Source organism: Mycobacterium sp. IDUB_5, assembly GCF_055419565.1.
Genome location: NZ_JBVAXX010000007.1, coordinates 167,273 through 395,476, shown reverse-complemented (window position 1 = coordinate 395,476; position 228,204 = coordinate 167,273). Strand labels below are relative to the sequence as shown.

Genomic DNA, 228,204 nt, shown 5'->3' with positions numbered 1-228,204 from the left:
CCCCGTTTCCGGATCCGTTGTGAATCTTGTTCAGGCACAGGTAGTTTCCTCGCCCCTTCAGCAGGGCGAACTCCGGCCGTCGGGGGAGGTGGGGCGTCAGCGAGTCGGCGAGGCGCGGCAGGTCGCGGTCCACGAGCTGACGTTGCAGCGCGATGGTGGCGGTGGACACGACGACGGGCCGCTCGTCGGAGAGCGCGTGGGCGATGGCGGGTACGAGATAGGCCAGTGACTTGCCGGTTCCCGTGCCGGCCTGCACGGCCAGATGCTCACCACTGGTGAAGGACTGCGCAACCGCTTCGGCCATCGCGACCTGTCCGTCGCGATGCGCGCCGCCCAGCGCGGTGACCGCAGCGGCGAGGAGTTCGGCGACCTCGCCGGGCTTGGTACCCACCGCCCTACCGACCGCGGGGGGCGATCATCCGGGTCGGGACTGCGGGTTCGCCCTTGGACAGCTTCAACCCGTCCCAAGGCAGGCTCAGCAGACCCTGCTGCACGCGCTCACGCGCTGCCGCGAGGGAGAGATCGGCGACCGCTTGCCCGTCGCGCACCAGCGCCGTCGTCACCGTCCGAGCCACGAGGTCGGGCGGCACGTCCAACGAGTCCTCGGCCTCATCGTGAAAGGGGTGAACCACCTCCTCGACGATCGTGCCGGACTCCTTGGCGAGCCGCGTCGCCTGCTTGCGGCCGCCGTGGGACTCCTTGTGGCTGCTGCGTTTGGCGACCGGGAGGCCGTCGACCTCGACCAGCTTGTAGACCATGCTCGCCGTCGGCGCACCCGATCCGGTCACCACCGACGTGCCCACCCCGTAGATGTCGACAGGTTCGGCCCGCAGGGCGGCGATCGCGAATTCGTCGAGGTCGCCGGAAACCACGATCTTGGTGCCGGTGGCGCCGAGCCCGTCGAGTTGGGCGCGCACCTGGCGGGCCAGCACACCGAGGTCGCCCGAGTCGATCCGCACGGCGCCCAGCTCGGGGCCGGCGGCGTCGATCGCGTTCGCGACCCCGGCGGTGATGTCGTAGGTGTCGACCAGCAGTGTGGTGCCCACGCCCAGTGCGTCGACCTGCGCACGGAACGCCGCCTTCTCCCCGTCGGAGGCGGACTGCCCGGCCTCCGAGTGCAGCAGCGTGAACGCGTGCGCGCTGGTGCCGAGCGCCGGCACGCCGTAGGTGCGCTCGGCCTCCAGGTTCGACGATCCGGTGAACCCGGCCATGTACGCGGCGCGCGACGCGGCGACCGCCGCGGCCTCGTGTGTGCGGCGCGACCCCATCTCGATCATCGGGCGGCCCTGCGCAGCGCTGGCCATCCGCGCAGCCGCCGATGCGATCGCGGTGTCGTGATTGAAGATCGACAACACCAGCGTCTCGAGCAGCACACACTCGGCGAACGTGCCGTGCACGGAGAGCACCGGCGAGCCCGGGAAGTACAGCTCACCCTCGGGGTAGCCGTCGATGTCTCCGCTGAAGCGGTAGGCGGCGAGGTAGGCGAGGGTGTCGGCATCGCAGAAACGCTCGAGTGCGGCGAGTTCGGACTCACCGAACCTGAACTGCGACAACGCTTCCAGGAAGCGTCCCGTCCCGCCGGTGACGCCGTAACGCCGGCCGTCGGGCAACCGCCGCGCGAACACCTCGAACGAGGTGCGGCGGTGGGCGGTGCCGTCCTCGAGCGCGGCCGCGAGCATGGTCAGCTCGTACTTGTCGGTCAGCAGGGCCGGTGAGGGGTGCGCAGACGGGTTCTCCGGCGACGAGGTCACCGCCCAACCGTATCGGTTCGGAGCCGGGGGAGGACCCCGGTATTCTGGCCCGCATGGTGACGCCGGCGAAGGCACGACCGGATACCTCCGTAGAACGCGAGGTGAGCTCCGATGCCGCCGCGGACACCCCGTGGGTCACGATCGTCTGGGACGACCCGGTGAACCTGATGACGTATGTGACCTACGTCTTGCAGAAGCTGTTCGGCTACAGCGAGTCGCACGCCACCAAGCTGATGCTGCAGGTGCACAACGAGGGTAAAGCCGTGGTCTCCGCCGGCACCCGGGAATCCATGGAGGTCGACGTGTCCAAGCTTCACGCCGCCGGGTTGTGGGCGACACTGCAACAGGACCGCTGACCCGGCTGTGCGTAAATGGAAGAGGGTCGACGGCGGTGACGGCCCACGGTTCCGGTCGGCACTGGCCGCTCACGAGGCCGACCTGCTCTCCAGTCTGGTGACGTCGCTACTCGACATGCTCGACGAGCGTGCTGCATCGGCGCCGGTCGACGAGCTCGCCGAGATCACGGGCATTCGCACCGGTAATTCGACTGCGCCGCAAGACGATACGATGAAGCGGCTGCTTCCCGACTTCTACAAGCCGGCGACCGACCACCCCGCCGGATCCGGTCCGGCCGAGAGTCTCAACAGCGCGTTGCGCAGTCTGCACGAGCCCGAAATCCTCGACGCCAAGCGCACCGCGGCGGGTCGCCTGCTGGCGACGATTCCCACCGGCGGCGGGAAGTTCGAGCTGTCCGAGGACGACGCGCAGGCATGGGTCTCGGCGGTCAACGACGTCCGACTGGCGCTGGGCACCATGCTCGAGATCGGCCCTGATGGACCCGACCGGCTGCCCGGTGACCATCCGATGGCCGGACACCTCGACGTCTACCAGTGGCTCACGGTTCTGCAGGACTACCTGGTCGTCAGCCTGATGGGGACGGGGCGCTGATGCCGGGCGCGATCACCGACGTCGGCGGCATCCGCGTCGGGCACCACCATGCAATCGACTCCGATGCCGCGCTGGGTTCGGGCTGGGCGACAGGAACCACCGTCGTGCTGACCCCGCCGGGCACGGTCGGCGCAGTCGACGGCCGTGGTGGAGCGCCGGGCACCCGCGAGACCGATCTGCTGGACCCCAGCAATTCGGTGCGGCACGTCGACGCGGTCGTCCTGACCGGTGGCAGCGCCTTCGGGCTCGCCGCCGCCGACGGCGTGATGACGTGGCTGGAAGAGCAGCAGCGCGGCGTCGCGATGACGGGCGGGGTGGTGCCGATCGTGCCCGCCGCGGTGATCTTCGACCTGCCCGTAGGCGGTTGGCAATGCCGGCCGACCGCGGACTTCGGCTTTTCCGCGGCCGCCGCGGCTGCCGCTGACACCGCCATCGGTACCGTCGGCGCGGGTGTCGGGGCGCGGGCAGGGGTGCTCAAGGGCGGCGTCGGGACCGCGTCGGTGACGCTCGACATCGGCGTCACCGTCGGCGCGCTGGTCGTCGTCAACTCGGCGGGCGACGTCGTCGATCCGGCCACCGGGCTGCCCTGGCAGGCCGACCTCATCGAGGAGTTCGGCCTGGTGGCGCCGCCGGCCGACCAGATCGCCGCCTACGCGGACCGGCACGGCGAGCTCGGCCCGCTCAACACCACGATCGCGGTCGTGGCCACGGACGCGGCGCTGAGCAAGGCGGCCTGCCGCCGCGTCGCCGTCGCCGCGCAGGACGGGCTGGCGCGCACGATCCGGCCGTGCCACACGCCGCTGGACGGTGACACGGTGTTCGCGCTGGCCACCGGTGCCGTCGAGGTCGAGCCCGGCCCCGCCTCGTCGACACAGCTCCCGGCGTCGATGTCTCCGGAGGTGCCGCTGATGACGGCGGTCGGCGCGGCCGCGGCCGACGTGCTGGCCAGCGCGGTGCTGGCCGGGGTCCTGGCCGCCGAGGGCGTCGCCGGAATACCGACCTACCGTGGGCTGTTGCCCGGAGCGTTCGAGTGAAGGAGAGCGGGTGCTGACGATTCGTGCTGACCTGGTGGCGGAGATGGTCGATCATGCACGCGCCGACCACCCTGACGAGGCGTGCGGGGTGATCGCCGGCCCGGAGGGGTCCGACCGACCTGAGCGGTTCATCGCGATGGTCAACGCCGAGAGGTCGCCGACCTTCTACCGGTTCGACTCCGGCGAGCAGCTGAAGGTGTGGCGGGCCATGGACGACGCCGACGAGGCGCCCATCGTGATCTACCACTCGCACACCGCCACCGAGGCGTACCCGAGCCGCACCGACATCTCCTACGCCTCCGAACCGGACGCCCACTACGTGCTGGTGTCGACGCGCGATCCCGACGAGCACGAGCTGCGGAGCTACCGCATCGTGGACGGCGTGGTCACCGAAGAACCCGTCACCGTCGTCGAGCAGTACTGACGCCAGACAACCCGAGAACCGAGGAGCCCTGCCATGTCCGTCACCGTGTCCATCCCGACGATCCTGCGCACCCACACCGGCGGCGAGAAGCGGGTGTCCGCCTCCGGGACGACCCTGCAGGCGGTGATCGACGATCTGGAAGCCAACTACTCGGGGATCACCGAACGGCTGGTCGACCCCGCCAATCCAGGCAAGCTGCACCGGTTCGTCAACATCTACGTCAACGACGAGGACGTGCGGTTCTCCGGCGGCTTGAACACCGAGATCTCCGACGGTGATTCGGTGACGATCCTGCCGGCCGTGGCAGGAGGCTGATGAGGTACGACTCTCTGCTGCAGGCGCTCGGCAGCACCCCGCTGGTGGGACTGCCGCGGCTCTCGCCGGCGTGGGATGGCGATCCGCACGTGCGCCTGTGGGCCAAACTCGAGGACCGCAATCCGACGGGGTCCATCAAGGACCGGCCGGCACTGCGCATGATCGAGGAGGCGGAGCGCGAGGGTCGGCTCCAACCGGGTGCGACGATCCTGGAACCGACGAGCGGCAACACCGGCATCTCGCTGGCGATGGCGGCTCTGCTCAAGGGCTACAACATGATCTGCGTGATGCCGGAGAACACCTCCATCGAGCGCCGCCAACTGCTCGAGCTCTACGGCGCGCGGATCATCTACTCACCGGCCGAGGGTGGCTCCAACACCGCGGTCGCGCACGCCAAAGAGCTTGCTGCACAGAACCCTTCGTGGGTGATGCTCTACCAGTACGGCAACCCCGCCAACGCCATGGCGCACTACGAGGGCACCGGCCCGGAACTGCTGGCGGACCTCCCCGAGATCACGCACTTCGTGGCGGGGCTCGGCACCACCGGCACCCTGATGGGCACGGGTCGGTTCCTGCGCGAGAACGTGCCGGGAGTGCAGATCGTCGCCGCCGAACCCCGGTACGGCGAAGGGGTGTACGCGCTGCGCAACATCGACGAGGGCTTCATCCCCGAGCTCTACGACCCCGACGTGCTGACCACCCGGTTCGCGGTCGGGTCCTTCGACGCGGTGCGCCGTACCCGTGAGCTCATCCAGGTGGAGGGCATCTTCGCGGGTATCTCCACCGGCGCGATCCTGCACGCAGCACTCGGCATGGCGGCCAAGGCCGTCAAGGCGGGGGAGCGCGCCGACATCGCCTTCACCGTGTGTGATGCCGGGTGGAAGTATCTGTCCACCGGTGCCTACGCCGGTAGCCTGGACGACGCAGAAGACGCGCTGGAAGGGCAACTATGGGCATGACGGGCACCGGCGGAAGCCCCGGCCCGACCGCGGGGCGGCAACGTCCCGGCTGGCTCGTCGGTGGGCTCACCATCGTGTCGTTCGTCGTCATGCTTTGGGTCATCGAAGCATTCGATGCCGTGAGCGGACATCGCTTGGACAGCAATGGAATTCGACCGCTGGAAACCGACGGTCTGGCGGGAATCCTGTTCGCCCCTCTGCTGCACTCGAACTGGGAACACCTGATGGCCAACACCGTTCCGGCGTTGGTCCTCGGGTTCCTGATGACGTTGGCGGGGCTGTCGCGGTTTCTGTTCGCCACCGCGATCATCTGGCTCGTCGGCGGCCTGGGCACCTGGCTGATCGGCAACATCGGTGCCCAGTGCCCTTACGTCGGTGTGCGCTGCGAGACCAATCACATCGGCGCGTCCGGCCTGATCTTCGGCTGGCTCACCTTCCTGATCGTGTTCGGCTTCTTCACCCGCAAGGTGTGGCAGATCGTCGTCGGCGTCGTCGTTCTGTTCTTCTACGGCAGCGTGCTGCTCGGCGTCCTGCCTGGCACGTTCGGCGTCTCCTGGCAGGGCCATCTGTGCGGTGCGCTGGCCGGGGTGCTCGCGGCGTACCTCCTGTCCGGCCCGGAGCGGCGCACTCGCGCCATCGGCAAGGGCGCCCCCGCTCCGCCCTACCTGTCCCGATGAGCGCGGATCTGCCGATCGGGATCTTCGATTCCGGGGTCGGCGGCCTGACCGTGGCCCGCGCGATCATCGACCAGCTGCCCGACGAGGAGATCGTCTACGTCGGCGACACGGCCAACGGACCCTATGGCCCTCTCACGGTTCCGCAGATCCGTGAGCACGCACTCGCCATCGGTGACGACCTCGCCGAGCGAGGCATCAAGGCGTTGGTGATCGCGTGCAACACCGCGTCGTCGGCCTGCCTACGGGACGCGCGCGAGCGGTACGCGCCGATTCCCGTCGTCGAGGTCATCCTGCCCGCCGTCCGGCGAGCCGTCAGCACCACGCGCACCGGCCGGGTGGGTGTCATCGGCACAGCCGCGACCATCGCGTCGGGCGCCTACCAGGACGCGTTCGCCGCCGCACGCGACCTCGAGGTGTTCTCGGTGGCCTGCCCGCGCTTCGTCGACTTCGTCGAGCGTGGTGTCACCAGCGGGCGGCAGGTCCTCGGCCTGGCCGAGGGCTACCTCGAACCACTGCAACAGGCACAGGTCGACACCCTGGTCCTGGGCTGCACGCACTACCCGATGCTGTCAGGCCTCATCCAGCTGGCGATGGGCCAGGACGTGACGTTGGTGTCGAGTGCCGAGGAAACAGCAAAGGATCTGTTACGGGTGCTCACCGAGCGCGACCTGCTGCGGCCGCACCCGGGTGATGGTGCGCCGGCGCCGCGACGGGTGTTCGAGGCGACCGGCGATCCGGAGGCGTTCACGCGGTTGGCGGCGCGTTTCCTGGGGCCCTCCCTCGACGGTGTGCGCCATGTCCAGGGTCACGCCGGAACACGGACATGATCTCGGTCGCGGAAAGCGGCGATGTTTTCCGCATAGCGCTGGTGGGCATGGCAAGCTAGTGGGCGTGCGAGTCACCGTACTGGGGTGTTCCGGCAGTGTGGTCGGACCTGATTCGCCCGCGTCCGGTTATCTGGTGACCGCGCCCGATACTCCGCCGCTGGTCCTCGACTTCGGTGGCGGCGTTCTCGGTGCTCTTCAGCGCCACGCGGATCCGAATTCGGTGCACGTCCTGTTGTCGCATCTGCACGCCGATCACTGCCTGGATCTGCCCGGCTTGTTCGTCTGGCGTCGCTATCACCCGAGCCCGGCCACCGAACGCGGTGTCGTCTACGGTCCGGCCAACACGTGGGCGCGTCTCGGTTCTGCGTCGTCGCCAGAAGGTGGCGAGATCGACGACTTCACCGACATCTTCGACATCCGGCACTGGGTGGACAACCAGGCCGTCCAGATCGGAGCGCTGACGATCGTGCCGCGCCTGGTCTGCCACCCGACGGAGTCCTACGGCATGCGCATCACCGACCCGTCGGGCGCCACGCTCGTCTACAGCGGGGACACCGGCTACTGCGACGCGCTCATCGACCTGGCCCGCGGCGCCGACGTGTTCCTGTGCGAGGCGTCGTGGACACACGACCCGAGCCGTCCACCGCGGTTGCATCTCTCGGGCACCGAGGCCGGTCGCGCGGCCGCCCGCGCGGGGGTCCGCGAGCTGCTGCTGACCCACATCCCGCCGTGGACGTCGCGCGAAGACGTCATCAGCGAGGCGAAGGCGGAGTTCGACGGTCCGGTGCACGCCGTCGTGGCCAACGAGGCATTCGACATCTGACCCCTTATCGCCCAAACCGACATTTGGGCGGGTTTGTGCGAGAGGCGCCCGCCATTACGTCGATCTCGGCGCGGTCTTGGCGACCGGCTAGGGTTGGCCCGTGTCCAGACGAGAAGACGGCCGGCTCGACGACGAGCTTCGCCCCGTCACCCTGACCCGCGGCTTCACCACCCACCCGGCGGGATCGGTGCTGGTCGAGTTCGGGCAGACGCGGGTCATGTGCACCGCGAGCGTGACCGAGGGCGTTCCGCGGTGGCGCAAGGGCTCCGGCCAGGGCTGGCTGACCGCGGAGTACGCGATGCTGCCCGCAGCCACCCACGATCGTTCCGACCGCGAGTCGGTGAAGGGCCGCGTGGGCGGGCGCACCCAGGAGATCAGCCGCCTGGTCGGGCGTTCGCTGCGTGCCTGCATCGACCTGGCTGCGCTGGGGGAAAACACGATCGCCATCGACTGCGATGTCCTGCAGGCTGACGGCGGCACCCGCACCGCTGCCATCACCGGCGCCTACGTCGCGCTGTCAGACGCCGTGACCTACCTGGCCGCCGCCGGCAAACTCAAGGACCCGCGACCGCTGTCCTGTGCGATCGCAGCGGTCAGCGTCGGCGTCGTCGACGGCCGTATCCGCGTCGACCTGCCCTATACCGAGGATTCACGCGCCGAAGTCGACATGAACGTGGTCGCGACGGACACCGGCACGCTGGTCGAGATCCAGGGCACCGGCGAGGGCGCGACGTTCCCCCGCTCGACTCTCGACAAGATGCTCGACGCCGCGATGGCCGCCTGCGATCAGCTGTTCGTGATCCAGCAGGAGGCGCTGGAGTTGCCGTACCCCGGGACGCTGCCCCAATCGGGCGAGCCTTCGAAGAAGGCGTTCGGAAGCTGACCCGGCTCCTGGTTGCCACTCGCAACCTCAAGAAGCTGACCGAACTCCAGCGGGTGCTCGATGCCGCCGGGGTAGGCGGTGTGACGCTGGTGTCGCTGGCCGACGTGGCCGCGTTCGACGAAGCGCCCGAGACAGGCGCGACATTCGAGGAGAACGCTCTGGCCAAGGCGCGCGACGCCTACACCGCGACGGGCCTGCCGGCGGTGGCCGACGATTCCGGCATCGAAGTCGACGCGCTCAACGGCATGCCGGGGGTGCTGAGCGCGCGGTGGTCAGGCCGGCACGGCGACGACGCCGCCAACACTGCGCTGCTGCTCGGTCAGCTGGCCGACGTCCCCGACGAGCGTCGCGGGGCGGCGTTCGTGTCCGCGTGTGCGCTGGTTCACGGGCCTGGCGACGCTGACGCCGTGGTGGTGCGCGGGGAGTGGCGCGGCACCGTGGTCCGCGAGCCGCGCGGCGCCGGGGGGTTCGGGTACGACCCGGTGTTCCTGCCAGTTGATTCGGATCGGACGGCCGCCGAGCTCACCCCGCAGGAAAAAGACGCGGCCTCGCACCGCGGCCGTGCGCTGACTGCGCTGCTGCCGTCGCTGCGCGCGCTGGTCTGACTCAGCTCAGCCCGAACTGGTCCTTGATGTTCTGCGTCTGGAAATGCTCGACGATGATGCCCACTAGCGGGATCGTGCCTGCCAGCAGGATGCCGACGGTTTTGGCGATCGGCCAGCGGACCTTCACCGCGAGGTTGGCCGTGAAGAGCAGGTAGACGAAGTACACCCAGCCGTGGACGACGGCGATCCAGCCCAGCGAGTCGTCGCCGAAGCCGTACTTCATCACCATCTCGTAGCACAGCGCGATCAGCCAGACGCCCGTCGCCCACGCCATGACCCGGTAGCCGGTCAGGGCTTTGCGGACGGTGTCGACGGAAGCAATCGGCGAGGGCGAGTCGGGTGCGGTCACGTACCGGTTCCTGTCTTGTCGTCGCCATCGATTCTGGCGAGTTGAGCTAGATAGGCGTTGTACTCACGCAGCGTCACATCGGCTTCGGTGGTCGCTGCCTTCGGGCGCTCGGGGAGCAGACCCGCCGGGATCTCGGTGGGCGCGTCCGTGTTCTGCAGGGTGGGCGGCGCGTCCTCGTAGCGGACGAACTTGAAGTAGGCGTAGACGCAGAAGCCCGCGAAGGCCGGCCACTGCAGCGCGTATCCCAGGTTCTGGAAGTCGCCGGAGGTCGATTCGAAGCGTGTCCACTGCCACCACGCCAACGCGAGGCAGCCCGAGGCAGCGGCGATCACCAACAGGATGAGCGCCGGCCTCCTACGCCGCGTAGTGGACACTGCTCAACGGTACCGCGCTGTCCTTGGGCCCGACGAACTCATCGAGGCGCTCGGTGGCCGCCTTGCGACAGATGGACACCGCGTACTTGTCGGATCGCCGCCATGGGATCTCGAGCACATCGAGCGCAGCGGTGAACAAGCCGATGATGTCCTCGGACCGATTGCTGAAGTGGTACCTCACGCTGAAAGCACCGCGATCGTTCGCGACGACACGGCACCCGTCACTGTGCAGGAGCCCGAGGACGAACTCCTCTGCCTCGTTGTCCACGATTGCCTGCTGCCACGGTTCCAGCGCGATGCGCCGATTGTGCTTACGGCCCGGCCCGTGCTGAGGCAGCAGGCACGGCCAGTGCTGCGAATACCTCCTTACGTCGACGCAGTTGCTCTTCCTCTTCACCACGGACGCGGTTTGACCCGGCATCACTTCATCAATTGCCTGACGGCATCGGTCGATGATGGCGGGATATTTGGTGTCGCAGGCAATGCGCAGACGCCACGATCGAGGGCCTCGCGAGATCCAACCGTCGCCCAGGTAGATCCCGAGAAGGTATGCGTATGCCCCCTCGGGCAGAGCGTCGAAATCGTGCAGCGTTCCGCATGGCGACCGTGGATTTGCGTGAATCAAGCTCGGTGGTGGTTGGCGCCGCCAATCTCGAACGGTCCCGCGGGGAACCCCGGTGAGGCGGGCAATTGCACAATCATTGAGCCCTGCCGCGACGAGACGTCTGACCTGCTCGAACTCTTCGACCGATCTGGTCATGAACCGCCACCTCCTGAGGCAAAACTAGGTGCAGCGTCTGACAAGTCAAGATTGGTACGATCGCACCCGATGCGGGCGTGGCGAAACTGGTTTACGCGCGGGCTTTAGGTGCCCGTGTTCGAAAGAACATGTGGGTTCGAATCCCACCGCCCGCACTCCATTCGGAATATCTGCAACCGTCGGATGGGTTGGCCGGGGTATGCCTCATGGAGTTGTGCTGACCCCGGACCGGACTGCACCGAACCTTATCGACGACGCGATAGCGCAGGCGCAGGTCGCCTACGATGCCGGCGTCCGAGAGGTCTGGCTCGCGCAGCGCGTCGACTATGACGCTATTGCACTTGCGGGACTGATCGGGGCGGCGGTGCCCGGGCTCGGAGTGGGCACGTCGGTGGTGCCCATCAACCCGCGGCACCCGCTGATCGTCGCGGCTGCCGCACAAACTGCCCAGGCCGCGTCGCATGGCAATTTCAGTCTCGGGCTCGGGCTCGGCGCCCCGTCGGTCGAATCTCAGGCATTTGGCATCACCGTCGACAAGCCGGTGCGGCGGTTGCGCGAATACCTGACGGTGCTGCGGTCGATCTTCGACGACGGCGCCGTGGATTTCCACGGCAGTGAGGTCACCGCCAGTCCGGAGTGGCCCGTTGACGTACCCGGGGGAGCGCCACTGCCCATCTACGTGGCCGCGATGGGGCCGCAGGCGCTACGCGTCACAGGCGAACTGGCCGACGGCACCCTGCCCTACCTGGCGGGGCCGCGAACCATCGGCGAATTCATCGCCCCGTCGATCGCGAAGGCAGCCAGCGACGCCGGTCGTCCGCAACCGCGGGTCATCGCCATGGTCCCCGTAGTGATCGACGACGACACCGACGCGGCCCACGCGTATGCGGCGCAGGAACTGGCCTTCTATGCGACCATCCCGTCGTATCAAGCTGTGATCGCCCGTGAAGGAGTCGACGGCGTGGCGGATCTGGCCGCCGTCGGCACCGCCGAAACGGTATCGCGCCGGCTGCGGGCTTACCTCGACGCTGGCGCCACCGATGTCGTGCCCACGTCGTTGCGTGGCAATCGTGCAGAACTAGAACAGCTTTGGCAGGTCGCAGCCGGACTGTAGCGTCACCCTTTTAAGAGAATGGCCGGACGCTAACCGACTTTCATCTCGCCCATCTCCGACCAGCCGGTCGCATCGATCTCACGGCTGATGATCAGCGGCGTCGATGCCAGCCACCCCGGCGCCTCGGCGACGAACTTCTCGAAGTGCTCGCCGCTGACGTGCGCCTTGCCGGCGTCGCCGTCGCGGAACCCCTCGACCAGGACGTACTCGGACGGGTCGTCGAGGCTGCGCGACCACTCGAACCACATGTTGCCCGGTTCGTCTCGGGTGGCCTGAGTGAATCCGGCGACCAGCTGCGGGAACTCCTCGACGTGCTCGGGCTTGGGGCGGAACTTCACGACAATGAAAATCACGCGGACCGCGCCTTTCTACGGGATGAGGATGGCTCGGCCGCGGACGTTGCCGTTGTCGAGATCGGTGATGGCGGACTGGAAGTCGTCGAGCGCGTACTTCTGCGTGTGCAGGTTCACCGCGCCTCGGGCGGCCAGCGCCATCAGGTCGCACAGGTCGTTGTACGAGCCGACCAGGTTGCCGATGAAGTTGATCTCCGTCGAGATGATGTCGATCGTGGGAACGTCGATGTTCTCGCCGTATCCGACGACGTGGTAGTCGCCCGCGCGGCGCAGCATGGCCACCCCCTCGGCCGTCGCTCCGCCTTCGCCGACGAAGTCGACCACCACTTCGGCACCGTTGCCGCCGGTGAGGCTCAGAACCTGGTCGACCTGCGAGCCGTCGGCCACCACCCCGTGGTCGGCTCCGATCGCCTCGGCGAGCTTGAGCGCCTCGGGGTTTCGGTCCACGACGATCAGCTCGGCAGGTGACAGCGCCTTGAGGACCTGGATCCCGATGTGGCCCAAGCCTCCTGCGCCGATCACCACGACCCGGTCTCGCGGCCCGAGCCGCTTGGCTGCCTTCGCGGCCGCGTGATACGCCGTCAAGCCCGCATCGGCCAGCGCGGCGACATCCGAGGGCTCCAGCGAGTCGTCGATACGCACGACGCTGCGCGCCGAGGTCTTCAGGTATTCGGCATATCCGCCGTTGGTGTCGATGCCCGGGAATTGGTTTGCCTCGCAATGGACGTCGTCACCGGACCGGCACGCCCGGCACAGCCCGCAGGTGATCAGCGGATGCACGATGACCTTGTCGCCCTCGGCGACATTCGTGACTGCCGATCCGACGGCCGCGACCCAGCCCGCGTTCTCGTGACCGATCGTGTACGGCAGCTGCACCTGCGACTTCTCCGCCCACTGGCCCTCGAGGATGTGAAGGTCGGTGCGGCACACTCCGGCTCCGCCGATCTTGACGACGACGTCGAACGGGCCCGACGGTGTCGGCACGGGCAGCTCGGTCATCTCCAGGTTCTGGTGGTAACCGACCACCTGGACGGCTCGCATGGTGGACATGTCAGTGGGCTCCTTGCAGATCGGGCATCAGGGTGGACAGGGGGAAGAAGGTGTCGGGCTCGTCGCCGTAGCGGGTGCGCAGCAGTCCGCGGCAGAAATGGGCGTTGCCGTCGATCGAGATGCGGGTCGAGCGGGCCCGTCGCAGTGCCATCGGTACGTCCTCGAAAGGACGTCCGTACTCGTCGACGAGCACCAATTCCTCCGGTGCGGTGGACAATCCGAGTGCCGACCGCCGGTTCGACAGCGCCTCGGTCTCGGTGCAGGCCGGCAGGTCGCCGATGCGCACCGATCCCATCGACTCCTCCGACCGGGACGCGTCGGACCGCAGCAGCGCGGTCAGGCAGCGCTCCATCGCCGCGGTGTGGGCCTTTCGCTTGAACGTCATCCGCAGATCGTCGAGCGAATCCTCGGCCTCATGGCCGAACGTGCCGCGATACCCCGCATCGCTGGCCAGGCCGGCGTTGATGATGTCCGAATCGTGGTGGTCGTCGAGTTCGACGACCACCTGCCGCGTCCACTCCAGTTCGGTGAGAACGTCTTTGGCGTCCGATGCCATCAGGTAGGCGAAGTTCGGCGAGCAGAACGACGTCGGCAGCCGCAGGTTGACCTTGACGTTGCCCGACGGGGACACCACTAGCGAGCGGACAAACCCCAGGTCGGTGATCGGTTCGTCGAGTTCGGGATCGACGACGGCGGACAGCGCGGCCATCGCCTCGGTGTCGCGGCTCATGCGTTGGCCATCTCGTCGGCGCCACGCGGGCCGACCGACGGCTCGTCGGCGTCGGGCAGCGCCAGCTCGGCCGGGACCGGGATCTCGTAGAGCTTCGCGGCGTTGAGGCCGAGGATCTTCTTCTTCTGCTCGACGGAGATCTGCGGGTACTCGCCGAGGTCGCCGGGGATGTTGAAGTCGACGAACGCTTCCACGAGCCACTTGGGTGTCCACAGCGCGTAGTCGGAAGAGAAGAAGATCCGGTCTTCGCCCACCCAGTAGAGGAGCTCACCCATGATCTGCGCGAAGTACTTCGGGCGGGTGTGGATGAACGGCATCGCCACGGCGAGCCCGGCGTACACGTTGGGTTCCTGGGTGGCGATCCAGCAGAAGTCCTCGAGCCGGGGCAGGCCGCAGTGCTCGACCACGAAGTTCAGGTCGGTGAAGTCGGAGGCGACGTGGTCGATGTCGGCGACGTCGAAGGCGTCACGGTCCAGCGGGCGGATCGTCGGTCCCTTGTGGACGTGGATGTTGCGGATGCCGAGTTCGCGGCAGACCTCGAAATACCGGTAGGCCCACGGGTCGTCGAGCTTCCAGCCGCGGGACTCACCGTGCCATTCGGCGGTGTAGAGCTTGACGCCCTTCAGGTTGTACTTCTCGGCGTCCAGGCGCAGCTGCTCGAGTCCCATCTCGCCGTTGCGCGGGTCGAAATGATGGTTGTAGGTCAGCTTGTCCGGATGCGCCTTGGCCAGGTCGGACGCTTCGGCGGTCTGCCCGAAGCCCTTGTAGTAGAACTCGCCGAGGTGTGCGGGCTGGAAGATCGCGTGGTCGACGTAGCCGAGCTCGAACAGGTCGCGCATCAACCGGTCGCCGCCCTGGTACAGGTAGTCCTCGTAGCTCCACAGCTCGGACTCGGGAGAGAGGTTTCGGTGGTAGTCGTAGAAGCAGTCGATGAACTGTTTCCCGTGGATGTTGCGCTGGTTCTCCGGCCGGGCGTCCCACAACGCGATGTGGGCGTCGACGATGAAGTAGCTGTTGCCGTCCTTGGTGTACATGGATCTCCTTCAAGCGGACCGATGTGAGGGTTGTCACATCGCTGTCAGCGAGGCTAGGCCGCGACCTCGGGCTCGGGCAGATCCACGGCGTCTCAATCTGAGACGTCGTCCCACCTGCGTCTACAGCGGGAGGCGGGCAAATTTTGTAACGTGGATCACATGCCGGACGGACTGCCAGCGCGGGTAGGCGCCCTCACCCCGTCGCGGGGTCAGGTGCCGCACCGTCTCCTTGCCTCCTGGCAGCGAAGCGAGGACTACGGCATCTCGCTCGACGGGGTCGAGCCGGTCTTCACCGGTACCGAGGACCTCGGCTCGCTGTTCTTCGAATGCGGCAATGCGGTGCTGAGCGACTTGCACCGCACCCTCGCCAACGAGCCCATCAGCCTGATGCTCACCGACTCCGAGGGCGTCGTCCTGTCGCGGCTGTCCGGCGACCGCAGTCTGCAGCAGGCTCTCGACGACGTGCACCTCGCACCTGGTTTCGCCTACTCGGAGCGCGATGTCGGGACCAACGGACTCGGGCTCGCGCTGGCGGATCGAGCACCCACGCTGGTGCGCGCCGATCAGCACTATGCGTTGAGCCTCAACCGGTTCACGTGCGCGGCGGTTCCGGTGCTCGATCCTGCGTCGGGCCGCCTCGAGGGCAGCGTCAATCTCACCACCTGGTCGGATTCGTCGGCCGATCTTCTGCTCGCGCTGGCCCGGTCCGCGGCCAGCAACACCGCGGCGATGATGCTGGCCCGGGACTCGGGCCGGCGGGTCCGGCCGACGCCGCGCGGTGACGTGTTCCGCGTCGAAGTGCCTGGCCTGGAACCGAGTTCAGGGACGTCGACCTCGCTGGGGCCGGCATGGGCCGCCGCGGTGACCCATGCCGCGGATGCGATGTCCGCCGGCAACATCGTCGCCGCGATCGGTGAGCCAGGGGCTGGCCGCGCCACCGCGCTGGGCCAGGCGGCGCGCCGCGCGCATCCGCGGGATCGCATCCTCTCCGCGGGGGCGCCGGAGCCCGACGACGTGCCGACGTGGCTCGGCCTGTGGACCCCGGAGCTGGGCAAGGCCCACACCGCGGTGATCGTCCGAGACGTGGACTTGTTGCCTGCCTGGGCGGCCGAGCGGCTCCGCGACCTGGTCGCTCAGGCGAGCGGACAGTCCGGGGTGCCATTCGCGGTGACGGCCGAGCGCTTCACCGACATCCCCGCCCCGCTCGCTCGACTGGTCGACACGGTGGTCGAGGTACCGCCGCTGCGCGAACGCGCGGACGACGTGGTGGCGTTGGCGACCCACATCGCCCGTCGGGCCCGCGGCCGTGACGTCGCGTTCACCGCGCCCGCCGCGCGTGCCTTGCAGAGCTACGGATGGCCGGGCAACGCCGACCAGCTGGCTGCCGTGGTGCGCAATGCGGTGAGTCGAACCGACGTTGTCGACGTCGGTCACCTGCCGTCGGAGGTCCTGGCCGGCAACACCCGACGGCTCTCGCGGATCGAAGCGTTCGAACGAGGGGAGATCGTCAGGGTGCTGAGCAACGGCGCGTCGACGATGGCCGATGCGGCACGGGATCTGGGGATGAGCCGGGCGACTCTGTATCGCAAGATCGCGCAATACGGCATCGACGCCGCGCGATTACACGGGTGAGGGTCAGGCGGAGACCTCGACGGGCGCAGGTTCGCGCGCCTGCGAGGTGAAGCAGAACATGCTCGCCACGAAGCTCAACAGCGCGACCGCCCCGGACAGCAGGGCCAACAGCGTCTCCGACAGACCCCAGCTGGCGAGCGCGAATGCGAGCGCGATGATCGCCGAGATCAGCAAGAACAGCCCGGTCGTGGCCACCGCCTCGTTGAACGGATCGTCGGCGCTGACGTTGTGAGGCCTCGTGGCCATGACTTCCTCCTCCGGCTGCCGGCTTCTCAGCGTGTCGCGACGGAAGTTACCCGCTCGTCAATGCCGGAAAACCTGCCTCCGCGTGATCGCGGTCACCCCAGTCCCGCAGAGTGTGTTCTGCGACGATGGGTCGCATGAAGCCGGCCGGCAGGGGAACTTTCTAGTCATGAGCGACGTCAAGTTTCTCGATCTCCACGGCGATCGACTGGCCTACCGCGACGAGGGCAGCGGGGATGACGTGCTGCTTCTCATCCACGGGATGGCAGGAAGCTCCGACACGTGGCGGTCGGTCATCCCGCGGCTGGCCAAGCGCTACCGCGTGATCGCCCCTGACCTCCTCGGCCACGGCCAGTCCGCGAAGCCCCGCAGCGACTACTCGCTGGGCGCCTTCGCGGTCGGTCTGCGTGATTTCCTCGACGAGCTCGGCATTGCCCAGGCAACGGTGGTCGGCCAGTCGCTGGGCGGCGGTGTCGCGATGCAGTTCGCCTACCAGCACCGCGAGTACTGCCGCCGGTTGATCCTGATCAGCAGCGGCGGCTTGGGGCAGGACGTCGGGTGGACGCTGCGCTTGCTGTCCGCGCCCGGGGCGGAGTTCCTGTTGCCTGTCATCGCGCCGCCGCCCGTGGTGCGGGTGGGCAACGCGATTCGGGGCTGGTTCTCGGCGCACAGCATCCAGTCGCCGCGGGGCGCGGAGATGTGGAGCGCGTATTCGTCGCTGTCGGACTCCCAGACCAGGCAGGCTTTTCTGCGCACTCTGCGGTCGGTGGTCGACTATCGAGGTCAGGCTGTCAGTGCGTTGAACCGGTTGTATCTGACTTCGGAGCTGCCGACGCTGGTGATCTGGGGCGACGACGACCACATCATCCCCGTCGAGCACGGCCGCGCCCTCGCCGAGGTTCGTCCGTCCTGCCGCCTCGCGGTGCTCCCCGGAGTGGGGCACTTTCCGCACGTCGAGAAGCCCGATGCCGTCATCGACCTGATCGACGATTTCGTCGGCGCGACCGCAGAGCGGAACGAACCGAGCTCGCCGGAACCGACCGAACGGTCCCGCTGACTGAAGTCAGCGTTTCCGAACGGGATGGCCGTTGCGTTCGGCCAGCGAACGCAACTGCTTGAGCGCGAACTGCCGATTGCGGCCACCTTCGGGCAGCACGATGCCTGCCCATAATCCGACGGCCCCAGGCGTCACGCAGGCCTCACGGGCGCACTGCCATCTGCGCGGGCAGGACCGGCACAACTCCTTGGCACCTTCGTCGGTGGCCGTGGTCCAACGGTCGGGATCGCGCGTGCACGGCGCGGTCCACGGAACTTCCTCGATCGATATCGGATTCATGGCCACACCCCTTTTCTCGCCCTCACGTATTCCCCGTCGACGACGACGATACGCATGTATGGCAATGACGATACATATGTATGGTGTCCGTCGCCCGTGCCGAGTTGTCTACGGTTACCCGGTGGCCTCTGACACGCGCAGCGGGAGATCTGACGAACCCCGCAACGTCGAGCGAATTCGGCAGGCCGCGCTGCGCAGTTTCGCCGAGATCGGCACGGCCGCGACGACGATGCGCGGGGTGGCCGCCGCCGCGGGAGTGTCGCTCGGTCTGGTGCAGCATCACTTCGCCACCAAAGCCGGTCTGATCGCCGCGGTCGACGAGTTCGTTCTCGAATTGGTGGTGTCGTCCATGGCGCGGCCGCTGCCGGAACCACCCGTCGATTCGGTGGCCGAGATCGGCGGGCGCGTGACCGGAATCTTCAACGAGTACCCGGAGGTCGCCGCCTATCTGAGCCGGGCGATGGTCGACGGCAGCCCCGTGGGGGCTCGGCTCTTCGACGCCCTGATCGGAGTGGGCGTGGCTCGGTGGCAGCAGCGCATCGACCGCGGCGAGGTACGCCCGGATGTCGACGTCACCTGGGCTGCGATCAATGCAATCGTGCTCGCACTCGGTGCGATCAGCCTCAGAGCGCACGTCGATCGGCATCTTCCCGCGCCGTTGACGGAACCGGTGCAACTCGAGCGGTGGCAGCGTTCGGTGGACGCGCTGCTGCGCGACGGCCTCTTCGTGCCGCGGTCTCAGCGGCCGGACGGTTCAGCCCCGGCGGAGTAGACGACCCCCATCCCTACCTCGCGGCGACCGACGCCGGGCATAGGGCCACGGGTTGTTCCTCTCGGGGATTGCTGCCGCGCGAACGGTTTTGAGCTGAGTCCGAAGGTAGGCGCGCAGCTCGAGGATGTCCTCATCGGTCCACCGGTTGTGCATCTCGGTGGGATCGGCGTCGAGGTCGTAGAGCTCCCATTGGTCGTCGAGTGGGTCCGATCGGTACATAGTCCCGCCCATGCCCGTCGCCGCCAGCTGCCGCACCCCCGGCTCCGTCCACGTGGCCGGGTCGTCGAAGGAGCGAACCAGTTTCCACAGATGGCCCGCCCCGTTCGGCGCGGTGTCCTCGTCGACACGCAGCACCAGGCCCTCGAAATTCGCGGCGGTGTGGGCCGGGATGCGGATGCGCAGCGGTCGAGGCACCGCGGCGGTCAATCTCAGCATGCGGGCCACGCCGGACGCTCCCGTGTCACCTTCCAGGACGTTGTCACGCGTCATCAGGTAGACCGCACGGGTGCCGTCGGCGTCCGCACCGTCGACGACCGGCATCAGGTCCCGGCCGGGCAACGGGTGTACCTCGGTGAACGATTCGGCGAGTATTGTCGCCAGGGCCGGCACGTCGACGCCGGCAGCGGAGAGCAGGGTTGGCACCAGGTCGACGTGGGAGGTCGGCGCACTCACGGGGCGAGCCGTCGACGAGCAGCGTCCGACGCGGGCGATGACCAGCGGCACGCGAGTGGCCTCGTCGTAAAGGTTGAACCACTTCTGGTGCAGCCCTCCGTGCGCACCCAGCAGATCACCGTGATCGGCGGTGCGCACCAACACCGCGTCCTCGGATCCGCCTTCGGTGACGGCGCGGCGTACCCGGTCGATCGGGTCGTCGACTTCGGCGTGCAGACGGTAGTAGAGATCCCGGTAGGTCTGCGCGTTGCGTTCGTAGGTGCGCTGAATCACCCTGCTGGGGCCGTACCCCGAGTAGTACGCCTCCCGAAAAGCGATCTGGGCGGCGGGCTTTGCGGACAGGTCCTCGTCGGCTGAGGGTGCAGGCGGCACAGGTGGCGGATCGAGGTGGGATGCGCGCAGCGGACTGCGCCGCGACCACGCCGGGAACAGCACGATGTCATGGGGGTTGACGAAGCTCGCGACGAGAAGGAACGGGCGCAGGGCTTCTGCGTCGCCGCGTCGCCGCCGCGCATAGCGGTCCTCCAGCCAGGAGACCACGCGGTCGGCGATCAGCGGGTCGCGGCGGATGCCGGCGTCGGACAGTCTGGCGCCGTGGGGTTCTGGGCCCACCCATCCGGAGAAGCCGTAGGGGCCGAGGGGGTCGGCATCCAGATATCGCTGAACCGCGTCCGGGTCGACCACGCCGTCCTCGTCGTTGGTGACCAGCGATCGGCCGGTGCGGGGGTCGACGAGATCGGCGTGGGAGATGTGCCACTTGCCGTCATAGTGGGTGTCGTAGCCGGCCGCGCGAAACCAGTTGCCGAGCGTGGGCACGTCACCGGGACGCAGCCAGCGAAGCCGGGAGTCATCGTGGGCCTTGCCGATCCCGTCCGTCTGGGTGACACCGTGCAGATCGGGATACTGCCCGGTGAAGATCGTCGGTCGGCTCGGCACGCACGCCAACGAGCCCGTGTAGTGGCGGACGAACTGCACGCCGTGGGCATCGAACCAGGCTCGTCCGGGCAGCATCTCCCGGCGCCAGGCGGCCAGCGCAGGTGGCTCGTAGGGTGGCGCCGCCCGCTCCTCATCCGTCATGACGATCACGATGTCCGGGCGCGGGGATGTCATGACGGGAGCCTTTCGAGTGCTTCGGACAACGACTGCAGCAGCGCTTCGGAACGTCGAGCCAGCAGCCGGGCCAGCACGCGCTCGGCGACTGGGCCTATGAGCGGGGCAGTGGCGGAGACCGTGGAAGTCAACGTGACCACGGTCGCGTTGTCGCGCGGGTGCAGCACCCATCGGTTGGCCACCGAGAAGCCCTGGGGGACACCGTGGATGGTGTAGCCCAGCACGATAGGCGGCTCGAACTCGTTGATCGTCTCCAGCAGGGTGTCGCGACCGACCTGCACGCGACGCTGCGAACCCACCCGTGGCGGGCGGTCGGTGTCGCGGAGCATGCAGCAGTGGTCGACGCCGGTGGCCCACCGGGCCAGGCTTCCGAAGTCCGTCAGCAGGTCCCACACCTGCGCCGCGGGCGCGGCGACGGTGCGGGTGCGACTGAGCTCGACCATGGGTCCATCATCGCCGTTGGTGCCCGCGGGCGTGGGGGATCACCGTCTGATCAGCCCGGCGAGCACCGTTCGCGTGATCGTCTCTGCGCGGTCGGTGGGGAACGCCCGACCTTCGGTCAGTACGGCGTAGACGATGCCGCCCACGATCGCGTCGGTCGCATCCGCGGCAGTCGCTTCCGCGAAGCCATGGCCGCGCAATCGGTCGCGCACCGTGTCGTGCAGGGGAGTGGAGAAACCCGCGCGCAACCGCTGCGCGGTTTCCGGATGTTCGATGCCTGCGGTGGTCAAGATCCTCAGCATCGCGTTGCCTCGGGCAGTGGTCAGCGCGGCGGCGAGTTCGACGGCCCAGGAGCACAGGTCCGCCGTGACGTCCGCGGTGGCGGGCACCGGGCGCAGGATGCGATCGGCGTCGGCGAGGATCACGTCGGCGACGAGGGCGTGCCGGCTCGGCCACCAGCGGTAGATCGTCTGTTTGCCCACCCCGGCGCGGGCCGCCACCGCTTCGATGGTCAGTTTGTCGAAGCCGCGAAGAAGCAGGAGTTCGCGCGTTGCCGTGACGATCGCCTGGCGGGACTTCTCACTGCGTCGACGAGGCGCGTTGACCGTCGTGGCCATGTCTGTCTACCTCCTGTCGAGCCTCGTCGGGCGGCTTTACATGCGGGGATCGCGCCCGTAGTCTCTCACAAGACGAGACGTTGCGTCTCGTGAAGTTGGCGGTGGCTTCTCAGAAGGGTGGGGGCAGTGGCAGTCGCGGCGTCGATCGGTCTGACCCCAGAGCAGGCGCAACTCGCCGGAGCGGTCTCTGACTTCGCGGCACGGCACGCGCCGATCGACAAGACCCGCGCCGCCTTCGATTCGCTGACGGCTGGCGAGCGTCCCCAATGGTGGGATCAGTTCACCGGCAACGGCTTTCACGCCGTACACCTACCTGAGCAGTGCGGTGGTGGCGGCGGCACGGTTCTCGACGCCGCCTGCGTGCTCGAGGCCGCCGCCACCGCGATGCTGCCGGGTCCGGTGCTGTCGACGGTGATCGCCGGAACCGTCGCCATGCTCGCCGACGACAGTCCAGCCGTGCGAGAGCTTCTGACCCGGCTCGCGGAGGGAATACCTGCGGCGGTCGTCGCCGACCGCGACGTGCTGCGGGCGTCCGCGACCGACGACGGCTGGACGCTGAGCGGCACGACGACGGCGACGCCAGGGCTCTGCTCGGCGCAGGTCATCTTGGTCACCGCGCGGTCCGCGGGCCGGACGCTGTGGCTGATCGTCGACCCGACGGCCGCGGGCGCGGACGTCACACCGCTCGACGGCACCGACAAGACCGTGGACGTGGGTGTGCTCAGGCTCGACGACTATCCCTGCCCGGCGCAGAGCCGATTGACCGGAATCGACGACACCCGTGCGCAGTGCCTGTCGCTGGCGTTGACCGCGGCGACCGCGTCCGGTCTCATCCGGTGGTGCGTGACGGCGGTGACCGCGCATCTGCGCACCCGCGAACAGTTCGGTAAACCGATCGGAGCCTTCCAGGCCCTGCAGCATCAGGCGGCCATGCTGCTGGTGCACAGCGAGCTCGCCACCGCGGCGGCCTGGGATGCCGCCCGCTCGGCGTCAGAGTCGCTTGCGCAGAACAGGATCGCCAGCGGCACTGCGGCCTTGATGTCGATAGGCCCCGCCCCGGGTCTGGTGCTCGACGCGTTGACGATGTTCGGCGCGATCGGCTACACGTGGGAACACGACCTGCACCTCTACTGGCGCAAGGCCACCAGCCTCGCCGCATCGATCGGACCGATCAGTCGCCATGCCCACCAGCTCGGTGAACTGACACGCACCGAAAGTCGCGACGTGTCAGTCAAACTCGGTGATCTCGACTCGGATTTCCGCGAGTTCGTGGCGACGGTGCTCGACGATGCCGCCGCGCTGCGCAACGACCGGCCCGGTCGTCAGGGCGACTATCCGAACCTCGCAACCGGTCCGCAGCGGACCCTGCTGGCCGACGAGGGGCTGATCGCCCCGCACTGGCCCGGGCCGTGGGGCGTCGACGCCACCACTCGTCAGCAGCTGATCCTCGACGAAGAATTCGCGAAACGGCCTCAGCTGGTGCGTCCTTCCCTGGGTATCGCAGAGTGGATCCTGCCGTCGCTGATCAGTGCAGCCCCCGCGCACGTCGCTGCGGCGCTCATCCCGCCGACGCTGCGCGGTGAATTGGGTTGGTGTCAGCTGTTTTCCGAACCCGGTGCGGGCTCGGATCTGGCGTCGCTCACGACACGCGCCACCAAAGTCGACGGGGGGTGGCGGGTCAGCGGGCACAAGATCTGGACATCCTCGGCGCACACCGCCGACTACGGCGCCCTGCTGGCGCGCACCGACCCCGACGCTGCCAAGCACAGGGGCATCGGTTACTTCGTCGTCGACATGCGTTCCGAGGGCGTCGATGTGCAGCCGATCCGGCAGGCCACCGGTCAGGCGCACTTCAACGAAGTCTTCCTCACCGACGTTTTCGTCCCCGACGACATGCTGCTCGGTGATCCGACAGACGGCTGGCGGCTGGCGATCTCGACCATGGCGCAGGAGAGGGTCGCGATCAGCGCCTACGTCAATGACGACCGTGCCGCGATCCTGCGTACCCTGGCCGGCCGCGGCGGGCCCGATCACATCCAGGTGCTCGCCGCACTCGGTGACGCCGACGCGCACGCGACCGCAATCAAGGTGTTGGCGGTGCGCGAGGTGATGCGCCTGCTCGACGGGCAGGCGCCCGGTCCCGCGTCCAGCGTCGCCAAAGTGGCGATGAACGTGATGCTGCGCCGCACATTCGCCGCGTCCCTCGAATTGTCAGCTCCCGCAGGACTGTTGGAAAGCGGCGACGTCGACGGCGCGTCGCTGATCGAGCAGTACTTCCACCTGCCGGCCGAGTTGATCGGCGGCGGGACCAAGGAGATCCAGCTCAACATCATCGCGCAGTTCATTCTCGGGTTACCCCGTCCCTGATCGACAGGAGAACACATGGGCCTGCGTGGCGAGGCTGCCATCGTCGGATATGTCGAGCTGCCGCCGGAACGGATGAAGGGAGCGAGCGCCGCCCCGTTCATGATCGAGCAGTGGGCGCAGCTCGCCGCTGCGGCCCTGGCCGACGCGGGACTGTCGGGTGAGGACGTCGACGGCATCGTGACCACCCACCTCGCCGAGTCGGAGATCTTCGTTCCGTCGACGATTGCCGAATATCTGGGTGTGCGAGCCAATTTCGCTGAATTGGTCGACCTCGGCGGGGCCAGCGCCGCCGCGATGGTGTGGCGCGCTGCGGCCGCGATCGAGCTCGGCATCTGCGATGTCGTGGTGTGCGCCATCCCGGCGCGTTATCTGACCCCGATGTCGGAGCGGCGGCAGCGGCCGCTGACCGATGCGGTGTTCTTCGGTGCTTCGAGCAACCAGTTCGGCTCGCCGCAGGCCGAATTCGAGATCCCGTACGGCAACCTCGGGCAGAACGGTCCCTACGGCCAGGTGGCTCAGCGCTACGCGTCGGTGTACGGCTACGACGAACGGGCGCTGGCGAAGATCGTCGTCGACCAGCGCGTCAACGCCAACCACACCGAGGGTGCGATCTGGAAGGACACGCCGCTGACCATCGAGGACGTCTTGGCCAGCCCGGTGATCGCAGACCCGCTGCACATGCTCGAGATCGTGATGCCCTGCCTGGGCGGCGCCGCCGTCGTGGTGGCCAATACCGATGTCGCCGCACGTGCGACGAACAGGCCGGTCTGGATCACGGGGTTCGGTGAGCAGGTGCCCTACAAGACGCCCACCTACGCCGAGGATCTGCTGCACACGCCGATCATCCGCGCCGCCGAGACGGCGTTCACGATGGCGGGGCGCAGCCGAGCAGACATGGACATGGTCTCGATCTACGACTGCTACACGATCACGGTCCTGCTCAGCCTCGAAGATGCCGGCTTCTGCGAGAAGGGGACCGGCATGCAGTTCGTCACCGAGCACGACCTGACGTTCCGCGGTGACTTCCCGCTCAACACCGCAGGGGGTCAACTCGGCTTCGGTCAGGCGGGCACGGCAGGCGGTATGCACCACGTGTGCGATGCGGCGCGGCAGATCATGGGCCGCGCCGGGGCGGCGCAGGTCGCCGACTGCCACCGGGCGTTCGTGTCGGGCAACGGCGGCATCTTGTCCGAGCAGACCACCCTTGTGCTGGAAGGAGACTGAAGCGACATGACGTTCCAACGGCCGATGCCGGTGAAAACGCCGACCACGGCCCCGTTCTGGGACGCGTTGGCTGCGCACCGCGTGATGATCCAGTACTCGCCGTCGTCGCAGTCGTATGTGTTCTATCCCAGGGTCCTCGCGCCGCGCACGCTCACCGACGATCTCCAGTGGCGCGAGATCTCGGGGATGGGGTCGTTGTACACCTACACCGTGGCGCGTCGACCTGTCGGTCCGCATTTCGCCGACGCGGTGCCTGCGCTGCTCGCGATCGTGGAATGGGACGAGGGGCCCCGATTCTCGACCGAGCTGGTCAACGTCGAGCCGCCTGACATCACGATCGGCATGCGGGTACGGCCGGTGTTCTGTGACTACCCCGAGCACGATGTCACGATGCTGCGCTACGAGCCGGCGTGACCTGACCGTCGACCACGGTTCGTAGCGGGCGGCGGGCGTGTAGTTTCGAGCCGAACTCGCACGGGCGGCATCCTCGCCCAGAGGGGAGCGGAAGCCATGCGCGAGACCGTCATCGTCGGTGCGGTGCGCACACCAGTCGGCAAGCGCAACGGTGGACTGTCCGAACAGCACGCGGCTGACCTGTCGGCGCTCGTACTCAACGAACTGCTCGAGCGCACGGGTGTGGACGTCGAGCTCGTCGACGATGTCATCTGGGGCTGTGTGTCGCAGGTCGGTGATCAGTCGAGCAACATCGGGCGGTTCGCCGTGCTGGCGGCTGGCTGGCCCGAGCGCATCCCCGGCACCACCGTGAACCGGGCCTGCGGGTCCAGCCAGCAGGCGCTCGATTTCGCCGTACACGCCGTGATGTCGGGCCAGCAGGACGTGGTGGTGGCCGGGGGAGTCGAGGTGATGAGCCGGGTACCGCTGGGTTCAGCGCGCGCCTCCGGCATGCCCTATGGGCCCAAAGTGCTTGCCAGATACGACGGTTTCTCCTTCAACCAGGGGCTCTCGGCGGAGATGATCGCCCGCCGCTGGAACCTCTCGCGCGCACGCCTCGACGAATACTCCGCACGCTCGCACGAACTGGCGGCCGCCGCCCAGGACAGCGGCGCCTTCATCGACCAGATCATGCCCGTGTTCACCGAGAGCGAGGTCATCGCTGCTGACGAGGGCATTCGGCGCGGTACCACCGCGGAGAAGCTGGCGGCCCTGAAGCCGGCATTCACCGACGACGGGGTGATCCACGCCGGTAACTCCTCACAGATCTCCGACGGCGCCGCCGCTCTGCTGGTGACGACGGCGGAGAATGCGGTGCACCTGGGCGTCACGCCGCTGGTGCGTTATCGCGCCGGCGCGGTCACCGGGGCCGACCCGACGCTGATGCTGACCGCGCCGATCCCGGCGACGGAGAAGGTCCTGCACAAGGCCGGCCTGGATCTCGATGCCATCGGAGTGTTCGAGGTCAACGAGGCGTTTGCGCCGGTGCCGCTGGCGTGGTTGGCCGACACCGGCGCCGACGAGACGAAGCTCAACCCACTCGGTGGCGCCATCGCTCACGGCCACCCGCTCGGCGCGTCGGGGGCGGTGCTGATGACTCGAATGATCCACCACATGCGCGACAACGACATTCGCTACGGGTTGCAGACGATGTGCGAGGGAGGCGGCACCGCCAACGCCACGGTCGTCGAACTCATGGCGTGAGCGGTCACTGATTGCCGATATCGCGCTCGAGGTGCTCGGCCAACCATTCCCGCGCCGTGTCTCGCTTGCGCGGCAGCCACTCTGACGGCCACACGTCGTCGCTGGCCGAGTAGGCCCGCAGCACCTGCTTGGCGACGGTGGTCTTGTGTACTTCGGTCGGCCCATCGGCCAGCCCCAGGACAGCCGCGCCGGTCACCATCGACAGCAGCGGCATCTCGTTGCTGACCCCGAGTGCGCCGTGCACCTGTATGGCGCGCCAGGCGATGTCGTGCAGAACAGTCGGCATCACGACCTTCACGGTGGCGATGTCCTTGCGCACCCGCTTGTAGTCGTTGTACTTGTCGATCTGCCACGCCGTGTACAGGACCAGCAGGCGGAACTGCAGCAGTTGCGCGTAGCTGTCGGCGATGTAGGTCTGCACTGTCTGCTTGTCGGCCAGCAGACTCCCGGCGGTCCTGCGGCTCAGCGCTCGCTCGCACATCATGTCGACCGCCTTGCGGGCCAGCCCGATCGTGCGCATGGCGTGGTGGATGCGGCCACCGCCCAGGCGGGTCTGGGCGATCACGAAGGCCTGCCCTTCGCCGCCCAGCAGGGCCGAGTCCGGCACGCGCACATCGCGATAGTGGATGAGTGCGTGGCTGCCCTGACCCTCGGGCTCGCCGTGCAGGCCCACGTTGCGGACGATCTCCACCCCCGGGGTGTCTGTCGGCACCAGGAACATCGACATCCCCTGGTACGGGCTCACATCCGGGTTCGTCACCACCATCACGATCAGGAACGACGCGGTGTTGGCGTTGGAGGAGAAGAACTTCCACCCGTTGATCACCCAGTGGTCACCGTCGCGGGTCGCGCGCGTGGTGAACTGCGTGGGATCGGCGCCGCCCTGCGGTTCGGTCATCGAGTAGCTCGAGAACAGCTCTCCGTCCAGCAGCGGGCGCAGATAGCGTTCCTTCTGGTCGGGTGTGCCGTAGTGGGCGAGGATCTCGGCGTTGCCAGTGTCGGGTGCCTGGCAGCCGAAGATGACGGGCGCCCACGCTGACCGGCCGAGAATTTCGTTGAGTAGCGCAAGCTTCACTTGACCGTAGCCCTGCCCGCCGAGCTCGGGGCTCAGATGGGTCGCCCACAGACCCTTCGACCGGACCCGGTGCTTGAGGTCGTCGACGATGCTGCGGCGCTCCGGGGTCAGCGGTGTGAACTGCAGGTGGGGCCACACCAGGTCCAAGGGCTCGACCTCGTCACGGACGAAGCCGTCTGCCCAGTCCAGCAGGTCCTGGTAGTCGGGCTCGGTAGCGAAATCCCACATGCGGCCTCCTCGTCGCGGTGCGCTCCCCTCACCCTGTCTGCGGTGGTGCCGGCGGCGGGGCGTTTTCGTGTTCTTCGGTATAGCCTCGGCCGCGTGGAACTGACCGCCGTTCTTCCCCTGCCGGCTCAAATAGCCGACCGGGCCGATGCCGTGCTGACTCCGGTGGCTGGTGATTCTCCGCTGATCCGTGCGGTGCGCGCCTTGACAGAGGTCGCGACCGTGATCGTCGCCGCTGCGCCCGTGCTCGCCGTCGCGGTCAAGAAAGTCCTTGTGGCGCAGGGCTTTCCGCAGGCTGCAGTGGTCACAGCGGCGGCGCCGGGGGACGCGGCGCGTTGCGTGGAGGCGGCGCTCGCCGACGATCTGATCACCCGACACGTCTTGCTACACGATGTCGGATGGCCGCTGGTCGACCCCGAGGTGGTGCGTAGGCTCGCCGCAGCCCTGCAGGGCGGCGCTGAGTGGGTGGCGCCCGCCCGGCCCGTCACCGACAGCATCAAGGCCGTCGACGGCGACGGTGTCGTCGTCGCGACACTGGACCGCAGCGAGCTGGAGGTGGTGCAGTACCCGCGCGGTGTCGCCGCCGAGGTCCTGCGGTGCGCAGTGGCCGGCGTTGCGGCCGACCGATTCGACGATCTCGATGCTGTCCTGTCGACCCACACCTTGGAACTCGTCGCCGGCGACCCACACGCGTTCGGCGTCGAGTTGCCCCGGGATGCAGACTATTTCGCGGCCGTCATGGCGAGCCGGCAGCCCGATTCTGCGCGGTGAGCAGATGGTGAGCCACCGCCACGTCACCCGGGTAGGTCACCTTGAGGTTCGCCGCGCTGCCGGGGAAGGTGTGCACGCGGACGTCGGTATAGCGCTCGACGCACGACGAGGTGTCGGTGCCCTCGAAGCCGTCGCGCTCGGCGCACCGATAGGCAGCGAGCACGTCGCGGGCGCGAAACGCCTGGGGGGTCTGCACTCTGACCACCGCCTCGGTCAGCGGCCGCGCCGCGCCGTCACGCACCCTGGCCAGGCCGGTGACCGCGAGGGCCGGCAGCGCTCCGCCGACGTCACGGGCCAGTGTGATCGCCGTGGTGAACATGCCGGCATCGGCGAGCGGGCGGGCGGCATCGTGGATCAGCACCACGTCGATCGCCCCGGATTCGATGTCCTCGGACAGATAGCGCAACACGTTCATCTCGGACTGGTGCCGGGTCGGTCCACCCTCGACGAACTCGACAGGTGCGCCGGCCAGTTCGCGGGCGACGGTGCTGCGCGCCAACTCCGCCTCGCCCTGCCGAAACACCAGGACGGTGCGTGCCACCGCGGGTACGCGCAGCAGAGTGTCCAGCGACCACACCAGCATGCTGCGGCCGTCCAGCGTCAGGTAGGCCTTGTTGCCGTCGGCCCCCACGCGGGAGCCGCTACCGGCGGCCAGGACCACTGCCACCGCGTCGGAATCCATGGACGCACAGTATCTCCGGTACGGTCCCTTCCCAGCGTGGAAGGGGGTAGTCGGTGACCGAACAGCCGCACGCGTCGAGCTCCGGAAGCCATCGTGTCCGGAAGATGATCGGTCGCGATCCGCACGAGTCCCATCGCGTCGCGACGCCGCTCGAGCTGCTCTTCGACCTGACCTTCGTCGTCGCGTTCGGGATCGCGGCCTCCCAGCTGGCGCACCTGCTGGCCGCCGGGCACGTCCTGGCCGGACTCGCGGCGTTCTTCTTCGCGACCTTCGCGGTGAGCTGGGCGTGGATCAATTTCAGCTGGTTCGCCTCGGCGTTCGACACCGATGACTGGGTGTACCGGCTGACCACCATGCTGCAGATGGTGGGCGTGATCATCCTCGCGCTGGGGATTCCGCAGATGTACACCTCGATCGAGCATGGCGAGCACGTCGACAACGCCGTCGTGGTCGCCGGCTACGTGGTGATGCGGGTGGCGATGGTGACGCAGTGGCTGCGGGCGGCCCGCCAGGATCCGGCCCACCGCCGGGCGTGTCTGACGTATGCGCTGTGGATCACGCTCGCGCAGGTGGGGTGGATCGTCGCGATCTTCGTCCACACCTCTCTCGCCGTCACCGCGGTGATCGTCGTCGGTCTGGTGCTGGTCGAGATGATGGGCCCGGTTCTCGCCGAGTCGACCGGCGGCGGCACGCCGTGGCACGCGCACCACATCGCGGAGCGGTACGGACTCTTCACGATCATCGCGCTCGGCGAAGGGGTGGTCGGTACGGTCGCCTCGCTGACCGCTGTAGTGGAGGCCCAGGGCTGGACTTTCGACGCGGCGTTCGTCGCGGTGGCTGGCATCGGGCTGACGTTCGGCATGTGGTGGACCTACTTCGCGCTGCCGCAGGCCGAGATCCTGCACGTGCGCCGGGAGCGCTCGTTCTGGTTCGGGTATCTGCACATCCTCGTATTCGGGGCGATCGTGGCCACGGGCGCGGGCCTACACGCGGCTGCCTACTACGTCGAGCATCATTCGGAGCTCGGATCGGTGGCCACGGTGTCGACCGTCGTCGTCCCGGTCGGCGTGTACCTGCTGATGACCTTCGTGCTGGGCGCGGTGCTGACGCGCACGCTGGCGCTGTTCCACATCGCGGTGATGCTGGTGACCGCGGCGGTGCTGGCGGCAGCCGTGGTGTTGGCGGCGTCCGGGGTCTCGATGGCGAACTGCCTGCTGGTGGTGACGCTCGCTCCCGTCGTCTCGGTCGTGGCGCACGAGCTCAGGGGGCACCGGCACATCGATGCCGCGGTGGTGCGTTCCGTCGGACCCGCTACCCGTTGATGCCCTCCAGGAGGATGCGATCGTCCTGCTGCGCCAGCAGCCGGCGGGCTTTGCGGCGCGTGATCAGGATGCCGGTGACCGCCAGCGCCCATACCGCGTACTGAAGGGTCCAGGCCAGCCGGAACGAGTCGAACGACAGCCCGCCGGCGGCCTGCAGGATCACGCCCATCACCTGCATGAGCACCAGCGAGGCCAGGAAGCCTCCCATGTTCACCATGCCCTGGGCGGTGCCCAGAGTGTGGCTGGGGTTGAAGGTCCGGGCGAAGTCGAATCCGACCATGGAGCCCGGTCCGCCGACGGAGATGACGACCACGAGCGTCACCAGTAGCCACACCGGTGCCCTGTCGGGGAGCGCGAGCACGACGGTCCAGATGGCCGCGTTGCTGGCGATGATCCAGAGCACGAGACGCGAGCGACGGTGCGGAAACCGGCCGGTGAGGATGCCCACGACGAGTCCCGCAGCGATCGCCGCGACGACGGAGATCGTCAGCAGGGTTCCCGCGGCAGTGGCGGACAGCCCCTGGGCCACGGTCAGATACGGAACGCCCCACATCAACGCGAAGACGGTCACGGAGAACTGCGTGCCCATGTGGGTGAAGAAGCCGAGTCGGGTGCCGGGCCGTAGCCACACCGTCTTCACACTCGCCAGGGTCTCCCGCACACTCATCGTCTCCGCCGTGACCGCGACGCCGTCGGGTGCGTTCTTGACCAGCGCCGCGACCAGGACGAGGACGAGGGCGCCGAGCGCGGCCGCCGAGGTGTAGGCGGGAGTCCAGCCGGAGGTGGAGAGCAACGCCAGGAACGGCACCGCGCTGAGGACTTGCCCCAGCTGGCCACAGATGCCGGTGAGTTGTGTCACCAAGGGCACCTGCCGCGCGGGGAACCACCGGGGGACCAGACGTAGGACGGAGATGAACGTCATCGCGTCGCCCAGCCCCACCACGGCGCGAGCGGCGATCGCAAGGGGAAGCGACGCCGTCATCGCCAGGGTCAACTGGCCGGCAGCCATCAGTGTTGCTCCGGCCAAGATGAGGGCCCGCGATCCGTACCGGTCGAGCAACAGCCCCGCGGGAATCTGTGCGCCGGCGTAGACGACCACCTGCAGCACGACGAACGTCGACAGGAGACCGGGGCCTGCAGCAAAGCGCTCGGCGGCAGGCAGGCCGGAGACGCCAAGGGTGGTGCGATCAAGAACAGCCACGATGTAGGCGAGAAGTCCGGTCGCCCAGATGATCCAGGGGCGCACGGTGCAACCTCTCGGTGCGAATCACGATGGGGACGGGTGGTTCGGCAGGCCGCACCACCGGTCCATGTTCCCGCACGAAGCTGTGCCGACGCCAACCGCGTGACCGGCGACCGGCCTCTCAGCCCTGACCGCGCGAGCAAACATGTTGGCTGAAACTGCACTGTCGCGCTATATTACTGAAAAGTCAGATCATGATCGCCGCAGATGAAGCGGCATGGGTAGAGAAATTTTCCATCAGTATCGGAGGATTGGATTACTTCGCTCACGCGGTAGGCAGGCGGGGTAAAGTGATTCATGCGCTGCGCAGACCGCCGTCGGGTCTCTTACCGGTGGCGCCGAGGGGGTTGCCACTGTGGCTGAGTATCGACTCGAAGATCTCGCTCGGGTGTCGGGCGTCAGTACGCGCAACATCCGCGCATACCGGGAGCGTGGGCTGCTCGATCCGCCGCGCCGGGTGGGTCGATCGGCGCTGTACGACGACTACCACCTGTCGCAGCTGAACACGATCAGCCAGTTGCTGCGCAAGGGGTACAACTCAGCCCACATCGCGGAGTTCTTCACGAGCATGCGTGAGGGCGAGGACCTGGCCGACATCCTCGGTCTGCAACGTGCCGTGCTCGGGCCCGACACGGATGACCAGGACAACCCCGTGTTGCCCCTCGAGCCCGACTCGAACGAAGCGCGCACGCTGATCGCGCACGGGATGGCCGAGGTGAAGGGCCGCAAACTGGTGCTGACCGACACCGACGCGGCCGAGATCCTGGCCCGCTCGCACGATCACACGTTGTACGTGCGGACCCTTCTGCGGTTCGTCGAGGCGGCCGACAAATCCGTGGAAGACCTGGCCGAGGCGTTCGTGAACAGCCTGGTGGAGCTGTATCGATCCGAGGTCGGCTCGTCGTACCTTCCCAAGCCCGACGAGATGGGCCGGCTTCGCCAGATCGTCGAGGACTACCGCCTGCTGGGCAAGAAGGTGACGGCGTTGCGGTTCGAGGCGGCGACGCGTCGGCTCATGTCGTCGTCCGGAGCGGACTACACCGCCAACATCCTCCTCACCGGGGTCTGGGAGCGGCCGACAGGGTAGCGGTCACGGTTGCCCGCCGGGCGGTCGTCGAGACTTACTGATCAGTAAGGTTCTCCAGCAAACACCTGTCGAGTTCGCGAATCCGCGACCATAAACTCCGCGCCACGCTGTCGTGCATGGCCGCTACGCCGACCGGGCATCTGCGAACCGAAATTTTCAGATAACGATTGCGTCACAATGCGGCTTTGAACTGCGCTTCTACCTTACTGAACCGTAACCACCCGCCAGCAGGACGTTTGTCCCGGAAGCCGGCCGGCCCTCTCCGGCCTTGCGTTACGCGTTGTTCTGTTACCCGTGCGTAGAACTCGCCAGTAACCATTTAGGGGGCCAGAATCGAGTCGTCTCTTATGACACTCTTAGTACGGCTGCAGTGTCCGCCACCATGCCTCATGCGTCCGAGGCCCAGTGGTCGAGACCAGCCGGATTCGACGCCGAATCGCCCTGGCCCACGACGCGGGCTCGCCTGCCGTCGACGACGAGCTACCGCCCACCGAGCACCCAGCCACAAGGACCACGCGCCCATCCGAGCCGCGCAACGTACCACTGAGGAGAACACGCCACGTGACGATCAACGACCAGCACCGTGCGACCACCCGTTCCGACTCCGAGTCCAATTCTGGAGGCGGCCAGACCTTCGAACCCCTGGCCGGGGCGCACGCGCTTGTCGATCGGCTGCACGCAGGCGAGCCGTACGCGGTCGCGTTCGGTGGTCAGGGCGGCCCGTGGCTCGAGAACCTCGAGGAGCTGGTCAACTCTGCGGGCATCGAGTCCGAGATCAGCCAGCTGGTCGCTGAGGCCGAGCTGCTCCTCGAGCCGCTGGCCCGCGAGCTGGTGGTCGTGCGTCCCATCGGCTTCGAGCCGATGAAGTGGATCCGCGCGCTCGCCGCGGACGAGCCGCTGCCGTCGGCCAAGGACCTCACCACCGCGGCCATCTCCGGTCCCGGCATCCTGCTCACCCAGATGGCCGCTCAGCGTGCGCTCAAACGCCAGGGCTTGGACCTCGAGGGGCATCCGCCCGTGGCCATCGCGGGCCACTCGCAGGGCATCACCGCCGTCGAGTCGCTCAAGGCCCACGGCACCCGCGACGCCGAGCTGCTGGCGATCGGTCAGCTGATCGGTGCGGCGGGCTCGCTGGTGTCTCGCCGACGCGGCATGGTCGGTCGCGGTGACAAGTCGCCGATGGTCTCGGTCACCAACGTCGATCCGGCCCGCATCGCGGCGCTACTCGACGAGTTCGCGCAGGACGTCCGCACCGTTCTGGCCCCTGCCCTGTCCATCCGCAACGGGCGTCGCTCCGTCGTGATCACCGGGACGCCCGAGCAGCTGGCCCGTTTCGAGCTCTACTGCGAGAAGATCACCGAGCGCGAAGAGGCCGAGCGCAAGAACAAGACCCGCGGCGGCGCGATCTTCCGTCCGGTGTTCAACCAGCTCAACGTCGAGGTCGGTTTTCACACACCGCGGCTGGCCGACGGTGTCGACCTGGTCGAGGAGTGGGCCGCCCGGACCGGACTGGACCGCGAACTCACCCGCATGCTGACCGAGCACATCTTCATCAAGCCGGTCGACTGGGTCTCCGAGGTCGAGGGCCTCGCCGCAGCCGGCGCCAAGTGGATCGTCGATCTGGGTCCGAGCGACACCGTCACGCGGTTGACGGCCCCCGTGATCCGCGGGCTGGGTATCGGCATCGTCGCGGCCGCCACCCGCGCCGGCCAGCGCAGCCTGTTCACCGTCGGCGCCGCCCCCGACGTCGCACCGGCCTGGTCCAGCTACGCACCGACACCGGTCACCCTGCCCGACGGTTCGGTCAAGGCGTCCACCAAGTTCACCCGTCTGACCGGCCGGTCGCCGATCCTGCTCGCCGGCATGACCCCGACCACCGTCGACGCGAAGATCGTCGCTGCCGCAGCCAACGCCGGACACTGGGCGGAGCTGGCCGGCGGCGGCCAGGTCACCGAGGAGATCTTCGACGCGCGTATCGAGCAGCTGACCCAGCTGCTCGAGCCGGGTCGTGCGGTGCAGTTCAACTCGCTGTTCCTCGACCCCTACCTGTGGAAGCTGCAGGTCGGCGGTAAGCGTCTGGTGCAGAAGGCCCGCCAGTCGGGTGCGCCCATCGACGGCGTCGTCGTCACCGCGGGCATCCCCGACCTGGAAGAGGCCGTCGACCTCATCGAGGAGCTCAACACCGTCGGCATCACCCACGTCTGCTTCAAGCCCGGCACGGTCGACCAGATCAAGTCGGTCATCAAGATCGCGGTCGAGGTGCCCACGCGCGACGTCATCGTCCACATCGAGGGCGGCCGCGCCGGCGGCCACCACTCGTGGGAGGACCTCGACGACCTCCTGCTGTCCACCTACGGGGACCTGCGCAAGTACCGCAACATCACGATCTGCGTCGGCGGTGGTATCGGCACGCCGGAACGCGCCGCCGAGTACCTGTCCGGTGACTGGGCCAAGCCCTACGGCTTCCCGGCGATGCCCGTCGACGGCATCCTCGTCGGCACCGCCGCGATGGCGACCAAGGAGGCCACGACGTCTCCGGCGGTCAAGCAGATGCTCGTGGAGACCTCCGGCACCGACACCTGGGTGGGCGCCGGCCACGCGATCAATGGAATGGCCAGTGGCCGCAGCCAATTGGGCGCCGACATCCACGAGATCGACAACGCCGCTTCGCGGTGCGGCCGCCTTCTCGACGAGGTCGCCGGTGACGCCGACGCCGTCGCCGAGCGCCGCGACGAGATCATCGCCGCGATGGCCGGCACCGCCAAGCCGTACTTCGGCGACATCGGTGACATGACCTACCTGCAGTGGCTGCAGCGCTACGTCGAGCTGGCCATCGGCGACGGCGACAGCACCGCCGACACCGCCGCTCCGGGCAGCCCCTGGCTGGCCGAGACCTGGCGGGATCGGTTCGAGGACATGCTCAAGCGCGCAGAAGCTCGCTTGTCGGAGAAGGACTTCGGCCCGATCGACACGCTCTTCGGTGCCGACGGCCAGGCCCTGCTCGACACGCCGCAGCAGGCCATCGACGCGCTGCTCACGCGCTACCCCGACGCCGAGGCGGTGCGGCTGCACCCCGCCGATGTGCCGTTCTTCGTGACGCTGTGCAAGAAGCCCGGCAAGCCGGTGAACTTCGTGCCGGTCATCGACAAGGACGTGCGTCGGTGGTGGCGCAGTGACTCGCTGTGGCAGGCCCACGACGCCCGCTACACCGCCGACCAGGTGTGCATCATCCCGGGCACGCAGGCAGTCGCCGGTATCACCCGCGTCGACGAGCCGGTCGGCGACCTGCTCGACCGGTTCGAGAAGGAGATCGTCGATCGCGCACTGGCCGAAGGCGCGCAGCCGGTGTCGGTCGTGTCGCGCCGTCAGGCCCGCGCCGACGTCGGCGGCCCGCTCGCCGTGGTTCTCGATTCGCCCGACGTCCTGTGGGCCGGTCGGACCGCCGTCAACCCGGTCCACCGCATCGGTGCGCCCGGCGAGTGGCAGGTCAACGACGTGCCCGGTAAGCCGAGCGCGACCCACCCGAACACGGGTGCGAGGTTGGAGCTGGCAACCGATAGCACTGTGACGCTCAGTGTTCCGCTGTCCGACATCTGGATCGAGATCCGCTTCACGCTGCCTGCGACCACCGTCGACGGCGGCATGCCGATCGTCACCGTGGAAGACGCGTCGCAGGCGATGCGCGCCGTGCTCGCTATTGCAGCCGGTGTCGACGGTCCGGATGCGCTCCCCGCCGTCGTCGACAACGCCTCGACCGTGACCGTGGAATGGGATCCGGAGAAGGTCGCCGATCACACCGGCGTGACCGCCACGTTCGGCGCCCCGCTGGCGCCCGGCCTCACCCTGGTGCCCGACGCGCTGGTCGGCCTCTGCTGGCCCGCGGTCTTCTCGGCCATCGGGTCCGCCCTCACCGAGGACGGCTTCCCCGTCGTCGAGGGTCTGCTGAGCCTGGTGCACCTCGACCACGCCGCCCACCTGCTCGCGCCGATGCCCACCGACAAGTCCGAATTGACCGTCACCGCAACGACTCTGGCGGCAACCGATACCGAGGTCGGGCGCGTCGTGCCGGTCGAGGTGTCGATCGCGGACGCCGAGGGCACCGTTCTGGCGACGCTCGAGGAGCGCTTCGCCATCCGTGGCCGTACCGGTGCCGCCGAGCTGACGGATCCGCCGCGGGCCGGCGGAGCCATCACCGACAACGCCACCGACACCCCGCGCCGTCGCCGGCGTGACGTGGTCGTCACCGCGCCGGTCGACATGAGCGCGTTCGCGGTGGTCTCCGGTGACCACAACCCGATCCACACCGATCGGGCCGCCGCACTGCTGGCCGGCCTGAAAACGCCCATCGTGCACGGCATGTGGCTCTCCGCTGCCGCGCAGCACGCGGTCACCGCGACCGACGGCCGGGCGACCCCACCCGCACGTCTGGTCGGCTGGACGTCTCGCTTCCTCGGCATGGTGTTGCCGGGCGACGAGATCGAGTTCCGCGTCGACCGCGTCGGAATCGACCGGGGCGCCGAGATCATCGAGGTGTCCGCCAAGGTCGGCGGCGAACTCGTGATGGCCGCCACCGCGCAGCTGGCCGCGCCGAAGACCGTGTACGCCTTCCCGGGTCAGGGCATCCAGTCCAAGGGCATGGGTATGGACGTGCGCGCCCGCTCCAAGGCGGCGCGCAAGGTGTGGGACATCGCCGACAAGTTCACCCGCGAGACGCTGGGCTTCTCGGTGCTCCACGTGGTGCGCGACAACCCGACCAGCCTGATCGCCTCCGGTGTGCACTACCACCATCCCGAAGGCGTGCTGTACCTGACGCAGTTCACTCAGGTCGCGATGGCCACGGTCGCGGCGGCCCAGGTCGCCGAGATGCGTGAGCAGGGCGCCTTCGTCGAGGGCGCGATCGCGTGCGGCCACTCGGTCGGTGAGTACACCGCCCTGGCGTGCGTCTCCGGTGTGTACGAGCTGCCCGCTCTGCTCGAGGTGGTGTTCCACCGCGGGTCCAAGATGCACGACATCGTCCCGCGCGACGCCGCGGGTCGCTCGAACTACCGGCTCGCCGCGATCCGTCCGTCGCAGATCGATCTCGACGATGCCGACGTCAAGGCCTTCGTCGCCGAGATCTCCGAGCGCACTGGCGAGTTCTTGGAGATCGTGAACTTCAACCTGCGCGGCTCGCAGTACGCCATCGCGGGCACGGTCGCCGGTCTTGAGGCGCTCGAGGAAGAGGTCGAGCGTCGTCGCGAGATCAGCGGCGGCAAGCGCTCGTTCATCCTGGTGCCCGGTATCGACGTGCCGTTCCACTCCTCGGTCCTGCGGGTCGGCGTGGCCGACTTCCGTCGCGCGCTGGAGCGGGTCATGCCGCACGACGCCGATGCCGAGCTGCTGGTCGGCCGGTACATCCCGAACCTGGTGCCGCGGCCGTTCACGCTCGATCGCGACTTCGTCCAGGAGATCCGCGATCTCGTGCCTGCAGAGCCTCTCGACGAAATCCTCGCCGACTACGACACGTGGCGTGACGAACGTCCGAACGAGTTGTGCCGCAAGATCGTCATCGAGCTGCTGGCCTGGCAGTTCGCCAGCCCGGTGCGCTGGATCGAGACCCAGGACCTGCTGTTCATCGAGGAGGCCGCAGGCGGTCTCGGGGTGGAGCGCTTCGTCGAGATCGGTGTGAAGAACGCGCCGACTGTCGCCGGGCTGGCCACCAACACGCTGAAGCTGCCGGAGTACTCGCACAACACCACCGAGGTGCTCAACGCCGAGCGTGACGCTGCGGTGCTGTTCGCGACCGACACCGATCCCGAGCCCGAGATCGAGGACACGCCTCCGCCGCCGGCATCTGCCGAATCAGCCACAGCGCCGGTCGAGGCCGCGCCGGCCGCTCCCGCTCCCGCGGCAGCACCGTCGGGCGGACCCCGCCCGGACGACATCACCTTCGACGCGGCCGACGCGACGATGGCGCTGATCGCGCTGTCGGCGAAGGTCCGCATCGATCAGATCGAGGCGCTCGATTCGATCGAGTCGATCACCGACGGTGCGTCCTCGCGCCGCAACCAGATGCTCGTCGACCTCGGCTCGGAACTGAACCTGGGCGCGATCGACGGTGCCGCAGAAGCCGATCTGGCCGGGCTGAAGGGGCAGGTCACCAAGCTGGCCCGTACCTACAAGCCGTTCGGACCGGTGCTCTCCGATGCGATCAACGACCAGCTGCGCACGGTCCTCGGGCCGTCGGGCAAGCGTCCTGCCTACATCACCGAGCGCATCACCAAGACCTGGGAGCTGGGCGAGGGCTGGGCCAAGCACGCCATCGTCGAGGTGGCTCTGGGGACCCGCGAGGGCTCCAGTGTTCGCGGCGGGGCGCTGGGCGGCCTGCATGACGGGGCGCTGGCCGATGCGGCGTCGGTCGACAAGGCGATCGACGCGGCGGTGGCCGCGGTGGCCGCACGCCGCGGCGTGCAGGTGTCGCTGCCCTCCGCCGGCGGTGCTGGTGGCGGTGTCGTCGACTCGGCGGCCCTCGGCGAATTCGCCGAGAAGGTCACCGGACCCGACGGTGTGCTCGCCTCGGCGGCCCGCACGATCCTCGATCAGCTGGGCCTGGGCGCGCCTCTGGTGACCCCGGATGCCGCGGCCGACGCAGAGCTCATCGACCTGGTCACCGCCGAATTGGGTTCGGACTGGCCGCGTCTGGTGGCGCCGTCATTCGACGCCCGCAAGGCGGTCCTGTTCGACGACCGGTGGGCCAGTGCACGTGAGGATCTGGTCAAGATCTGGCTGATGGACGAGGACGAGATCGACGCGAACTGGGCGCGCCTGTCGGAGCGGTTCGAGGGTGCCGGTCACGTGGTCGGCACGCAGGCGACCTACTGGCAGGGCAAGGCCCTGGCCTCAGGCCGCACCGTGCACGCTTCGCTGTACGCCCGTGCGGCAGCCGGCGCGGAGAATCCGGGCAAGGGCCGCTACAGCGATGAGGTCGCTGTCGTGACCGGCGCATCGAAGGGCTCGATCGCGGCGTCGGTGGCAGCGCAGCTGCTCGCCGGTGGCGCGACCGTGATCGCGACCACGTCCAAGCTGGACGATTCGCGACTGGCCTTCTACCGCGACCTCTACCGCGACAACGCCGGCTTCGGCGCCAAGCTGTGGGTGCTGCCCGCGAACATGGCCTCCTACAACGACATCGACGCCCTCGTGGAGTGGGTGGGCAACGAGCAGACCGAGAGCCTCGGGCCCAAATCGATCCACGTCAAGGACGCGCTGTCGCCCACGCTGCTGTTCCCGTTCGCAGCGCCGCGGGTCGGTGGCGACCTGTCCGAGGTCGGTGCACGCGCCGAGATGGAGATGAAGGTCCTGCTGTGGGCCGTGCAGCGGTTGATCGCCGGGCTGTCCCACATCGGGGCGGACCGGGACATCGCGGCACGTCTGCACGTGGTGCTCCCGGGCTCGCCGAACCGGGGCATGTTCGGCGGCGACGGCGCCTACGGTGAGGCCAAGGCCTCGCTCGACGCGCTGGTCTCCCGCTGGAAGGCCGAGACGTCGTGGGCGCAGCGAGTCAGCCTGGCGCACGCGCTGATCGGCTGGACGCGTGGCACCGGGCTGATGGGCCACAACGACGTCATCGTCGACGCGGTCGAAGAAGCCGGCGTCACCACCTACTCCACGGAGCAGATGGCGAGCATGCTGCTCGACCTGTGCGATGTCGAGACCAAGGTCGCGGCGGCGCGGGAGCCGGTCGAGGCCGACCTCACCGGTGGTCTGGCCGAGGCGAATCTCGACATGGCCGAGCTCGCTGCCAAGGCACGCGAAGAGGCGACAGCCGCGCCGGCTGACGAAGACACCACCGACGAGGTTGCCGCGCAGACGATTTCGGCTCTGCCGTCGCCGCCTCGCCCGGTAGCCGGTGTGCCGGTGCCGGAGTGGGCCGACCTCGACGTCGACCCGGCCGACCTCGTGGTCATCGTCGGTGGCGCCGAACTGGGACCCTACGGCTCGTCGCGGACCCGCTTCGAGATGGAGGTCGACAACGAACTGTCGGCAGCCGGTGTGCTCGAGCTGGCATGGACGACCGGCCTGATCACGTGGGAGGACGATCCCCAGCCGGGTTGGTATGACACCCAATCCGGTGATCTGGTCGAGGAATCCGAGCTCGTCGAGCGGTACCACGACGCGGTCGTGGAACGGTGCGGCATTCGCGAGTTCGTCGACGACGGTGCGATCGATCCCGATCACGCCTCGCCGCTGCTGGTGAGTGTGTTCCTGGACAAGGACTTCCGGTTCGTGGTGTCCAGCGAGACCGATGCGCGCGCATTCGTCGCGTTCGATCCCGAGCACACCGTGGCCCGGCCGATCCCGGACAGCGGCGACTGGGAGGTGATCCGCAAGGCGGGCACCGAGATTCGCGTTCCGCGCAAGACCAAGCTCTCGCGGACCGTGGGCGCCCAGATCCCGACCGGCTTCGATCCGACCGTGTGGGGTGTCAGCCCTGACATGGCGACCTCGATCGACCGGGTGGCGCTGTGGAACATCGTCGCGACCGTCGATGCGTTCCTGTCGTCGGGCTTCACACCGTCAGAGCTGATGCGGTGGGTGCACCCGAGCCTGGTGGCTTCCACGCAGGGCACCGGCATGGGTGGCATGACGTCGATGCAGACCATGTACCACGGCAACCTGCTGGGCCGCAGCAAGCCGAACGACATCCTGCAAGAGGTGCTGCCGAATGTCGTTGCAGCGCATGTCATGCAGTCCTATGTCGGTGGCTACGGCGCGATGGTGCACCCGGTGGGTGCCTGCGCGACCGCCGCGGTCTCGGTCGAAGAGGGCGTCGACAAGATCAAGCTCGGCAAGGCCGAACTCGTGGTCGCGGGCGGTTTCGACGACATGACGCTGGAAGCGATCACCGGCTTCGGTGACATGGCGGCCACGGCCGACACCGAGGTGATGCGCGCCAAGGGCATCAGCGACTCGAAGTTCTCGCGGGCCAACGACCGGCGCCGGCTCGGCTTCCTGGAAGCCGAAGGCGGCGGGACGATCCTGCTGGCGCGTGGCGACCTGGCGCTGCGGATGGGCCTGCCGGTGCTGGCGGTGGTCGGCTACGCCCAGTCCTTCGCCGACGGTGTGCACACCTCGATCCCGGCTCCCGGGCTGGGTGCGCTGGGTGCCGGCCGCGGTGGCCGGGACTCGGTGCTGGCGCGTTCGCTGAGCAAGCTCGGGGTCGGTGCCGACGACATCGCGGTGATCTCCAAGCACGACACCTCGACGCTGGCCAACGATCCCAACGAGACGGAGCTGCACGAGCGTCTGGCGGCCTCGCTGGGCCGCTCGGAGGGTGCGCCGCTGTTCGTCATCAGCCAGAAGAGCCTCACCGGCCACGCCAAGGGCGGTGCCGCGGTCTTCCAGATGATGGGCCTGTGCCAGGTACTGCGCGATGGCGTCATCCCGCCGAACCGCAGCCTGGACTGCGTCGACGACGAGCTGGCCACCTCGGCGCACTTCGTGTGGGTCCGAGACACGCTGCGCCTCGGCGAGAAGTACCCGCTCAAGGCCGGTCTGGTGACCAGCCTCGGGTTCGGGCACGTGTCGGGTCTGATCGCGCTGGTGCATCCGCAGGCGTTCCTGGCGACGCTGACTCCCGAGCAGCGGGCGGCCTACACCGCCCAGGCTCAGGAGCGCACGCTCGCCGGTCAGCGCCGGTTGGCCTCGGCGATCGCGGGCGGACGGCCGATGTACGAGCGGCCCGAGGGTCGTCGCTTCGACCACGAGCAGCCCGAGAAGGCACAGGAGGCCGCCATGCTGCTCGACACGGCGTCGCGTCTCGGCGAGAACGGGGTGTATCAGCGGTGATCCGTGGGATAGCGTGCTGGCCGTGGGCATTGTCGGGATAGGTATCGACCTCGTCTCCATTCCCGACTTCGCCGAGCAGGTGGATCGGCCGGGCACGGTGTTCGCGGAAACGTTCACGCCAGGGGAGCGGCGCGACGCCGCCGACAAGAGTTCGTCGGCGGCGCGCCACCTGGCGGCGCGGTGGGCGGCCAAGGAGGCCGTGATCAAGGCGTGGTCGGGGTCGCGGTTCTCCAAGCGGCCGGTGCTGCCGGAGGCGATCCACCGCGACATCGAGGTGATCACCGATATGTGGGGCCGGCCCCGCGTCCGGTTGACGGGCGCGGTGGCCGAGCACCTCAAAGAGGTGACGATCCACCTGTCACTCACTCACGAGGCCGACACCGCGGCCGCAGTCGCGGTCCTCGAAGAGCGGTAGCGGCACTACTCTCGTCGCTATGAGTGATCTCGTTCAGCGGGTCCGCGACGTCCTTCCGTCGGTGCGTGCCGATCTCGAGGATCTGGTGCGCATCGAGTCCGTCTGGGCAGACCCCCAGCGCCGCGACGAGGTGACGCGCAGCGCCGAGGCTGTGGCGAAGCTGTTGTCCGGGGCGGGTTTCGGCGATGTCCGGATCGTCTCCGAGGGTGGCGCGCCCGCGGTCATCGCTCACCATCCGGCACCTGAGGGTGCGCCGACGGTGCTGCTCTACGCGCATCACGACGTTCAACCAGAGGGCGATCCCGCGGCCTGGCACAGTCCGCCGTTCGAGCCGACGGAGCGTGACGGCCGGCTCTATGGTCGCGGTACGGCCGACGACAAGGCCGGTATCGCAACACATTTGGCGGCTATCCGGGCCCACGGTGGGGTTCCGCCCGTCGGCGTGACGGTGTTCGTCGAGGGTGAGGAAGAATCCGGCTCACCGTCGCTGTCGCGCCTGCTGGCGGCCCACAAGGACGCGCTGGCCGCCGACGTCATCGTGATCGCCGACTCCGACAACTGGAGCACCGACACCCCGTCGCTGACCGTGTCGCTTCGCGGCCTGGCCGACTGCATCGTCGAGGTCTCCACACTCGATCACGGCCTGCACTCCGGTATGTGGGGCGGCGTCGTGCCCGACGCGCTCATGGTGCTGGTGCGGCTGCTGGCCAGCCTGCACGACGACGACGGCAATGTGGCCGTCGAGGGCCTGCACGAGGCAACGGCGGCGGACGTGGACTACACCCCGGAACGGGTGCGTTCCGACACCGGGGTGCTCGACGGTGTCGACGAAATCGGTTCTGGCGCAGTGGCACAACGGCTGTGGGCCAAGCCCGCGATCACGGTCATCGGGATCGACACCACCCCGATCGCCAAGGCGTCGAACACGTTGATCCCGTCGGCGCGGGCCAAGGTCAGCATGCGCGTGGCCCCTGGCGGCGACGCCGGCGAGCACCTGGCCGCGCTGACCCGGCATCTGGAGCAGCACGCGCCGTGGGGTGCGCGCGTCACGGTCACCCCGGGCGACGTCGGCCAGCCCTATGCCATCGACGCCACCGGACCGATCTACGACGCGGCGCGCGAGGCGTTTCGGGAGGCGTGGGGTCGCGACGCGGTGGACACCGGTGTGGGCGGCTCGATCCCGTTCATCGCGGCCTTCGCCGCAGCATTCCCCGACGCCACGATCCTGGTGACGGGCGTCGAGGACCCAGACACCCAGGCGCACAGCATCAACGAGAGCCTGCACCTGGGAGTTCTGGAACGCGCCGCGACGGCGGAAGCTCTGCTACTGGCGAAACTGGGGCTGCTCGCGAAGCTCGGATCAGACGGACAGATCGCGCCGTAGCTTGGCGACGTGACCGGTGGCACGCACGTTGTACTGGGCCACTTCGATCTTGCCCTTCTCGTCGACGAGGAACGTGGAGCGGATGACGCCCTGCACGGTCTTGCCGTACATCGTCTTCTCGCCATAGGCGCCCCAGGCTTCGAGCACCTTGCGATCGGGATCCGACAGCAGCGGGAAATTGAGCTCTTCTTTGTCCCGGAACTTGGCGAGCTTCTCGGGCTTGTCGGGGGAGATGCCGACGACGTCCAGCCCGGCGCCGTTCAGCTCGGCCAGGTTGTCGCGGAAGTCGCAGGCCTCCTTCGTGCAGCCGGGGGTGGAAGCGGCGGGGTAGAAGTACACGACGACCTTTCGGCCTGTGTAGTCCGACAGCTTGACGGTGTTCCCGTCGGCGTCGGGGAGGCTGAATGCGGGGGCTTGATCGCCCACCTCGAGGCGGGGAGTCTGCGACATGGCTGGTGGCTCTCCTTCGATCTGTGGCATCGATGCGCGACCGGGCGCTGCGCTTGGCGCCCGCTGAACTAGGGTAGTGCGGCAGGACCGACAGACGGGCGGAGGCATACGTGGCGGATCGTGATCCCGACACCATCAAGGCCGAGATCGATCAGGCGCGCGATCAGTTGGCTCTGACTGTCGACTCGTTGGCTACGCGGGCCAATCCGCGTCGGCTCGCCGAGGATCTCAAAGCAGGTGCGGTGCGCTTCGTGAAGAAGCCGCCGGTGGCGTTGTCTCTGGCAGGCGTCGGCGTGCTGGTGCTCGTGGTGGTGGTGCGGCGCGCGCGCCGCTGACAGTCCACCGCTGACGGTTCAGCGCCGACGAGCCGAGCGGAACCAGTTCGAGAAGGAAAACCCTGGCGGGTTGGCCACGCGGCCAATCCGGCTACAGCTGTGCACGAGCACCGGATGCTGCGAGGCTGCGTCCGCACCCGCGCCATCTGGCGCGGCTGCGGTCACCGACGGCTCCATCAGCCCTGACATCAGCTAAGTTCCTCGTTTCCCCGACACCGACCGGGGAGGCCCCGGTTCCGTTGTGATCAGCTAACGGCACAGTAACACCCGATGTAGCCGATGGCCAGCGCAATCACTATCCATGTAGCGCACTGAGGAAATGTTCGGGCCGCATCTCGACGTTGACGCATGAGTCGATATCCGCTCGTCTCAGTGACTCCTAGCACATTATGCAACGCTCGTCGTCCGGAACCGAATTATTTTTCGCGATCGTCAAAAACGGGTGCGCGATTCCGCGGACAGACAGGGGCGTCGGCACCAGCGCCGGGTCATCTACGCTGACGGCTGATCCACCACGAGCAAAGGAGACGCGCGATGGCGTGGTTTCTCGCCCTGCAGGGCCCGTCGCAACCCAGCCACCAGGCTTCGGTGTACGAACTTCAGGATCTGACCGACGTCGATCAGCTGGCGCAGGAACTGGTCAGCGCCGTGACGTTGGATCGGGTGGTGCCGATTCCGGCGATGCTGCCCCAGAACAACCGCAAGCGGCAGAAGGTCACGCTGTACGTGCGGCCCGCCGCGTGGGCCATGTGGACCTTCTACGAACTGAGCGACGACGATCGCCGCTCGCTGATGAAAGAAAATCCGCTCGTCCAGGCGATGCAGGCGCATCAGCAGCAGCACCATCCGGGACAGCCCGGTGCCGCCCCCAACCCGTTGACGGGTCAGCCCGGGCCGGGTGCGCCGCGGCGCTGAGACCCACACGATCCCACTGCGCAAAGAGAAGAGGAGGACGTCATGAGCGCGGATGTGGAGCAGTTCGAATTCCAGGCCGAGGCCCGGCAGCTGTTGGATCTGATGATCCATTCGGTGTATTCCCACAAGGAATCCTTTCTGCGCGAGCTCATTTCGAATGCCTCGGATGCCCTGGACAAGCTGAAGCTCGAGGCGTACCGGAACAAGGACCTCGAGGTCGACACCTCGGATCTGCACATCGAGCTCATCACCGACAAGCAGGCACGCACGCTGACCGTCCGTGACAACGGCATCGGCATGAGCCGCGACGAGGTCGTCGAGCTGATCGGCACGCTGGCCAAGTCGGGCACGGCACGTATGCGCCAGCAGTTGCGCGAGGCACCCGGCGGGGAGGCCGGCGACGCCGGGGAGCAGCTCATCGGTCAGTTCGGCGTCGGCTTCTATTCGGTGTTCATGGTGGCCGACCGTGTCGAGCTGCTCACCCGCAAAGCAGGGGAGAGTGAGGCCACCCGCTGGGAGTCGAGTGGCGATGGCACCTACACGATCGCCGCCGTCGCCGATGCGCCGCAGGGCACGTCGGTCACGCTGCACCTCAAGCCCGAAGACGCCGAGGACCAGCTGCACGACTACACCGCGGAGTGGACGCTGCGGAACCTGGTGAAGAAGTACTCCGACTTCATCTCCTGGCCGGTGCGTATGCAGGTGGAGCGGCGCAACCCTGCCGCCGAGGAGGGTGGCGAGGACCAGAAAGACTCGGTCACGGTGGAGACCGAGACGCTCAACTCGATGAAGGCGCTGTGGTCGCGCCCCAAGGACGAGGTGTCCGCCGAGGAGTACACCGAGTTCTATCGGCACATCGCGCGGGCCTGGGACGAACCGCTCGAGGTCATCGCGATGAAGGCCGAGGGCACGTTCGAATACCAGGCGCTGCTGTTCATCCCGTCGCAGGCGCCGTTCGACCTCTTCGACCGCGATGCGCACGTCGGCATCCAGCTCTACGTCAAGCGCGTGTTCATCATGGGCGACTGCGACGAGCTGCTGCCGCAGTACCTGCGCTTCGTCAAGGGTGTCGTGGACGCACAGGACATGTCGCTCAACGTGTCTCGCGAGATCTTGCAGCAGGACCGTCAGGTGACCGCGATCCGCCGGCGCCTGACCAAGAAGGTCATTTCGACCATCGCGGAAATGCAGACCGAACGTCCGGAGGATTACCGCACGTTCTGGACGCAGTTCGGCCGTGTCGTCAAGGAGGGTCTGCTCTCCGACGCCGACAACCGCGACGCGCTGCTGCGGATCGCGTCGTTCGTGTCGACCCGTAGTGACATAGAGGGCGACGAGGAGCCCACCACGCTGGCGGGCTACGTCGAGCGCAGGAAGGACGGCCAGGAGCAGATCTTCTACGCCACCGGGGAGACACGGGAGCAGATCCTCAAGTCGCCGCATCTGGAGGCGTTCAAGGCCAAGGGTTATGAGGTGCTGCTGCTGACGGACCCGGTCGACGAGGTCTGGGTGCAGACCGTGACCGAGTTCGACGGGAAAGCGCTGCAGTCGGTGGCCAGGGGAGAGGTGGACCTGGAATCCGACGAGGAGCGCTCGGCGCGCGAAGCCGAGCGCGAGGAGCAGGGCAAGACCTTCGCCGATCTGCTGTCGTGGCTGAAGGAGACGCTCGACGAGCACGTCAAGGAGGTGCGGTTGTCGTCGCGGTTGACCGAATCGCCGGCCTGCCTGATCACCGACGCGTTCGACATCACCCCGGCCCTGGCGCGCCTGTACAAGGCGTCGGGGCAGGACGTTCCCGTCGCCAAGCGCATCCTCGAACTCAACCCGGACCATCCGCTCGTCACCGGGCTGCGTCAGGCCCATCAGGACCGTCCCGACGATCCGGCGGTCGCGGAGACGGCCGAACTCCTCTACGGGACGGCGCTTCTGGCCGAAGGTGGTGCGCTCGATGATCCGGCGCGTTTCGCCGATCTGCTGGCGGCCCGCCTGGCGCGAACGCTGTAGAGCCACAGCGAAAAAGCCCCGCCTCGGCGGGGCTTTTCTGGTGGTGCGCCGTCAGGGTTTCGAACCCCGGACCCGCTGATTAAGAGTCAGCTGCTCTACCAACTGAGCTAACGGCGCGCGTGTGAGACAATAACAGGCCCGCGGCGCAGGACGGAAATCACCGAAGAATCCCCTCGTCAGGGCACTTCTCGATCGCAACGTCGCGTTCATGTGCGCATGCGAAATGCACCGTAGAATCGGTCCCAACGATCCTGGGAATCACCTGTGGGTATTCCTCGACAAGTCTGTGTAGAAGGTGGAGCGAACTATGGGGCAGGACAACACGGCGACGCGCTCGCGGCGCGGGCGGGCCTGGCTGGCTGCCGTCGTGCTGGTTCCCGCGATGGCGCTGGCGATGACGGCGTGTGGGGGCGGGACCGAGTCGGCCGCACCTGCGGTCATCGACGAGAAGGGCACCCCGTTCGGCGATCTGCTGGTGCCCAAGCTGACGTCCTCGGTGAAGGACGGCGCGGTCGGCGTGAGTGTGGATTCGCCGGTGACGGTCAGCGCGGAGTTCGGTGTCCTCGGCGCGGTGTCGATGGTCAACGAGAACGGCAAGCCCGTGCAGGGGCAGTTGTCCGAGGACGGCCTGACGTGGGAGACCGCTGAACCGCTGGGCTACAACAAGCGCTACACGCTCACTGCGGAGTCGCTCGGTCTCGGCGGGGTGGCCAAACGGCAGATGTCGTTCGAGACGCATTCGCCCGAGAACTTGACGATGCCGTACGTGCTGCCCAACGAGGGCGAAGTGGTCGGGGTGGGGCAGCCCATCGCCGTCCGGTTCGACGAGAACATCCCCAATCGCCTTGCCGCACAACAGGCCATTACGGTGAAGACCACACCCGAAGTCGAGGGCGCCTTCTACTGGCTGAGCAATCGCGAGGTGCGCTGGCGCCCGGCCGAGTACTGGAAGCCGGGCACCAAGGTTGAGGTGGCCGTCAACACCTACGGTGTCGATCTCGGCGACGGCCTGTTCGGTCAGGAGAACGTCTCGACCTCGTTCACGATCGGCGACCAGGTCGTCACGACCGTCGACGACAACACCAAGACGCTGACGGTGAAGCGCAACGGTGAGGTCATCAAGTCGATGCCGGTGTCCATGGGCAAGAACAGCACGCCGACAAACAACGGCACCTACATCGTCGGAGACCGTCGCGCACACATGGTGATGGACTCGTCGACCTACGGTGTCGCGGTCGAATCGCCGAATGGCTATCGCACCGAGGTGGATTGGGCCACCCAGATCTCCTACAGCGGCATCTATGTGCACGCCGCACCATGGTCGGTGGGCAGCCAGGGCTACAGCAATGTCAGCCACGGGTGCATCAACGTGAGCACCAGCAACGGCAAGTGGTTCTACGACAACGCCAAGCGCGGGGACATCGTCGAGATCGTCAACACCGTGGGGTCGCCGTTGCCGGGGACCGACGGGCTCGGTGACTGGAACATTCCGTGGGAGCAGTGGAAGGCCGGTAACGCCAACATCTGACACCGATCGCCCCGTCGGACATACCGGCGGGGCGATGGCGGTATCGGGGGTCAGACGTTCGGCTGCTGCTGATCCTCGGGGTAGTTGGTGTAGCGGAGGATGAACGCCGCGGACGTGATGCCGGCGGCGACGCCGATGACGCCCCACAGGACGATCGAGATGACCAGCGAGCCGAACAGGAAGTCGTAGCTCAGGCTCAGGTACAGCGACCAGAAGACGCGGTAGGCCGACCAGAAGGCCACCAGGCCGGTGCTGATGCCGATCATCAGCGCGCGCTGACGGTCGACGCGGTTGACGTGGGTCTCGAGTGCGGCGGGGAGCTTCATGGGTCGGTCCTTTCGACGGTGTGTTCCGCGGTCTGCGGTTGAGACACAGTCAAAAGGGACGCTGGCGCTACCGATCCCAAGAAAAGGACCGGGGTGACGAATATCAGAAGTCGCGCCCGCCGGACCCAGGTCTCACCGAGACGCAAGCGGGAGCTCAGGTTTCATTGTTGCTGAATCAGTTTGCGGAGATTCGTCAGTTGCACGCTTGATCGAGGAGGAGTCAGGTGTCGCAGCTTGGCTGATAGCCGCGTTCGATCACATGCGCCATATCCGGATCGGCGAGCAAATGCGCAACCATTTCTGCGCGACTGGATACCGCTAGCTTCGCGAAGATCCGCCGGAGGTGGGTAGACACGGTCCAAACGCTGATCGAAAGGCTTGTGGCGATCGACTGATTGGTTCGACCGTGGGCAACCATTCGAGCGATCTGTTGTTCGCGTGGGCTAAGCGATATCAGGCGGGCCGGCTCCAGTTCGACAAAGATGCAACGGACGTCGCCCACGGTGTAGTCGAGCAGTACGCCTGCAACCTCGTTCGCGCGGCACACGCCTAGTCGGATTGCATCGGCAACTTCGTCGACGACGCTCATGAGACGATCGCTCGCGACATCGCCGTCTGGTTCAAACTTCGTCGCCGTTCGGGTATCGAGGCCCTCTGGGAGCGCACTGGAGGGCGGTCCTTCGCCCGCATTGAGCACCGAAACACGGCGAGTAGCACTATCGCGATCCGACATAAACGACCCCCTCTAGTAGCGGCGGTGCCCCGGCTGCCGTGCGGAATAGGCGCATATAAGGAGCTGTTGCCGCGGTTTGTCGCGATGACTCGTCAATAATCCTCGCAATTTCGTGACAGTAAATCCATAAGACATATGGATGATTCGACGCACTTCGCCCAGTCGGCCAGATGAATTCGTTCATCCGGCCCGTGCGCACCATCATCGGAAGGCCCAAATCCGAGCAGAATTGGTGGTCGTCCAAAGGCCTGAAAGAGTAGCTCGACTGCCGGTATCGAACCACCGGATGAGACAGTTACCGCAGGTCGGCCGAACGCTAACCTGCATGCGCGGTCGACACTCCGGCGAACCGTCGGTGGCTGTTTCATCAACACACCGCTGGTCGCCGCGACGCAGGTCAGCACGACGTCGACGCGCGGTTGGCTATTTTCGTGAAGGGCTTCAGCGATCGCGCCAAATACATCGGCGACGACCATTTGGGGCGGTATCCGGATATCGAGCGTCGCCTTCGCTGTTGCCGGTATCGCGCCCGCTGTCGAACCCGATTCGAAGGATGTGACTGTCAACGCTCCGCATGTGGTCGACCGCTCCGCCAACCGGTCTCTGTGCACCGCCCGCCCCGCCGCGCCTGACCGCACATCGGCGTCGGTTGGTCCGGGCGGTCGTCCCAAGCCTCTGAGACGGTTAACGACGCATGCGGCGCGGAGTATCGCGGCGGCGAGGACTTGGGTCGGATCGATGACGGCCCCGCCGTAGCGGCCTGCGTGGACGCCACCTCGGCCCGTCGACACCACGACCTTGAGCCCGAGCATGCCGCGCTGCGACACCGTCAACGACGGCCTTCCCGGGCCCGCCATCTTTGTATCAGAGACCAGGATTGCAGCCGCGTCGGTGCCGAGTAGATCGCGATGTTCGTTGAGGACCGGCTTCAGGCCCGGACTGCCCACTTCCTCAGCACCGTCGACAACGAAAACCACGTCCAGCGGCGGACCCCCGACCGAAGTCCAGGCCTCGACCGCTGCCACGTGAGCCATGAACTGACCCTTGTCGTCGCTGGCGCCGCGAGCGATGAGCAGGTCCCCACGGCGCACTGGTTCGAATGGCTTAGACGTCCACCCGGGCCCCGGCGGCTTAACGTCGAGATGGCCGTAGACGATTAACGAGCGCGCGACCGGTCGCGACGCCCCGATTCGGGCCAGCACTACCGGGTTATGTGCACACCGTACGATTCGGACGGCCTTGGTCATCCGGGCGAATCGAGCGGCGATCCAGTTCGCTGCGGTTGCGACGTCGCGGCGATGTTCAGGGTCGCCGCTGATTGAAGGGATTCGGAGCCACTGTTCGAGTCCGCCCAACGCGACGGGTACGTCCCGTCGCGCAGCGCGACGAGCGTCATCGAGCCGCACGTTGAGTCCGAACTACGGCCGTGGATAGGCAGACGCGCGGCGGCCGCCGCGTCCGCCGCGGTAGGTGCCGCGACCGTTGCGCTTGGGGTAGACGGGCTTCGGCATCCGTCGCCGCGGTTGCATGATCGGCGGGATCGTGACGGGGCTGCGTTCCATCACCGGTGTGGCGATTCCAGACTGTCCCAGCTGCTCCCATGGCATGACGCGGTCGCTGCCGGTGCGCCGAGCCAGGCTCATCGCCTGGGCGGATGTCAGCCACTCCTCGGCGGGTTCGGCGATCTGCATCAGCAGGGCTTCGAATTCGCCGCGTGCCGTCTCGAGAATGTGTGGACCCGCTAGCCAGCGCAGCACATCGCGTCCGGTGACTGCCATCCGTTGGCGGGGCGAGCTTTGCAGCCGCTCGTCGAAGTAACGGATCAGAACCTCGTCGACGACATCCCACGCGTTGTCGGCGCCGAACAGATCGATTACATCGGGCGAACCAAGGATTTTGAACGCCTCGTCGAGCACCTGCATCAGCTCGACCCGCATGACGTTCAAGTGGCCGAATGAGGTGAATTTCAAATTGTTCCGGAGATCGAGCCCAGACCGTCGCACCACCGCGATCGACCCGAAGCTGGGGTCAAGCGCCCGCTCGCGGATGACATCTGAGATCCTTTTGTCGCGCCAGAATAACGTCACCTGATTGACGAAATGTCCGAACAGCATGTGAAAGTCGGTGTTTGGTCGGCTCTGCGCCGAACCGAGCCCGCGGCCGTAGCCGAGCACCCGCCGATATGCGTCGACGCGATCCTTGCGGGTGTAGCGAAGTACATCGCGCCGGTCAAACTGGTACAGGCGATAAGCGCCCGGGCCTGCCGACAGGCGCACTGCGCCGGCCTCGAACAGCTCCTTGAGTTTTCGGACAACTTTGAACACGCCGATCTGTTCGTGTTGATACAGGTAATACAAATCGCCGACAGCGACGATGCGTTCGGAGTTGACTTGTTCGTCGTAGGGCACGACCCCGTGCGGCGTCAGCGCCTCGCCGAACTGCTGGGCCGCCTGCGGTCCTAGGCCGACTAAGGCGGCGAGGCCGCCGTCGGGCGGGGTGGGCTTGTCCCCGTCGGCAGTGGTGGCGGCTTCGACCAGATCGTCGATCTGCCCATTGAGCTCCTCCGCCAGTGCCGGATTGGAAACGAGGCTGCCCGACAGCCGCTTCGCGAGTCGCTCTCGCAGCGCCTGAATCCGATCCAGCCGCTCCTGGTATTCCTTTTCAGAAAGCATTACGTCCTCTTCCCTCAGCAGTGGCTGTTATCGGACCGGAGCCGTAGCTTTTTTGGCTGGGGCCTTTTTGGCGACCTTCTTGGCCACCTTCTTCGTGGCCTGCTGTTGCCCTCTCGGTGCCGCAAAGGCGGCCTTCTCTGGCTTTGGCGGATCGCCGTCGCCCTTCACAGCATCGGCTGCAGGTTCAGCCCGTTCGACTCCCGCCCTCTCAGCGTGCGCATCAGGTATCAAATTGGGTCGGAGACGGTGGTATGAGCGCTGTGCAAAATCAGGCTCGTCACCGTGGACTTGATCGAGCTCCCCATCAGGCATGAGAGCGGCTTGCATTGCGGCAGTGTCAGGTTGGCCTGGGTCGACTTTGCCGTCGTCGTCATCGCGCGGCGGATATGGCGTCGGATCAGGAACGTCAACTGGGCAAGTTGGGACGTGGCTGAAAGGCTTCTTGCGAGCGATACCGTCCCACCGCTTTGACGGATCCTTCTCCCACGGCAATGGTTCGCGAGCCTTATTGAGAGCCGGCCACGTCAAAGGTTCCGGCGCGTACACCACGGTGCCGAGTTCTCCATCGACGATCGCGAGCGGGAGATCCTCGGCAGGCAAATTGACGTTCCACCAGTCATCCGCAGGCGCCACACCTCCGATTGCCGACTTGGCGCTGTAGAGAATGTCCCGCGCCCTCTTCGGCAGGAATGTGACCAGATCGAACGGAATATCGTTGACGTTGAATAGCGCAACCAAACTGTCGTCGTCAGCGGTTGCGGTGCCAACAAGCGGGTAGACGAAGTCTTTATCAGGGCGGAGCTCGCCCATCGGAGTTCCCGCGGGCAGGCAACGCGTGACGAAGGCCGGGATGTATGTAGGTCGCAAGTTGAAGCCGCGGACCTCGACCTCGAAGATTGGATCGCGACGGCCGACCTTGCTGATCACTACGTTCGTCAGGACGACCGCGGGATAGCGGCCGATCCGCCGCGCGACACTCACGAGGTCACTGAGCAGCCTGCTCGTGCTTTCCACTGCGATACGCACACGAGCTGCCTGCAGACCGGGGGGAACCGAGGGCGCCCAAGGCTTTGATCTGTTCTGCGCAGTGGATTTGATCCAGATGGCAAATTTCCTGAATGCGTCCTGAATGTTCAGCAATGTTGGTGTCAGCGCGGCGACGATTCCGTCACGGCCGGTTTCTTCGGCGATGCGACGGCCTTCGTTAGTGAGGAACTGACGCATCCACATGAACAGTCCGTCGAGAGTCAGTTGGGTGTCAGGGATGACCACCAGCGTCCTGCGTTCCGACCTCGTGATGAGTACTGAGTCGAGAATGGTCTCGACCTCGTCAACCTGATCGGCGGTTGCCTCCATAAGCCGTGACAAAAGAATCAATTCGGTGCCGATGAATCCCTGGCCGGCGCCACCGCTGAAGTGGACACGCTGTGCTCGCCATGCGTTATGCAAGTCGACAAGCATGTCAACTAGGGTCCAGAACGACGTCCTGATCCCTTCTTCTTCTGGAGTGTTGACGTTCTCGTCGAGCAATCCGAACCGGTCACGCAATGCGCCCAATTGTCCGGCAATCGTGTCGGGAGTCGTGCACGGGGCCGGTTCGACTGCCCCCGTGAGGGACAGGAAATAGTTGTCAACTACCTCAACGCGAGGACCACCTGCAGTACCGAGCTCGTCGACCGCCTTGGTGACGGCGCCGCGAACCATGGTCCGGAATGCCTCCATGTCCTGAACATCGGCGTCCGTGCGCAGCGGGCTGAGCCCGTCGAGGATGCGCAGCATCTCGGTGCGTAACACGGTCGCACGCCGGTACAGCGATGCCTGCCCGCCGGATACTGCACCCAAGTCAGCCTGAACCGCATAGCCACGAGGGACGAACTGTGCCTGGACATGCCCCTGCACCATGGTAAGACTGAAGGACGCCGTCAACGCGTCGACGAACGCCTTCGGATCTTCGACGCGCGGACGCCAGCCCAGCAAATCGCGGAGGGCGGAATTGACCTGCGGGCCAACGTCGCCAGGCACACTTGAGGAGTCGCGGCCAGCGCCATCGTGATCAACCATGACAGGAAAAGTCTGGTCGAAGTCGACAACGGGCACGCCGTCCACATAGCTAGTGCTTTTGTCGTTCACGACGACCTCCTCGTGCTAATCGTTACGGCGGAGGCGGATACCTTCGCCGGGTGTTCGGATACGTGTGGCAGATACAGGCAGAGCAGCTCGCCGATCTCACGCCATGACAGATGGACAGCCTCGACCGTCCGCAATAATGGTGCCTCGCAACGAAGTTGAGAGTCCTCAAGACTCCGCTGCCAGGTTGCCCATTCCGTCCCGCGGCCTCGGGCTGTCGCTCGGAGTCGCGCTACAGCGGCGTAGGAACGCAGATCACGCCAGTACCGCAGTACACATTCCGAGGTTGCGTTCCCGACACGATGCATGGCGCCGGGCAAGTCGCGGGAGTCCGTGATCGCCGCGAGCTCGCTGCCGGCCCGTGCCGCCGATGCCTGAAGTTCCGAGATCAGCTCAGCGAGGTCGTCGACTGCCGCGATCTCACTTCCATGTGGACGATCCTCGACCGCCGTCATCATCAGTTCTGCAATCGTCTGCTGGAGTTCGGCATTGGCGGATCGCAATGTGTCGAGCGCAGTCGTCATCGACATGACTCACCGCCTCGACAGTTCTTGGTAGAAGTTCTGCATCAGTCGCTCCGGCGAGGCGAGCCTGCGGTCGACCGCGACCCGCACCGCACCGATGAGGAACCGTTCGGGGACCACACCAGGATCGATACCCTTGGCCAGCCGCATGGCGGCCTCGTCGATCATCGACTGGTGCCGTGGGTTGAAGTTGATGACTTCACGCAGCGTCTTGTTGCCCAAGGAGGGAAAGGCGGTGTAGCAGACAGCGTCTACTACTGCGTTAATGCACTCAGGTGAGGTCTGGAGGAGAGCCGCTGGGATGTTGCCCTCCTTCGCGGACGGATAGAGCCTCCGCCATGTGCGGTCGTAAGCCTTGGCTGTGTCCGCAAAACCCATGCGCCGCAACAGTTCAGTGGACAAAAATGTTCGCAGGTACGGAGTTGGATGCACACCGCCGGGGTTGTATCCGAGTGCCTGGTCTCGGGTTCGTCCGATCACGTCCATCAGCGATGTCACGAACGCTTCCCCACCGAGCATGCAGCCGGCCATGTCGCCAAAGATCTCACGGTTCCACCGACCCCATGTCCGCGCCACCGCCGGTGGAGCGCCAGCGGCCCGCACTGCCCGCACGATGGCAGTCGGAACTACGCGCTGCAGCTCCAATTCGTTCTGCAGGTTATGGCTGACCTCGTGCAAGATGGCGCCCATAGTCCACGGATTGACGAGCCGATGGTAGGGCAATTGCACAAGGGGGAAGGGGTTCATTTGCCGACCGAGTTTGCGCAGCGGGATATTCCGCCGGTAGGTCGCCGGGGAGAACCCCGTTCGCATATAGGCGTACGGTGGTGGGCTGGGAATGCTGATCGGGGAGCCGATGCGCATAAACACGTGCTGATAGCAATCCAGTGCGATGCGGTCGCAGGCGAAAAGCCACTCGCCGTACGCTCCTTGCCGTTGACCGAACAGCTCGAAGTAGAAGTCCCACACCCGCTCGGTGGCTCGCACCCAGTCGTGCGCGCGGCTTTTCACCGTGAGGAGATGCGCGATGTCACCGTCGCCCGCACCTGACCGCAAACTGGCCTGGCTCGCGAGTTCGACGTCGCGCACTGCTTTCTCGAGTGGCAGCCGCAGTTTGGCGAGCAGTTGGTTGACGGCTTGGATGTGCCCTTCGGAGGGCCGGGCTATCGAACTGCCGAACTCGGCTCTGTTGAAGTCCCGTAGCGCGGTGAGGTGTCGTCGCACATTGACTGCCTGGCCCGTAGCGAAGGACGAGAGGAGTCGAGCGCGAGGTGGTGGGACAACGAGCGCATCGCCGGCCCTTGCTGGGGACGGTACGCGCGGCTCAGCGACGACCGACATTGCCCGACCTGCCGTGTGCAGGCCGCCGACCGTACGGCTGGACTCTGCGCGAATAGGTGCCGCGGGAGCCGTTGCGGCTGGCGTTCAGGCGCCGGCGATCCGCCCACTGTGCGCGCCGACGCCACCGGCGGTCGAAGACGTCGACCGCGCTGAGCGCACGAGCGCCTCGCTGCCCGCGTAAGACTCGACCCGTCATCGCGCTCAAGGTGCGGGTCACCGTGTCAGCGTCGATGGGCCGGCCCGCGTCCGCCTGATCGGCCAAGCTTTGTGCCGTGCGTTGAAGTATTACCGGCATCGCCTGAACGAGTCGACGGGTCGCTGGATCGCGGCGAAGGTTGCGCGTGATCCGTCGTGCCGTGCGAACCAAGGTCGGCGCATTCCTAGCAATCAGCCCGGCAGCTCGCGGAATGATCTTTGCGACCAACGGGACGAGTGCGCCGACGAAAGCCTCTGCCTCGCCTTCGCTTTCGGTCATCGCGGCCTGACGGGCCAGGTGTGCCATCGTCTCGGCATCTCGATAGACACGTCGCACCGGATTGACGAAACCTTCGGCTTCATCCTCGTCTTCGTCCTCGAACTCGTCTTCGAGTTCGCCTTCCGCTTGACGCTCGGCTTCGGCCGCCACCTCGAACTCGAACTCGAACTCCTGCTCTGTTTCTCCTTCGACCTCGAACTCGTCCTCGCCTTCAGCCTCCATCTCGTACTCGTCCTCGAGTTCGTACTCGTCTTCGAATTCGCCTTGGATGGCTGGATATCTACTATCAAGAGTGCTCATCTGTTCCTCCTCGTCTTTACCGCTGGCGACCGGCGATAGTCGCCGAACGTCCAGCTGGGACGGCCCCTCGTGGAACCTTGACATCGCTCACGACGCGGACGGTCCGCGCTGGGTTGCCACCCTGGGCGGGCACCCGCACCGGTGTCACCACACGCACGAATCCGGTGCGCGGCCGGGCAACTCGACTATTGTTCGTCGTCGCATGAACGTTGATGGGGCGGCGCCTGATCGTTACCGCTCGGCCGTCGTGATACCGGCGACGCGGACCGGACGTCGGCACACCACGGCGTGCACGGCGGCGACGCTGCACCTGCGTTAGACCCCGTGCGTGGCGGCGGACCGCGCCCGACTGCCAGCGCGGATCGGTCAACACGCGGCGGGTGACGCCGCCGAGGACGGCCGCCACGTCGGCCGGCCCTATTGCTCCTCCAGCAGAGTGACGCGCCAACGTCTGCCCGGCCGACGCGACGATGCCAGGCATGAGGCGCACAGCCGGACGGGTGCCGGGATTACGGTGCAGCACCCGGGTCAGCACTGAGGCGCCGCGGAGCAGGTGCGGCAGCACGTTTTCGAGCTGAGCCCTGTCACGCGCCGTCAACGAGATTGTTACTGCCGATCCGGCGAAAGCCTCGGCCTCTGACTCCGACTCGGTTGTGGCCGCTTTGGCCGCGAGGTACTCACCGAGGGCCTGGCTCGCAGTGATCGGTGCGGTGGCCAGTTCTTCGAGCTCGGCCTCCATCTCGTCTTCGAACTCACCCTCGAGTTGACGAGTGAGGAGGCGAGCGGCGGCCCCTGCCGCGGGCCCGCCGACCGCCGTCGCGATCATCGGTCCTGCGATCTTGGCAATCTTCTTCAGCAGCCCGCTGTGCCGTTTAACGAAGCGACCGATCTTCTTGAAGAAGTACTCCTCCTCGTCTTCGGCCTCGAACTCAACCTCTTCTTCACCGAGCAGCGAGCCGGCGAGTTGAGTCAGGCCGCCGAGGAACGCCTCGTCCTCGTCCTCGCCCTCACTCTCGTACTCGTACTCGTACTCGTCTTCGCCCTCGAGTTCGCCCTCGAATTCGGAGGAGAGTTGACGAGTGAACTCGTCCTCAAAGGCGCCCTCGAGTTCCTCTTCGGCCTCGTATTCTGCTTCCAGCTCGTACTCGTCCTCGTATTCGTCCTCGCGAAGCGGGGACATCGCACCGCTGAGCGCTTCGTCCTCAGACTCGAGTTCCAGCTCGTCTTCTAGCTCGCGGTTGTAAGCCTGCGTCATGAGCGTGCCCTTCCTGTCCGTGATCCGGGCGGGTCACCGAAATTCGGCTTCCGCTTGAGGAATCGAACACCGAGGTATGGGGTCGGCGTCAGTCCCAATTGCGGGGTCCGTCTTATGGGGTCGAGCATCGGGGGTCGCTGGTACTGGGTCACCCGATCCTGGTGATGCACAGCCGTTACCCCAGTGGCGTCAGCACGTGCAAGGTCGCGGAAATGTGCGACTGGCTCGGCTTGCACGGTTTGAGCTAGGGGCGTCCTGCGTTCGTCGCGCGCGGACCTCCACGCAAGGGGTGTGTCGAGTCTGACTAGGAACGAGTCCGATTCGACATGCAGACGCCGTTTGCTTATCTTGGCCTCCAAAACCCCACACCTGCAGTGAGATTCGCTAGAGCCGTACTTTGGCCATAGAATCATCGAAGTCGATGTCACTCGGCTAGAACAGAACATTCGGCAGGTGCTCGAGGCCACCGCGCTCAACGATCCGAACCAGGGGCCGTTCGGGGATAGGTCGACGGGATCGACCGCGACCGGGAGACGTGCAATCATCCGCCCACGGCGTATCGACAGCCATGCTGCTCCCTCGAGGAAACTCCCACAGACGTGCGACTTTCCACTATCGCCATCGTGCGCGATGGTTCCAACGAGAGCAGATGCGTTACGAGGAAGGGCCGGCGCCCGCTGGCAGCGGAGACACAAGGCCCTCAGCTACTTCAGGTAACCGCACTCGCGGGGCCCGGCGCGAAGCAGTGTTCGCGATATACCCCTGACCCAGGAGGCCGAGCGAGTTCGGATCGTCTGGCCCAAGGAGATCAACATGCGGAACGAGCTGCAGGAGATGCTGGAACTGGCGGTCGTCTCCGAGCTGCTGGCGGTGAGATCTGAAGCTGGATTGGACCACTTCCTAAACAACCTCGTAGAGAGGGTCAGCGTGGGTGCGCGCGACTTCGCGCGGACGCCGCGGGGTCAGCAGACAATCAAAGTGTTGAAGGCGGCGGCGCAGGGCGCCTTGCCGCTCGGCGGCACGGCTGAGAGGGTTCGGCTCGGGAGGGGCACGGCTGCCGCAAAGAGCGCCGAGAGGCTTCTTAGTTCTGAGTTGGAGAAGGTCACTCAGGGAGATCGGGAGTTCAGGATCGCGCGCAGTTTCGTGCGCCTCGCGCATGAAATGGTCCGCCAGGTGGCGGCCGCTCCGCCCGGTGCCGACCCGAATGAAGTTGCTCGGTTGGCATTCGTCCGGGCCGCACGCCGATGTGCACCTGGGCTCCTTCGGCCACGGATGCGGCGAACGGGTGGGTGGATCGGCGGCGTGGGGCAGCAACGCGGCGGTACCGCGAACCCGCAGGGGCGACAGTGGGGGGCGGATCAGAGCGAGGACGATAACGCCTACGAGGCCTCGGAATACAGGCAGAGAGCTGCAGCCCGAAGAGAGGGTTCGCCGAGACACGCTGTACGCAGCGCGCCAATCGGTAGCGGAGACAACAGGCGTCGCCGAACTCGCCGGGAGCAGGTGCCGCCGTGGCGCAGGCCGCCAATGCCCCCGACGCCGGCTAACCCGATGCTGCTGAGGGACCCGCAATGTCCGCGGGGATGGAAAGAGGCCAGGGCAACATACATTCACGACCGCTACGCCGATCACGTCATCAGAACGCACGGTCTCGGAACACGAGCCACAAAAAAAGTATTCAATTTTCATAGGGGTTATGGACGCGGACGGCAACTCGATTCCCGCGAAGCTGATCATTGGAGCGACCTAACTCGCACGTTGTACGAATTCAACGCAACCCCTTGGAGCAGAATGCCTACCGATCAATTGAGGCGAAAGATCGGCTGCAAATTGAAGCAGGTCGGCAAAGATTTGATACTGCTGAACGACGGCGCCGCCGATGGCACCAAAGTGAAAGCAGTGGTCTGGTACGGAAGCGAGAAGCTGCCAACTACTGGGGCGGCAAATGAATTGCGGAGGGCTTTGGCGGGAGCCCGCATACCCTACCGTGTTGTTCCATTGCCGCAGGACCTCCGTTGTCTCCGACCGCCGGTGTGGTTGAAGCCGCGGCGCTTCGATAACTGTTGAGTACGAAACAGAACCTCTGCTCGGCGGTGAACTCGATCGCATCGCTCGGCAGGAGAGGGATTGAAATGTCGGACAATCTGAGCGCTCTGCTGCGCGGCACATTCACCGCCGCCGTATTGGCCGCTGCTGCGTGGTGGCTGTTGCTAGTGGCGCATCACATCGGTGACTCTCCGCGGAGGGACGACGCGGGCAACGTGATCGACCAGTATCAGCGCGCAAAAGACATATTGCTCGTCGTTCTCCCGTTAGTAACCACGACGTTTGGCTACTGGTTCGGCGTACATGGAAAAGAACGGGCAGAGAATCGGGCTGACAAGGCGCAGACCAAGTTGAACGCAGTTATCAGCAATGCGCCACCGGAAGTGCTTGAACAGGCCCGAGAGAAGTATCCCGAAGCCTTCACAATTGACGGAAGGGCTTTATGACGATCGACATGGAGAAGATGAAGAGCCGGAGGCCGAACTTCTGTACCGATCCCAAGAAAAGGACCCGAGAAACAAGTCAGGGGCCCACGAGGGGCCCCTGACCGGCGGGGTGGCTGACGGGACTCGAACCCGCGACAGCCAGGATCACAACCTGGTGCTCTACCAACTGAACTACAGCCACCATTGCCGCTTGCACGGCGTCGTCGATACTAGCCGGTGGAACCCCCGTCAGCCGAATCAGTTGCCGATGTCGGCCCCAACTGGGCGGCGATCGCCGCGATCTCGCTGGTCGACGGTCCGGGTGGCGGCACGAATGCGGTCTGCCGGTAGTACCGCAGCTCGCGGATCGACTCGTGGATGTCGGCCAGCGCACGGTGCGCCAGCCCCTTCTCCGGCTGGCCGAAGTAGATGCGGGGATACCAGCGTCGGCACAGTTCCTTGATGGAGCTGACGTCGATCATCCGGTAGTGCAGGTAGTCGTCGAGCTTGGGCATGTCGCGGGCCAGGAAACCGCGATCCGTGCCGATCGAGTTGCCGCACAGCGGCGCCGTCTTGGCCTGCTTGACGTGCTCGCGGATGTAGTCCAGCGCCATCGTCTCGGCGGTGGCGAGATCGATGGTCGATGTCCGCACCTCGTCGATCAGCCCCGACTTCGTGTGCATCTGGGTGACGACATCCACCATCGACGTCAGAGCGTCCTCTTCGGCGTGGATCACCACGTCGATACCGTCGCCGAGGATGTTGAGGTCGGAGTCTGTCACCAGGACCGCGATCTCGATGAGGCGATCGGTCCTCAAGTCGAGCCCGGTCATCTCACAGTCGATCCACACCAGTTCGTCACGCACAGCGATCCACACTAATTCCTCGCACCGCACTAAGGTGCGACGCATGGTGACGGAGTCGTCAAGCGATGCGGCCCAGCAGATCGCGGCGGGCTACGCAGGCGAGGGGCCGGCGCTCGAACTCGGGTCGGTCGTCGTCGACGGTGTCAGTGATCCGACCGCCCGCGTACGCATCCCGTTGGCGACGGTCAACCGGCACGGGCTGGTGGCCGGAGCGACGGGAACCGGCAAGACCAAAACGCTGCAGATGCTCGCCGAACAGCTGTCCGCGGCGGGCGTGCCGGTCCTGATGGCCGACGTGAAAGGCGACCTCTCAGGGTTGTCGCGGCCGGGTACCGCCAATGACAAGATCACCCAGCGTGCCGCCGACACCGGCGATGCGTGGACGCCGGCGTCCTTCCCGGTGGAGTTCCTGTCGTTGGGCACCGCGGGGGCCGGTGTGCCGGTGCGCGCGACCATCAGCAGCTTCGGCCCCATCCTGCTATCGAAGGTGTTGGGCCTCAATCAAACTCAGGAGTCGACGCTCGGGTTGATCTTCCACTGGGCCGATCAGCAGGGGCTGCCGCTGCTGGACACCAAGGATCTGCGATCGGTGATCCAGTTCCTGACGAGCGAGCAGGGCAAGCCCGAGCTGAAGGCGCTCGGGGCGGTCTCGACGACCACCGCCGGGGTCATCCTGCGCGCTCTGGTCAACCTCGAGGCCGACGGCGCCGACACGTTCTTCGGGGAGCCAGAGCTCGAGCCGGCCGACCTGTTGCGCGTCGACGCCTCCGGACGCGGCGTGATCTCGCTGCTGGAACTCGGCGCCCAGGCGACCCGGCCGGTGATGTTCTCGACGTTCCTGATGTGGGTGCTGGCCGACCTGTTCACCACGCTGCCCGAAGTCGGCGACGTCGACAAACCCAAGCTGGTGTTCGTTTTCGACGAGGCTCACCTGCTGTTCACCGATGCGTCGAAGGCGTTCCTGTCGCAGGTCGAGCAGACCGTCAAGCTCATCCGTTCCAAGGGCGTCGGAGTGCTGTTCTGCACTCAGCAGCCCACCGACGTGCCGAAGGACGTGCTGAGCCAGCTCGGGGCTCGCATCCAGCACGCGCTGCGCGCGTTCACCCCGGACGACGAGAAGGCGCTGAACAAGACGGTGCGCACCTATCCGAAGACCGACGTCTACGACCTGCAGTCCGCGCTGACGTCCATGGGCATCGGTGAGGCCATCGTGACGGTGCTGTCGGAGAACGGGGTGCCCACGCCGGTGGCCTGGACGCGGGTGCGCGCACCGCGCTCACTGATGGACACGATCGGGCCCGAGGCGATCGCGGCCGCCGCGGCGGCCAGCCCGCTGCAGGCGGAGTACGGGCAGACCGTCGACCGGGAATCGGCCTACGAGCGTCTGGCCGCCAAGCTGGCCCCTCCCGCGGAAGCGTCACAAGCGGAACTGCCGCAGCCGCAACAGGTTCCGCTGCCACCGCCGTTCGACCTGCCGCCGATGCCGGAGCCGGTGGCGCCGCGCGAGCCTGGCTTCCTCGACACCGTGATGGACAGTCCGGCGTTCAAGAGCGCGATGCGGTCGGCGGGCACGGTGATCGGCCGCGAGATCACGCGCAGCATCTTCGGTACGGGTCGCCGGCGCCGCCGTCGTTAGTCAGGCACCGCCGCCGCCGCTAGTCGCCGCCGAGCTTCTTGTACACCGCGCCCACAATCGGCGCGACGATCGCCCGCGGCGCGTAACCGCTGGCCGCCGACATCGCCTTGGACGTGATGCCGGGAACGACGCGCATCTTGTTGCGGTCCAGCCCGTCGAGCGACACCTTCGCGGTGTACTCGGTGTCGATCCACAAAAAGTCGGGGATCAGGCGCTCGACCAGGGACTGCTCGTCAGGGTCGGGCAGTTCGGTGCGCACCGGTCCGGGCGCCAGCACGGTGACGTGAACACCGGCGGACTTCACCTCTCCGCGCAGCGACTCACTGAACGTGTTGGCGAACGCCTTCGTCGCGGCATAAGTGGCGTTGTTCGGGATGGGGGAGTTGCCCGCCGCCGAGCCGGAGATGAGGATGCCGCCGGCGCGGCGCGCCACCATCCCGGGCAGCACCGCGAGCACCAGGTCGTGCACTCCGAGCACGTTGAGTTGCACCTGTTTGCGTTCGTCGGCCGGGTCCAGCGTCACCACCGCCCCGAACGTCGCGGTCCCGGCGTTCGCGCAGAGGATCGAGATCTCCCGCTCGGCCAGCTCGGCGCACAGTTCGGCGCGGGCGGCCGGATCGGCCAGGTCGACCGCGCGGACCTCGACGGTGACGCCGTATCGCGTGCGGAGGCGTTCGGCGAGCGCTTCGAGCACCTCGCCGCGGCGAGCGGTGATGATCAGGTGATGGCCGCGGGCCGCGAGCTCGACGGCCAGCGCTTCGCCGATGTTCTGGGACGCGCCGGTGACGACCGCACGCGCCTGTGCACTGGGTCCGGGGACGGGCATGGGCGCTGACTATATCGTGGGCGTCCATGAGCGAGTCGCCTCCGGTCCAGGCTCCAGCTGCCGGTCCGGTGCGATCCCGCGTCGCAGCCTGGGTGCTGTGGGATTTCGGCGCCACCCCGGTCAACGCGATCGTCGTGACGTTCGTGTTCTCCGTGTACTTGACCAACGCGGTCGGCGACGACCTCCCCGGCGATGCCAACCCGACGAGTTGGCTGGGCCGCGCGCTGGCAGTGGCCGGGCTGGTGGTGGCGGTGTTCGCGCCGGTCACTGGGGTGTGGGTGGATGCCCCCGGGCGGCGGCGCCGGGCGCTAGCCCTGCTCACGGCCACGATGGTGGTGCTCGTCGCGTCGATGAGTCTGATCCGCGACGATCACCGCTTCCTGCTGCCGGGGTTGGTGATGCTCGCCGCCACCGCGGCGCTGAGCGAGCTGTCCACGGTGCCCTACAACGCGATGCTTCGCGATCTGTCCACCCCGCAGACCGCCGGCCGGGTGTCCGGAATGGGTTTGGGCGCAGGCTATCTCGGCAGTGTGCTGGTGTTGGTCATCGTCTACGTCGGGTTCGTGTCCGGAAGCGGAGACACCCGCGGGCTGTTGGGACTACCCACGGCCGACGGGCAGAACGTGCGGGCGGCGATGTTCCTGGTGGCCGCCTGGTTCGCATTGTTCGCGCTGCCGCTGCTGCTGCGCGGGCCCGCGGGTGCGGGTGTGTTGCCGCCGCAGGTGGGCTTCATCGGTGCGTATCGACGTATCTGGCGCGAGCTCCGCGAGGAGTGGCGCCGTGACCGCAATGTCATCTACTACCTGGGGGCCAGCGCGTTGTTCCGCGACGGCCTGACCGGGGTGTTCACCTTCGGTGCCGTGCTCGGCGTGCAGGTCTACGGCGTCTCCACCGCCGATGTGCTGCTGTTCGGGATCGCGGCCTGCGTGGTGGCGGCCGTCGGCGCCGTGGTCGGTGGGTTCGCCGACGACCGGTTGGGCGCCAAGCGGGTCATCATCACGTCGCTGGTGGCGATGATCGCTGTGGGGGTGACGCTGCTGGCCCTCTCCGGTGCACTGGCGTTCTGGATACTCGGGCTGACGCTGTGCCTGTTCATCGGCCCGGTGATGGCCTCTGCGCGCACGCTGATGATGCGGATGGCGATGCACGGCAAGGAAGGCGTCACGTTCGGGCTCTACGCCACCGCCGGACGCGCCGCCACCTTCCTCGCGCCGTGGCTGTTCTCCGCCTTCATCGACATCTTCGACAGCGATCGCGCGGGCCTGGCCGGCCTGCTGGTGGTGCTGGTGCTGGGCCTGGTCGCATTCGCCCCGGTGCGCGTGCCGGGCAGGCACGTCAGCGGCTAGCGCCTACCCGCCGAGCACACGGTGAGACCGGCGCCGTCGCGCTGCTGCACCTGGGTGCCGTTGACGGTGATCGAGCACGTCACCTCCCGGCCCACGTTGATGATGCTGACGCTGGCCGACCGCTCTGCGGGCTGGGCCAGCGAGACCTCGCGGGTCCACGGGAGCATCACGTTGAACTCGGTCTGCAGCAGTCCGCCGGTGTCGACGTAGGTGATGTTGATGACGCGCCCGGTGCCCGACACCGTGTAGACGACGGTGTCGGTGGGGCCGGACGGCGTCGTCTGCTCCGGGGTGGTGATGGGTGATGACGGCGGCGTGGGCAGCGGCAGCACAGAGGTCAGCGGCGGGCGCGACGTCGTCGGTGTGGGCTGGGTGGTCGGGGTGGGCCGGGTCGTGGTGAGGCTGGGTTCCGGCGCGGCCGGTGCGGGCGCCATCACGGTCTGCTGGCGGGAGCTGTTGACGATCACCAGCGCGATGACGAGGCCGATGATCGTGAGGACGGCGAGCCCGGCGACCACCCAGAGCCACCGCGGCGGCTTGGGGTCCTCCGGCGGGGGTGGCTCACTGCCGTAGGAGGCGGTGGGGCCGGACGGGTACTGGCCGGTGCCGTAGGGGTCGTAGCCGTAGGACGTGTAGGGCGGCAGCTGCTCGGTCGGCCGGGGGCCGGGCGGCGGCTGGTAGGGCGGCCCGTACGGGCCCTGGCCGGCGTAGGCGGGATCGGAGTAACCGGGATAGGTGGGGTAACCGCCGCCGAAGGCCTGCGTCGGGTCGTCACGACGTCCGTCGGGTGAATCCGTCATACCCACCTCATGGCTGCAGGGTACCTGTGGCGGCGCCGCGGCGGCCCGGAGCGCCGCCACGGGCCGAGCGTGTGAGAATCGAGCACCGTGGCACAGCAGGTTCGCCGGGTTTACGGGGCGTCGATGTCCCCCGACGCCACCGCGTTCGCCCATCTGATCGACGACGGGGGATACCCGCGCGCGGTGCAGCGGTTCCTGCGGGGCTGGCGGGCAACGTCGTCGCGCGACGTGGAACTGCCGGTCGACGGTCCCGTGACCAGGGTCCTGCACTCGGCCGACGGTCACTGGCTGGCCTGTCAGGTCTCACCCGTTGGCGGCACCCGCAGCCAGATCTGGGTCGTCACAACCGATCCCGATGACCGCGCGGCCCGACGCATCGACCACTGGCCCTCAGGCGTGGAGGGCACCGCCGAGCTGATCAGCTGGGACGGCACCCGAGTCGCGGCGATCCTCACCGGCGAGGACGGTGTGGGTAGCTCGTGTCTGATCGATCCGGCCGACGGGATGACGATCGTGCTCGACCGGCGCTCGGCCGGTCGGCTGGTCGACGCGTGGTGCGGTGCCTCGCTGGTGCGCGTCGGGCCGCGTGGATACCGCGATCTCATCATGCTGCGGGGGCTCACGGAGACGGGTCTGCTGCCCTTTGATCCCGGCTCGACCACCGACACCGGCATCATCCTGGACGATCACAGTCCGCGGCGGCTGCGCTACGGGCCGGAGGGCGAACAGACGAAGCTCTATCACCCCGCTCGTGACTACGACGTCAACAGCACGGAGGGCTTTGTCCGCGCGCTGATCCGCAGCGAGAACGGCGCCGAGTACGCGCGACTGCTCGAGGTGACGGTCACCGCCGACGGCGTCGCCTACCACGTGGTGGCCGAACGGCAGGGCTGTGAACTCGACGAGTTCACCGTCAGCGACGACCTGTCCACAGTCGCGATGCTGTGGAATCGCCACGGCGCCAGCGAGTTACAGATCCTGGAGTATGCCGACTACACACTCTACGATCCGATCCCGTTGCCGGGCATGGTCGCCAGCGAGCTGTCGATCAGTGCCGGCGGGTCGATGCTGGCGCTGACGGTCGAGGGGCCGTCGATGCCGCCCACGGTCGAGTTGGTCGATCCGCGTACCCGTGAGTGGGAGGTCGTCGATCGTGAACCCAGTAGCGGTCCGGTGTCGGCGGACCCGACGCTGGAGACCGTCACCGCGCGTGACGGTCTGGAGTTCACGGGCTGGCTGTTCCGGCCGCCGGACGGTGTCGAGACCATCGGCGCGATGCTGTTCCTCCATGGTGGTCCCGAGGGGCAGGGGAGGCCGGGCTACAACGAGTTCTTCCCCGGGCTGCTCGACGCGGGTATCTGCGTGTTCCTGCCCAACGTGCGCGGATCCGGCGGGTTCGGCCGGTCGTTCATGCACGCCGACGACCGGGAACGGCGTTTCGCCGCGATCGACGACGTCGCCGACGCGGTGCGCTTCCTGGTCGACGGCGGGTACGCACCCGAGGGATGCGTCGCGTGCTGCGGTTGGTCCTACGGCGGGTACCTCACGCAGGCCGCGCTGGCGTTCCACCCTGAGGAGTTCGCTGCCGGCATCAGCATCTGCGGGATGAGCGACTTGAACAACTGGTACCGCACCACCGAGCAGTGGATTGCCGCGGCCGCCTACCCGAAGTACGGGCATCCCGTCAGCGATCAGGCCCTGCTCGAGCAGCTCTCGCCGCTGCCCCGGGCAGACGCGATCACCGCGCCGCTTCTACTGGTGCACGGCCTCAACGACACCAACGTGCCGCCCAGCGAGTCGCAACAGATGTACGAGGCCCTGGTCGCGCAGGGCACGCATGCCGAGCTGCTGCTGTTCGACGACGACGGCCACGAGATCGACAAGCGCGAAAACCGCGCAGTACTCCTGAAAGCCATGACGAGCTGGTTGACTGCGGCCTTCACGGGCTGAGGTGCGGGCACGTTTACCGAAATTGTCCGCCGGGTAAACCCGACTGCGCGCCACAGTGGGCGCGATGACGGAGGAGGCAGGACATGCGAGGAATTCTCGGCGTCATTGTGCTCGTCTGGTTGTTGATCGGGGTGTTCGCCGCCTACCAACGCGACTATTTCACCGGCGGTGAGGCCAACTGCGCCACCGCCGGCAGCATCGCGCTGACGGTCGTCGCCGGACCGCTCAACTACGCGGGTGTCAATCCGAAAGTCACGGATTGCAATGTGCCCGAACCGAGTCAGTAATCCCTGACAGTCCATCGCGGAATGGAGGAGCCATGATCGTTCTCGGCGCGATCCTGCTGATCCTGGGCTGGGTCTTCAACATCGCCACAGTGCTGTACATAGGTGTGGTCCTGCTGGTGATCGGCGCGGTGTTCTGGGTGCTCGGCTCTGTCGGCCGTCCGGTCGGCGGCCGCCGAGCGTGGTATTGACGCTCAATCGATTTCGCATTCGGCCGAGGTCAACGCAGCGACCGTCATTGCCCGCAAGACGGTTCGCGACGTGGCCTCGGCCGTTTTCGTGCTCCCGGGCTTGATGCTGTGGGCCGTCGAGTTCAGTAGGCCGAACGTCGCGTGCGCCATCACCCGGGCTGACGCCTCGGACAGCTCGGGCCGTCGGCGTCGCAGCACCCCGACCCAGGTCTCGACGTACTGGCGTTGCGCCCGGCGCACCTGACGTTTCGCCGGCGCGGGCAGGTTGTTCAGATCGCGATCCTGTATGCGGATGAGGTCGGCCTCGCCGATGGCGAAGTCGAGGTGGAAGTCGATCAGGGCCGCCAATGCCGCCTCAGGATCCGGCGTCGCGTCCACCACCGCCGACGCGCCGGTCAGCAGCCGGGTGCTGATCCCGACCAGCAGCTCGGCCAACAGAGCTTCCTTGTTGGGGAAGTGTCGGTAGATGGCCGGCCCGCTGACACCCACGGCGGCACCGATGTCTTCCAATCTGACTGCCAAATAGCCGTGTTCGGCGATCAGGTGCTCGGCCGCCGCGATCAGTTGGCCGCGTCGGTCCGACTTGGCCCGGCTACGTCGGGACGCGGAGTCGGCGGCGGTCATGGCGCATCCTCTCCGAGCCGATGGACATCATGAGTTAATTGTGATTAACATACCACCAGTTAGTCATCATTAACTCGACTCGAGGCGGACTGCGACGATGCCGACGCGGACATCACATCGTGACGACCATGTCGAACTGGTCGAGCAACTGCGCGCCAAGCTGGCCACCGCGGCGCTCGGCGGTCCGCAGCGGGCCCGCGAACGTCATGTGGACCGCGGGAAACTGCTGCCCCGCGACCGCGTGAACGGATTGCTCGACCCCGGCAGCCCCTTCCTCGAGATCGCCGCACTGGCGGCCGACGGGATGTACGACGACGAGTGCCCCGGGGCCGGCCTGATCGCCGGAATCGGCAGGGTGTCGGGCCGCGAATGCATGATCGTCGCCAACGATGCGACGGTCAAAGGTGGCACCTACTATCCGGTGACGGTGAAGAAGCACCTGCGCGCGCAGGAGATCGCGCTGCAGAACCGGCTGCCCTGTCTGTATCTGGTGGACTCCGGCGGTGCGTTCCTGCCGCGTCAGGACGAAGTGTTCCCCGATCGCGAGCACTTCGGGCGCATCTTCTACAACCAGGCGACCATGAGCGCCAACGGAATTGCGCAGATATCGGCCGTCATGGGTTCGTGCACCGCGGGCGGGGCATACGTGCCCGCGATGAGCGACGAGTCCGTCATCGTCCGCAATCAGGGCACCATCTTCCTCGGGGGACCGCCGCTGGTGAAAGCCGCGACCGGCGAAGTGGTCACCGCGGAGGAACTGGGCGGCGGGGACCTGCACGCCAAAGTGTCCGGGGTGGCCGACCATCTGGCCCACGACGACCGCGACGCGCTGCGTATCGTCCGCCGCATCGTCGGCACGCTGGCACCGAAGGCCGACACCCCCTGGGACGTGGCCCCGGTCGTGGACGCGGTGGCCGACCAGACCGAGCTCTACGACGTCGTGCCGGTCGATCCCCGCGTCCCTTACGACGTCGGTGAGGTCATCAGCCGCATCGTCGACGGCGGTGAATTCGCCGAGTTCAAAGCGAACTACGGCACCACCCTGGTCACCGGATTCGCCCGCATCCACGGCCATCCCGTCGGCATCGTCGCCAACAACGGGGTGCTCTTCGGCGAATCCGCAGTCAAGGGAGCGCATTTCATCGAGCTGTGCGACCAGCGCGTCATCCCGTTGTTGTTCCTGCAGAACATCTCCGGTTTCATGGTCGGCCGCGACTACGAGGCAGGCGGTATCGCCAAGCACGGCGCCAAGATGGTCACCGCGGTGGCATGCGCGCGGGTGCCCAAGCTGACGGTGGTGATCGGTGGGTCCTACGGCGCCGGCAACTATTCGATGTGCGGGCGCGCGTATTCGCCTCGCTTCCTGTGGATGTGGCCCAACGCCCGGATCTCGGTGATGGGAGGCGAGCAGGCCGCGGCGGTGCTCGCGACCGTCCGCGGGGACATGACCGCGGACGAGGAAGAGGCGTTCAAGGCGCCGATCCGTGCCCAGTACGAGGCGCAGGGCAATCCCTACTACTCCACCGCACGGTTGTGGGACGACGGTGTCATCGACCCCGCCGACACCAGAACAGTTGTCGGACTGGCGCTCTCGGTCGCCACCCAGGCGCCGCTGAACCCGGTCTCCTACGGCGTCTTCAGGATGTGACGATGTTCGAAACGGTCTTGGTGGCCAACCGCGGCGAGATCGCGGTCCGTGTCATCCGCACATTGCGCGCCATGGGAATCCGATCGATCGCCGTGTTCAGCGACGCCGATGCCGGTGCCCGCCATGTCGCCGAAGCAGACGTCGCCGTACGCCTGGGCCCCGCGCCGGCCCGGCAGAGCTACCTGTCGATCGACGCGCTGCTGTCGGCTGCCCGACGCGCCGGTGCGCAGGCAGTACATCCTGGGTACGGATTCCTCTCGGAGAACGCGGCTTTCGCTCACGCCCTCGACGACGCGGGAGTCACGTTCATCGGACCGCCGACCGCGGCGATCCGCACCATGGGCGACAAGATCTCGGCGAAGGCCACGGTGTCGGCGGCCGGGGTTCCGGTGGTACCGGGCATCTCCCGGCCCGGTTTGACCGACGACGATCTGATCGCGGCCGCCCCGGAGATCGGCTTCCCGGTGCTGGTGAAGCCGTCGGCGGGTGGCGGCGGCAAGGGCATGCGCGTCGTGCACCGGGCCGACGAGCTGCCGGGCGCACTGGCCAGCGCGCGCCGCGAAGCGGCCTCGGCGTTCGGCGACGACACCCTGTTCCTCGAGCGGTTCGTGCTCAACCCGCGCCACATCGAGGTGCAGGTGCTCGCCGACACCCACGGTGCCGTCGTGCATCTCGGTGAACGGGAATGCAGCCTTCAGCGCCGACATCAGAAGGTCATCGAGGAGGCGCCCTCGCCGCTGCTGGACGCGGCGACACGGGCGCGCATCGGCGCCGCGGCATGCGACACGGCCCGCAGCGTCGACTACACCGGTGCCGGCACCGTGGAGTTCATCGTCTCCGCCGACACGCCTGAGGAGTTCTTCTTCATGGAGATGAACACGCGGCTGCAGGTGGAGCATCCGGTGACCGAGATGGTCACTGGTCTGGATCTGGTCGAGCTGCAGGTGCGTATCGCTGCCGGGGAGACGCTGCCCGTCGCTCAGGACGACATCCGGATGCACGGGCACGCCATCGAAGCGCGCGTCTACGCCGAGGATGCGGCTCGCGGCTTCCTGCCGACCGGCGGCACCGTGCTCGCGCTGCGCGAACCCGGGGGCCCGGGTGTCCGGGTGGACTCGGGGCTGGCCCCGGGCACCGTCGTCGGCAGTGACTACGACCCGATGCTCGCCAAGGTCATCGCCCACGCCGACGACCGGGCGAGCGCGCTGCGGACTCTCGACGCTGCGCTCGCCGACACCGTCGTGCTGGGGCTGACCACCAACGTCGACTTCCTGCGGTTCCTCGTGGCCGACCCCGACGTCGCGGCGGGCAGCCTCGACACCGGGTTGCTCGACCGGCGTCTCCCGGACTTCACGCCCGCGCCCGTACGGGACGACGATCTGATCGCCGCCGCGGCGTACCGGTGGCTGACGAGTTGGCCGGCTCAGCCCGCGGACCCCTGGGCGGTTCCGTCGGGGTGGCGCATCGCCGGCCGGGCGTCGATACCGATCCGGCTGCGCGCGGTGGATCGCACCGACCACGTATTCCTGACCGGCACGCCCGGTGCAGCGACCGTGGTCGTCGAAGGCGGTGAAAGCCGTTCGCTCAGTGTCGGTCTCGAAGACGAGCGGCTCACTGTCACGATCGACGGTGTCCGCAGCCAGTACCTGGTCGCCGACGATGACGGCACGATGTGGCTCGCCGCCGGCGGGCGGATGAGCGTGGTCGACGAGGTGCGCGAAGCGCCCGTGCGACCGGACGACGCACACAGCGGGGACGCCGAACTGACCAGCCCGATGCCCGGCACGGTCGTGGCGGTCGGTGTCGACGACGGCGCCACGGTGACCGCGGGCACCGTGGTCGTCACCGTCGAGGCGATGAAGATGGAACACGCACTCACCGCGCCGGTCGACGGAGTGGCCGAACTCCTCGTCGGCGCGGGTGAACAGGTGAAGGTGGGCCAGGTGCTGGCCCGGATCACGGCGACCAAGGAGCAACCGCAATGACCGACTTCCTCTCGACCGGCACGCTGCCCGAGGACTACGCGCAGCTGGCCAAGACGGTCCGCGATTTCGCCCAAAGCGTCGTCGCTCCCGTCGCCGCCAAGCACGACGAGGAGCACTCGTTCCCCTACGAGGTCGTCGCTGGTATGGCCGACATGGGCCTGTTCGGGCTGCCCTTCCCCGAGGAGTACGGAGGCATGGGCGGTGACTACTTCGCGCTGTGCCTCGCCCTGGAGGAACTCGGCAAGGTCGACCAAAGCGTGGCGATCACGCTGGAGGCCGGGGTCTCCCTCGGCGCGATGCCCGTCTACCGGTTCGGCACCGAGGAGCAGAAGCAGGAGTGGCTGCCGCTGCTGGCGTCGGGAAAGGCGTTGGGCGCGTTCGGTTTGACCGAGGCCGGTGGCGGCAGCGACGCAGGCGCGACCAAGACCACCGCGCGCCTCGACGACGGCCACTGGGTGATCAACGGCAGCAAGCAGTTCATCACGAACTCGGGGACCGACATCACGAAGCTGGTCACGGTCACGGCGGTCACGGGTGACATCGAAGGCAAGAAGCAGATCAGCTCGATCCTGGTGCCTGTGCCCACACCCGGATTCACCGCCGAACCCGCCTACAACAAGGTCGGGTGGAACGCCTCGGACACCCACCCCCTCAGCTTCGACGACGTGCGGGTGCCCCAGGAGAATCTGCTGGGCGAGCAGGGCCGCGGCTACGCGAACTTCCTGCGCATCCTCGATGAGGGCCGCATCGCGATCGCCGCGCTGTCGGTCGGTGCCGCGCAGGGCTGCGTCGACGAATGCGTGAAGTACTCCAAGGAACGTCACGCGTTCGGCCGCGCGATCGGAACCAACCAGGCCATCGCGTTCAAGATCGCCCGGATGGAGGCCCGCGCGCACACCGCTCGCGCCGCGTACTACGACGCGGCCGCACTGATGCTGTCGGGCAAGCCGTTCAAGAAGGCCGCCGCGGTCGCGAAGCTGGTGTCCAGTGAAGCCGCGATGGACAACGCCCGCGACGCCACCCAGATCTTCGGCGGCTACGGCTTCATGAACGAGTACCCGGTGGCGCGGCACTACCGGGACAGCAAGATTCTCGAGATCGGCGAGGGGACAACGGAAGTGCAGCTGATGCTGATCGGGCGGGAGCTCGGACTGTGAACCGGGTGGTCGTGCAGCGGGGTCTGTGGTTCGAGGAGTTCGAGACCGGAGTGCTGTATCAGCATCGGCCCGGCCGGACGATCACCGAGGCCGACAACGTCCTGTTCACCACGCTGACGATGAACACCCAGGCGCTGCACTTGGACGCGGCGTTCTCCGATGCGCTGCCGCCGTTCCATCAGCGGCTGGTCAACTCGATGTTCACGCTGTCGACGCTGGTGGGCCTGTCGGTGGCGCAACTGACCCAGGGCACGATCGTCGGGAACCTCGGCTTCGGTGAGGTCGCGTTTCCCAAGCCGCTGTTCCACGGGGACACGCTCTACGCCGAAACCGAGGTCACCGACAAGCGGGAGTCCAAGAGCCGCCCCGGTGAGGGGATCGTGACGTTCGCTCACACCGGCCGCAATCAGCACGGCGACGTCGTCGCCACCGCGTCGCGAAAGACCATGGTGCGCAAGCGTCCTGACGGGGAGGCGTGATGCTCGACTCGCCCGGTCCGGGGTGGCTGTTCTGCCCGGCCGATCGACCCGAACGCTTCGAGAAGGCCGCGGCCGCAGCTGATGTCGTCATCCTCGACCTCGAGGACGGGGTGGCCGCCAAGGACCGGGCGGCGGCGCGCTCCGCGCTGATCGAGACACCGCTGGACCCGGCGCGCACAGTCGTGCGCGTCAACCCGGTCGGTACCGCGGACCACGCACAGGATCTCGAGGCGCTGGCCTCGACCGACTACGGCACCGTGATGCTTGCCAAGACCGAAACCGCCGACCAGGTGGCGTCGTTGGCGCCCCGTGACGTCATCGTGCTCGTCGAGACACCACTGGGCGCGCTGGCCGTGACCGAAACGGCGCGCGTCGACAACGCCTACGCCGTGATGTGGGGTGCCGAGGACCTGTTCGCGGTGACCGGCGGAACCGCCAACCGGTGGCCCGACGGCACCTACCGCGACGTCGCTCGCCACGTCCGCTCGCAGAGTCTCCTCGCTGCCAAGGCCTACGGCCGGCTCGCGCTGGACTCCGTCTACCTCGACATCAGAGATCTCGACGGTCTGCGCGCGGAGAGCGACGATGCGGTCGCGGTCGGGTTCGACGCCAAGGTCGCGATCCACCCGACGCAGGTCGCGGTCATCCGCGCGGCCTACTCGCCGACCGACGAGCAGATCGACTGGGCGCGTCGTGTCCTCGACACGGCCCGCAACGAACGTGGCGTCTTCGCTTTCGGTGGCATCATGGTGGATGCCCCAGTGCTTCGGCGGGCGGAGCGCATCGTCGCGTTGGCGCCCCACCCCGGCAGCTGACGGACAGACCTCCTACCAGAGGTCGGCACCGACCGCCCCTGCGCTGAGCACCTCAGTCGACTGACGGCGCGATCCGCCGCCAGTGACCCTAGGAGGCGGTATGGCCGGTGTCGTCGACCCGATTGCGCTCGTCGCGCCCGACGGCGCTCCGACGGCGGAGACCCGATACCGAAGACAGCTGCCTCCCGAGACCCTGGCCTGGCTCTATGAGTCGATGGTCGTCACCCGCGAACTCGACACCGAGTTCGTCAATCTGCAGCGTCAGGGCGAGTTGGCCCTCTACGCGTCGTGTCGCGGCCAGGAAGCCGCGCAGGTCGGCGCGACCGCGTGCCTGCGCAAGACCGACTGGTTGTTCCCGCAGTACCGGGAGCTCGGAGCGTTCTTGGTGCGGGGGATTTCCGCGCCTCAGTTGGGCGCTCTGTGGCGTGGCCGGTGGCATGGCGGGCTCGGGTTCACCGACAAATGCTGCGCGCCGATCTCGATTCCGATCGGCACCCAGGGCCTGCACGCCGTCGGTGCCGCAATGGCTGCCCAGCGCCTCGGTGAGGACAGTGTGACCGTCGCGTTCTTCGGCGACGGCGCCACGAGCGAAGGTGATGTGCACGAGGCGCTCAACCTCGCGTCGGTCTACCGGGCGCCGTGCGTGTTCTTCGTGCAGAACAACCAGTGGGCGATCTCGGTGCCGATGCACCGCCAGATGGCCGCGCCGTCGATCGCCCAGCGCGCCGACGGCTACGGCATGCCCGGGTTGCGTGTCGACGGCAATGACGTCCTCGCCTGTTTCGCGTTGATGAGTGACGCGGCCGCCCGCGCCCGCGCCGGTGGGGGGCCGACCCTGATCGAGGCGGTGACCTACCGGATGGGGCCGCACACCACCTCCGACGACCCGACCCGCTACCGCGACGACGACGAGGTGGACCGTTGGCGCGCACGGGATCCCATCGCCCGGTACCGCACCTACCTCGAGGGCGAGGGCATGTGGACGCAGCGATTGGACGATCGGGTCACGCACCGGGCACAACGGGTGCGCAGCGAGCTACGGGAGGCCGTGCTCAGTGAGCCCGACGCCGACATCCGAGAGGTGTTCGACACCGTCTACCACCGCATCACGCCCGATCTGGCCCGCCAGCGCGAACAGCTGATGGCCGAACTGGGCGCCGACACACTCGAGGAGGCGTGACATGACACAGCTGATCGAGCGGCCCTTCGGGTTCGATGACGCCGTGCCGGACGTGGAGACACTGTCGATGGCGCAGGCCATCAACAGAGCGCTCTCGGATGCGATGCTCGCCGACGACCGCGTGCTGGTCTTCGGGGAGGACGTCGCCACGCTCGGCGGTGTCTTCCGCGTCACCGACGGACTGGCCCAGAAGTTCGGCGATGGACGGTGTTTCGACACACCGCTCGCAGAGTCCGCGATCATCGGCATCGCGATCGGGATGGCGATCCGCGGTTTCGTCCCGGTGCCGGAGATCCAGTTCGACGGCTTCGCAGCGCCGGCTTTCGACCAGATCGTCAGCCACCTCGCGAAGTACCGCATGCGGACCCACGGCGACATCGACATGCCGGTGACAATCCGCATCCCGTCGTTCGGCGGGATCGGCGCGGTGGAGCATCATTCGGAATCCACCGAGACCTACTGGCTGCACACCGCAGGTCTCAAGGTCGTCGTCCCCTCCACACCGTCGGATGCCTACTGGCTGTTGAGATACGCGATCGCCGAACGCGATCCGGTGATCTTTCTGGAGCCCAAACGCCGCTACTGGGCCAGGGAACCCGTCGACACCCGCAACCCGGCGGAACCGCTGGGGCGCGCAGCGATCCGGCGTCCCGGCGAGGACGTCACCGTGATCACGTACGGCTCCCTGGTCGCCACGGCGCTGACAGCGGCCGAAACATCGACTGCCAGCCTCGAAGTCGTCGACCTTCGCACATTGAACCCGCTGGACATGGCCACGGTGACCTCGTCGGTGCGTAAGACCGGACGGGCCGTGGTGATGCACGAGGGTTCGCGCACACTGGGTTTCGGCGCCGAGCTGGCGGCGCGGATTTCCGAGGAGTGCTTCTACGAGCTGGAAGCGCCGGTACTACGCGCCACCGGATTCGACACGCCGTACCCACCCGCCCGGCTGGAACGATTGTGGCTGCCGGGCGTCGACCGGCTGATGGACTGTGTCGACGACGCGATGAGCCGGCCATGAGTGCGTCACGGGAATTCCTGGTGCCTGACCTCGGCGAAGGGTTGGAGGACGCCACGATCACCAGCTGGGCCGTCGCCGTCGGTGACGAGGTGACGCTGAATCAGACGCTGTGCACGGTCGAGACCAACAAGGCCGAGGTGGAGATCCCCAGTCCGTTCGCCGGGCGGATCGCCGAACTCGGTGGCGCCGAGGGGGAGACGCTACGGGTCGGCTCTCTGCTGGTACGCGTCGAGACAGTGGATGCGCCGCGGCGCACACCGGTACTGGTCGGCTACGGCGCCGACGACGCGCTCGACGGCAGCCGCCGCCGGGCCCGCACCAAGCCGCCGGTGCGCAAGCTGGCCGCCGACCTCGACGTCGACCTGGGTCGCGTCGACGGCTCCGGACCGGAGGGCATCGTCACCCGCGCCGACGTGCTCGCCGCGGCCGGCCCGGGAACCGATACGCCGGTGACGGGTGTGCGGCTGGCGACGGCACGACGAATGGCTCAGTCGCGCAGCGAGATTCCCGACGCGCACGCGTCGGTGGATGTCGACGGGACCGAGCTGCTGCGGCTGCGGGATCACTGCCGGTCTGTCGGCGCGACATCGGTGACCCCGTTCGTGCTGGTGTTGCGGTTGACCGTGGTGGCGCTGAGCAGACATCCCGAGCTCAACGCCACCTGGCTGGACACCGTCGACGGGCCACGCATCCACACCCATTCAGCGGTTCACCTCGGCGTCGGGGTGGCAGCGCCGCGCGGGCTGCTGGTCCCGGTGGTCAAGGACGCCCAGACCCGAACCACCCGCCAGCTGGGCGACGAGATCGCCCAGCTCGTGGCGGCGGCCCGCGAGGGCACGCTCGCGCCGGCGCAGATGCAGGGGTCGACGTTCACCGTGTCGAACTTCGGGGCACTGGGGCTCGACGACGGCGTGCCGGTGATCAACCATCCCGAAGCCGCGATCCTCGGCGTCGGTTCGCTGCGGCCGCGCGCGGTGGTGGTCGACGGCGAGGTGGTGGCGCGGCCGACGATGCGACTCACGTGCGCGTTCGACCATCGCGTTGCGGACGGGGCGCAGGTCGGTGCGTTCCTCGGTGAGCTGCGGGCGGTGATCGAGTCGCCGGCGGCGGCACTCCTCGATCTCTAGCGGTTCACCTGCGCTTCGCGGCGGCCAGACGTTCGGCGAACTCGGGAGACTCGATCGAGCGTGCCTGCGGGCCGATCTCGACGTCGACGGCCATGTGGTGCTGATGCATGTCGGTGATCCCGGGGTTGAACGTCGCCCGCATCGACGCCTTCGTCGCGAGGACGACATCCCGCGGCGCCGACGCGGGGCCGGCAGCAAGGCCGCGTGCGGCGGCGACGGGATCGTCGGCGAGCTCGAGCGCCAGCCCGTGCCGCACCGCTGCCTCGGCGTCGAAACGCATGCCGAACAGCAGCGCGGCCCTGGCGGCCTGGGGCCCGATTGCGCGTTGCAGCATGAACGTCGCTCCGCCACCGGGATGGATGCCCAGCTTCTGGAACCGAGGATCGAACAGCGCCTCCGGTCCGGCGATGCGCACGTCGGCGGCCAGCGCGAGGTTCAAGCCGGCGCCGACGGCTGGCCCGTTGACGGCGGCGATGGTCGGCAGGCTGCATTCCGCGACGGCGAGAAACCCGTCGTAGATGACCCGGAGCCCGTCCTCGGTGGCCTTGCCGAGTGCGGTCAGGTCAGCACCCGCACAGAAGGCTTTCCCCGCACCGGTCACGATCACCGCGTGCACGCCGGGGTCGGCCTCGGCGGCCTCCACAGCGGTGCGCAACGCCGCCGAACTCTCGGCGGTGACCGCGTTGCGGCGGTCGGGATCGTTGACGGTGATGACGGCGACTCGGTCGGTGACCTCGGTCAGTACCAGATCGGACATCGGCTCAGCGTAACTACAGGCTGCGCAGCAGCGCCGCGGCCCTGACGTCGCCGTCGACGGTCAGCGCGATGTGGACGTCGTCGCCGTCGCGAGTCCAGCCGAGGGTGACCTCTTCGCCGTACTTGATCGGTTTCCGGTACTCGACGACCGCCCGGTAGGGCGCTGTACACACCTCGGGTGCCAGGGCCATCACCTCGTGGATCGCGTGCCAGTAGGCGGTGTTGGTGACGTGCTCGAAGAGATCGATATCCGTGCGGCGCAACGCAAATGGCGCGGAGTTCTCGATAGTGTCGGGGTTGGTCAGCCATGGTCGCCACTTGAGGCGATGTTCGGTGGTCGTGGTGCCGAACTTCTCGAGCAGGGTGTCGGTGGCGCGTTGCGGTGTCAGTGTCTTGGCGTTCATCGCGATCCAGAAACCCTCGGTCTCGATGCGGCCGCCGTCGCTACCGACGAGGTCGACCCGCATGGTGCACCAGCGCAGCGACAGCGCCGAACACCATCGACTGAACGTCACCTCGTCGGGAAAGGCGATCGGCTCGATGACATCGATCACGGTGCGCTGGACGAGCCAATGCGGGTGCTCTTCCGCTTCGCCCGCGTCGACGAGGTTCTCGGCGCCCACCTCCTGGATGTAGCGGGCAACCCCGTCGAGGCGCAGGTTGAGGTCGTCACCGACATCGCCCGTCGCGACGCGCCACTCCGTCCGGTAGACGTATCCGGTGTCGGGCTGCGGGCTCAGCCGATGGTCGACGTCTTCAGTGCTCATCGCGAGCCAGCCTACGGTCCGTGGTCGTCTCCGGGCAGGAGGTGGCGTTCGGGGTGGTGGTAGCCATTGGTGCGGCGCCCGCCGGTGTCGAGGTCGGGTGGGGGGAGCCATTCGGCCTGGCCTCGCTGGTTGATGCGGGTGGTCCAGCCGGTCTGCTCGACCATCCGATTGTCGGGCCCGCACGCGAGGGTGAGGTTGGTGATGTCGGTGGGGCCGCCGGTCTTCCAGTCGTCGATGTGGTGGACCTGGGTCCAGTAGCCGGGCACCGAGCATCCAGGTCTCGTGCAGCCGCGCGCCGAGGAGTGCAGCATGATCCGCTGCGCCGGGCTCGCCAATCTCTTGGTACGCCCCAGATACAGCGGTTGATTGGTGTGCTGATCGAACACCGATAGGTAATGGTGCGCGTGGGAGGCCAGGCGGATCAGATCGGCCATCGGCAACAGCGACCCGCCGCCGGTGACCGCCACCCCCGCACCCTTCTCCAGTTCTTGCAGCGTGGTCGAGACGATGACGGTGACCGGTAACCCGTTGTGCGAACCGAGGTCTCCGGAGGACAACGCCATCCGTCCGACCGCGAGCCAGGCATCGTGATTGCGTTGCGCCACACTGCGGGAATCAGATCGCGCCTGCTCTGGTGCGGGTTCGCCCTCGACACAGGGCTTTTCGTCGTCGGGGTTGCACATGCCCGGTGCGGCGAGTTTGGCGTGAATCGCCTCGTAGTGCGCCCGGAACTCCGGGGTGATCCAGCCGGTGAGCCGGCTCATCCCGTCAGGCTGCTGGGCACCCAACTGAATGCCCCGCCGGCGGGCGCGGTCGGCGTCGGTGGGTTCGGGACCGTCGGCGTCGATCATCGCCGCCAACCGATCCGCCGCCTTGCGCAGATCCTCCGGCGTCAACCCTGCGCCGAGCGACGCCAACTGCCGGTCGGCGGCCGTGCGGGTGTCCACATCGACCCACACCGGCAACCCATCATGGAACTTGCTGATGACTGCGACATGATCGGCATCCAGGGCGCCCGCGGCCTGCGCGGCCGCGGTGGCCTCCCACCGAGGCGCCAACGCCTCCCCGGTCAACGCCTGCCGCGGACCCAACGCCGCGGCCTCAGCCAGGCGGCGTTTGGCGTCGCGTTCGGAGACCCGCAGCGCGGTGGTCAGCACCTTCTTCCACGACGCCTCACCCAACCGCCGCGGCTCCGTCTCGGCCACCAACCGAGCCAGGATCTGATGCTCCAACACCGGCACGGTGCGGACCAACGTCGTCACCTCAGCCATCAAGGCCACCAGCTCGCGATGCGACAACGCGTCGCAGGCGTCCTGCAGGATCGCCACCTGGCCCCGCATCACCCCTATCGCGTCCGCAACCACATCCATGACTCGAACACTAGTTCGAACCACCGACAAGAATGGCCCGCGCTGTGACCATACGGACGCACGGTGCGAATGAGGCCAAGATGTTCTCTCCGAGCTGGTCCGGCTCAGCGCGACTGCCACCGACAAGTGAGTCAGTCGCCGCGCGGCTTCTCCCACCGCATCAGGTAGCGGTAGTACAGCGCGCGGCGGATGTGCACACCCGGCAACACCTCGGCGGCGATGCGACGGATCTCGGCCAGGTTCTCGCGGGGACTCGCGACGGCCACCCCGATGTCCCGGGTCTCGTGGTGCCACCGCGACCCCACGCGCACAGCCGGCAGATGCAGCGCCGACCACAGCCAGTCGGTCACGGTGGTGTTCGCGCTCAGTCCGACCACCGCGAGTTCGCCGCCGGGCCGCACCATGTCGCGGGCAGCTTCCAGTGTGGTGCGCAGGTCGAGATGGTGCAGGCTTGCGACGAAGGTGATCAGGTCGAAACGTGCATCCGCTGCGGCATAGTCGGCGAAGGTGCTCTCGATGATCGACACCCCGTCGACGTCTGCCAGCCTGGCGCGTGCCCGTCGAATCGCCCCGGCATCGGGATCGATACCGACAACCGACTGGGCAACGGGCGCCAGGCGCTCGGCGAGCAGACCGTCACCGCACCCCACGTCGAGGACGTCACGGCCGCGGGCGAACGCGAGCACCCACGGGTGGTAGGCGGTGTTGTGATTCCAGTACTCGGTCATCCGCCTCAATCCGCGGTGCCGGTGCCGTCTCCATCTGCGGCGTCCCGCGAGTCGGCCGAGGTCGTCGAGTCCTGTTTGGGTTCAGTGACTTTCGACTGGTCTGCGGCCTCTTCGCGTGCAGCGGCCCGCGCGCGGATCCGCTCCAGCCGCCGCTCACGGCGCGTCTCCGCGGCGGTCGCCTTGTCGGCTTTGTCGGACGTCTCGACGTCGTCCTCGTCGGAGTCCTTGTCCGACAGTGCTTTCAGGCCGTCCCGGATGGCTCCCGGCACCTTGGACACGGTATCGGCCAGCTCGCCGACCGTCGGCATCAGGCGCGCCGGGCGGTAGCGGCTCGGGTCGGACGGGATCGGATTGTTGTCGTAGTACGCCGAATCCACGATGACCTTCAACAACGGCTCGCTGACATCGGCGATCGCGTTCCCGAAGGGCACCACGTCGCGAATCAGGCGCGCCAACGGCAACTCTTCGGTGGTGTAGGTGACGTAGGTCGTGTTCCCGCGCGTCGTCACGTAGGCGACCACACGGTCACCGTCGGGAGCGTCGCATCGCGCGTCGTCGCACGGCATTGCCTCGGCGCCGCTGGCCAGCACCGCGCAGGTGTTCGCGCCGCCGCAGGAGACGGTCGGCCGACCCTCGTTGTCCACCGGCAGGTCGATCTGATCCTGCTCCCGGTAGCCGTACAGGTAGGCGACCAGCGAGTTGACGTGCGCGACGAGGTTGAGCAGATCCGCGGGTGCGTTGGAGTTGTAGTTGTACTGATAGGCGATGTCGATGACGGCCTTGGCGGCGGTGTCGATGGGCGACGGGAACGGATTCACCCCGATCAGCGAGAACCACGGGTAGCGCGTCCCGAAGCCGCCGTCGGGGCGGGACACGTTGTTGTCGAGGACGAACACAGTGGACGGCAACGCCGGATCGTCGTCGCGGTCCTGGCGGGTCAGCACTACGCTGGCGTTCGCGGCACCCCAGCCAGACGCCAGGACCGCGTTCTCCTCGCCGGAGTGCGCTCGCAGCGCCGCGTCGATCGCTTTCGGACCCCCGCCGAACGGCACGCCGACCAGGTCGGGCCCCGGCTGGCCGCCGGGGTTGTACGGCGCCTGGTTGAACAGGCCGCCGAAGAAGTCCTCGTTGCCACTGCCGTCGGGGTGTGTCGAGCTGCCGACCACGATGAGCGCGGTCAGGTCGACAGGAAGGGCTGAGAAGGCCTGCGGGGCGACGGCGGCGACGCCTCCGACCGTTGCCACGACGCCAACTGCAGCGCTCGTGATGGCGCCGGCTCTGATCCGGCCGCTCGTGCGAGATCTCTTCATGCTCCCCATTCCCCCTCCGGAACGTTCGGAGGTCACCGTATCCCAGAACGCATGGCATGTGGTTTGCCGGAGATCGCTCGTCGAGGACATGTTGGAGCGCCGGTCCCGCCGGCGTCTGCGTTGTCAACCGCCGAACGGAGTTCGCTAGGCATGGGCGGGCGTGCGCAGGAGAGGTCACGTGCGATGTCAATAGCGTTGTGCCGGAGGCAGAAAAGTGTCAGGTTCGGACAATTGACGCCGTCACAAATCAGTGGCCGGATTTCGCTTTGATCATGTGGACGCCGGCGTAGTGTCTGCCCCGGTTCCGAGGTACAGCGGAGGTCCTGGTCATGAGTGCTGCTAGCTATGTCGGTCGCGTGGGTGGTCTTGCAATCGCCCTGGGGGTGGGAACCGCGATCATCACCGGGCAGGGCGTCGCCTACGCCGACGACACCGAGTCGTCGACGTCGCCAGCGTCATCGTCGGTGTCCTCCCCAGGGGACTCCGTACGCGGCGATACGGTCACGCTCGACAAGCGGCCTCTGGGCAAGCATCGGAGCACCGAGCGCACATCGCTGTCCGACACGGTCAAGGGCATCGCCGACCGGGTGGCCGAAGAACGTCAGAAGCGGGCCGACGCCCGAGCGGAGCGCGCCGACGAGGCCGATGAGACATCCGGCGGGCGCCGTCAGAAGCGGCACGAAACCGTTACGCAGCAGCAGGATTCGCCGAAGGTCGACGAGGTCTCGACCTCCTCCGTCGACACCGAGCCCTCCGCCGAACAACCCCGCGTGCTGTCCTGGCTGCAGACCCCCCGCGCGGTTGCGGGCCGCCAGCCGGTCACCGAACCTCGGGTGCAGACCACGCTGTGGACGCCGGCTGCCCAACAGGCACCGGCTCAGACGGTCGTGTCCGGCCTGCTGTCTGCGCTCGACCGGGCGCTCAGCCCGGCGTCGTCGGGCAACGGATCGGCACCGGTCGGTGGCTCGCTGTCGGATCTCGTGCTGCTCGCCGGCGCTCGCCGGGAGTCCGCGCTCGCGGCTATCGACGACTATTCCGTCCAGGTCGTCCAGGGCGTCATCGGCGGCTGCGTCGTGGGCATGACGTGCACTACCGCCGATGGCTCGACCTACACGGTCATCGATCGCCCGAGCAACGGCGGCAAGCTCACGCTTGACGCGACGACCGGGGCGTTCCGTTTCCTGCCGTACGCCGACGAGACTGCCACCAACGGACCGAGCGGCATCGAGACCTTCTCGGTGCTCGTCGCCCAGAACACGAACTTCACCACCGCGATCACCGGCCTGCCGATCATCGGCTCGAGTCTCATCACGCCGGTCGTCCAGCGGCTGCAGCAGGCGGGTGTCCTCTCCGGCCTGCTCGGCACCGCTGAGCTGCAGGACATCTCGGTCGACATCACCGGCCTGCGTGCGGGTGCGCCGATCGCCTTCACCACGTTCGTGACGTCCTGGGACGGCACGAAGATCAGCACCAACTTCTTCCCGGCGCTGGCCGGCTCGCCGGACCTCGGAGCGCCGGGATACGAGACCATCTTCAACGGACCCGGATTGGCGGAGCCGGGTGCGACCGATCCGGCGGACCCCTTCGTCTCGACGTTCCGCTCCTTGGGCTACAACGTCGTCACGTGGGACCCCCGCGGCGAATTCGCCTCCGGCGGCCTGCTGCAACTCGACAGCCCGCAGTACGAGGGCCAGGATGTCACCGAGCTGATCAACTGGGTGGCCACGCAGAGCGGCGTCCAACTCGACAAGGCCGCCGATCCCACCATGGGTATGGTCGGCGTCTCCTATGGCGGCGGCATCCAATTCGTCACCGCTGCAAGCGATGACAGGGTCGACGCCATCGCGCCCGGCTGGGCGTGGAACACGCTGCCCGATTCGCTCTACCCGCACAGCGCATTCCGCACGTCGTACGCCGGACTGCTGTTGCTCGGACTGATCGAGACCGGAGCGCGGATCAATCCGCAGATCTACGGCGGCATCCTCACCGGCGCCTCGCTGGGCATCCTCACTCCGAGTCAGATCCAGCTGCTGCAGAACAGCGGCCCGGGGCAAACTGTGCGCAACATCAAGATCCCCACCCTGATCATCCAGGGCACCGTCGACGTGCTGTTCCCGCTGCATCAGTCGATCCTCAACATGGGCTACATGGCCAACAACCCGAACGTGAAGCTGATCTGGTACTGCGGAGGCCACGGCACCTGCCTGCCCGGGCAGGGCAACGGCGACGCCGACGACGTGTGGTTCCTCACCCAGACCGCCGTATGGATGCAGCGCTACGTCAAGGACCTTCCGATCCCGGCTGATCCGTACGCGTTCGAGTGGACCGATCAGAACGGCGACCGCTGGGCATCGGTCACTCGGCCGACGGCGAGCAACTTCTACGACGCCGAGAGCAAGGTGCCGGCGACGGTGTGGGACACCGGCAAGACGCTGCCGATCATCCCGTTCATCGGCGGCTCGGGCCCGCAGCCGGAAATCCCGCTGCCGTACGGATTGGGCGCCGGGTCGGTCGCGACCAACGCGGTCACGATCCCGCTCACCAATCCGGGAGATGGGGAGGCGAATGTCGTCGGCGCCCCGCACGTGGAGATCAACTACAGCGGTCTGGGAAGCAGTCGCCACATCTACGCCCAGGTCGTCGACAAGAGCACCGGGCTGGTCGTCGGGAACATCGTCTCGCCGGTGCCGGTCACCCTCAACGGTCGCGATCAGGTCGCCGAGATCGATCTCGAGGACATCGCCTACACGATGACGCCCGGCAGTGAATTGGAGCTGCAGATCTTCACCACGGCAACGCCGTTCCTGAACTTCACGCAATTCGGGTTCGTGCACATCGACAGCGTGGAAGTGACGCTGCCGACCACGTCGGCAGGGGTCAACCAGGGGCCGAACCTGCTGGCGGTGTGAGAGCGGCCGAGTAGAGCGGGAAGCGCCCCCGGCAGGAATCGAACCTGCGACCTAGGGATTAGAAGGCCCTTGCTCTATCCAACTGAGCTACGGAGGCAACGCCCGAGGAGTGTATCGCGAGCAGCACCTAAAGCCGCTCCGTGTCACAGGGCAGCCGACTAGCGTGGTGGCCATGCCTAACCCGCCGGACCTGGACGCGGCTGGACTCCCCGAAGAGCTCAGCCCGCTCGACCAGATCCTGCACCGCGGTGAGGCCAACCCGCGGACCCGCTCCGGCATCCTGACCGTCGAACTGCTCGACACCACTCCCGACTGGGACACCTTTCGCGCCCGCTTCGACACCGCCTCCCGCAAAGTGCTGCGGCTGCGGCAGAAGGTCGTGATCCCGACGCTGCCGACTGCGGCGCCGCGCTGGGTCGTCGACCCGGACTTCAATCTCGACTTCCACCTCCGCCGCGTCCGCGTTCCCGAGCCGGGCAGCTTCCGGCAGGTGATGGATCTGGCCGAGGTGGCCGCGCAGTCACCACTGGACATCTCCCGACCGCTGTGGACCGCGACCCTGATCGAGGGGGTGCATGACGGTCAGGCCGCCTTGATGGTGCATCTCAGCCACGCCGTTACAGACGGGGTGGGCGGGGTCGAGATGTTCGCGAACCTCTACGACCTCGAACGTCACCCGCCGAGACAGCAGGTGCCGCCGCTGCCGATCCCCGCCGACCTGTCGCCCAACGACCTCATGCGCCAGGGGCTCACCCGCCTGCCCAGCACCATCGCCGGCGGTGTGCGCGACGCGCTCTTCGGTGCGGCGCAGGCGGTCGGCCACGTGGTGCGCGACCCGGTGTCGCGGTTGGGCAGCGTCATCGACTACGCGATGTCCGGCGCCCGGGTGATCGGCCCGGTCGCCGATCCGTCACCGCTCCTGCGCCGTCGCTCCCTCTCGAGCCGAAGCGACGCCATCGACATCGAGTTCGGCGACCTCCACCGCGCGGCCAAAGCCGCCGGCGGCTCCATCAACGACGCGTACCTCGCCGGCCTCTGTGGTGCGCTGCGCCTCTACCACCAGGCCAAGGGTGTTCCCGTCGACACTCTGCCGATGGCCGTCCCGGTGAACCTCCGCTCCGAGGCCGACCCCGCGGGCGGGAACCGGTTCGCCGGCGTCAACCTCGCCGCGCCGATCGGGCTCACCGATCCTGCCGTGCGCATCCGCAACATCAGGACGCAGATGACGCGTAAACGCGACGAGCGCGCGCTCGACATGGTCGGTGCGATCGCGCCCGTCGTGTCCCTATTGCCAGACAGCGTGCTGGAGTCGATGGCCGGCTCCATCGTGAACTCCGACGTCCAGGCCAGCAACGTGCCGGTCTACGCCGGCGAGACGTTCATCGCCGGTGCCCAGATCCTGCGGCAGTACGGACTCGGCCCGCTGCCCGGCGTGGCGATGATGGTCGTGCTGATCTCTCGCTCCGGCTACTGCACGGTCACCGCGCGCTACGACCGCGCCGCGGTCACCGACCCAGCGCTGCTGGCGCGATGTCTGCTGGCAGGCTTCGATGAAGTTCTCGCGCTCGGCGGCGAGGGGCGCGCCCACCCGGCGACGTTCACCGACGAGTCTGCATCACGCTTGTCCGAGACCGCCTCGACGAAGGGAAGTGCCGCACAGTGAGCCCTGACAATCCCCAGATGCGCCTTCCGGGTTCGGTCGCCGAGATCGAAGCCTCCCCGGAAGGGCCCGAGGTCGGCGCGTTCTTCGACCTCGACGGCACCCTGGTCGCCGGGTTCACCGGCGTGGTGATGACCCAGGACCGATTGCGGCGGCGGCAGATGTCGGTGGGTGAATTCATCGGGATGGTCCAGGCCGGACTCAATCATCAACTGGGACGCTCGGAGTTCGAGGACCTGATCGGCAAGGGCGCCCGGATGCTGCGCGGCAACTCGGTGGAGGACATCGACGAACTGGCCGAGCGGCTGTTCGCCCAGAAGATCGTCGGCCGCATCTACCCCGAGATGCGGCAGCTGGTGCGCGCCCACATGGCGCGTGGCCACACCGTCGTGCTGAGCTCGTCCGCGCTCACCGTCCAGGTGGAGCCCGTCGCTCGGTTCCTCGGCATCGACAACATCCTCAGCAACAAGTTCGAGACCGACGAGAACGGTTTGATCACCGGCGAAGTCGAGCGACCCATCATCTGGGGACCGGGCAAAGCCCGCGCCGTGCAAGAGTTCGCCACCGCCAACGGCGTCGACCTGTCGAAGAGTTACTTCTACGCCGACGGCGACGAGGACGTCGCGCTGATGTACCTCGTCGGCAACCCGCGGCCCACGAACCCGGCGGGCAAGATGGCTGCGGTCGCCGCCAAGCGCGGCTGGCCGATTCTGCGGTTCAGCAGCCGCAGCGGCGCCAACCCCGTCGCGCAACTGCGCACCGCGGCCGGGATCGCCTCGATGGTGCCGGTGGCCTGGGGTGCGTTGGGCGTCGGATTGCTCACCCGCAACCGGCGCAGCGGCGTCAACTTCTTCACCTCGGTTTTCAGCCGCACGCTGATGACCGCGGTCGGCATCAATCTCAACGTGCTCGGTGAGGAGAACCTGACCGCGGAGCGGCCCGCGGTGTTCATCTTCAACCACCGCAACCAGGCCGACCCGATGATCGCCGGTCGGCTCGTCAGCGACAACTTCACCTCGGTGGGCAAGAAGGAACTCGAGAACGACCCGATCGTCGGAACCATGGGCCGGATCATGGACGCCGCGTTCATCGATCGTGACGATCCGCAAAAGGCCGTCGAGGGTCTCAAGAAGGTCGAGGAACTCGCCCGCAAGGGGGTGTCCATCCTGATCGCCCCCGAGGGCACGCGGTTGGACACCTTCGAGGTGGGTGAATTCAAGAAGGGGCCGTTCCGTATCGCCATGTCGGTGGGCATCCCGATCGTGCCGATCGTGATCCGCAACGCCGAGGTGATCGCGGCTCGCGACTCCAGCACGTTCAACCCGGGCACCGTTGATGTCGTTGTCTACCCGCCGATTTCGGTGAACGGGTGGACCCACGAGAATCTCGACGACCGCATCGCCGAAGTGCGTCAGCTCTACCTCGACACCCTGAAGGACTGGCCGCACGACGAACTGCCGGAGCCCGAGCTGTACCGGCGGCAGCAGAAGCCGGCAAAGAAGGCCCCGGCCAAGAAGGCGGCAGCCAAGAAGGCCCCGGCGAAGAAGGCGGTGGCCAAGAAGCAGCCGGCGAAGAAGGCTGCTACCAAGGCCGCCGCGAAGTCGACGACGACGTCCCCCACGGCCAAGGGTCGGCCGTGAAAGTCCGCGCCGATGACATCACGGCATTCACCGCCGTCGACGACACGCTCGTCCTCGCGTCGGTGTCCTCGCCCGCGGAGGAGGAGCTGCTCGCCGACTGGTTGAACGAGCAGCGAAGTGCACACCCCGAGAGCAAGATCGAAGTACTGAAGCTTCCCGCCGATGACGATCCGCCGCCCGGTGTGCTCGCCCGCCTGGTCGAGATGCTCGAAGCCGACGAGGACCGGTCGGTCGTCCCGGTGCGGGTGTTCTGGGTGCCCGGCGGGTTGCCGACGCGCTCGAAAGTGGTCGCGCTGCTCTCGGGTCGGGACACCTACTGCCCTCCGAAGGTGTTGCAGCGCAGCATCCTCAAGAGGGACCCGTCGCGTGCGCGGGTCGTCGCCGGCGAGCCGGCCAAGGTCGCCGAACTGCACCAGAACTGGAGCGACAACACCACCGCCGAAAACCCCAGGGAATTCGCGCGGTTCGTGCTGAGGCGAGCAATCCTGGCCATCGAGCGGGTGGAGCTGCGGCTGCTGGGCCCGGAGTACAAGTCGCCCCGGCTGATCAAGCCGGAAGTGTTGTCGTCGGCCCGGTTCCGGCAGGGGCTCGAGCAGATCCCCGGTGCCACCGTCGAGAAGGCCGGCGAGATGCTCGACGAGTTGGGCACCGGCTGGAGCCGGTTCTCGGTCGATCTGATCCCGTCTCTGGGTAGGGCCATCTTCAGTCGCGGCTTCGACCCGAACATCGACTACGACCGCACCGAGGTCGAGGTGATGCGCCAAGCGCTCGAGGCACATCCGGCCGTCCTGCTGTTCTCCCACCGGTCCTATCTCGACGGCGCGATCGTGCCCGTCGCGATGCAGGAGAACCGGCTCCCGCCGGTGCACACATTCGCGGGAATCAATCTGTCGTTCGGCGCGATGGGTCCGCTGATGCGCCGCTCCGGCGTGATCTTCCTGCGCCGCAAACTCGACGACCCGCTGTACAAGTACGTGCTGCGTCAGTTCGTCGGTTACATCGTCGAGAAGCGGTTCAACCTGGCCTGGGCGATCGAGGGCACCCGCTCGCGCACCGGAAAGATGTTGCCGCCCAAGCTCGGTCTGCTCGCGTACGTGGCCGATGCGTATCTCGACGGCCGCAGCGACGACATCCTGCTGCAGCCGGTGTCGATCAGCTTCGACCAACTGCACGAGACCGCCGAATACGCGTCTTATGCACGGGGCGGGGAGAAGACGCCCGAAGGCCTGTCCTGGTTGGTCAATTACATTCGTGCACAAGGCGAACGCAACTACGGCAAGATCTACGTCCGGTTCCCGCGCGCGGTGTCGATGCGGGAGTACCTCGGCGAGCCGCACGGCCCGATGACCACCGACGAGGCGGCCAAACGCCTTGCCTTGCAGAAGATGGCGTTCGAAGTGGCGTGGCGCATCGTGCAGGTGACTCCGGTCAACGCCACCGGCCTGGTGTCCGCGCTGCTTCTGTCGACCCGCGGCGTCGCGCTCACCCTCGACCAGTTGCACCACACGCTGCAGGACTCGCTGGACTATCTGGAGCGCAAGCAGACCCCGATGACCAACAGCGCCTTGCGGTTACGTACCCCCGACGGGGTGCGCGCCGCGCTGGACGCGCTCTCGGGCGGACATCCGGTGACCCGCGTGGACGGCGGTCGCGAGACGGTCTGGCACATCGCGGCGCAGGACGAGCTTGAAGCAGCGTTCTACCGGAACTCGTTGATCGACGCATTCCTCGAGACGTCGCTGGTCGAACTCGCGTTGGCGTACGCCGCGCGCAGCGACGGCGACCGGGTCGCGGCGTTCTGGGAACAGGTGATGCGCCTGCGTGATCTGTTGAAGTTCGACTTCTACTTCGCCGACTCCGCAGCGTTCCGCGCGCACGTCGCCGAGGAGATGTCGTGGCACGACGACTGGGAAAGCGACGTCGCCGCCGGGGGAGACCGTATCGACGCCCTGCTGCTGGCCAAGAAGCCGACGATCGCGGGTCCGCTGCTGCGACCGTTCTTCGAGGCGTATCAGATCGTCGCCGACGCCTTGCTCGACGCGCCGGCTGATATCTCCGAGAAGGACCTCACGGCCAAGGCGCTGGGGCTGGGGGAGCAGTACATGGCGCAGGGCCGCGTGCAGAGCAATGAGTCGGTGTCGGCGCTGTTGTTCGCCACCGCGCGTCAGGTCGCCGCCGACAAACATCTGCTCGAGCCCGCTGCCGATCTCGAGGAGCGGCGCCGAGACTTCCGCAACGAGCTGCGCGGCATCCTGGCCGACATGAACACCGTCGACCGGTTCGCCCGGAAGCAGTTCATCGCGAGGGAGCGCAGCCGCCGCCGGCTGCGTGAGCGGGCGGTGTGACGGATCACGTGCGGGCAGGTCATACGCTGGATGCATGACTCTCACCGGCTCCGCCGCGCCCGCACGGGTGCGTCGCGCCTCGGTGTGGCCGGTGCTCTACGGCATCGCGGTGCTCGCGGGCCTGACCGCAGCGGCGTTGTCGGCGCTGTCGCTCGCCGAGGCGCTGACCGCGACGGGCCTGCCTGACCCGGGGCCCGTCACCACCTACGGGTTGCCGTTCGTCAAGGCGGCCGGCGAGATCGCCGCGGTCGTCGCGACCGGCTCGTTCCTGTTCGCAGCGTTCCTGGTGCCGCCACAGACCACCGGGGTTCTCGACGTCGACGGCTACCGGGCGCTGCGCGTCGGGACCGCCGCAACGGGCATCTGGACGGTGTGCGCAGTCCTGATGGTGCCGCTGACGGTGTCCGACATCAGCGGTCAGCCGCTGACGACGCGACTGAGTCCGGCCGACATCTGGTCGGTCGCCGACCTGATCGACATCGCGGGTGCGTGGCGATGGGCCGCGCTGTTCGCCGCGGTGGTGACCGTGGTGAGCATTCCCGTCCTGCGCTGGGCGTGGACACCGGTGCTGTTCGCCGGTTCGCTGGCCACCCTGCTGCCGTTGGCGCTCACCGGCCACTCCTCCTCGGGCGGATCGCATGACATTGCGACCAACAGCCTCCTGGTGCACCTGATCGCGGGCGCGGTGTGGGCCGGCGGGCTCCTGGCGCTGCTGGTGCACGCGCTTCGCGGCGGATCTGGGCGAAACGATCATCTCGCGGCACGACGCTTCTCGACGGTGGCGCTGTGGTGCTTCGTCGCGATGGCGGCGAGCGGCGTCATCAACGCGCTGGTGCGGGTGCAGCCCGCGGACCTGATCCACACCCGCTATGGCTGGTTGCTGCTCGCGAAACTGACCGCGCTCCTCGCTCTCGGCCTCCTCGGGTGGCAGCAGCGTCGCCGCGGGATCGTCGCGCTGGCCTCCGACCCTCCGGCGCGCGGCGCACTGATCCGACTGGCGCTGATCGAAGCGCTGGTCTTCGGGCTGACGTTCGGGATCGCCGTCGCCCTCGGGCGCACGCCTCCGCCGCCTCCCCTCGACACGAATCTGTCCATCCCGGAGGTGGAGATCGGCTACGACCTGGCCGGCCCGCCGACCGTCGCTCGTCTGCTCTTCGACTGGCGGTTCGATCTGGTCTTCGGCACCGCCGCGCTGATCCTCGCCGCGGTCTATCTGGCCGGGTACCGGCGGTTGCGTCGCCGGGGAGACGCATGGCCGACCGGCCGTGTGGTGGCCTGGCTGCTCGGCTGCCTGCTGCTGTTGTTCACGACGTCGTCCGGCCTCGGCCGCTACATGCCGGCGATGTTCAGCATGCACATGATCGCGCACATGCTGCTGTCCATGCTGGTGCCGATCCTGTTCGTGCTCGGCGCCCCGATCACGATGGCGCTGCGGGCGTTGCCGACGGCGGGACGAGATGCGCCGCCGGGACCACGGGAGTGGCTGCTGGCGGCCCTGCATTCGCGGGTGTCTCGGTTGCTGACCAACCCGTTCGTGGCGACCGCCCTGTTCATCGTCGGGTTCTACGGGCTGTACTTCGGCGGGATTTTCGACGCGGTGGTCGGTAGTCACGCCGCGCACCTGGCGATGAACGTGCACTTCCTGCTCAGCGGCTACCTGTTCTACTGGGTCGTGATCGGCGTCGATCCGACGCCGCGGCCATTGCCTCCGATCGCGAAGCTCGCGATGGTGTTCGCCTCGCTTCCGCTGCACGCGTTCTTCGGCGTCGTGCTGATGGGGACCAACACCGCGATCGGCGGCGACTTCTACCGCTCCCTGGCCTTGCCGTGGCACACCGACCTGCTCGCCGACCAGCGTCTGGGCGGGGCCATCGCCTGGGCGGCCGGCGAGGTGCCGCTCGTGGTGGTGTTGATCGCACTGTTCGTGCAGTGGCGGCGCAGCGACGATCGGACCGCACGCCGGCTCGACCGCGCTGCCGACCGCGACGACGACGCCGATCTGGCCGCATACAACGCGATGCTGGCCGAGCTGGCGCGCCGCGATCGCGCCGACAGCTGACCCTCTGACGGGGTCCATCCCCAAAGACTGTTCCATCCACAGCTTCTCCGTGCACTCGGCAGTCGGGCGGCTGAGGTGTCGGTGCGGCGGCGGTCAATGGCGGTGTCATCGACGGCGCGGGCGCTGTGCCCGTGCCGCAGCTTCAGAGAAAGAGAACCGCCATGTTCGAAACACCGATCACCGTCGTCGGCACTATCGTCACCAACCCTGAGCGCCGCTGGGTCGGGGACCAGGAGCTGTTCAAGTTCCGCGTCGCGAGCAACTCACGCCGGCGTACCTCCGACGGCACGTGGGAGCCGGGCAATTCGCTCTACGCGACGGTCAACTGCTGGGGGCGCCTGGTCACCGGCGTCGGGGCAGGTCTGGGGAAGGGTGACGCGGTGATCGTTGTTGGCAACGTGTACACCAGCGAATATGAAGACCGCGACGGCAACCGACGGTCGGCGCTGGAGATCAGGGCCACATCGGTGGGGCCGGATCTGGCGCGGTGCATCGCCCGCATCGACAAGCGTCGCCATTCCGAGCAGCCCGCCGAAGCCGGCTCTGAGAGCAGTTCCGACACCGACACCGAGATCGGGCCCTCCACCGGCGCGAGCGTCGACGAGGGCAGCGGCGAGGGTGAAGCATTGGCGCTCACCGCGTAGCTCCGAGCGCCGCCACCGTCACCCGGCATCACGGCCGCGCCTAGGATGGGCCCGGACTCTCGCAGATCGCGAAGACCTGAGAAAGGCGATATCAGAGGCATGGCCGAATTCATCTACACGATGCGGAAGGTCCGCAAGGCGCACGGCGACAAGGTCATCCTTGACGACGTCACCCTGAACTTCCTTCCGGGCGCGAAGATCGGCGTCGTCGGCCCCAACGGGGCCGGTAAGTCGAGCGTCTTGCGGATCATGGCCGGCTTGGACCAGCCGAACAACGGCGACGCGTTCCTGGCGCCGGGCGCCACCGTCGGCATCCTGATGCAGGAGCCCCAGCTCGACGAGACCAAGACCGTGCGTGAGAACGTCGAAGAGGGCGTGGCGATCAAGGCCAAGCTCAACCGGTACAACGAAGTCGCCGAGCTGATGGCGACCGACTACACCGACGAGCTCATGGACGAGATGGGCAGGCTCCAAGAGGAGCTCGACGCCGCGGACGCATGGGACATCGACAGCCAGCTCGAACAGGCGATGGACGCGCTGCGTTGCCCACCCGCCGACGAGCCGGTGACCCACCTCTCCGGTGGTGAGAAGCGCCGCGTCGCACTGTGCAAGCTGCTGCTGTCCAAGCCCGACCTGCTGCTGCTCGACGAGCCGACCAACCACCTCGACGCCGAGAGTGTGCTGTGGCTCGAACAGCACCTCGCCGAATACAAGGGCGCCATCCTCGCCGTCACCCACGACCGGTACTTCCTGGACAACGTCGCTGAGTGGATCCTCGAACTCGACCGCGGCCGCGCCTATCCGTACGAGGGCAACTACTCGACGTACCTGGAGAAGAAGGCCGAGCGCATCGCCGTTCAGGGCCGTAAGGACGCCAAGCTGCAGAAGCGGCTCAAGGACGAACTGGAATGGGTGCGCTCGGGCGCCAAGGCCCGCCAAGCCAAGAGCAAGGCCCGTCTGACCCGGTACGAGGAGATGGTCGCCGAGGCCGAGAAGACCCGCAAGCTCGATTTCGAAGAGATCCAGATCCCCGTCGGCCCGCGTCTGGGCAACGTCGTGGTCGAGGTCGAGCACCTCGACAAGGGTTTTGATGGCAGGCAGTTGATCAAGGACCTGTCGTTCACGTTGCCGCGCAACGGCATCGTCGGCGTGATCGGCCCCAACGGTGTCGGCAAGACCACGCTGTTCAAGACGATCGTCGGGCTCGAGCAGCCCGACAGCGGGACCGTCAAGGTCGGTGAGACCGTCAAGTTGAGCTATGTCGACCAGAGCCGCGCCGGCATCGACCCGAAGAAGACCGTCTGGGAGGTGGTCTCCGACGGCCTGGACTACATCGAGGTCGGGCAGAACGAGATCCCGTCGCGGGCCTACGTGTCGGCGTTCGGCTTCAAGGGCCCGGACCAGCAGAAGCCCGCGGGCGTGCTCTCCGGTGGTGAGCGCAACCGGCTGAACCTGGCGTTGACGCTCAAAGAGGGCGGCAACCTGATCCTTCTCGACGAGCCCACCAACGACCTCGACGTGGAGACGCTGAGCTCGCTGGAGAACGCGCTCCAGCAGTTCCCGGGCTGCGCCGTGGTCATCTCCCACGATCGCTGGTTCCTGGACCGCACCTGCACCCACATCCTCGCGTGGGAGGGCGACACCGACAACGAGGCCAAATGGTTCTGGTTCGAGGGCAACTTCGGCGGCTACGAGGAGAACAAGGTGGAGCGACTCGGTGCCGATGCAGCGCGTCCGCACAGGGTCACCCACCGCAAGCTCACGCGAGGATAGTCTCGTTCTGCGGGCCACGTGACCGACCGCTTGTGCGGACCCGGTCGCAGCCAACGGCGGCAGGTCCGCAGCGTGTGACTGGAGGAGCGGCGGATGTCGTTGAATCCCGGTGCGATCGGGGCAACTGAGAAAGACCTGACCCCTGAGGCGATCGATCGATTGATCCCCGCGTACCTGCAGACCTATCGGGGGCCCCACGGCGGTGCGCCCGGCTCGGAGGGGGCCGTCACCGGTCCTCTCCGCAGCCCGTCCGACGGCATGTCGGCCATGGTGGAGGCGCAGTACCGGCTCGGCCGCCAGCGGTCTGCCGGAGCGACGCTGGTCGCCGTCTACCGCGCCGACGAACCCGGCGGGTTCGGCCCGGCGCTTCAGGTCATCACCGACAGCGCGCCGATGCTGATGGATTCGGTGACGGTGCTGCTGCACCGCGTCGGGGTCGCCTACAAGGCGATCATGAATCCGGTGTTCCGGGTGCGCCGCGGCGCGGGCGGGGAACTCCTCGACATCGTGCCGTCCTCGGAAGCGACATTCGGTGACGGCGTCGACGAGACCTGGGTGCACGTGCAACTCTCCAGCGCCGTCGACCGGCGCGCGCTGGCCGAGGCCGAACGGCTCCTGCCCCGGGTTCTCGCCGACGCCCGCCAGGTCGCGCTGGATTCGCAGAGCATGGGTGCGACGCTGCGCGGGCTGGCCGCCGAACTCGACAGCGACACCGGTCGGCGCTTCCCGAGCACCGACCGCAAGGATGTCGCGGCGCTGTTGCGCTGGCTCGCCGACGGCCACTTCGTTCTGCTGGGCTACCAGCGCTGCCCCGTGCGTGACGGGCACGCCACCGTCGACGCCGCCAGCCGTCTCGGGGTGCTGCGGCTGCGCCAAGACGTTCTGCCCCAGCTGACCAACAAGGACGAACTGCTGGCGTTGGCGCAGGCGACGATCCCGAGCTTCCTGCGCTACGGCGCCTACCCGCAGATCATCGTGGTGCGCGAGCAGGCCGAGGACGGTAGCGCCGACGCCGCGGCCGTCGAGCACCGTTTCGTCGGACTGTTCACCGTCGCCGCCATGAACGCCAATGTGCTCGAGATCCCGTTGATCTCCCGTCGTGTCAACGATGCGCTCGCGATGGCCCACCGCGATCCCAGTCACCCGGGGCAGCTTCTGCTCGACATCATCCAGACCATCCCGCGCTCGGAACTGTTCGCGCTGTCCGCCCGCGACCTCCTCGACATGGCGATGGCCGTCGTCGACCTGGGCTCTCGTCGACGCACGCTGTTGTTCATGCGGGCCGATCCACTGGCCCACTTCGTGTCGTGCCTGGTGTATCTGCCGCGTGACCGCTACACCACCGCGGTGCGCCTGGAGATGCAGGACATCCTGGTCCGCGAACTCGGCGGCATCAGCATCGACTACGCCGCGCGAGTGAGCGAATCACCTTGGGCGCTCGTGCATTTCACGGTCCGGTTGCCGGAGGGGTCGCGCGTCGCGGATGTCGATGTCTCCGACGAGAACGAATCGCGCATCCAGGATCTGCTCACCGAGGCTGCGCGCACGTGGGCGGACCGGATGCTCGGTGCGGTTCGGACCGCGTCGATCGATCAGGGCATCGCAGAGCACTACGCCGCTGCGTTCCCGGAGGTCTACAAGCAGGCAGTCAACCCGCTGCACGCCCTGACCGACATCGAGATCATCGAGCAGCTGGGGGACAACTCCGTCAAGCTCGTACTCGACGACACCGAGAACACCGCCGTCGACGGCATCTCGAATCTGATCTGGTACCTCGGCGGCCAGTCGGCGTCACTGAGTCGTCTGCTTCCCATGCTGCAGTCGATGGGCGTGACGGTGCTCGAGGAGCGGCCGTTCACGGTCACGCGGCCCGACGGTCTGCCGGTGTGGATCTACCAGTTCAAGGTGTCGCCGCACCACGGCATCCCGATGACCGGGCCGGGGCCGGAACGGGACGCGACGGCGCAGCGGTTCGCCGATGCCGTCACCGCGATCTGGCACGGCAACTGCGAGATCGACCGGTTCAACGAGCTGGTGCTGCGGGCCGGTCTGACGTGGCAGCAGGTGACGGTGCTGCGGGCCTACGCGAAATACCTGAAACAGGCCGGCTTTTCGTACAGCCAGTCCCACATCGAGGACACTCTGAACAACAACGCGGGCACCGCCCGCTCGCTGGTCGAGCTGTTCGAGGCCTTGTTCAATCCTGCGGTGTTCAGCTCGCCTGAGCAGAACCAGACCGACGTCCGCCGCGATGCCCAGGCGGCGGCCGCGGCGGTGGCCGCCGACATCGACGCTCTGGTCAGCCTCGACACCGACCGGGTGCTGCGGGCGTTCGCCTCGATGATCCAGGCGACGCTGCGCACGAACTACTTCGTGACGCGGGCGGGTTCGGCGCGTGAACGCAATGTGCTGTCACTGAAGATGAACTCGGAGTTGATCGACGAATTGCCCTTGCCGCGGCCGAAATTCGAGATCTTCGTGTACTCGCCGCGGGTCGAGGGCGTGCACCTGCGGTTCGGGTTCGTCGCCCGCGGCGGGTTGCGCTGGTCGGATCGCCGGGAGGACTTCCGCACCGAGATCCTCGGCCTGGTCAAGGCGCAGGCGGTGAAGAACGCCGTGATCGTGCCCGTCGGCGCGAAGGGCGGTTTCGTGGTCAAGAGGCCACCGGCGCCCACCGGGGACGCGGCCGCCGACCGTGACGCCACCCGCGAAGAGGGTGTGGCCTGCTACCGGCTGTTCATCGCCGGGCTGCTCGACCTGACCGACAACGTCGACAAGTCCTCGGGCGCGATCGTCACCCCCGAGGGTGTGGTGCGCCGCGACGGCGACGACGCCTACCTCGTCGTCGCCGCCGACAAGGGCACCGCGACGTTCTCCGACATCGCCAACGACGTCGCGAAGTCCTACGGGTTCTGGCTGGGCGACGCGTTCGCCTCCGGCGGCTCGGTCGGCTACGACCACAAGGCGATGGGCATCACCGCCAAGGGTGCCTGGGAGTCGGTGAAGCGACACTTTCGCGAAATGGGAATCGACACCCAGAGTGAGGATTTCACCGTTGTCGGGGTGGGCGACATGAGCGGCGACGTGTTCGGCAACGGCATGCTGCTCTCCGAGCACATCCGGCTGCTCGCCGCCTTCGATCACCGACACATCTTCATCGACCCCGACCCCGACGCAGCGCGGTCGTGGCAGGAGCGCAAGCGTCTGTTCGAGCTGCCTCGCTCGTCGTGGGAGGACTACGACACCGCGCTGATCAGCGCCGGGGGCGGCGTCTACAGCCGCGAGCAGAAGTCGATCCCGATCAGTGCCGAAGCGCGCACGGCGTTGGGCATCGACGATGGCGTCACCGAGCTGACGCCGCCCGCCCTGATGCGGGCAATCCTCAAGGCGCCGGCCGACTTGCTGTTCAACGGCGGGATCGGTACCTACGTCAAGGCCGAGATCGAGTCCGATGTGGGCGACCGGGCCAACGATGCGGTGCGGGTGAACGGAAACCAGGTGCGCGCCAAGGTGATCGGTGAAGGCGGCAACCTGGGTGTGACGTCGCTGGGCCGCATCGAATTCGACCTCGTCGGCGGCCGGATCAACACCGACGCGCTGGACAACTCCGCGGGCGTCGATTGCTCCGATCACGAGGTCAACATCAAGATCCTCATCGACTCGCTGGTCACGGCCGGCAAGGTCACCGCCGAGGATCGCACCGAGCTTCTGCTGTCGATGACCGACGAGGTGGGCCGACTCGTCCTCGCGGACAACGAGAGTCAGAACGATCTGATGGGCACGAGCCGCGCCAACGCCGCCAGCATGCTGTCGGTGCATGCCCGGATGATCAAGGACTTCGTCGACGAGCGCGGCTTGAATCGTGAGCTCGAGGCCCTGCCGTCGGAGAAGGAGATCCGGCGGCGCACCGAGGCCGGAATCGGGCTCACCTCGCCGGAATTGGCCACCCTGATGGCGCACGTCAAGCTGGCACTCAAAGACGACCTGCTCGCCGGCGACCTGCCCGACCAGGAGGTGTTCGCGTCGCGGTTGCCGTCGTACTTCCCGACGACGCTGAGGGATCGGTTTGCCACCGAGATCCGCTCGCATCAGCTGCGCCGCGAGATCGTCGCCACCATGCTCGTCAACGACGTCGTCGACACCGCGGGCATCTCGTTCGCCTACCGCGTCGCCGAGGACGTCGGGGTGTCGTCGGTCGACGCGGTGCGCAGCTTCGTGGCCGTCGACGCGATCTTCGGCGTCGGCCAGGTGTGGCGGCGTATCCGCGCCGCCGGGGTGGACGGCGTGTCGGTGGCCGTGACCGATCGCATGACGCTGGACCTGCGCCGTCTGATCGACCGCGCCGCGCGCTGGCTGCTCAACTACCGCCCCCAGCCGCTGGCGGTGGGGGCCGAGATCAACCGCTTCGCCGACAAGGTGGCCGCGCTGACGCCGCAGATGTCGGAGTGGTTGCGCGGCGACGACCGGGCGATCGTGATGAAGGAGGCGGGGGAGTTCAGCGGGCAGGGGGTGTCCGAGGAACTCGCGTTCCAGGTGGCCACCGGGCTCTACCAGTTCAGCCTGCTCGACGTCATCGACATCGCCGACATCGTCGACCGCGAGCCGGCAGAGGTGGCGGACACCTACTTCGCGCTGATGGATCACCTGGGCACCGACGGTCTACTCACCGCGGTGTCGCGGCTCTCTCGCGATGATCGCTGGCATTCGTTGGCGCGGTTGGCAATTCGTGACGACATCTACGGCTCGTTGCGCGCGCTGAGCTTCGACGTGCTGGCTGTGGGCGAACCGGACGAGAACGGCGAGGAGAAGATCGCCGAGTGGGAGATGACCAACAGCAACAGGGTCACCCGCGCGCGTCGCACGTTGACCGAGCTCTACGAAAGCGGTGAGCACGATTTGGCGACGCTGTCGGTGGCGGCCCGCCAGATTCGCAGCATGACGAGGACGAGTGGAACGGGAACTTCGGGGTGACGAGCGAGGTGGCACAGCAGGGCTTCACGGCGCCGGTGCACGTGCGATGGTCGGACATCGACATGTACCAGCACATCAACCACGCGACGATGGTCACGATCCTCGAGGAGGCGCGAATCCCGTTCCTGCGGGAGCCGTTCGAGGCGGACATCACCACGATCGGCCTGCTCATCGCTGACGTGAAGATCGCGTACAAGGCGCAGCTGCGGCTCATCGACTCTCCGCTTCAGGTCACCATGTGGACCACCCGGGTGCGGTCGGTCGACTTCACGGTCGGCTACGAGGTCCGCTCCGTCGGTGCCGCACCCGATTCGAAACCCGCGGTCATCGCCGAGACCCAACTGGCCGCGGTCCACATCGAAGAGCAACGACTGCAACGACTCTCGGCCGCGCAGCGGGAGTATCTGCAGCACTGGGCCCGATGAGCGAACGCGGCCTCTGGCTCGACCCTGCACACCGCGACGACCTCGCGGCGTTCACCGAACGTGCCCGCAGTGTCGACGAGGCCGCGGTGGTGCGGCTGCGGGAACGTCCCGGTGGGCTGGTGTCGGCCTGGGTGGCCACCGGATTCGACGTGCTGGCCAGCCGCACCGTCGGGGGCCGGCTACGGCCTGGAGACCTGTCTGCCGCGGCCGATGCGCTGCTGGCCGGGCTCGCGGCGATGACACCCGATGGCCATGTCGATCCGGGGTTCGCGATGGATTCGGCGTGGCGGGGTGGCCTTCCGCCGGACACGGGTTTCGTCCATCTGGACGACGTGCCCGCGCGCGAAGTGTTCGCGCTTGTTCAGCGCGGCTCGGCGCTGGCCCGTGAGCACGCCGGTGCGCATGGGCCGCCGACGTCGCTACTCGACCAGGATGTCGTCGAGGTGGCTGCCGACGATCAGCGGGTCGGCATTCCGATGCGGTGTGTGTTCGCGTTGACCGCGATGGGTTTCGTCCCCGACCACCCAGGTGACGACGACGTGGTGCGGGTCCGGACGACGGCGACGTGGCTACGCATCGATGCCCGTTTCGGCACGGTGTACCGGCGTCGCGGCGACCCCGCCGTGGTCCTGCACTGACGTTTCTCCGGCGAACAGACGCGAACTCGCGTGTTCTGGGCCCGAATTGCACGAGTTCGCGTCTGCTCGCGCTAAGAACCCGCGGGCTCAGAAGGGGGAGTTCACCATCGATTGTGCGGCCATCTCCAGGTACGCGATCAGTTCGCCGCGATGCTTGTCATCGAGGGTCTGCGAGTCGATCTCTGCGACAGCGGTGTGCATGCAGCGCAGCCATGCATCACGCTCGAGATAGCCGATCCGGAACGGGGCATGCCGCATCCTCAACCGCGGATGGCCGCGCCGCTCGGAATAGGTGCGCGGACCACCCCAGTACTGCTCGAGGAACAGCAGCAGCCGTTCCTCGGCGGCCTCGAGCTCGTCCTCGGGGTACAGCGGGCGCAGGATCTCGTCGTCGCGTACCTGCTCGTAGAACCGTGACACGATCCGGTGGAACGTGTCGTGACCGCCGACCGCGTCGTAGAACGATTGTTGATCCATCACCGCCCATTGTGGGCCATGGCCGACGGCGGCCGACGGTCAGGACTTCTTCCGGATCAGCCGGGCCAGTTCGTCGCGGTCGGCGACGTCGAGCTTGAAGCACGCGCGGTAGACGTGTCCCTCCACGGTGCGCACCGACAGCGTCAGTGCTTCGGCCACCTCGCGGTTGGAGAGCCCAGCCGACACCAGCTCGGCGATCTCGCGCTCGCGCGGCGTCAACGGCAGGGGACGGGCCGCGGTCTTGATGGCGGGCGTGGATGCGCCCCCGCACGCCTCGGCCAGACGCAGCGCGGTCGCGCCTGATTCGGTGGTGCGCCGACGGTCCCCGGCCGCGTCGTGCAGCGGCGCGGCCTGCGCGGCGGCGTCGGCTGCCGACAGCATCAGGCCTGCCCGCTTGAACTCGGCGCTGACGGCGTCCAGCCCCGTGGCATCCCCGGCGGCGACGGCTGCGGCATGGCGGGCGAACAACGGCACGACAGTGCCGTGCACGATGCCGGTGAGTTCACCGAGCCGATCGGCCGTGGCGCGGTCCCCGAATCGGGTGGCGTGGTGCAGCGCCTCGGCTTCCAGCGCGAACTGGCCGGATCGCCGCGCGTTGTCCGCGGCGGCCCTGGCCAGCTCGACGGCATTGCGCTCCATGCCCTTGGCGGCGGCGTACCAAGACCGCGAGATCAGCCGCTGCGGTTCGTGCAGTGCCATCGACGGGCCGGAGTGCTCGGCGGCGTCGGTGAGGACGCGCTCCGCCTCGCCGATGCGACCGAGGGCGGCGTAGGCACGGGCCAGTAGCAGCCGCCCGGGCAGCTGCCACGGCAGTGGGCTCTCGGCGGACAACGCGGCCAACGCCTGCTCGATGGATGCGACCACCTCCGGGAAATCACCTCGGGCGGTCGCGACGACGCCGGCCATGATCTTGGCGATCGCCCAGGCGAGGAACTGGCCGACAGAGGAGAAGTCCGCATAGCGCAGAGCGCGTTCCTCGGCGGTCTCGAAATCACCCATGTGGGTCAGCGCCAGCACGTCGCAGTAGCGGACCATCACGCGGATCATGCCGTCGGTGGCCTTCTGCTCGGCTCGGCAGCGCGCGGCGATCGGCTCGAACTCGTCACCGCGGCCCGCCACAGGCATCGCCAAACCCGCGGCGAAGGCGGCGAACTCGACGGCCTGCTCGGGCGCGTGCGGGTCGGCCAGCACAGCCAGTGCCTCGTCGATGCCTTCGGAGATCCTGTTCTCGTGTACCGCCATCGCGGCCGCCGTGGCGCGCAGGATCTGGTTCAGGATCGGAATCCGCACCCGCTCGCGCACCAGGTCGAGCACCTCGTGCGCCTTGGCCACCTCGCCCATCGACCAGAACAGCGTCGACAGCCGTGGCACACCCCACTGCACCAGCTGCACCTCGTCGAGATCGTTGGGGGCGAACTGCGCGAGAATCGCCTCGGCGTCTGCGGGCATGCCCTGCCACAGCAGCGCACGGGAGAGCAGCGCCCCGGAGGCCAGGCTGCCGGTTCGCTCGAACGCGCTGCGCGCCAACCGTTCTCCCAACGGCAGGTTGGACAGGAAGATCGCGTCCTTGGCTGCCGCGGTGAGCAGGTCGACGTCGACGCTCTGATCGCTGTCGATCGACAGGTTCGCCATCCGAATCCGGCTTGCGGCGGTGGAGAGTTCGCGGCGGCGCAGGATCTGCACCACCTGGCCCTTGAGCCGGCGCTCGGCGGCCCGACCGATCTTGGTGCGCACGACGTCACCGACGAGCGGGTGGCTGAAGCGGGCATTGAGGGTGGGGCCGTCCTGGGTGAACCGGATCAGCCCCCGCATCTCGGCCTCGTCGACCGCGGCGTCACCGACGAGCTCGGTGAGCGCGTCGGCGTCCAGCGGTTCGCACAGCGCCAGTAGCTTCAGCGCGGTCATGACCTCGGCACCGGCGCTGTCCAGCCGCGTCTCCAGCAGCGCCACCAGACCCGACGGCACGGCCGTCGGGCCGCGCAGCTGCCACACGTCGCCCACTCTGCGCAGCGTCCCCGCGTCGATGGACCCCTCGACCAGGTGGCGCAGGAACAGTGGATTGCCGCCCGAGGACTGCCACATCAGATCGGCCGACAACCCTTCGAGGCGTCCGCCGATCACGGATTCGACCAGCTTGATGCTCTGTGACTTGGTGAAGGGCTGCAGCTCGATGCGGCGCAGATAGCCGTCTTTCCACAGCGAGGTCACTGCGTCGGGCACCGGTTCTCCGCTGCGGACCGTGGCCAGAATCCGACCCGACTGGTCGACCGCGAGCTGATGCAGCAGCGTGGCCGAGAGCTCGTCGAGCAGATGGGCGTCGTCCACGCCTACGATGCTGTTGCCTTGTGCAACAAGCGATTCGCGGGCGCAGGCGAGAAGGGCCGTCGCGTCGCGGGACGGGCTGCCGCCGACCAGGTGGGCGAAGACGCCGAGCGGAATGCTGCGCGACGATTTCGTCGAGGCGACCCAATGCACCTCTGACCGCACCGATTCCGTCACCATCCGGGCGAGCGTGGTCTTGCCGACGCCGGCATCGCCGACGAGCACAGCACCGTAGGACTCGGCGCCCGTCAGGGCGGACCGCACCGCGTCGAACTCCGCAGGACGGTCGAGCAGCTGCCAACCATGCGGCATATTCCGGGAGTGTAGTGCGCAGCGACCGCCAGTTCTCGCTAATGGCCCCTGGTTAGCGACCGGGACCGGCACCGGGGAACGCCGACAGGTCGCTCGGCTCCAGTTGGGGGACACCGTTCTTCGCATGCCGGTATTCGCTCGAGGCCTCATAGACGCGCAGCTTCAAGCGGTTGATCGACCCCAGCGGGCGGTGCTCGGCGATGCCGCGCCACGAATTGAAAGCCAGGGCGTCGTCGGCGAAATCGCGCAGAGCCTCGTCGTATCCCCTTTGCTCGGGGAAGCGGATCGTCGCCACAGGGCGGTACGGAGACACGGCCTCAGGCCACTCCACCGTGGCATCTTCGAGGGGCATTCGGGCCTCATCGGTGCACAGCTGGACCGCCACCTCGTACTCGGCCGGTTTGCTCGCGAAGTACGAGGCGACCGCACGGGACGCGGCGTCGTAGTGGCCGTCGTCGATCGTCGCCGGAACAGCGCCGGCAACGGTCGACGGCGTCGGCGCCACCCGTAGCTTTGCCACGAAGTCACCGAACCGCACCGGTGCGGCGGTGTAGAACGCCTGCCGCAGCGGGTGGTGGTTGGGTTCGGCGAACACCCGCAACTTGGCGGGCAGGTCCCGTCCGGTCCGCTGCACGACGCGTCGTACTGCGCGCAGCGAACGGTTGATCGCCAGCATCCCGGGATCGGGCAGCACAGTCAGGGCCCTCGCGGTCCGCATGCCGGCCTTCGCGTAGTCGGCGGCGTTGCGGAAAAGGAACGCCGGCTCGGTGACGAAGACGAAGTCCTGGTTCGTGTCGGGAAATCGGGCATCGGCGCGCTCCCCGCTGGGGCCCGTCACCCCGAGGATCTTCAGCCCGAGGCCACGCACACCGCGCACCTGATCGGAGCGGATGGCACCCGAGGTTTGCGAGATCCGGGCGATCACGTCGAACGTGGCGCCCGGCTCGCTGAACATGCCGTGTCGCAGGGTGGCGTCGAGGTCGGTGTGCACGGTCAGTTGTCCGGACAGCACCGCACAACTCTTGGCGTGCGCATCGCGGACGGCGTGGGGTCGGCCGTGGCGCCGGTACTTCGCGAACCAGCGGCTCTTCATGTACTGGAACTGGTTGTTGCGGTGGAGATCGGCGACCAGGCCGGAGATCAGTGCGTCTTCGCCCGGCGGGAACGCGGCCATGGCGGGTTCGTAGCGCAGGTAGGTGCGGGGTCCCCCGTTAGTCATGGGCACAGTCTGAAGGCACGGGGACCGTCCGGCATGAGTAACGCGCTACCTGCAATCGGCGAGCGGTCACGAGAAGTTCACCTGACTGACCAGCGAACACGACCAGAATTGTCGTGCGGTCCGGAGTGATCCGTGGTGAACTGTCGAGCGGAGGACGTATGGTGCAGCGCAGAAATAGTCGCGGCCACCGGCACCACCGGACCGCGACGAGTTCGACCGGGTCGACAGTGAGTGCCCCTGCGCGCGCTCTGCACAGCCTCACCGCGAGTGGCGACGCTCTCGCCTCCGTGGTGCCGGAGCCCTCGATCTGGGGACGCCGCCGGGTGCTTCTGCTCAATTCGACGTTCGAGCCGTTGACGGCGTTGCCCATGCGCCGTGCCGTGGTCATGCTGATGTGCGGCAAGGCCGACGTGGTGCACGACGACCCGCTCGGGCCGGTCATCCATTCGGCGAGCCGCACGATCGTCGTCCCGTCGGTCATCCGTCTGCGCACCTACGTGCGGGTGCCCTACCGGGCGCGGGTGCCGATGACACGGGCCGCGCTGATGCACCGAGACCGGTTCCGGTGCGTGTACTGCGGAGCCAAGGCCGACACGGTCGACCACGTCATTCCGCGTAGCCGCGGAGGCGGGCATTCCTGGGAGAACTGCGTCGCGGCGTGCTCGCCGTGCAATCACCGCAAGGCGGACCGGCTGCTGAGCGAACTGGGCTGGACGCTGCGATCCGCACCGATGCCGCCCAAGGGTCAGCACTGGCGGTTACTGTCCAGCGTCAAAGAACTCGACCCGGCGTGGGTCAGATACCTGGGTGAGGGCGCGGCCTGACCGGGACGTGCGTTACGGTTTGCCCGTGACCAACACAGCTCTTGTGCATGCGAGCTTCCTGCTGATTCCGCTGGCCTTGGCCGGCCTTCTGGCGTTGTTGATCTACCGCAAGAAGGGGCCGCATCCCGCGACGTACAACCTCGCCGAGACGTGGACCCATGAGCCCATCCTGTGGGCTGCGGACGAACCCGCGGATCACGGCCACGGGGGCCACGGTTCGCACGTGACGATCGGAGGCGGCGCAAGTGGCAACTGGTGAAATCACCCGGGCAGGCGCTCTCGACCTGGCCGAACTGCCGTACGGCTCGGTCGTCACCGCGAGCGGACGGATCTCCGGGGTCACCGAGCCCGGCGAGCTGTCGGTGCACTACCCGTTCCCCACGCGGGACCTGGTGGTTCTCGACAACACGTTGAAGTTCGGGTCGCGCGCGGCCAAGGCGCGCTTCGCCGTCTACATCGGCGATCTCGGCGAGGACACCGCGGCGTCGGCGCGGGCGATCCTGGGCCGGGTGCCGACCCCGGACAACGCGGTTCTGCTCGCCGTGTCGCCGAACCAGCGGGCCATCGAGGTCGTCTACGGCTCGAAGGTCAAGGGCCGCGGCATCGAAGAGGCTGCACCGCTGGGTGTCTCCGCGGCTGCAGCGTCGTTCCGCGAAGGCAACCTGATCGACGGTTTGATCAGCGGCATCCGCGTGCTGTCCGCGGGCGTGTCCCCGCGCTGACCCTCACGAGTCTCACGAGAGTGCGCTCACGGTAGCTGGCGGGTGCCGCCGACTACCGGGAGTGCACTCTCGGCGTTCGCTGCCACCAGCGCCGCCCGGATGCGGACGTAGCGCTCCAGGAAGAGCCGCTCGTCGAGCCGCTTGCGCCGCAGCCAGCCGGTGACTTCGTCGTTGCATTTGCTGGCGTTGCACGGCCCGCACGCGGGCACCACGTTGTCCACGGTGTAGCGCCCGCCGCGCGAGATCGCCATCACGCAGTCGCGCTGCAGTGTTCCGGTCGTCGCTCCGCAGTAGGCGCAGCCGCTCCATGCCGCTTTGATCGCCGTCCACTGCGCGTCGGTGAGGTCGTTGACGACGGCCGCAACGCGACGTTTGCGCCTGCGTGCCGCCCTCGCCCTGCGACTGTTGATTACCACCGCGTGAGCGTATGCGCGCGAGCGTGCGCGAACTCCCGTCCCCGAGCGGCGTGTCGCTACTGGGTGTCGAACTCCCGGGCGCGCAGCGACCGTTCCACCCCGGCCCGGCCCTCCAGCACGAGTCGGCGCAGCGCCGGCGGCACCTCGGGATCCGCCAGGAACCGGTCGGCCGCCTCCAGCGCCTCGGCGCTGATGTCCCACGACGGATACAGGCCCACGACCACGGTCTGAGCCACCTCGCTGGACCGCCGCTCCCACACCCCCGAGATCGCCTCGAAGTAGCGGTCCCGGAACGGCGCCAGCACCTCACCCTGCCCGGGTTGGGCGAAACCACCGATGATGGCCCGCGCGGTGATGTTGGCCAGCGTGTCGTCCTCGACCACCTGCTGCCACGCCGCTTCCTTGACCGCCGCCTGCGGGCGCGCCGCCGCCGCGGCCGCGGCCTGACGCCGGCCCGCCGCGGTCGGATCGTTCGCGGCCTCGGCGTCGATCAGCGGGGTCTGCGTGCCGTCGGCGTCGAGCACACCGGCGCGCGCCAGTGCCGTCACCACCCGCCACCGCAGATCCGTGTCCACCACGAGTCCTTCGAGGTTCACCGCGGCCGGCTCATTGTCCAGCAGCGTCTCCAGAACCGCGACGTGATTGGGCGAGAGCACCGACGTGCACAGCGCGTTGACGAACGCCAACTGGTGATCCGAGCCGGGTGCCGACTCGCGGGCCAGGTCCAGCAGGGTATCGCCGAACGCGGGCCACCCGTTCTCCGCGGCCCACTGCTGGTCGGCGTACGACCCCAGCGCAGTCTGCGCCTGCAACAGAAGTCGTTGTGCGACACCGACTTCGGATTCGGCGTGCAAGCCGCTCATCACCAGCGCCACGAAATCACGGGCCCGCAGCTCCGCGTCGCGGGTCATCTCCCACGCCGCGGACCACGCCAGGGTGCGGGGGAGCGGCTCCGCGATGTCGGCGATCCGGCCCAGCACCGTATGCAGGGAATCGGGGTCCAGCCGCAGTGAGCAGTAGGTGAAGTCATCATCGTTGACCAGGATCAGCTTGCCCCGCTTCACACCGCGCAGGCCGGGCACCTCTGTCGTCGGTCCGTCGACGTCGAGCTCCTCGCGGTGCACCCGCACCAACTTGCCCGACGCGTCGTCGTCGTAGATGCCCACCGCGAGGCGATGCACCCGCGTCTCACCGGCGCCCGGCTTTGCGCCGCCCTGCTCGATCGCGAATCGGGTGAAGGTGCCGTCGGCGTCGATGTCGAAATCGGGCCGCAGCGTGTTCAATCCGGTCGTCTTGAGCCACTGCCGTCCCCAGCCGGACAGGTCGCGGCCGGACGACTTCTCCAGTGCGCCCAGCAGATCGCCGAACGTCGCATTGCCGAAGGCGTGGTCGCGGAAGTAGTCGCGCAGTCCTGCGAGGAACGCCTCGAGTCCGACATAGGCCACCAGCTGCTTGAGCACGCTGGCGCCCTTGGCGTAGGTGATGCCGTCGAAGTTCACCTCGACGGCGTGAAGGTCGGGGATGTCGGCTGCCACCGGATGCGTCGACGGCAGCTGGTCCTGCCGGTACGCCCACGACTTCTCCACGTTGGCGAACGTGGTCCAGGCCTGGGTGTACTCGGTGGCCTCGGCCTGGCACAGCACCGAGGCGAAGGTCGCGAAGGACTCGTTGAGCCACAGGTCATCCCACCACTGCATGGTGACCAGGTCGCCGAACCACATGTGGGCCATCTCGTGCAGCACGGTCTCGGCGCGACGCTCATAGGAGTAGCGGGTCACCTTGGACCGGAACACGTAGTCCTCGAGGAACGTCACCGCGCCGGCGTTCTCCATCGCACCGGCGTTGAACTCTGGGACGAACAGTTGGTCGTACTTGCCGAACGCGTACGGGACGCCGAAGTTGTTGTGGTAGAAGCCGAATCCCTGCTTGGTCTCGGTGAACAGACGTTCGGCGTCCATGTACTCTTCCAGCGATTTACGGCAGAAGATGCCCAGCGGGATGTCGCCGTGGTCGTCGCTGTAGACGTCGTCCCAGCGGGCGTACGGCCCGGCGATCAGCGCCACCAGGTAGGTGCTCATCCGCGGGGTGGCCTTGAACGTGTGGTTCTTGGCCTTACCGTCCCAGGTCACGTCGACGGTCGCCCCGTTGGAGATCACCTCCCAGTGCCCCGGCGCGGTGACGGTGATGTCGAAGGCGGCTTTGAGGTCGGGCTGGTCGAAGCAGGCGAACATCCGCTTGGCGTCGGCGGTCTCGAACTGCGAGTACAGGTAGACCTCGTCATCGACAGGGTCGACGAAGCGGTGCAGTCCCTCGCCGGTGTTGGAGTACCGGCAGTCAGCGTCGACGACGACGACGTTGTGTTCGGCGAGCCCGGTGAGCGCAATGCCCGTCGACTCGTCGTAGCTGGACACGTCGATGTCGTTGCCGTTGAGCGTTGCGCTGCGGATCGAGTCCGCCGCGAGGTCGAGGTAGGTGTCGGCGCCGGCGGTGGCGTCGAATTCGATGGTCGTCACCGAGCGGAAGGTCTGCTCGCTCGGCGAGCCCTCGCCGTCGGTCAGATCGAGGGCGACGCGATAACTGTCGACGGTGATCAGGGCGGCGCGTTCGGCAGCTTGGTCGCGCGTCAGATTAGGAAGGGCCACGCTCGTCAACACTAGTCTCAAGCCGGGAAGACAGGACGGGCGTCGGTGGTTGACGCAATGGACGTCTGTCACCGACTCGAGGAGGAGACCCCATGGCCGAGAAGTCCCGCGCCGATTTCTGGTTCGACCCGCTGTGTCCGTGGTGCTGGATCACCTCCCGCTGGATTCTCGAAGTGGAGAAGGTCCGCGATGTCGACGTCAACTTCCACGTCATGAGCCTCGCGGTGCTCAACGAGGGCAGGGATCTGCCCGAGGAGTACCAGGAGATGATGAAGAAGGCGTGGGGTCCGGTGCGCGTCGCGATCGCCGCCGAGGAGGCCCACGGCGCCGACGTGCTGGGGCCGCTGTACACGGCGATGGGCACGCGGATCCACAACCAGGACAACAAGGACTTCGCGCAGGTGATCAGCGAGTCTCTGGCCGAGGTGGGACTGCCCGCAGAGCTTTCCAAGGCCGCCGACTCCGACGCCCACGACGAGGCGCTGCGCAAGAGTCATCACGAGGGCATGGACGCCGTCGGCGACGATGTCGGCACACCGACCATTCACGTCAACGGGGTGGCGTTCTTCGGGCCGGTGCTCTCGAAGATCCCGCGCGGCGAAGAGGCCGGAAAGCTGTGGGACGCCTCGGTGACGTTCGCGTCCTACCCGCACTTCTGGGAACTCAAGCGTTCCCGCACCGAGTCGCCGTCGTTCGACTGAGTAGCAATTGTTTCGGGCGCGTTGCGTCCGGTTGCGCGGTGACAGGTGCGCCCTCAGGGTAGATCGGTGACAGTCACCGAACCCACCACCGACGGCTCCTACCGGGACCGCGTGGTCGCCGTCGAACCGGGCGGCACCGAGCACATCGCCGACGCGGACCGGCACGGCAAGCCGAGCCAGCTGTTCTGGACGTGGACGTCGCCGAACCTGGAGTTCGCGACGATCTTCGTCGGCATGCTCGCGGTGCTCGCGTTCGGAATGACGTTCTGGCAGGCGGTCGCCGGCATCGTCATCGGTACCGGGCTGGGCGCTGTGGCCCACTACTTCCTCTCGGCGCGCGGGCCACTGCACGGCGTTCCCCAGATGGTGTTGGGCCGGTTGGCGTTCGGCTTCAAGGGCAACGCGGTGCCGTCGGTGCTGATGTCGGTCACCGCCGGCGTCGGCTGGTTCGCCACCAACAGTGTCAGCGGTGCGTTCGCGCTGTCCACACTGTTCGGTATCGGACCGCTGATGGGGTTGGTGATCATCGTCGCGGCCCAGACGGCACTCGCGTTCTTCGGGCACAACCTGGTACAGGCCTTCGAGCGGTACTCATTCCCCGTACTCGCCATCGTCTTCCTCGCAGCGTCGGTGGCGATCTTCGTCCACGCTGACATCGGCAACGGCGCACCGGCCGCCGACGGGGTCGGCGGGCTGGGTGGCTTCCTGCTCACCGTCGGCACGTCGTTCGGCTATGCGGCCGGGTGGACGCCGTATGCCGCAGACTTCACCCGGTACCTGCCGGCGACCGTGTCCGGTCCGCGGACCGGGTTCTTCGCCGCTGCTGGGCTTTTCACCGCGTGTGTGGTGCTGGAGGTGGTGGGGGCCGCGTCGGTGACGACGGGTGAGGCGTCCCTGGCCGACCCGACCGGCTCGTTCACCGCCGAGCTGGCATCGCCGTTGGCCAAGGCGACCCTGTTGGCCATCGCCGTCGGCGCGATCGCGGCCAACGCGATCAACGTGTACTCCGGCGCGATGGCGTTCGTCTCGACCGGCATCGCCCTGCCCGCCCATGTCGCCCGTGCGTTGGTGACGGTGTTCTTCGGCGTCGCGGGATTCCTCGTCGCCTGGTGGGCGTTGCCCGACGCCGCGCACAGTTACGAGGCGTTCCTGCTGATCATCGCCTACTGGGTGGGGCCCTGGCTGGGCGTGGTGTTCGCCGATCAGTACCTGCGCCGCGGGCGACCGGTCGCGCATCTGCTCTACGACCGCTCCTATGCGAACTGGGGAGGTCTTGCGGCCTTCCTGATCGGCCTGGTCGTCTCGGTGGTGCTGTTCGCCAATCAGGAGAAGTTGGTCGGTGTGGTGGCGGCGGCGATACCTCAGCTCGGCGACATCACCTTCTTCGTCGGTTTCGTGCTCGCCGGGGCCGCATACTTGGTGCTGTGTCGAAAAGCGATCACAGCTCCCACGCCGTGACCTCACCGCAGACGATGCTCGACGTTGCGGTCGAGGAGGCCCGAAAAGGACTGGCAGAAGGCGGGATACCGATCGGGGCAGCGTTGTTCGCCGCCGACGGGACACTGCTCGGCAGCGGCCACAACCAGCGCGTGCAACGTGACGACCCGTCGATCCACGCCGAGACCGACGCGTTCCGCAATGCGGGCCGCCAGCGCGGATACTCCTCGACGACCATGGTGACGACGCTGTCCCCGTGCTGGTACTGCAGCGGGCTGGTGCGGCAGTTCAACATCGGCGCCGTGGTGATCGGGGAGAGTACGACCTTCACCGGCGGGCACGACTGGCTGGCCGAGCACGGCGTGGCTGTCACCGTGCTCGAGGACGAGCGGTGCGTGGCGATGATGACGGATTTCATCGCGGCGCATCCGGAACTGTGGGCGGAGGACATCGGAGAATGAGTGTGATTGCCAGCGTCGACCTTTCGCGGTGGCGGCTGGGCGGAGCCGACGCCGACTCGGTGGCCGCCGAGGTGGACGAGGGTCTGCAGCGCGCGGGCTTCATCCTGGTGACCGGACACGGGGTCGACGCGAGGTTGGCCGCCGACGTGCGGGCTGCGGCCCGGGAGTTCTTCGCGTTGCCCGCGCCGGTCAAGAGTCGCTACGCGGTGCCGGTCGGCGGGCACGGGTGGATCGGTCCGGGGGCCGAAGCCAACGGCTACGCCGAGGGCACCGAGACCCCGCCCGATCTGAAGGAGAGTTTCAGCCTGGGCGCCGAGACCTCCACCGGCGACGCCGAGGTCGATCGAATCTGGTTCGCGCCCAACGTGTGGCCGTCCGAGGTGCCTGCGTTGCAACGGTTGGTCGACGAGTACACCGCGCAGATGCGCGGTGTCGCCGACGATCTGCTGGCGCTGTTCGCGCACGCACTTCGGTTGCCGCTCAACCCTTTCGTCGAGCTGGCCAGCATGCCGACGTGGACGATGAACATCAACCACTACCCGCCGGTCAGCGTCGTCGGTGATCCCGAGCCGGGGCAGTTTCGCATCGGCCCGCACACCGACTTCGGCACCGTGACGATTCTCGATCGCGAGCCGGGCGCCGGTGGTCTTCAGGTGTTCAGCGAGGAGGCCGGCTGGGAGGACGCGCCGTACGATCCTGCGGCCCTGACCGTGAACATCGGTGATCTGCTCGAGTACTGGAGCGGTCGGCGGTGGCCGTCGGGCCGGCACCGGGTGTTGCCGCCGCAGCCGCATGCTCCCGAAGAGGATCTGGTGTCGCTCATCTACTTCTACGAGGCCAACCACGACGCCGTCGTCACGCCGCTGGCGCCGCCCGTCGGCCGGGAGACGGGGCTGACGCCGGTGACGACGTCGGACTTCATCAAGGCACGCCTCGACGCCATCACCATCGGCTGAGCTCCACTACGCCCAACCCGACATTTGGGCGCGAAATCGGGGGCTTTTTGCGCCCAACCCGACGTTTGGGCGGGCTGAAGTCGTGAGGAAGTAGGGTATCGGCCATGCGTGTCTATCTCGGAGCCGACCATGCCGGATACGAGCTCAAGCAGGCCGTCGTCGAGCATCTGAGCGCGACCGGCCACGAGCCCGTCGACTGCGGCGCCTTCAGCTACGACGCCGAGGACGACTACCCGGCCTTCTGCATCGCCGCGGCCGAGAAGACGGTCGCCGACCACGGAAGCCTCGGTATCGTGATCGGCGGCTCCGGCAACGGCGAACAGATCGCCGCCAACAAGGTACCGGGCGTCCGCTGTGCGCTCGCATGGAGCGTCGAGACGGCCCAGCTGGCCCGCGAGCACAACAATGCCCAGGTCATGGGGATCGGCGGGCGCATGCACACCACCGAGGACGCGCTCGCGATCATCGACGCCTTCCTGGCCGCAGCCTGGTCCGAGGCGCCGCGCCACCAGCGGCGGATCGACATCCTCGCCGAGTACGAGAAGACACACGACGCGCCGCCCGTTCCGGGAGCCTGAACATCAGCCGGCGCGACGACGCCGATGTCGCGGACATCGCTGAAAGCCGCGGCGGCACAGGCCCGTTGACCGGCACGCGGCTTGTTGTCGGCGACACCCTCGGCGTCGCCGACGCCGTCTCGGCGCTGCGCGATGCTGGTGCCGTCGTGGTGGGCACGACCAACCTCGACCGATGCGCTGCCCGCGTGGCCGCCGGGGAAGCCGACATCGCCATCGCCACGGACGCCGCCGCACTGCCGGGCATCGTCGGGATCACGCCGACCGCCGGGCTGTTCAGCGCCGACGAATCCCGCACTCGCATCACCATTCTCGCGCCCACGCTGACGCTCGCCGACGCCGCGATGGCGATTCTCGCCACCGGCGCACCGTCACGGCCATGGCCGGCGGACACCCGGTTGGCCGCGCCGCCCACCCCTGTCGTGGGAATCCCGGACGACCTGTCTTCTCTCGACAAGCCATGGCACGCGGCGTTCACCGCAGCCGTCGACCACGTCGTCCGCAGCGGTGCGACAGTCGAACAGATCCACCGCGCTGTGGACGGTGAAAGCTCAACTGCTCTCCGCCGATTGCTCGACGCAACAGTCGACGCGCTCCTGGTACCGACGTCCGTGCGCGTCAGCGTCACCGAGGACATGTGCGGGGTCGCGGTCCCGGCGGGGCGCGCGGGCGTCACCGTCCTGGCCCGTGCGTTCGACGACGCCGTGGCGCTCGACATCGCGGCACGACTCACCACCGATCCGGCGCCGCTTCGAGCGTGGCCGCTCGCCGTTGCCGAGCACACCGAGCTCGTGGTGTTCGGTGCCCATCTGCGCGACGGACCGCTGGTGTATCAGCTCACCGACCGGGGTGCCCGGTTCGCCGGCGAGATCACCACTGCGCCCAGGTACCGCATGACCGCGCTGCCGACCACGCCGCCCAAACCCGGGGTGACGCGGATGCCCGACGGTGTCACCGGCGCGGCGCTGACAGGACACCGCTGGCTTCTGTCGCCCGCGGCACTGGGCCGATTCCTGACCGAACTGCCGGCGCCGATGCAACTCGGCAAGGTCGAGTTCGCCGACGGAACCTGGCGGACGGCTTTCGGATGTGACGGATCGGTCGAAGGTGTCGACGTCAGTCATTACGGCAGCTGGCCGGCTGCCGTGGCCGCGGGAGCGGTACCGCAGACTTAGGGGATGCCCGAAGGTCACACTATTCACCGCCTCGCGCGGCAGCACCAGCGGATGTTCAAGGGCCAGCGCGTTGCGGTGAGCAGCCCGCAGGGACGGTTCATCGACGGTGCCGATGCGGTCAACGGCAAGGTCTTCACCAGGGCCAGCGCCTACGGCAAGCACCTGTTCCATCACTACGGCGGCGACCGCATCGTGCACGTGCACCTCGGCCTGTACGGCAAGTTCAGCGTGTTCGACGTCGAGGACGGCGTGCCCGACCCGGTGGGCCAGGTGCGGATGCGCATCGTGGGCACTCAGCGCGGCACCGACCTGCGCGGACCCACGGCCTGTGAGGTGATCACCGAAGCCGAGGTCTCCGAGATCCTCGCCCGGCTGGGTCCTGACCCGTTGCGCAAAGACGCCGACCCCGGTACGGCGTGGACGCGAATCCACAAGTCCCGCAGAGTGATCGGGGCGCTGCTGATGGACCAATCGGTGCTCGCCGGTGTCGGTAATGTGTACCGCAACGAACTTCTCTACCGGCACCGCATCGACCCGCACCGCCCCGGAACCACGGTCGAGGCGAACGAGTTCGACGACGCCTGGACAGACCTCGTCGAGTTGATGAACGTCGGTGTACGCAAGGGCCGCATCATCACCATCAGACCCGAGGACGACCACGGCCTGCCCTCGTACGGGCCGAGACGCCCGCGCACGTACGTGTATCGCCGCGCCGGTGACCCGTGCCGCATCTGCGGCACACCGATCCGCACCGAAGTGCTCGAAGGGCGCAACCTGTTCTGGTGCCCCACCTGCCAGAGCTGATTCCGGTGGGCGCCCGACCGCCCGACCCGGCAGAATCACCGGGTGGAATTGATCCTGGTCGTCGTCGGAGCCATCGTCGTCACCGCGGTGGCGCACCGCCGAGGGCTCGAACCCGCCCTGATCATCGTCGTCGTCGGCATCGCCGTGTCCTTCCTGCCCGGTTTCACAGCGCCTGAACTCGATTCGCACATCCTGCTGTCGGTGGTGTTGCCGCCGCTGCTGTACTCGGCCGCGCTGGACTTCTCGTTCCCGACGTTCCTGCGCAACATCAAGCCGATCCTCGGGCTCGGTGTCGGTCTCGTCGTCGTCACCGCGTTCACCGTGGCCCTCGTGTCGTCGTGGTTGGTCGTGGTGCCGTTGACGTTCGGCACCGCTCTGGTGCTCGGTGCCATCGTGGCCCCACCGGACGCCGTGACCGCCGTGGCGGTCGGTCGCAAACTCGGACTGCCCAAGCGGGTCATGTCGATCCTCACCGGGGAGAGCCTGATCAACGATGCGGCCGCCCTGGCGCTGTTCTCCGTGGCGGTCGCGCAGGTGGCCGGCAGCCGCACGTTCATCGACAACCCGCTGCTGCTGTTCGGCTACAGCGCGGTGCTCGGGCCACTTGTCGGGGCCGCACTCGGCTACATCACGCTGTGGATCAGGCGACGTCTGGCCAACCCCGCGCTGGAGACGGTGCAGGGACTCATGGTGCCGTTCGCCGCGTTCATCGTCGCGGAGGAGATGCACGCCTCAGGCGTGTTGGCCGTGGTGGTCGCCGGGTTCGTCGTCGGCAGCGGAACGGTGGACGCCGGCTACCAGACCCGCCTGCAGGAGCGATACGTCTGGAACTCGGTGGACGTGCTGCTCGAGGCGTTCGTGTTCGCCTACATCGGCCTGCATCTGCGCTTCGTGCTCGAGGATCTGCGCCAGGCCCACGAGTCGCTCGTCGAGGTCGCCGTCGCGTCGGCGATCGTGCTGCTGATCGTGCTCGTCATCCGCCCGCTGTCGGTGTTCGCGATGTTCAGCAGGGGAGTGCTGTCCCGTCAGGTCGAAAAGCGGCTCAGCGTGCCGGTTCCCGCTCAGGGTGGGCGTGGCGCACTGGGCACCAGACGGCGTGCGGCGGTCCCGCCGCGGTGGCGTTCACGCATCGACAACCGGGCGCTGACATGGCAGGAGAACGTCGTGGTGTCGTGGACCGGCATGCGTGGAGTGGTCACTCTCGCGGCTGCGGCGGCGATTCCGGTGACCACGGCAGCGGGCGACCCGTTCCCCGAACGGGCGACGATCCAGGCCATCGCCTTCGTCGTCAGCGTCGGAACGCTTCTCCTGCAGGGTGCGACGTTACCGCTGCTGATCCGCCGCCTCGAGCTGTCCGCCGCCGACGACAAGATGTACACCGCGGCAGAGACGGAGAAGGCAGAACAGGTGGTGCATTCCGCGGCCGCGTCAGTGCTCGCCGAGTTCCGGGCCAACCCGCCGGCCGGACTGGATCCCCGGGTGCTCGCCGAGATCCGCGGGGTCGTCGCCAGGCATTCTCAGGACGCCGACGAGATGCCGGACCCGGACGCCCACACCCCGCGCGCCGAGATCTTCGCCCAGCTCTACCGGGACGTGTTGTCTGCGCAGCGGCACGCGTTGATCGCCGAGCGTGACGAGGGGCGCATCGACGACGAGGCGGTGCGGGCGATGCTCGAACGCCTCGATCTACAGGAGGCCGGCGTATCGGCTCGGCTGGAAAGCCGGTTCTAGAAGTCGAACCCGCCGCCGCCGAAGTCGCCGCCGCCGAAGTCCCCACCGCCGAAATCGCCGCCGCCCCAGTCGTTTCCGCCGCCGTCCCAGCCACCGCCGGTGTCGGCGCCGTCGAAGCCTCCGCCGTCGAGCTGGCCCTGTTCCATACCGTCGGCGAACCCGTCGCCGTAACCGTTCTCGAATGCGTTGGCGTCGTAACCGACTCCGGCCATGCCGGAGAACAGTGACGTGAACAGCAGCGCTGAACCCACGCCCCAGGCGCCCGCCACCAGGGCCGGCTTCCACCACGGCTCCGAGTACCAGCCTGCGGGCACCGGACGTCCTGCGACCCGCCCTCCGGGGTAGTAGTTGGGGGTGCGTTGCGACGGTGTCGGCGACGCCTCGATCTGGCGCCCGTCGAAGTCGACGCTGCGATCCTCGGTGACGGCACCGGCCGTGCGCTGTCCGGACAGCGTCTCCAGATCCGGGCCCGGGTCCATGCCCATCGCTGTTCGCGCCGCGCGCACGTAATACAGCCCTTCGACCGCGCTCTCCTTCGCCAGCGCCGCCTGCTTCACGGTGGTGGCCTGGTCGATCTGCGAGGACGCGGCGGTGTAGCGCTCGGATGCGTCGGCCAGCGCCTGCTTGGAAGCGTCGTCGGTTCCGGTCAGCGCGTACACCTGACCGCCGAGGCGCTCGATGAGACGACGGGCGTCGGCCTTCGCATCGGCCAGTGAGGCTGCGCTGCGCTGACCGGATGCCTTCGACGATGCGTACATGGCGATGCCGATCGCCGCGACGACCAGCACGATGAGGAGTAGAAGAACGCCTTCCATGGTTCACAGCGTACCGACAGGTCGTCGATGCGCCCGGTGTCGTTTCGGGCCGTCGCCCTGCTACGAGCTGCGGGGTTCGCGTCCGGTCACGACGCCGACGCCGCGCGCTCGGCCCGCCGCTGCGCGATCCGATCCTGCAGGCGCGGACGATCCTTCTTCGTCGCCCGTGCCGGCGTGCTCTTGTCCTTGTCGGCAGCAGCGGTGCCGGCAGCAGCGGTGTCGGCGGTGGTCGACTGCTGTCGTTCCGACAGTCGGGAGAACAGCTTCCGCACGACGCCCTGCGACTCGGTCTTGTCCCGTGTCGACGTCGTGGTCGTGGTCTCAGCCGGTGCCGTCACCGTCGCCTGTGTCACCGTCGGTGTGGCCGGGTACGTCGGGGAGGGCAGGACCACCGGGCGCTGCCGCTTGCCGGGCAGGTAGTACTGGCTCTCGATGCCCGGCCGCAGCGCCTTGTCCTGGGCGGCGATCTGCTCCGGTGTCTTGGTACCCGGGTAGATCAACGGCAGGGGATAAGTGAGGAAATACCGAGTGGTGGACCCGGTTCGCGGATCGGTGTAGGTCACCGCCGGGTTGGAGAGATCGAGGCCGTTGTACCCCTCGCGGTGGACTCTCTGACTGAGGTTGTACCGGGCGAAATTCGCGGTTCCCGCCGGAACGTCAGCGACGATGTCGTACTGCCGCAGGACGAACGTCGCGTTTGAGCCGACGCCATCCGCCAGCGTCGGATGGCGATTGAAGATGTTGATGTTGCCGGGTGTACTGGGCGCACCGAGAAGATAGAACTGCGTGGTCGTGTCCTCCGGGTGAGTGTTCAGGTACTCGATGGCGGCGTCGGTGGAGTCGGAGTAGGTCCAGATCGTGTTCTGGCCGGGGTGTGCGGCGACGTAGTCCTCGATGGCCTTCGCGCCGCGCGCGAGGCTGGCGGCGTTGGGGTTGAAGTTGGCATAGGGGATCACGTCGCATCCCGCGCCCGGATCGCAGCCCTGGCCTGCCGGCGCCGCGATGCTGGCGTAGTCCACCTTGGCGCCGAACAGGCCGGTCATGTAGGCGACATCTGCCACGGCGGGCGTCGCGGACAGCAGCGCTGCGGCCGCCACCATCGGAAGTGTGGCGATGACTTTGTTCATGGATGTCGTCCTTCCGACTGTGAGAAAGCAGCAGCGACTGCTCCGGCTACGGGTTTGCCCGAATTGCTCGCGAGTAATCGTTGTCGCACGCGTCAACTCGTGACGATTTGGTCATACAGCAAACAGCGAACGGGCAGTACACGGCGATTGGCTTCTGCATGCACGCAGAGATATCGCGACATATGGCCCCCCATTCGTCGTCGGCGATGCTACGCCGGCCCGGGGGAGGCAGCACCCCCAATCGTGAATGTGCCGGGCAGGCAGGAGAAATTTGCCTGCGGCGCCGTCGCTCAGGCTGCCGCGAGGGCTTCACGGGCGACGCTCTGCGCGTCGTAGCTGTTGACAGCGATCCGGTCGAAGATGGCCTCGATACGGCGGGCTTGCTCGTGCGGATCGAGATCGGTCGACCGATAGATGCGCCCCGCTTCGCGCGCGCCGTCACGGACTTGGCGTGTCCGCGCCGACCGGAGGTCCTGGTAGAGCCGTAGCCGCGACGGCAGGTCCACGCGCGGACACCCTCGCAGGACGCTCGCCAGCGTGATGGCGTCCTCGACCGCCTGGTTGGCGCCCTGGCCCAGGTGCGGCACGACGGCGTGCGCCGAGTCCCCGAGCAGCGTGATGTGCCGCCCGGACCAGTTCGACGCCGGCTCGCGGTCATAGATGCCCCAGCGGAACGTCTCGTCCATGCGCTCGATGATGTCGAGCACCGGTTGATCCCAACCGGAGTACGCGGCGGCGAGTTCGCCAACATCGCCGGGTGCGGTCCACGATTCGGTGACGTCGAGGTCGGTCGGCACGAACGCGACGACGTTGAGGAGGCGCCCCGCGGACACCGGATAGACGAGGAAGCTGCGACCCGGTCCCATCCACATCGCGCAGGCGTCCATCGCAGCGACGGGTGCGATGCCCGCGAGACGCTCGGCGGGAATCAGCCCGCGGTAGGCCATGATGCCTTCGCTGACGGGGCGGGTGGGTTCGCTGACCAAGCCCTGCAGACGCGAATGGATGCCGTCGGCGGCGATCAGCAGATCGGCGTCGACGGCACTGCCGTCGGCGAACCGGATGGTCACCTCGTCGTCACCGTCGCACACCTCGATCACCTTGTGGCTCAGCATGATCGCGGTGTCGGGCAGTGCGTCGGAGAGGACCGCCTGGAATTCACCGCGGTGCAGGAACATCGTGCGGGCCGGATCGCCGAAAGAGAGTCGGGACGGTTCGCCGGCGACCGGTTGACCGCCGGCAGTGCGAAAGAGATAGTGCGAATACTGTCCGGCGACCGCGCGCAGCCGCTCGCCGATGCCGAGACCGGCGAAGACCCTGGCCCCGTTGGGAGCGATAGACACCCCGGCCCCCAGCGCGCGCAGCTCTGATGCCTGCTCGTAGACCCGGGCGTCGATTCCGTGTGTGCGCAACGCCAGCGCCGCGGTCAGCCCGCCGATGCCCGCGCCGACGATCGCGACCCGCAGTGTGTCCTCGTCCGCCATGGTCAGCTCCTCTTCGATAATTCATGTACCGATCGGCACATGATTGACGTTAGACGTACCGATCGGTACGTTCAAGTGATGCCCCGCACAGCCGACCCCGAGCGCCGGGCCGAACTGCTCCGGGCGGTCGTGGGGTACCTCGAAGAGCGCGGCGTTGCCGACATGTCGCTGGCGCCTATGGCCGAGGCGCTGGGCACCAGCAAGCGCATGCTGCTCTACTACTTCGGCGACCGCGGGGAGCTGCTGGCGCAGGCGATGGCGGCCAGCCGTCCCGACGCAGGCGCGATCTTCGACGGCGTGGCCACCGCCGACGACTTCGTCGCGGCTGCGCGCACGCTCTGGCGAGCGATCACCCGCGGGCGGCAGCGCCGCAGCGTCTCGCTCCTGCTGCAGGTCCTCAGTCTGGCCATCACCGATCCGGGCACCTACCAGCCCTACGCGGACGACGCCGTCACCGTGATGCTCGACCCGATCGCCGCCGCCTTGGCCGGTCTCGGCGTCGACACATCAGACGCCCGGGTGCGAGCGACGCTGGTGGTGTCCGGGCTGCGCGGACTGTGCCAGGACGGCCTGGTCACCGGTGACCGGGCGCGGGTCGACGCTGCGGCGGAGCGGGTGATCGCCGCTGCCATCGCAGACTGACAAGCTCAGGGGCTCAGAGTTTCGGGTGCGGCGACGCGGGCGTGTTGTCGAACTCCAGTCCGACGAGCCTTTCCGACAGCTCCCAGAGCCTGGCTGCCTCGGTGGCATCGCGCGCAGGCTTGTAGACCTCCTGCTCGGCAGCCGGGCCGGAGAGATGCTGGAAACCTCTGGGGCCGTACAGCTTCCCGCCGCGAGCGTCGGGATGCGTAGCGGCATACAGTGCCGGGAGCATCCCCTCCTCGGCGGACCGGTTCACCAATCCCAGTCGGGCGGCCACCCGAACTGCGCGAAGGCCTGGCGTATCACGTGCGCGCCCGAGCGCCGGCTGCGCGGCGAGAAGGTTGGTCGGTGTGACACCCGGGTGCGACGCATTGCTGGTGATGCCCCAGCCATAGCGCTGGCTTCGACGGTCCAACTCGAGGGCGAACATCAGGTTGGCGATCTTGGACTGGCTGTAGGCCTTCGATTCCGAGTAGGTCGACTCGAAGTCGGGGTCGTCCCAGTTTATTTCGTTGAATCGCGCGGAAACGCTGGTCTGCGTGGTCACGCGGGCCCGTCCTGCGGCCAACAGCGGCAGGAGCCGCGCAGTGAGCGCGAAGTGCCCGAGATGATTGCTGCCCCACTGCAGTTCGAACCCGTCAGCGGTGGTCTGTCGGCTCGGTGGGCTCATGACACCGGCGTTGTTGATCAACACATGGATGGGCCGACCCTCGCTGATGCACTCCCCGGCCAGATCGGCGACGGACTGTAGTGACGACAGGTCCAGCGACTTCAGTGTGATTTGCGCCCGGGGGGTGTTGGTGCGGATCCGTTCGACGGCCCGCCGGCCCTTGTCGGCATTGCGCACCGGCAGGATCAGCTCTGCGCCGGCAGCTGCCAGTCGATCGGCCAGAGCGAGGCCGATGCCGTCGCTCCCGCCGGTGATCATGATCGATCGCCCTGTCATGGTGGGAACCGCCGCATGCTCTGGCGTCGCCATCTCGGTCTCCTCGTCGCGTGGCTGTGGGTGCAGTCCCGACGTTGTCACTGTTTTCGCCGCGCGTTCAGGACGCGTCTATCCCAGGAGTGCCCGTCCCTCCCTGCGGGCGCGTCAGCCCGGGCTGACCGCATCCACACGTGCCTCGCGCATGTACGCCTCCGGATCGGAGCCCAGTGCGCAGAGTTTGGCGTGGCTCGGCGTCCCGGGTTCGGCAGTGAACACCAGCAACGTGTGCAGTTGTGTTGTGTCGTACAGGATCTGGCAGTAGAGATCCAGTACGCCCAGCGTCGGGTGCACGACACGCTTGGACATTTCGTGGGGGAGATCCACGTCGTGGCGCTCCCAGCACTCGACGAATTCCGGGCTCCGCTCCAGCAGATGCTCGACGATGTCGGCTGTCCGTGAACCCGGCCCGTCGCGCACGAACCCCGTCCGTGCGGCTGCGACGTACGACCGCCCGATCTTCTCGTGGTCCTCGACCGGGTAGATGTGCCGGCTGTCCTCGTCGGTGAACCATCGATACAGCACGCTTCGTGCCATCCCCTGGTGTCGGGTCTCATCGCCGAGCAGGGCCCGTGCTGTCGGCGTCTGCACCAACGTCTCCCCGAGAGCAGACATCACCTGCGCCGGAGTGTCCTGCAGTCGGTCCAGAATGCGCATCATCGCGGGACTGACGTGATCGCTGACCGGCGTGCGGGCAGGTGCATTGTGCCCCGCGAGCCGGAACAGGTGATCACGTTCGTCCAGGGACAGCCTCAGCGCTCTGGCCAGGGCGGCCACCACTTCTGCCGACGGTTGCGAGCCGCGTTGCTGTTCCATCCTGCTGTAGTAGTCCGTCGAGATCATCGCGAGAGCCGCAACCTCCTCACGACGCAATCCGGCGGTCCGCCGCCGCAGGCCGGCGGGCAACCCGACGTCGTCCGGTGTGAGTGCCTGGCGCCGGTGGCGAAGGAATTCGGCGAACTGGGCCTGCTCCATGTCGCCATTGTCCCCGACCGTGGGCTGCCCACCCAGGGACGGACAACTGGAATTGTCCTCCGTGCTGAGACGGCACCGCCTCTACACAGCGCGCGTCATCGTGGTGGCGCAGCGAGGACGTCGGTCGCGATGGGCTCCCAACGCGCCACGCCGCTGTCACCGCGGATGACACGGCCGAACGGCTGGTCTCCGAAATGGACGGCGAACGCTTCGGTGTCGGGTTGGCAGAGTTCGTCGAGAAGGCGAGCGCGCGCCTCGGGTACCAGATCGGGCGCCGTGTCCGGAGCCGATCCCCACGCGGGATGGCTCAGCTGCGCGGGAGTGTGAAAGGCGTCGCCGAAGGCGATCATTCGCCGGCCAGACGGTGAGGTGATCACATAAGACGTGTGTCCGGCACTGTGTCCCGGTGTGATGAGCGCGGTGACACCCGGCAGAATCTCTTCGCCGTCGGTCACCCGCCGCAGAGTCGAAAGCCGTTGCATGGGTTCGATGATCGTGTCGTGGTCGCATGCTCCAAGGGGGTGTTCGCCGCGCTGAAACGGCTGCAGTTCGAGTTCGGCGACGACATACTGCGCGTTGGGGAACGTGGGAACTCTGCGGCCACCATCGCCGTCGACGAAAGCCCATCCGGCGTGGTCGACACGGAGGTGGGTGAGCGCGAAGACGTCGATGTCCTCGGGGCTGACGCCGACCGATGCCAGAGTGGCCAGGAATGCGCCACAGTCGGTTCGTCCGATTTCGTTCGTGGTCTGAACGTCGCCCAGCCCAGCGTCGATCAGCAGCGTGGTGTCGTCGGTTGACTGGACGATCAGTCCGCCCGCGGACATGGCGATATCGCCCTCTGGACCGATCTCTTCCGGATGCTTGTCCCAGTACCACTGCGGAACCGCGCGCAGGAACGCCTCTGCCGACAGCCACATGGCACCGTCGACGACATAGGTGAATGTCAGCTCGCCGATCGAACGACGCCGTTCCGATGACTGTTCGCCGATCCTGCCGATAGTGGTTCTCATAGACGGACCTCCGAGCTCAGGAGCAGGTGCTGACCTCTCACCCAGACTGCCAGCTCGCCGCATCGACGATGTCGAGCCTGTTCTGACGTGCACCCCAGCCAACTGCCAGGTTGTGCGGTCACAGTGGCTGTCATGTCCGAATCGCGTGGCCCCGGAACCTAAGGGTGCCGAGTCAATCGGCGCAGTGGGTCACCACGGCTCGCCTGTTGCGCCGCATGGGCTTCGGCACCACCGGGGCCGCGGTGGATGCCGCGGTCGGCGAGGACTGGTCCGCTCACGTCGACCGCGCGCTCGCCGCCGATCCGGAATCCGATCCTGGTGCCGTGGCCACACCGATGCCGACGTTCGACATCCCCGAGCCACCCGGGAAGTCAGCCTCCGCCGAGGCGCGCAAGCAGTATCAGCACGCACTGGGTCGGCAGATGGATCAGCTCGCGCAGTGGTGGCCGGCCCGCATGGCGGCCGTCGGTGAGCCCGTCGGGGAGAAGCTGACCCTGCTGTGGCACAACCACTTCGCGACGTCGGCGGCGAAGGTACGCACCGCTGCATGGATGGCCGCCCAGAATCGGACATTGCGAACGCTGTGCCTCGCCGACTTCCGCACCTTGTCCTATGCGATGTTGACGGATTCGGCGATGCTCGACTGGCTCGACGCGCAGACCAACACCGCCCGCTCGGCCAACGAGAACCTGGCGCGAGAGTTCATGGAGCTGTTCGCGCTCGGTCACGGCAACGGCTACACCGAAGACGACGTCCGATCCGGGGCACGGGCATTGACGGGCTGGGTGCTGAACCGGGGCGGGGAACCCTCGATGAAGGCCAATCGGCACGACGACGGCGTCAAGACCCTGCTCGGGGTCACCGGCAACCTCGACGCCGCGCAGTTCTGCGACATCGTTCTGGCGCAACCACATTCGCCGACCTACGTGACCGGCAGGCTGTGGAGTCAACTCGCTGGAGGCGATCCGTCTCCGGCTGCATCGGCACGCTTGAGCGCGGCCTATGGACCGAACCGGGACCTGCGGGCACTCACCCGGGCGGTGCTCACCGATCCGGAGTTCGTCGCCGCCCGGTCGGCGATGGTGAACACGCCCGTCGAATGGCTCGTGGGGGTGGCACGGTCACTCGGGGTGTCATTGGCGAACGAAAAGCATTCTGCCGCCACGCAGTCTGCGCTGAGGACGCTCGGTCAGCGGCCCTTCTTCCCTCCTGACGTCGGGGGATGGCCGCACGGTCAGGTGTGGCTGTCGACAGCCAGCACCTCGGTGCGGTTCTCGACGGCGGCGGCCTTGGCGACGGGCGCCGACCTGTCGACCATCGAGCAGGCCGCACCTGGCGACCGGCTTGACGCCGTGGGCTACTTCATCGGCATCGGCGACTGGACCGACAGGAGCGTCGCCGCGTTGACGCCGCTCGCGTCCACCCCGCACAGCCTCGTCGCTGCCGCGGTCAACACCCCCGAATACCTCACGTCGTAGGGAACAGAGGATGCCCGAGATCAACCGCAGGAAGTTCCTGCTCGCCAGCGCCGGGGTCGGTGCGCTGGGGCTGCTGTCCGGGGCGGCGGCCGTCGAGTGGCCCGACCTGATGGCAGCGGCGCATCGCCAGCCGCTAGCGAAGGGAAGCGGCATCGCCGTCGTCGTCACGCTCTACGGAGGCAACGACGGCATCAACACGCTGATCCCGCACGCCGACAACGCCTACCACGACGCGCGGCCCGACCTGGCGTACGCGCCGGCCGATGTGCTGCACCTCGACGACCGACTCGGCCTCAATCCCGCGATGACGGGCATGCACGGTCTCTGGCAGGACGGCCATCTCGCGATCGTGCGCGGCGTCAGCTATCCCAAGCCGGACCACAGCCACTTTCGGTCCATGGACATCTGGCAGACCGCGTCCCCGAGCGAGCCGGTGAGCACGGGCTGGGTGGGCCGGTGGCTCGACAGCACGGGCGACGACCCGCTTCGGGCCGTCAACGTGGGCGCAGTTCTGCCGCCGATGGCCGTCGGGCAGCGGGCCACGGCCGCGGCATTGACCACGACCCGATTCCATATCGGTGACATCGACTCGGTCGTCGCCGCGCTGAGCGCAACAGACCCCCGCGACACCGACGTCATGGCCGCGGTGGCGGCGTCCTACCGCGCGACCGGCACGGCGGACCGGACCTTTGCACATCTCGGCGACACCCATCAGGGAGACGGCGCGTCCCTGAGCGCCCAACTCGACACGGTGGCCGCCGCGATCACGGCGGGCGTCCCGACCCGGCTCTACATGGTCTCGCTCGGCGGGTTCGACACCCACGCCGACGAGCGCGGCACCCAGCAACGGCTCCTGCAGACGCTCGACCGGGCGTTGACGCCATTCCTCCGCCGGATGGCCGCCGACCAGCACGGGCGCAACGTCGTGGTGATGGCGTACTCCGAGTTCGGGCGCCGCGTGCGTGCCAATGCCTCCCAGGGCACAGATCACGGGACGGCGGGACCGGTGTTCCTCGCGGGCGCCCCGGTCCGTGGCGGCTTCTACGGCGACGAACCCAGCCTGACCGATCTCGACGACGGAGATCTGAAGTACACGACCGATTTTCGGGACATCTACCAGGATGTCCTGGCCCACGTCCTCGACGCCGATCCGACACCCGTGATCGGCGGAGGGCGCAGCGGCCTGCAGATCGTGTGACGCAGAATGGCGGGTATGCGAATCGCGGTGTTGGGAACGGGCGCGATGGGCGCCGGCATGGCGCAGTCACTGCTGCGCGAGGACTTCGATGTGACGGTGTGGAACCGCACGCCGGCGCGATCGGAACCGCTGGCCGACGACGGAGCGCTGGTCGCGCTGGACCCGGTGGCGGCGGTCGCCGATGCCGACGTCGTCATGGCGATGCTCTTCGACACCGAGTCGACGGTGTCGGTGATGGAGACGGTGCTGCCGCACCTGAATGACGGCGCGGTGTTCGTGCAGTGCGCGACCGTCGGGGTGCAGGGCGCCGCGCAGACCGCGGCGCTGGCCGCCACGCACGGTGTCGCGTTTCTCGACTGCCCGGTGCTCGGCACGAAGGCACCCGCGGAGCAGGGCAAGCTCGTGATGCTGGCGTCCGGGGATCCCGCCCTGCGGGACCGGGTGCAGCCGGCGTTCGACGCGGTGGGGTCCAAGACCCTCTGGGTCGGTGACGAGCCGGGGGCGGGGTCCAAGCTCAAGCTGGCGTGCAACGCGTGGATCGCCTCCATCGCCGCGGCGACCGCGCAGTCGATGGCACTGGCCAAGGGCCTCGGCGTGGACCAGCGGCAGGTGCTGGAGGCGCTCGACGGATCGGCGGCGAACTCGGCCTACCTGCAGATGAAGGGCACCGCGATCATCGAGGAGTCGTATGCGCCGCAGTTCAGCGTGGACGGCGTGCGCAAGGACACCGGACTCATCCGGGCCGCGCTCGCCGAGTCCGGGGTGTCCACGGCGCTCATCGACGGCGTCCGCGCGGTGTTCGACGGCGCGAGCGAAGCCGGCCACGGCGGCGACGACATGGCCGCGGTGTACTTCGGGTTCTGAACGGGCTTTCTGAACGTGCGTGGAGCGGGCGACGGGAATCGAACCCGCGTAATCAGTTTGGAAGACTGAGGCTCTACCATTGAGCTACGCCCGCGTGTCACCGCAGCGCCGCTGCAGTACCGCCAGAGGATACCGGCCCCGCCCCTCGAGAATCCAATCGCCATCTGGATGTGGCTTCGTTGAGGTCAGGACGTAGGATCGCCGGTGGTCTGACGCTGCGCGCGAGCGTGAGGCGGCAGCGACGACCGGGGTGTAGCGCAGCTTGGTAGCGCATCCGCTTTGGGAGCGGAAGGCCGCAGGTTCAAATCCTGTCACCCCGACCAGTTCGACCCATCAGACGAAAGCAATAGAGGAGTACGAGAGTGAAGAGCACCGTCGAGAAGCTGAGCCCGACCCGGGTGCGCATCAACGTGGAGGTGCCCTTCACCGAACTCGAGCCAGAGATCGACAACGCCTTCAAGCAGCTGGCCAAGCAGGTCCGACTGCCCGGCTTCCGTCCGGGTAAGGCACCCCGCAAGCTTCTCGAGGCCCGCGTCGGCCGCGGCGCCGTGCTCGAGCAGGTCGTCAACGACGCGCTGCCCACCCGCTACAGCGAGGCCATCACCTCGGAGTCGCTGCAGCCCATCGGCCAGCCCGAGATCGAGGTGACCAAGCTCGAGGACAACGAGGAGCTGGTGTTCACCGCCGAGGTGGACATCCGGCCCGAGATCGACCTGCCCGACCTGAGCACCCTCAAAGTCACCGTCGACCCGATCACGGTCGAGGACTCCGACGTCGAGGCGGAGCTCGATTCGCTGCAGAAGCGCTTCGGCACGCTGACCGGTGTCGAGCGCGCCGCCGAGAACGGTGACTTCGTCTCCATCGATCTGTCGGCCACCGTCGACGGCGAGGACGTCCCAGAGGCCGCGACCGAAGGGCTCTCCCACGAGGTCGGCTCCGGCCAGCTCATCGACGGGCTCGACGAGGCGATCGTCGGGCTCTCCGAGGGCGAGTCCGCGACGTTCACCACGACTCTGGTCGCCGGCGAGCACGCCGGTCAGGAAGCCGAGGTCACCGTCACGGTGAAGTCGGTCAAGACCCGCGAACTGCCCGAATTGGACGATGAATTCGCCCAGCTGGCAAGCGAATTCGACACCATCGACGAGCTCAAGGCCGACCTGCGCGAGAAGGTGGCCCGGGTCAAGCGCGTGCAGCAGGCCGAGGCCATCCGCGACAAGGCCATCGAGGAGCTGCTCACCCAGGTCGAGGTGCCGCTGCCCGAGGCGGTCGTGCAGGCCCAGGTCGACGACACGCTGCACAACGCCATCCACGGGCTCGACCACGACGAGTCGAAGTTCGCCGACTCGCTCGCCGAGCAGGGCAGCAGCCGCGAGGAGTTCGACGCCGAGAACCGCGCCAACGCGGAGAAGGCCATCAAGACGCAGCTGCTGATGGATGCGATCGCCGACAAGCTGGACATCCAGGTGGGGCAGAACGACATCACCGAGCGGCTGGTGCTCATGTCGCGCCAGTACGGCATCGAGCCCCAGCAGCTGATCCAGATGCTGCAGCAGAACAACCAGCTGCCGGCGATGTTCGCCGATGTGCGTCGCGGGCTCACCGTCGCAGCTGTCGTGCACGGCGCGACCGTCACTGACACCGACGGCACCGAGATCGACACCACCGAGTTCTTCGGGCCCTCCGGTGACGCCGCCGAATCCGACACCGAATCCGACGTCGAGGCTGTCGAGGCTGCAGCCGCCGAGACCGCTGACGAGACCGAAGCCACTGAGACGCCCGGGGACGACGACACCAAGTGATGCTCTGAGCGAACGCGCGGCGTCTGGGGACTCCCCAGCGCCGCGGGTTGGTTAGTGTCGTGCATAAGACCGGTCACCGCGTCCGAAGTAGACAGAAGAAAGCAGGTATCCAGTCGTGACTGACATGCGTGGCGCCTCGTCGGGCCTCAACCTTGTCGACTCGGTGTATGAGCGGTTGCTGGCCGAGCGCATCATCTTCCTGGGCTCCCAGGTCGACGATGACATCGCCAATCGGCTGTGCGCCCAGATCCTGCTGCTGTCGGCCGAGGATCCCACCAAGGACATCCACCTCTACATCAACTCGCCCGGCGGCTCTATCAGCGCCGGTATGGCGATCTACGACACGATGGTGCTGGCCCCCTGCGACGTCGCGACCTACGCGATGGGGATGGCGGCATCGATGGGCGAGTTCCTGCTCGCCGCGGGCACCAAGGGCAAGCGCTACGCCCTGCCCCACGCGCGCATCCTGATGCACCAGCCGCTCGGCGGTATCACCGGCGGCGCCGCGGACATCGCGATCCAGGCCGAGCAGTTCAGCAGCATCAAGAAGGAGATGTTCCGCCTGAACGCGGAGTTCACCGGGCAGAGCATCGAGCGCATCGAGGCCGATTCCGATCGTGACCGGTGGTTCACCGCGCAGGAAGCGCTCGAATACGGCTTCGTCGATCACATCATCACCAGCGTCACCATCAACGGTGACGGACCAGGAGCAGGAATCGACAAATGACCGATAACACTTCTCGTCACCCAGCGGCCATTCACCCGGCCCTGGATCCTCGCGTGCAGCCGCAGGCCCGCTACATCCTGCCGTCGTTCATCGAGCACTCCAGCTTCGGCGTCAAGGAATCGAACCCGTACAACAAGCTGTTCGAGGAACGCATCATCTTCCTCGGCGTGCAGGTCGATGACGCGTCGGCCAACGACATCATGGCCCAGCTCCTGGTGCTCGAGTCGCTCGATCCCGATCGCGACATCACGATGTACATCAACTCGCCGGGTGGCTCGTTCACCAGCCTGATGGCGATCTACGACACGATGCAGTACGTGCGCGCCGACATCCAGACCGTGTGCCTGGGGCAGGCGGCCTCCGCCGCGGCCGTCCTACTCGCCGCGGGTACGCCCGGTAAGCGTCTGGCCCTGCCGAACGCCCGCGTGCTGATCCATCAACCCGCCCTCGGCGGTGTCATCCAGGGCCAGTTCTCCGATCTGGAGATCCAGGCCGCGGAGATCGAGCGCATGCGCACGTTGATGGAGGAGACGCTGTCGCGGCACACCGGCAAGCCCGCCGACGTGATCCGCAAGGACACCGATCGCGACAAGATCCTCACCGCCGAGGCGGCCAAGGATTACGGGATCATCGACACGGTGCTGCAGTACCGCAAGCTGTCCGCGCAGAACGCCTGACAGTCAGCCGTTGCTGTAGACCCTCGTCGGGGTCACCAGCACCGCAGTGCGCCGCTGCTCGCGCATGGTCGCGTCGTAGGCCGCCCAGTCGTCGTGGGTGCCGCCTGCGGCGGTGAAGATGTCGCGGAGCAGCTGCGCGAGCATCTGTTCCGACTCCAGCCATGGCTGGGCGTCGTCCGGTCCGGCCAGTTCGGCGCGTCCCTCGACCGTCGCCCACTGCCATCCGTTGCGGAAGGTGACCGCGGTCTGCGGTCGCGCGCGCAGGTTGGCCAGCTTCACGCGCCCGTAGGTGACGTACCCCAGCACCAGCTCGCCGGAGGCGGGGTGCGCAAGCGCGCCGGCGTTGATGAGCGACGCCTGGATCGTCAGATCGGCGCGCAGTGTCGACACGACGGCCAGGCCGTTTTCCGTCCGGGCCAGCTCGACAGCGTCGGTGAGGGTGGTCACGTCCACAGGCTACGGCCGGCAAAAGTCCGCGGGTCGGCGGCGTACGTGCCACGCTGAGATCTACGTGATCGTCAATATGTGAGGAGGAGTCGTCATGAGGAAGTCTCTGCTGCTGACCGTGGCCGCAGCGAGCGCGGCGGCAGCCTTCGCCACCGGCGTCGCGAACGCTCAGGAACCGGTGTGTCCCGCCGGCACGTACTGGGACGCAGCAATCGCTCAGTGCGTCGCGGTCAACGTCTACGTCAACCCGCCCAACCCCGTCGTGGGCCCCGTCGGTCCTGTCGGGGTGGGCGGCGTCGTCGGCCCCGTCGGGCCCGGTCCGGTCGGTCCCGGACCCGTCGGACCCGGCCCCCTGGGACCCGGGCGCTGACGGGTCGGACGGTCCCCGGCAGCGATCGGTACTCTCGGTCGAGTAACAGCGGCGACACGCCAGAGACACGGTGGTGCGTTCCAGGGCCCCATCGGACGGTCAGGCGATATGTTGACGCGACCACACGTGAATATCAGCGGCGCTATTCGGCCTCATCGGTCGCATAGGGCCGGAAGATGCGGGTAGCGTCGGAAGAGCGTTGCGGTGCGACCCACCGAATGATCGTTGTGCAACAGCAAGAGGAAGTAGGACCCCTGCACCATGGCACGCATTGGAGACGGCGGTGACTTGCTGAAGTGCTCGTTCTGCGGCAAGAGCCAGAAGCAGGTGAAGAAGCTCATCGCGGGACCGGGTGTCTACATCTGCGACGAGTGCATCGATCTGTGCAACGAGATCATCGAGGAAGAACTCGCCGACGCTGACGACGTCAAGCTCGACGAGCTCCCCAAGCCCGCGGAGATCCGCGACTTCCTCGAGAGCTACGTCATCGGTCAGGACACCGCGAAGCGCACGCTCGCCGTAGCGGTCTACAACCACTACAAGCGCATCCAGGCGGGGGAGAAGAGCCGCGACTCGCGCTCCGAGCCCGTCGAGCTGGCCAAATCCAACATCCTGATGCTCGGCCCCACCGGCTGCGGGAAGACCTACCTCGCGCAGACGCTGGCCAAGATGCTCAACGTGCCGTTCGCTATCGCCGACGCCACCGCCCTGACTGAAGCCGGCTACGTCGGCGAGGACGTCGAGAACATTCTGCTCAAGCTGATTCAGGCGGCCGACTACGACGTCAAGCGCGCAGAGACCGGAATCATCTACATCGACGAGGTCGACAAGATCGCCCGCAAGAGCGAGAACCCGTCGATCACCCGGGACGTGTCCGGCGAGGGTGTCCAGCAGGCGCTGCTGAAGATCCTCGAGGGCACGCAGGCGTCGGTGCCCCCGCAGGGCGGACGCAAGCACCCGCACCAGGAGTTCATCCAGATCGACACCACCAACGTCCTGTTCATCGTGGCGGGTGCGTTTGCCGGCCTGGAACGGATCGTGTCCGACCGCGTCGGCAAGCGGGGCCTCGGCTTCGGGGCCGAGGTGAAGTCCAAGGCCGAGATCGACACGCAGGACCACTTCGCCGAGGTCATGCCCGAGGACCTGATCAAGTTCGGTCTGATCCCTGAGTTCATCGGCCGTCTGCCGGTGGTCGCCTCGGTGACCAACCTGGACAAGGAGTCGTTGGTCCAGATCCTGTCGCAGCCGAAGAACGCCCTGGTGAAGCAGTACACCCGGCTCTTCGAGATGGACGGCGTGGAGCTCGAGTTCGACGAGGACGCGTTGGACGCGATCGCCGATCAGGCCATCCATCGCGGTACCGGTGCGCGTGGTCTGCGCGCCATCATGGAAGAGGTCTTGCTGCCGGTGATGTATGACATCCCCAGCCGCGATGACGTCGCCAAGGTCGTCGTGACTAAGGAGACCGTCGAGGACAACGTCCTGCCGACGATCGTGCCCCGCAAGCCTTCTCGCACGGAGCGCCGCGACAAGACTGCCTGACGCGATCAAGCGGCGAGGGCGAGCCGCGTTGAGGGTCAGGCCGGGGGCACTGCTAGTTCTCTCACCGCTTTCGCGTCAGTTGATGACGCGATCCGGCCGGGCGTAGACGTTCATCGATTGGCCGCGCAGGAACGCCACCAGGGTCAGTCCCGACTGCGCGGCCAAATCCACCGCCAACGATGACGGCGCGGACACCGCGGCCAACATCGGGATGCCGGCCATCACCGCCTTCTGCGTGAGTTCGAACGACGCCCGGCCACTCACCAACAACACCGTGCCTCCGAGTGGAATGCGGTGCTGCTCCAGTGCCCAGCCGATGACCTTGTCGACGGCGTTGTGTCTGCCGATGTCCTCACGCACCACGAGCGGCTGGCCGTCGGCGTCGAAGAGCCCGGCACCGTGCAATCCTCCGGTGGCGGCGAACACCTTCTGCCGACGGCGCAGTTCCGCAGGCATGTCCGCCAGCACGTCGGCGTCGACGGTCAACGGATCGTCACCGGGGGCGTGCTTGCTGACCAAGCGCACCGCCTCCAGCGATGCCTTGCCGCACACCCCGCAGGACGACGTCGTGTAGAAGTTGCGCGTGGGGTCGACGTCCGGCGGTGCCACACCCGGCGTCAACGTCACGTCCAGGACGTTGTAGCTGTTGACTCCGTCGTCGTCGGCGCCGCGGCAGTAGCGGACAGAGGAGATGTCCTCCCGACCCGCGACCACACCCTCGGTGAGCAGGAAGCCCTGCGCGAGCTCCACGTCGGAACCCGGGGTGCGCATCGTGACCGTCAGGGGACGGCCGTCGACGCGGATCTCCAGCGGCTCTTCGACGGCCAAGGTCTCCGGTCGGGCGGTGGAACCACCGGCCGTCACGTGGTGCGCGCGTCGACGGGACGTCACCCGACCCACGGACGTACCTCTCCTCGCGACATCTGTCCATTGTGGTCTGTTCGGGCAGCGACGGCCACGACGGCTGTCCGACGACGGTTGGTAATGGACGTTTTGCGGCGTTGACGTTCGCGTAACAGGATCGGCATCCGGTGTTCCTACTGTTGGCCGGTCAATCGTCTGTGAATCAGAACGCGGACGACGCAGCGGATAAGGAAGTCCATTGAGCGGTAACTCGGTGCGCCTGCAGGCGATCAACAATGTCGAAGCGTATGTCCCGCCGGCCATCAGCTTCGATCCGACGGAGGCGCCCGGTGAGGTGTTCGGCTCGAATGTCTTCACCAAGGCGGAGATGCAATTGCGTCTCCCCAAGTCGGTGTACAAGTCAGTCGTCGCCACCATCGAGAAGGGCGCCAAACTCGATCCGGCGGTGGCCGACTCGGTCGCCTCGGCGATGAAGGACTGGGCGCTGTCGAGGGGTGCCACCCACTACGCGCACGTCTTCTACCCGATGACCGGGCTCACTGCCGAGAAGCACGACAGCTTTCTCGAGCCCGTCTCCGACGGCCAGACGCTGGCCGAGTTCGCGGGCAAGACCCTGATCCAGGGTGAACCCGACGCGTCGAGCTTCCCGTCGGGCGGTCTGCGCAGCACCTTCGAGGCGCGCGGTTACACGGGCTGGGACGTCACCAGCCCGGCGTACATCCTGGAGAACCCCAACGGCAACACGCTGTGCATCCCGACGGTCTTCGTCTCGATGACCGGTGAGGCGCTGGACTACAAGACGCCGCTGCTGCGCAGCCAGCAGGCGATGGGCGCACAGGCTGAGCGCATCCTCAAGCTGTTCGGTCACAAGAATTTCGACAACATCGTCTCGTTCTGTGGCCCCGAACAGGAGTACTTCCTCGTCGACCGGCACTTCTTCCTGGCCCGTCCCGACCTGATCAACGCGGGCCGCACGCTGTTCGGCGCCAAGCCGCCCAAGGGTCAGGAGTTCGACGACCACTACTTCGGCTCGGTCCCCGAGCGGGTGCTCGGGTTCATGATGGACACCGAGCGTGAGCTGTTCAAGCTCGGTATTCCGGCCAAGACCCGGCACAACGAGGTCGCCCCGGGACAGTTCGAGATCGCGCCGATGTTCGAGCGGGCCAACATCGCCGCCGATCATCAGCAGTTGTTGATGACGATCTTCCGCAACGTCGCGAAGAAGCACGGCATGGAGTGCCTGTTCCACGAGAAGCCCTTCGCCGGGGTCAACGGTTCGGGCAAGCACGTCAACTTCTCCATGGGCAACGCCCAATTCGGCAGCCTGCTCGTGCCCGGTGACACCCCGCACGAGAATGCGCAGTTCCTGGTGTTCTGCGCGGCGGTCATTCGTGCGGTGCACAAGTTCGCGGGCCTGCTGCGTGTGTCGGTGGCCTCGGCCACCAACGATCATCGGCTGGGCGCGAACGAGGCTCCGCCGGCGATCATCTCGATCTTCCTCGGCGCGCAGCTGGCCGACGTGTTCGAGCAGATCGCCAAGGGTGCGGCGACGTCGTCGAAGGGCAAGGGGTCGATGATCATCGGCGTCGACACTCTGCCCGAACTGCCCACCGATCCGGGTGACCGTAACCGCACCAGCCCGTTTGCGTTCACGGGCAACAGGTTCGAGTTCCGCGCTCCGGGGTCGGGCCAGACGATCAACGTGCCGATGATCATCCTGAACACGATCATGGCCGACTCGCTGGACTACATGGCGACGGTGCTCGAGGAGGCAGTCGGCGGCGGCGAGGAGTTCGATCAGGCCGTGCAGAAGCTACTCACGGAGATTATCACCGAGCACGGTGCGGTGGTGTTCAACGGGGACGGGTACTCGGAGAACTGGCAGGTCGAGGCCGCCGAGCGCGGGCTGCCGAACCTGAAGACGACGCTGGACGCGATCCCGGAGCTCATCAAGCCCGAGGCGGTCGAGGTCTTCGAACGCTACGGGGTGTTCAACGAGCGAGAGTTGCACAGCCGCTATGAAGTTCGGCTCGAGCAGTACGCGCTGACGGTCGGTGTGGAGGCCAAGCTCGCGCTGGAACTCGGCACCACGGTGATCCTGCCCGCAGCGGTGCGCTATCAGACGGAGCTGGCGCAGAACGTGGCCACCTTGAAGGCGGCGGGGGTGTCGGCCGATACGGCGATGCTGGAAGCTGTTTCGGCTCCGATCGCCGAGCTGACCGCGGCTCTGTCGACGCTGAAAGCGGGGCTGGCCGACCACTCCGCCGAGTCCGCACTCGACGAGGCCACGCACGCGCAGAAGGTGTTGCTGCCGGCGATGGATGCCGTTCGGGCCGCCGCGGACACGTTGGAGGGAGTCGTGGCCGACGACCTGTGGCCGCTGCCGACCTATCAGGAGATGCTCTACATCCTGTAAACGCTCGAACGGGGGTGGCTCAGCCGGGGTCGATGATCTGCACGACCCCGGCGGTCACTCCCGCGACGAACAACCGGCCGGTGGTCGCATCGACGCCGATGGTGTACGGATTCTGCACCGTGGCAATGCGTTTCACTTCGCGGGGCATGGGGTCGGTCATGTCGTAGCCGACGACCTCGTTGGTGCCCGACGACGCGACCCACAGCAGGTCACGGGTCGGGTCGTAGGTGATGCCGTAGGGGCCGCCGGGCTGAACGATCTCGGCGAGCTGCCGCGGCGAGGTGTCGAAGACGCGCACCGCATCACCGCGGGTGTCGGCGGCGATCATCCGGCCGTGCTTGTCGGCGACGAGGTGTGTCGGGCCGTCCCCGGCGGGCGTGGAGCCCACGATCGACAGGTTGGTCGTGTCGTAGATCGTGAGGTCGTTCTTGCGGACGTCGAGCAGGCCCATCCGGTCGCCGACCGGGGCCAGACCTGCCGGCTGGACGCTGTCGGTGAACACCTTGACGATGTCGTCGCCGCGCAGAGCAGTCACGGTGCCCCCGAGTTCGTTGGCGACGAACACCGTGCCGTCCGGGGCTTCCGACGCGTCGTGCGGCACGGTGCCGGTGACGATCTGCGCCTCGGCGCGGCCGCCGGGGAGGTCGACGCGAACCAACGCGTTCGCACTCTCCACGGGGACCAGAACAGGCCCGCCGGGCTTGGCCAGCTGGAGATGTCTGGCGACACCGGGAAGCGGTGTGCGACCGGTGATCTCGCCGGTGTCGACGTTGATCAGGACGAGTTCGTTCGGTTTTCTGGTGGCGACGGCCGCAGTGCGGCTGACCGCGTCGACGACGACACCTTCGGGCGCTGACCCCACCCGGATCTGCCGACCCGGCGGCGTCTGCGAGGGCGCTATAGCCTCCTGCGGTTCCGCCGCAGGCGGCAGGCTGTCGGTCGGTGGACGGCTGCCTTCCGTGGGTGCCCCGGGAGGGATCAACCCGGTCGTGGTCGGCGTGCTGCTGGGAGCCGACGGCGTGGTGGTCGGGGCCGCTTGGTCAGGCGGCTGGCTCTGACACGCCGTGACTACACAGGCAAGCGCGATCACGCACCACAGACGTCTCATGCCGCCCGGGTACCCAATAGCACCGATCGACTCCATGACGTTTCGGTGAGCGCGCGCAGACTCCCGCCTGGATCAGGACGGCTTGATCAACGGCCGTTGGACCTTCTTCCAGTCCGCGTAGCGCTGATAGGCCTGCTGCGTGGAGTCCAGTGACGACACCTCGCTGACCGGTACGTCCCACCAGGAATGGCTGTCGGGCGCATAGATCAGCGGATCGGTCTCGACGTGGATCACGGTGACGCGATCGGCGGCCTTGGCGACCTTGACCGCGTCGGTGAACTCGGCGGCTGTCGTCACCTTGATGACGTCGGCGCCCAGGCTCGCGGCGTTCGCGGCGAGATCGACGGGCAGGGTGTCGCCGTCGAGCCGGCCATCGTGTCCGCGGTACCGGTAGGCGGTGCCGAACCGCTGCGAGCCCAGCGATTCCGACAGCCCGCCGATCGACGCGAACCCGTGGTTCTGCACCAGGACCGGGATGATCTTGACGCCTTCTTGAACGGCGGTGACGATCTCGGTGGCCATCATCAGGTAGGAACCGTCGCCGACCATCACGAACACATCGCGATCGGGGGCGGCCATCCGCACGCCGATGCCGCCGGCGATCTCGTATCCCATGCAGGAGTAGCCGTATTCGACGTGGTAGCCCTTGCGATCACGCATGCGCCACAGCTTGTGCAGGTCTCCGGGCATCGATCCGGCCGCGCACACCACCACATCACGCGGGTCCGACAACGTGTTCACCAGCCCGATCACCTGGTTCTGGTTGAGTGCGACGTCGTCGGAGGTTCGGAACACCTGCGACACCGTGTCGTTCCACTCCGCCATCAATTCGGCTGTGCGGGTGCGGTAGTCGTCACCGACGGTGTGGTCACCGACGGCTTCGGACAGAGCGACGAGCGCCTCCCGCGCGTCCGCGACCACGCTGATGCCGCCCTGTTTGACTGCGTCCAAGGACGTCACGTTGATGTTGACGAATCGCACGTCGGGGTTGTTGAATGCCGTGCGCGATGCGGAAGTGAAATCGCTGTAGCGGGTGCCGATTCCGATGATGACATCGGCGTCAATGGCGAGTGCGTTGGCTGCCGTCGTGCCGGTGGAACCGACGGCGCCCACCGACTGCGGATGCTCGTGGAGCAGGGAGCCCTTGCCAGCCTGGCTCTCGCACACCGGGATACCGGTGCGCGTGGCGAACTCGGCCAGCGCGTCGTTCGCGCCCGAGTAGATGACGCCGCCGCCGGCCACGATCAGCGGCTTGTGTGCCGACCGGATCACCTCGGCGGCGCGGGCGATCACGGAACGTTCGGGTACCGGGCGGGCCACGTGCCAGATCCGTTCGGCGAACAGAGATTCCGGCCAGTCATGGGCCTCGGCCTGGACATCCTGGGGGAGGGACACCGTCGCAGTACCCGTCTCGGCAGGGTCGGTGAGGACCCGCATCGCGCCGAGCAGGGCGGCGGGCAGCTGCTCGGGGCGCCACACCCGATCGAAGAAACGCGAGAGTGGTTTGAACGCGTCGTTGACCGTGACGTCGCCGCTGCTGGGCAGCTCCAGCTCCTGCAGCACAGGCGAACTCACCCGGGTGGCGAAGGTGTCTGACGGCAGCAGCAGAACGGGCAGGCGATTGATGGTGGCCAGCGCGGCACCGGTGAGCATGTTCGACGAGCCGGGGCCGATGCTGGCGGTGACGGCCCACGCCTGCAACCGGTCCTGTTGACGCGCGTAGGCGACCGCGGTGTGCACCATCGCCTGCTCGTTGCGGCCGAGTACGTACTTCAGGCCGGGCTCGACACCGGTCTCGTGGGCGTCGATCTCGTCCTGCAGTAACGCCTGCCCGATACCGGCGACGTTGCCGTGGCCGAAGATGCCCAGGCATCCGGCGAAGAACTTGTGCCGCTGGCCATCTCGCTCGACGTACTGGTTGGCCAGGAAGCGCACGGTCGCCTGGGCGACGGTGAGACGTACGGTCGGCTCCGTGTCGGCGAGCTTCTCGGTCGACTTCGGCGCGGTGGAAACCACGGATCACTCTCCTCGACTGGGGGTGAACGGAAGGCGGGGGTCGATCTCCTGGTGCTCCCAGCTGCCGCGCAACCAGGTGTGGGAAGGATCGTCGCAGATCAGCCACGCTCGGGTCGGGCCCGAACCGGCCATCACGTTGAGGTAGTACATGTGGTGTCCGGGCGCGGCGATGGACGGCCCGTGATACCCGTGGGGGACGAGCACCACGTCACCGGTGCGGACCTCCTCGAGGACCTCGATGGGGCGTTCGGTGGTGCCGTACACCCGGTGGTAGCCGAATCCTGCTGTGCCGGCAGGGCTGTCGTCGATCTCGAAGTAGTAGATTTCTTCCAGCTGGGTCTCGACGTCGGTGTTCTCATCGTGCTTGTGCGCCGGGTAGCTCGACCAGTTGCCCCCGGGGGTGATCACCTCGCAGGCGATCAGCGAATCGGCCTCGAAAGCCGTTGCGGTGCCGAAGTTGTGCACCTGCCGGCTGCAGTTGCCGGCGCCCCGTAACTCGACAGGCACGTCGGCCGCGGCCACTCGGCGGTTCGGGAAGGACGTGGACGCGCGGGCGCCGCAGATCGCGATCCGGCCGCGGCCCGAGAGGGTGTACTGCTGGCCGATGCCCAGGTAGACCATGTCGGCGGGGCCATCGAAGACCGAGACGCGCGGCGCCAGGGTGAACACCTCACCGCCGCACGCGACGGTGGCGGCGCCGGCGAGGGGCAGGATCATCACTTCGGTGTCGTCGGTGCTCAGCGTCACCTCGGCGCCGTCCCCGAGATCGACGACGTGCAGCGATGATTCAGCCCAGCCGGCGTCTTCGGGGGTGATCGCCACGGTGAACGGTGCCGTCGCGCTGCCCGCCGGAATGTACAGTTTCGAGTTCATCGAACCATCGCCACCGCGGTCGCGACAGCGGAGCTGACGTCGTCGTCGGGCGGGTAGAGCAGGGTTCGGCCGACGATCAGGCCGCGCACCGACGGCAGGGCCAAGGCCTTCTCCCAACTCGCGAACGCCTCGTCCGGATCCGTCGGGTCTCCGCCCAACAGCAGGGTGGGCATGGTCGTCGACTCCATCACCCGGTCCATCTCGTCGACGACGGGCAGCTTCATCCACGTGTAGGCCGACGTCGAGCCGAGGCCCTGTCCGATGTGCACGGACTTGATGACCGCGTCCGGCGACAGGTCGTTGCGGACCTTGCCGTTCACCCGCGACGACATGAAGGGCTCGAGCATCGCGATCAGGCCGTGAGCGGCGAGCTCGTCGACGGCCTGGGCGCAGGCCGCGAGCGTGGCGACGGTGCCCGGGTCGTCGAGATCGATGCGGCACAACATCTTTCCACCGTTCATCTTCGCGGCCGCGGTGGATGCCGCCGTGGCGCCGGTCATCCGGTCGTCGAGCTCGAACGACGAGCCGGCCAACCCGCCGCGGTTGAACGAGCTGAACACGACCTTGTCCTCGAGGGCGCCGAGCAGCAGCAGGTCGTCGAGGATGTCGGCGGTGGCCAGCACCCCGTCCACGCCGGGGTCGGCCAGCGCGGCGCGCAGGCGGTCGAGCAGATCGGTGCGGCTGTTCATCGCGGTCGGGCGCGAGCCGACGGCCAGGGCGCCGCGGGCGGGATGGTCGGCGGCGACGATCATCAGCCGACCGTTGCCGCGCATCGTGGGCCGGGCGGTGCGGTTCTGCCACGCCCGCGCGACGGCACCGGGATCGGTGGCGCGCAGATCGGTGATCGCCGGGTAGTCCCGGCACAGCCCATCAGACATTGACGGCCTCCACAGCGGTCTGTTCGGCCAGTTCGGCGACCTCGGTGGCCGTCGGCATGGCGGTCGAGCACTCGAGGCGTCCGGCGACGATGGCGCCCGCGGCGTTCGCGTAGCGCAGCGTCTTCTCCAGCGGCCAGCCGTGCAGCAACCCGTGGCACAGACTGCCGCCGAAGGCGTCACCGGCGCCCAGACCGTTGACGACGTCGACCTCGTTCGGAGGCACTGTCACCGACGAGCGGCGGCTCTTGCCGAGCACACCGCGCGGCCCTTGCTTCACGATGGCGAGTTCCACGCCGAGGTCGAGCAGCGCGTCGGCCGCCTTGTGCGGATTCGACTCGCCGACGGCGATCTCGCACTCTTCGCGGTTGCCGACGGCGACGGTGACGTGCGCCAGCGCTGCGCGGACCTGCTCGGTGGCCGCGGCGGGGGAGTCCCAGAACATCGGCCGGTAGTCGAGGTCCAGAACCGTCAGCGGTCTACGCGCCCGAGCCGCCCACGCGGCGAAATGCGCACTGCGGCTGGGTTCTTCGGACAGACCGGTCACCGTTGCCCAGAACAGGCGGGCACCGCGCACCGCGTCGGCGTCGATGTCGTCGACGGTGATCTGCAGATCGGGTGCACTCGGCTTGCGGTAGAAGTACAGCGGGAAATCGTCGGGCGGGAAGATCTCGCAGAACGTGACCGGCGTCGGGAACTCGTCGTGGGTGGCGACGAAGCGATTGTCGACTCCCAGGCGTTCGAGTTCGGCGCGCACGAAACGGCCGAACGGATCGTCGCCCGCCCCGGAGATCAATGCCGTGCGGTTGCCGAGTCGGGCTGCGGCGACGGCGACGTTGGCCGCGCTGCCCCCGAGGAATTTGCCGAAGGTCTCGACGTCCTCGAGGCCGACGCCGACCTGTAGGGGATATACGTCGACGCCGCTGCGCCCGATGGCGAGGACGTCGTAGGGCTGAGAATTCATCACAAGTCACTCCGACGAGAAGGGTGTGGGTGGCTGCCTACGACTGTGCCTCGGGTCACGGCGCAAAGTCAAGACTTTGTCCTGACATTCTATCTTGTTGCCATTCGATGTTAGGCTGCGCTGGTCCGGCAAACTCGAGATCGGAGTCGACGTGCCGCTGACCGTGGAGCTCGACAGGTCAAGTCCTGTGCCGCTGTACTACCAGCTGGCGCAGGCAATCGAAGCTGCGATCCGCGACGGCGAACTGGCTCCGGGGGACCGTTTCGAGAACGAGCTCGCGCTGGCCAAGCGACTCGCGCTGTCGCGGCCGACCACGCGGCGGGCCATTCAGGAACTCGTCGACAAGGGTCTGCTCGTTCGCAAGCGCGGTGTCGGCACCCAGGTGGTCCAGAACCCCGTGCATCGCCGCGTCGAGCTGACGAGCTTGTTCGACGATCTCGCGCGCGGGGGACAGGAACCCACCACCACGCTGCTCGACTACCGCGTCGGGCCGCCCGACGAGGACGTCGCACGTGAGTTGAACCTGTCGCACGACCGCGAGGTGGTGTCGATCCACCGGTTGCGCTGCGCCAACGGTGAACCGCTCGCCGTCATGACCAATCATCTCCCGATCGAAATCGCCCCGGCCGCTGAGGAACTCGAGAAGAGCGGGCTCTACCAGTCGCTGAGGGCGCGCGGCGTGCACATCCGGTTGGCGCGCCAGCGGATCGGCGCACGCGGCGCCACCCGCGCCGAGGCGCAGCTGCTCGACGAGAAGCCGAATGCGCCACTGCTGACGATGGCGCGCACCGCATTCGACGATTCCGGCGCCGCGGTCGAGTTCGGCAATCACGGCTATCGCGCGTCGCGCTACTACTTCGACACCACGCTCGTCGACCGCTGAGACGTCAGCGGAACGCCGCGCCGAATGCATCGAGTGCGGTCTCGCTCCCTGCCTCGCCGGCGCCTGACGCCCACGCCTCCATGCCGATCGTGCCCGTGTAGCCCATCTCGCGCAGCGCCCTGGCGATCGCGGGGTAGTTGATCTCGCCTGTGCCCGGCTCGCATCGTCCGGGTACATCGGCCACCTGGATCTCGCCGATCGCGTCACCGCACCGGCGCAGTAGCTCGATCAGATTCCCCTCGCCGATCTGAGCGTGATAGAGGTCGAGCATCATCTTCACGTTCGGATGTGCGACACCTTCGACAAGCGCGAGAACGTCTTTCGCGCGGGCCAGGGGCACGCCGGGGTGATCCACGATGGTGTTCAGGTTCTCCACCACGAACGTCACGCCGGCTGCGGCGCCCAACTCGCCGAGACGTTCCAGGGTGCGGGCGGCCGTCAGCCACATCTGCCCGGTGGCCCGCGCGCGGGGACGCGCGGCGTCACCGTCCACCAGTTCAGCGGTGTGCAGATTCAGTCGTGTGATGCCCAGTGTCGCCGCGGCGTCGAGGCTCTGCTGGGCGGTGCGCACCACCTCGTCGCACGTCGTGGGGTCGATCAGATCTCCGTGCAGGTAGCCGGTCATCGACGTGAAGGTGGCACCGGTGCGGGCCAGCGCAGCGAGATCCTTGTCGTGCCAACTCCAGATCTCCGCGGCGAAACCGCGCTCGTGAATCCGCGCGACACGTTCGACGATCGGACGATCACGGAACACCATCTCTGCGCAGACGGATAGCTGGAAGGTCATGGCGGCACCCCTTTCGTCGCAGTAGCGACGCCCACACTATGACATGCAGTCCTAATGTCAGGACAAAGTGTTGACTTTCGGCTGTGAGCCGTATTACATCAAGGACGAGGCGTGGCGCCCGGCACATCCTCGCAGACGTCCGGGGCCGCATCGTCCCGACGACGTAGAAAACAAGGAGATGTGATGACGTTCAAGCGGCTCGCGACCCTCGCCGGGACCGGCGTTCTGGCGATCGGACTCGTGGCGTGCTCGTCGACGGGCGGGAAGCCCGCCGGTGCGGGCGAGGGCGGCGGCGGTGGTGGCACCGTCGACACCCCGCGCAAGACGATCGCGATGATCACCCACGAGGTGCCGGGTGACTCGTTCTGGGATCTCATCCGCAAGGGCGCCGAGACTGCGGCCAAGAAGGACAACATCGAACTGCGCTACTCCAACGACCCGGAGGCGCCCGGCCAGGCCAACCTCGTGCAGACCGCGGTGGACAGCGGCGTCGACGGTATCGCCGTGACGCTGGCCAAACCCGACGCGATGCAGGCCGCGGTGAAAGCGGCTGAGGCCAAGAACATCCCGGTGGTCGCGTTCAATGCCGGCGCGGATGCCTGGAGCGCGATGGGCGTCAAGGAGTTCTTCGGGCAGGATGAGTTCATCGCCGGGCAGGCCGTCGGTGAGCGGTTGACCTCCGAGGGTGCCACGAAGGCGATCTGCGTGATCCAGGAGCAGGGCCACGTCGGTCTGGAATCCCGCTGCGCCGGTGTCAAGGACAAGTTCCCCGCCACCGAGACGCTGAACGTCAACGGCAAGGACATGCCGTCGGTGGAGTCCACGATCACCGCCAAGCTGCAGCAGGACCCCGCCGTCGACTACGTCGTCACCCTGGGCGCCCCGTTCGCGTTGACGGCCGTGCAGTCTGCCGGTAACGCCGGCAGCAAGGCCAAGATCGGGACCTTCGACACCAACGCCGCTCTGGTGGGCGCCATCCAGGACGGCACCGTGCAGTGGGCCATCGACCAGCAGCCCTACCTGCAGGGCTACCTCGCCGTCGACTCGCTGTGGCTGTACATGACCAACGGCAACGTCATCGGCGGCGGACAGCCGACCCTGACGGGGCCGGCATTCATCGACAAGTCGAACATCGACGCGGTGGCTGATTACGCCAAGGGTGGGACCCGATGATGTGGGCCCACGCCCGAAGGGCAGGGGATGCTTGCGCGAAGAGGAGGAAATTCTGATGACAACTCAGGAGGCGCTCGACGTCGGCAGCCACAAGGTGGTGCGCGACGAACGGGTCAAGGAACGGAACCGGCTGCAACGCATACTGATCCGTCCGGAAATGGGCGCCGGCATCGGCGCGATCGGCATCTTCGTCTTCTTCCTCGTCGTCGCCGCGCCGTTCCGCGAGGCCGCATCACTGGCCACGGTTCTCTACGCCAGCTCCACGATCGGGATCATGGCGTGCGGCGTGGCGCTGCTGATGATCGGCGGCGAGTTCGACCTCTCGTCGGGTGTCGCCGTCACCTTCAGCTCGCTCGCGGCGTCGATGCTCGCCTACAACCTGCACCTCAACCTGTGGGTGGGTTCGGCTCTGGCACTGATCCTTTCGCTGGCCGTGGGCTTCTTCAACGGCTGGCTGGTGATGCGGACGAAGATCCCCAGCTTCCTGATCACCCTGAGCACGTTCTTCATGTTGGCCGGCATCAACCTGGCCGTCACGAAGCTCGTCGCCGGACAGGTGGCCACTCAGAGCGTCAGCGACATGTCCGGGTTCGCCTCGGCGCAGAAAGTCTTCGCCTCGTCGTTCACGTTGTTCGGTGTCAGCATCCGCATCACCGTCGTGTGGTGGCTGGTCTTCACCGCGATCGCAACCTGGGTGTTGTTCAAGACACGGATCGGCAACTGGATATTCGCCGTCGGTGGCGACGCGGATAGTGCTCGCGCCGTGGGCGTTCCGGTCACCAAAGTCAAGATCGGCCTGTTCATGTTCGTCGGATTCTGCGCCTGGTTCGTCGGCATGCATCTGCTGTTCGCGTTCAACACCGTGCAGTCCGGTCAGGGCATCGGCAACGAGTTCTTCTACATCATCGCCGCCGTCATCGGTGGCTGCCTGCTGACCGGCGGGTACGGCACCGCCATCGGGGCCGCGATCGGCGCGTTCATCTTCGGCATGACCAATCAGGGCATCGTCTACGCCGGCTGGGACCCTGACTGGTTCAAGTTCTTCCTGGGCGCGATGCTGCTGTTCGCGGTGATCGCCAACAACGCCTTCCGCAACTACGCCGCAAAGAAGTGACGAGATGACCATTTCCATGGAAAAGCCAAGCAGCGACGCGCCTTCCGGGGGAAAAGTTCCGCTGGTCGAACTGCGCAACGTCGGCAAGTCCTACGGCAACATCACCGCCCTGGCGGACATCTGCCTTCGCGTACACGCCGGTGAGGTGACCGGCATCCTCGGCGACAACGGTGCGGGCAAGTCGACGCTGATCAAGATCATCGCGGGGTTGCATCAGCAGACCGAGGGTGAACTGCTCGTCGACGGCGAGCCCACGAAGTTCTCCTCACCGGCCGAGGCGTTGGGCAAAGGCATCGCCACGGTCTACCAGAACCTCGCCGTGGTTCCGCTGATGCCGGTGTGGCGCAACTTCTTCCTCGGTCAGGAGCTGCGCCGCAAGTCGTTCCCGTTCACCTTGGATGCCAACGCGATGCGGGCGACCACTCTGACGGAACTGTCGAAGATGGGCATCGACCTGCCCGATGTCGATGTACCGATCGGCTCGCTGTCGGGCGGCCAGCGCCAGTGCGTGGCGATCGCCCGTGCCGTGTTCTTCGGCGCGCGGGTGCTGATCCTCGACGAGCCCACGGCGGCCCTGGGGGTCAAGCAGTCCGGGGTGGTGCTCAAATACATCACCGCGGCCAAGGAGGCCGGGTTCGGCGTGGTGTTCATCACCCACAACCCGCATCATGCCCACATGGTCGGAGACCACTTCGTGTTGCTCAACCGCGGTCGGCAGAAGCTCGACTGCACCTATGACGACATCACCCTGGAGCACCTGACGCAGGAGATGGCCGGCGGCGACGAGCTCGAGGCGCTGTCCCACGAGCTGCGGGGCGCCAAAGGCTGACGTGCCCGTACTCGATGCTCTGCCGGCCGATTGGCCGGCGGAGCACGTGGGTATGACGGCGTCATGGCTACTACGACACCCGTCAAGACAGAAGACGCCGGTCCGCACACCGTGAGCCGCAGCGTGCAGGTCAGCGCCCCCGTGGCGGACATCTTCGCGCTGCTGGTGGACCCGCACCGCCACCACGAGATCGACGGATCGGGCACCGTGCGCGACACCCAGGTCAAGGGGCCGCACCGGCTGCAGCAGGGCGATAAGTTCACGGTCGGTATGAAGCAGTTCGGGGTGCCTTACGCGATCACCTCGACCGCCACCGCGGTGGAGGACGACCACGTTGTCGAATGGCAGCACCCGCTGGGACACCGGTGGCGCTGGGAACTTGCTCCCGTCGGTCCGGGCGTGACCAAGGTGACCGAGACCTTCGACTACTCCACCGCGAAGCTGCCGATCGTCATCGAGGTGATGGGCTACCACAAGAAGAACGCCCAGGGTATCGAGTCCACGCTGTCCGGGCTGGCGGAGCGCTTCGCCGACGCTCACTGACGGGGCGTGGCTCAGCGGGTGACGAGTTCGATGATCTGCACCTGGATTTCACCGACCACGCCGCCGAGTACCGCACCCACGGCGATCATCAACGGCTCGTCGTCTTTGAACACGGGCCGCAAAATGGACTCGTATTCCTCGTTGGTGAGCCGGCTCATCTTGTCGATGATCGTGTTCTCCAGGTCGATCACCTCGGCCGCGTAGCCCTGCGCTTCCGACAATGTCGACGGGAGCCGCTCGAGCACCAGGGCCACGACCCGGTCCTTCATGGCCCGGTATCGCTTGGTGCCCACCGTCAGCGCGACCAAGGGAGCGGCGATTCCGCCGGCCTGCCTGTCGATCGCGCCCTCGATCTCACGAGCGACGAGGGCGAACAGTTTGTCCGAGCCGGGGCCGGTGATCAGTGCGTCGAAGAGGATGTCGGGCGCGAACAGGTCGTCGGCCAGGATCTTGGCGTAGTCGCGGGTGATCTTCTCCCGCTGCGCATGCAGGAGACCCTGAAATGTGTAGAAGCCCAAGTACTTCCGCGGATAGATGGGTCGGAACAGCATGTTGAGAGCGATGTAGTCGCTGATGAATCCGACCGCGAATCCGAAAGCCGGCATGATCCACGGGTTCTGGAACAGGGCCCACGCCACCATTTGGACCAGGCCGATGAAGAACCCGAAGTAGATGCCACTGCGGCGGACGAAGGCCATGGCGTCGGTGCTAACGCTGCGCATCAGCTTGACGAGCTTCTCCTTGTTGCGCACCAGGGTCGTCACAGCGAGAAACTGGATGTCGAGATATCGGGGAAGATCGGACTTGATCTCGGTCATCAGATTCTGGGTGAGCGCTGGGATCTGACCGACGATGCGGTCGCGTACGGCACGGCGGCCCGCTTCGGGGAGGCTGTCCCAGAGCCCGGGTCGTACCTCCTCGGCGAGGTCCCGGATGATCTCCTCGATCGCCTCGTTGAGCGGTACCTGCAGCCGATCCAATGCCTCGTCGACGTCGAACCGGTCGAGAAGCTCTTCCGGTTTCAGCAGATTCGAGGTCAGCAGGTGGATGGTGGTCGAGCCGACCTTGCCCGCGCGACGGGGGACGATCCCCTGCCAGCCGAAGATCCCCCACCCTGTGAAATCCAGCGGTCGGTAGAGCATCTCAACGGCGACCAGCTTGGTGCTCCAGCCCACGAATGCGGCGATGAGCGGCATGGACAGGTAGATCCACCAGTAGTTCGAGACATCGGTGGTGATCTCGCTCCAGCTGGCGATTGCCTGGTGAGTGGCCGTCATCACCGGAGATTGCCGGTGGCGGCCGCCCAGAACTCGACCCCCAGCGCGGACAGTGTCAGGGTCGAGCGCTCCACCTTGGCCGGAATGGGCCCACGGGCGCCGCTCTTGATCGCAGCCAGCACCGCGGTCTCGGCCATCAGCAGCTCGTAATCCGTCTCCAGGTCCCGGTCCTCCGGCCCGATGTCGACCAGCCCCAGCGACAGCAGGTGACTGACGTACTGCGGCACCATCTCCGGGAGCGCGACGTTGGCTGTCCGACCGATCAGCGAGGCGTTCTGGAGCACAGGGCGTGTCGTCGCCCGCGACTGGCCCCAGATCGAGATGGTGACGACGGGCGACCGGGATCCGTCCGACAGCGCACCGAGAATGCGGGCCTCGTCGGCGACCAGTTGGTCGAGGAGTCGGTGGAAGAACTCGATCCGGCTCCCTCGGGTGTTCTGGTCGAGCGCGCGCTCCAGCAGATGGGTGAGTTTGCCGCCGAGCGAATCCGGCGCGGTCTCTCTGGTGTCGACTGCTGTGCCGGCGTCGGCGTCGGCGTCTGCGTCGTCGACCGTCGGGGTCGATTCGGTCCCGTCGAGTGCGTCCAGGCTGTGCCGTAGTGCGTCGACGATCTGCTTTCCTGTCCAGCTGTAGACGTCGAGTCCGACGCGAGCCGCGCTGACGGCGTGGCTGAGCAACTCCCGGGGGTCGTACGGCTTGGGCATAGGGAGAAACTAGTCGTACCGCACGGCGCTGACCTCAGCGTTGCCAAAAGCTGGTCGGTCAACATTCACACGATCGACACCGTTTCGCCGTTCGCTGCGGCGGGCCCCTAACCCGTCCGCGCGGCACAATGGTGGACATGGACAGGGAACTCGAGGCACCGGCGACCGTCCCGGTGTGGCGTGATCCGCTGTCGGCGGGATGGCGCGCACACCGTGGCCTGCTGATACTGCGGCTCCGATGGCACGAGCGGCGGATGGCCGGCGCCACCCCAACCGGCAGCGATTAGCCTCAGAAGCGTCGACGCCGATCAGCGCGGCGCCATGCCCGCGGCCAGGTAGGTGTCGTCGATCAGGCCCATGTTCGCCAGCGCGTCGGCGAGATCCAGCAACAGGGCTTCGCCGTTCTCCACATGGGCGGCGAAGGCTTCCAGCTGGTAGGTGTACGACGCGCGGTTGCCCAGGTGTTCCACAGTTTCTCCGTGGGCGGTGGTGATCGTCACCCGGTCGTCGCGGCGCGGGTTGATGAAATCGTGCACGAATACCGCGCCATGCGACCCGATGATCCGCAGGGTGAACGAATACTCGTCCTCGACCATCGAGTTGGTCGTGAATCCAGTTGCGCCCGAGTCGAACACGAACTCGGCGTCGAATCGCTCATCGACGCCCGGCGTGCGTTGCACCGCCGTCGCCGACGCCACGCGCGGCGTGCCGAAGCGGCGCATGATGTGCAGCGCATAGCAGCCCAGATCCATCAGCGCACCGCCAGCCATGTCGAGTGACCAACGCGGGTCCTCAGCTGGCGGTTCGGGCATCCCCATCGCGACCTCGACGCGCGCGAGCTCACCGATGGTGCCGTCAGCGGCCACCTGGAGCGCCCTGCGCATCACCGGATGGAACAGGTAGTGAAAGCCCTCCATGACCGGGACACCCGCGGCGTCGGCTGCCGCCGCGACACGCGCCGCCTCGACACGATCCCGGGCGAACGGTTTCTCGGTGAGCACCGGCTTGCCCGCATCGACCGCGGCCAGGTTCCACGGTGCGTGCAGAGCATTCGCCAGCGGGTTGTAGATCACGTCGACCTCGGGATCGTCGATCACCCCCTGGTAGGAGGCGAGAACCCGCTCGACGCCGAACCGGTCGGCGAAAGCCCTCGCCCGCAACGGGTCCCGGGCCGCGACTGCCACCAGGCGGTGACCGAGCTCGCGGGCCGGGCCGACGATCGCGTTCTCGGCGATCCGAGACGCGCCGAGAACGCCGATCCGCAGGCTCACGCCGAGACGCCCGCAGCTGTTCCCGTCACGAAGGTCACGCTGGCGCGGACATCGGCGAGCGGTCCGTCTCCGGCGGGTTCCCCAGTGAGAATGGTGTCCTGCTCCATCACGTACCACCCGTCGAAACCGCTGTCCTGCAACGCCGTCACGATCCCGGCGATGTCGACATCGCCCTGCCCCAGCGGCACGTACATCCCGGCAGCGACCGCGTCGGTGTAGGTCAGCTCACCGGATTGAACGCGCGCCGCCAGCGCAGCGTCGACGTCCTTGAGATGGCAGTGCTGGATGCGTTGAGGGACCTGGCGCGCCAGCTGCAGCGGATCGGTGCCGCCGATCAGCAGGTGCCCGGTGTCCAGGCACAGCGGGATACGCGAGCCGGCGAGCACCCGATCGACCTCCGCGCGATTCTCGACCATCGTGCCCACGTGGGGATGCAGCACCGCGGTAAGACCACGTTCGGCGACCGCTTCGGCGAGCCTGTCCAGGTTGGTCAGCAGCGTCTCCCACTGCCGTTCCGACAACTCCGGGCGGCTGTCGTACCCGTCGGCGCCCGTGGCGGCCGCGAGGACGACCACGCCCGCCCCGGCGGCCACCAGGGAATCGAGAGGTCCGGTGAGATCGGCGACCGGGTCGTGGGTCTCGTCGAACAGCACCACCGGCACGAACCCGCCCACACACTGCAAGCCGAACCGATCGAGTGTCGCGACCAGATCCGCCGTCTCGGACGGTAGGAAGCCCTCCGGCCCGAGTTCGGTCGCGGTCAGACCGGCACTGGCCATCTCCGCGAGCACCCGCTCCGGCTCGAGCTGGTGGCCCCAGCCCGGTACCTCACACACGCCCCAGGAGATCGGAGCTCCCGCGAGTTTCACTGCTGTGCCTCCTTTTTCACCGTGTCGATGGACACCGGAACGCCGCGCCGCAGCGATTCGGTGGCCGCCTCCGCGATCCACGCGACCTCGACCGCGTCGGCGACGGTGGCGCCACGGATCGGGGCACCGCCGACGACGTCGACGAACGCGCTGAGCTCGGCCCGGAACGCCTGGGTGAAGCGGTCCATGAAGAAGTGGTGCGGCTGACCGGTCGGGAACGCGGTGCCCGGGTCTCCGTTGACGACCGGCGCGCCCTCGTCCCACCCGGCGACCATGGTGTCGTCGAAACCGTGCACCTCGAGCCGGCAGTCGTACCCGCGACCGTTGTAGCGGGCGGCGGAAACCACGCCGAGGGCGCCCCCGTCGAATCGCGCGGTGATGACCGCGGTGTCGACGTCGCCGTACTCGGCGAACAGCGGGTCACCCTGGACGCTGCCGGTGGCGTACACCTCGACGACCTCCTGGCCGGTCACCCAGCGGATCGCGTCGAAATCGTGGACGGCGCAGTCACGGAAGATGCCACCGGATCCGCGGATGTAGTCCATCGGCGGGGGAGCGGGGTCCATCGTGGTGCTACGCACCGTGTGCAGTCGTCCCAGCGAGCCGCCGTCGACGGCCTGCTTGACCGCTGCGAACGCGGCGTCGAAGCGGCGCTGGTAACCCACCTGGACCGGTATGCCGGAGCCGGCGATGATGCCGGCCACGCGGGCGCTCTCGGCCGCGGTGGATGCGATCGGCTTCTCGCAGAACGTCGGCAGGCCCGCGTCGACCGCGGCCAGTGCCAGCTCCGCATGTGCCGGCGTCGCCGCTGCGACGACGACGCCGTCCACTCCGGCCGAGAGCAGCGTCGCTACCGAATCAGCCGGCGTGGCACCGTATTTGGTGGCGACCTCGGCGACGACATGGGGCCGCTCGTCGGTGACGACGAGGCGGTCCACGTTCGGTAGGTTCGTCAAGGTCTCGGCGTGGAATGCGCCGATGCGGCCGAGGCCGATCAAGCCCAGTGTGGTCATGGTGTTCTCCGATCGTGGTAGTCGTTCAGCGCGGTGTCGAGCTGTTCGTCGGTGAGGTCCTCGTCCAGGGCGTCGGCCAGGATGTCGACCTGGCTACGCGGCGCCAGAGCGCCGACCGGGGGATCGCTGTCGAGGTTGGTGGGGAAGGCATAGCCCTCGGCGGTGGCGATGACGACGTTGTGCAGCTCGTGCTCGGGCCGGCCGGCGGCGCGCATCCCGCGCAGCACCGGGTACACCGCGCGCACCATGGCGGTGCGGTCGACGGCCTCCATCGCGCGCCCGAACGGGGAGCTGACCTGGAGTAGATTGGCGATGCGCCGGATGTCGCCCGAAACATTGGCTCCTGCACCGTGATACAGGGCGGGATTGAAGAACACCGCGTCGCCCGTGGCCAGCGGGACCTGGACGTGATGGTGGGCGAAGTAGTCGATGAACTCCGGTCGATGGAAAGCCAGGTAGCCGCCGGCGAAGCGCTGGGAGAACGGCAGCAGCATCGTCGGGCCGCTCTCGATCGGCATGTCGCAGTGCGCGACGGCGCCCTGCAGGGTCAGTGCCGGCGACATGCGGTGCAGGTGGGCGGGATACTGCTCGAGGTGCTCGACAGGAACGAACCCGAGGTGATAGTCCCGGTGCGGAACCTGTGCTGCACCACCAGGATTGACGACGTTGACTTGCGAGGTCACCTGGTAGCGAGGGCCGAGCCAGGCCTGGCACACCAGCGCAAGCGCGTCGTTGGCGTAGTAGTCGGCGTAGGTGTGCGGATCGCGCAGCGCCAGCTTCTGTGCCGCATTCCAGATGCGATCGTTGGCGCCAGGCGCACCGAAGTGGTCACCTGCGGTGCGGTCGCCGCGGCGCTCCTCCTCGATGATCGCGAAGAACGCGTCGTTGGCGCGGGCTACCACGTCCGGCGTGAACGCTCCTGCGAACACCACCACCCCGGGCCCGTCGGTCAGCGCGCGGATCACCTCGGCCTGCAGTGCGCGCCGACCCTCGGACGCGACGTCTGCTGCGTACACGAGGACATTGCTGCGCACCTCGCGGGCATGTGGGTAGTCGGCCGGATCGGTCTGCTGTTCGATCTGCGCCCGGAACTCGTCGAGATCGCAGTCCGCCTCGCCGAGCCATGCCGCGGGGTGCAGGGAAGTGGTCATGACGGCTAGTCTTGCTGTGATCCGCACCGCAATCAACGGCAAAAACCCATCAAAAACACCTCAGAACACCCCGGCGAGCAGAACCGCGGGAGGAAAGGGCCACGTCGATGGCGCATCGGTACAAGATCCGGGAGATCGCCCAGCAGAGCGGGCTGAGTGAGGCGACCGTCGACCGCGTGCTCAACCGCCGACCCGGTGTCCGGGAAACGACGGTCGCCGAGGTCGATCAGGCGATCGCGGACCTCGACAAGCAACGCGCCCAGCTGAGGTTGAACGGCAGGCGCTACCTCGTCGACGTCGTCATGCAAACCCCGCAGAGGTTCTCCGATGCTTTTCGGGCCGCCGTCGAAGCCGAATTACCCGCGTTCGCGCCGGCCATGCTGCGGGCCCGCTTCCATCTCTGGGAGGCCGGCTCCACCGTGCAGATGGTCGACACACTGGCCCGGATTCGCGGCAGCCACGGCGTGATCCTGAAGGCGCAGGACGAGCCGCAGGTCGTCGATGCCGTAGGCCGACTGGTGGATGCCGGCGTGCCGGTGGTGACCTACACGACCGACATACCGGCCAGCGCGCGCAGTGCCTACGTGGGCATCGACAACCACGGTGCCGGTGTCACGGCGGCCTACTTGATGCAGCAGTGGTTGGGGGAGTCGCCCTCGGACGTGCTGATCACCCTCAGTCGCGCCGTGTTCCGCGGCGAGGGGGAGCGCGAGGTCGGATTCCGGTCGGCGCTGCGCGCCTCCGGTCGGACCATCGTCGAGGTCAGCGGCAGCGACGGCATCGACGCGAGCAATGAGAGGCTGGTGCTCGACGCGCTGGCGGCCAACCCCGGCATCGAAGCCGTGTACTCGGTCGGGGGCGGCAACGTCGCGACCGTGGCGGCGTTCGAGAAGCTGGGCCGCCCCTGCCGGGTCTTCGTCGCGCATGACCTCGACGCCGACAATCGCCGCCTGCTGGGCGAGGGAAAGCTGTCGGCGGTGCTGCACAACGATCTGCGCGCCGACGCCAGGCTGGCCCTGCGGCTGATCCTGCACGAGCGCGGGGCTTTGCCGGCGGAGATCGCCCGGCCGGTACCCATCCAGGTCATCACCCCCTACAACCTGCCCGCGTAGCGCTCGCTGATCGCTACTCATCGGTAACCTTTTCTGAGAGGCGTCGCGTCTCTCGACGCGACCCGACAACGTGACGAAAACCACATTCGTGTCCCGCCGCTACCGCGTTGACGCTGTCTGAACTGGGTGTTCGTCGGACTGCAACCTGCGCGTCATCTGCGGGCCTGGTATAGGCGCCCCTAAGAGCAGTGCCATAATCGGTACTGCCAGTGACACCAACTTCTTGACGGGTGTCCATTGACGGCGCACCGTGACGGTGGCGACTCGATGGGCATTCGCCCGAAGCTCACTGGAGGGCATGTGAGCGGACGGGCCGAGAAGGCCATCGAGAAGGCACACGGAAGGCAAGCGAGTGGCAGACAACGGCACCGTGAGTGCGAGCGCGCCCCGGCAGAAGCTCGAGAAAGTCGTCATTCGCTTCGCGGGCGACTCCGGCGACGGTATGCAGCTCACCGGCGACCGGTTCACCTCGGAAGCGGCGCTGTTCGGCAACGACCTCGCCACGCAGCCCAACTACCCCGCCGAGATCCGCGCCCCCCAGGGCACGCTGCCCGGCGTCTCGTCCTTCCAGATCCAGATCGCCGACTACGACATCCTCACCGCGGGCGACCGCCCCGACGTGCTGGTCGCGATGAATCCGGCTGCTCTCAAGGCCAACGTCTCCGACCTGCCCCGTGGTGGCCTGATCATCGCCAACTCCGACGAGTTCACCAAGCGCAACCTGGCCAAGGTCGGCTACGACGCCAACCCGCTGGAGACCGACGAGCTCTCGGACTACGTGGTCCAGGCCGTCGCGATGACCACGCTGACGCTCGGCGCTGTCGAGTCGATCGGCGCCAGCAAGAAAGACGGTCAGCGCGCGAAGAACATGTTCGCCCTCGGTCTGCTGTCGTGGATGTACGGCCGCGAGCTCGAGCACAGCGAGGCGTTCATCCGAGAGAAGTTCGCCCGCAAACCCGAGGTGGCCGAGGCCAACGTGCTGGCGCTCAAGGCCGGCTGGAACTACGGCGAGACCACCGAGGCGTTCGGCACCACCTACGAGGTTGCCCCGGCGAAGCTGAAAAGCGGTGAGTATCGCCAAATCTCGGGCAACACCGCGCTGGCCTACGGCATCGTCACCGCCGGGCAGCTGGCCGACCTGCAGGTCGTGCTGGGCACCTATCCGATCACCCCGGCCTCGGACATCCTCCACGAATTGTCCAAGCACAAGAACTTCAACGTCCTGACGTTCCAGGCAGAGGACGAAATCGCCGGCATCGGCGCGGCGATCGGCGCGTCCTACGGCGGCGCGATCGGTGTCACCAGCACTTCGGGCCCCGGTATCTCACTGAAGTCCGAGGCCATCGGCCTGGCCGTGATGACCGAGCTGCCGCTCCTCGTCATCGACGTCCAGCGAGGCGGCCCGTCGACCGGTCTGCCCACCAAGACCGAGCAAGCCGATCTGCTGCAGGCGATGTTCGGCCGAAACGGTGAATCGCCGGTGGCCATCCTGGCCCCGCGCTCACCGTCTGACTGCTTCGAGATCGCCGTCGAGGCAGTGCGTATCGCGATCAACTACCACACGCCGGTGATGATCCTGTCCGACGGCGCTATCGCCAACGGCTCTGAGCCGTGGCGCATTCCGGACGTCAGCACGTTCACCCCGATCGAGCACACCTTCGCTAAGGAAGGCGAGCCGTACCAGCCGTACGCGCGCGATCCCGAGACGCTGGCTCGCCAGTTCGCGGTCCCCGGTACCCCGGGCCTGGCGCACCGCATCGGCGGGCTCGAATCGGCCAACGGGTCGGGCAACATCTCCTACGAGCCGAAGAACCACGATCTGATGGTTCGGCTTCGGCAGGAGAAGGTCGCCGGCATCGACGTCGCCGATCTGGAGGTCGACGACCCCACTGGCGACGCCGACCTGCTCATGCTCGGGTGGGGCAGCAGCTACGGACCGATCGGTGAGGCCTGCCGGCGCGCCCGGCGCAAGGGCATCAAGGTCGCGCACGCGCAGCTGCGTCACCTCAACCCGTTCCCGGCGAATCTGGGCGAGGTGCTGGGCCGCTACTCACGCGTGGTCGTGCCGGAGATGAACCTCGGTCAGCTGGCGCTGCTTCTGCGGGGCCAGTTCCTCGTCGACGTGCAGTCGGTGACCAAGGTGGAGGGCATGGCGTTCTTGGCCGACGAGGTGGAGAGCATCATCGATTCCGCGTTGGACGGGACACTGGCCGAGAAGGAAAACGAGAAAGCCAAGTTCGCGCGGCTGGCTGCGGCCACCATCGAGACTGAAGCGACCGGAGTGAACGCATGACCGACTTGATGGGCACCGACCTCGGCTTGACGCCGCTGACGAAGATGAGCCTGGTCCCGACGACGGACCAGCCGCAGAAGGCCAAGGACTTCACCAGCGACCAGGAGGTGCGCTGGTGCCCGGGCTGCGGTGACTACGTCATCCTCAACACCATCCGCAACTTCCTGCCCGAGCTGGGGCTGCGGCGCGAGAACATCGCGTTCGTCAGCGGCATCGGCTGCTCGAGCCGATTCCCGTACTACCTGGAGACTTACGGGTTCCATTCGATCCACGGCCGGGCGCCGACGATCGCGACCGGACTGGCACTGGCGCGCGAGGACCTCTCCGTCTGGGTGGTCACCGGCGACGGCGATGCCCTCTCGATCGGCGGCAACCACCTGATCCACGCGCTGCGCCGCAACGTCAACCTGACGATCCTGCTGTTCAACAACCGGATCTACGGACTGACCAAGGGGCAGTACTCGCCCACATCCGAGGTCGGCAAGGTCACCAAGTCGACGCCGATGGGCTCGCTGGACTATCCCTTCAACCCGGTGTCGCTGGCGCTCGGTGCCGAGGCGACGTTCGTCGGCCGCGCGTTGGACTCCGACCGCAAGGGCCTCTCGGAGGTGTTGCGCGGCGCCGCCGAGCATCGCGGTGCCGCACTGGTCGAGATCATGCAGGACTGCCCGATCTTCAACGACGGGTCGTTCGACGCGCTGCGCAAGGAAGGCGCCGAGGAGCGGCTGATCAATCTGCGCCACGGCGAGCCGATCACGTTCGGCGCCGACGGGGAGTACTGCGTGGTCAAGTCCGGCTTCGGGCTCGAGGTCGCCAAGACCGCCGACGTCGCCGCCGACCAGATCGTGGTGCACGATGCAGAGCTCGACGACCCGGCGTATGCGTTCGCGCTGTCGCGGCTGTCGGAGCAGAACCTCGACCACATGGTGATGGGCATCTTCCGCAAGGTCAGCAAGCCGACCTACGACGATGCGGCGCGCCAGCAGGTCACGGCCGCGCGCGAGGCTCGCGCGCACGACACCGCGGCGCTGCAGGCGCTGCTGCGCGGCAAGGACACCTGGTCGGTCGACTGATCGTTCTTCGGGCATCCGCCCGCCGCGCTGAGCTAACGTCACCTGTGTGACGTCACCGCTGCCGTTGGCCGCTGTCATCCTCGCCGGAGGCGCTTCCCGCCGCATGGGCCGGGACAAGGCTGCCGTCGTGATCGACGGACCATCGGGTGAGACGACGCTGTTGCAGCGCATGGTGTCGATCGTGAGCCCCCGCTGCGCGCCCGTCTTCGTGATCGCCGCACCCGGCCAGGCACTGCCCGAGGTGGATGCGACGGTGCTGCGCGACGAGGTCCGCGGGGTGGGCCCGCTGCTGGCGACCGGGCGCGGCCTGCGGGCGGCCGCAGAGGCGGGAGTCGCGCATGCCCTGGTGTGCGCGGTGGACATGCCCGAGTTGACCCTCGACATCGTCGACACACTCGCTGGTCCCGCACAGCGGCTCGGTGTCGACGTCGTGCTTCCGTGGGATGGCCGGGACCACTATCTGGCGGGTATCTATCGCACCGATTTGCACGACGTGGTCGACGGGTTGATCACCGCGGGCCAGCGCAGCATGCGCGCGTTGGTGGACTCGGTCGACACCCAGCGGATCGTGATGGCCGAACAGCCGGCGTTGACCAACGTCAACACCGAGGCCGACCTGTCATCGGTGATGCCGCCGAAATTCTCGCAGCAAATTCGCTGAGAAATGGCGTTGAATTCCGACGCGATGACGCGGAATTCGCGCCGCTTAATTAGTACATCGAACAGTTGACATGCGACGACGGCTTCGTCGGTGACGGTCCTCTTCGGGACTCGGTCAGGTATCCGTGTCGGACCTCAAAAGCTCTCCACGCCAACATCATTGGGGGTCCTTCGCGTGAAAGTGCCTTCTGCGGGACGCGGTTGATGTCCGCGGCTGACTTTCGAACCCCACCGCACAATGGTCGGCGGAATGGTCGTCTCGGATAAAAGTCTTGCATCTCTAGAATGACCTCGCGACAACTCGTGTTCGGTTGTGCCGCAGGCATACCCGTGACGATCCGACTCGATCAACCGTGGGTCCACGCCACTCTGTGAGGCGGGTTGCGTGCAGTGGGAGAACCGGCGGTGGGAGGGCCGCGGCGAGGGTGTCGGGGGTCACAAAAAGCTGGTGATTTGGCTCACGCAGGCGGCGACGCGCTAGCCGCCCGACGTCGCCGTCAAACATCACCGCGACCAGCATGAACTCTCGACCATCGCGTCGTGATCGTTTCGTGATCTGCCAGCAATTGAACCGTCACCCGAGATGACTTTGCGTTTCCAGCTTTGTACGGTCCCAAACAGCTTCGAAAGCGAAGCCGATAACTCAACATCACGAACCAGCGTGTGTGTGGGCCACCGGAGGCGTAGCGCCTCCACCGGCGCCGGACTTTCCCGGCGAGATCGACTGCGATCTCCCCCAGTCGTACCCGACCGAGACGGTGCGACCCGACAACCTCCCCGCCTGTGACAGGCAGCACGGCCGTGCGTCCGCACGGCCTGTTTCGGCGCGCGCTCGGCGAAAGGACGAAAGTTGAAGAACATCCGCAAGACGTTTGGGCTGGCCACCATCGCCGGCGCGCTCGCCGTGGCACCCATGGCAGCGGTCACGGGTTTTGGGGCCGGAACCGCGAATGCGGACAGCGTCAACTGGGATGCCGTCGCAGCGTGCGAGTCGGGCGGCAACTGGGCCATCAACACCGGCAACGGTTACTACGGCGGCCTGCAGTTCACCTTGAGCACCTGGCAGGCCAACGGCGGCAGCGGCTCGCCGCATGGCGCCAGCCGCGAAGAGCAGATCCGCGTGGCCGAGAACGTGCTGCGCTCTCAGGGCATCGGCGCGTGGCCGGTGTGCGGTCGCCGCGGCTGACCCTCATACCACTCTTCACACGAGGCGGTGTCGACTTCGTCGACACCGCCTCGTTGTTCTCACAGGCCTCTTACACCAGATAAGTAACGTCTAAAACTTCATTCTCATCGGTAACAGGTGATGTTGGTCACCCGACAGACCAGACAGCCGCAGCGTGAGACGCCTTCGTCGCATGCGGGCCTTGGGTCACAACGGTCGGGGAAGGACCGCAGAACATGAACATCAGCAGCCGTTTCACCAGAATTGTCAGCAAGGGCCTGATGGCCGCAGCGCTCTCCGGAGCCTTCGCCGCCGTGCCGATGGCGCTGGACGGCGCCACCGCCACCGCCCACGCCGACTCGGTGAACTGGGACGCCATCGCGCAGTGCGAGTCGGGCGGCAACTGGAGCATCAACACCGGCAACGGGCACTACGGCGGGCTGCAGTTCAAGCAGGCCACCTGGAGCTCCAACGGTGGCGCGGGCAGCCCGGCGACGGCCTCGCGCGCAGAGCAGATCCGCGTCGCGGAGAACGTGCTGCAGAGCCAGGGCCTCAAGGCATGGCCGAAGTGCGGTGCCGCGGGCATGCAGGCCGCGCAGGTGTGGGGCGCGAATCCCGCGCCGACCGTCGTTCCCGCCGCCGCGCCCGCCACTGCGAAAGGCTGCGCGAACCTGCCGACCTCCGCGCTCGGCGGCTTCGTGGACCTGCGCAAGATGTGCACGGCGATCTTCACGCCCCGCAGCGCGCGCTGAATCAGCTCAACCCGGCGGTGAGGCGAACGCCGAGCGTGCTGCGATCGAGGCCAGGTGGGCGGCCACGACGCGTTCAGGAAGCACCGCCGTGCCCCAACTCGCCGCAGCACCCAGTGCCGTGGGTCGCGCGTTCAGGATGCGCCCGATGGTCGCGGCTTCCCACGCCAGCGCGCGTACCCGGCGTCGGCGGAAGGCAGCGAACGAGCTGAAGGCATGGGGCAGATCCGGTTCGCGCGCTACGCACCGTGCCAGCACTGCGGCGTCCTCGATGCCCTGGCATCCGCCCTGCCCGAGGTGGGGCCGCATCGGGTGGGCGGCATCGCCGACGATCACGATGGGCCCGCGGCACCAGTGCTTGGGCGCCGCGCGATCGTAGAGGTCGTTGCGGAGGATGTTTTCAGGCGCGGTGGCCGCCAGCAGCTGCGGGATCGGCGTCGCCCAGCCTGACAGCAGACGGGCCAGGTGAGCGTGCTCGCCGTCGGGCGCGCGACCGCCCTCCGGTGTCCGCTCCGTCGCAAACCAGTAGGTGTGCTCTGGACCCAGCGGCACGTGACCGACCTGTACGCCCGGGCCGAGGGTCTCGCCGGCCAGTTCCGGATCCAGCGGAGTCTCGGCGATACCCCGCCACGCCGTGTACCCGACGTAACGGCTCGGCAGGTCCCCGTTCAGGGTGGCCGCGACGACCGAACGGACGCCGTCGGCGCCGACCACCGCGTCGGCCACCAGGACGTCACCGCCCGTCGTCATGACCTGCGCCCCTGACGCCGTCGTCGACACCGTCCTGACCGACGCCCCGGTGATCACCGCGCCGGGCGGGAGCGCATCGGCCAGCACATCGGTCAGGGTCGATCTGCGCACCACGACCAGCGGCTCTCCGAGGGCGGTGACCATCCGCTGGCCGGCGGGCCGTCGCAACCACCGTCCGCTGCGCCAGCGGATCGCGCCCGCGGTGACGCGGCCGCCGGCGTCGCGGACGGCATCGCCGGCGCCGATCTGGTCGAGCGCGGCCAGCGCGTTGGGCCAGATGCTGATCGCCGTGCCCGCGCCGCGGTCGGTCCGCTGCTCGAGCACACGGACATCGTGACCGTCGCGGTTCAGCGCGACGGCAGTCGCCAGTCCGGCGATGCCGGCGCCGACGACGATGAATCGCGCTGGCATGGGCTGACCCTAGCCGCCCGCTGTGTTACGAAGTGGGCATGGCCCCCGACACCCCGTTCGACGATCTCGACGTCTACCTGTCACTGCCTCGGGTGAGCGGCCTCGCGATCACACCGGACGGTTCGCGCGTCGTGACGGCGGTGTCCGTCGTCAACGACGAACGCACCCAATTCGTCAGCGCGATCTGGGAATTGGACCCTGCCGGCCACGAGCCGGCGCGCCGAATCACCCACGGCAGCACCGGCGAATCGGCGCCGGCGCTCACCGCGAACGGGGATCTACTGTTCCTGGCGGCGCGGGGCAGGGTCAAGGACATCGCCAACGACACAGAGCCGTCCAAGGGCCTGTGGCGCCTGCCGGCGGCCGGGGGAGAGGCCACCGAGATCGCGACATTCCCGGGGGGAGTGGACGCCGCGGCAGTGGCACGCGCCTGTGACGTCACCGTCGTCACGACGCCTGTTCTGCGCTCGGCGGGCGACCTCGACGACGACCGCAGGCTGCGGGACGCGCGGTCGAAAGCCAAGATCTCGGCGGTGCTGCACACCGGATATCCGGTGCGGCACTGGGATCACGACCTCGGCCCGGACCAGCCCCGCCTGTTCACCGCCGACGAGCGCCGCGACCTCACCCCCGACCCCGGCGACGCGCTGCGCGAGGCCGACCTCGACGTCAGCGCAGACGGAACGTTTGTCGTCACGACGTGGCAGGTGCCGTCACCAGGGGCTGCTGTGCGAAAGACCTTGGTTCGCATCGACATCACCACCGGCGAGCGGTTGACACTGCTCGACGATCCCGACGCCGACCTGGGAATGCCGGCGATCTCGCCGGACGGTTCCGCGGTCGCCTTCACCCGGGAGACGTTCTCCACGCCTGCGCAGGCACCGCGAATCACGCTGTGGCTCCTGCGTTTCGGGTCCCCGGCGGTGGAAGTCACCGGCAGCTGGGACCGGTGGCCGACGTCGGTCAGGTGGGCGCCCGACGGCGCGTCGCTGCTGGTGACGGCCGACCAGTCCGGGCGCGGACCGATCTTCACCGTCGACGTGTCGACCTCCACGGTCCGGCCGCTGGTCGACGACGACTTCACCTACACCGATCTGCAGGTGGCCACGACCGGTGCGGTGTTCGCACTGCGCAGTTCCTATGCCGCGCCGCCACATCCGGTCCGCATCGACTCCGACGGCACCGTGACGGCGCTGCCCTGTGTCGAGCTGCCCACGCTGCCCGGCACGCTGACCGAGGTGACGGCGCTCGCCGACGACGGGGTACCGGTCCGGTCCTGGCTGGCGCTACCCGACGGGGAGGACCACATCGATTCCGGGGCGCCCCTGGTGCTGTGGATTCACGGTGGGCCGCTGGCGAGCTGGAACGCCTGGCACTGGCGCTGGAATCCGTGGCTGATGGTGGCTCGAGGCTACGCGGTGCTGCTGCCCGACCCGGCGCTGTCCACCGGATACGGCCAGGATTTCATCCAACGTGGCTGGGGCGCATGGGGATTCGCCCCCTACGCCGACCTCATGGCGGCCACCGACGCCGCGTGCGAGCATCCCCGGGTCGACGCCACCCGCACCGCGGCCATGGGTGGCTCCTTCGGCGGCTACATGGCCAATTGGATCGCCGGCCACACCGACAGGTTCGACGCGATCGTCACCCACGCCAGCCTATGGGCGCTTGACCAGTTCGGCGGCACCACCGACGGTGGTTACTGGTGGTCACGCGAGATGACACCGGAGATGACCGCGGCCAATTCTCCGCACCGGTTCGTCGCCGACATCGCGACCCCGATGTTGGTGATCCACGGCGATCGGGACTACCGCGTGCCCATCGGGGAAGCGCTGCGCCTCTGGTACGACCTGCTCAGCTCGTCAGGACTGCCCGCGGCCGCTGACGGCTCCACCGAGCATCGCTTCCTCTATTTCCCGTCGGAGAACCACTGGGTGTTGAGCCCGTCGCACGCCAAGCTCTGGTACGAGGTGGTGTTCGCGTTCCTGGCACGTCACGTCCTCGAACAGGACACCGAACTGCCCGAGACCCTCGGGTAGCGTCGGGCCACATGAGCTCACCGGACCGCGAATTCGACATCGTCCTCTACGGCGCGACAGGATTCGTCGGCAAGCTGACCGCCCTGTATCTGGCCTCCGCAGCCGGGGATGCTCGCATCGCGCTGGCCGGCCGCTCGGCCGATCGACTGCTCGCGGTCCGCGAGACCCTGCCCGCGTCGGCGCAGTCGTGGCCGCTGATCACCGCGGACGCCTCCGATCCGTCGTCGCTGGCCGCCATGGCCGCGAGGACCCGCGTCGTGATCAGCACCGTCGGCCCCTACCTGCGGTACGGACTACCGCTGGTCGCCGCCTGCGCGGCCGCCGGCACCGACTACACCGACCTCACCGGCGAACCACTGTTCATCCGCCGCGCGATCGACCAGTACCACAAGCAGGCGGTCGACACCGGCGCCCGGATCGTGCACTCCTGCGGGTTCGACTCCATCCCATCCGACCTCACCGTCTTCGCGCTGTACCGCCAGGCGGCCGAGGACGGTGCGGGTGACCTGGGCGACACCAACTTCGTCGTGCGCCGCTTCGCCGGCGGCATGTCCGGGGGCACCATCGCCTCGATGACGGAGCTCGCCCGGGAGGCCGCAGAGGACCCCGAGAGCCGCCGGCTCCTCAACGATCCCTACACGCTGTCCCCGGACCGGGGCGCCGAACCCGAACTCGGCGGCCAGCCCGACGCGCGCTGGCGGCGCGGCCGCGACATCGCCCCCGAACTCGACGGTTACTGGGTGGGCGCGTTCGCGATGTCGGTGCCCAACTCCCGCATCGTGCGGCGCACCAACGCGCTCCTCGAGTACGCCTACGGCCGACGGTTCGAATACGCCGAGCAGATGAGCCTCGGCAAGTCCCCGCTCGCGCCGCTCGCCGCGGCGATGGCCACCGGCGGGAACATCGCCGCCATCGAGCTGGGCAGCAGATTCCTCAACCGGGTGCCGCGCAGCGCGCTGGAGCGCATCCTGCCCAAACCCGGCACCGGCCCCAGCGAGCACACTCGCGAGAGCGGTCACTACACCGTCGAGACGTACACCACCACGTCGTCGGGCGCCCGCTACGTGGCGCGGATGTCACAGCAGGGCGATCCCGGCTACAAGGCCACATCGGTGCTGCTCGGCGAGAGCGCTCTGGCGCTGGCAACCGACCGCGAAAAGCTCTCCGACCTGCTCGGTGTGCTGACTCCCGCCTCCGCGATGGGCGACGCGCTGCTGGCGCGGTTCCCCGCCGCAGGTGTGGAGCTGGACGTCACCAAACTGGCCTGACCGAACGGCGGTCGCACCGCCGTCACCGGGTCTAACCTGACGCTCATGAGCGGCCTCGATGACCTGTACAGCCAGATTCCCGTCCAGCAGATCGCCGGACGGTTGGGTGTCGACGAGAGCGAGGTCGACAGCGCCGTCAAGACGCTGGTCCCCGTCCTGGTGGGCGGCCTGCAGCACAACGCCCAAGATCCCGGCACCGCCCAGGGCATCGCCTCGGCCGCCGACTCGCACGCCCGCAGCGGCCTGCTGGACGGAGGGGTGAGCGTCGAACAGGTCGACGAGGCCGACGGGTCCCGCGCGATCGCGAAAATCTTCGGCGGCAGCGACACCGGGCAGGTGGCTTCGGCGCTCTCCGGCGGCGGTGCCGGCAACAGCGACCTGATCCAGAAGCTGCTGCCGATCCTCGCGCCGATCGTGCTCGCTTACATCGGCAAGCGGCTCTCGGGCGGAGCGCAGGTGCCCGGGCAGACCGGCGGAGGCGGCATCGGCGACATCCTCGGCAGCATCCTCGGCGGCGGTACGGCCCCGGGCGGGAACAACCCGTTGGGCAGCATTCTGGGCTCCGTGCTGGGCGGTGACAAGGCCGGCGGTGTGGGCGACATCCTCGGCGGCCTTCTGGGCGGGAAGAAGTAGCTCGCGGCGTCTTCCTAGAATGGCTCGGTGACCTCCCAGCCGCTCGCCAACGCCGGACCCTCCGGGCTCGATGCCCTGCCCAAGTCGTGGGACCCCGGTGCCGTCGAGAGTGATCTGTATCAGGGCTGGGTGGATGCGGGATATTTCACCGCCGATCCGGCCAGCGACAAGCCCGCCTACTCGATCGTGCTGCCGCCGCCGAACGTGACGGGCAGCCTGCACATGGGTCACGCGCTCGACCACACGCTGATGGACGCGCTGACTCGCCGCAAGCGCATGCAGGGCTTCGAGGTGCTGTGGCTGCCCGGTATGGACCACGCCGGTATCGCCACCCAGACCGTGGTGGAAAAGCAGCTCGCCGCCGACGGGAAGACCAAAGAGGACTTCGGTCGTGAGCTGTTCGTCGAGAAGGTGTGGGACTGGAAGCGCCAATCCGGCGGCACCATCGGCGGCCAGATGCGCCGCCTGGGCGACGGCGTGGACTGGAGCCGCGACCGGTTCACCATGGACGAGGGGCTCTCCCGTGCGGTGCGCACCATCTTCAAGCGGCTGTTCGACGCCGGGTTGATCTATCAGGCGGAGCGCCTGGTCAACTGGTCGCCGGTGCTCGAGACCGCGATCTCGGATCTCGAGGTCAAATACGAAGACATCGAGGGCGAGCTGGTCTCGTTCCGCTACGGGTCGATGTCCGACGACGAACCGCACCTGGTGGTCGCCACCACCCGGATCGAGACGATGCTGGGGGACACTGCGATCGCGGTGCATCCCGATGACGAGCGCTACCGCCACCTGGTCGGTACGACGCTGCCCCATCCCTTCCTGGATGACCGCCAGATCGTGATCGTGGCCGACCACCACGTCGACCCCGAATTCGGTACGGGCGCAGTCAAAGTCACCCCGGCGCACGACCCCAACGACTTCGAGATCGGTCTGCGGCACCAGCTCGCGATGCCCACGATGCTCGACACCAAGGGTCGGATCGCCGACACCGGAACGCGGTTCGACGGGATGGATCGCTTCGAGGCACGCGTGGCGGTGCGCGAGGCGCTGGCCGAGCAGGGCCGCATCGTCGCCGAGAAGCGTCCGTATCTGCACAGCGTCGGCCATTCCGAGCGCAGCGGCGAACCGATCGAGCCGCGGCTGAGCCTGCAGTGGTGGGTGAAGGTGGAGTCGCTGGCCAAGGCTGCCGGTGACGCAGTCCGCAACGGCGACATCGTGATTCACCCGGCCAGCCTGGAGCCGCGCTGGTTCGCCTGGGTCGACAACATGCACGACTGGTGCATCTCGCGACAGCTGTGGTGGGGGCATCGCATCCCGATCTGGCACGGGCCCGACGGGCAGACCGTGTGCGTCGGCCCCGACGAGACCCCGCCGGAGGGCTGGGAACAGGACAGCGACGTGCTGGACACGTGGTTCAGTTCGGCGCTGTGGCCGTTCTCGACGATGGGCTGGCCCGACCACACCGCGGACCTCGCGAAGTTCTATCCGACGTCGGTGCTGGTGACCGGTTACGACATCCTGTTCTTCTGGGTGGCCCGGATGGTGATGTTCGGCACCTTCGTCGGCGACGACAGCGCGATCACCGACAACGGCAGCCGCGCGCGGCAGGTCCCGTTCCAGAACGTCTTCCTGCACGGCCTCATTCGCGACGAACACGGCCGCAAGATGAGCAAGTCGCGCGGCAACGGCATCGACCCGCTGGACTGGGTGGAGAAGTTCGGCGCCGACGCGCTGCGCTTCACGTTGGCCCGCGGCGCGAGCCCCGGTGGTGACCTGGCCATCGGTGAAGACCACGCCAGGGCATCGCGCAACTTCGCCACAAAGCTGTTCAATGCGACGCGGTTCGCGCTTCTCAACGGCGCCAGCCCCGCCCCGCTGCCGCCCGTCGACGCACTCACCGATGCCGACCGCTGGATCCTCGGCAGGCTGGAAGAGGTTCGCGCCGAGGTGGATTCGGCGCTGGATGCCTACGAGTTCAGTCGGGCGTGCGAGGCGCTGTACCACTTCGCCTGGGACGAATTCTGCGACTGGTACGTGGAGTTGGCCAAAGTCCAGCTCGGCGAGGGTGTTTCGCACACCACCGCCGTTCTCGCCGCGGTTCTCGACACGCTGCTCAAGCTGCTGCACCCGGTGATGCCGTTCGTCACCGAGGTGCTGTGGAAGACCGTGACCGGGGGCGAGTCGCTCGTGATCGCCGACTGGCCGACCGCCAGTGGGATGGACCTCGATCATGCTGCCGCGCAACGGATTTCCGACATGCAGAAACTGATCACCGAAGTGCGCAGGTTCCGCAGCGACCAGGGCCTGGGCGACCGGCAGAAGGTGCCGGCGCGGCTGTCCGGCGTCGACACGGCGGGCCTGACGGCCCACGTGCCCGCCGTCACCGCGCTGGCCTGGCTGACCCCGCCGGCCGACGACTTCACCGCATCGGCGTCGGTGGAGGTCCGGCTCTCCGGCGGCACCGTGCTCGTCGAGGTCGACACGTCGGGGACCGTCGACGTCGACGCCGAGCGGCGCCGCCTGGAGAAGGATCTGGCCGCAGCCCAGAAGGAACTCTCCGGCACCTCGGCCAAACTGGGTAACGAGGCGTTCCTGGCCAAGGCGCCCGCTGACGTCGTCGACAAGATCCGCGCGCGCCAGCAGCTCGCCGGAGAAGAAGTCGACCGCATCTCGGCACGGCTGGCCGCCCTGACGTGAGCTCGACCGAACCCGCACCTGACGAGATCGCGGCTCTGCTGCAGGTCGAGCACCTGCTCGACCAGCGGTGGCCGGAAACGAAGATCGAACCCAGCACGGCCCGCATCGCCGCGCTGCTCGAACTGCTCGGCTCACCGCAGAAGGGCTACCCGTCGATCCACATCGCCGGCACCAACGGCAAGACGTCGGTCGCCCGGATGGTCGACGCGCTGCTCACTGCGCTGCACCGGCGCACCGGGCGCACCACCAGCCCGCACCTGCAGTCGGCCGTCGAACGGATCTCGATCGACGGCAGGCCGATCAGCCCGGCCACGTACGTCGACACGTACCGGGAGATCGAGCCGTTCGTGGAGCTGGTCGATCAGCAGTCCGAGGCCGGGGGAGGGCCGCGCTGCTCGAAGTTCGAAGTGGTGACCGCGATGGCCTTCGCCGCGTTCGCCGACGCCCCGATCGACGTGGCCGTCGTCGAGGTCGGCCTCGGTGGACGATGGGACGCCACGAACGTGATCAACGCGCCCGTTGCGGTGATCACGCCGATCGGCATGGACCACACCGACTACCTCGGTGACACGATCGCCGAGATCGCCGGCGAGAAGGCCGGCATCATCACCCGGCAGGCCGACGACCTGGTGCCCACCGACACCGTCGCGGTGATCGGCCGCCAGGTGCCCGAGGCGATGGAGGTGGTGATGGCCGCCGCTGTCCGCGCCGACGCCGCCGTCGCACGCGAGGACTCCGAGTTCGCCGTGCTCGATCGCCAGGTGGCCATCGGCGGGCAGATGCTCGAACTGCAGGGGCTCGGGGGTCGGTACTCGGAGGTCTTCCTGCCGCTGCACGGCGAGCATCAGGCTCACAACGCTGTGCTGGCCCTCGCCGCCGTCGAGGCGTTCTTCGGCGCTGGTGCGCAACGCCAGCTCGACGTCGACGCGGTGCGCGCCGGATTCGCCGCTGTCACGTCGCCCGGTCGACTGGAGCGGATGCGCAGCGCACCAACCGTTTTCATCGATGCCGCGCACAATCCCGCCGGAGCGGCGGCGCTGACGTCCGCGCTGGCCGAGGAGTTCGACTTCCGGTTCCTGGTCGGGGTGGTGTCGGTGATGGCCGACAAGGACGTCGACGGAGTCCTGGCCGCCCTCGAGCCCGCCTTCGACCAGATCGTCGTGACGACCAACGGCTCACCGCGTGCTCTGGAGGTCGACGCGCTCGCGCTCAAAGCCGAGGAGGTCTTCGGCCCCGAACGGGTCGCGACCGCGGCGACGCTGCCCGACGCGATCGAGACGGCCACCGCGCTGGTCGAGGACTCGGGCGGCGACGTCGAAGGCGCCGGAGGCATGAGCGGCGCCGGCATCGTGATCACCGGCTCGGTCGTCACCGCCGGCGTGGCGCGCACGCTGTTCGGAAAGGATCCGGCATGACCACCCCGCCGCCCGATCCGTGGAAAAGTTTCCGCGGCGTCATGGCCGGCACGCTGATCCTCGAGGCCATCGTGGTGCTGCTCGCGCTGCCGGTGGTCGGCGCCGTCGGCGGCGGTCTGACCGGCGGATCGATCGGTTACGTCGTCGGGGTTGCGATCCTGCTGCTGCTGATGGCAGGCGTGCAGGGCCGGCCCTGGGCGATCTGGGCCAACCTCGGAGTGCAGCTGCTGCTGGTGGCCGGCTGGGTCCTGTATCCGGGGATCGGCTTCATCGGCCTGCTGTTCGTGGTGGTGTGGCTGTTGATCGCCTATCTGAGGGCCGAGGTGCTGCGCCGCCAGAAACGGGGCCTGTTGCCCGGGCAGCAGCGCGACGCGGACTAGATGCGGCGTATGGGTAGGCTGTCGGCCGTGACAGAGCGAACCCTCGTCCTCATCAAGCCCGACGGCGTTGCCCGTCGGCTCATCGGCGAGATCATCAGCAGGATCGAAGCCAAGGGATTGACCGTGGCCGCGCTAGAGCTCAAGAACGTCGACGACGCGCTGGCGCGTGCCCATTACGCCGAGCACGACGGCAAACCGTTCTTCGACTCGCTGCTGGAGTTCATCACCTCCGGTCCGGTGGTAGCTGCCGTGCTCGAAGGGCCGCGCGCCATCGCCGCGTTCCGTCAGCTGGCCGGTGGCACCGATCCGGTCGAGAAGGCCGTTCCGGGCACCATCCGGGGTGATCTCGGCCTGGAGACCCAGTTCAACCTGGTTCACGGTTCTGATTCGCCCGAGTCGGCCGCGCGCGAAATCGAGCTCTGGTTCCCCGGCAGCTGAGCGCCGCGGCGACCCGCTGACGCCGCGTTTCGGGTTCCCCCGCAGTGATGTGGGATACTGGGCGCGAGCGGCCGGCCTGACTACCCCGGGTTGGTCACTCGGATGAAGACTTCGACGACTGCGACCATCGCTACCCCGATGTGGCGCCGACCGTCCAGCCATCATTCAGACCGGCACCGAGGATGTCCCGCCGGGACTCCTCGGAGCAAGACCAACCAGAGTTCGGGATCAAGTGGCCCGGACGCAACAGTCAGTAGCCCTCGCGTGGCCGCGTCAGCAAACGACGCGCCCGGGGGCTTGAGGAGAATACGTGGCCGACAATGACAACCTCCACGACCTGCAGGACCCCGGCACCGCTTCGCCCGACGAGGCGCAGCCCACGGAGACTGCTAGTGCCCCTCCACCGACACCCGAACGGCTGAGGGTTCACTCCCTGGCCCGTGTGCTCGGCACGACCAGCAGGCGCATCATCGACGCGCTGGCCGAACTCGACGGGCGTACCCGCAGCGCGCACTCCACGATCGGCCGTGATGAGGCCGACCGCGTGCGCGCGGCGCTGGCCGAACCCGAGCCCGCACCCGAAGCAGTCGAGGTGGCACCCGAGCCGGCCGTCGCTCCGGAGCCGGCCGTTGCTGCCGAGCCCGACGTTCCTGCCGAGGAGGAGCCGGAGTCACGGCTGATCCTCGAGACACCGCCCGCGGTCGAGGCCGAACCCGCCGACTACCTGCCGCTGTTCGTAGCCCCGCAACCGGTGCGCCCAGAACCCGCCCACACCGACGACAACGACGAGGACGACTCCACCTCGGAGTCCGACACCGATTCCGATGCGGACTCCGACACCGACTCCGACGATGACCAGTCGGGCCGCCCGTCGACCAAGCGTCGCCGCCGGGGCCGCCGCGGCCGCGGTCGTGGGCGCGGTGAACAGAACGGCGACGAACCGGGCAGCGACGAGGACGACCAGTCGGCCGAGTCGGACGAATCCTCCGAGGGTGCTGAGTCCGCCGACGACGCCGATGACGACAGCGGTGAGGACGACAACGGCGGAGACGGCGCGACCCGTCGCCGCCGTCGCCGCCGCCGCCGCAAGACCGGAGCCACCTCCGACAACGAGAACGGCACGTCGCCCGACGATCCGCCCAACACCGTCGTGCACGAACGCGAACCGCGCGGCAAGGGCGCCAAGGGCTCGTCGGACTCCGAGATCCAGGGCATCAGCGGGTCCACTCGCCTCGAAGCCAAGCGGCAGCGCCGCCGCGACGGTCGCGACGCAGGTCGCCGCCGCCCCCCGATCCTGTCGGAGGCAGAGTTCCTCGCGCGGCGTGAATCCGTCGAACGCACCATGGTGGTCCGCGACAAGGTCCGCAGCGAGCCTCCCCACGAGGGCGCCCGGTACACCCAGATCGCGGTGCTCGAGGACGGCGTCGTCGTCGAACACTTCGTCACGTCGGCGGCATCGGCCTCGTTGGTCGGCAACATCTACCTCGGCATCGTGCAGAACGTGCTGCCGTCGATGGAAGCCGCGTTCGTCGACATCGGCCGCGGCCGCAACGGTGTGCTCTACGCCGGCGAGGTGAACTGGGAAGCTGCCGGTCTGGGAGGCGCCCAGCGCAAGATCGAGCAGGCGCTCAAGCCCGGCGACTACGTGGTCGTGCAGGTCAGCAAGGACCCGGTGGGACACAAAGGCGCCCGGCTGACCACGCAGGTGTCTCTGGCCGGCCGCTACCTGGTGTACGTGCCCGGCGCGTCGTCGACGGGGATCAGCCGCAAGCTGCCCGACACCGAACGGCAGCGGCTCAAGGAGATCCTGCGCGAGGTGGTGCCTTCGGACGCCGGCGTCATCATCCGCACGGCCTCGGAAGGCGTCAAAGAGGACGACATCCGCAGCGATGTGGAGCGGCTCCAGACGCGGTGGAACGAGATCGAGGCCAAGGCCACCGAGATCACCGCGAAGAAGGCCGGCGCCGCCATGGCGCTCTACGAAGAGCCCGACGTGTTGGTCAAGGTGATCCGCGACCTGTTCAACGAGGACTTCTCCACGCTGATCGTCTCCGGGGACGACGCATGGACGACGATCAACGACTATGTGACAGCCGTGGCGCCCGAGCTTCTCCCGCGAATGACGAAGTACGAGCCGGCCGGTTCCGACGGCCCCGATGTGTTCGCGGTGCACCGGATCGACGAGCAGCTGACCAAGGCGCTCGACCGCAAGGTGTGGCTGCCGTCGGGCGGCACCCTGGTGATCGACCGCACCGAGGCGATGACAGTCGTCGACGTCAACACGGGCAAGTTCACCGGGTCGGGCGGCAATCTCGAACAGACCGTGACCCGCAACAACCTCGAGGCCGCTGAGGAGATCGTGCGGCAGCTGCGGCTGCGGGACATCGGCGGCATCGTGGTCATCGACTTCATCGACATGGTGCTCGAATCGAATCGCGACCTGGTGCTGCGGCGGCTGACCGAAGCGCTGGCCCGGGACCGCACCCGCCACCAGGTGTCCGAAGTGACGTCGCTGGGGCTGGTGCAGCTGACGCGTAAACGGCTCGGCACGGGCCTGATCGAGGCGTTCTCCACCACGTGCACACACTGCGGCGGACGCGGCATCATGCTCCACGGCGATCCGGTCGACACCGCGTCAGGTGCAGGTCGCAAAGCCGAATCGAACGGCGGCGGTGGCGGTGGTGGCGGTGGTCGCCGCGGCAAGCGCGGTAAGCGCGGAGCGCCCCCGCAGGAGGTGCAGGTCGCCAAGGTGCCCGCACATTCACCCGGCGAGCACCCGATGTTCAAGGCGATGGCCGCGGCCAACGGCAAGCACGAAGACGACGACGATCACGATCACGAGGACGATCACGCGGACGAGGTCGCCGAGCTCGACCAAGACGCGATCCGGGCAACGGTCGTCGACACCGAGGACGAGGAACTCGACGACGACTTCGAGGACTCGGACGACGAGGACGAGGAGTCCGACGAGGACGACTCCGATGACGACGAGGACGACGAGGACGACGACATCGACGTGCTCGACGACGAGGACGACGATTCTGATGACGAAGACTCTGATGACGAAGACTCTGATGACGACGACGAGGAATCCGACGAGGACGACTCCGATGACGAGGATGACGACGACTTCGACGAGGATTCCGAGGACGACTCCGATGACGAGGATTCCGAGGAGGAGGACGAGCAGCCCGCTGCCGTCGCTGTCCGGCCTGTCCGGCAGCGTCGACGCGCCGCAGCCCGTCCGGCAGGGCCACCCGCTCAGGACTGAGCGGTTTGACCCTCAACCCGCTGCTCACGTAACCTTGAGCAGTTGTCTCCAGGGCCTGCTCACGGCGGGCCCGAGACAGGGATGGCAGATCCCGCACCAAGACCCGCACGCAGACCGCCAGGTGATGCGCGCCCGCACGCGAAGTAGAGGATGACCAACGATGGCAGCGCAAAAAGCCACGTACGCGATCGTCAAGACCGGTGGCAAGCAGTACAAGGTCGCCGCCGGTGACATCGTCAAGGTGGAGAAGCTCGACGTCGAGCCCGGTGGCACGGTGTCGCTGCCGGTGGCCCTCGTCGTCGACGGAGCCGATGTGACCACCGACGCGACGGCGCTGGAGAAGGTCGCGGTCACCGGCGAGGTCCTCGAGCACACCAAGGGTCCGAAGATCCGCATCCACAAGTTCAAGAACAAGACCGGCTATCACAAGCGCCAGGGGCACCGTCAGCAGCTGACGGTTCTCAAGGTCACCGGCATCAAGTAGCGACGGGAGCGACAAGACATGGCACACAAGAAGGGCGCTTCCAGCTCACGCAACGGTCGCGACTCAGCCGCCCAGCGGCTCGGCGTCAAGCGTTTCGGTGGGCAGGTCGTCAAGGCCGGCGAGATCCTGGTCCGTCAGCGCGGCACGCACTTCCACCCCGGCGTCAACGTCGGCCGTGGCGGTGACGACACCCTGTTCGCCACGGCGCCGGGTGCGGTCGAGTTCGGCACCAAGCGTGGCCGCAAGTACGTCAACATCGTGCGGGTGACCCGCACCGACGCCTGACTTCTTTCTCCAACGTCGAGATCGACGTTTTGGCGCCAGACACTCGTACTTTGGCGCCCAATCGTCGGTTTCGGCACTGAGAGAGGAGGACATCGATGACCCGCTTCGTCGACCGCGTGGTGATTCACGCCCGGGCGGGTAACGGCGGCAATGGCTGCGCGTCGGTGCACCGGGAGAAGTTCAAGCCCCTCGGTGGCCCCGACGGCGGCAACGGCGGACGCGGCGGCAGCATCGTGTTCGTCGTCGATCCGCAGGTCCACACCCTGCTCGACTTCCACTTCCATCCCCACGTCGTCGCCCCGTCGGGCAAGCAGGGCGCCGGAAGCAACCGCGACGGTGCAGCAGGCGCTGATCTCGAGGTCAAGGTGCCCGACGGCACCGTCGTGCTCGACGAACAGGGCCGGCTGCTGGCCGACCTCGTGGGACCCGGCACCCGCTTCGAGGCGGCCGCAGGTGGTCGTGGCGGGCTCGGTAACGCCGCGTTGGCGTCGCGGGCCCGCAAGGCCCCCGGCTTCGCGCTGCTCGGCGAGAAGGGCGAGGTGCGCGACCTCACCCTCGAACTCAAGACCGTCGCCGACGTCGGGCTCGTCGGATTCCCGTCGGCCGGCAAGTCCTCGCTGGTGTCGGCGATCTCGGCGGCCAAGCCCAAGATCGCCGACTACCCGTTCACCACGCTCGCTCCGAACCTCGGGGTGGTGTCCGCCGGCGACCACACGTTCACCGTCGCCGACGTCCCCGGACTGATCCCGGGCGCCTCCGAGGGCCGCGGGCTGGGACTGGACTTCCTCCGCCACATCGAACGCTGCGCCGTGCTCGTGCACGTGGTCGACTGCGCGACACTGGAACCCGGCCGCGATCCGATCTCCGACATCGAGGCGCTCGAAGCCGAGATCGCCGCCTACACCCCGACACTGCAGGGCGACACCACGCTCGTGGACCTCGCCGAGCGGCCACGCGCGGTGGTGCTCAACAAGATCGACGTGCCGGAAGCGCGCGAACTCGCCGACTTCGTCTCCGACGAGATCGCCTCGACGTTCGGGTGGCCGGTGTTCGAGGTGTCCACCGTGGCGCGAGAAGGTCTGCGGCCGTTGACGTTCGCCTTGTGGGACACGGTCGCGGCCTACCGTGCGGCGCAACCCGAGGTCGTCGCCCGGCGCCCCGTCATCCGGCCCGTGCCCGTCGACGAGACCTCGTTCTCCGTCGAGCCGGACGGGCAGGGCGGCTTCGTCGTGCACGGCACCCGCCCGCAGCGCTGGGTGGCGCAGACGAACTTCGAGAACGACGAAGCCGTCGGCTATCTCGGTGACCGGTTGGCGCGCCTTGGCGTCGAGGACGAACTGCTCAAGCTCGGTGCCCGCCCGGGCTGCGCGGTGACCATCGGCGACATGACGTTCGACTGGGAACCGCAGACCCCTGCCGGCGTCGACGTGCACCTGTCCGGACGCGGTACCGACATCCGGCTCGAACAGAGCGACCGCGTGTCGGCTGACGAGCGCAAAGCGGCGAGAAAGGCGCGTCGGGAGAGTAATCCGGAATGAGCCGCCACCGCGAGGCGGTTCGCACCGCACGATCGGTGGTCGTCAAGATCGGTACCACCGCATTGACCACGCCGACAGGCGAATTCGACGGTCGCCGCCTGTACGACCTCGTCGACGCGTTCGAAGCGCGGATGAAGGCGGGCTCGGATCTGGTGATCGTGTCCTCGGGTGCGATCGCCGCTGGGATCGAGCCCTTGGGGCTGACCAGACGACCCACCGATCTGGCCACCAAGCAGGCCGCCGCGAGCGTCGGTCAAGTGGCCCTGGTCAACTCGTGGAGTACGGCGTTCGCGCGCTACCAGCGCACTGTCGGGCAGGTCCTGCTCACCGCGCACGACATCTCGATGCGGGTGCAGCACACCAACGCTGCACGTACCCTCGACCGGTTACGCGCGCTGCACGCCGTGGCGATCGTGAACGAGAACGACACCGTGGCCACCAACGAGATCCGGTTCGGCGACAACGACCGCCTCTCCGCGCTCGTCGCGCACCTCGTGGGCGCGGACGCGCTGATCCTGCTCTCCGACGTCGACGGCCTCTACGACAGTGATCCGCGAAAAGCGAACGCGCGCTTCATCTCCGAGGTCGCCGGGCCTGACGATCTGGCCGGAGTGACGGCGGGGCGCGGCAGCCACCTCGGTACCGGCGGCATGGAGTCCAAGCTGTCCGCGGCGCTTCTGGCCTCCGATGCCGGGGTGCCGGTACTCCTGGCTGCGGCCACCGATGCCGCTGCCGCGCTGGACGACGCGTCGGTCGGCACCGTCTTCGCCCCCCGCGCCGAACGGATGTCCGCGCGCCGCTTCTGGGTCCGCTACGCCGCCGAGTCGGCCGGGGCGCTGACTCTCGACGACGGTGCGGTGAATGCTGTCGTGCGGCACCGTCGTTCGCTGCTGCCGGCCGGTATCACTGCCATCACCGGGCGGTTCTCCGGCGGCGACGTCGTCGAGCTGCGCAGCAGCGACGCCACGATGGTGGCTCGGGGCGTGGTGGCCTACGACGCGGCGGAACTGGCGACCATGTTGGGCCGGTCGACATCCGATCTGCCCGCCGAGATGCGGCGCCCGGTCGTGCACGCCGACGACCTGGTCGCGGTCTAGAAACGGTCCTTCGCCCAGTTCTCGAGCCACTGTGCGCGGCGCTCGGCCGCGTCGATGGCGTCGTTGTCGGCACGCCGCACCGGCACCCCGTGCGCGGACGCGGTCTCGACGACGGCGGCGCGCACGGCAGGATCGGCGAGCAGCAGTGTCGCGAGCACACCCGCCGAGAGTGTGCGGTTACGCAGTCGGCCGCGGTAGTTCACCTCGGCGGGGACGCGCACATCCAGCAGGCTCGACAGCGGGCCGCCGGCGGCGGCGACAGCCGCGGTCAGTACCGCGTCGGACGCCAGGCCGAGGAGTTGCTTTCGGAAAGGGAAGCGCGGCAACGGAAGTCGGTTGACCTGTGTCTGCAGTGCGTCTGTCAGAAGGTAGCCGATCAGACTGTGGGTTTCGATGTCGACGACGTCGGACCAGTCGACGGAGTCGCCGTCGAACTCCACCTCGTCACCGCTGACGGCGAGCCCACCGAAATGGTTGAGTAGGCGAACAGCACCCTGCAGCGGGTCGGGCAGGCGGGTCAACGCGACCACCGCGTCGCCGACGCCGAGGCCCCACCGCTGCGACGCGGGTCCGGACGGCGGTCGCTGCGCGCTCGGCAACAGCGAGCTCACCAGGCTCACACCGGGCTCGCAAGGGCCGGGAGTTCGTCGGCCAGCAGCGCCAGCATCGGTGAGCACCCGTTGTCGATCGTCACGGTGGCCAGGTCGTCGCCGCGGGTGCGGCCACGGTTGACGATCGCGATCGGCATGCCGCGCGCCGCCGCATGCCTCACGAAGCGGTAACCGGAGTACACCGTCAGCGACGAACCGGCGACCAGCAGCGCCTCGGCGTCGTCGACCATCGCGTACGCCTCGTCCACTCGCGCTTTCGGCACGCTCTCGCCGAAGTACACGATGTCGGGTTTGAGCATGCCGCCGCAGCGGGGGCAGTCGACGATCCGGAACCCCGAGGTGTCACCCACGACCGCGTCGGCATCCGGCGCGACGGCGATGCTGTCCAGGCTGCCCACCCGCTCGCGGAACCCGGGATTGGCCGCCTCGAGCATGTCGTCGAGCGCGGCGCGCGACATGCCGGCCCCGCACTGCAGACACACGACGTGCACGTAGGTGCCGTGCAGATCGATGACTGCTCGGCTGCCCGCCTTGGTGTGCAGGAGGTCGACGTTCTGGGTGATCACACCGGTGACGACGCCGGCCCGCTCCAGGGCGGCCAGCGCGCGGTGCCCCGCGTTGGGGCGGCGTTGGTCCATGTGTCGCCACCCGACGTGATTGCGGGCCCAGTAGCGCTGCCGGAACACCGGGTCCGACGTGAACTGCCGGATCGTCATCGGGTTGGCCGGCGGGGAATCGGGTCCGCGATAGTCCGGAATGCCCGAGTCCGTCGACATGCCTGCGCCGGTCAACACGGCGATGCGACGCCCGCGCAGCACGGCGATCAGTTCGGGGGACTCCACGACATCGAGGATAGGTGCGGGCGCGATCGGCGCAGTTCAGTGATGGTCAGCGCAGACACTGGTCGGCACTGTCGAGGATCTCGGCGCTCATGTTCTGCTCCATCATCTGCAGCGCTGCCTCGCCGAGGTCGGGGTCGATGTGCGCGACGACGTCACGAGGAACGACGACGGGGAAGTGCCGGACATAGGCGTCCAGCGCGGTGTAGAGGACGCACTGCTCGGTGACCTGACCGGTCAGCACGAGATGGTCGGGTTTCAACTGGTTCAGCAGATAGGCCAGCGACGTGGCGTAGAACGCGCTGTGGCGCACCTTCGTCATCACACGAAGGCCCTGCTGCGGGACGATCGGCTTCACCAGATCGGGCCGCTCGCCCTCCAGTGCCGCACGGACGATGTCGCTGAATTCGGCACTGAAGTCGCCGTAGTTGTCGTTGACGTAGATCAGCTCCACGTCGTCGCGCTCGTGGGCCTCGGCCACGAGTCCGCTCAGTGGCTCGACGACGGGCTCGACGTGCGGGATCAGCTTGTCGGCGTCGGGATGCCGGTACGTGTTCATCATGTCGATGACCAGGATCGCGGTGGTGCTCATGACCTCACGCGTACCCAGCGATCAGACGGGGACACTTCGGGGACACAATGAACCATGGACTTTTACTCGGCGTATCGGCAGGGGTTCGTCCGCATCGCCGCCTGTACCCACCACACGACGCTGGCCGACCCGGCCGCGAATGCGGAATCGGTCCTGCGGATCGCGCGCGAATGCCACGACGACAACGTCGGCCTCGCGGTGTTTCCCGAGCTGACGCTGTCGGGGTATTCGATCGACGACATCGTGATGCAGGACGCGCTTCTCGAGGCCGTCGACACCGCTGTCGCTGAGGTCGTGGCCGGCTCTGCCGCACTGTTGCCGGTGCTCGTCGTCGGAGCCCCACTGCGCCACCGCAACCGCATCTACAACACCGCCGTCGTCATCCACCGCGGTGAGATCCTCGGCGTGGTGCCGAAGTCGTACCTGCCCACCTACCGGGAGTTCTACGAGAAGCGCCAGATCGCCGCGGGCGACGACGAGAGCGGTGAGATCCGGGTCGGGGGAGCCACCGCCCCGTTCGGGCCCGATCTGCTGTTCGCGGCCGATGATCTCCCGGACTTCGTTCTGCACGTGGAGATCTGCGAGGACATGTTCGTCCCCGTGCCGCCCAGCGCCGAGGCCGCGCTGGCCGGCGCGACGGTGTTGGCGAATCTCTCGGGCAGCCCCATCACGATCGGCCGAGCCGAAGATCGTGCGCTGCTGGCTCGCTCGGCGTCGTCGCGCTGCCTCGCCGCCTACGTGTATGCCGCTGCGGGAGAGGGGGAATCGACGACAGATCTGGCATGGGACGGGCAGACGATGATCTGGGAGAACGGGGTGTGCCTGGCACAGTCCGAACGGTTCCCCAAGGGAGAGCGCCGTTCTGTCGCCGACGTCGACCTCCAGTTGCTCCGCAACGAGCGGGTCCGCATGGGTACGTTCGACGACAACCGGCGTCACCACCTGATCGACGACGACTCCTATCGGCGCATCGAGTTCACATTGAATCCGCCCGCCGGCGACATCGGATTGCGTCGCGAGGTGCAGCGCTTCCCGTTCGTGCCCAACGACCCGGCTCGTCTCGAACAGGACTGCTACGAGGCGTACAACATCCAGGTCTCCGGACTCGAACAGCGGCTGCGCGCGCTGAAGTACCCGAAGGTCGTGTTGGGTCTGTCGGGCGGGCTGGACTCCACCCATGCGCTGATCGTCGCGGCGCGGGCGATGGACCGGGAAGACCGCCCGCGCAGCGACATCCTGGCCTACACCATGCCCGGCTTCGCCACCGGAGAACGCACCAGGAGCAACGCCACTCGGCTCGCCCAAGCGCTCGGCGTCACGTTCGAGACCCTCGACATCAAGGCCACCGCAGAGCTGATGCTCAAAGAACTCGACCATCCGTTCTCCCGCGGGGAGAAGGTCTACGACGTCACGTTCGAGAACGTACAGGCCGGGCTGCGCACTGATTATCTGTTCCGGCTGGCCAACTATCGCGGCGGGATCGTGCTGGGTACCGGCGACCTGTCCGAGCTGGCGCTGGGCTGGTCCACGTACGGAGTGGGTGATCAGATGTCGCACTACAACGTCAACGGTGGGGTGCCCAAGACGTTGATCCAGCATCTGATCCGCTGGGTGATCTCGTCGGAACAGTTCGACGCGACGGTCAACGAGGTGCTGGTCGACGTGCTGGACACCGAGATCAGCCCCGAGCTGGTGCCCGCGGGTGAGGACGAGGAGATCCAGAGCAGCCAGGGCAAGGTAGGTCCGTATGTGCTGCAGGACTTTTCGCTGTTCCAGGTGCTGCGCTACGGCTTCCGGCCGTCGCGGGTGGCGTTCCTGGCCTGGCATGCGTGGCGCGATGCCGAGCGCGGGGACTGGCCGTTCGGCATTTCCGAGGACGAGCGCCCGTCGTACACGATCGGCGAGATCCGGCACTGGCTCGAGGTTTTCGCGCAGCGCTACTACTCGTTCAGCCAATTCAAACGCTCGGCGCTGCCCAACGGGCCGAAGGTCTCGGCCGGCGGTGCGCTGTCGCCGCGCGGCGATTGGCGGGCCCCCTCGGACATGTCGGCGCGCACGTGGCTCGACGAGATCGAGCGCTGCGTGCCTGCGGACTAGTTCTGCACGAGGTCGTCGATGGCCTCGCGGGTCGGTGCGCAGTCACCGGCACCGGGCACCAGTGTGGCCAGCGCACCGGCGGCGCAGGCACGGCGCAGGGCCACGTCGGCGCCCTCCGGCCACGCCGCGGCCAGAACGCCGGCGAACACGTCGCCGGCACCCGTGGTGTCGATCGCCTCGACCGCAGGAGCTCCGACGTCGTCTGTGGAACCCTCGGTCACGTGCCGCGCGCCGTCGGCGCCGCGTGTGATGACCAGGTGGGGCACCGGGGTGTCGCGCCAGTCCGAGGCCTCCGTCTCGTTGACGACGACGATGTGGGCGCGTTCGGCCAGTCGCCTGCGGTGCCCGGGGTCGGTGAGCGCGGGGGAGGCGTTGACCATCACGACCGCGCCGCCCTCGCGACCGACTGCCGCGGCGGCGACGGCGGTGTCGATCGGGATCTCCAGCGAGACCAGCACGACGTCGCTGTCGGCGATCACCGACCGGACCTCCGCCGAGGTCAGGCTCAGGTGCGCGTTGGCGCCCGGCGCCACCACGATGCAGTTCTCGGCGGCGGCGTCGACCAGGATCGCGGCCGATCCGCTCGGGCCCGGCACCTCGACGACGGCCCGCAGGTCGACGTCGTTGCGGCTCAGGTGCGCGCGCAGCTCACCGGCCGCGGCGTCGGTGCCCAGCGCGGCGACGAGCTGTACCGTCGCGCCTGCTCGAGCAGCGGCCACGGCCTGGTTTCCGCCCTTGCCGCCCGGGCTGGTCGACAGCGACGACGCCAGCACGGTCTCGCCCGGCTCGGGGAGTGTTTCGACGGTGAAGGTGAGGTCGGCATTGACACTGCCCACCACGCAGATCCTCGCCACCGCGGCAACGCTACGCTGGGCGGATGAGTCTGCACGCACCGGAACGCAGTGCGGGTTCGTCCGACCCGGTCGATGGGTCTTCCGACGACCTGCGCGGGCAGGTGCACGCCGCCGCGCGCCGCGCCCGTACCGCGTCGCGCGACCTGGCGACCCTGAGCACCGAGACCAAGAACCGGGCGCTGCACACCGCCGCTGATCACCTACTCCTGAGCACCCGCGCGATCCTCGAGGCCAACGAGGCGGACCTGGCCGCCGCCCGCGACGCCGGCACCCCGGACGCCATGCTCGACCGTCTGGCGCTGACCCCGACCCGGGTGGACGGAATCGCCGACGGACTCCGTCAGGTGGCTGCGCTGCCCGATCCCGTCGGCGAGGTGCTGCGCGGACGGACCCTGCCCAACGGGCTCCAGCTGCGGCAGCAACGCGTCCCCCTCGGCGTCGTCGGCATCGTCTACGAAGGCCGCCCCAACGTCACCGTCGACGCCTTCGGCCTGACGCTGAAGTCCGGCAACGCCGTCCTTCTCCGAGGTAGCTCGTCGGCCGCCCGGTCGAACGCTGCCCTGGTGGAGGCCCTGCGCGCCGCCCTTCAGGCCGAACGGCTCGATCCCGACGCCGTCCAGCTGTTGCCCAGCGCCGACCGCGCCAGCGTCACCCATCTGATCCAGGCGCGCGGCCTGGTGGACGTGGTGATCCCGCGCGGCGGCGCCGGACTGATCGACGCGGTCGTGCGCGACGCGCAGGTGCCCACCATCGAGACCGGTGTCGGCAACTGCCATGTCTACGTACACGCCTCGGCCGATCTGGACATGGCCGAGTCGATCGTGCTCAACGCGAAGACCCGCAGACCCAGCGTGTGCAATGCCGCCGAGACACTGCTGATCGACGCGGCGGTCGCCGATGTCGCGGTACCGCGATTGACGGGTGCGCTGCAGGCCGCCGGGGTGACCGTGCACGCCGACCCAACCGAGGACGAGCTGCGCGCCGAATTCCTCTCCATGGACATCGCGCTCGCCGTCGTCGACGGCGTCGACGGCGCGATCGCGCACGTCAACACCTACGGCACGGGCCACACCGAGGCCATCGTGACGACCGATCTCGCTGCGGCACAACGCTTCACCGAACGCGTCGACGCGGCGGCGGTGATGGTGAACGCCTCGACCTCGTTCACCGACGGTGAGCAGTTCGGTTTCGGCGCCGAGATCGGCATCTCGACGCAGAAGCTGCACGCACGGGGACCGATGGGGCTCCCCGAGCTGACCTCGACGAAATGGATCGTCTGGGGCGACGGTCAGACCCGCTCTTAGTCAGGAGAACCACTGTGAGTGTCCCCGCGCGCCCAGCGCCGTTGTTCGCCGACATCGACGACGTCGCGCGTCGATTGGCCGAGACCGGGTACCTGCCAGACACGGCGACCGCGACCGCGGTCTTCCTCGCCGACCGGCTGGAGAAGCCGCTGCTCGTCGAAGGACCCGCAGGCGTCGGCAAGACCGAACTCGCGCGAGCGATCGCCCAGGCCACCGGCTCGGGGTTGGTGCGGCTGCAGTGCTACGAGGGCGTCGACGAGGCCCGCGCACTCTACGAGTGGAACCACGCCAAGCAGATCCTGCGCATCCAAACGGGCAGCCAGGGTGGTGCCGGCGACTGGGACCAGACCAAGACCGACGTGTTCTCCGAAGAGTTCCTGCTGTCGCGGCCACTGCTGACCGCGATCCGGCGTACCGATCCGACCGTGCTGCTGATCGACGAGACCGACAAGGCCGACATCGAGATCGAAGGTCTGCTGCTCGAAGTGCTCAGTGATTTCGCGGTCACCGTGCCCGAACTCGGCACGATCGTCGCCGAACGCAAACCGCTGGTCGTGCTGACTTCCAACGCCACCCGTGAGCTGTCCGAGGCTCTCAAGCGCCGCTGCCTGTTCCTGCACATCGACTTCCCCGATCCCGATCTGGAACGGCGCATCCTGCTCTCCCGGGTGCCCGAGCTGCCCGATCGCCTGGCCGAGGAACTGGTCCGCATCGTCGGCGTGCTGCGCGCGATGGCGCTCAAGAAGGTGCCGTCGGTGGCCGAGACGATCGACTGGGCGCGCACAGTACTGGCCCTCGGCCTGGACACCATCGACGACGAGGTGATCGCCGCGACGCTGGGTGTGGTCCTCAAACACCAGTCCGATCAGATCAAGGCCGCCGGGGAGCTGAGGCTCAACTGATGGCCCCGCGTCGCACGCGCCCGCCGCAACCCCTGGCCCCGCATGGGATTCCGGGTCATCTGGTCGAGTTCGTCGAGGCGCTGCGCGGCGCGGGCATCGCCGTGGGCCCGTCCGAAACCGTGGACGCCGGACGGGTGATGACCGTGCTCGGCATGGCTGATCGGCTCGCGTTGCGGGAGGGCATCGCGTGTGCGGTCCTGCGCCGCCCCGACCACCGCGACACCTACGACGCGCTGTTCGACCTGTACTTCCCGCCGGCGCTGGGGTCGCGCACGGTGCTCGCCGACGAGTCGACCGACAGCCAGAGCGTGCCGCCCGACGATGCCGAGGCGATGCGACAGACACTGCTGGACCTGCTGTCCGAGCATCAGGACGCGGGCGATCTCGACGACCGGCTCGCGGCGATGATCGCCCAGATCGTCGAAGCCTACGGCCGGTACAACTCCAGCCGGGGACCGTCGTACTCGTCGTACCAGGCGCTCAAGGCGATGAGCCTGGACAGCCTCGAAGGCCGGTTGCTCGCCGGCCTGCTGGCACCCTACGGCGAGGAACCGACACCCACCCAGGAGCAGATCGCCAAAGCGCTTGCTGCGCAACGGATCGCGCAGCTCCGGAAGATGGTCGAGGCCGAGACCAAGCGGCGTACCGCCGAACAGCTCGGACGTGAGCACGTGCAGACCTACGGCGTGCCGCAGCTTGCTGAGAACGTCGAGTTCCTGCGCGCCTCAGGCGAACAGCTGCGTCAGATGCGTCGCGTGGTGGCGCCGCTGGCGCGCACGCTGGCGAGCCGGCTCGCCGCCCGTCGCCGTCGTTCCCGGGCCGGCGAGATAGACCTGCGCAAGACCCTGCGCAAGTCGATGTCCACCGGCGGCGTGCCGATCGACGTGGTGCTCAAGAAGCCGCACCCGGCCCGACCCGAACTCGTGGTGCTGTGCGACGTGTCCGGCTCGGTCGCCGGGTTCAGCCACTTCACGCTGCTGCTGGTTCATGCTCTGCGCCAACAGTTCTCGCGGGTCCGCGTCTTCGCGTTCATCGACACCACCGACGAGGTGACCGAACTGTTCGGCCCCGACGCCGATTTGGCGGTGGCGGTGCAGCGCATCACCCGGGAGGCGGGCGTGTACACCCGTGACGGGCACTCCGACTACGGCCACGCGTTCGTGTCGTTCATGGACAAGTATCCGACGGTGCTCTCGCCCCGCAGCTCGCTGCTGGTGCTCGGCGACGCCCGCAACAACTACCGCAATCCCGAAGCCGATCTGCTGGCACACATGGTCAATGCCAGCCGCCACGCGCACTGGCTCAATCCCGAGCCGAAGCATCTGTGGGGCAGCGGCGATTCCGCTGTGCCGCGCTACACCGACGTCATCGCCATGCACGAATGCCGCTCTGCCAAGCAGCTGGCCTCGGTGATCGACTCCCTCCTGCCGGTGTAGGACCGCGAGTGTGCGGTCGTGGTTGTGGTCTCGGCGCTGCGGCGTGCTGGCTGCCACGTCGGCCAGCGCGTGTCGCGGACGAAACGGCACACTCGCGGCAGGTCAGGAGAACGAGACTGTGATCTCGCCGCCCTTGGGGTCCGCCCCCGAGACGAGAGACCATGGGGCCCGGTACACACGGCCCGGCGCCGCCGGCCACAGTGTGCGGGCCGTGCCGACGACGCGCCCGTCCTGGACCGCGCGCAGGGCGGGCAGTCGGCGGTACTCGTCGGTCCACAGCAGCAGATCGCCCCGGGGTGCGTCCCCGCTGACCGTCGACACCCGCTGCGGCGCAATCCAGGTCAACGGGGCCTCGGCACGGATGCGGGCGGCGCTGTGCACGGGTTCGGCCGTGCCGCCGGTGCGCAGCCACTGCCGCACCGGTGCGGCGACGTGTCGGCCGTCGAGTGCGGCCCCGTCGGCGGTGTCCACCGGATGCAGCAGGTTGCCGACCGCGAAGACGCCGGGCCGGCTGGTGCGCAACGCGGCGTCGACGGCAGGGCCGCGGGTCGCCGGGTCCATCTCCAGACCGCCGGTGCGTGCGAGCTCGTGGTCGGGAATCCAGTCGCCGGTGAAAACCACGGTGTCACAGGTGATGTCGTGGCGTCGGCCGGCCCGCTCCACGGTGACCGAGCGGACCCTGTCTTTCCCGTGCACCGCGACCAGCCTGCTGTTGGTCAGCACCGGGCCGGACAGCAGCGCCCGACCCGGAAGGCGGAACGCGGCGTACGCCTCGGCACGCGGATACCGGCTGACCATCGCGACCGTCGCGCACCCGGCCTCCCTCAGCGTCAGCACCGCCGACCAGCTGACGAGTTCAGCGCCGACGATGACGGCGCGGGTGCCGACCCGCCCGTGGTGCAGGTGCACCAGGTTCTGCAGCTGACCCGTGGTGTACACGCCGTCGGGCCGGTCGCCGGGGATCAGTCGCGCGGGGCGGGGCCGTTCCCGCGCACCCGTCGCGAGAATCACCGCGTCCGCGGTGACGGTCCGCACGCCGCGCGGCGAGGTGATCGCGAGCGTGCGCTCGCCGGCCCAGGCCGTCACCATCGCCTCGGTTTCCAAGGTCGCACCCGCCTCGGCGGCCATCGCGGTCAGCCGTCGCGCGTAGGAAGGCCCGGAGACGAACCGGTGCATATCCCGTATCCCATATCCCAGATGATCGCTGTGGCGGGGGATTCCGCCGGTGTGGCTCTCCCGTTCGAGCACCAGCACCTCACCGTCGACGCTGGGCGCAAGCCCGGCGGCGGCGGTCAATCCGGAGGGGCCGCCGCCGATGATCGCGACTGCGACGCGGCTCATCGCACCGTCCCCTGAGCCAGGAGTTCCGCGGTGTGTGCGCCGCAGTAGAAGCCCTGGCATCGGCCGTTCATCACCCGGGTGCGGCGCCGCAGACCGTCGAGATCTGCTGGCGGGATGGGGGACTGGAATGCGTCACGGATCTCGCCGACGCTCACGCGTTCGCAGAAGCAGACCAGCCGGCCGTAGTCGGGGTCGGCGGCGATGCGTTGCTCGTCCTGATACGGCCGCACACCGATCTCGCCGATGTTCGGCATCCGCGGTGGCGACGGCAACTCGTCTCGCTCGGAGACGTCGACGCCTGCTTCGGCGAGCAGACCCGACACGTACTCGGCCACCGCCATTCCCGACGTCAGTCCCGTGGAGCGGATTCCGCCCACGAGGACGTATCGCGCGGCGGCGTCGAGGTCGATCACGTAGTCGTCGTGATTGCTCGCCGCGCGCAGCCCGGCGTACGTCGCGGTGATCTCCTCGTCGAACAGGGCGGGCATCAGTGCGCGACCCTTGCTCGTGAGGAAGTCCAGACCCTTCTCCGAGGTGCCGGTCGCCGTGCGGTCGGTCAGGTTCTCCGACGTCGGGCCGACCATCACGTTGCCGTAGATGGTCGGGCTGACGAGCACGCCCTTGCCCCGCGAGGATGGGACGGCGAGCACGATCATCGGCACCATGGGCCGGGCCAGCTTGTCGAACACCAGCAACTCGCCGCGCCGCGGGGTGACGGTGAGGCGCTGGTGGCCGAACTCGGCGTCGAGGTGGTCGGCGCCCAGTCCGGCGGCGTTGATCACCCAGCGGGCGCGCATCTCGCCGCGGCTGGTGTGCAGCGTGGTGAACTCGGCGCCGGGAACCGCCGCGGTCACCCGTGCGCCGCGCACCAGCGCCGCGCCCCGAGCCACCGCATCGGTTGCCAGGGCGAGGTTGGTGGTCCACGTGCAGATGATGGATTCGCCGGGAACGCTCAGTCCGGCCATCGCGCCCGGCCCGAGGGCCGGCACGCGGCGATATACCTCGTCGGCGCTCAGCAGTCCGCAATCGCGGTAACCGTTGCCTTCGGCCTTCACCATCAGGCGGGGCAGTGCGGCGACCTCTTCCTGCGTCCAGGCGACGAGCATGGCTCCGGTGCGCTCGACCGGGATGCCGGTCTGCTCCGCGTAGGCGCCGAGCAGGTCGTAGCCGCGGGCGACGAGCCGCGATTCCAGGGTGCCGGGGGTGGCGTCGAACCCCGTGTGCAGCAGCGCGGTGTTGGCCTTGCTGGTGCCGTCGCCGACGTCGTCGCGGGCTTCGATGAGCGTGACGGACAGGGAGGTGCCGGCGAGCGCGCGGGCGATCGCGGCGCCGACGATGCCGGCGCCGACGACGATCACGTCGGAGACGTCGGGCACGCTGTCGGTTGTCATACGGCAGTCATTCAGTGGTCTCCTCAACGGTGCGGCGCCAGCGGGCCAGGAAGTCGGCGGCGCGCTCCGCCGGCCACTGCGGCTGGTAGGTGCGTTGGGGTGTCCAGGCGCCGACGGCGTCGCTGACGGCGAGACCGGGGTCGGTGGCCAGACGGGCGCATGCCGCGGCACCCAGCGCGGTGGCGTGTGCCGACGGGTACACCTCGACCGGAAGCTGGGCAAGATCGGCCTGGGCCTGCATCAGCACCTCGGAACGAGTCAGACCCCCGTCGACCCGCAGCCGGGTCAGCTGCCGGCCGAGGTCGGCCGACACCAGTTCGGTCAACGCGGTCACCTGTGCGGCTACCCCCTCCAACAGCGCCCGAACCAGATGCCCGCGTGTGCTCGACAGTGTCATCCCGGTGAAGCTGGCGGTGGCTGCGGCGTTCCACCACGGCGCCGCCAGGCCGGCCAGCGCCGGCACGCAGACCACGCCGTCACTCGCGTCGGCGGCCACCGCGTCGAGCTGGTCGGCCGCGGGCACCAAGCCGAGATCAACGGCCCACCGCACCGCTGAGGCCGCGGTGTAGACCTGGCCGTCGACGCAGAACGCGCTCTCGTCGCGCAGCCGCCACGCCACCGACGTCGTCAATCCCCACCGCGATCGCACCGGGTCGGCGCCGAGCTGCGCCAGCAGGAAGGCTCCGGTGCCGTACGTACATTTCGCCGAGCCGGGCTCCAGGCAGCTCTCGGCGAGCAGCGCGGCCTGCTGGTCGACGATCAGCCCGCCCACCGGCAGCGTCGGCCCGAACACGTCGGTGTGCCCGACGATCTGATCGCAGGCCACGATCTCGGGCATCGGCTCGCCGGCGAGTCCGAACAGGGCGACGAGTTCTGGGTCCCACGCTGGGTCCCTTCCCGCCTGGTCCAGCGTGGTCAGCAGGGACCGGCTGGCCGTCGCGGCGTCGGTGACGAACGCGCCGCAGAGCCGGTGCACCAGCCAGGTGTCGGTGGTGGTGACGACGCCGTCGCGGGTCAGTTCGGCCCGCAGCCACGCCATCTTCGGTGCCGAGAAGTAGGGGTCGAGAACGAGGCCGGTGCGTTCGGCGATGCGCGCGCCGTGTTCGACCAGCGATCCGCACAGCGCCTCGGCGCGACGGTCCTGCCACACGATCGCCGGTGTCAGCGCGCGGCCGGTCGCGCGGTCCCAGGCGAGCACGGTCTCGCCCTGGTTGGCCAGCGCCACCGCCGTCACGGGTACGCCGGCCTCGGCGAGCGCACGGCGCCCGGCGGTGACGACGCTCGCGAACAGCGCCTGGGGGTCCTGCTCGACTCCGCCGCCGGGCAGGTAGTCGGGACGCAGCGACACCTCGGCGGTCGCGCACACCGCGCCGCCGTCGTCGACGACGACGGCCTTGGTGCCCGAGGTGCCCTGGTCGATCGCCAGGATCGCTCCGCTCACTCCCGCAGCTCGGCGTCGATGGAGGCCATGTCGGGCATTGTCAGCCCCGCGCGGCCGTGCCGGACCAGCAGGTAGATCAGATAGGCCGCGCCGATGGCGACCATGACCAGCACGTAGGCCCACGCCTGCGCGAACGCCGCGTCGCGGAACAGTGCCAGCTCGAAGGCCAGCCAGACGACTGCCACCACCAGGATCGGGATCTCCCACCTGCCGAGATCGAACTTGCCGTTACGAGGAAGCGACGAGCGCTTGATCAAGTAGAGCACCACTGTCGAGGCGTACATCACGGCAGGCAGGAGTGTCGCGGCGCTGAAGAGGGTGAACAGCGCGGTCTCGGAGTGGGCGAAGATCGCCAGGATGAGCTGCGCCAGCGCGAAGTACAGCAGGGTCGCTTTGAACGGGGTGTGGAAGCGGGGCGAGATCTGGTTCCACTGTTGCCAGCCGGGGAAGCGGCGGTCGCGGGACATCGCCCAGGTCAGCCGGACTCCGGTGATCATGATGACGAGCCCGCAGGCGAAGATCGCGAGCACGACCATGAGCAACAGCAGCGTCGCCACCACCGAGCCGAGCGTGTTCTTGATGACGTCGGCGATCGGGGTGCCCGACTCGGCGAGGGCGACGGGATCGCCGGCGGCGAGCGTGACCGCGATGAGGAACGCGAAGCCGAGGACGCCGGAGGCGAGCACGGCGTTGCACATGGCGCGCGGCACCACGCGCTCGGGATCGTGGGTTTCTTCGGCGAGGTTGGCGGCCGACTCGAAGCCGACGATCGTGAACGCGCCCAGCAGGAAGCCGAGCATCCACGGCCCGGCCGACGTCCAGTCGCCGAAACTCCAGAAGCCCTCGGATGCCACCGCGCCCTTGCTGACGAGGTTCGCGACGTCTTCAGCGTTCAGGTCGCCGCGCACCGCGGCAACGACGAGCAGCAGCACCGTCAGCAGCGCCATCCCCACGAGCTCCAGCGTCACCAGGCTGTTGTTCACTCGTTCTGCCCACGGGGTGGAGAGCGCCACCAGCAGAGCCTGCAGCACCAGCACGCCTGCGGTCATCACCCACGCGATCGTCGCGGTGCCGTCGTAATCGAGCAGCACCGGCAGGATCGTGGAGGCGATCGTGTAGTCGACGGCGACCACCACGATCGCGAGGAACGTGAACGAGATCCAGCCGATGATCCAGCCCAGGATGGGGTTCGCCAGCCGCGACATCCACTGGTAGTGGTAGCCGGTCACCGGGATGCGGGATGCGAGCGCGCCGAGCACGAACGCCACGGCCAGCTGTCCGACGACCGCGATCGGCCAGGTCCAGATGCCGACCGGACCGGAACTGTTCAGCACCGCCCCGTACGTGGTGAAGATGCCGGTGGCGATCGAGACGAACGCGAACGCGACCGCGAACGACGCGAATCTGCCGGTGCGCCGTTCGAGAGATTGGGTGTAGCCGAACTGGGCGAGCTCAGCCGAGTCGCGGGAGTCGGGGCGTGTCACGGGAGCCTCCGGGCTGTCGGGGGTGGGCAACCTTGGTATAGACCGTGTGGTTGAACCAAAGTATCGGGGGAGATGTGACGCCCGTCAATCCGGCAGCGGGATTTTTACCCGGCCGTCACACGCGTCGAAGCCCAGCTCGCGGGGCTAATCTGACGGGATGGCTTCGGGCACGCCGCTATACATGTCGATCGCCGCGGACGTCCGCGACCGGATTGCCACCGAGCAGCTGGGGCCACACACCCTGCTGCCGTCCGAGCGTGAACTGGCCGAACAGCACGGTGTCAGCCGAATGACCGCCCGCCAGGCGCTGTCGCTGCTGGAGAGCGAAGGAGCCGTGTACCGCAAGCCGCCGCGCGGCACCTTCGTCGCCGAGCCGCGTGTCCGGTTCCATGTCGGCAGCTTCTCCGAGGAGGTGGCGCGCATGGGCCGGCGGCCGGCCGCCAAGCTGCTGTGGGCCGAACACCAGGCCGCCAAACCTGCCGTCCGGCGCGCTTTGGACCTGCCCGACGGCGCCGCGGTGCACGTGTTCTACCGGCTGCGCAGCGTCGATGACGTGCCGTTCGCCCTCGAGACCACGTATCTGCCTGCCGACCTGACGCCGGGAATCCTGGAGGAGCCCGATGACGGGTCGTTGTGGGCGCTGCTGCGCTCCCGCTACGGCATCGACCTGGCCCGGTCCACCGCGGTGCTCGAATCGATCGTGCTCGACGACGCGTCGAGCATGCAGCTGGGAGTGCGGGCCGGCTCGGCGGGCACGTTGCTGACCCGGAGCACCCGTGACACCTCGGGCCGGTGCGTGGAATACGCCCGCGACGTGTATCGCGCCGATCGCGCGGCCTTCGAGGTCTCCGAGGAACTGGGCGCGAACCGTCTCTCATCGGTCTGAGGCCTGAGTTTCGGTCCCGTAAGCTCGCTATTCGTGCAAGCGCGACGGCGGCTCGGGGTGATGGGCGGAACATTCGACCCCATCCATCACGGTCACCTGGTCGCCGCCAGTGAAGTCGCCAACCTGTTCGGCCTCGACGAGGTGGTGTTCGTCCCCACCGGGCAGCCCTGGCAGAAGCGCAGCAGAGCCGTCACCCCCGCCGAGGACCGCTACCTGATGACCGTCGTTGCCACCGCGTCGAACCCGATGTTCTCGGTCAGCCGGGTCGACATCGACCGCGGCGGGCCGACCTACACCAAGGACACGCTGCGGGATCTGCGCGCTCTGAACCCCGACGCCGACCTGTACTTCATCACCGGCGCCGACGCGCTGGCGTCGATCCTGTCCTGGCAGAACTGGGAAGAGATGTTCTCCATCGCCCGCTTCGTCGGTGTCAGCAGACCCGGCTACGAGCTGGACGGAAAGCACATCTCGGCGGCCATGGCCGAACTGCCAGCCGATGCCCTGCATCTGGTCGAGGTGCCTGCGCTGGCCATCTCGTCGACCGAGTGCCGCGAGCGCGCCGAAGCCTCGCGGCCGATTTGGTATCTGGTGCCCGACGGTGTCGTGCAGTACGTCGCCAAACGCCATCTCTACCAATCACACAGCCGCACTGAAGGAGACCGTCCCTGACCGCCACACCAGAAGCCGTTCACATGGCCGAGACCGCCGCGCGCGCGGCGGCGGCCAAACTCGCCGACGACGTCGTCGTCATCGACGTGTCCGAGCAACTCGTCATCACCGACTGCTTCGTGATCGCCTCGGCGTCCAACGAGCGCCAAGTCAACGCGATCGTCGACGAGGTCGAGGAGAAGATGCGCCAGGCCGGGTACAAGCCGGCGCGCCGCGAGGGCACCCGCGAGGGCCGCTGGACCCTGCTCGACTACGTCGACGTGGTGGTGCACATCCAGCACCAGGACGAGCGCAACTTCTACGCCCTGGACCGGTTGTGGCGCGACTGCCCGCTGGTGCCGGTCGATCTGTCCGGAGACGACGCGTGACGGTGCGCAAGCTCGTCATGCTGCGGCACGGGCAGACCGAGTACAACGCCGGTAGCCGCATGCAGGGGCAGCTCGACACGGACCTGTCGGACCTCGGCCGCGAGCAGGCCACGATCGCGGCCGAAGCGCTGGCCAAACGGCAGCCGCTGCTGATCGTGTCGTCTGATCTGCGGCGCGCACTCGACACCGCGGTCGCTCTGGGTGACCGGTGCGGTCAGCAGGTGTCCGTCGACGCCCGGCTGCGCGAGACGCACCTCGGCGACTGGCAGGGGATGACCCATCTCGAGGTCGACGACGTCGCCCCCGGTGCGCGGCTGGCATGGCGCGACGATGCGCGCTGGGCTCCGCACGGCGGGGAGAGCCGGGTCGACGTCGCCGACCGAAGCCTGCCACTGGTGCGTGAACTGGTGGCCGGACAACCGGAGTGGGGCGCCGACGGCTCGGATCGGCCGGTGGTACTCGTGGCCCACGGCGGGTTGATCGCGGCGCTGACCGCGGCGCTGTTGGACCTGCCCGTCGACAACTGGCCCGTCCTCGGCGGGCTGGGCAATGCCAGCTGGGTGCAGCTTGCCGGACACACCCGAAGCGGCGGCGATCCGGCGAACCTGACCGACATCCGGTGGCGACTCGACGTGTGGAACGCTTCGGCGCAGGTCGCAGGCGATGTCCTCTGACGCTGAGGCTCATCGCACCACTCTGCTCGTCTTCTGCGATTCGCTGTCCTACTACGGCCCGACCGGCGGACTGCCCGCCGACGATCCCCGGATATGGCCGAACATCGTTGCTGCACAACTCGACTGGGATGTCGAGGTCATCGGAAGGATCGGTTGGACCAGCCGCGACGTGTGGTGGGCCGCGACGCAGGACCCGCGTTCATGGGCGGCGCTGCCCCGCGCCGGCGCCGTCGTCTTCGCGACGTCGGGGATGGATTCGCTGCCGTCGGTGCTGCCCACCGCTCTGCGGGAACTCATCCGGTATGCGCGCCCCCCACGGCTGAGACGCTGGGTGCGCGACGGCTACAGCTGGCTGCAGCCGCGGCTGTCACCGATCGCACGGTCCGCGCTGCCCCCGCATCTGACCGTCGAGTACCTCGAGATGACGCGTGCCGCCATCGATTTCAACCGACCCGGGATACCGGTAGTGGCCTCACTGCCGTCGGTGCACATCGCAACGTCCTACGGCAACGCCCACCACGGCCGGACCGGCACCGTCGCCGCGCTCACGCGCTGGGCCGCCGAGCACGGGGTGCCGCTGGTCGACCTCAAAGCCGCTGTGGCAGAGGAGGTCATGAGCGGTCGCGGCAATCCCGACGGCATCCACTGGAACTTCGAGGCGCATCGGGCGGTCGCCGACCTGATGCTCAAGGGCTTGGCCGAAGCCGGTGTCCCGATTCCGGATTCGCGCGGCTGACCATGGCGGTGGTGGTGGTCAGCGACTCCTCGGCGCGCCTGGGGGGAGCGGCAGCACGGTGGGGCATCCGCGAGGTTCCGCTGCACGTCCTCGTCGACGGTGCCGATCTGCGCGACGGCGTGGACGAGGTCCCGCATGACGTGCACGACCGGCCGAAGGTCACGACAGCCGGCGCCGCGCCGGCCGAGTTGGCCGAGCACTATCGCCGCGCCTTGACCGACAGCGACGGGGCCGGTGTGGTCGCCGTGCATCTCTCGGCGGCCCTGTCGAGCACCTACAGCGCCGCCGTGACGGCCGCGCGGGAGTTCGGTTCGGCCGTGCGCGTGGTGAATTCGCGCTCGGCGGCGATGGGCACCGGCTTCATCGCCGGCGAGGCGGCCCGGTGTGCGGCTCATGGTGGCGATCTCGACGCGGTCGCCGAGGCGGCCCGCGCGGCCCGCGAGCGCACCCACGTGTTCCTCGTCGTGCACAGGCTCGACAACTTGCGCCGCAGCGGGCGCATCGGCACCGCCTCGTCGTGGCTGGGCACCGCGTTGTCGCTCAAGCCCCTGCTGAAACTGGACGTCGACGGCCGGCTCGTGCTCGACCAGCGCATTCGCACCGTGGGCAAAGCCCATGCGGCGCTGGTGGATCGGGTCGCCGACGTCGTCGCTACGAGGCCAGCCGACGTCGTGGTGCACCATGTCGACAATCACGATGCCGCCGACCAACTCGGCGCGGCGCTCACGGCTCGGCTGCCGCAGTTGTCGTCGTTGATCGTCGAGGACATGGGTCCCGTGCTGTCGGTCCACGTCGGCGGGGGAGCGGTCGGGGTGGCCGTGCAGGTCGGCACGTCCTGAGCGTTCGGCCCGGACGTCAGCGGCCGATGCGACCCGTGATCGGCGGCAGGTCGGCCAGCGTCACGATTCCTGGTGGCGCGGCGACCACCGCGGGCACCGCGTTGGTGACCGGCAGGGCGGTGTAGATCATGCCCAGACCCATGAAGCCGGGCTCGGTCCAGTCCTTCGGGGGGAGGCAGTGCACCACGGTGCGCATGTTGGGGAGCCCGAACACCTGCACGACATGGCCGTGCTCGAGTGGGCTTCGGCGGCGTGACGTGCTGACCCATGATCCAGTTGAAGCCGACGCTGACGACGTTGCGCTCACCGACCCAGCCGCGGTGGTACCCCATCACCCCGCCGACGGTGCCTTCGGGGATCGTCATGAAGCCCAGGTCGCTGTCCCCGGTCGCGGCCGTGAACGTCACGTCGAAGGTCATCCGATCCAGTGTCGCGCCGATGGCGTCGGCCATCATGGCTGCCGATTCCGCGAACACCTCGCTCTCGCGGCGCACGCTCTCGGCCAGTCCGGGAGTGCCGGGGTCCTGCGAGAACCCCATCGCGGTCTGCGTGCCTGCAGATTCGTAGGTCGAGCAGTCCACCGACTCGGTGATGCGGATCTCGTCGACCCGCTCGCAGGAGCCGCTGAGCACCATGCCGACCAGATTCGACATCCCCGGATGGGCGCCACTGCCGAAGATCGTGGAATTCCCTGTGGCGCAGGCGGTTCGAATGCGGTCGAGATCTTCAGGTGACTGCTTGCCGCCGGTGATCCACGCCGCCGACGAGCACACGTTGACACCGGACTCGAGCAGCCAGACCAATTCGTCGATGCTCGGCCACAGCGGGTTGTAGCAGCAGGCGTCGGGGCGCAGCGCGACGAGTGCCTCGATGTCGTCGGTCGCGGTGACCCCGGTCGGCTCGGGCCAGCCGGCCAGCTCGGCGGCGTCGAGGCCCACCTTGCCCGCGCCGTGCGCGTACACGCCGACGAGTTCCATGTCGTCGCGCCCGATGATGGCGTGCAGAGACCGACGGCCGATGTTCCCGGTGGTCCACTGGATGACCCGCAGAGGCTTGTCCGTCGGCATGGCGTCAACCTACCGCCTCTATGGTGGCTGGATGGGTGAGTCGACGCGGGTCGCCGTGGTGACAGGTGCCAGCCGGGGAGCCGGGGAGGGCATCGCCGCGGCGCTGGCCGCCCGCGGCTGGCGGGTGTACGGGACCGGCCGCGGTATCGATCCCGCGCCGGACTGGGGCGTCGGGGTGCGGGTGGATCACCGCGACGACGACGCCGTCGGCGAGTTCTTCGGCGCCGTTTCGCGCGCCGAGGGAGGACTCGACCTCCTGGTCAACAACGCCGCCGCGATCTCCGACGACCTGGTTGGTCCGGAACCGTTCTGGCGCAAGCCCCGTGCGCTGGCCGACGTGCTCGACGTCGGCCTGCGATCCTCCTATGTCGCCGCCTGGTACGCCGCGCCGCTGCTCGTCGAGCGCGACCGCGGGCTCATCGCGTTCACGTCCTCGCCGGGCGCGGTGTGCTACATGCACGGCCCGGCCTACGGGGCGCAGAAAGCGGGCACCGACAAGATGGCCGCCGACATGGCGGTCGACCTCGACGGCACCGGGGTGTCGACCGTGTCGATCTGGATGGGAATCCTGCTCACCGAGAAGATGCGCCGCGCCTTCGACGGTGATCCCGACGCGCTCGCCGGCTTCGCCGCGCACGCCGAAACACCTGAATTCACGGGATATCTCATCGACGCACTGTTCTGCGACCCTGACCTGTCCCAACGGAGTGGCCGCGCCGTGATCGGCGCCGAGCTGGCGCGCGAGTACGGGATCACCGATGCCGGCGGCCGTGTCCCGCCGTCGCATCGCGACATGCTGGGCGCTCCGCGCGAACCCAGCACGGTGATCGTCAGGGGCTGATCAGCGGCCACAGACCCTGCGGGCCGGCGTGCATCGCCATATCGGTGAGCCGATCGTCCCAGTGCCTCGTCGAGCCGAACTCCGAACGCCATGCCAGTGCCGCCCGGGTGTAGTGGTGCAGACGGTGCTCGATCGTGGTGCCGATCGCCCCGTGTACCTGGTGGGCGTTGCGGACCACCACCGAGGTGGCGTGCCCTGCGCACGAACGGGCTGCCGCGACAAGGAATTCCAGATGTGGTGCCGTCCAGTCGGTGGCCGCGGCGACCGACAGCGCCGCCTCGGTGGCCGAACGGGCCAGCGCTGCCTCGCAGGCGATATCGGAGATGAGGTGCTGGACGGCTTGGAACTTCGCCAGCGGTCGTCCGAACTGCATACGGGTCGTCGCGTGGTCGACCGACGACTCCAGCGCGTTGTCCAGTGCTGCGCAGATCTGCACGGCACGCACCAGGGCGCCCTTGAGGCGCAGCGTGTCGACGAGTTCCTCGGATACCTGTACACCGGACAGGGCCGCGGTGTCGACGCCGACGGTGTCGCGTGGCTCGCCGATCATGTTGGCGCCTGCGGTGATCGACATGTCGGCTGGGTCGACGTCGGCGACCCGATAGCAGCCGTCGCCGGCCCAGACCGCCACGATCCGCTGGGCGGTCGATGCCCACGGAACGCCCGCGGCGTGGCCGTGGTCATCGAGCAGGGCGACGGTGCGCGGCCGCGAATCGACTGCGACACCTGAGGCGTCGAGGAGCCAGCAGGCCAGGAGATCGTGCTCGGCCAACGGGATTCGGGCGGCGTGGCGCACTGCGGCGGACATCAGCTCGGCAGCCTCGGGCCATCCTGCGCCGCTGCCGCCAGAGATCTCCGACCCGGTGAGTCGCACAAGGCCCAGAGCGTCGAGACGGTCCCACAGATCGGTGTCACCGCCGTGTTCGGCGAACACGGCGGTCATCATGTCGGTCAAAGCCGCGTCGACATCGGACACGCTCATCGCAGCCCCAATCCGCGCGCGATGACGCCGCGCAAGACTTCGTTGGTGCCCCCGCGGATGGTGAAGCCAGGCCGCTGGTCTACCGCGGCGTCGGCGAGCGCGGTGAAGCCCGCAGCGTGTTCGCTTGCCAGATGCCCGAATTCGGCGATATCGCCCTCTGTGGTGGTGCCGAGGACCTTGACCACCGCGGCGGGCACGTCCGGCGATTCACCGCGCTGCAGGGCGCCGGCCACCGCAGAGGACATCTGGTGAAGACCGGCGACCCGGCCCACCAGCCTGCCCAGCTCGGCGTCGCGCGGAATCTCGTCGTCACGCATCGCCCGAGTCATCGCGTCGAGGAGCATGAACGTCGAGAGCACCCGTTCGGGCCCGCTGCGCTCGAAGGCCAGCTCCGAGGTGACCTGGTGCCATCCGGCGCCGATCTCGCCGAACACCATGTCATCGGGAACAAAGGTGCCGTCGAGGATCACCTCGTTGAAATGATGGGCGCCGTTCATCGACGTGATCGGCCGGATCTGCACGTCCGCGCCGCGCAGATCCACGATGAACTGGCTCAGCCCGGCGTGGCGGTGGGCGGGATCGACTGGCGCGGTGCGCACCAACGCGATGAACGCGTGGGCCAGGTGCGCACCCGAGGTCCACACTTTCGTCCCGGTGAGCCGCCACCCGCCCTCGACCCGCTCCGCCCGGGTCCGCACACTCGCGAGATCCGAACCGGAATCCGGCTCGCTCATCCCGATCCCGAAAAAGCATTCGCCCGCAACGATTCTCGGGAGAAAGTGCGCTTTCTGCTTCTCGGTGCCGTACTTGAGCAGAGAAGGCACGATCTGCCTGTCGGCGATCCAGTGGGCAGCCACCGGAGCACCCGCGGCCAGCAGCTCCTCCGTCACGACGAAGCGCTCGAGGAACGTGCGTCCAGGCCCGCCGTAGTCGACGGGAACCGTCATGCCGAGCCAGCCGCGGGCGGCCAGCGCCGCGGTGAAGGCCTCGTCCCACCCGGACAACCAGACGTCGACTGAGGGGGTGAAGGTCCCCGCGGCCCGCTGCTCGGCGAGGAAGCTGCGGACCTCGGCCCGCAGCTGCTCGGTGCTCGAGAGGTCGCCGCTCGACTGCGGCACCAGGCGGGGAAGCACCATCACTCTCCTACGGGTTCTCGGACGTCGTCGGCCACTTCGGTGTCGTCGGTGTCGTCGGTGGCCGCGGCGTCCTCGGCGGCGGTGGCTGCGTCGTGCGCGGCCGGCCTGGAGAGCGCGAACCCGAGTCCGGCGACGAAGGCCACCGACAGCAGACCCCCGAAGTAGTGGTTCATCGGGCCGCCCGGGGAGATGAAACTGCCGGGAGGTCCGATCACCGTGATGGTCTCGATCAACTGCTCCACGGTGAACACGGCGGCGATGATCCCGAGCCACCGCGGCAGCCGGCCTTCGTTGGCGTGCATCAGGATCGGCGCGGCCACCAGGATGTTGGCGATGGTGGCCACGGGCAGCCACATGGCCCCCACATCCTCGATAGCGCGTGCAGTGGCGGCCGCGGTCTGGCCCGGGCGCAGCGACAGACCGCCGGTGAACCAGACCGCGACGCACAGCTGGGCCACCAGCAGCGTCGAGCCGATCGTGAACAGGTACGCGGGTGGACCGCGCAGCCGATCGCGCGCGAACGCCAACACAACGGCGAGCGCCAGGGCGGCGAAGGTCAGCAGCAGCGCCTGCATGCGGGTGACGCCGGGGTCGGCGCCGGGCAGGGCGTGGAGGCCGACGACGGCCGTGGCATACAGCACCGCGAACGCTGCGCCGGCGATCATCGGGGCTCGACCGTTCATTGGCGGTCATGCTATCCCGCTGTCCACAGAGCCGACTTCATCCACAGGTCTGGCGGGCAGCCGCGGCGCATCGCCGAGCTCGTCGGCGGGCGTGCCTACCGTCGCGGTATGTCGACCGAACTGCCTGCCGAGCGGCTCCGGCGGCGCCTGGGTTCCGACGTCACGCAGGATGCCGCGGAACCCGACGACGACGCTGCTGACGCCGCGCTGTCGCGCTGGCTGCCCGAACAGAACACGGACCGGGGCCCGGCGTGGCTGTCCCGCGTGCGGGCGGACCCGGGACGCGCCGGAGTCGTCGCACTCGGAGTCGTCGGTCTGGTCGCGGTGCTCGTGACTGTCGTCAGCCTGCTGCGCGACAAGCCCCCGGCGGTGGTGTCGGCCAAGCTTCCGCCGGTCGAGATGGCGGCAACCGGCGTCGGAGCCCCGGTGACCTCGACCGCGGCAGCAGGGCCGGTCGTGGTCAGTGTCGTCGGGTTGGTGCACGAACCCGGTCTGGTCACGCTGGAGCCGGGGGCTCGGATCGCCGATGCACTCGAGGCCGCGGGTGGGGCTCTCGACGGCGCCGACGTGCTCGGACTGAACATGGCGCGCAAAGTCGCCGACGGGGAACAGATCGTCGTCGGCATCGGGGCCGCGCCCGGTCAGCCGGCGGAGATGGGCAGCTCGGTGGCCTCCGATGCGTCTGCGTCGCCGGCGTCGCCGACGTCACCGGGGGCACCGCCGGGTGGGGGGAGTGCGCAGGGCCCGGTCGACCTGAACACCGCGACCGCCGAGCAACTCGACGCCCTGCCTGGCGTGGGTCCCGTGACGGCTGCGGCGATCGTGTCGTGGCGGGACGCGCACGGTCGCTTCGGCAGTGTCGATCAGCTCGGTGATGTGGACGGGATCGGTCCGGCGCGGTTGGAGAAGCTGCGTGGGCTCGTGGTGGCGGGATGACGGATGTGCGGCTGGTGCCCGCCGCGCTGACGGCGTGGGCGGTGACGGCCGCGGGGATCGGGTGGGGGTATGCGGCCGCGGGTGCCGCCGTGCTGTGCGGGGTCGGCGCGACCCTGGCTGCGGGGTGGTGGGCGAGCCGGCGGCGGGGCACCGCCGGGCGGGCCGACCCGAAACCGGTGCTGGTGGCCGCGGCCGCGGTGGCTCTGGTGGGCAGCGGCTTCGCGATCGCGGTGTGCCTGCGCGTCGACGCGGTGCGGCATCACCCGGTGACGACGCGCCTCGGGGCGGTCGCCGAGGTGGTGGTCACGCCCGACGAGACACCGCGTGTGCTCGACGGCGGCCGGGCGATGTTCCGGGGGACACTCGCGCGCCTGGACGGCGCCCCGTCGTCGGGGACGGTGCTCGTGTTCGCCTCCGGGGCCGACTACGCCGCGCTGCAGGCGGGTCGGCCCGCCGGGTTCCGAGCTCGGGTCAGCCGCCCGAACCGCCGTGACCTCACGGTCGCCGTCCTGTCGGCGACCGGGCGGCCCCGCCTCGGTGACGCGGCGCCGGTGTATCGCCTCGCACACCGGATTCGCGCCGGGTTCGCCGACGCGGTCCGGCTCGTGCTTCCCGTGGACCAGGCGACGTTGCTGCCGGCGTTGGTGCTCGGGGACACCTCGACTGTGCCCGCGCAGACCGCGAAGGATTTCCGGGTGGCCGGGCTGACCCATCTGATGGCGGTGTCGGGTGCGAACATCACGATCGTGTGCGGGGCGATGCTGCTCAGCGCCGCGCTGCTGGGGCCGCGGATTGCGGTCGTGCTGGCCGCGATCACCCTGGCCGGCTTCGTCATCGTGGTCCAACCGTCGGCCAGCGTGCTGCGGGCCGCGGTCATGGGCGCGATAACGCTGCTGGCGGTGCTGACCCGCCGGCACCGGCAAGCGCTGCCCGCGCTGGGGGCCGCGATCATCGTGCTGATGATCGCCACGCCACAGCTCGCCGTGGACGTCGGCTTCGCGCTGTCGGTGTCGGCCACCGCCGGGCTGGTCGTCGTCGCGCCGGTGTGGTCGCGTCAGCTGACCCGCCGCGGCTGGCCCCGCCCCCTGGCCGATGCGGTCAGCGTGGCGCTGGCGGCCCAGCTGGTCACTGCACCTCTCGTGGCAGGGGTGTCGGGGTCGGTGAGCCTCGTCGCGGTGGTCGCCAATCTGGTCGTCGCGCCTGTCATCCCGCCGATCACGCTGATCGGGACGGCCGCCGCCGCGCTGTGCCCGCTCTGGCCCGCAGGCGCGCAGCTGCTCATCCGGTTCACCGGTCCAGAGGTGTGGTGGCTGGCGAGCGTGGCCCGCTGGGCGGCCGCGCTGCCGGCGGCGGCGCTGCCCGTGCCGTCGGGGCTCGCGGGGGTGGCCGTGGTCGCGGTGGCGTCATGCACTGTCGCGGCGGTGTGGCATTGGGGCCTGTCGGGCCGGCGTGGCACCATCGTCCGGTGAGCACCGGCCTGCACCTGATCCTCGGTGATGAGGAGTTGCTCGTCGAACGCGCTGTCGCGGTGGTCCTGGCGCGAGCCCGCGCATCGGCGGGCACAGCCGACGTCCCGGTCGACCGCATGCGGGCCGGTGAGGTCAGCGTCAGTGAGATTGCCGAACTGCTCAGCCCGTCACTGTTCGCCGACGAGCGCGTGGTGGTTCTCGAGGCGGCCGCCGAGGCGGGCAAGGACGCGGTCGCCCTCATCGAAACTGCCGCTTCGGACCTCCCCGAGGGGACGCTGCTCGTGGTCGTGCACTCCGGCGGCGGGCGGGCGAAAGCGCTCGCCGATCGGTTGAAGAAGCTGGGCGCCGAGGTCCACCCGTGCGCGCGGATCACGAAGGCCAGTGAACGCGCTGACTTCGTCCGCAAGGAGTTCCGCGCTCTGCGCACCAAGGTCTCCGACGACACCGTGACCGCCGTGATCGACGCCATCGGTTCGGATCTGCGGGAGCTGGCCTCGGCGTGCTCGCAGCTGGTCGCCGACACCGGCGGCGTGGTCGACGCCGCCGCCGTTCGTCGCTACCACTCCGGAAAAGCCGAGGTGAAGGGTTTCGACATCGCCGACAAAGCGGTCGTCGGAGACGTGGCCGGGGCGGCGGAAGCGCTGCGCTGGGCGATGATGGCCGGCGAACCGCACGTCGTGCTGGCCGACGCGCTCGCCGAGGCGGTCCACACGATCGCCAGGGTGGCGCCGCTGTCGGGAGATCCGTACCGGCTGGCCGGCGAACTGGGTATGCCGCCGTGGCGCGTGCAGAAAGCCCAGAAGCAGGCGCGGCGGTGGTCGCGTGATTCGGTGGCCGAGGCGCTGCGGGTGGTGGCAGCGCTCAACGCCGACGTCAAAGGCGCGGCGGCGGACGCCGACTACGCGCTGGAGAAGGCTGTGCGCTCAGTGGCCTCGCTGGCCAGCGATTGACGCGGTGCGTCAGATCTTGTTGAGCGCCTTGGCCAGTGCCGACTTGCGGTTGGCGGCCTGATTCTTGTGGATGACGCCCTTGCTGGCTGCCTTGTCGAGCTTGCGGCTGGTCGCGACCAGCAACGCGCCGGCCTTCTCCTTGTCACCGGACTCGACGGCCTCCCGGAATCCGCGGACCGCCGTGTGAAGCGACGACTTCACCGACTTGTTGCGCAGTCTGCGGCGCTCGTTGGTGCGGTTCCGCTTCTCCTGCGACTTGATGTTGGCCACGCGTGTAATCCTTCGGCAATCTCGACGGGTTTGGTTGAGTCTGTGGGGCGCCCGCGGGGGGCAGCGACTGCTCAGGTTAGCAGCGAGCAAGGACATCGCCCAAAACGGAGGCCACTGGCCTGCCGAAATGGCAGAAATGCTGCAGCATGGCAGGGTGCGCATCTGGAGCGCATGCATTGCGCACGTCAGCGTACGGGAGGAGTACGACAGCTTTGCCGACAGAAACCGCACGGACGACACGCACCACCAAGCAGGCCCGACGGCACGAGGGCATCTTCGGCGGATACAACAAGCTCGGCACCTACGCCCAGGCGTTCGACGAGATGTTCGACGCCAACGGCAACGTGCGCGGCCCCTACAAGGGCATCCACTCGGAGCTGGCACCTGCCGACGTCTCCGACCTCGAGGCGCGTTCCGACGCGCTGGGTCGCGCCTTCATCGACCAGGGCATCACGTTCTCCCTGTCCGGACAGGAGCGGCCGTTCCCGCTGGACCTCGTGCCGCGGGTCATCTCGGCGGCCGAGTGGACCCGGCTCGAGCGCGGCATCCGTCAGCGGGTGCAAGCCCTGGAGATGTATCTCGAGGACATCTACGGCGAGCAGGAGATCCTGCGCGACGGAGTGATCCCGCGCCGGCTGGTCACGTCCTGCGAGCACTTCCACCGCGAAGCGGTCGGCATCACCCCGCCGAACGGGGTGCGCATCCACGTCGCCGGCATCGACCTGATTCGCGACTCGCAGGGCACGTGGCGGGTCCTCGAGGACAACCTGCGCTCGCCGTCGGGGGTGTCCTACGTGATGGAGAACCGCCGCACGATGGCGCGGGTGTTCCCGAACCTGTTCGCCACGCACCGGGTGCGCGCCGTCGGGGACTACGCCTCCCATCTCCTGCGTGCACTGCGCAACGCCGCGGCCAACAACGTCGCCGATCCGACCGTCGTCGTCCTCACCCCCGGGGTGTACAACTCGGCCTACTTCGAGCATTCGCTGCTCGCCCGGCAGATGGGTGTCGAGCTCGTCGAGGGTCGCGATCTGTTCTGCCGCGACAACACGGTGTACATGCGCACCACCGAAGGTGAGCGCCAGGTCGATGTGATCTATCGCCGCATCGACGACGACTACCTGGACCCGATGCAGTTCAAGCCCGACTCCGTCCTCGGAGTGGCAGGCATCCTCAATGCCGCCCGCGCGGGCAACGTGGTGATCTCCAGCGCCGTCGGCAACGGTGTCGGCGACGACAAGCTCGTCTACACCTACGTGCCGACGATCATCGAGTACTACCTGGGTGAGAAGCCCCTGCTGGCCAACGTCGACACGTACCGCTGCTGGCTCGACGAGGAACGTGAAGAGGTGCTCGACTGCATCGACGAGCTGGTCATCAAACCCGTTGAGGGCTCGGGCGGTTACGGCATCGTGTTCGGACCCGATGCCTCGCCGAAGGAGTTGGCGACGATCACCAGGAAGATCAACTCCGACCCGCGCGGATGGATCGCCCAGCCGGTGATGCAGCTGTCGACGGTGCCGACGCAGATCGACGACGAACTCGCACCCCGCCACGTCGACCTGCGCCCGTTCGCCGTCAACGATGGCGACGACGTGTGGGTCCTGCCCGGCGGGCTGACCCGGGTGGCGCTGCCCGAGGGATCGCTGGTCGTGAACTCGAGTCAGGGCGGTGGGTCCAAAGACACCTGGGTGCTGGCCTCGCGCACCTCGGTGGCCGACCGGGAGCTGGGCGCCGCCGAGGTCGTGCGCTCCCTGCCAAGAGCTGCGGCAGCCGCCAAGAACGGCAGCCGCAACGGCAAGGCGGAGTCGACCAACGATCAGCAGCAACAACAGCAGCAGCAGTAGGGGAGGTTGACGATGCTGGCCAGGAATGCCGAATCCCTCTACTGGATCGGGCGCTACGTCGAGCGCGCCGATGACACCGCGCGCATCCTCGATGTGACGGTGCATCAGCTGCTGGAGGATTCCAGCGTCGATCCCGACCAGGCCTCGCGCACCCTGCTGCGCGTGTTGGGCATCGACCCGCCCGACGAGGTCCTCGACGTGTGGTCGCTCACCGATGTCGTGGCGTTCAGCAGGGAGACCTACGGCGGCTGCTCGATCGTCGAGGCGATCTCCGCCGCGCGTGAGAATGCCCGTGGTGCACGAGAAGTCACCTCCACCGAGATCTGGGAGTGCCTGAACACCACCTACAACGCGCTCGCCGAACGGGAACGCGCCGCGAAACGTCTCGGGCCCCACGAGTTCCTGTCGTACGTGGAGGGCCGCGCCGCGATGTTCGCAGGACTGGCCGACTCGACGTTGTCGCGCGACGACGGCTACCGCTTCATGCTGCTCGGGCGCGCGCTGGAACGCGTGGACATGACGGTCCGTCTGCTGCTGTCCCGTGTCGGTGACAGTGCGTCGTCGCCGGCATGGGTCACGCTGCTGCGGTCGGCCGGTGCCCATGACACGTATCTGCGGACCTACCGTGGTGTCCTCGATGCCGGCCGGGTCGTGGAGTTCATGCTGCTGGACAGGCTCTTCCCGCGGTCGATCTTCTATTCGCTGCGGCTCGCCGAACACAGCCTCGACGAGCTGATGAATCGCCCGCACGGTCGTCTCGGCGCCACCGCCGAAGCGCAGCGACTCCTCGGCCGGGCGCGCAGCGAGCTGGAATTCCTGCGGCCCGGTGTGCTGCTCGAATCACTCGAGCAGCGGCTTGCTTCGCTGCAGACGACGGTCTTCGATGTCGGAGAGTCGTTGGCACTGCAGTACTTCCACTCCGCGCCGTGGGTGGCGTGGACGGATGCGGGACGCAACGCACTGGTGATCGAAGAAGGGGAGATCTAGGCATGTGGCGGATGCGCGTGGTCCACTCGACGGGCTATGCCTACAAGTCCCCGGTCACCGCGTCGTTCAACGAGGCGCGGCTCACGCCGCGCTCGGACTCGCGGCAGAATGTCATCCTCAACCGTGTCGAAACGGTTCCGGCGACCCGGTCGTACCGCTACGTCGACTACTGGGGCACCGCCGTCACCGCCTTCGACCTGCACGCGCCGCACACCGAGCTCGAGGTGACCGCGTCGTCCGTCGTGGAGACGGATCGTCCTGAGGCGCCGGCGGAAAAGGTGTCCTGGACCGACCTCGTCGGAGAGGCCGTGATCGATCGCTACGACGAGATGCTGGCGCCGACCCACTACGTGCCGGCCAGCAAGCGGATCGAACGCGTCGGCCGGCGGATCGCCAAGTACCACGAACCCGCGGAGGCGGTGATCGAGGCCGCGCGCTGGGTGCAGGCCGAACTGCAGTACGTGCCGGGGACCACCGGCGTGCACACCTCCGGGGTGGACGCGCTGCGAGAAGGCAAGGGAGTGTGTCAGGACTTCGCGCATCTGACCTTGATGTTGTTGCGCGGCATGGGCATTCCGTCGCGCTACGTGTCGGGGTACCTGCACCCGCAGCGCGACGCGAAGATCGGCGAGACGATCGACGGGCAGAGCCACGCGTGGATTCAGGCGTGGACCGGCGAATGGTGGCACTACGACCCCACCAACGACACCGAGATCACCGAGCAGTACATCAGTGTCGGTGTGGGCCGCGACTATTCGGACGTGACGCCACTGAAGGGCATCTACTCCGGCGAGGGTTCCACCGACCTGGACGTCATGGTGGAGATCAGCCGGCTGGCTTGACGCACACGCCCGGGTGCACTTCGACCCGAAGCAGGTCGTCGCCGATCTCGATCTGGCGGTCGAAGGCCGTCGCCGCCAGGGCGCGCCATTCGTCCTCCTGCCCTGGCACCAGCGCGGGCACGTAGTGCGTCAGGATCAGAATGCCGACCCCGGCTCGTGCCGCGGTCTCGCCCGCCTGCTGCACCGACGAGTGGTAGTCGCAGATGTCGCGGATGCGCTGCATCGGCATCGCGTCGATCAGATCCTTGCGGATCACGGTGTGCACCAATGCACCTGCGCCGGAGGCTAATTCGTCGAGTCCCTGGCATGGCACACTATCCCCGGCCAGCACCACCGAGGCGCCGTTGTGCTCGATGCGGAACCCGATCGTCGGTGCGACGGGACGATGGTCGGTCGGGCCGACGACGATCCGTACGCCGTCGCGGCCCCACACCACACCGCCGGTCACTTCTTCGACCTCCACCGGCGGTGGCGCGGTCAGGTCTGCATGGTGGGCGATGCGGTAGCCGATGTCGAACTGCAGTGATTCGAGGGTCTTCTGTACCACCTCGGCGGTGCCGGGCGGGCCGATGATCGGCAGCGGTGTCAGGTCGGGGGCGAAGTTGCCCACCCAGCGGCTGATGAGCACGTCGCCCAGGTCGGTGATGTGGTCGCTGTGCAGGTGGGTGAGCAGCAGCGCGGTCACTGTGTTCGCGCTGACGCCGACTGCCGCGGCGCGCTGCAGAACGCCGCGGCCGCAGTCGACGAGGAAGGTGTGTCCACCGGCGCGCACCAGAGTCGAGGGTCCCGCACGGCGCGGGTCTGGGATGGGACTTCCGGTGCCGAGCAGGGTCACTTCGATCATGGAGCAGGTATACCGCCAGGACAGTTCCGGCGTGGCGCAATCACTCCTCGGCCGTGTCCCCGTCGCTGCTGGACCGCACTGCCGCCGTGTCGGCGTAACGATTGCCGGTCACGGCATCGCCCGCACGCCCCAGCGCGCTGACCTGATCGGGGGTCAGCGCAACCGTCAGGGAGCCCAGGTTCTCGTCGATGCGGGCCGCGCGCCGGGTGCCGGGGATCGGCACGCTCGCCACGCCCAGTTCCTGCGCGCGGTGACGCAGCCAGGCGAGCGCCACCTGGGCCGCGGTGGCCCCGACCTCGCCGGCCACCTGTTCGACGGCGTCCACGACCCGCTGGTTCGCCTCCAGGGCGGGGCCGGCGAATCGCGGCATCGTGCGGCGGAAGTCGGTGTCGGACATGTCGGCGGCCGAACGCACCGTGCCCGTCAGGAACCCTCGGCCCAGCGGTGAGAACGGCACGAGGCCGATGCCCAGTTCGGCCGCCGTCGGTGCGATCGCGGACTCGATGTCTCGCGTCCAGATCGACCACTCGCTCTGCAGCGCGGCGATCGGATGCACGGCGTGGGCCGTTCGCAGTTCCTCGGCCGAGACCTCGGAGAGCCCGAGGTGGCGGACCTTGCCTGCACGCACCAACTCGGCCATGGCGCCCACCGTCTCTTCGATCGGAACCGCGGGGTCCCGCCGGTGCAGGTAGTACAGGTCCACGACATCGGTCTGCAGACGCTGCAGGCTCTCGTCGATGCACTGCCGCACGTAGGCCGCGTCACCACGTGCAGCGACGCGACCGCCGGTGCCGGCCGGGTTGGCGACGATGCCGAACTTCGTCGCCAGAGTCACCTCGTCGCGGCGGTCGGCGAGCAACCGGGCGATGAGCCGCTCGTTGTCGCCGGAACCGTAGACGTTGGCGGTGTCGATGAAGGTGACGCCGACGTCGACGGCGTGGTGGAGCGTGGCCAGCGATTCGGCGTCGTCGACGGCGCCGCCGTACACCGGCGTGAGCGCCATCCCGCCGAACCCCAGAGAGCTGACGGTCAGCTGGTCGCCGAGGGCGGTGGTGGGTGACATGGGGGTCCTCTCGGTCGTGTGCGCGCGTCCTCGGACAGAGGCAACCGATCCGGCAAGGCGTTCTGTTCCGGCCGCCCCTGGGAGTACCCTGAGTGAGGTACATCACAAGGAGGTGGTGATGCGCATTTCCGACGTACTGCGTGTCAAGGGCGCATCTGTCGCGACGATCACTCCCGAGACGTCGGTGGCGGGCCTGCTCACCGAACTGGCGGTGCACAACATCGGCGCCATGGTGGTGATGTCCGACGAGGGGTTGCAGGGCATCGTCTCGGAGCGCGACGTCGTGCGCGGCCTGCACGAGGTCGGTGCCGAGCTGCTGCGCCGCCCCGTTGCCGACATCATGACGACCGTCGTCGCGACCTGCGCACCCGACGATCCGGTGGACAACCTGAGTGCGTTGATGACGACCAACCGGGTGCGCCACGTGCCCGTTGTCGTCGACGGCCGGCTGCGCGGCATCGTCAGCATCGGCGATGTCGTGAAGACCCGGATGGAGGAGCTGGAACGCGAGCAGCAGCGGCTGCAGGACTACATCACCCAGGGATAGCGGGGTCCAGCAGCGAGTTGTCGGCGAACGCCCCCCGATACGCCGCCGCGGGGTGGCTGTCGGGCAGCCGATCCCCGCGCCCGAACAGCTTGTGCCGCAACGTTCCCGACTTGTCCGTGGCGATCAGCCCGCGTTCCCGCAGCGTCGGGAACAGCCGGTCGGCGACCTCTTGGAAGGACTGGGGAACCGTCGCGTGATAGACGTTGATGCCGTCGACCCCCGCCTCCCGCCACTCCTCGAGTTGGTCGGCGATCTCCTCGGCGGTGCCGACGACCCGGTTGGCACCCTCGAGGACCCAGGCCAGGTCGCGAATGGTGGGCTCGGTGTTGCCCGAGGCCTCTGCGGCCCACCGCGCGAATCCCTGCACGCCGGTGAACTCGCCGAGCTCGCGCAGCGGGGTGTCCAGCGGGAGGTGGCCCGCGTCGACTCCCGCGTCGCCGAGTGCATGCAACGCAACGCCTTCGAGGTCGAGAAAGCGCTTGATCTCGTCGTGACGGCGCACCGCGTCCCGATGGGTGTCACCGATGACGAACGAAAGCCCCTGCGCGAAAGCGATATCGCCGGGATCGCGACCGTTCTCGGCGGCCAGCGCACGCGTTTCGGATGTCAGCGAGTGCGCAGCAGCGGGATTCGGGCTGCTGATGTACACGCCCTCGGCGTTACGGGCTGAGAACAGTTGTCCGGCAGGTGACGCGCCCGCCTGGAAGAGCACCGGCGTACGCTGCGGCGACGGCGACGAGAAGTGGGGTCCCTCCACCGAGTAGCGCTTGCCGACGTGGTTGATGCGGTGAATGCCGGCCGGATCGGAATGAACACCGCGCGCCTTGTCGGCCAGCAGCGCGTCGTCGTCCCAGGATCCCTCCCACAGCTTGTAGGTGACGTCGACGTATTCGTAGGCCCACTCGTAGCGTTCGTCGTGGTCCAGCGTCCCGTCGTGGCCGAAACTGCGAAACATGTTGGCGTTGAAGCTCGTCACGACATTCCACCCGAGCCGGCCCTCGGTGTAGTGATCCAGCGAGGACATCTTGCGCGCGAAGTTGAACGGGTGGTCCTGCACGATCGAACTGGTGAACACGATGCCGAGGTTCTCTGTGACCACTGCCAGAGCGGAGGCGAGCGAGGAGGGGTCGTTGACCGGGACCTGGATGCCGCCCTCGACAGCCTTGCGCCAGTTGCCGTTCCACGGTGCCCGCAACCCGAACACGTCGGCGAAGAACAGCAGGTCGTAGCCGGCCTTCTCGACAGTCGATGCCAGTGACGTCCAGTGACGCAGCGTGTTGAACTCGTGATTGCGCGCCTCCGGCGCCCGCCACAACCCGTGCAGCACATGGGAGGCGGTGTTCATCACGAACGCCGAATAGAACAGCGGGCGTTGACCGGTCACGAGATCGGCCCCAGCGTGTCGCGGATCAGCTTGTTGTCGGTCGTCTGGAGGAACTCCGCGATCCGCGGATCTTTGAACGTGTCGATCAGCTTGACCACGTTGGGGTCGTCGATGTGCTTGTTGCTCACCACGAGACCGCCCTCGCTGCCTTTCGGTGCAGGTTCGCGGGCGAGGATCTGCTGCTCCGTCAGACCGGCGGCGTAGACATCGGAGATGTGCACCACGACGGCGTCGACGTCGGCGAGGCTACGGGCCAGCTGACCGATCGGCACCTGCACGAACTGGTAGTTCTTCGGGTTGGACGCGATGTCATCGAGCTGCGGCAGACCCGCGAGCGTGTCCTTGCCGGGTTTGAGCGTGATCTGCTTGTCGTAGGCGAGGTCGAGCAGGGCGATGGCCTGTCCGGCCGGATCGTCGCGCAGCGCGATCTTGGCCCCCTTCGGTACCTGGTTCCAGGTGCGGTACTTGTCCGAGTAGGTCGCCTGGTCCCAGGTGAACGTCGGCGCGGCGAGCGTCAGCTGAAAACCGTTGGCGGCGATGGCGTCGTTGAGGAACGGCTGGTGCTCGAAGAAGTTGCCGGCGACCGTTCCGGCGTCGACGGCGCGGTTGATCTCGATCAGGTTGTCGATCTTGACGGGTTCGATCGTGATCCCGTGATCGGGTGCGATGTCGTTGGCGATGTAGCTCAGCAGGTTCTCGGCAGCGATGTCGGTGCTCCACGTCGCCACCGGCAAGGTGGCGCCGAACGGCTTGTCCTTGTTGGAGAGCTGCGCATAGGAGACGCCCCCGGCGACGGCGAGGACGACGACGGCCGCCGCGGCAATCCACGGCCAGCGCCTCTTCTTCTTGATGTCGATGTCGATACCCGCGCCCGAAGGCGCGCTGATCTGGTCGGTCATGGGGGTCCTTTCAGCGGGTGAGGGCTTTGACGACGCGGTCGCCGACGAACTGGACGACGGCGATGGTGATGATCAGGGAGACGGCGGTGGCGATCATGATGTTGTCGTCGAATCGGTTGTAGCCGTAGGTGATCGCCAGGTTGCCGATGCCTCCCGCGCCGATCGACCCGGCGATGGCGGAGTAGTCGATCATCGCGATGGTGTTGACGGTGAGCGCCCCGGCCAGGGCCGGCAGCGCCTCCGACAACTGGACGGTGCGGATCACCTGCAGCGTCGATCCTCCCGAGACCTGACCCATGTCGGTGACATCGGAGCGCACGTCGCGTAGCGCGTTCTGTACCAGGCGCGCGAAGAACGGCACCCCGGCGGTCGTCATCGGCACGATCGCCGCGGGGATGCCGATCGTGGTCCCGACCAGGAAGCGCGTCACCGGAATGATGGCCGCCATCAGGATCAGGAACGGCAGGGAGCGGCCGATGTTGACGATGGTGTTGAGAACCGTGAAGACCCGAGGATCGGGGTGCAAGCCGAGGTCGGAGGTGTTGTGCAGGATCACGCCGACCGGGATACCGATCAGCACGACGAGGGCCATCGTGATACCTACCATCACCCAGGTCTCCCCGTAGGCGGGGAGCAGCAGTTCGGGCACCTTGTGCCACGGTGTGCTGAAGTCTTCCTGGGCGAACAGCGTGGTGGTCACGCCGCGGCCTCGGTGGCGGCCGCGGCTCGCACGTGCAAGCCGCGCTCCCTCAGGTACCGCGCGAAACCCGCTGGGGCCGTGGGGGACAGCGCGAGGACGGCGCGGCCCACCGCGATACCGCGGATGGCCTCGACGCTGGCGCTGAGGACGCTGACCCTCGCCCCGGACAGGCCGGGCGCGTCGTGGATCGTCGTCAGCCAGTCCAGCGGCACTTCGCGTGATGCGTAGGAGATCTCCCAGACGTCTGCATCGGCCGGCACGGCCACGCTCGGTCGGTCGGGGAGGAGCTCATGGGCCAGCAGCGATTCGGGATTCAGGATGATGTCCTCGACGGACCCGCTCTCGATGATGCGACCGTCGGCGATCCTGGCAACGGAGTCCGCGATCTCTCGGACGACCTCCATCTCGTGGGTGATCAGGATGATGGACAGGCCGAACTCGTCGCGAAGATGACTCAGCAGAGCCAGAATCGACTTGGTGGTGGCCGGATCGAGGCCCGAGGTGGCTTCGTCGGAGAGCACCAGCGACGGTCCGAGCGCGAGAGCGCGCGCGATACCGACCCGCTGCTTCTGTCCGCCGGAGAGCTGCGCGGGGTATGACGCGCTGCGGTCGGCCAACCCGACCCTGTCGAGGAGCTCGCCGACACGCCGGGCAATCGACTCGTCGGTGGCTCCCAGATAGTGAAGTGGCAGCGCGACGTTCTGGGCGACGGTGCGGCGTCGCAGAAGTGGTGCGGACTGGAAGATCACGCCGATCCTGCGGCGGGCCTCCACCAGCTGGTCGGCCGACAGGGTGGTGAAGTCCTTGCCGTCGACGCGAACGGTGCCGCTGGTGGGGCGTTCCAGGAAGCTGATGCACCGCGACAGCGTGCTCTTGCCGGCGCCGCTGGGCCCGACGACGGCAAGGATCTCCCCGTCGCCGACTGACAGGTTCACGCCGTCGAGCACGGTGCGGTCTGCGAACCTCTTCGTCAGGTTCTCGATCTCGATCACGAACGAAAGCTACGGATATCGCCAGCTGGTCCACAGCCTATGGCTCAATATGATCCGAAGTGGCGCAGCAGGATTGAAGATCGAGGTTTCCGATCACGGTGGGTGAAACTCTGGTCAGTGACGTTGAATTCGGGTGAGGCTGGTGTGATGGCCGGCCCGACGTTGCACTGGTACCTGCCCACGCACGGCGACACCGCCACGATCGCCGACAATCAGGCCGCCGACGGGTCGCGGGTGCCGTCGTATCTGGAGCCGTCGCTGGAGAATCTCACGGTTCTGGCCCGCACGGCCGAGGATCTCGGCTTCGAGGCCGCGCTGACCCCGACCGGATCCCATTGTGAGGACTCGTGGTTGGCCACCGCGGCGCTGGCCCAGCACACTCGTGCGCTGAAGTTCCTCGTCGCCTTCCGGCCCGGGGTGCTCTCCCCGACACTGGCGGCGCAGCAGGTCAGCACGTATCAGCGATTCACCGGAAACCGGTTGGCGCTCAACGTCGTCACCGGTGGTGACGACGCGGAGATGCGCCGCTTCGGCGACGACGTCGACAAAGCGGCCCGCTACCGCCGCACCGGCGAGTTCCTGACCATCGTGGCTGGCATCCTCGCCGGCGGCGACTTCTCGTTCGACGGCGAGTTCTACACCGTGGAGCACGCCAGGATCGCGTACCCGGTCACCACTCGGCCGACCGTCTACTTCGGCGGCTCGTCGCCAGAGGCAATCGCGGTGGCCGCCCGGCACGCCGACGTGTACCTCACGTGGGGTGAGACACCGGAGCAGGTGGCCGAGAAGTTCGCACGCGTGCGCGCCGCGGCTGCCGAGTACGGCCGCACCCTGCGATACGGGGTCCGGTTGCACACCGTGGCCCGACCGACTGCCGCGCAGGCGTGGGGGCGGGCCGAGGAGCTGCTGTCGGACCTGACCCCGGACCAGGTGGCGAGGGCCCACGCCCGCTACTCGGCGAGCGTGTCCGAAGGGCAGCGGCGGATGGCGGCTCTGACCGACGGTGTGTTGCGCGACGCCCGCAGCCTGGAGATCGAGCCCGGCCTGTGGGCCGGACCGGGCCTGGTGCGCGACGGCGCCGGCACCGCAGCCGTAGGCAGCTACGCCGATGTCGCGGCGGTCCTCGACCGATACATCGAGGCCGGGGCGCAGGAATTCATCCTGTCGGGCTACCCGCAGATCGACGAGATCCGCCACGTCGGCAAGGGCGTCGTACCGCTTCTGCGGATCGGCGCCGCGGCGTAGGGTTTCCCCGGTGAGCATCGAGGTCAGCGCGGCTCGCCGGCCGGATGTGAAGTCTTTGTCGCGCGTGCTCGGGCGGGCGTTCCTCGACGACCCGGTGATGCAGTGGATGATGCCCGATGACAGGCGTCGCGCCGCTGCGCTGCCCCGCGTCTTCGCGGCGATGACACGGCATCACTTCCTCGCCGGCGACGCCGTCGAGCTGGCGAGCCGGGGCGGCGAGCTCGGCGCTGCCGCACTGTGGGATCCGCCCGGCCGCTGGAAGACCACGACCCGCGAGGACCTGGCGATGATGCCGACCTTCCTGCTCGCGATGCGGGGTGAGGCCAAACGCGGCATGGATGTCTCGGAGCTGATGAAGCGCCATCACCCGGAGGAGCCGCACTGGTATCTCGCCGTCATCGGCAGCGACCCCGATGTGCGCGGTGCGGGCTTCGGCAACGCGCTGATGCGCTCGCGGCTGGACCGCTGCGACGCCGAGGGTGCCCCGGCGTACCTGGAGTCCACCAAGAAGTCGAACGTGCCGTACTACCTGCGGTTCGGTTTCGAGGTCACCGGAGAGCTCGCCGTGCCCGGCGGCGGCCCCACGATGTGGCAGATGTGGCGGGCGCCGCGCTAACTCCAGCTGTATTCGGCGCGCAGACGGGTCGCCACCACCTCGAACGTGGTGCGCTCGACAATCGCGCCCTCGCGCCGGATGCCCTCCTCGGGCACGTCGAGGACCCGGTCGAGCCGCACCCAGCTGGCCCGACCCTCGTAGTCCCACGGTCCGCTGCCGATACCCACCCAGTTCGGGTCGTCACGATGGTGGTCCTGGCTGGACAGCATCAACCCCAAAAGGACCTCCCGGTCCCTGCCGACCACCAGCACCGGACGGTCCTTGCCGCGGGTCGGATCGTCTTCGTAGACCACCCAGGTCCACACGATCTCGCCCGGGTCGGCGCGGCCGTCGAGGTCGGGGGCGTAGGCGACCCTGCGGGCGCGGTGCGCGGTTGGAACGAAGGTGTTGGACACCGGTCGCCCCGCAGGCAGCGCACGGGGCGGCGACGTCTGCGAGCCGGAGATCACCTCCATGCCGAGCCGCAGGCCCTGCTGGAGCCCGTACTGGATTCCCTGCTGGATCCCGCGCTGAAGCGAGTCCGACCGCTGGATATGCCGCACCAGCTTGGGGGCCTCGGAGAACACCAGCCTCTGGAACGTCTTGAAGGGCGAGGACGATGACGCCATAACAACCCACTGTAGGCGGTCCCCGCGGCGCTCGATTGTGTCGCGCGGGCGGGTGCTCGTTACTCTGGACTGGCCGTTTCCGGTACCCGTATCGCGCTCACCAGGAGAAATTCCATTAGCAGTTTCGCCGACAAGACCTTCACCGCGCCGGCGCAGATTCGGAACTTCTGCATCATCGCCCACATCGACCACGGCAAGTCGACGCTGGCCGACCGGATGCTGCAGCTCACCGGCGTCGTCTCCGACCGCGACATGCGGGCGCAGTACCTCGATCGCATGGACATCGAGCGGGAACGCGGCATCACGATCAAGGCACAGAACGTGCGCCTGCCCTGGAAGGTCGGTGACCAAGAGCACGTTCTGCACCTGATCGACACGCCGGGCCACGTCGACTTCACCTACGAGGTGTCCCGCGCGCTGGAGGCCTGCGAAGGCGCGGTCCTGCTCGTCGACGCCGCCCAGGGCATCGAGGCCCAGACGCTGGCAAACCTCTACCTGGCCCTGGATCGCGATCTGACGGTCATTCCCGTGCTGAACAAGATCGACCTGCCGGCGGCCGACCCGGAGCGCTACGCCAGCGAGCTCGCCCACATCATCGGCTGCGAGCCGTCCGACGTCCTGCGGGTGTCGGGCAAGACCGGCGTCGGCGTGACGGAGCTGCTCGACGAGGTCGTGCGCCAGGTCCCGGCCCCGACCGGTGACGCCGACGCGCCCGCCCGGGCAATGATCTTCGACTCGGTGTACGACACCTACCGCGGCGTCGTCACCTACGTCCGCGTCGTCGACGGCAAGATCGTCCCCCGTGAGCGCATCAAGATGATGTCCACCGGCACCGTCCACGAACTGCTCGAGGTCGGCATCGTCTCGCCCGAGCCGAAGGCGTCCGACGGTCTGGGTGTCGGCGAGGTGGGCTACCTGATCACCGGCGTCAAGGACGTCCGCCAGTCGAAGGTCGGTGACACCGTGACCACCGCGCGCAGCGGCGCCACCGATCCGCTGACCGGTTACCGCGAACCCCGGCCGATGGTGTACTCGGGGCTGTATCCGGTCGACGGTTCGGACTATCCGAATCTGCGCGAGGCGCTGGACAAGCTGCAGCTCAACGACGCGGCGCTGACGTACGAGCCCGAGACTTCGGTGGCGCTGGGGTTCGGGTTCCGCTGCGGCTTCCTCGGTCTGCTGCACATGGAGATCACCCGGGAGCGGCTGGAGCGCGAGTTCGACCTGGACCTGATCTCCACTTCGCCCAACGTGGTGTACCGCGTCGTCAAGGACGACGGCTCCGAGCTCGTCGTCACCAATCCGTCGGACTGGCCGGAGGGCAAGGTCCGCGAGGTGTACGAGCCGATCGTCAAGACGACGATCATCGCCCCCAGCGAGTTCATCGGGACGATCATGGAGCTGTGCCAGTCCCGGCGCGGCGAGCTCGGCGGCATGGACTACCTGTCGCCGGAACGCGTGGAGTTGCGCTACACGATGCCGCTGGGCGAGATCATCTTCGACTTCTTCGACTCGCTGAAGTCCCGCACCCGCGGCTACGCGAGCCTGGACTACGAGGAGGCCGGCGAGCAGCAGGCCGACCTGGTCAAGGTCGACATACTGCTGCAGGGCGAGGCCGTCGACGCGTTCTCGGCGATCGTCCACAAGGACGGGGCCAGCGCGTACGGGAACAAGATGACCACCAAGCTCAAGGAGCTCATCCCGCGCCAGCAGTTCGAGGTGCCGGTTCAGGCAGCCATTGGCTCGAAAATCATTGCGCGCGAGAACATTCGGGCCATCCGCAAGGACGTCCTCTCAAAGTGCTACGGCGGTGACATCACCCGCAAGCGCAAGCTGCTGGAGAAGCAGAAGGAAGGCAAGAAGCGGATGAAGACCATCGGCCGGGTCGACGTTCCGCAGGAGGCGTTCGTCGCTGCGCTGTCCACCGACGCCTCGGCCGACAAGGCCAAGAAGTAGGCCCGACGTGCGACGCGGGCTCGTGGTGGCGCTGGCCGCCCTCGTGACCGGGTGCAGCGGAGGCGTCGCGGGTACCGCGGTGCCCGCCCCGTCGGGCGGGCTGGATTCCGTGCTGCTCGGCGATGTCGAACTCGATGAACTGTTGCACACCAGCGGGTTCCGCAGCGATCCCGATGGTAAGGAGTTCACCGACGAGCTGGCCAACGGCACCCGGCCGCCAGGGTGCGTGCAGACGGTGAACATCGCGGACCGCAACATGTACCGAGACGGCGCGCCGACGGCGGTCCTGACCAGGACGTCGGAATCGCCCGCCGGCTCGGTGCAGCAGAGCGTGGTGGTCGTCCGGTCGGCCAAGGACGCTGCGCGCATTCTCGACATGTCGAGACTGTCGTGGGACGTGTGCGTGGGTGTGCCGGTGACGACCGGCGGGCGCTCCCCGGTCACCTGGGAGCGTGAACCGGTCGAGGACAGCGACGGCATCGCCAGCCAGCGCACGACGCGGTCGGACCGCGTGGGGGAGCAGTGCCAGCATGCGATGGGAGCCGCGGTCGCGACAGTCGTCGAGGCGATGGTGTGCGGGCCGGGTGTCACCAACGAGGCGGCCACGGCGGTGGCCGAGATGGCCAGAAACGCCGACCGGACCTGACGTCGCGGCCAGCACACGAGTGTCCAGTGTTGCTTCACGACTGTCGCGGATCGATCGAAGTCGGTAGCGAGCCACCGACCATCACGTCGATGATGGCCTGGTGCTCCCGGTACTCGACCTGGCCTCCGCCGACTCGGATCCGACAGGCTTCCGAACCCAGCTGCGTGAGGCCGCCCATGACAGCGGCTTCTTCTACCTCACTGGACACGGCGTGGCTTCGGCACAGTTCGCACGCGTGCTGGCGGCGGCTCGTGCCTTCTTCGCGTTGCCGATCGTTCAGAAGAACCAGATCAGCCAGCTTGAAAGCCCGCAATTCCGGGGCTATTCGCGGCTCGGCGGCGAACTGACGAACGGGCTCGTCGACTGGCGCGAGCAGATCGACATCGGTCCCGAGCGGCCCGTCCTCGAGGGCGCGCAAGGCTACTGGCGTCTGCAGGGCCCGAACCTGTGGCCGCAGCGACCGTCGGACTTCCGCCCTGCTTTCGAGCAGTGGAGCCGTGCGCTGTCTGCCGTGGGGTTGAAATTGCTTCGGCACTGGGCGGTTTCGCTGGGCGCCGAGGAGGACGTCTTCGATCCCGCCTTCGCCACGGCACCGGCCACGTTGATCAAGGTCGTGCGGTATCCCGGGACGACGCAGACCCAGCAGGGAGTCGGAGCCCACAAGGATTCCGGGGTGCTGACGTTGTTGCTGGTAGAGCCGGATTCCGAAGGGTTGCAGGTGGAGACCTCGGACGGCACCTGGGTCGACGTGCCACCGGTCGCGGACGCTTTCATCGTGAACATCGGTGAGCTGCTCGAAGTCGCCAGCGGGGGCTACCTGCGCGCCACCCGGCATCGAGTGATCGCGCCGCGGCCGGGAACCGATCGGGTGTCGATTCCTTTCTTCCTCAACCCTGCCCTGGATGCGCTCGTGCCGATCATCGCGCTCCCACCCGAGCTGGCCGCCCTCTCGCGCGGCGTCGAGACGGACCCGGCGAATCCGATCTTCAACACGTATGGAGAGAACGCGTGGAAGTCGCGTACTCGCGCCCACCCCGACGTCGCGGAGCGCCACCACGGCATCCGCCCCGACGGCGTCGCATCGGCGTACTGAGGGCCGATTTCGTCGTCATGAGCGCAACTCTCGAACGGCGGCCGCGTCGACCATAGATTGGCGGGGTGTTCGACATCCGGCGGTTGGTGGTGCTGGCCGAAGTCGCGGGTCGCGGCTCCCTCAGCGCGGCGGCCGGGCATTTGAACTACACGACGTCTGGGGTGTCCCAACAGATCAGTGCGCTCGAGCGCGACGTCGGCGCGGTTCTGCTGGACCGCGGGCCCAACGGGGCGCGGTTGACCGCCGCCGGTCAACGCCTCCTCGACCACTCCGAGGCGATCCTGAAAGCGGTGGCCGAGGCGGAACGGGATCTCGAGATGCTGACCGTCGGGAGTGCCCGCCGGTTGAGGATCGCGTCGTTCGCCTCCGCGGCGGCAACGATCCTTCCGCCGGCCCTGGCGCAGCTTCGCAGTCAGCACCCCGACGTCGAGATCGAGCTCCTCTCAGCCGATCCCGAGGACGCCGTCACGCTACTCACCGCCGATGGAGCCGACGCCGCGATCATCACCTCAGTGCCCGGTGAACGTCCGGATGTCCCTGGCCTACACATCGTTCCCGTATACGACGACGAGTTCTTGGTCGTTCTGCCCGCGCGGCACCGCCTTGCCGGCCTCGCGGAAGTGCCGTTCTCCGCACTCGCCAACGACCAGTGGGTGATCAGCACGGCGACAGGGGACTGTCCCGATGTGCGCGTCTTTCAGAAGACCTGCCGGCACTCGGGATTCGTTCCCGCAGTGGCCTTCCGCGCCGATGATTACACGACAGTTCAGGGCATGGTCGCCGCCGACGTGGGCATCTCGCTGGTCCCGTCGCTGGCGGTCGGAAGTACGCGCGCCGACGTCATCGTCCGCAGGGTTGCTGGATACCGTCCCGCGCGTCGAATTTCCATTGCCACCAGTAGAACTCCCGAGGACGGCACAATATTGGCCACTCTGCTGTCGTTGACGCGATCCGTGGGGGCTCGGCTCTCCACGGACGGGGTCTACAGCGATTCTGCACGGCCGTTGACCGTCGCTTGATGCGGGTTTCGCGAATCGCATTGTCGCCATAGCGTATTCCGCATGACGACGATCACGAGACCACCGCTGCTGTCAACGGCTCACGAAGCGCTGCATGTCGCGACGGCAGTTGCGGCGAACATCGCAGACGGCGTCGTCGAGCGTGAAATCGACGGCGTCTGGCCGGAAGTAGCTCTGCAGGACGTCGCGAGGTCGGGCCTGCTCGGTATCTCGGTTCCAGACGACTTCGGCGGGCCCGACCTTCCGAGGGCGTCGGTGGTGGAGGTGCTGCGCATCCTCGCGGTTGCAGATTCTGCTGTCGCTCAACTGCTGCTGTCACACTATGTCGTGCTCGAAGCGATCCGAGGCCTCGGGCACTCCGAGCCGGCGCCCAGCATCTATCGTGATGTGCTCTCCGGCGCCCAGCTCGGTAACGCCACCGTCGAGCGCGGCACACGCACAAGCGTCGAACGGCGGACCACGGTGGCGCGTCGCGATGACGGATCGTGGCTTCTCAACGGAACGAAGTACTACGCGACCGGCACGCTCGGCGCTTCGTGGATCGCCGTCGCAGCGACGATTAGCGATACTGCGCCGGCACACGGGGCAACCGTGTTCGTCCGCCCCACCGACGCCGGCGTGACGTTGAACCTGGATCGGTGGAATGCCTTCGGACAGCGCGGAACGGCAAGTGGCGAGGTCATTTTCAGCGATGTCGTCGTCGACGGAACCTTCGTCGTGGACGAAGGTCCCGCCCCTGATCCGGTGACCGCGGAACCGTCGGTGCTCGGCGCCTTCGACCAGGCACTGCATGCCGCAATCGATATCGGCATCGCGCGGGCCGCCCTGCACGAGGGCGCGCACTTCGTCACCACCCGCAGCCGCCCCTGGTTCGAAGCCGGGGTCGAACGTGCCGACGAAGAGCCACACGTCGTACGTCGATTCGGTGAACTCACCGCCCGGCTCTACGCCCTCGAGGCTCTGCTCGCCCGCGGTTCAACCCTGGTCGACGATGCGCTCGCCGCGCCGGCGGTCACCCGTGACGGGGCAGCGGCGGCCTCACTGAGCGTGGCCGCCGCCAAGGCGCTGGCCCAGGAGTTCGCCGTGGAGATCGCCAGTGGCATCTTCGAACTCACAGGAGCCTCCGCCACCGATCGAGCGTTCGCGCTGGATCGGCATTGGCGCAACGTACGGGTGCATTCACTGCACGACCCGGCGCGATGGAAGTACGTCCACCTCGGCAACCACACACTGCGTGGCACCGTCCCGCCGCGGCTCGGCGTTCTGCTCTGACCCCCACCCGACCAACGAAGGACTTCCCGATGACCGGCTTCTACCTCACCGGCAGTATCAACGTGGCCACCGTCGACGACGCGTTCGCGTTGGTGGGTGCTCGACTTCAACCCGGCGTGACCCGAGTTCCCGATGGCGAACCCGGCGAGCGTGCCAATTGGGTTCTGACACAGGCGGATCACTTCCTGAACAACCCGACCCTCGACGTGGTCGACGGGCGTGCGCGTGTGCGCGCCGGTGTGGCGGTCGAGTTCGGGCCGGTCGACTACCACTCGATCGCCGCCGATTCGTATCGCCGGTTCGCCGCGGCGCGCCGGGATGGTGTGCTGGCCGAGAATTCCCGGTTCCTCGTGTCGATCCCGACCCCGTTCAACGCGGTGAACTCTTTCGCCGAGTGGGATTCGCAGGTGGCCATCGCCAACGCCTACGAACGCTCTCTGCGCGCGAGCGTGCAGCGCGTGCAGGAACTCGTCCCGCCGTCCGACCTCGCCATCCAGTGGGATCTGCCCACCGAACTGGCCACTATCGAAGGCTGGTTCGCCAACCCCTACGGTGACGTGGAGCCGATCTTCGAGGCGACGGCTCGGCTCGCCGCATGGGTCCACGATGACGCCGAGCTGGCGTTCCACTTCTGCTACGGCGACTCGAAGTTCGGCGCGTCGCCGTTCATGGGAGATCCGCCCGACGAGGAAGCTGCCGCACGCGGCGGCCGGCATGTCCTGCCTCGCGACGCCTCGGCCATCGTCACGCTCGCCAACGGGTTGTCTCGGCACGTGTCGCGCCGCATCGACGCGATCCAGGCCGCCACCGTGGCCTCCTGGAACAGGCGCGCTCACTGGCAGCCGCTGAGCGCCCTCGCGATCGAGCCGCAGACCGAGTTCTACCTCGGGCTCCTGCACGCCGAAGACGGAGCTGCCGGCGCGCTCGAACGAGCTGCACTGGC

At 67.8% G+C, this 228,204-nt stretch carries 204 protein-coding genes, 6 tRNA genes and 2 pseudogenes (2 of these 212 only partly in view); 126 read left to right on the top strand and 86 right to left on the bottom strand.

Annotated features, from left to right (window positions below; translation table 11 throughout):
• Together ACZY1G_RS24405 and ACZY1G_RS24400 are read right to left on the bottom strand one after the other, a co-directional pair.
• Positions 1–391 carry the start of an ATP-dependent DNA helicase gene (locus ACZY1G_RS24405; protein ID WP_463817725.1) on the bottom strand. Its footprint begins 1,613 nt before the window's first position, so the window shows 391 of its 2,004 coding nt (coding positions 1–391); its start codon is at positions 389–391; its stop codon lies off the left edge, out of view.
• A 4-nt stretch (positions 392–395) separates the two neighbouring features.
• A complete protein-coding gene (locus ACZY1G_RS24400; protein ID WP_463817723.1) occupies positions 396–1,751 on the bottom strand; it encodes a nicotinate phosphoribosyltransferase in 1,356 nt (451 codons plus the stop codon).
• Between the two features lie 53 nt (positions 1,752–1,804).
• Here ACZY1G_RS24400 and clpS point away from each other — a divergent pair, with 53 nt between their 5' ends.
• From clpS to rdgB, 11 genes are all read left to right on the top strand, one after another.
• Positions 1,805–2,107, top strand: a complete 303-nt coding sequence (gene clpS, locus ACZY1G_RS24395; protein ID WP_463817721.1) for an ATP-dependent Clp protease adapter ClpS — start codon at positions 1,805–1,807, stop codon at positions 2,105–2,107.
• Positions 2,108–2,114: 7 nt separating this feature from the next.
• Positions 2,115–2,699 carry an oxidative stress transcriptional regulator AosR gene (gene aosR, locus ACZY1G_RS24390; protein ID WP_463817720.1) on the top strand — a complete coding sequence of 195 codons (585 nt, stop codon included), beginning with the start codon at positions 2,115–2,117 and terminating at the stop codon, positions 2,697–2,699.
• Positions 2,699–3,733, top strand: a complete 1,035-nt coding sequence (locus tag ACZY1G_RS24385) for a P1 family peptidase (protein WP_463817718.1) — start codon at positions 2,699–2,701, stop codon at positions 3,731–3,733. The genes aosR and ACZY1G_RS24385 overlap by 1 nt, the downstream gene beginning before the upstream one ends.
• Before the next feature lie 10 nt (positions 3,734–3,743).
• Positions 3,744–4,157: a M67 family metallopeptidase gene (locus ACZY1G_RS24380; RefSeq protein WP_463823836.1), complete on the top strand. Its 414-nt coding sequence runs from the start codon at positions 3,744–3,746 to the stop codon at positions 4,155–4,157.
• 33 nt (positions 4,158–4,190) lie between these two features.
• Positions 4,191–4,472 carry a MoaD/ThiS family protein gene (locus ACZY1G_RS24375; RefSeq protein WP_463817715.1) on the top strand — a complete coding sequence of 94 codons (282 nt, stop codon included), beginning with the start codon at positions 4,191–4,193 and terminating at the stop codon, positions 4,470–4,472.
• Positions 4,469–5,431 (top strand): PLP-dependent cysteine synthase family protein, encoded by a 963-nt coding sequence (locus ACZY1G_RS24370; protein WP_463817783.1) that lies wholly within the window; start codon positions 4,469–4,471, stop codon positions 5,429–5,431. The genes ACZY1G_RS24375 and ACZY1G_RS24370 overlap by 4 nt, the downstream gene beginning before the upstream one ends.
• A complete protein-coding gene (locus ACZY1G_RS24365) occupies positions 5,422–6,108 on the top strand; it encodes a rhomboid family intramembrane serine protease (protein WP_463823835.1) in 687 nt (228 codons plus the stop codon). The genes ACZY1G_RS24370 and ACZY1G_RS24365 overlap by 10 nt, the downstream gene beginning before the upstream one ends.
• Positions 6,105–6,935, top strand: coding sequence for a glutamate racemase (gene murI / locus ACZY1G_RS24360; protein WP_463823834.1), 831 nt, complete (start codon positions 6,105–6,107; stop codon positions 6,933–6,935). The genes ACZY1G_RS24365 and murI overlap by 4 nt, the downstream gene beginning before the upstream one ends.
• 58 nt (positions 6,936–6,993) lie before the next feature.
• Positions 6,994–7,758 (top strand): cyclic nucleotide-degrading phosphodiesterase, encoded by a 765-nt coding sequence (locus ACZY1G_RS24355; RefSeq protein ID WP_463817712.1) that lies wholly within the window; start codon positions 6,994–6,996, stop codon positions 7,756–7,758.
• Positions 7,759–7,858: 100 nt separating this feature from the next.
• Positions 7,859–8,641, top strand: a complete 783-nt coding sequence (gene rph, locus ACZY1G_RS24350) for a ribonuclease PH (RefSeq protein WP_463817710.1) — start codon at positions 7,859–7,861, stop codon at positions 8,639–8,641.
• Positions 8,638–9,246, top strand: coding sequence for an RdgB/HAM1 family non-canonical purine NTP pyrophosphatase (gene rdgB, locus ACZY1G_RS24345; protein ID WP_463823859.1), 609 nt, complete (start codon positions 8,638–8,640; stop codon positions 9,244–9,246). The genes rph and rdgB overlap by 4 nt, the downstream gene beginning before the upstream one ends.
• A 1-nt stretch (position 9,247) precedes the next feature.
• On the opposite strand, the gene ACZY1G_RS24340 is transcribed toward rdgB, so the two are convergent.
• Genes ACZY1G_RS24340 through ACZY1G_RS24330 form a run of 3 tightly spaced genes read right to left on the bottom strand, consistent with a single transcriptional unit; the run spans position 9,248 to position 10,369 of the window.
• Positions 9,248–9,595: a DUF3817 domain-containing protein gene (locus ACZY1G_RS24340; protein ID WP_463817708.1), complete on the bottom strand. Its 348-nt coding sequence runs from the start codon at positions 9,593–9,595 to the stop codon at positions 9,248–9,250.
• Complete coding sequence (locus ACZY1G_RS24335) at positions 9,592–9,969, bottom strand: hypothetical protein (RefSeq protein WP_463817707.1); 378 nt, start codon at positions 9,967–9,969, stop codon at positions 9,592–9,594. Before ACZY1G_RS24335 ends, ACZY1G_RS24340 begins: the two co-directional genes overlap by 4 nt.
• On the bottom strand, positions 9,950–10,369 hold the full coding sequence (locus tag ACZY1G_RS24330; protein WP_463823833.1) for a hypothetical protein: 420 nt from the start codon (positions 10,367–10,369) through the stop codon (positions 9,950–9,952). Before ACZY1G_RS24330 ends, ACZY1G_RS24335 begins: the two co-directional genes overlap by 20 nt.
• Before the next feature lie 431 nt (positions 10,370–10,800).
• Between ACZY1G_RS24330 and ACZY1G_RS24325 the strand changes: the two genes are divergently transcribed.
• Both ACZY1G_RS24325 and ACZY1G_RS24320 read left to right on the top strand, forming a co-directional pair.
• Positions 10,801–10,884 (top strand) — tRNA-Leu (locus ACZY1G_RS24325).
• A gap of 44 nt (positions 10,885–10,928) precedes the next feature.
• Complete coding sequence (locus ACZY1G_RS24320; protein ID WP_463823832.1) at positions 10,929–11,843, top strand: LLM class F420-dependent oxidoreductase; 915 nt, start codon at positions 10,929–10,931, stop codon at positions 11,841–11,843.
• A gap of 29 nt (positions 11,844–11,872) precedes the next feature.
• Here the strand turns inward: ACZY1G_RS24320 and ACZY1G_RS24315 are convergent, their stop codons facing one another.
• Genes ACZY1G_RS24315 through ACZY1G_RS24300 form a run of 4 tightly spaced genes read right to left on the bottom strand, consistent with a single transcriptional unit; the run spans position 11,873 to position 15,010 of the window.
• A complete protein-coding gene (locus tag ACZY1G_RS24315; RefSeq protein WP_463817704.1) occupies positions 11,873–12,196 on the bottom strand; it encodes a putative quinol monooxygenase in 324 nt (107 codons plus the stop codon).
• 15 nt (positions 12,197–12,211) lie between these two features.
• A complete protein-coding gene (locus ACZY1G_RS24310; RefSeq protein ID WP_463817779.1) occupies positions 12,212–13,237 on the bottom strand; it encodes an NAD(P)-dependent alcohol dehydrogenase in 1,026 nt (341 codons plus the stop codon).
• Between the two features lie 10 nt (positions 13,238–13,247).
• Positions 13,248–13,976 (bottom strand): iron-sulfur cluster assembly protein, encoded by a 729-nt coding sequence (locus ACZY1G_RS24305; RefSeq protein WP_463817702.1) that lies wholly within the window; start codon positions 13,974–13,976, stop codon positions 13,248–13,250.
• Positions 13,973–15,010: an amidohydrolase family protein gene (locus ACZY1G_RS24300; protein ID WP_463823831.1), complete on the bottom strand. Its 1,038-nt coding sequence runs from the start codon at positions 15,008–15,010 to the stop codon at positions 13,973–13,975. The genes ACZY1G_RS24305 and ACZY1G_RS24300 overlap by 4 nt, the downstream gene beginning before the upstream one ends.
• A 159-nt stretch (positions 15,011–15,169) precedes the next feature.
• On the opposite strand from ACZY1G_RS24300, the gene ACZY1G_RS24295 reads away from it, so the two are divergent.
• Positions 15,170–16,642 carry an AAA-type ATPase lid domain-containing protein gene (locus tag ACZY1G_RS24295; protein ID WP_463823830.1) on the top strand — a complete coding sequence of 491 codons (1,473 nt, stop codon included), beginning with the start codon at positions 15,170–15,172 and terminating at the stop codon, positions 16,640–16,642.
• Between the two features lie 3 nt (positions 16,643–16,645).
• Here the strand turns inward: ACZY1G_RS24295 and ACZY1G_RS24290 are convergent, their stop codons facing one another.
• Complete coding sequence (locus ACZY1G_RS24290; RefSeq protein WP_463817697.1) at positions 16,646–16,888, bottom strand: hypothetical protein; 243 nt, start codon at positions 16,886–16,888, stop codon at positions 16,646–16,648.
• A gap of 166 nt (positions 16,889–17,054) precedes the next feature.
• Between ACZY1G_RS24290 and ACZY1G_RS24285 the strand changes: the two genes are divergently transcribed.
• On the top strand, positions 17,055–17,942 hold the full coding sequence (locus tag ACZY1G_RS24285; RefSeq protein WP_463817695.1) for an alpha/beta fold hydrolase: 888 nt from the start codon (positions 17,055–17,057) through the stop codon (positions 17,940–17,942).
• Between the two features lie 6 nt (positions 17,943–17,948).
• Here ACZY1G_RS24285 and ACZY1G_RS24280 read toward each other — a convergent pair whose 3' ends face one another.
• Complete coding sequence (locus ACZY1G_RS24280; RefSeq protein ID WP_463817693.1) at positions 17,949–18,221, bottom strand: WhiB family transcriptional regulator; 273 nt, start codon at positions 18,219–18,221, stop codon at positions 17,949–17,951.
• A 121-nt stretch (positions 18,222–18,342) separates the two neighbouring features.
• Here ACZY1G_RS24280 and ACZY1G_RS24275 point away from each other — a divergent pair, with 121 nt between their 5' ends.
• The gene (locus ACZY1G_RS24275) at positions 18,343–18,993 is read left to right on the top strand and encodes a TetR/AcrR family transcriptional regulator (protein WP_463817692.1); all 651 of its coding nucleotides are present in this window, start codon (positions 18,343–18,345) and stop codon (positions 18,991–18,993) included.
• Here ACZY1G_RS24275 and ACZY1G_RS24270 read toward each other — a convergent pair.
• Genes ACZY1G_RS24270 through ACZY1G_RS24260 form a run of 3 tightly spaced genes read right to left on the bottom strand, consistent with a single transcriptional unit; the run spans position 18,976 to position 21,833 of the window.
• On the bottom strand, positions 18,976–20,775 hold the full coding sequence (locus ACZY1G_RS24270; protein ID WP_463823829.1) for a sulfatase-like hydrolase/transferase: 1,800 nt from the start codon (positions 20,773–20,775) through the stop codon (positions 18,976–18,978). The two genes, ACZY1G_RS24275 and ACZY1G_RS24270, sit on opposite strands and share 18 nt — an antisense overlap.
• On the bottom strand, positions 20,772–21,218 hold the full coding sequence (locus ACZY1G_RS24265) for an SRPBCC family protein (protein ID WP_463823828.1): 447 nt from the start codon (positions 21,216–21,218) through the stop codon (positions 20,772–20,774). The genes ACZY1G_RS24270 and ACZY1G_RS24265 overlap by 4 nt, the downstream gene beginning before the upstream one ends.
• Before the next feature lie 39 nt (positions 21,219–21,257).
• Positions 21,258–21,833 carry a TetR/AcrR family transcriptional regulator gene (locus tag ACZY1G_RS24260; RefSeq protein ID WP_463823827.1) on the bottom strand — a complete coding sequence of 192 codons (576 nt, stop codon included), beginning with the start codon at positions 21,831–21,833 and terminating at the stop codon, positions 21,258–21,260.
• A 126-nt stretch (positions 21,834–21,959) separates the two neighbouring features.
• Here ACZY1G_RS24260 and ACZY1G_RS24255 point away from each other — a divergent pair, with 126 nt between their 5' ends.
• The 4 genes from ACZY1G_RS24255 (at position 21,960) to ACZY1G_RS24240 (ending at position 27,080) form a co-directional block, all read left to right on the top strand.
• Positions 21,960–24,200 (top strand): acyl-CoA dehydrogenase family protein, encoded by a 2,241-nt coding sequence (locus tag ACZY1G_RS24255; RefSeq protein WP_463823826.1) that lies wholly within the window; start codon positions 21,960–21,962, stop codon positions 24,198–24,200.
• Between the two features lie 15 nt (positions 24,201–24,215).
• The gene (locus ACZY1G_RS24250) at positions 24,216–25,424 is read left to right on the top strand and encodes a thiolase family protein (RefSeq protein ID WP_463823825.1); all 1,209 of its coding nucleotides are present in this window, start codon (positions 24,216–24,218) and stop codon (positions 25,422–25,424) included.
• A gap of 6 nt (positions 25,425–25,430) precedes the next feature.
• Complete coding sequence (locus ACZY1G_RS24245) at positions 25,431–25,838, top strand: Zn-ribbon domain-containing OB-fold protein (RefSeq protein WP_463817686.1); 408 nt, start codon at positions 25,431–25,433, stop codon at positions 25,836–25,838.
• 96 nt (positions 25,839–25,934) lie between these two features.
• Entirely contained in the window at positions 25,935–27,080 is a 1,146-nt protein-coding gene (locus ACZY1G_RS24240) for a thiolase family protein (protein WP_463823824.1), read from the top strand.
• Between the two features lie 4 nt (positions 27,081–27,084).
• On the opposite strand, the gene ACZY1G_RS24235 is transcribed toward ACZY1G_RS24240, so the two are convergent.
• Entirely contained in the window at positions 27,085–28,383 is a 1,299-nt protein-coding gene (locus ACZY1G_RS24235) for an acyl-CoA dehydrogenase family protein (RefSeq protein WP_463817683.1), read from the bottom strand.
• Positions 28,384–28,476: 93 nt separating this feature from the next.
• On the opposite strand from ACZY1G_RS24235, the gene ACZY1G_RS24230 reads away from it, so the two are divergent.
• Positions 28,477–29,151, top strand: a complete 675-nt coding sequence (locus ACZY1G_RS24230; protein ID WP_463823823.1) for a 2-C-methyl-D-erythritol 4-phosphate cytidylyltransferase — start codon at positions 28,477–28,479, stop codon at positions 29,149–29,151.
• On the opposite strand, the gene ACZY1G_RS24225 is transcribed toward ACZY1G_RS24230, so the two are convergent.
• Positions 29,117–29,833 (bottom strand): IspD/TarI family cytidylyltransferase, encoded by a 717-nt coding sequence (locus tag ACZY1G_RS24225; protein ID WP_463823822.1) that lies wholly within the window; start codon positions 29,831–29,833, stop codon positions 29,117–29,119. The genes ACZY1G_RS24230 and ACZY1G_RS24225 overlap by 35 nt on opposite strands.
• Positions 29,834–29,937: 104 nt before the next feature.
• On the opposite strand from ACZY1G_RS24225, the gene ACZY1G_RS24220 reads away from it, so the two are divergent.
• Complete coding sequence (locus ACZY1G_RS24220) at positions 29,938–31,155, top strand: low temperature requirement protein A (protein WP_463823821.1); 1,218 nt, start codon at positions 29,938–29,940, stop codon at positions 31,153–31,155.
• Here ACZY1G_RS24220 and ACZY1G_RS24215 read toward each other — a convergent pair.
• Positions 31,145–32,401, bottom strand: a complete 1,257-nt coding sequence (locus ACZY1G_RS24215; protein ID WP_463817677.1) for an MFS transporter — start codon at positions 32,399–32,401, stop codon at positions 31,145–31,147. The two genes, ACZY1G_RS24220 and ACZY1G_RS24215, sit on opposite strands and share 11 nt — an antisense overlap.
• 352 nt (positions 32,402–32,753) lie before the next feature.
• Here ACZY1G_RS24215 and ACZY1G_RS24210 point away from each other — a divergent pair, with 352 nt between their 5' ends.
• The 4 genes from ACZY1G_RS24210 (at position 32,754) to ACZY1G_RS24195 (ending at position 45,112) form a co-directional block, all read left to right on the top strand.
• Positions 32,754–33,485 carry a MerR family transcriptional regulator gene (locus ACZY1G_RS24210; RefSeq protein WP_463823820.1) on the top strand — a complete coding sequence of 244 codons (732 nt, stop codon included), beginning with the start codon at positions 32,754–32,756 and terminating at the stop codon, positions 33,483–33,485.
• A 642-nt stretch (positions 33,486–34,127) separates the two neighbouring features.
• Positions 34,128–43,313 carry a fatty acid synthase subunit beta domain-containing protein gene (locus tag ACZY1G_RS24205; protein WP_463823858.1) on the top strand — a complete coding sequence of 3,062 codons (9,186 nt, stop codon included), beginning with the start codon at positions 34,128–34,130 and terminating at the stop codon, positions 43,311–43,313.
• A 22-nt stretch (positions 43,314–43,335) separates the two neighbouring features.
• Positions 43,336–43,728: a holo-ACP synthase AcpS gene (acpS, locus tag ACZY1G_RS24200; RefSeq protein WP_110797910.1), complete on the top strand. Its 393-nt coding sequence runs from the start codon at positions 43,336–43,338 to the stop codon at positions 43,726–43,728.
• A gap of 19 nt (positions 43,729–43,747) precedes the next feature.
• On the top strand, positions 43,748–45,112 hold the full coding sequence (locus tag ACZY1G_RS24195) for a M20/M25/M40 family metallo-hydrolase (protein ID WP_463817674.1): 1,365 nt from the start codon (positions 43,748–43,750) through the stop codon (positions 45,110–45,112).
• Here ACZY1G_RS24195 and bcp read toward each other — a convergent pair.
• Positions 45,089–45,562 (bottom strand): thioredoxin-dependent thiol peroxidase, encoded by a 474-nt coding sequence (gene bcp, locus ACZY1G_RS24190; protein ID WP_463817673.1) that lies wholly within the window; start codon positions 45,560–45,562, stop codon positions 45,089–45,091. The genes ACZY1G_RS24195 and bcp overlap by 24 nt on opposite strands.
• A gap of 110 nt (positions 45,563–45,672) precedes the next feature.
• On the opposite strand from bcp, the gene ACZY1G_RS24185 reads away from it, so the two are divergent.
• The 3 genes from ACZY1G_RS24185 to htpG all read left to right on the top strand — a co-directional run bounded on the left by ACZY1G_RS24185 (position 45,673) and on the right by htpG (position 48,816).
• Entirely contained in the window at positions 45,673–45,897 is a 225-nt protein-coding gene (locus ACZY1G_RS24185) for a DUF3618 domain-containing protein (RefSeq protein WP_463817672.1), read from the top strand.
• Between the two features lie 534 nt (positions 45,898–46,431).
• The gene (locus ACZY1G_RS24180; RefSeq protein WP_463817671.1) at positions 46,432–46,812 is read left to right on the top strand and encodes a hypothetical protein; all 381 of its coding nucleotides are present in this window, start codon (positions 46,432–46,434) and stop codon (positions 46,810–46,812) included.
• A 42-nt stretch (positions 46,813–46,854) separates the two neighbouring features.
• Positions 46,855–48,816 (top strand): molecular chaperone HtpG, encoded by a 1,962-nt coding sequence (gene htpG / locus ACZY1G_RS24175; RefSeq protein ID WP_463823819.1) that lies wholly within the window; start codon positions 46,855–46,857, stop codon positions 48,814–48,816.
• A gap of 41 nt (positions 48,817–48,857) precedes the next feature.
• Here the strand turns inward: htpG and ACZY1G_RS24170 are convergent.
• Positions 48,858–48,933 (bottom strand) — tRNA-Lys (locus tag ACZY1G_RS24170).
• Positions 48,934–49,123: 190 nt separating this feature from the next.
• Between ACZY1G_RS24170 and ACZY1G_RS24165 the strand changes: the two genes are divergently transcribed.
• The gene (locus ACZY1G_RS24165; RefSeq protein WP_463817668.1) at positions 49,124–50,344 is read left to right on the top strand and encodes a L,D-transpeptidase; all 1,221 of its coding nucleotides are present in this window, start codon (positions 49,124–49,126) and stop codon (positions 50,342–50,344) included.
• Positions 50,345–50,394: 50 nt separating this feature from the next.
• On the opposite strand, the gene ACZY1G_RS24160 is transcribed toward ACZY1G_RS24165, so the two are convergent.
• From ACZY1G_RS24160 to ACZY1G_RS24120, 9 genes are all read right to left on the bottom strand, one after another.
• Positions 50,395–50,670 carry a hypothetical protein gene (locus tag ACZY1G_RS24160; protein WP_463823818.1) on the bottom strand — a complete coding sequence of 92 codons (276 nt, stop codon included), beginning with the start codon at positions 50,668–50,670 and terminating at the stop codon, positions 50,395–50,397.
• Between the two features lie 220 nt (positions 50,671–50,890).
• Entirely contained in the window at positions 50,891–51,259 is a 369-nt protein-coding gene (locus ACZY1G_RS24155; RefSeq protein ID WP_463823817.1) for a helix-turn-helix domain-containing protein, read from the bottom strand.
• 236 nt (positions 51,260–51,495) lie between these two features.
• Positions 51,496–52,650: a M20/M25/M40 family metallo-hydrolase gene (locus ACZY1G_RS24150; RefSeq protein WP_463823816.1), complete on the bottom strand. Its 1,155-nt coding sequence runs from the start codon at positions 52,648–52,650 to the stop codon at positions 51,496–51,498.
• 171 nt (positions 52,651–52,821) lie between these two features.
• Positions 52,822–54,075, bottom strand: a complete 1,254-nt coding sequence (locus ACZY1G_RS24145) for a hypothetical protein (RefSeq protein ID WP_463823815.1) — start codon at positions 54,073–54,075, stop codon at positions 52,822–52,824.
• Positions 54,076–54,102: 27 nt separating this feature from the next.
• Positions 54,103–56,205: a hypothetical protein gene (locus ACZY1G_RS24140; protein ID WP_463823813.1), complete on the bottom strand. Its 2,103-nt coding sequence runs from the start codon at positions 56,203–56,205 to the stop codon at positions 54,103–54,105.
• Positions 56,202–56,726, bottom strand: a complete 525-nt coding sequence (locus ACZY1G_RS24135; RefSeq protein WP_463823812.1) for a hypothetical protein — start codon at positions 56,724–56,726, stop codon at positions 56,202–56,204. The genes ACZY1G_RS24140 and ACZY1G_RS24135 overlap by 4 nt, the downstream gene beginning before the upstream one ends.
• A 9-nt stretch (positions 56,727–56,735) precedes the next feature.
• The gene (locus ACZY1G_RS24130; protein ID WP_463823811.1) at positions 56,736–57,950 is read right to left on the bottom strand and encodes a hypothetical protein; all 1,215 of its coding nucleotides are present in this window, start codon (positions 57,948–57,950) and stop codon (positions 56,736–56,738) included.
• Positions 57,951–58,050: 100 nt separating this feature from the next.
• Complete coding sequence (locus ACZY1G_RS24125; protein ID WP_463823810.1) at positions 58,051–58,842, bottom strand: hypothetical protein; 792 nt, start codon at positions 58,840–58,842, stop codon at positions 58,051–58,053.
• A gap of 16 nt (positions 58,843–58,858) precedes the next feature.
• Positions 58,859–60,097 (bottom strand): hypothetical protein, encoded by a 1,239-nt coding sequence (locus tag ACZY1G_RS24120; protein WP_463823809.1) that lies wholly within the window; start codon positions 60,095–60,097, stop codon positions 58,859–58,861.
• Between the two features lie 2,093 nt (positions 60,098–62,190).
• Here ACZY1G_RS24120 and ACZY1G_RS24115 point away from each other — a divergent pair.
• Entirely contained in the window at positions 62,191–62,589 is a 399-nt protein-coding gene (locus ACZY1G_RS24115; protein ID WP_463823808.1) for a hypothetical protein, read from the top strand.
• A 108-nt stretch (positions 62,590–62,697) separates the two neighbouring features.
• Here the strand turns inward: ACZY1G_RS24115 and ACZY1G_RS24110 are convergent.
• Positions 62,698–62,770, bottom strand: a tRNA-His gene (locus ACZY1G_RS24110).
• Positions 62,771–62,798: 28 nt separating this feature from the next.
• Positions 62,799–63,434: an oligoribonuclease gene (orn, locus tag ACZY1G_RS24105; protein ID WP_463823807.1), complete on the bottom strand. Its 636-nt coding sequence runs from the start codon at positions 63,432–63,434 to the stop codon at positions 62,799–62,801.
• Positions 63,435–63,477: 43 nt separating this feature from the next.
• On the opposite strand from orn, the gene ACZY1G_RS24100 reads away from it, so the two are divergent.
• Positions 63,478–65,070 (top strand): helicase HerA-like domain-containing protein, encoded by a 1,593-nt coding sequence (locus tag ACZY1G_RS24100; protein WP_463823806.1) that lies wholly within the window; start codon positions 63,478–63,480, stop codon positions 65,068–65,070.
• Between the two features lie 19 nt (positions 65,071–65,089).
• Here the strand turns inward: ACZY1G_RS24100 and cmrA are convergent, their stop codons facing one another.
• Entirely contained in the window at positions 65,090–65,896 is an 807-nt protein-coding gene (gene cmrA, locus ACZY1G_RS24095) for a mycolate reductase (protein WP_463817663.1), read from the bottom strand.
• 26 nt (positions 65,897–65,922) lie between these two features.
• Here cmrA and ACZY1G_RS24090 point away from each other — a divergent pair, with 26 nt between their 5' ends.
• On the top strand, positions 65,923–67,242 hold the full coding sequence (locus ACZY1G_RS24090; RefSeq protein ID WP_463817661.1) for an MFS transporter: 1,320 nt from the start codon (positions 65,923–65,925) through the stop codon (positions 67,240–67,242).
• Here the strand turns inward: ACZY1G_RS24090 and ACZY1G_RS24085 are convergent.
• Positions 67,239–68,042 (bottom strand): MmpS family transport accessory protein, encoded by an 804-nt coding sequence (locus ACZY1G_RS24085; protein ID WP_463823805.1) that lies wholly within the window; start codon positions 68,040–68,042, stop codon positions 67,239–67,241. The two genes, ACZY1G_RS24090 and ACZY1G_RS24085, sit on opposite strands and share 4 nt — an antisense overlap.
• Positions 68,043–68,165: 123 nt before the next feature.
• Here ACZY1G_RS24085 and ACZY1G_RS24080 point away from each other — a divergent pair, with 123 nt between their 5' ends.
• The 3 genes from ACZY1G_RS24080 (at position 68,166) to ACZY1G_RS24070 (ending at position 70,467) form a co-directional block, all read left to right on the top strand.
• Positions 68,166–69,992, top strand: a complete 1,827-nt coding sequence (locus tag ACZY1G_RS24080; RefSeq protein WP_463817777.1) for an alpha/beta hydrolase family protein — start codon at positions 68,166–68,168, stop codon at positions 69,990–69,992.
• Between the two features lie 83 nt (positions 69,993–70,075).
• On the top strand, positions 70,076–70,279 hold the full coding sequence (locus ACZY1G_RS24075) for a hypothetical protein (RefSeq protein ID WP_335331227.1): 204 nt from the start codon (positions 70,076–70,078) through the stop codon (positions 70,277–70,279).
• A 32-nt stretch (positions 70,280–70,311) separates the two neighbouring features.
• Complete coding sequence (locus ACZY1G_RS24070) at positions 70,312–70,467, top strand: DUF6131 family protein (RefSeq protein WP_463817657.1); 156 nt, start codon at positions 70,312–70,314, stop codon at positions 70,465–70,467.
• A 3-nt stretch (positions 70,468–70,470) separates the two neighbouring features.
• On the opposite strand, the gene ACZY1G_RS24065 is transcribed toward ACZY1G_RS24070, so the two are convergent.
• Complete coding sequence (locus ACZY1G_RS24065; protein WP_463823804.1) at positions 70,471–71,091, bottom strand: SACE_7040 family transcriptional regulator; 621 nt, start codon at positions 71,089–71,091, stop codon at positions 70,471–70,473.
• A 97-nt stretch (positions 71,092–71,188) separates the two neighbouring features.
• Here ACZY1G_RS24065 and ACZY1G_RS24060 point away from each other — a divergent pair, with 97 nt between their 5' ends.
• From ACZY1G_RS24060 to ACZY1G_RS24025, 8 genes are all read left to right on the top strand, one after another.
• A complete protein-coding gene (locus tag ACZY1G_RS24060; RefSeq protein WP_463823803.1) occupies positions 71,189–72,739 on the top strand; it encodes a carboxyl transferase domain-containing protein in 1,551 nt (516 codons plus the stop codon).
• 2 nt (positions 72,740–72,741) lie between these two features.
• The gene (locus ACZY1G_RS24055) at positions 72,742–74,724 is read left to right on the top strand and encodes an acetyl/propionyl/methylcrotonyl-CoA carboxylase subunit alpha (RefSeq protein ID WP_463823802.1); all 1,983 of its coding nucleotides are present in this window, start codon (positions 72,742–72,744) and stop codon (positions 74,722–74,724) included.
• Positions 74,721–75,881 (top strand): acyl-CoA dehydrogenase family protein, encoded by a 1,161-nt coding sequence (locus tag ACZY1G_RS24050; RefSeq protein WP_463823801.1) that lies wholly within the window; start codon positions 74,721–74,723, stop codon positions 75,879–75,881. Before ACZY1G_RS24055 ends, ACZY1G_RS24050 begins: the two co-directional genes overlap by 4 nt.
• Positions 75,878–76,360, top strand: coding sequence for a MaoC family dehydratase (locus ACZY1G_RS24045; RefSeq protein WP_463817652.1), 483 nt, complete (start codon positions 75,878–75,880; stop codon positions 76,358–76,360). The genes ACZY1G_RS24050 and ACZY1G_RS24045 overlap by 4 nt, the downstream gene beginning before the upstream one ends.
• Positions 76,360–77,175, top strand: a complete 816-nt coding sequence (locus ACZY1G_RS24040; protein WP_463823800.1) for an HpcH/HpaI aldolase/citrate lyase family protein — start codon at positions 76,360–76,362, stop codon at positions 77,173–77,175. The genes ACZY1G_RS24045 and ACZY1G_RS24040 overlap by 1 nt, the downstream gene beginning before the upstream one ends.
• Before the next feature lie 100 nt (positions 77,176–77,275).
• Complete coding sequence (gene pdhA / locus ACZY1G_RS24035; RefSeq protein WP_463823799.1) at positions 77,276–78,355, top strand: pyruvate dehydrogenase (acetyl-transferring) E1 component subunit alpha; 1,080 nt, start codon at positions 77,276–77,278, stop codon at positions 78,353–78,355.
• 1 nt (position 78,356) lies between these two features.
• The gene (locus ACZY1G_RS24030; protein ID WP_463817646.1) at positions 78,357–79,376 is read left to right on the top strand and encodes an alpha-ketoacid dehydrogenase subunit beta; all 1,020 of its coding nucleotides are present in this window, start codon (positions 78,357–78,359) and stop codon (positions 79,374–79,376) included.
• Positions 79,373–80,503 (top strand): dihydrolipoamide acetyltransferase family protein, encoded by a 1,131-nt coding sequence (locus ACZY1G_RS24025; protein WP_463823798.1) that lies wholly within the window; start codon positions 79,373–79,375, stop codon positions 80,501–80,503. The genes ACZY1G_RS24030 and ACZY1G_RS24025 overlap by 4 nt, the downstream gene beginning before the upstream one ends.
• A 4-nt stretch (positions 80,504–80,507) precedes the next feature.
• Here the strand turns inward: ACZY1G_RS24025 and ACZY1G_RS24020 are convergent, their stop codons facing one another.
• The 5 genes from ACZY1G_RS24020 to ACZY1G_RS24000 form a co-directional block, all read right to left on the bottom strand.
• Positions 80,508–81,260, bottom strand: a complete 753-nt coding sequence (locus ACZY1G_RS24020) for an enoyl-CoA hydratase (protein ID WP_463823797.1) — start codon at positions 81,258–81,260, stop codon at positions 80,508–80,510.
• A 13-nt stretch (positions 81,261–81,273) separates the two neighbouring features.
• A complete protein-coding gene (locus ACZY1G_RS24015) occupies positions 81,274–82,026 on the bottom strand; it encodes an acyl-[acyl-carrier-protein] thioesterase (protein ID WP_463823796.1) in 753 nt (250 codons plus the stop codon).
• An 11-nt stretch (positions 82,027–82,037) separates the two neighbouring features.
• Entirely contained in the window at positions 82,038–83,396 is a 1,359-nt protein-coding gene (locus tag ACZY1G_RS24010) for an HNH endonuclease signature motif containing protein (protein ID WP_463823795.1), read from the bottom strand.
• 131 nt (positions 83,397–83,527) lie between these two features.
• Positions 83,528–84,124 (bottom strand): class I SAM-dependent methyltransferase, encoded by a 597-nt coding sequence (locus ACZY1G_RS24005; protein WP_463817641.1) that lies wholly within the window; start codon positions 84,122–84,124, stop codon positions 83,528–83,530.
• Between the two features lie 5 nt (positions 84,125–84,129).
• Complete coding sequence (locus ACZY1G_RS24000; protein ID WP_463817640.1) at positions 84,130–85,368, bottom strand: PE-PPE domain-containing protein; 1,239 nt, start codon at positions 85,366–85,368, stop codon at positions 84,130–84,132.
• Positions 85,369–85,763: 395 nt separating this feature from the next.
• Here ACZY1G_RS24000 and ACZY1G_RS23995 point away from each other — a divergent pair, with 395 nt between their 5' ends.
• Positions 85,764–88,343 carry a CocE/NonD family hydrolase gene (locus ACZY1G_RS23995; protein WP_463823794.1) on the top strand — a complete coding sequence of 860 codons (2,580 nt, stop codon included), beginning with the start codon at positions 85,764–85,766 and terminating at the stop codon, positions 88,341–88,343.
• Between the two features lie 23 nt (positions 88,344–88,366).
• On the opposite strand, the gene ACZY1G_RS23990 is transcribed toward ACZY1G_RS23995, so the two are convergent.
• A tRNA-Arg gene (locus ACZY1G_RS23990) sits at positions 88,367–88,440 on the bottom strand.
• 75 nt (positions 88,441–88,515) lie between these two features.
• On the opposite strand from ACZY1G_RS23990, the gene ACZY1G_RS23985 reads away from it, so the two are divergent.
• The 9 genes from ACZY1G_RS23985 to ACZY1G_RS23945 all read left to right on the top strand — a co-directional run bounded on the left by ACZY1G_RS23985 (position 88,516) and on the right by ACZY1G_RS23945 (position 104,498).
• Positions 88,516–90,006: a wax ester/triacylglycerol synthase family O-acyltransferase gene (locus tag ACZY1G_RS23985; protein WP_463817638.1), complete on the top strand. Its 1,491-nt coding sequence runs from the start codon at positions 88,516–88,518 to the stop codon at positions 90,004–90,006.
• Between the two features lie 17 nt (positions 90,007–90,023).
• Complete coding sequence (locus tag ACZY1G_RS23980) at positions 90,024–91,643, top strand: HAD-IB family hydrolase/lysophospholipid acyltransferase family protein (RefSeq protein ID WP_463823793.1); 1,620 nt, start codon at positions 90,024–90,026, stop codon at positions 91,641–91,643.
• Positions 91,640–93,988 carry a glycerol-3-phosphate 1-O-acyltransferase gene (locus ACZY1G_RS23975; protein WP_463817634.1) on the top strand — a complete coding sequence of 783 codons (2,349 nt, stop codon included), beginning with the start codon at positions 91,640–91,642 and terminating at the stop codon, positions 93,986–93,988. Before ACZY1G_RS23980 ends, ACZY1G_RS23975 begins: the two co-directional genes overlap by 4 nt.
• 34 nt (positions 93,989–94,022) lie before the next feature.
• Positions 94,023–96,047, top strand: coding sequence for a bifunctional copper resistance protein CopD/cytochrome c oxidase assembly protein (locus ACZY1G_RS23970; protein WP_463823792.1), 2,025 nt, complete (start codon positions 94,023–94,025; stop codon positions 96,045–96,047).
• A 161-nt stretch (positions 96,048–96,208) separates the two neighbouring features.
• Positions 96,209–96,691 carry a single-stranded DNA-binding protein gene (locus tag ACZY1G_RS23965; protein ID WP_463823791.1) on the top strand — a complete coding sequence of 161 codons (483 nt, stop codon included), beginning with the start codon at positions 96,209–96,211 and terminating at the stop codon, positions 96,689–96,691.
• 99 nt (positions 96,692–96,790) lie between these two features.
• Positions 96,791–98,464 (top strand): energy-dependent translational throttle protein EttA, encoded by a 1,674-nt coding sequence (gene ettA / locus ACZY1G_RS23960; protein WP_463823790.1) that lies wholly within the window; start codon positions 96,791–96,793, stop codon positions 98,462–98,464.
• Between the two features lie 93 nt (positions 98,465–98,557).
• Complete coding sequence (locus ACZY1G_RS23955; protein ID WP_463823789.1) at positions 98,558–103,435, top strand: NAD-glutamate dehydrogenase; 4,878 nt, start codon at positions 98,558–98,560, stop codon at positions 103,433–103,435.
• An 8-nt stretch (positions 103,436–103,443) separates the two neighbouring features.
• Complete coding sequence (locus ACZY1G_RS23950; protein WP_463823856.1) at positions 103,444–103,860, top strand: acyl-CoA thioesterase; 417 nt, start codon at positions 103,444–103,446, stop codon at positions 103,858–103,860.
• Positions 103,857–104,498, top strand: a complete 642-nt coding sequence (locus ACZY1G_RS23945) for a DUF8185 domain-containing protein (RefSeq protein ID WP_463817628.1) — start codon at positions 103,857–103,859, stop codon at positions 104,496–104,498. Before ACZY1G_RS23950 ends, ACZY1G_RS23945 begins: the two co-directional genes overlap by 4 nt.
• A gap of 87 nt (positions 104,499–104,585) precedes the next feature.
• Here the strand turns inward: ACZY1G_RS23945 and ACZY1G_RS23940 are convergent, their stop codons facing one another.
• The 3 genes from ACZY1G_RS23940 to ACZY1G_RS23930 are packed head-to-tail and all read right to left on the bottom strand — an operon-like array spanning position 104,586 to position 108,828.
• A complete protein-coding gene (locus ACZY1G_RS23940; protein ID WP_463823788.1) occupies positions 104,586–104,975 on the bottom strand; it encodes a globin in 390 nt (129 codons plus the stop codon).
• A 39-nt stretch (positions 104,976–105,014) separates the two neighbouring features.
• Positions 105,015–107,609: a helix-turn-helix transcriptional regulator gene (locus ACZY1G_RS23935; protein ID WP_463823787.1), complete on the bottom strand. Its 2,595-nt coding sequence runs from the start codon at positions 107,607–107,609 to the stop codon at positions 105,015–105,017.
• 52 nt (positions 107,610–107,661) lie between these two features.
• Entirely contained in the window at positions 107,662–108,828 is a 1,167-nt protein-coding gene (locus tag ACZY1G_RS23930; RefSeq protein ID WP_463823786.1) for a catalase family protein, read from the bottom strand.
• Between the two features lie 158 nt (positions 108,829–108,986).
• Here ACZY1G_RS23930 and ACZY1G_RS23925 point away from each other — a divergent pair, with 158 nt between their 5' ends.
• From ACZY1G_RS23925 to ACZY1G_RS23915, 3 genes are read left to right on the top strand one after another with little or no spacing between them, the layout of a single operon-like run.
• Positions 108,987–109,652 (top strand): HNH endonuclease, encoded by a 666-nt coding sequence (locus ACZY1G_RS23925; protein WP_463817623.1) that lies wholly within the window; start codon positions 108,987–108,989, stop codon positions 109,650–109,652.
• Positions 109,653–109,677: 25 nt separating this feature from the next.
• Positions 109,678–109,911, top strand: coding sequence for an aa3-type cytochrome oxidase subunit CtaJ (ctaJ, locus tag ACZY1G_RS23920; protein ID WP_463817621.1), 234 nt, complete (start codon positions 109,678–109,680; stop codon positions 109,909–109,911).
• On the top strand, positions 109,898–110,374 hold the full coding sequence (locus ACZY1G_RS23915; protein WP_463817619.1) for a DUF5130 domain-containing protein: 477 nt from the start codon (positions 109,898–109,900) through the stop codon (positions 110,372–110,374). The genes ctaJ and ACZY1G_RS23915 overlap by 14 nt, the downstream gene beginning before the upstream one ends.
• 26 nt (positions 110,375–110,400) lie before the next feature.
• On the opposite strand, the gene ACZY1G_RS23910 is transcribed toward ACZY1G_RS23915, so the two are convergent.
• On the bottom strand, positions 110,401–110,790 hold the full coding sequence (locus ACZY1G_RS23910; RefSeq protein ID WP_463823785.1) for an HNH endonuclease: 390 nt from the start codon (positions 110,788–110,790) through the stop codon (positions 110,401–110,403).
• A 56-nt stretch (positions 110,791–110,846) separates the two neighbouring features.
• On the bottom strand, positions 110,847–113,432 hold the full coding sequence (gene pepN, locus ACZY1G_RS23905) for an aminopeptidase N (RefSeq protein WP_463823784.1): 2,586 nt from the start codon (positions 113,430–113,432) through the stop codon (positions 110,847–110,849).
• Positions 113,433–113,524: 92 nt separating this feature from the next.
• Between pepN and ACZY1G_RS23900 the strand changes: the two genes are divergently transcribed.
• The 8 genes from ACZY1G_RS23900 (at position 113,525) to ACZY1G_RS23865 (ending at position 121,272) form a co-directional block, all read left to right on the top strand.
• The gene (locus ACZY1G_RS23900) at positions 113,525–114,133 is read left to right on the top strand and encodes a mycothiol-dependent nitroreductase Rv2466c family protein (RefSeq protein ID WP_463823783.1); all 609 of its coding nucleotides are present in this window, start codon (positions 113,525–113,527) and stop codon (positions 114,131–114,133) included.
• 66 nt (positions 114,134–114,199) lie between these two features.
• Complete coding sequence (locus ACZY1G_RS23895; protein ID WP_463823782.1) at positions 114,200–115,591, top strand: purine-cytosine permease family protein; 1,392 nt, start codon at positions 114,200–114,202, stop codon at positions 115,589–115,591.
• A gap of 14 nt (positions 115,592–115,605) precedes the next feature.
• On the top strand, positions 115,606–116,031 hold the full coding sequence (locus ACZY1G_RS23890; protein WP_463817775.1) for a nucleoside deaminase: 426 nt from the start codon (positions 115,606–115,608) through the stop codon (positions 116,029–116,031).
• Positions 116,028–116,987 (top strand): isopenicillin N synthase family dioxygenase, encoded by a 960-nt coding sequence (locus tag ACZY1G_RS23885; protein ID WP_463817613.1) that lies wholly within the window; start codon positions 116,028–116,030, stop codon positions 116,985–116,987. Before ACZY1G_RS23890 ends, ACZY1G_RS23885 begins: the two co-directional genes overlap by 4 nt.
• Before the next feature lie 104 nt (positions 116,988–117,091).
• Positions 117,092–117,565 (top strand): ribose-5-phosphate isomerase, encoded by a 474-nt coding sequence (locus tag ACZY1G_RS23880; protein WP_463823781.1) that lies wholly within the window; start codon positions 117,092–117,094, stop codon positions 117,563–117,565.
• Between the two features lie 65 nt (positions 117,566–117,630).
• The gene (locus ACZY1G_RS23875; protein ID WP_463817610.1) at positions 117,631–118,737 is read left to right on the top strand and encodes an allophanate hydrolase-related protein; all 1,107 of its coding nucleotides are present in this window, start codon (positions 117,631–117,633) and stop codon (positions 118,735–118,737) included.
• 3 nt (positions 118,738–118,740) lie between these two features.
• Positions 118,741–119,541, top strand: a complete 801-nt coding sequence (locus tag ACZY1G_RS23870; protein ID WP_463823780.1) for an Fpg/Nei family DNA glycosylase — start codon at positions 118,741–118,743, stop codon at positions 119,539–119,541.
• 42 nt (positions 119,542–119,583) lie between these two features.
• On the top strand, positions 119,584–121,272 hold the full coding sequence (locus tag ACZY1G_RS23865) for a cation:proton antiporter (protein ID WP_463817607.1): 1,689 nt from the start codon (positions 119,584–119,586) through the stop codon (positions 121,270–121,272).
• On the opposite strand, the gene ACZY1G_RS23860 is transcribed toward ACZY1G_RS23865, so the two are convergent.
• From ACZY1G_RS23860 to ACZY1G_RS23850, 3 genes are all read right to left on the bottom strand, one after another.
• Positions 121,269–122,087, bottom strand: coding sequence for a DUF1542 domain-containing protein (locus tag ACZY1G_RS23860; protein WP_463823779.1), 819 nt, complete (start codon positions 122,085–122,087; stop codon positions 121,269–121,271). The genes ACZY1G_RS23865 and ACZY1G_RS23860 overlap by 4 nt on opposite strands.
• An 86-nt stretch (positions 122,088–122,173) precedes the next feature.
• Positions 122,174–123,214, bottom strand: a complete 1,041-nt coding sequence (locus ACZY1G_RS23855; RefSeq protein WP_463823778.1) for a hypothetical protein — start codon at positions 123,212–123,214, stop codon at positions 122,174–122,176.
• Between the two features lie 290 nt (positions 123,215–123,504).
• Positions 123,505–124,698 (bottom strand): FAD-dependent monooxygenase, encoded by a 1,194-nt coding sequence (locus tag ACZY1G_RS23850; protein ID WP_463823777.1) that lies wholly within the window; start codon positions 124,696–124,698, stop codon positions 123,505–123,507.
• 78 nt (positions 124,699–124,776) lie between these two features.
• Here ACZY1G_RS23850 and ACZY1G_RS23845 point away from each other — a divergent pair, with 78 nt between their 5' ends.
• Positions 124,777–125,340: a TetR/AcrR family transcriptional regulator gene (locus ACZY1G_RS23845; RefSeq protein WP_463823776.1), complete on the top strand. Its 564-nt coding sequence runs from the start codon at positions 124,777–124,779 to the stop codon at positions 125,338–125,340.
• A 13-nt stretch (positions 125,341–125,353) separates the two neighbouring features.
• On the opposite strand, the gene ACZY1G_RS23840 is transcribed toward ACZY1G_RS23845, so the two are convergent.
• The 3 genes from ACZY1G_RS23840 to ACZY1G_RS23830 form a co-directional block, all read right to left on the bottom strand.
• Positions 125,354–126,319 carry an SDR family oxidoreductase gene (locus ACZY1G_RS23840; protein ID WP_463817601.1) on the bottom strand — a complete coding sequence of 322 codons (966 nt, stop codon included), beginning with the start codon at positions 126,317–126,319 and terminating at the stop codon, positions 125,354–125,356.
• A 111-nt stretch (positions 126,320–126,430) separates the two neighbouring features.
• Positions 126,431–127,297, bottom strand: coding sequence for a helix-turn-helix transcriptional regulator (locus tag ACZY1G_RS23835; RefSeq protein WP_463823775.1), 867 nt, complete (start codon positions 127,295–127,297; stop codon positions 126,431–126,433).
• 95 nt (positions 127,298–127,392) lie between these two features.
• Positions 127,393–128,310, bottom strand: coding sequence for an MBL fold metallo-hydrolase (locus ACZY1G_RS23830; RefSeq protein WP_463823774.1), 918 nt, complete (start codon positions 128,308–128,310; stop codon positions 127,393–127,395).
• 164 nt (positions 128,311–128,474) lie between these two features.
• On the opposite strand from ACZY1G_RS23830, the gene ACZY1G_RS23825 reads away from it, so the two are divergent.
• Genes ACZY1G_RS23825 through ACZY1G_RS23815 form a run of 3 tightly spaced genes read left to right on the top strand, consistent with a single transcriptional unit; the run spans position 128,475 to position 131,850 of the window.
• Positions 128,475–129,788, top strand: a complete 1,314-nt coding sequence (locus ACZY1G_RS23825; protein WP_463823773.1) for a DUF1800 domain-containing protein — start codon at positions 128,475–128,477, stop codon at positions 129,786–129,788.
• 10 nt (positions 129,789–129,798) lie between these two features.
• Positions 129,799–130,986, top strand: coding sequence for a DUF1501 domain-containing protein (locus ACZY1G_RS23820; RefSeq protein ID WP_463823772.1), 1,188 nt, complete (start codon positions 129,799–129,801; stop codon positions 130,984–130,986).
• A 15-nt stretch (positions 130,987–131,001) separates the two neighbouring features.
• Positions 131,002–131,850: an NAD(P)-dependent oxidoreductase gene (locus tag ACZY1G_RS23815; protein ID WP_463823771.1), complete on the top strand. Its 849-nt coding sequence runs from the start codon at positions 131,002–131,004 to the stop codon at positions 131,848–131,850.
• Between the two features lie 20 nt (positions 131,851–131,870).
• Here ACZY1G_RS23815 and ACZY1G_RS23810 read toward each other — a convergent pair.
• Positions 131,871–131,944, bottom strand: a tRNA-Gly gene (locus tag ACZY1G_RS23810).
• A 152-nt stretch (positions 131,945–132,096) separates the two neighbouring features.
• Here ACZY1G_RS23810 and ACZY1G_RS23805 point away from each other — a divergent pair.
• The 4 genes from ACZY1G_RS23805 (at position 132,097) to ACZY1G_RS23790 (ending at position 135,053) form a co-directional block, all read left to right on the top strand.
• A tRNA-Pro gene (locus ACZY1G_RS23805) sits at positions 132,097–132,173 on the top strand.
• A 39-nt stretch (positions 132,174–132,212) separates the two neighbouring features.
• A complete protein-coding gene (tig, locus tag ACZY1G_RS23800) occupies positions 132,213–133,649 on the top strand; it encodes a trigger factor (protein WP_463823770.1) in 1,437 nt (478 codons plus the stop codon).
• Between the two features lie 124 nt (positions 133,650–133,773).
• On the top strand, positions 133,774–134,376 hold the full coding sequence (locus ACZY1G_RS23795; RefSeq protein WP_064281899.1) for an ATP-dependent Clp protease proteolytic subunit: 603 nt from the start codon (positions 133,774–133,776) through the stop codon (positions 134,374–134,376).
• Entirely contained in the window at positions 134,373–135,053 is a 681-nt protein-coding gene (locus ACZY1G_RS23790) for an ATP-dependent Clp protease proteolytic subunit (RefSeq protein ID WP_463817590.1), read from the top strand. Before ACZY1G_RS23795 ends, ACZY1G_RS23790 begins: the two co-directional genes overlap by 4 nt.
• Positions 135,054–135,056: 3 nt before the next feature.
• Here the strand turns inward: ACZY1G_RS23790 and ACZY1G_RS23785 are convergent, their stop codons facing one another.
• Positions 135,057–135,500, bottom strand: coding sequence for a TIGR03618 family F420-dependent PPOX class oxidoreductase (locus ACZY1G_RS23785; protein ID WP_463817588.1), 444 nt, complete (start codon positions 135,498–135,500; stop codon positions 135,057–135,059).
• Positions 135,501–135,594: 94 nt separating this feature from the next.
• Between ACZY1G_RS23785 and ACZY1G_RS23780 the strand changes: the two genes are divergently transcribed.
• Together ACZY1G_RS23780 and clpX are read left to right on the top strand one after the other, a co-directional pair.
• Positions 135,595–135,870, top strand: coding sequence for a hypothetical protein (locus ACZY1G_RS23780; protein ID WP_463823769.1), 276 nt, complete (start codon positions 135,595–135,597; stop codon positions 135,868–135,870).
• 261 nt (positions 135,871–136,131) lie between these two features.
• A complete protein-coding gene (gene clpX, locus ACZY1G_RS23775; RefSeq protein WP_463817585.1) occupies positions 136,132–137,412 on the top strand; it encodes an ATP-dependent Clp protease ATP-binding subunit ClpX in 1,281 nt (426 codons plus the stop codon).
• Between the two features lie 75 nt (positions 137,413–137,487).
• Here clpX and fdhD read toward each other — a convergent pair whose 3' ends face one another.
• Complete coding sequence (gene fdhD, locus ACZY1G_RS23770) at positions 137,488–138,312, bottom strand: formate dehydrogenase accessory sulfurtransferase FdhD (RefSeq protein WP_463817583.1); 825 nt, start codon at positions 138,310–138,312, stop codon at positions 137,488–137,490.
• Positions 138,313–138,514: 202 nt separating this feature from the next.
• On the opposite strand from fdhD, the gene ACZY1G_RS23765 reads away from it, so the two are divergent.
• Entirely contained in the window at positions 138,515–140,692 is a 2,178-nt protein-coding gene (locus ACZY1G_RS23765) for a glutamine synthetase III family protein (protein ID WP_463817582.1), read from the top strand.
• A gap of 19 nt (positions 140,693–140,711) precedes the next feature.
• Here the strand turns inward: ACZY1G_RS23765 and ACZY1G_RS23760 are convergent, their stop codons facing one another.
• From ACZY1G_RS23760 to iolC, 5 genes are all read right to left on the bottom strand, one after another.
• Positions 140,712–141,554 (bottom strand): NHL repeat-containing protein, encoded by an 843-nt coding sequence (locus tag ACZY1G_RS23760; RefSeq protein ID WP_463823768.1) that lies wholly within the window; start codon positions 141,552–141,554, stop codon positions 140,712–140,714.
• A gap of 318 nt (positions 141,555–141,872) precedes the next feature.
• Positions 141,873–143,816 (bottom strand): 3D-(3,5/4)-trihydroxycyclohexane-1,2-dione acylhydrolase (decyclizing), encoded by a 1,944-nt coding sequence (iolD, locus tag ACZY1G_RS23755; RefSeq protein WP_463823767.1) that lies wholly within the window; start codon positions 143,814–143,816, stop codon positions 141,873–141,875.
• Between the two features lie 3 nt (positions 143,817–143,819).
• Positions 143,820–144,689 carry a 5-deoxy-glucuronate isomerase gene (iolB, locus tag ACZY1G_RS23750; RefSeq protein WP_463823765.1) on the bottom strand — a complete coding sequence of 290 codons (870 nt, stop codon included), beginning with the start codon at positions 144,687–144,689 and terminating at the stop codon, positions 143,820–143,822.
• A complete protein-coding gene (locus ACZY1G_RS23745; protein WP_463823764.1) occupies positions 144,686–145,567 on the bottom strand; it encodes a Cgl0159 family (beta/alpha)8-fold protein in 882 nt (293 codons plus the stop codon). Before ACZY1G_RS23745 ends, iolB begins: the two co-directional genes overlap by 4 nt.
• Positions 145,560–146,528, bottom strand: coding sequence for a 5-dehydro-2-deoxygluconokinase (gene iolC / locus ACZY1G_RS23740; RefSeq protein WP_463817559.1), 969 nt, complete (start codon positions 146,526–146,528; stop codon positions 145,560–145,562). The genes ACZY1G_RS23745 and iolC overlap by 8 nt, the downstream gene beginning before the upstream one ends.
• 151 nt (positions 146,529–146,679) lie before the next feature.
• Here iolC and ACZY1G_RS23735 point away from each other — a divergent pair, with 151 nt between their 5' ends.
• Positions 146,680–147,411 (top strand): GntR family transcriptional regulator, encoded by a 732-nt coding sequence (locus ACZY1G_RS23735; protein ID WP_463817773.1) that lies wholly within the window; start codon positions 146,680–146,682, stop codon positions 147,409–147,411.
• A gap of 4 nt (positions 147,412–147,415) precedes the next feature.
• Here the strand turns inward: ACZY1G_RS23735 and ACZY1G_RS23730 are convergent, their stop codons facing one another.
• Positions 147,416–148,198, bottom strand: coding sequence for a TIM barrel protein (locus ACZY1G_RS23730; RefSeq protein WP_463817558.1), 783 nt, complete (start codon positions 148,196–148,198; stop codon positions 147,416–147,418).
• Between the two features lie 183 nt (positions 148,199–148,381).
• Here ACZY1G_RS23730 and ACZY1G_RS23725 point away from each other — a divergent pair, with 183 nt between their 5' ends.
• The 4 genes from ACZY1G_RS23725 to ACZY1G_RS23710 all read left to right on the top strand — a co-directional run bounded on the left by ACZY1G_RS23725 (position 148,382) and on the right by ACZY1G_RS23710 (position 151,857).
• Positions 148,382–149,371 (top strand): substrate-binding domain-containing protein, encoded by a 990-nt coding sequence (locus tag ACZY1G_RS23725; protein WP_463817557.1) that lies wholly within the window; start codon positions 148,382–148,384, stop codon positions 149,369–149,371.
• 55 nt (positions 149,372–149,426) lie between these two features.
• Positions 149,427–150,485: an ABC transporter permease gene (locus ACZY1G_RS23720; RefSeq protein ID WP_463823763.1), complete on the top strand. Its 1,059-nt coding sequence runs from the start codon at positions 149,427–149,429 to the stop codon at positions 150,483–150,485.
• Positions 150,486–150,489: 4 nt separating this feature from the next.
• Positions 150,490–151,314, top strand: a complete 825-nt coding sequence (locus ACZY1G_RS23715) for an ATP-binding cassette domain-containing protein (RefSeq protein WP_463817553.1) — start codon at positions 150,490–150,492, stop codon at positions 151,312–151,314.
• Positions 151,315–151,377: 63 nt separating this feature from the next.
• Positions 151,378–151,857, top strand: coding sequence for an SRPBCC family protein (locus ACZY1G_RS23710; RefSeq protein ID WP_463823762.1), 480 nt, complete (start codon positions 151,378–151,380; stop codon positions 151,855–151,857).
• 11 nt (positions 151,858–151,868) lie between these two features.
• On the opposite strand, the gene ACZY1G_RS23705 is transcribed toward ACZY1G_RS23710, so the two are convergent.
• Both ACZY1G_RS23705 and ACZY1G_RS23700 read right to left on the bottom strand, forming a co-directional pair.
• Positions 151,869–153,134 carry a DUF445 domain-containing protein gene (locus ACZY1G_RS23705; RefSeq protein ID WP_463823761.1) on the bottom strand — a complete coding sequence of 422 codons (1,266 nt, stop codon included), beginning with the start codon at positions 153,132–153,134 and terminating at the stop codon, positions 151,869–151,871.
• Positions 153,134–153,838, bottom strand: a complete 705-nt coding sequence (locus tag ACZY1G_RS23700) for an Abi-alpha family protein (protein ID WP_463823760.1) — start codon at positions 153,836–153,838, stop codon at positions 153,134–153,136. Before ACZY1G_RS23700 ends, ACZY1G_RS23705 begins: the two co-directional genes overlap by 1 nt.
• Before the next feature lie 137 nt (positions 153,839–153,975).
• Between ACZY1G_RS23700 and ACZY1G_RS23695 the strand changes: the two genes are divergently transcribed.
• The gene (locus ACZY1G_RS23695; protein ID WP_463823759.1) at positions 153,976–154,125 is read left to right on the top strand and encodes a hypothetical protein; all 150 of its coding nucleotides are present in this window, start codon (positions 153,976–153,978) and stop codon (positions 154,123–154,125) included.
• A gap of 21 nt (positions 154,126–154,146) precedes the next feature.
• Here the strand turns inward: ACZY1G_RS23695 and ACZY1G_RS23690 are convergent, their stop codons facing one another.
• The 4 genes from ACZY1G_RS23690 to ACZY1G_RS23675 are packed head-to-tail and all read right to left on the bottom strand — an operon-like array spanning position 154,147 to position 158,142.
• Entirely contained in the window at positions 154,147–155,109 is a 963-nt protein-coding gene (locus tag ACZY1G_RS23690; RefSeq protein ID WP_463823758.1) for a Gfo/Idh/MocA family protein, read from the bottom strand.
• Positions 155,106–155,978, bottom strand: coding sequence for a sugar phosphate isomerase/epimerase family protein (locus tag ACZY1G_RS23685; RefSeq protein WP_463817544.1), 873 nt, complete (start codon positions 155,976–155,978; stop codon positions 155,106–155,108). The genes ACZY1G_RS23690 and ACZY1G_RS23685 overlap by 4 nt, the downstream gene beginning before the upstream one ends.
• The gene (locus ACZY1G_RS23680; RefSeq protein ID WP_463823757.1) at positions 155,975–156,991 is read right to left on the bottom strand and encodes a Gfo/Idh/MocA family protein; all 1,017 of its coding nucleotides are present in this window, start codon (positions 156,989–156,991) and stop codon (positions 155,975–155,977) included. The genes ACZY1G_RS23685 and ACZY1G_RS23680 overlap by 4 nt, the downstream gene beginning before the upstream one ends.
• Positions 156,988–158,142, bottom strand: a complete 1,155-nt coding sequence (locus tag ACZY1G_RS23675; protein WP_463817542.1) for a phytanoyl-CoA dioxygenase family protein — start codon at positions 158,140–158,142, stop codon at positions 156,988–156,990. The genes ACZY1G_RS23680 and ACZY1G_RS23675 overlap by 4 nt, the downstream gene beginning before the upstream one ends.
• 107 nt (positions 158,143–158,249) lie before the next feature.
• Here ACZY1G_RS23675 and ACZY1G_RS23670 point away from each other — a divergent pair, with 107 nt between their 5' ends.
• The 6 genes and pseudogenes from ACZY1G_RS23670 to ACZY1G_RS23645 all read left to right on the top strand — a co-directional run bounded on the left by ACZY1G_RS23670 (position 158,250) and on the right by ACZY1G_RS23645 (position 165,197).
• Entirely contained in the window at positions 158,250–159,254 is a 1,005-nt protein-coding gene (locus ACZY1G_RS23670; protein WP_463817541.1) for a LacI family DNA-binding transcriptional regulator, read from the top strand.
• A gap of 352 nt (positions 159,255–159,606) precedes the next feature.
• The gene (locus ACZY1G_RS23665; RefSeq protein WP_463823756.1) at positions 159,607–161,547 is read left to right on the top strand and encodes a 2-oxoacid:acceptor oxidoreductase subunit alpha; all 1,941 of its coding nucleotides are present in this window, start codon (positions 159,607–159,609) and stop codon (positions 161,545–161,547) included.
• Positions 161,544–162,620, top strand: a complete 1,077-nt coding sequence (locus ACZY1G_RS23660; protein WP_463823755.1) for a 2-oxoacid:ferredoxin oxidoreductase subunit beta — start codon at positions 161,544–161,546, stop codon at positions 162,618–162,620. The genes ACZY1G_RS23665 and ACZY1G_RS23660 overlap by 4 nt, the downstream gene beginning before the upstream one ends.
• 46 nt (positions 162,621–162,666) lie before the next feature.
• A complete protein-coding gene (mobA, locus tag ACZY1G_RS23655) occupies positions 162,667–163,281 on the top strand; it encodes a molybdenum cofactor guanylyltransferase (protein ID WP_463817538.1) in 615 nt (204 codons plus the stop codon).
• Between the two features lie 951 nt (positions 163,282–164,232).
• Positions 164,233–164,466 (top strand): annotated as a pseudogene (locus tag ACZY1G_RS23650) (transglycosylase family protein); the annotation flags it as partial.
• A gap of 215 nt (positions 164,467–164,681) precedes the next feature.
• A complete protein-coding gene (locus ACZY1G_RS23645) occupies positions 164,682–165,197 on the top strand; it encodes a transglycosylase family protein (protein WP_463823754.1) in 516 nt (171 codons plus the stop codon).
• Between the two features lie 6 nt (positions 165,198–165,203).
• On the opposite strand, the gene ACZY1G_RS23640 is transcribed toward ACZY1G_RS23645, so the two are convergent.
• Positions 165,204–166,355: an FAD-dependent oxidoreductase gene (locus ACZY1G_RS23640; RefSeq protein WP_463823753.1), complete on the bottom strand. Its 1,152-nt coding sequence runs from the start codon at positions 166,353–166,355 to the stop codon at positions 165,204–165,206.
• Positions 166,356–166,393: 38 nt separating this feature from the next.
• Between ACZY1G_RS23640 and ACZY1G_RS23635 the strand changes: the two genes are divergently transcribed.
• The 12 genes from ACZY1G_RS23635 (at position 166,394) to proB (ending at position 181,900) form a co-directional block, all read left to right on the top strand.
• The gene (locus tag ACZY1G_RS23635) at positions 166,394–168,394 is read left to right on the top strand and encodes a S9 family peptidase (RefSeq protein ID WP_463823752.1); all 2,001 of its coding nucleotides are present in this window, start codon (positions 166,394–166,396) and stop codon (positions 168,392–168,394) included.
• A gap of 11 nt (positions 168,395–168,405) precedes the next feature.
• The gene (locus ACZY1G_RS23630; RefSeq protein ID WP_463823751.1) at positions 168,406–169,662 is read left to right on the top strand and encodes a saccharopine dehydrogenase family protein; all 1,257 of its coding nucleotides are present in this window, start codon (positions 168,406–168,408) and stop codon (positions 169,660–169,662) included.
• Between the two features lie 45 nt (positions 169,663–169,707).
• Entirely contained in the window at positions 169,708–170,295 is a 588-nt protein-coding gene (locus ACZY1G_RS23625; RefSeq protein ID WP_463817532.1) for a DUF937 domain-containing protein, read from the top strand.
• A gap of 27 nt (positions 170,296–170,322) precedes the next feature.
• Complete coding sequence (locus ACZY1G_RS23620) at positions 170,323–172,992, top strand: valine--tRNA ligase (RefSeq protein ID WP_463823750.1); 2,670 nt, start codon at positions 170,323–170,325, stop codon at positions 172,990–172,992.
• On the top strand, positions 172,989–174,407 hold the full coding sequence (folC, locus tag ACZY1G_RS23615) for a bifunctional tetrahydrofolate synthase/dihydrofolate synthase (protein WP_463817529.1): 1,419 nt from the start codon (positions 172,989–172,991) through the stop codon (positions 174,405–174,407). The genes ACZY1G_RS23620 and folC overlap by 4 nt, the downstream gene beginning before the upstream one ends.
• Positions 174,404–174,787 carry a DUF4233 domain-containing protein gene (locus ACZY1G_RS23610; RefSeq protein WP_463817528.1) on the top strand — a complete coding sequence of 128 codons (384 nt, stop codon included), beginning with the start codon at positions 174,404–174,406 and terminating at the stop codon, positions 174,785–174,787. Before folC ends, ACZY1G_RS23610 begins: the two co-directional genes overlap by 4 nt.
• Positions 174,788–174,814: 27 nt before the next feature.
• Complete coding sequence (ndk, locus tag ACZY1G_RS23605) at positions 174,815–175,225, top strand: nucleoside-diphosphate kinase (RefSeq protein ID WP_463817527.1); 411 nt, start codon at positions 174,815–174,817, stop codon at positions 175,223–175,225.
• Between the two features lie 310 nt (positions 175,226–175,535).
• Entirely contained in the window at positions 175,536–178,496 is a 2,961-nt protein-coding gene (gene rne / locus ACZY1G_RS23600) for a ribonuclease E (protein ID WP_463817526.1), read from the top strand.
• A gap of 160 nt (positions 178,497–178,656) precedes the next feature.
• Positions 178,657–178,980 (top strand): 50S ribosomal protein L21, encoded by a 324-nt coding sequence (gene rplU, locus ACZY1G_RS23595; RefSeq protein WP_463817524.1) that lies wholly within the window; start codon positions 178,657–178,659, stop codon positions 178,978–178,980.
• A gap of 18 nt (positions 178,981–178,998) precedes the next feature.
• Positions 178,999–179,265 carry a 50S ribosomal protein L27 gene (gene rpmA / locus ACZY1G_RS23590; RefSeq protein WP_043410731.1) on the top strand — a complete coding sequence of 89 codons (267 nt, stop codon included), beginning with the start codon at positions 178,999–179,001 and terminating at the stop codon, positions 179,263–179,265.
• A gap of 95 nt (positions 179,266–179,360) precedes the next feature.
• Positions 179,361–180,803, top strand: a complete 1,443-nt coding sequence (obgE, locus tag ACZY1G_RS23585; RefSeq protein WP_463823749.1) for a GTPase ObgE — start codon at positions 179,361–179,363, stop codon at positions 180,801–180,803.
• The gene (gene proB, locus ACZY1G_RS23580; protein WP_463817519.1) at positions 180,800–181,900 is read left to right on the top strand and encodes a glutamate 5-kinase; all 1,101 of its coding nucleotides are present in this window, start codon (positions 180,800–180,802) and stop codon (positions 181,898–181,900) included. The genes obgE and proB overlap by 4 nt, the downstream gene beginning before the upstream one ends.
• On the opposite strand, the gene ACZY1G_RS23575 is transcribed toward proB, so the two are convergent.
• Genes ACZY1G_RS23575 through ACZY1G_RS23565 form a run of 3 tightly spaced genes read right to left on the bottom strand, consistent with a single transcriptional unit; the run spans position 181,897 to position 183,942 of the window.
• Positions 181,897–182,511 (bottom strand): hypothetical protein, encoded by a 615-nt coding sequence (locus ACZY1G_RS23575; protein ID WP_463823748.1) that lies wholly within the window; start codon positions 182,509–182,511, stop codon positions 181,897–181,899. The two genes, proB and ACZY1G_RS23575, sit on opposite strands and share 4 nt — an antisense overlap.
• A gap of 5 nt (positions 182,512–182,516) precedes the next feature.
• A complete protein-coding gene (locus ACZY1G_RS23570; RefSeq protein ID WP_463823747.1) occupies positions 182,517–183,353 on the bottom strand; it encodes an NAD-dependent protein deacetylase in 837 nt (278 codons plus the stop codon).
• A gap of 46 nt (positions 183,354–183,399) precedes the next feature.
• The gene (locus tag ACZY1G_RS23565) at positions 183,400–183,942 is read right to left on the bottom strand and encodes a cysteine hydrolase family protein (RefSeq protein WP_463823746.1); all 543 of its coding nucleotides are present in this window, start codon (positions 183,940–183,942) and stop codon (positions 183,400–183,402) included.
• Between the two features lie 54 nt (positions 183,943–183,996).
• Here ACZY1G_RS23565 and ACZY1G_RS23560 point away from each other — a divergent pair, with 54 nt between their 5' ends.
• Positions 183,997–186,039 (top strand): NAD(+) synthase, encoded by a 2,043-nt coding sequence (locus tag ACZY1G_RS23560; protein WP_463823745.1) that lies wholly within the window; start codon positions 183,997–183,999, stop codon positions 186,037–186,039.
• Here the strand turns inward: ACZY1G_RS23560 and ACZY1G_RS23555 are convergent.
• Positions 186,036–186,893 (bottom strand): ribokinase, encoded by an 858-nt coding sequence (locus ACZY1G_RS23555; RefSeq protein ID WP_463817510.1) that lies wholly within the window; start codon positions 186,891–186,893, stop codon positions 186,036–186,038. The two genes, ACZY1G_RS23560 and ACZY1G_RS23555, sit on opposite strands and share 4 nt — an antisense overlap.
• Before the next feature lie 23 nt (positions 186,894–186,916).
• Between ACZY1G_RS23555 and ACZY1G_RS23550 the strand changes: the two genes are divergently transcribed.
• From ACZY1G_RS23550 to ACZY1G_RS23540, 3 genes are read left to right on the top strand one after another with little or no spacing between them, the layout of a single operon-like run.
• The gene (locus tag ACZY1G_RS23550; protein ID WP_463817509.1) at positions 186,917–188,197 is read left to right on the top strand and encodes a glutamate-5-semialdehyde dehydrogenase; all 1,281 of its coding nucleotides are present in this window, start codon (positions 186,917–186,919) and stop codon (positions 188,195–188,197) included.
• 14 nt (positions 188,198–188,211) lie between these two features.
• A complete protein-coding gene (locus tag ACZY1G_RS23545; protein ID WP_463817508.1) occupies positions 188,212–189,099 on the top strand; it encodes an AAA family ATPase in 888 nt (295 codons plus the stop codon).
• Positions 189,099–190,535: a vWA domain-containing protein gene (locus tag ACZY1G_RS23540; protein WP_463817507.1), complete on the top strand. Its 1,437-nt coding sequence runs from the start codon at positions 189,099–189,101 to the stop codon at positions 190,533–190,535. The genes ACZY1G_RS23545 and ACZY1G_RS23540 overlap by 1 nt, the downstream gene beginning before the upstream one ends.
• A 102-nt stretch (positions 190,536–190,637) precedes the next feature.
• Here ACZY1G_RS23540 and ACZY1G_RS23535 read toward each other — a convergent pair whose 3' ends face one another.
• The 4 genes from ACZY1G_RS23535 to ACZY1G_RS23520 are packed head-to-tail and all read right to left on the bottom strand — an operon-like array spanning position 190,638 to position 196,192.
• Complete coding sequence (locus ACZY1G_RS23535) at positions 190,638–191,876, bottom strand: NAD(P)/FAD-dependent oxidoreductase (protein WP_463823744.1); 1,239 nt, start codon at positions 191,874–191,876, stop codon at positions 190,638–190,640.
• Entirely contained in the window at positions 191,873–193,267 is a 1,395-nt protein-coding gene (locus ACZY1G_RS23530; protein ID WP_463823743.1) for an FAD-dependent oxidoreductase, read from the bottom strand. The genes ACZY1G_RS23535 and ACZY1G_RS23530 overlap by 4 nt, the downstream gene beginning before the upstream one ends.
• 7 nt (positions 193,268–193,274) lie before the next feature.
• Positions 193,275–194,708, bottom strand: a complete 1,434-nt coding sequence (locus tag ACZY1G_RS23525; protein WP_463823742.1) for an FGGY family carbohydrate kinase — start codon at positions 194,706–194,708, stop codon at positions 193,275–193,277.
• Entirely contained in the window at positions 194,705–196,192 is a 1,488-nt protein-coding gene (locus ACZY1G_RS23520) for an amino acid permease (protein ID WP_463823741.1), read from the bottom strand. Before ACZY1G_RS23520 ends, ACZY1G_RS23525 begins: the two co-directional genes overlap by 4 nt.
• A 157-nt stretch (positions 196,193–196,349) precedes the next feature.
• Here ACZY1G_RS23520 and ACZY1G_RS23515 point away from each other — a divergent pair, with 157 nt between their 5' ends.
• From ACZY1G_RS23515 to ACZY1G_RS23490, 6 genes are read left to right on the top strand one after another with little or no spacing between them, the layout of a single operon-like run.
• A complete protein-coding gene (locus ACZY1G_RS23515) occupies positions 196,350–197,078 on the top strand; it encodes a GntR family transcriptional regulator (RefSeq protein WP_463817499.1) in 729 nt (242 codons plus the stop codon).
• A gap of 33 nt (positions 197,079–197,111) precedes the next feature.
• Positions 197,112–197,750 (top strand): nicotinate-nucleotide adenylyltransferase, encoded by a 639-nt coding sequence (gene nadD, locus ACZY1G_RS23510; RefSeq protein ID WP_463817498.1) that lies wholly within the window; start codon positions 197,112–197,114, stop codon positions 197,748–197,750.
• Positions 197,747–198,118 carry a ribosome silencing factor gene (gene rsfS, locus ACZY1G_RS23505; RefSeq protein WP_463823855.1) on the top strand — a complete coding sequence of 124 codons (372 nt, stop codon included), beginning with the start codon at positions 197,747–197,749 and terminating at the stop codon, positions 198,116–198,118. Before nadD ends, rsfS begins: the two co-directional genes overlap by 4 nt.
• Positions 198,115–198,792: a glucosyl-3-phosphoglycerate phosphatase gene (gene gpgP, locus ACZY1G_RS23500; RefSeq protein ID WP_463823740.1), complete on the top strand. Its 678-nt coding sequence runs from the start codon at positions 198,115–198,117 to the stop codon at positions 198,790–198,792. The genes rsfS and gpgP overlap by 4 nt, the downstream gene beginning before the upstream one ends.
• On the top strand, positions 198,782–199,528 hold the full coding sequence (gene octT, locus ACZY1G_RS23495) for a diglucosylglycerate octanoyltransferase (protein WP_463823739.1): 747 nt from the start codon (positions 198,782–198,784) through the stop codon (positions 199,526–199,528). The genes gpgP and octT overlap by 11 nt, the downstream gene beginning before the upstream one ends.
• A gap of 2 nt (positions 199,529–199,530) precedes the next feature.
• Positions 199,531–200,367, top strand: a complete 837-nt coding sequence (locus tag ACZY1G_RS23490; RefSeq protein ID WP_463823738.1) for a DegV family protein — start codon at positions 199,531–199,533, stop codon at positions 200,365–200,367.
• A gap of 16 nt (positions 200,368–200,383) precedes the next feature.
• On the opposite strand, the pseudogene ACZY1G_RS23485 reads toward ACZY1G_RS23490, so the two are convergent.
• Positions 200,384–201,434: pseudogene (locus ACZY1G_RS23485) on the bottom strand (NAD(P)H-dependent amine dehydrogenase family protein).
• Between the two features lie 31 nt (positions 201,435–201,465).
• Between ACZY1G_RS23485 and ACZY1G_RS23480 the strand changes: the two are divergent.
• Positions 201,466–202,275, top strand: a complete 810-nt coding sequence (locus ACZY1G_RS23480; protein ID WP_463817491.1) for an SDR family NAD(P)-dependent oxidoreductase — start codon at positions 201,466–201,468, stop codon at positions 202,273–202,275.
• Here the strand turns inward: ACZY1G_RS23480 and ACZY1G_RS23475 are convergent.
• From ACZY1G_RS23475 to ACZY1G_RS23465, 3 genes are read right to left on the bottom strand one after another with little or no spacing between them, the layout of a single operon-like run.
• A complete protein-coding gene (locus ACZY1G_RS23475; RefSeq protein ID WP_463823737.1) occupies positions 202,265–203,257 on the bottom strand; it encodes an acyl-CoA dehydrogenase family protein in 993 nt (330 codons plus the stop codon). The two genes, ACZY1G_RS23480 and ACZY1G_RS23475, sit on opposite strands and share 11 nt — an antisense overlap.
• Positions 203,254–204,393 carry an acyl-CoA dehydrogenase family protein gene (locus ACZY1G_RS23470; RefSeq protein WP_463817489.1) on the bottom strand — a complete coding sequence of 380 codons (1,140 nt, stop codon included), beginning with the start codon at positions 204,391–204,393 and terminating at the stop codon, positions 203,254–203,256. The genes ACZY1G_RS23475 and ACZY1G_RS23470 overlap by 4 nt, the downstream gene beginning before the upstream one ends.
• Positions 204,393–205,076, bottom strand: a complete 684-nt coding sequence (locus ACZY1G_RS23465; RefSeq protein WP_463817487.1) for a hypothetical protein — start codon at positions 205,074–205,076, stop codon at positions 204,393–204,395. Before ACZY1G_RS23465 ends, ACZY1G_RS23470 begins: the two co-directional genes overlap by 1 nt.
• Before the next feature lie 108 nt (positions 205,077–205,184).
• Between ACZY1G_RS23465 and ACZY1G_RS23460 the strand changes: the two genes are divergently transcribed.
• From ACZY1G_RS23460 to holA, 3 genes are read left to right on the top strand one after another with little or no spacing between them, the layout of a single operon-like run.
• Positions 205,185–206,012, top strand: coding sequence for a ComEA family DNA-binding protein (locus ACZY1G_RS23460; protein ID WP_463817485.1), 828 nt, complete (start codon positions 205,185–205,187; stop codon positions 206,010–206,012).
• The gene (locus ACZY1G_RS23455; protein WP_463817484.1) at positions 206,009–207,481 is read left to right on the top strand and encodes a ComEC/Rec2 family competence protein; all 1,473 of its coding nucleotides are present in this window, start codon (positions 206,009–206,011) and stop codon (positions 207,479–207,481) included. Before ACZY1G_RS23460 ends, ACZY1G_RS23455 begins: the two co-directional genes overlap by 4 nt.
• A gap of 8 nt (positions 207,482–207,489) precedes the next feature.
• Positions 207,490–208,431: a DNA polymerase III subunit delta gene (gene holA, locus ACZY1G_RS23450; protein ID WP_463817771.1), complete on the top strand. Its 942-nt coding sequence runs from the start codon at positions 207,490–207,492 to the stop codon at positions 208,429–208,431.
• 9 nt (positions 208,432–208,440) lie between these two features.
• On the opposite strand, the gene rpsT is transcribed toward holA, so the two are convergent.
• A complete protein-coding gene (rpsT, locus tag ACZY1G_RS23445; protein ID WP_463817482.1) occupies positions 208,441–208,701 on the bottom strand; it encodes a 30S ribosomal protein S20 in 261 nt (86 codons plus the stop codon).
• Between the two features lie 212 nt (positions 208,702–208,913).
• Between rpsT and ACZY1G_RS23440 the strand changes: the two genes are divergently transcribed.
• The 3 genes from ACZY1G_RS23440 to ACZY1G_RS23430 are packed head-to-tail and all read left to right on the top strand — an operon-like array spanning position 208,914 to position 212,377.
• Complete coding sequence (locus ACZY1G_RS23440; protein ID WP_463817481.1) at positions 208,914–210,548, top strand: circularly permuted type 2 ATP-grasp protein; 1,635 nt, start codon at positions 208,914–208,916, stop codon at positions 210,546–210,548.
• A 12-nt stretch (positions 210,549–210,560) separates the two neighbouring features.
• Positions 210,561–211,535, top strand: a complete 975-nt coding sequence (locus ACZY1G_RS23435) for an alpha-E domain-containing protein (RefSeq protein ID WP_463817480.1) — start codon at positions 210,561–210,563, stop codon at positions 211,533–211,535.
• A 2-nt stretch (positions 211,536–211,537) separates the two neighbouring features.
• On the top strand, positions 211,538–212,377 hold the full coding sequence (locus ACZY1G_RS23430) for a transglutaminase family protein (RefSeq protein ID WP_463817479.1): 840 nt from the start codon (positions 211,538–211,540) through the stop codon (positions 212,375–212,377).
• Here ACZY1G_RS23430 and ACZY1G_RS23425 read toward each other — a convergent pair.
• Together ACZY1G_RS23425 and ACZY1G_RS23420 are read right to left on the bottom strand one after the other, a co-directional pair.
• On the bottom strand, positions 212,361–213,221 hold the full coding sequence (locus ACZY1G_RS23425; protein ID WP_463817478.1) for a ribonuclease Z: 861 nt from the start codon (positions 213,219–213,221) through the stop codon (positions 212,361–212,363). The genes ACZY1G_RS23430 and ACZY1G_RS23425 overlap by 17 nt on opposite strands.
• Before the next feature lie 40 nt (positions 213,222–213,261).
• Positions 213,262–214,284: an aldo/keto reductase gene (locus ACZY1G_RS23420; RefSeq protein WP_463817477.1), complete on the bottom strand. Its 1,023-nt coding sequence runs from the start codon at positions 214,282–214,284 to the stop codon at positions 213,262–213,264.
• Between the two features lie 118 nt (positions 214,285–214,402).
• Here ACZY1G_RS23420 and ACZY1G_RS23415 point away from each other — a divergent pair, with 118 nt between their 5' ends.
• Positions 214,403–214,831: a CBS domain-containing protein gene (locus ACZY1G_RS23415; RefSeq protein ID WP_463817476.1), complete on the top strand. Its 429-nt coding sequence runs from the start codon at positions 214,403–214,405 to the stop codon at positions 214,829–214,831.
• Here ACZY1G_RS23415 and ACZY1G_RS23410 read toward each other — a convergent pair.
• Genes ACZY1G_RS23410 through ACZY1G_RS23395 form a run of 4 tightly spaced genes read right to left on the bottom strand, consistent with a single transcriptional unit; the run spans position 214,818 to position 218,806 of the window.
• Positions 214,818–216,176, bottom strand: a complete 1,359-nt coding sequence (locus ACZY1G_RS23410; RefSeq protein ID WP_463817770.1) for an LLM class flavin-dependent oxidoreductase — start codon at positions 216,174–216,176, stop codon at positions 214,818–214,820. The two genes, ACZY1G_RS23415 and ACZY1G_RS23410, sit on opposite strands and share 14 nt — an antisense overlap.
• Before the next feature lie 35 nt (positions 216,177–216,211).
• Positions 216,212–217,114 carry a MetQ/NlpA family ABC transporter substrate-binding protein gene (locus ACZY1G_RS23405; protein ID WP_463817474.1) on the bottom strand — a complete coding sequence of 301 codons (903 nt, stop codon included), beginning with the start codon at positions 217,112–217,114 and terminating at the stop codon, positions 216,212–216,214.
• A gap of 10 nt (positions 217,115–217,124) precedes the next feature.
• Positions 217,125–217,814, bottom strand: coding sequence for a methionine ABC transporter permease (locus ACZY1G_RS23400; RefSeq protein ID WP_463817473.1), 690 nt, complete (start codon positions 217,812–217,814; stop codon positions 217,125–217,127).
• On the bottom strand, positions 217,811–218,806 hold the full coding sequence (locus tag ACZY1G_RS23395; RefSeq protein WP_463817472.1) for a methionine ABC transporter ATP-binding protein: 996 nt from the start codon (positions 218,804–218,806) through the stop codon (positions 217,811–217,813). Before ACZY1G_RS23395 ends, ACZY1G_RS23400 begins: the two co-directional genes overlap by 4 nt.
• Positions 218,807–218,953: 147 nt before the next feature.
• Here ACZY1G_RS23395 and ACZY1G_RS23390 point away from each other — a divergent pair, with 147 nt between their 5' ends.
• Both ACZY1G_RS23390 and ACZY1G_RS23385 read left to right on the top strand, forming a co-directional pair.
• Complete coding sequence (locus ACZY1G_RS23390; RefSeq protein ID WP_463823854.1) at positions 218,954–220,051, top strand: LLM class flavin-dependent oxidoreductase; 1,098 nt, start codon at positions 218,954–218,956, stop codon at positions 220,049–220,051.
• Between the two features lie 10 nt (positions 220,052–220,061).
• Positions 220,062–220,667, top strand: a complete 606-nt coding sequence (locus tag ACZY1G_RS23385; protein WP_463817470.1) for a GNAT family N-acetyltransferase — start codon at positions 220,062–220,064, stop codon at positions 220,665–220,667.
• Here the strand turns inward: ACZY1G_RS23385 and ACZY1G_RS23380 are convergent.
• On the bottom strand, positions 220,664–221,275 hold the full coding sequence (locus tag ACZY1G_RS23380; protein ID WP_463817469.1) for a type II toxin-antitoxin system PemK/MazF family toxin: 612 nt from the start codon (positions 221,273–221,275) through the stop codon (positions 220,664–220,666). The genes ACZY1G_RS23385 and ACZY1G_RS23380 overlap by 4 nt on opposite strands.
• 69 nt (positions 221,276–221,344) lie before the next feature.
• On the opposite strand from ACZY1G_RS23380, the gene lepA reads away from it, so the two are divergent.
• The 6 genes from lepA to ACZY1G_RS23350 all read left to right on the top strand — a co-directional run.
• On the top strand, positions 221,345–223,231 hold the full coding sequence (gene lepA, locus ACZY1G_RS23375; RefSeq protein ID WP_463823853.1) for a translation elongation factor 4: 1,887 nt from the start codon (positions 221,345–221,347) through the stop codon (positions 223,229–223,231).
• 7 nt (positions 223,232–223,238) lie between these two features.
• The gene (locus ACZY1G_RS23370) at positions 223,239–223,877 is read left to right on the top strand and encodes a sensor domain-containing protein (protein WP_463817468.1); all 639 of its coding nucleotides are present in this window, start codon (positions 223,239–223,241) and stop codon (positions 223,875–223,877) included.
• Between the two features lie 100 nt (positions 223,878–223,977).
• Positions 223,978–224,970 carry an isopenicillin N synthase family dioxygenase gene (locus ACZY1G_RS23365; RefSeq protein WP_463817467.1) on the top strand — a complete coding sequence of 331 codons (993 nt, stop codon included), beginning with the start codon at positions 223,978–223,980 and terminating at the stop codon, positions 224,968–224,970.
• A 65-nt stretch (positions 224,971–225,035) separates the two neighbouring features.
• Positions 225,036–225,989 carry a LysR substrate-binding domain-containing protein gene (locus tag ACZY1G_RS23360; RefSeq protein ID WP_463817466.1) on the top strand — a complete coding sequence of 318 codons (954 nt, stop codon included), beginning with the start codon at positions 225,036–225,038 and terminating at the stop codon, positions 225,987–225,989.
• Positions 225,990–226,031: 42 nt separating this feature from the next.
• Positions 226,032–227,261, top strand: coding sequence for an acyl-CoA dehydrogenase family protein (locus ACZY1G_RS23355; RefSeq protein ID WP_463817465.1), 1,230 nt, complete (start codon positions 226,032–226,034; stop codon positions 227,259–227,261).
• 29 nt (positions 227,262–227,290) lie between these two features.
• Positions 227,291–228,204 carry the 5' portion of a hypothetical protein gene (locus ACZY1G_RS23350; RefSeq protein WP_463817464.1) on the top strand. The gene runs 136 nt beyond the window's last position, so the window shows 914 of its 1,050 coding nt (coding positions 1–914); it begins with the start codon at positions 227,291–227,293; its stop codon lies beyond the right edge, outside the window.

Excerpts from the sequence above, each read along its gene's own strand:
- clpS (WP_463817721.1), top strand. The coding sequence starts at position 1,805 with ATGGTGACGCCGGCGAAGGCACGACCGGATACCTCCGTAGAACGCGAG.
- ACZY1G_RS24385 (WP_463817718.1), top strand. The coding sequence starts at position 2,699 with ATGCCGGGCGCGATCACCGACGTCGGCGGCATCCGCGTCGGGCACCAC.
- ACZY1G_RS24375 (WP_463817715.1), top strand. The coding sequence starts at position 4,191 with ATGTCCGTCACCGTGTCCATCCCGACGATCCTGCGCACCCACACCGGC.
- ACZY1G_RS24365 (WP_463823835.1), top strand. The coding sequence starts at position 5,422 with ATGGGCATGACGGGCACCGGCGGAAGCCCCGGCCCGACCGCGGGGCGG.
- murI (WP_463823834.1), top strand. The coding sequence starts at position 6,105 with ATGAGCGCGGATCTGCCGATCGGGATCTTCGATTCCGGGGTCGGCGGC.
- ACZY1G_RS24320 (WP_463823832.1), top strand. The coding sequence starts at position 10,929 with ATGCCTCATGGAGTTGTGCTGACCCCGGACCGGACTGCACCGAACCTT.
- ACZY1G_RS24310 (WP_463817779.1), bottom strand. The coding sequence starts at position 13,237 with ATGCGAGCCGTCCAGGTGGTCGGTTACCACCAGAACCTGGAGATGACC.
- ACZY1G_RS24305 (WP_463817702.1), bottom strand. The coding sequence starts at position 13,976 with ATGAGCCGCGACACCGAGGCGATGGCCGCGCTGTCCGCCGTCGTCGAT.
- ACZY1G_RS24300 (WP_463823831.1), bottom strand. The coding sequence starts at position 15,010 with ATGTACACCAAGGACGGCAACAGCTACTTCATCGTCGACGCCCACATC.
- ACZY1G_RS24295 (WP_463823830.1), top strand. The coding sequence starts at position 15,170 with ATGCCGGACGGACTGCCAGCGCGGGTAGGCGCCCTCACCCCGTCGCGG.
- ACZY1G_RS24290 (WP_463817697.1), bottom strand. The coding sequence starts at position 16,888 with ATGGCCACGAGGCCTCACAACGTCAGCGCCGACGATCCGTTCAACGAG.
- ACZY1G_RS24285 (WP_463817695.1), top strand. The coding sequence starts at position 17,055 with ATGAGCGACGTCAAGTTTCTCGATCTCCACGGCGATCGACTGGCCTAC.
- ACZY1G_RS24280 (WP_463817693.1), bottom strand. The coding sequence starts at position 18,221 with ATGAATCCGATATCGATCGAGGAAGTTCCGTGGACCGCGCCGTGCACG.
- ACZY1G_RS24270 (WP_463823829.1), bottom strand. The coding sequence starts at position 20,775 with ATGACATCCCCGCGCCCGGACATCGTGATCGTCATGACGGATGAGGAG.
- ACZY1G_RS24265 (WP_463823828.1), bottom strand. The coding sequence starts at position 21,218 with ATGGTCGAGCTCAGTCGCACCCGCACCGTCGCCGCGCCCGCGGCGCAG.
- ACZY1G_RS24260 (WP_463823827.1), bottom strand. The coding sequence starts at position 21,833 with ATGGCCACGACGGTCAACGCGCCTCGTCGACGCAGTGAGAAGTCCCGC.
- ACZY1G_RS24250 (WP_463823825.1), top strand. The coding sequence starts at position 24,216 with ATGGGCCTGCGTGGCGAGGCTGCCATCGTCGGATATGTCGAGCTGCCG.
- ACZY1G_RS24245 (WP_463817686.1), top strand. The coding sequence starts at position 25,431 with ATGACGTTCCAACGGCCGATGCCGGTGAAAACGCCGACCACGGCCCCG.
- ACZY1G_RS24240 (WP_463823824.1), top strand. The coding sequence starts at position 25,935 with ATGCGCGAGACCGTCATCGTCGGTGCGGTGCGCACACCAGTCGGCAAG.
- ACZY1G_RS24235 (WP_463817683.1), bottom strand. The coding sequence starts at position 28,383 with ATGTGGGATTTCGCTACCGAGCCCGACTACCAGGACCTGCTGGACTGG.
- ACZY1G_RS24225 (WP_463823822.1), bottom strand. The coding sequence starts at position 29,833 with ATGGATTCCGACGCGGTGGCAGTGGTCCTGGCCGCCGGTAGCGGCTCC.
- ACZY1G_RS24220 (WP_463823821.1), top strand. The coding sequence starts at position 29,938 with ATGATCGGTCGCGATCCGCACGAGTCCCATCGCGTCGCGACGCCGCTC.
- ACZY1G_RS24195 (WP_463817674.1), top strand. The coding sequence starts at position 43,748 with ATGAGTGATCTCGTTCAGCGGGTCCGCGACGTCCTTCCGTCGGTGCGT.
- bcp (WP_463817673.1), bottom strand. The coding sequence starts at position 45,562 with ATGTCGCAGACTCCCCGCCTCGAGGTGGGCGATCAAGCCCCCGCATTC.
- ACZY1G_RS24180 (WP_463817671.1), top strand. The coding sequence starts at position 46,432 with ATGGCGTGGTTTCTCGCCCTGCAGGGCCCGTCGCAACCCAGCCACCAG.
- htpG (WP_463823819.1), top strand. The coding sequence starts at position 46,855 with ATGAGCGCGGATGTGGAGCAGTTCGAATTCCAGGCCGAGGCCCGGCAG.
- ACZY1G_RS24165 (WP_463817668.1), top strand. The coding sequence starts at position 49,124 with ATGGGGCAGGACAACACGGCGACGCGCTCGCGGCGCGGGCGGGCCTGG.
- ACZY1G_RS24160 (WP_463823818.1), bottom strand. The coding sequence starts at position 50,670 with ATGAAGCTCCCCGCCGCACTCGAGACCCACGTCAACCGCGTCGACCGT.
- ACZY1G_RS24155 (WP_463823817.1), bottom strand. The coding sequence starts at position 51,259 with ATGAGCGTCGTCGACGAAGTTGCCGATGCAATCCGACTAGGCGTGTGC.
- ACZY1G_RS24150 (WP_463823816.1), bottom strand. The coding sequence starts at position 52,650 with ATGACCAAGGCCGTCCGAATCGTACGGTGTGCACATAACCCGGTAGTG.
- ACZY1G_RS24145 (WP_463823815.1), bottom strand. The coding sequence starts at position 54,075 with ATGCTTTCTGAAAAGGAATACCAGGAGCGGCTGGATCGGATTCAGGCG.
- ACZY1G_RS24135 (WP_463823812.1), bottom strand. The coding sequence starts at position 56,726 with ATGACGACTGCGCTCGACACATTGCGATCCGCCAATGCCGAACTCCAG.
- ACZY1G_RS24125 (WP_463823810.1), bottom strand. The coding sequence starts at position 58,842 with ATGAGCACTCTTGATAGTAGATATCCAGCCATCCAAGGCGAATTCGAA.
- ACZY1G_RS24120 (WP_463823809.1), bottom strand. The coding sequence starts at position 60,097 with ATGACGCAGGCTTACAACCGCGAGCTAGAAGACGAGCTGGAACTCGAG.
- ACZY1G_RS24100 (WP_463823806.1), top strand. The coding sequence starts at position 63,478 with ATGGTGACGGAGTCGTCAAGCGATGCGGCCCAGCAGATCGCGGCGGGC.
- cmrA (WP_463817663.1), bottom strand. The coding sequence starts at position 65,896 with ATGCCCGTCCCCGGACCCAGTGCACAGGCGCGTGCGGTCGTCACCGGC.
- ACZY1G_RS24090 (WP_463817661.1), top strand. The coding sequence starts at position 65,923 with ATGAGCGAGTCGCCTCCGGTCCAGGCTCCAGCTGCCGGTCCGGTGCGA.
- ACZY1G_RS24085 (WP_463823805.1), bottom strand. The coding sequence starts at position 68,042 with ATGACGGATTCACCCGACGGACGTCGTGACGACCCGACGCAGGCCTTC.
- ACZY1G_RS24080 (WP_463817777.1), top strand. The coding sequence starts at position 68,166 with ATGTCCCCCGACGCCACCGCGTTCGCCCATCTGATCGACGACGGGGGA.
- ACZY1G_RS24075 (WP_335331227.1), top strand. The coding sequence starts at position 70,076 with ATGCGAGGAATTCTCGGCGTCATTGTGCTCGTCTGGTTGTTGATCGGG.
- ACZY1G_RS24070 (WP_463817657.1), top strand. The coding sequence starts at position 70,312 with ATGATCGTTCTCGGCGCGATCCTGCTGATCCTGGGCTGGGTCTTCAAC.
- ACZY1G_RS24065 (WP_463823804.1), bottom strand. The coding sequence starts at position 71,091 with ATGACCGCCGCCGACTCCGCGTCCCGACGTAGCCGGGCCAAGTCGGAC.
- ACZY1G_RS24060 (WP_463823803.1), top strand. The coding sequence starts at position 71,189 with ATGCCGACGCGGACATCACATCGTGACGACCATGTCGAACTGGTCGAG.
- ACZY1G_RS24055 (WP_463823802.1), top strand. The coding sequence starts at position 72,742 with ATGTTCGAAACGGTCTTGGTGGCCAACCGCGGCGAGATCGCGGTCCGT.
- ACZY1G_RS24050 (WP_463823801.1), top strand. The coding sequence starts at position 74,721 with ATGACCGACTTCCTCTCGACCGGCACGCTGCCCGAGGACTACGCGCAG.
- ACZY1G_RS24040 (WP_463823800.1), top strand. The coding sequence starts at position 76,360 with ATGCTCGACTCGCCCGGTCCGGGGTGGCTGTTCTGCCCGGCCGATCGA.
- pdhA (WP_463823799.1), top strand. The coding sequence starts at position 77,276 with ATGGCCGGTGTCGTCGACCCGATTGCGCTCGTCGCGCCCGACGGCGCT.
- ACZY1G_RS24030 (WP_463817646.1), top strand. The coding sequence starts at position 78,357 with ATGACACAGCTGATCGAGCGGCCCTTCGGGTTCGATGACGCCGTGCCG.
- ACZY1G_RS24025 (WP_463823798.1), top strand. The coding sequence starts at position 79,373 with ATGAGTGCGTCACGGGAATTCCTGGTGCCTGACCTCGGCGAAGGGTTG.
- ACZY1G_RS24020 (WP_463823797.1), bottom strand. The coding sequence starts at position 81,260 with ATGTCCGATCTGGTACTGACCGAGGTCACCGACCGAGTCGCCGTCATC.
- ACZY1G_RS24015 (WP_463823796.1), bottom strand. The coding sequence starts at position 82,026 with ATGAGCACTGAAGACGTCGACCATCGGCTGAGCCCGCAGCCCGACACC.
- ACZY1G_RS24010 (WP_463823795.1), bottom strand. The coding sequence starts at position 83,396 with ATGGATGTGGTTGCGGACGCGATAGGGGTGATGCGGGGCCAGGTGGCG.
- ACZY1G_RS24005 (WP_463817641.1), bottom strand. The coding sequence starts at position 84,124 with ATGACCGAGTACTGGAATCACAACACCGCCTACCACCCGTGGGTGCTC.
- ACZY1G_RS23995 (WP_463823794.1), top strand. The coding sequence starts at position 85,764 with ATGAGTGCTGCTAGCTATGTCGGTCGCGTGGGTGGTCTTGCAATCGCC.
- ACZY1G_RS23985 (WP_463817638.1), top strand. The coding sequence starts at position 88,516 with ATGCCTAACCCGCCGGACCTGGACGCGGCTGGACTCCCCGAAGAGCTC.
- ACZY1G_RS23980 (WP_463823793.1), top strand. The coding sequence starts at position 90,024 with ATGCGCCTTCCGGGTTCGGTCGCCGAGATCGAAGCCTCCCCGGAAGGG.
- ACZY1G_RS23970 (WP_463823792.1), top strand. The coding sequence starts at position 94,023 with ATGACTCTCACCGGCTCCGCCGCGCCCGCACGGGTGCGTCGCGCCTCG.
- ACZY1G_RS23965 (WP_463823791.1), top strand. The coding sequence starts at position 96,209 with ATGTTCGAAACACCGATCACCGTCGTCGGCACTATCGTCACCAACCCT.
- ettA (WP_463823790.1), top strand. The coding sequence starts at position 96,791 with ATGGCCGAATTCATCTACACGATGCGGAAGGTCCGCAAGGCGCACGGC.
- ACZY1G_RS23955 (WP_463823789.1), top strand. The coding sequence starts at position 98,558 with ATGTCGTTGAATCCCGGTGCGATCGGGGCAACTGAGAAAGACCTGACC.
- ACZY1G_RS23945 (WP_463817628.1), top strand. The coding sequence starts at position 103,857 with ATGAGCGAACGCGGCCTCTGGCTCGACCCTGCACACCGCGACGACCTC.
- ACZY1G_RS23940 (WP_463823788.1), bottom strand. The coding sequence starts at position 104,975 with ATGGATCAACAATCGTTCTACGACGCGGTCGGCGGTCACGACACGTTC.
- ACZY1G_RS23935 (WP_463823787.1), bottom strand. The coding sequence starts at position 107,609 with ATGCCGCATGGTTGGCAGCTGCTCGACCGTCCTGCGGAGTTCGACGCG.
- ACZY1G_RS23930 (WP_463823786.1), bottom strand. The coding sequence starts at position 108,828 with ATGACTAACGGGGGACCCCGCACCTACCTGCGCTACGAACCCGCCATG.
- ACZY1G_RS23925 (WP_463817623.1), top strand. The coding sequence starts at position 108,987 with ATGGTGCAGCGCAGAAATAGTCGCGGCCACCGGCACCACCGGACCGCG.
- ACZY1G_RS23900 (WP_463823783.1), top strand. The coding sequence starts at position 113,525 with ATGGCCGAGAAGTCCCGCGCCGATTTCTGGTTCGACCCGCTGTGTCCG.
- ACZY1G_RS23890 (WP_463817775.1), top strand. The coding sequence starts at position 115,606 with ATGCTCGACGTTGCGGTCGAGGAGGCCCGAAAAGGACTGGCAGAAGGC.
- ACZY1G_RS23885 (WP_463817613.1), top strand. The coding sequence starts at position 116,028 with ATGAGTGTGATTGCCAGCGTCGACCTTTCGCGGTGGCGGCTGGGCGGA.
- ACZY1G_RS23880 (WP_463823781.1), top strand. The coding sequence starts at position 117,092 with ATGCGTGTCTATCTCGGAGCCGACCATGCCGGATACGAGCTCAAGCAG.
- ACZY1G_RS23870 (WP_463823780.1), top strand. The coding sequence starts at position 118,741 with ATGCCCGAAGGTCACACTATTCACCGCCTCGCGCGGCAGCACCAGCGG.
- ACZY1G_RS23860 (WP_463823779.1), bottom strand. The coding sequence starts at position 122,087 with ATGGAAGGCGTTCTTCTACTCCTCATCGTGCTGGTCGTCGCGGCGATC.
- ACZY1G_RS23855 (WP_463823778.1), bottom strand. The coding sequence starts at position 123,214 with ATGAACAAAGTCATCGCCACACTTCCGATGGTGGCGGCCGCAGCGCTG.
- ACZY1G_RS23850 (WP_463823777.1), bottom strand. The coding sequence starts at position 124,698 with ATGGCGGACGAGGACACACTGCGGGTCGCGATCGTCGGCGCGGGCATC.
- ACZY1G_RS23845 (WP_463823776.1), top strand. The coding sequence starts at position 124,777 with ATGCCCCGCACAGCCGACCCCGAGCGCCGGGCCGAACTGCTCCGGGCG.
- ACZY1G_RS23840 (WP_463817601.1), bottom strand. The coding sequence starts at position 126,319 with ATGGCGACGCCAGAGCATGCGGCGGTTCCCACCATGACAGGGCGATCG.
- ACZY1G_RS23835 (WP_463823775.1), bottom strand. The coding sequence starts at position 127,297 with ATGGAGCAGGCCCAGTTCGCCGAATTCCTTCGCCACCGGCGCCAGGCA.
- ACZY1G_RS23830 (WP_463823774.1), bottom strand. The coding sequence starts at position 128,310 with ATGAGAACCACTATCGGCAGGATCGGCGAACAGTCATCGGAACGGCGT.
- ACZY1G_RS23820 (WP_463823772.1), top strand. The coding sequence starts at position 129,799 with ATGCCCGAGATCAACCGCAGGAAGTTCCTGCTCGCCAGCGCCGGGGTC.
- ACZY1G_RS23815 (WP_463823771.1), top strand. The coding sequence starts at position 131,002 with ATGCGAATCGCGGTGTTGGGAACGGGCGCGATGGGCGCCGGCATGGCG.
- ACZY1G_RS23795 (WP_064281899.1), top strand. The coding sequence starts at position 133,774 with ATGCGTGGCGCCTCGTCGGGCCTCAACCTTGTCGACTCGGTGTATGAG.
- ACZY1G_RS23790 (WP_463817590.1), top strand. The coding sequence starts at position 134,373 with ATGACCGATAACACTTCTCGTCACCCAGCGGCCATTCACCCGGCCCTG.
- ACZY1G_RS23780 (WP_463823769.1), top strand. The coding sequence starts at position 135,595 with ATGAGGAAGTCTCTGCTGCTGACCGTGGCCGCAGCGAGCGCGGCGGCA.
- clpX (WP_463817585.1), top strand. The coding sequence starts at position 136,132 with ATGGCACGCATTGGAGACGGCGGTGACTTGCTGAAGTGCTCGTTCTGC.
- iolB (WP_463823765.1), bottom strand. The coding sequence starts at position 144,689 with ATGAACTCGAAACTGTACATTCCGGCGGGCAGCGCGACGGCACCGTTC.
- ACZY1G_RS23745 (WP_463823764.1), bottom strand. The coding sequence starts at position 145,567 with ATGTCTGATGGGCTGTGCCGGGACTACCCGGCGATCACCGATCTGCGC.
- iolC (WP_463817559.1), bottom strand. The coding sequence starts at position 146,528 with ATGAATTCTCAGCCCTACGACGTCCTCGCCATCGGGCGCAGCGGCGTC.
- ACZY1G_RS23730 (WP_463817558.1), bottom strand. The coding sequence starts at position 148,198 with ATGACCTTCCAGCTATCCGTCTGCGCAGAGATGGTGTTCCGTGATCGT.
- ACZY1G_RS23725 (WP_463817557.1), top strand. The coding sequence starts at position 148,382 with ATGACGTTCAAGCGGCTCGCGACCCTCGCCGGGACCGGCGTTCTGGCG.
- ACZY1G_RS23720 (WP_463823763.1), top strand. The coding sequence starts at position 149,427 with ATGACAACTCAGGAGGCGCTCGACGTCGGCAGCCACAAGGTGGTGCGC.
- ACZY1G_RS23715 (WP_463817553.1), top strand. The coding sequence starts at position 150,490 with ATGACCATTTCCATGGAAAAGCCAAGCAGCGACGCGCCTTCCGGGGGA.
- ACZY1G_RS23710 (WP_463823762.1), top strand. The coding sequence starts at position 151,378 with ATGGCTACTACGACACCCGTCAAGACAGAAGACGCCGGTCCGCACACC.
- ACZY1G_RS23705 (WP_463823761.1), bottom strand. The coding sequence starts at position 153,134 with ATGACGGCCACTCACCAGGCAATCGCCAGCTGGAGCGAGATCACCACC.
- ACZY1G_RS23700 (WP_463823760.1), bottom strand. The coding sequence starts at position 153,838 with ATGCCCAAGCCGTACGACCCCCGGGAGTTGCTCAGCCACGCCGTCAGC.
- ACZY1G_RS23695 (WP_463823759.1), top strand. The coding sequence starts at position 153,976 with ATGGACAGGGAACTCGAGGCACCGGCGACCGTCCCGGTGTGGCGTGAT.
- ACZY1G_RS23680 (WP_463823757.1), bottom strand. The coding sequence starts at position 156,991 with ATGACCACACTGGGCTTGATCGGCCTCGGCCGCATCGGCGCATTCCAC.
- ACZY1G_RS23675 (WP_463817542.1), bottom strand. The coding sequence starts at position 158,142 with ATGACCACTTCCCTGCACCCCGCGGCATGGCTCGGCGAGGCGGACTGC.
- ACZY1G_RS23670 (WP_463817541.1), top strand. The coding sequence starts at position 158,250 with ATGGCGCATCGGTACAAGATCCGGGAGATCGCCCAGCAGAGCGGGCTG.
- ACZY1G_RS23660 (WP_463823755.1), top strand. The coding sequence starts at position 161,544 with ATGACCGACTTGATGGGCACCGACCTCGGCTTGACGCCGCTGACGAAG.
- ACZY1G_RS23645 (WP_463823754.1), top strand. The coding sequence starts at position 164,682 with ATGAACATCAGCAGCCGTTTCACCAGAATTGTCAGCAAGGGCCTGATG.
- ACZY1G_RS23640 (WP_463823753.1), bottom strand. The coding sequence starts at position 166,355 with ATGCCAGCGCGATTCATCGTCGTCGGCGCCGGCATCGCCGGACTGGCG.
- ACZY1G_RS23635 (WP_463823752.1), top strand. The coding sequence starts at position 166,394 with ATGGCCCCCGACACCCCGTTCGACGATCTCGACGTCTACCTGTCACTG.
- ACZY1G_RS23630 (WP_463823751.1), top strand. The coding sequence starts at position 168,406 with ATGAGCTCACCGGACCGCGAATTCGACATCGTCCTCTACGGCGCGACA.
- ACZY1G_RS23625 (WP_463817532.1), top strand. The coding sequence starts at position 169,708 with ATGAGCGGCCTCGATGACCTGTACAGCCAGATTCCCGTCCAGCAGATC.
- ACZY1G_RS23610 (WP_463817528.1), top strand. The coding sequence starts at position 174,404 with ATGACCACCCCGCCGCCCGATCCGTGGAAAAGTTTCCGCGGCGTCATG.
- rplU (WP_463817524.1), top strand. The coding sequence starts at position 178,657 with ATGGCAGCGCAAAAAGCCACGTACGCGATCGTCAAGACCGGTGGCAAG.
- rpmA (WP_043410731.1), top strand. The coding sequence starts at position 178,999 with ATGGCACACAAGAAGGGCGCTTCCAGCTCACGCAACGGTCGCGACTCA.
- obgE (WP_463823749.1), top strand. The coding sequence starts at position 179,361 with ATGACCCGCTTCGTCGACCGCGTGGTGATTCACGCCCGGGCGGGTAAC.
- proB (WP_463817519.1), top strand. The coding sequence starts at position 180,800 with ATGAGCCGCCACCGCGAGGCGGTTCGCACCGCACGATCGGTGGTCGTC.
- ACZY1G_RS23565 (WP_463823746.1), bottom strand. The coding sequence starts at position 183,942 with ATGAGCACCACCGCGATCCTGGTCATCGACATGATGAACACGTACCGG.
- ACZY1G_RS23560 (WP_463823745.1), top strand. The coding sequence starts at position 183,997 with ATGGACTTTTACTCGGCGTATCGGCAGGGGTTCGTCCGCATCGCCGCC.
- ACZY1G_RS23550 (WP_463817509.1), top strand. The coding sequence starts at position 186,917 with ATGAGTCTGCACGCACCGGAACGCAGTGCGGGTTCGTCCGACCCGGTC.
- ACZY1G_RS23540 (WP_463817507.1), top strand. The coding sequence starts at position 189,099 with ATGGCCCCGCGTCGCACGCGCCCGCCGCAACCCCTGGCCCCGCATGGG.
- ACZY1G_RS23535 (WP_463823744.1), bottom strand. The coding sequence starts at position 191,876 with ATGAGCCGCGTCGCAGTCGCGATCATCGGCGGCGGCCCCTCCGGATTG.
- ACZY1G_RS23530 (WP_463823743.1), bottom strand. The coding sequence starts at position 193,267 with ATGACAACCGACAGCGTGCCCGACGTCTCCGACGTGATCGTCGTCGGC.
- ACZY1G_RS23515 (WP_463817499.1), top strand. The coding sequence starts at position 196,350 with ATGGCTTCGGGCACGCCGCTATACATGTCGATCGCCGCGGACGTCCGC.
- octT (WP_463823739.1), top strand. The coding sequence starts at position 198,782 with ATGTCCTCTGACGCTGAGGCTCATCGCACCACTCTGCTCGTCTTCTGC.
- ACZY1G_RS23490 (WP_463823738.1), top strand. The coding sequence starts at position 199,531 with ATGGCGGTGGTGGTGGTCAGCGACTCCTCGGCGCGCCTGGGGGGAGCG.
- ACZY1G_RS23480 (WP_463817491.1), top strand. The coding sequence starts at position 201,466 with ATGGGTGAGTCGACGCGGGTCGCCGTGGTGACAGGTGCCAGCCGGGGA.
- ACZY1G_RS23475 (WP_463823737.1), bottom strand. The coding sequence starts at position 203,257 with ATGAGCGTGTCCGATGTCGACGCGGCTTTGACCGACATGATGACCGCC.
- ACZY1G_RS23470 (WP_463817489.1), bottom strand. The coding sequence starts at position 204,393 with ATGGTGCTTCCCCGCCTGGTGCCGCAGTCGAGCGGCGACCTCTCGAGC.
- ACZY1G_RS23465 (WP_463817487.1), bottom strand. The coding sequence starts at position 205,076 with ATGAACGGTCGAGCCCCGATGATCGCCGGCGCAGCGTTCGCGGTGCTG.
- ACZY1G_RS23460 (WP_463817485.1), top strand. The coding sequence starts at position 205,185 with ATGTCGACCGAACTGCCTGCCGAGCGGCTCCGGCGGCGCCTGGGTTCC.
- ACZY1G_RS23455 (WP_463817484.1), top strand. The coding sequence starts at position 206,009 with ATGACGGATGTGCGGCTGGTGCCCGCCGCGCTGACGGCGTGGGCGGTG.
- ACZY1G_RS23435 (WP_463817480.1), top strand. The coding sequence starts at position 210,561 with ATGCTGGCCAGGAATGCCGAATCCCTCTACTGGATCGGGCGCTACGTC.
- ACZY1G_RS23430 (WP_463817479.1), top strand. The coding sequence starts at position 211,538 with ATGTGGCGGATGCGCGTGGTCCACTCGACGGGCTATGCCTACAAGTCC.
- ACZY1G_RS23425 (WP_463817478.1), bottom strand. The coding sequence starts at position 213,221 with ATGATCGAAGTGACCCTGCTCGGCACCGGAAGTCCCATCCCAGACCCG.
- ACZY1G_RS23420 (WP_463817477.1), bottom strand. The coding sequence starts at position 214,284 with ATGTCACCCACCACCGCCCTCGGCGACCAGCTGACCGTCAGCTCTCTG.
- ACZY1G_RS23415 (WP_463817476.1), top strand. The coding sequence starts at position 214,403 with ATGCGCATTTCCGACGTACTGCGTGTCAAGGGCGCATCTGTCGCGACG.
- ACZY1G_RS23410 (WP_463817770.1), bottom strand. The coding sequence starts at position 216,176 with ATGAACACCGCCTCCCATGTGCTGCACGGGTTGTGGCGGGCGCCGGAG.
- ACZY1G_RS23405 (WP_463817474.1), bottom strand. The coding sequence starts at position 217,114 with ATGACCGACCAGATCAGCGCGCCTTCGGGCGCGGGTATCGACATCGAC.
- ACZY1G_RS23390 (WP_463823854.1), top strand. The coding sequence starts at position 218,954 with ATGGCCGGCCCGACGTTGCACTGGTACCTGCCCACGCACGGCGACACC.
- ACZY1G_RS23380 (WP_463817469.1), bottom strand. The coding sequence starts at position 221,275 with ATGGCGTCATCGTCCTCGCCCTTCAAGACGTTCCAGAGGCTGGTGTTC.
- ACZY1G_RS23355 (WP_463817465.1), top strand. The coding sequence starts at position 226,032 with ATGACGACGATCACGAGACCACCGCTGCTGTCAACGGCTCACGAAGCG.